At 63.4% G+C, this 230,686-nt stretch carries 199 protein-coding genes, 15 tRNA genes, 1 other RNA gene, 1 pseudogene and 1 other annotated feature (1 of these 217 only partly in view); of the genes and pseudogenes, 98 read left to right on the top strand and 118 right to left on the bottom strand.

All coding sequences use genetic code 11. The features are described from left to right. On the top strand, positions 1-21 hold the 3' end of the coding sequence (gene tyrR, locus AN401_RS07030; RefSeq protein WP_096778897.1) for a transcriptional regulator TyrR. Its footprint begins 1,536 nt before the window's first position; 21 of the gene's 1,557 nt are visible here — the last part of the coding sequence; its start codon lies beyond the left edge, outside the window; its stop codon occupies positions 19-21. A gap of 239 nt (positions 22-260) precedes the next feature. Here the strand turns inward: tyrR and AN401_RS07025 are convergent, their stop codons facing one another. From AN401_RS07025 to AN401_RS07000, 6 genes are all read right to left on the bottom strand, one after another. Beyond that, positions 261-908 carry a DUF799 domain-containing protein gene (locus tag AN401_RS07025; protein WP_094039699.1) on the bottom strand — a complete coding sequence of 216 codons (648 nt, stop codon included), beginning with the start codon at positions 906-908 and terminating at the stop codon, positions 261-263. Then, complete coding sequence (locus AN401_RS07020; protein ID WP_094039700.1) at positions 905-1,264, bottom strand: DUF4810 domain-containing protein; 360 nt, start codon at positions 1,262-1,264, stop codon at positions 905-907. The genes AN401_RS07025 and AN401_RS07020 overlap by 4 nt, the downstream gene beginning before the upstream one ends. 16 nt (positions 1,265-1,280) lie before the next feature. Beyond that, entirely contained in the window at positions 1,281-1,952 is a 672-nt protein-coding gene (locus AN401_RS07015; RefSeq protein ID WP_096778896.1) for a CsgG/HfaB family protein, read from the bottom strand. Between the two features lie 206 nt (positions 1,953-2,158). Further along, positions 2,159-2,530 (bottom strand): diacylglycerol kinase, encoded by a 372-nt coding sequence (locus AN401_RS07010; protein WP_269769035.1) that lies wholly within the window; start codon positions 2,528-2,530, stop codon positions 2,159-2,161. Continuing rightward, positions 2,524-3,261 carry a UDP-2,3-diacylglucosamine diphosphatase gene (gene lpxH / locus AN401_RS07005; RefSeq protein WP_096778895.1) on the bottom strand — a complete coding sequence of 246 codons (738 nt, stop codon included), beginning with the start codon at positions 3,259-3,261 and terminating at the stop codon, positions 2,524-2,526. The genes AN401_RS07010 and lpxH overlap by 7 nt, the downstream gene beginning before the upstream one ends. A gap of 71 nt (positions 3,262-3,332) precedes the next feature. Further along, complete coding sequence (locus AN401_RS07000; RefSeq protein WP_096778894.1) at positions 3,333-3,830, bottom strand: peptidylprolyl isomerase; 498 nt, start codon at positions 3,828-3,830, stop codon at positions 3,333-3,335. 141 nt (positions 3,831-3,971) lie between these two features. Between AN401_RS07000 and cysS the strand changes: the two genes are divergently transcribed. The 3 genes from cysS to AN401_RS06985 all read left to right on the top strand — a co-directional run bounded on the left by cysS (position 3,972) and on the right by AN401_RS06985 (position 6,307). Beyond that, entirely contained in the window at positions 3,972-5,351 is a 1,380-nt protein-coding gene (cysS, locus tag AN401_RS06995; protein WP_096778893.1) for a cysteine--tRNA ligase, read from the top strand. Positions 5,352-5,455: 104 nt separating this feature from the next. Then, positions 5,456-5,743 (top strand): hypothetical protein, encoded by a 288-nt coding sequence (locus AN401_RS06990; protein WP_094039711.1) that lies wholly within the window; start codon positions 5,456-5,458, stop codon positions 5,741-5,743. A gap of 198 nt (positions 5,744-5,941) precedes the next feature. Further along, a complete protein-coding gene (locus AN401_RS06985; protein WP_096778892.1) occupies positions 5,942-6,307 on the top strand; it encodes a hypothetical protein in 366 nt (121 codons plus the stop codon). Positions 6,308-6,336: 29 nt separating this feature from the next. Here the strand turns inward: AN401_RS06985 and AN401_RS06980 are convergent, their stop codons facing one another. Together AN401_RS06980 and folD are read right to left on the bottom strand one after the other, a co-directional pair. Then, entirely contained in the window at positions 6,337-7,152 is an 816-nt protein-coding gene (locus tag AN401_RS06980; RefSeq protein WP_096778891.1) for an ion transporter, read from the bottom strand. A 60-nt stretch (positions 7,153-7,212) separates the two neighbouring features. Then, the gene (folD, locus tag AN401_RS06975) at positions 7,213-8,070 is read right to left on the bottom strand and encodes a bifunctional methylenetetrahydrofolate dehydrogenase/methenyltetrahydrofolate cyclohydrolase FolD (RefSeq protein WP_094039714.1); all 858 of its coding nucleotides are present in this window, start codon (positions 8,068-8,070) and stop codon (positions 7,213-7,215) included. Positions 8,071-8,252: 182 nt separating this feature from the next. Between folD and AN401_RS06970 the strand changes: the two genes are divergently transcribed. Together AN401_RS06970 and AN401_RS06965 are read left to right on the top strand one after the other, a co-directional pair. Next, a tRNA-Arg gene (locus tag AN401_RS06970) sits at positions 8,253-8,329 on the top strand. Between the two features lie 7 nt (positions 8,330-8,336). Beyond that, positions 8,337-8,412, top strand: a tRNA-His gene (locus AN401_RS06965). Between the two features lie 3 nt (positions 8,413-8,415). On the opposite strand, the gene AN401_RS06960 is transcribed toward AN401_RS06965, so the two are convergent. From AN401_RS06960 to pspA, 6 genes are read right to left on the bottom strand one after another with little or no spacing between them, the layout of a single operon-like run. Beyond that, a complete protein-coding gene (locus tag AN401_RS06960) occupies positions 8,416-9,060 on the bottom strand; it encodes a tellurite resistance TerB family protein (protein ID WP_096778890.1) in 645 nt (214 codons plus the stop codon). Positions 9,061-9,073: 13 nt separating this feature from the next. Further along, a complete protein-coding gene (locus tag AN401_RS06955) occupies positions 9,074-10,072 on the bottom strand; it encodes a YcjF family protein (protein WP_096778889.1) in 999 nt (332 codons plus the stop codon). Beyond that, positions 10,069-11,472 carry a YcjX family GTP-binding protein gene (locus tag AN401_RS06950; protein ID WP_096778888.1) on the bottom strand — a complete coding sequence of 468 codons (1,404 nt, stop codon included), beginning with the start codon at positions 11,470-11,472 and terminating at the stop codon, positions 10,069-10,071. The genes AN401_RS06955 and AN401_RS06950 overlap by 4 nt, the downstream gene beginning before the upstream one ends. Further along, complete coding sequence (pspC, locus tag AN401_RS06945) at positions 11,469-11,858, bottom strand: envelope stress response membrane protein PspC (protein WP_094039718.1); 390 nt, start codon at positions 11,856-11,858, stop codon at positions 11,469-11,471. The genes AN401_RS06950 and pspC overlap by 4 nt, the downstream gene beginning before the upstream one ends. Beyond that, positions 11,843-12,076: an envelope stress response membrane protein PspB gene (pspB, locus tag AN401_RS06940; protein WP_094039719.1), complete on the bottom strand. Its 234-nt coding sequence runs from the start codon at positions 12,074-12,076 to the stop codon at positions 11,843-11,845. Before pspB ends, pspC begins: the two co-directional genes overlap by 16 nt. Positions 12,077-12,079: 3 nt before the next feature. Next, the gene (gene pspA / locus AN401_RS06935) at positions 12,080-12,757 is read right to left on the bottom strand and encodes a phage shock protein PspA (protein ID WP_094039720.1); all 678 of its coding nucleotides are present in this window, start codon (positions 12,755-12,757) and stop codon (positions 12,080-12,082) included. Between the two features lie 200 nt (positions 12,758-12,957). On the opposite strand from pspA, the gene pspF reads away from it, so the two are divergent. From pspF to AN401_RS06905, 6 genes are read left to right on the top strand one after another with little or no spacing between them, the layout of a single operon-like run. After that, on the top strand, positions 12,958-13,965 hold the full coding sequence (gene pspF / locus AN401_RS06930) for a phage shock protein operon transcriptional activator (RefSeq protein ID WP_096778887.1): 1,008 nt from the start codon (positions 12,958-12,960) through the stop codon (positions 13,963-13,965). Positions 13,966-13,967: 2 nt separating this feature from the next. Beyond that, positions 13,968-15,566 (top strand): ABC transporter substrate-binding protein, encoded by a 1,599-nt coding sequence (locus AN401_RS06925; RefSeq protein ID WP_096778886.1) that lies wholly within the window; start codon positions 13,968-13,970, stop codon positions 15,564-15,566. 2 nt (positions 15,567-15,568) lie between these two features. Further along, the gene (locus tag AN401_RS06920) at positions 15,569-16,531 is read left to right on the top strand and encodes an ABC transporter permease (protein WP_094039723.1); all 963 of its coding nucleotides are present in this window, start codon (positions 15,569-15,571) and stop codon (positions 16,529-16,531) included. Continuing rightward, a complete protein-coding gene (locus tag AN401_RS06915) occupies positions 16,515-17,408 on the top strand; it encodes an ABC transporter permease subunit (RefSeq protein WP_094039724.1) in 894 nt (297 codons plus the stop codon). The genes AN401_RS06920 and AN401_RS06915 overlap by 17 nt, the downstream gene beginning before the upstream one ends. Then, positions 17,408-18,409 (top strand): peptide ABC transporter ATP-binding protein, encoded by a 1,002-nt coding sequence (locus AN401_RS06910; RefSeq protein WP_094039725.1) that lies wholly within the window; start codon positions 17,408-17,410, stop codon positions 18,407-18,409. The genes AN401_RS06915 and AN401_RS06910 overlap by 1 nt, the downstream gene beginning before the upstream one ends. After that, positions 18,406-19,200, top strand: coding sequence for a peptide ABC transporter ATP-binding protein (locus AN401_RS06905; RefSeq protein WP_094039726.1), 795 nt, complete (start codon positions 18,406-18,408; stop codon positions 19,198-19,200). The genes AN401_RS06910 and AN401_RS06905 overlap by 4 nt, the downstream gene beginning before the upstream one ends. A 4-nt stretch (positions 19,201-19,204) precedes the next feature. On the opposite strand, the gene miaE is transcribed toward AN401_RS06905, so the two are convergent. Further along, complete coding sequence (gene miaE / locus AN401_RS06900; RefSeq protein ID WP_408645761.1) at positions 19,205-19,966, bottom strand: tRNA isopentenyl-2-thiomethyl-A-37 hydroxylase MiaE; 762 nt, start codon at positions 19,964-19,966, stop codon at positions 19,205-19,207. A gap of 145 nt (positions 19,967-20,111) precedes the next feature. On the opposite strand from miaE, the gene AN401_RS06895 reads away from it, so the two are divergent. From AN401_RS06895 to AN401_RS06795, 21 genes are all read left to right on the top strand, one after another. Next, entirely contained in the window at positions 20,112-21,134 is a 1,023-nt protein-coding gene (locus tag AN401_RS06895; protein ID WP_096778884.1) for a GGDEF domain-containing protein, read from the top strand. 178 nt (positions 21,135-21,312) lie between these two features. Beyond that, positions 21,313-21,732: a D-ribose pyranase gene (gene rbsD, locus AN401_RS06890; RefSeq protein ID WP_094039729.1), complete on the top strand. Its 420-nt coding sequence runs from the start codon at positions 21,313-21,315 to the stop codon at positions 21,730-21,732. A gap of 7 nt (positions 21,733-21,739) precedes the next feature. Further along, entirely contained in the window at positions 21,740-23,242 is a 1,503-nt protein-coding gene (gene rbsA / locus AN401_RS06885) for a ribose ABC transporter ATP-binding protein RbsA (protein WP_096778883.1), read from the top strand. Then, the gene (gene rbsC / locus AN401_RS06880) at positions 23,239-24,207 is read left to right on the top strand and encodes a ribose ABC transporter permease (RefSeq protein ID WP_096778882.1); all 969 of its coding nucleotides are present in this window, start codon (positions 23,239-23,241) and stop codon (positions 24,205-24,207) included. Before rbsA ends, rbsC begins: the two co-directional genes overlap by 4 nt. A gap of 32 nt (positions 24,208-24,239) precedes the next feature. Then, the gene (gene rbsB / locus AN401_RS06875) at positions 24,240-25,121 is read left to right on the top strand and encodes a ribose ABC transporter substrate-binding protein RbsB (RefSeq protein ID WP_094039732.1); all 882 of its coding nucleotides are present in this window, start codon (positions 24,240-24,242) and stop codon (positions 25,119-25,121) included. Between the two features lie 170 nt (positions 25,122-25,291). Further along, on the top strand, positions 25,292-26,203 hold the full coding sequence (gene rbsK, locus AN401_RS06870) for a ribokinase (protein WP_096778881.1): 912 nt from the start codon (positions 25,292-25,294) through the stop codon (positions 26,201-26,203). After that, positions 26,203-27,222, top strand: a complete 1,020-nt coding sequence (locus tag AN401_RS06865; RefSeq protein WP_096778880.1) for a substrate-binding domain-containing protein — start codon at positions 26,203-26,205, stop codon at positions 27,220-27,222. The genes rbsK and AN401_RS06865 overlap by 1 nt, the downstream gene beginning before the upstream one ends. Before the next feature lie 36 nt (positions 27,223-27,258). Next, positions 27,259-28,134 (top strand): DMT family transporter, encoded by an 876-nt coding sequence (locus AN401_RS06860; protein ID WP_096778879.1) that lies wholly within the window; start codon positions 27,259-27,261, stop codon positions 28,132-28,134. 66 nt (positions 28,135-28,200) lie between these two features. Further along, positions 28,201-29,118: a LysR family transcriptional regulator gene (locus AN401_RS06855; RefSeq protein ID WP_096778878.1), complete on the top strand. Its 918-nt coding sequence runs from the start codon at positions 28,201-28,203 to the stop codon at positions 29,116-29,118. A gap of 117 nt (positions 29,119-29,235) precedes the next feature. Continuing rightward, entirely contained in the window at positions 29,236-30,267 is a 1,032-nt protein-coding gene (locus tag AN401_RS06850; RefSeq protein ID WP_198401828.1) for a TRAP transporter substrate-binding protein, read from the top strand. After that, positions 30,248-30,799 carry a TRAP transporter small permease gene (locus tag AN401_RS06845; RefSeq protein WP_198401827.1) on the top strand — a complete coding sequence of 184 codons (552 nt, stop codon included), beginning with the start codon at positions 30,248-30,250 and terminating at the stop codon, positions 30,797-30,799. Before AN401_RS06850 ends, AN401_RS06845 begins: the two co-directional genes overlap by 20 nt. Next, complete coding sequence (locus AN401_RS06840; protein ID WP_096778876.1) at positions 30,796-32,082, top strand: TRAP transporter large permease; 1,287 nt, start codon at positions 30,796-30,798, stop codon at positions 32,080-32,082. Before AN401_RS06845 ends, AN401_RS06840 begins: the two co-directional genes overlap by 4 nt. Then, entirely contained in the window at positions 32,079-32,828 is a 750-nt protein-coding gene (locus tag AN401_RS06835) for a M15 family metallopeptidase (RefSeq protein WP_096778875.1), read from the top strand. Before AN401_RS06840 ends, AN401_RS06835 begins: the two co-directional genes overlap by 4 nt. 373 nt (positions 32,829-33,201) lie before the next feature. Beyond that, positions 33,202-33,951 (top strand): efflux RND transporter periplasmic adaptor subunit, encoded by a 750-nt coding sequence (locus AN401_RS06830; RefSeq protein WP_094037851.1) that lies wholly within the window; start codon positions 33,202-33,204, stop codon positions 33,949-33,951. Then, a complete protein-coding gene (locus AN401_RS06825) occupies positions 33,948-35,264 on the top strand; it encodes an efflux RND transporter periplasmic adaptor subunit (RefSeq protein WP_094037852.1) in 1,317 nt (438 codons plus the stop codon). Before AN401_RS06830 ends, AN401_RS06825 begins: the two co-directional genes overlap by 4 nt. Further along, positions 35,261-37,357: an efflux RND transporter periplasmic adaptor subunit gene (locus AN401_RS06820; protein WP_198401826.1), complete on the top strand. Its 2,097-nt coding sequence runs from the start codon at positions 35,261-35,263 to the stop codon at positions 37,355-37,357. The genes AN401_RS06825 and AN401_RS06820 overlap by 4 nt, the downstream gene beginning before the upstream one ends. 151 nt (positions 37,358-37,508) lie before the next feature. Further along, complete coding sequence (locus AN401_RS06815; RefSeq protein ID WP_157772167.1) at positions 37,509-38,054, top strand: GNAT family N-acetyltransferase; 546 nt, start codon at positions 37,509-37,511, stop codon at positions 38,052-38,054. A gap of 85 nt (positions 38,055-38,139) precedes the next feature. Continuing rightward, a complete protein-coding gene (locus tag AN401_RS06810; RefSeq protein ID WP_094037854.1) occupies positions 38,140-38,679 on the top strand; it encodes a phage tail protein in 540 nt (179 codons plus the stop codon). Between the two features lie 62 nt (positions 38,680-38,741). Next, positions 38,742-39,617: a sulfotransferase family protein gene (locus tag AN401_RS06805; protein ID WP_198401825.1), complete on the top strand. Its 876-nt coding sequence runs from the start codon at positions 38,742-38,744 to the stop codon at positions 39,615-39,617. A 49-nt stretch (positions 39,618-39,666) separates the two neighbouring features. Beyond that, positions 39,667-45,441 (top strand): DUF4347 domain-containing protein, encoded by a 5,775-nt coding sequence (locus AN401_RS06800; RefSeq protein WP_198401824.1) that lies wholly within the window; start codon positions 39,667-39,669, stop codon positions 45,439-45,441. A 64-nt stretch (positions 45,442-45,505) separates the two neighbouring features. Then, positions 45,506-46,984, top strand: coding sequence for a TolC family protein (locus AN401_RS06795; RefSeq protein WP_094037856.1), 1,479 nt, complete (start codon positions 45,506-45,508; stop codon positions 46,982-46,984). A 340-nt stretch (positions 46,985-47,324) separates the two neighbouring features. Here the strand turns inward: AN401_RS06795 and iolG are convergent, their stop codons facing one another. The 11 genes from iolG to AN401_RS06740 all read right to left on the bottom strand — a co-directional run bounded on the left by iolG (position 47,325) and on the right by AN401_RS06740 (position 60,400). Beyond that, on the bottom strand, positions 47,325-48,311 hold the full coding sequence (gene iolG / locus AN401_RS06790) for an inositol 2-dehydrogenase (RefSeq protein ID WP_096778872.1): 987 nt from the start codon (positions 48,309-48,311) through the stop codon (positions 47,325-47,327). Between the two features lie 42 nt (positions 48,312-48,353). Next, on the bottom strand, positions 48,354-49,175 hold the full coding sequence (gene iolB, locus AN401_RS06785; RefSeq protein WP_096780318.1) for a 5-deoxy-glucuronate isomerase: 822 nt from the start codon (positions 49,173-49,175) through the stop codon (positions 48,354-48,356). Between the two features lie 195 nt (positions 49,176-49,370). Continuing rightward, positions 49,371-50,216, bottom strand: coding sequence for a helix-turn-helix transcriptional regulator (locus AN401_RS06780; protein WP_096778871.1), 846 nt, complete (start codon positions 50,214-50,216; stop codon positions 49,371-49,373). Between the two features lie 67 nt (positions 50,217-50,283). Then, complete coding sequence (locus AN401_RS06775) at positions 50,284-51,456, bottom strand: Gfo/Idh/MocA family protein (protein ID WP_096778870.1); 1,173 nt, start codon at positions 51,454-51,456, stop codon at positions 50,284-50,286. Between the two features lie 249 nt (positions 51,457-51,705). Beyond that, positions 51,706-52,629, bottom strand: a complete 924-nt coding sequence (locus AN401_RS06770) for a TIM barrel protein (RefSeq protein ID WP_096778869.1) — start codon at positions 52,627-52,629, stop codon at positions 51,706-51,708. A gap of 251 nt (positions 52,630-52,880) precedes the next feature. Beyond that, the gene (locus tag AN401_RS06765) at positions 52,881-53,633 is read right to left on the bottom strand and encodes a sulfite exporter TauE/SafE family protein (RefSeq protein ID WP_198401823.1); all 753 of its coding nucleotides are present in this window, start codon (positions 53,631-53,633) and stop codon (positions 52,881-52,883) included. Between the two features lie 43 nt (positions 53,634-53,676). Beyond that, complete coding sequence (locus tag AN401_RS06760) at positions 53,677-55,149, bottom strand: sugar porter family MFS transporter (RefSeq protein ID WP_096778868.1); 1,473 nt, start codon at positions 55,147-55,149, stop codon at positions 53,677-53,679. A 327-nt stretch (positions 55,150-55,476) separates the two neighbouring features. Further along, the gene (locus AN401_RS06755) at positions 55,477-56,514 is read right to left on the bottom strand and encodes an ABC transporter permease (protein ID WP_094037863.1); all 1,038 of its coding nucleotides are present in this window, start codon (positions 56,512-56,514) and stop codon (positions 55,477-55,479) included. Between the two features lie 22 nt (positions 56,515-56,536). Continuing rightward, the gene (locus AN401_RS06750) at positions 56,537-58,021 is read right to left on the bottom strand and encodes a sugar ABC transporter ATP-binding protein (protein WP_096778867.1); all 1,485 of its coding nucleotides are present in this window, start codon (positions 58,019-58,021) and stop codon (positions 56,537-56,539) included. Positions 58,022-58,077: 56 nt separating this feature from the next. Next, positions 58,078-59,001 carry a sugar ABC transporter substrate-binding protein gene (locus AN401_RS06745; RefSeq protein ID WP_096778866.1) on the bottom strand — a complete coding sequence of 308 codons (924 nt, stop codon included), beginning with the start codon at positions 58,999-59,001 and terminating at the stop codon, positions 58,078-58,080. Positions 59,002-59,389: 388 nt separating this feature from the next. Then, entirely contained in the window at positions 59,390-60,400 is a 1,011-nt protein-coding gene (locus tag AN401_RS06740) for a LacI family DNA-binding transcriptional regulator (RefSeq protein ID WP_096778865.1), read from the bottom strand. Positions 60,401-60,619: 219 nt separating this feature from the next. Here AN401_RS06740 and AN401_RS06730 point away from each other — a divergent pair, with 219 nt between their 5' ends. The 6 genes from AN401_RS06730 (at position 60,620) to galU (ending at position 65,014) form a co-directional block, all read left to right on the top strand. Continuing rightward, positions 60,620-61,633, top strand: coding sequence for a Gfo/Idh/MocA family protein (locus AN401_RS06730; protein WP_096778864.1), 1,014 nt, complete (start codon positions 60,620-60,622; stop codon positions 61,631-61,633). A 19-nt stretch (positions 61,634-61,652) separates the two neighbouring features. Then, positions 61,653-62,471: a TIM barrel protein gene (locus AN401_RS06725; protein WP_096778863.1), complete on the top strand. Its 819-nt coding sequence runs from the start codon at positions 61,653-61,655 to the stop codon at positions 62,469-62,471. Positions 62,472-62,624: 153 nt separating this feature from the next. Next, complete coding sequence (locus AN401_RS06720; protein WP_094037870.1) at positions 62,625-63,182, top strand: septation protein A; 558 nt, start codon at positions 62,625-62,627, stop codon at positions 63,180-63,182. Next, positions 63,182-63,481: a YciI family protein gene (locus AN401_RS06715; RefSeq protein ID WP_096778862.1), complete on the top strand. Its 300-nt coding sequence runs from the start codon at positions 63,182-63,184 to the stop codon at positions 63,479-63,481. Before AN401_RS06720 ends, AN401_RS06715 begins: the two co-directional genes overlap by 1 nt. Positions 63,482-63,741: 260 nt before the next feature. Continuing rightward, positions 63,742-64,029, top strand: coding sequence for a ComEA family DNA-binding protein (locus AN401_RS06710; RefSeq protein WP_094037875.1), 288 nt, complete (start codon positions 63,742-63,744; stop codon positions 64,027-64,029). 79 nt (positions 64,030-64,108) lie between these two features. Beyond that, positions 64,109-65,014 (top strand): UTP--glucose-1-phosphate uridylyltransferase GalU, encoded by a 906-nt coding sequence (gene galU, locus AN401_RS06705; protein WP_096780317.1) that lies wholly within the window; start codon positions 64,109-64,111, stop codon positions 65,012-65,014. Here the strand turns inward: galU and AN401_RS06700 are convergent. Further along, a complete protein-coding gene (locus AN401_RS06700; RefSeq protein ID WP_096778861.1) occupies positions 65,008-65,982 on the bottom strand; it encodes a response regulator in 975 nt (324 codons plus the stop codon). The genes galU and AN401_RS06700 overlap by 7 nt on opposite strands. 138 nt (positions 65,983-66,120) lie before the next feature. Between AN401_RS06700 and AN401_RS06695 the strand changes: the two genes are divergently transcribed. The 6 genes from AN401_RS06695 to AN401_RS06670 all read left to right on the top strand — a co-directional run bounded on the left by AN401_RS06695 (position 66,121) and on the right by AN401_RS06670 (position 73,047). Next, on the top strand, positions 66,121-66,801 hold the full coding sequence (locus AN401_RS06695; protein ID WP_096780316.1) for a DnaT-like ssDNA-binding domain-containing protein: 681 nt from the start codon (positions 66,121-66,123) through the stop codon (positions 66,799-66,801). Then, complete coding sequence (locus tag AN401_RS06690; protein ID WP_094037878.1) at positions 66,785-67,627, top strand: DnaA ATPase domain-containing protein; 843 nt, start codon at positions 66,785-66,787, stop codon at positions 67,625-67,627. Before AN401_RS06695 ends, AN401_RS06690 begins: the two co-directional genes overlap by 17 nt. A 132-nt stretch (positions 67,628-67,759) precedes the next feature. Next, positions 67,760-69,118, top strand: coding sequence for a GGDEF domain-containing protein (locus tag AN401_RS06685; RefSeq protein ID WP_096778860.1), 1,359 nt, complete (start codon positions 67,760-67,762; stop codon positions 69,116-69,118). Positions 69,119-69,129: 11 nt separating this feature from the next. Continuing rightward, positions 69,130-70,611 (top strand): ABC transporter substrate-binding protein, encoded by a 1,482-nt coding sequence (locus AN401_RS06680; protein WP_096778859.1) that lies wholly within the window; start codon positions 69,130-69,132, stop codon positions 70,609-70,611. A 76-nt stretch (positions 70,612-70,687) separates the two neighbouring features. Further along, positions 70,688-72,343 (top strand): ATP-binding protein, encoded by a 1,656-nt coding sequence (locus tag AN401_RS06675; protein WP_198401822.1) that lies wholly within the window; start codon positions 70,688-70,690, stop codon positions 72,341-72,343. Next, positions 72,340-73,047: a response regulator gene (locus AN401_RS06670; RefSeq protein ID WP_094037882.1), complete on the top strand. Its 708-nt coding sequence runs from the start codon at positions 72,340-72,342 to the stop codon at positions 73,045-73,047. Before AN401_RS06675 ends, AN401_RS06670 begins: the two co-directional genes overlap by 4 nt. Here AN401_RS06670 and AN401_RS06665 read toward each other — a convergent pair whose 3' ends face one another. Beyond that, positions 73,048-73,254 (bottom strand): dodecin, encoded by a 207-nt coding sequence (locus AN401_RS06665; protein ID WP_094037883.1) that lies wholly within the window; start codon positions 73,252-73,254, stop codon positions 73,048-73,050. 225 nt (positions 73,255-73,479) lie between these two features. Here AN401_RS06665 and AN401_RS06660 point away from each other — a divergent pair, with 225 nt between their 5' ends. From AN401_RS06660 to AN401_RS06650, 3 genes are read left to right on the top strand one after another with little or no spacing between them, the layout of a single operon-like run. Then, positions 73,480-74,484 carry a tripartite tricarboxylate transporter substrate binding protein gene (locus AN401_RS06660; protein ID WP_096778858.1) on the top strand — a complete coding sequence of 335 codons (1,005 nt, stop codon included), beginning with the start codon at positions 73,480-73,482 and terminating at the stop codon, positions 74,482-74,484. A gap of 52 nt (positions 74,485-74,536) precedes the next feature. Further along, positions 74,537-75,028: a tripartite tricarboxylate transporter TctB family protein gene (locus AN401_RS06655; protein ID WP_094037885.1), complete on the top strand. Its 492-nt coding sequence runs from the start codon at positions 74,537-74,539 to the stop codon at positions 75,026-75,028. A gap of 54 nt (positions 75,029-75,082) precedes the next feature. Then, the gene (locus AN401_RS06650) at positions 75,083-76,597 is read left to right on the top strand and encodes a tripartite tricarboxylate transporter permease (RefSeq protein ID WP_198401821.1); all 1,515 of its coding nucleotides are present in this window, start codon (positions 75,083-75,085) and stop codon (positions 76,595-76,597) included. A gap of 344 nt (positions 76,598-76,941) precedes the next feature. Here the strand turns inward: AN401_RS06650 and gcvP are convergent, their stop codons facing one another. The 6 genes from gcvP to AN401_RS06620 form a co-directional block, all read right to left on the bottom strand. Further along, on the bottom strand, positions 76,942-79,824 hold the full coding sequence (gcvP, locus tag AN401_RS06645; RefSeq protein WP_096778857.1) for an aminomethyl-transferring glycine dehydrogenase: 2,883 nt from the start codon (positions 79,822-79,824) through the stop codon (positions 76,942-76,944). Positions 79,825-80,056: 232 nt separating this feature from the next. Next, the gene (gcvH, locus tag AN401_RS06640; RefSeq protein ID WP_096778856.1) at positions 80,057-80,446 is read right to left on the bottom strand and encodes a glycine cleavage system protein GcvH; all 390 of its coding nucleotides are present in this window, start codon (positions 80,444-80,446) and stop codon (positions 80,057-80,059) included. 19 nt (positions 80,447-80,465) lie between these two features. Next, positions 80,466-81,569, bottom strand: coding sequence for a glycine cleavage system aminomethyltransferase GcvT (gcvT, locus tag AN401_RS06635; RefSeq protein ID WP_096778855.1), 1,104 nt, complete (start codon positions 81,567-81,569; stop codon positions 80,466-80,468). A gap of 320 nt (positions 81,570-81,889) precedes the next feature. Beyond that, positions 81,890-83,101 (bottom strand): FAD-dependent monooxygenase, encoded by a 1,212-nt coding sequence (locus AN401_RS06630; RefSeq protein WP_094037889.1) that lies wholly within the window; start codon positions 83,099-83,101, stop codon positions 81,890-81,892. A gap of 3 nt (positions 83,102-83,104) precedes the next feature. Beyond that, positions 83,105-84,295, bottom strand: coding sequence for a 2-octaprenyl-6-methoxyphenyl hydroxylase (ubiH, locus tag AN401_RS06625; RefSeq protein WP_096778854.1), 1,191 nt, complete (start codon positions 84,293-84,295; stop codon positions 83,105-83,107). Between the two features lie 21 nt (positions 84,296-84,316). Further along, complete coding sequence (locus AN401_RS06620; protein ID WP_094037891.1) at positions 84,317-84,883, bottom strand: UPF0149 family protein; 567 nt, start codon at positions 84,881-84,883, stop codon at positions 84,317-84,319. A 149-nt stretch (positions 84,884-85,032) separates the two neighbouring features. Between AN401_RS06620 and AN401_RS06615 the strand changes: the two genes are divergently transcribed. Then, positions 85,033-85,332, top strand: coding sequence for a cell division protein ZapA (locus AN401_RS06615; protein ID WP_094037892.1), 300 nt, complete (start codon positions 85,033-85,035; stop codon positions 85,330-85,332). Positions 85,333-85,349: 17 nt separating this feature from the next. Next, positions 85,350-85,531, top strand: a non-coding RNA gene (ssrS, locus tag AN401_RS06610) — 6S RNA. Between the two features lie 72 nt (positions 85,532-85,603). Here ssrS and AN401_RS06605 read toward each other — a convergent pair. Further along, positions 85,604-86,149 carry a DUF2231 domain-containing protein gene (locus AN401_RS06605; RefSeq protein WP_096778853.1) on the bottom strand — a complete coding sequence of 182 codons (546 nt, stop codon included), beginning with the start codon at positions 86,147-86,149 and terminating at the stop codon, positions 85,604-85,606. After that, positions 86,146-87,576: an ethylbenzene dehydrogenase-related protein gene (locus AN401_RS06600; RefSeq protein ID WP_096778852.1), complete on the bottom strand. Its 1,431-nt coding sequence runs from the start codon at positions 87,574-87,576 to the stop codon at positions 86,146-86,148. Before AN401_RS06600 ends, AN401_RS06605 begins: the two co-directional genes overlap by 4 nt. A gap of 220 nt (positions 87,577-87,796) precedes the next feature. On the opposite strand from AN401_RS06600, the gene AN401_RS06595 reads away from it, so the two are divergent. The 7 genes from AN401_RS06595 to AN401_RS06565 all read left to right on the top strand — a co-directional run bounded on the left by AN401_RS06595 (position 87,797) and on the right by AN401_RS06565 (position 93,028). Then, the gene (locus AN401_RS06595; protein WP_094037895.1) at positions 87,797-88,027 is read left to right on the top strand and encodes a VF530 family protein; all 231 of its coding nucleotides are present in this window, start codon (positions 87,797-87,799) and stop codon (positions 88,025-88,027) included. A 69-nt stretch (positions 88,028-88,096) separates the two neighbouring features. Further along, positions 88,097-88,675, top strand: a complete 579-nt coding sequence (locus AN401_RS06590; RefSeq protein ID WP_094037896.1) for a 5-formyltetrahydrofolate cyclo-ligase — start codon at positions 88,097-88,099, stop codon at positions 88,673-88,675. A gap of 66 nt (positions 88,676-88,741) precedes the next feature. Next, positions 88,742-89,401: a ribose-5-phosphate isomerase RpiA gene (gene rpiA, locus AN401_RS06585; RefSeq protein WP_096778851.1), complete on the top strand. Its 660-nt coding sequence runs from the start codon at positions 88,742-88,744 to the stop codon at positions 89,399-89,401. Between the two features lie 181 nt (positions 89,402-89,582). Then, positions 89,583-90,338 carry a molybdate ABC transporter substrate-binding protein gene (gene modA, locus AN401_RS06580; protein ID WP_096778850.1) on the top strand — a complete coding sequence of 252 codons (756 nt, stop codon included), beginning with the start codon at positions 89,583-89,585 and terminating at the stop codon, positions 90,336-90,338. Positions 90,339-90,447: 109 nt separating this feature from the next. Beyond that, positions 90,448-91,125 (top strand): molybdate ABC transporter permease subunit, encoded by a 678-nt coding sequence (gene modB, locus AN401_RS06575; RefSeq protein ID WP_198401882.1) that lies wholly within the window; start codon positions 90,448-90,450, stop codon positions 91,123-91,125. Continuing rightward, positions 91,122-92,189, top strand: coding sequence for a molybdenum ABC transporter ATP-binding protein (modC, locus tag AN401_RS06570; protein ID WP_094037900.1), 1,068 nt, complete (start codon positions 91,122-91,124; stop codon positions 92,187-92,189). The genes modB and modC overlap by 4 nt, the downstream gene beginning before the upstream one ends. Before the next feature lie 65 nt (positions 92,190-92,254). Next, positions 92,255-93,028 (top strand): TOBE domain-containing protein, encoded by a 774-nt coding sequence (locus tag AN401_RS06565; RefSeq protein ID WP_096778848.1) that lies wholly within the window; start codon positions 92,255-92,257, stop codon positions 93,026-93,028. Positions 93,029-93,109: 81 nt separating this feature from the next. Here AN401_RS06565 and acnA read toward each other — a convergent pair whose 3' ends face one another. Continuing rightward, a complete protein-coding gene (gene acnA, locus AN401_RS06560; RefSeq protein ID WP_094037902.1) occupies positions 93,110-95,818 on the bottom strand; it encodes an aconitate hydratase AcnA in 2,709 nt (902 codons plus the stop codon). Between the two features lie 301 nt (positions 95,819-96,119). On the opposite strand from acnA, the gene rimK reads away from it, so the two are divergent. Continuing rightward, entirely contained in the window at positions 96,120-97,022 is a 903-nt protein-coding gene (rimK, locus tag AN401_RS06555; protein ID WP_094037903.1) for a 30S ribosomal protein S6--L-glutamate ligase, read from the top strand. Then, positions 97,022-98,041, top strand: coding sequence for a succinylglutamate desuccinylase/aspartoacylase family protein (locus AN401_RS06550; protein ID WP_094037904.1), 1,020 nt, complete (start codon positions 97,022-97,024; stop codon positions 98,039-98,041). Before rimK ends, AN401_RS06550 begins: the two co-directional genes overlap by 1 nt. A 93-nt stretch (positions 98,042-98,134) precedes the next feature. On the opposite strand, the gene serA is transcribed toward AN401_RS06550, so the two are convergent. From serA to AN401_RS19955, 12 genes are all read right to left on the bottom strand, one after another. Beyond that, complete coding sequence (gene serA, locus AN401_RS06545) at positions 98,135-99,364, bottom strand: phosphoglycerate dehydrogenase (RefSeq protein WP_094037905.1); 1,230 nt, start codon at positions 99,362-99,364, stop codon at positions 98,135-98,137. A 195-nt stretch (positions 99,365-99,559) separates the two neighbouring features. Continuing rightward, positions 99,560-100,270: an SIMPL domain-containing protein gene (locus tag AN401_RS06540; RefSeq protein WP_096778847.1), complete on the bottom strand. Its 711-nt coding sequence runs from the start codon at positions 100,268-100,270 to the stop codon at positions 99,560-99,562. Positions 100,271-100,326: 56 nt separating this feature from the next. Further along, positions 100,327-100,827 (bottom strand): hypothetical protein, encoded by a 501-nt coding sequence (locus AN401_RS06535; protein WP_094037907.1) that lies wholly within the window; start codon positions 100,825-100,827, stop codon positions 100,327-100,329. Positions 100,828-100,857: 30 nt separating this feature from the next. Next, positions 100,858-106,755, bottom strand: a complete 5,898-nt coding sequence (locus tag AN401_RS06530) for a retention module-containing protein (RefSeq protein ID WP_096778846.1) — start codon at positions 106,753-106,755, stop codon at positions 100,858-100,860. A 125-nt stretch (positions 106,756-106,880) separates the two neighbouring features. After that, positions 106,881-108,791: an EAL domain-containing protein gene (locus AN401_RS06525; RefSeq protein ID WP_096778845.1), complete on the bottom strand. Its 1,911-nt coding sequence runs from the start codon at positions 108,789-108,791 to the stop codon at positions 106,881-106,883. 2 nt (positions 108,792-108,793) lie between these two features. Continuing rightward, a complete protein-coding gene (locus AN401_RS06520; RefSeq protein ID WP_096780314.1) occupies positions 108,794-109,480 on the bottom strand; it encodes a transglutaminase-like cysteine peptidase in 687 nt (228 codons plus the stop codon). A gap of 15 nt (positions 109,481-109,495) precedes the next feature. After that, entirely contained in the window at positions 109,496-110,086 is a 591-nt protein-coding gene (locus AN401_RS06515; protein ID WP_096778844.1) for an OmpA family protein, read from the bottom strand. Positions 110,087-110,103: 17 nt separating this feature from the next. Continuing rightward, a complete protein-coding gene (locus AN401_RS06510) occupies positions 110,104-111,417 on the bottom strand; it encodes a TolC family outer membrane protein (RefSeq protein WP_094037911.1) in 1,314 nt (437 codons plus the stop codon). 21 nt (positions 111,418-111,438) lie between these two features. Beyond that, entirely contained in the window at positions 111,439-112,824 is a 1,386-nt protein-coding gene (locus AN401_RS06505; protein WP_096778843.1) for an HlyD family type I secretion periplasmic adaptor subunit, read from the bottom strand. Further along, positions 112,817-114,961, bottom strand: coding sequence for a type I secretion system permease/ATPase (locus AN401_RS06500; RefSeq protein ID WP_096778842.1), 2,145 nt, complete (start codon positions 114,959-114,961; stop codon positions 112,817-112,819). The genes AN401_RS06505 and AN401_RS06500 overlap by 8 nt, the downstream gene beginning before the upstream one ends. 177 nt (positions 114,962-115,138) lie before the next feature. Further along, positions 115,139-119,986: a CapA family protein gene (locus tag AN401_RS06495; protein ID WP_157772165.1), complete on the bottom strand. Its 4,848-nt coding sequence runs from the start codon at positions 119,984-119,986 to the stop codon at positions 115,139-115,141. A 241-nt stretch (positions 119,987-120,227) separates the two neighbouring features. Next, a complete protein-coding gene (locus AN401_RS19955) occupies positions 120,228-120,542 on the bottom strand; it encodes a hypothetical protein (RefSeq protein ID WP_198401820.1) in 315 nt (104 codons plus the stop codon). Between the two features lie 169 nt (positions 120,543-120,711). On the opposite strand from AN401_RS19955, the gene AN401_RS19950 reads away from it, so the two are divergent. From AN401_RS19950 to AN401_RS06455, 8 genes are all read left to right on the top strand, one after another. After that, positions 120,712-120,918 (top strand): hypothetical protein, encoded by a 207-nt coding sequence (locus AN401_RS19950; RefSeq protein ID WP_198401819.1) that lies wholly within the window; start codon positions 120,712-120,714, stop codon positions 120,916-120,918. Between the two features lie 527 nt (positions 120,919-121,445). Continuing rightward, positions 121,446-123,728 (top strand): hypothetical protein, encoded by a 2,283-nt coding sequence (locus AN401_RS19945; protein ID WP_198401818.1) that lies wholly within the window; start codon positions 121,446-121,448, stop codon positions 123,726-123,728. A 68-nt stretch (positions 123,729-123,796) separates the two neighbouring features. Continuing rightward, positions 123,797-126,232, top strand: a complete 2,436-nt coding sequence (locus AN401_RS06480) for a BTAD domain-containing putative transcriptional regulator (protein ID WP_096778840.1) — start codon at positions 123,797-123,799, stop codon at positions 126,230-126,232. Positions 126,233-126,351: 119 nt separating this feature from the next. After that, the gene (locus AN401_RS06475; protein WP_096778839.1) at positions 126,352-127,758 is read left to right on the top strand and encodes a TolC family outer membrane protein; all 1,407 of its coding nucleotides are present in this window, start codon (positions 126,352-126,354) and stop codon (positions 127,756-127,758) included. A 67-nt stretch (positions 127,759-127,825) separates the two neighbouring features. After that, positions 127,826-129,967, top strand: a complete 2,142-nt coding sequence (locus AN401_RS06470; protein ID WP_096778838.1) for a type I secretion system permease/ATPase — start codon at positions 127,826-127,828, stop codon at positions 129,965-129,967. Then, positions 129,964-131,328, top strand: a complete 1,365-nt coding sequence (locus AN401_RS06465; RefSeq protein ID WP_094037918.1) for an HlyD family type I secretion periplasmic adaptor subunit — start codon at positions 129,964-129,966, stop codon at positions 131,326-131,328. The genes AN401_RS06470 and AN401_RS06465 overlap by 4 nt, the downstream gene beginning before the upstream one ends. Further along, positions 131,325-131,930: a response regulator transcription factor gene (locus AN401_RS06460; protein ID WP_094037919.1), complete on the top strand. Its 606-nt coding sequence runs from the start codon at positions 131,325-131,327 to the stop codon at positions 131,928-131,930. Before AN401_RS06465 ends, AN401_RS06460 begins: the two co-directional genes overlap by 4 nt. Then, on the top strand, positions 131,930-132,280 hold the full coding sequence (locus tag AN401_RS06455) for a hypothetical protein (RefSeq protein WP_094037920.1): 351 nt from the start codon (positions 131,930-131,932) through the stop codon (positions 132,278-132,280). Before AN401_RS06460 ends, AN401_RS06455 begins: the two co-directional genes overlap by 1 nt. Positions 132,281-132,334: 54 nt before the next feature. Here the strand turns inward: AN401_RS06455 and AN401_RS06450 are convergent, their stop codons facing one another. The 9 genes from AN401_RS06450 to AN401_RS06415 all read right to left on the bottom strand — a co-directional run bounded on the left by AN401_RS06450 (position 132,335) and on the right by AN401_RS06415 (position 142,652). Further along, positions 132,335-133,024 (bottom strand): EAL domain-containing protein, encoded by a 690-nt coding sequence (locus tag AN401_RS06450; protein WP_096778837.1) that lies wholly within the window; start codon positions 133,022-133,024, stop codon positions 132,335-132,337. Between the two features lie 75 nt (positions 133,025-133,099). Next, complete coding sequence (locus tag AN401_RS06445; protein ID WP_096778836.1) at positions 133,100-134,260, bottom strand: LapD/MoxY N-terminal periplasmic domain-containing protein; 1,161 nt, start codon at positions 134,258-134,260, stop codon at positions 133,100-133,102. A gap of 40 nt (positions 134,261-134,300) precedes the next feature. Then, positions 134,301-134,993, bottom strand: coding sequence for a transglutaminase-like cysteine peptidase (locus tag AN401_RS06440; RefSeq protein WP_232513399.1), 693 nt, complete (start codon positions 134,991-134,993; stop codon positions 134,301-134,303). 162 nt (positions 134,994-135,155) lie between these two features. Beyond that, complete coding sequence (gene fbaA / locus AN401_RS06435) at positions 135,156-136,235, bottom strand: class II fructose-bisphosphate aldolase (protein ID WP_094037922.1); 1,080 nt, start codon at positions 136,233-136,235, stop codon at positions 135,156-135,158. A gap of 67 nt (positions 136,236-136,302) precedes the next feature. Beyond that, positions 136,303-137,466 carry a phosphoglycerate kinase gene (gene pgk, locus AN401_RS06430; RefSeq protein ID WP_096778835.1) on the bottom strand — a complete coding sequence of 388 codons (1,164 nt, stop codon included), beginning with the start codon at positions 137,464-137,466 and terminating at the stop codon, positions 136,303-136,305. Positions 137,467-137,486: 20 nt separating this feature from the next. Next, positions 137,487-138,518: an erythrose-4-phosphate dehydrogenase gene (gene epd, locus AN401_RS06425; protein WP_096778834.1), complete on the bottom strand. Its 1,032-nt coding sequence runs from the start codon at positions 138,516-138,518 to the stop codon at positions 137,487-137,489. 158 nt (positions 138,519-138,676) lie between these two features. Next, positions 138,677-138,835 (bottom strand): hypothetical protein, encoded by a 159-nt coding sequence (locus AN401_RS19695; protein ID WP_157772163.1) that lies wholly within the window; start codon positions 138,833-138,835, stop codon positions 138,677-138,679. A 66-nt stretch (positions 138,836-138,901) separates the two neighbouring features. After that, complete coding sequence (locus tag AN401_RS06420) at positions 138,902-140,293, bottom strand: MFS transporter (RefSeq protein ID WP_094037925.1); 1,392 nt, start codon at positions 140,291-140,293, stop codon at positions 138,902-138,904. Between the two features lie 187 nt (positions 140,294-140,480). After that, entirely contained in the window at positions 140,481-142,652 is a 2,172-nt protein-coding gene (locus AN401_RS06415; protein WP_096778833.1) for a malate synthase G, read from the bottom strand. Positions 142,653-142,980: 328 nt separating this feature from the next. Between AN401_RS06415 and AN401_RS06410 the strand changes: the two genes are divergently transcribed. Next, a complete protein-coding gene (locus tag AN401_RS06410) occupies positions 142,981-145,284 on the top strand; it encodes a putative bifunctional diguanylate cyclase/phosphodiesterase (RefSeq protein WP_198401817.1) in 2,304 nt (767 codons plus the stop codon). A gap of 43 nt (positions 145,285-145,327) precedes the next feature. Here AN401_RS06410 and AN401_RS06405 read toward each other — a convergent pair whose 3' ends face one another. The 5 genes from AN401_RS06405 to AN401_RS06385 all read right to left on the bottom strand — a co-directional run bounded on the left by AN401_RS06405 (position 145,328) and on the right by AN401_RS06385 (position 152,882). Further along, complete coding sequence (locus AN401_RS06405; RefSeq protein WP_096778831.1) at positions 145,328-146,830, bottom strand: CoA-acylating methylmalonate-semialdehyde dehydrogenase; 1,503 nt, start codon at positions 146,828-146,830, stop codon at positions 145,328-145,330. Between the two features lie 14 nt (positions 146,831-146,844). Then, complete coding sequence (gene iolE / locus AN401_RS06400) at positions 146,845-147,735, bottom strand: myo-inosose-2 dehydratase (protein ID WP_096780312.1); 891 nt, start codon at positions 147,733-147,735, stop codon at positions 146,845-146,847. A gap of 204 nt (positions 147,736-147,939) precedes the next feature. Then, positions 147,940-149,793 (bottom strand): 3D-(3,5/4)-trihydroxycyclohexane-1,2-dione acylhydrolase (decyclizing), encoded by a 1,854-nt coding sequence (gene iolD / locus AN401_RS06395; protein WP_198401816.1) that lies wholly within the window; start codon positions 149,791-149,793, stop codon positions 147,940-147,942. A gap of 2 nt (positions 149,794-149,795) precedes the next feature. After that, positions 149,796-151,709: a bifunctional 5-dehydro-2-deoxygluconokinase/5-dehydro-2-deoxyphosphogluconate aldolase gene (locus AN401_RS06390; RefSeq protein ID WP_096778829.1), complete on the bottom strand. Its 1,914-nt coding sequence runs from the start codon at positions 151,707-151,709 to the stop codon at positions 149,796-149,798. Between the two features lie 36 nt (positions 151,710-151,745). Next, positions 151,746-152,882 (bottom strand): Gfo/Idh/MocA family protein, encoded by a 1,137-nt coding sequence (locus AN401_RS06385; RefSeq protein ID WP_096780311.1) that lies wholly within the window; start codon positions 152,880-152,882, stop codon positions 151,746-151,748. Between the two features lie 827 nt (positions 152,883-153,709). Here AN401_RS06385 and AN401_RS06380 point away from each other — a divergent pair. Further along, the gene (locus tag AN401_RS06380; RefSeq protein WP_094037932.1) at positions 153,710-154,573 is read left to right on the top strand and encodes a MurR/RpiR family transcriptional regulator; all 864 of its coding nucleotides are present in this window, start codon (positions 153,710-153,712) and stop codon (positions 154,571-154,573) included. 34 nt (positions 154,574-154,607) lie between these two features. Here AN401_RS06380 and phoU read toward each other — a convergent pair whose 3' ends face one another. From phoU to AN401_RS06360, 4 genes are read right to left on the bottom strand one after another with little or no spacing between them, the layout of a single operon-like run. Then, entirely contained in the window at positions 154,608-155,315 is a 708-nt protein-coding gene (gene phoU / locus AN401_RS06375; RefSeq protein ID WP_094037933.1) for a phosphate signaling complex protein PhoU, read from the bottom strand. A 12-nt stretch (positions 155,316-155,327) separates the two neighbouring features. Further along, the gene (gene pstB / locus AN401_RS06370) at positions 155,328-156,146 is read right to left on the bottom strand and encodes a phosphate ABC transporter ATP-binding protein PstB (protein ID WP_096778828.1); all 819 of its coding nucleotides are present in this window, start codon (positions 156,144-156,146) and stop codon (positions 155,328-155,330) included. Between the two features lie 33 nt (positions 156,147-156,179). Continuing rightward, positions 156,180-157,829, bottom strand: coding sequence for a phosphate ABC transporter permease PstA (pstA, locus tag AN401_RS06365; protein WP_094037935.1), 1,650 nt, complete (start codon positions 157,827-157,829; stop codon positions 156,180-156,182). 15 nt (positions 157,830-157,844) lie between these two features. Further along, positions 157,845-160,064 (bottom strand): ABC transporter permease subunit, encoded by a 2,220-nt coding sequence (locus tag AN401_RS06360; RefSeq protein ID WP_096778827.1) that lies wholly within the window; start codon positions 160,062-160,064, stop codon positions 157,845-157,847. A 153-nt stretch (positions 160,065-160,217) separates the two neighbouring features. Between AN401_RS06360 and AN401_RS06355 the strand changes: the two genes are divergently transcribed. The 3 genes from AN401_RS06355 to ppx all read left to right on the top strand — a co-directional run bounded on the left by AN401_RS06355 (position 160,218) and on the right by ppx (position 164,346). Continuing rightward, on the top strand, positions 160,218-160,718 hold the full coding sequence (locus AN401_RS06355) for a glycine cleavage system protein R (protein ID WP_094037937.1): 501 nt from the start codon (positions 160,218-160,220) through the stop codon (positions 160,716-160,718). Positions 160,719-160,794: 76 nt separating this feature from the next. Next, entirely contained in the window at positions 160,795-162,849 is a 2,055-nt protein-coding gene (gene ppk1, locus AN401_RS06350) for a polyphosphate kinase 1 (protein WP_096778826.1), read from the top strand. A gap of 6 nt (positions 162,850-162,855) precedes the next feature. After that, positions 162,856-164,346, top strand: coding sequence for an exopolyphosphatase (ppx, locus tag AN401_RS06345; protein ID WP_096778825.1), 1,491 nt, complete (start codon positions 162,856-162,858; stop codon positions 164,344-164,346). A 402-nt stretch (positions 164,347-164,748) separates the two neighbouring features. On the opposite strand, the gene tadA is transcribed toward ppx, so the two are convergent. Continuing rightward, positions 164,749-165,240, bottom strand: coding sequence for a tRNA adenosine(34) deaminase TadA (gene tadA, locus AN401_RS06340; RefSeq protein ID WP_096778824.1), 492 nt, complete (start codon positions 165,238-165,240; stop codon positions 164,749-164,751). Positions 165,241-165,430: 190 nt separating this feature from the next. On the opposite strand from tadA, the gene AN401_RS06335 reads away from it, so the two are divergent. Continuing rightward, positions 165,431-165,507 (top strand) — tRNA-Pro (locus tag AN401_RS06335). 82 nt (positions 165,508-165,589) lie between these two features. Here AN401_RS06335 and AN401_RS06330 read toward each other — a convergent pair. The 9 genes from AN401_RS06330 to AN401_RS06290 all read right to left on the bottom strand — a co-directional run bounded on the left by AN401_RS06330 (position 165,590) and on the right by AN401_RS06290 (position 173,813). Further along, positions 165,590-166,051, bottom strand: a complete 462-nt coding sequence (locus tag AN401_RS06330; protein WP_096778823.1) for a GNAT family N-acetyltransferase — start codon at positions 166,049-166,051, stop codon at positions 165,590-165,592. Between the two features lie 104 nt (positions 166,052-166,155). Beyond that, positions 166,156-167,382, bottom strand: coding sequence for an organoarsenical effux MFS transporter ArsJ (gene arsJ, locus AN401_RS06325; RefSeq protein ID WP_096778822.1), 1,227 nt, complete (start codon positions 167,380-167,382; stop codon positions 166,156-166,158). A 6-nt stretch (positions 167,383-167,388) separates the two neighbouring features. Next, positions 167,389-168,402: an ArsJ-associated glyceraldehyde-3-phosphate dehydrogenase gene (locus AN401_RS06320; protein WP_096778821.1), complete on the bottom strand. Its 1,014-nt coding sequence runs from the start codon at positions 168,400-168,402 to the stop codon at positions 167,389-167,391. Between the two features lie 45 nt (positions 168,403-168,447). Further along, positions 168,448-168,954 (bottom strand): phosphatase domain-containing putative toxin, encoded by a 507-nt coding sequence (locus AN401_RS06315; RefSeq protein WP_094037944.1) that lies wholly within the window; start codon positions 168,952-168,954, stop codon positions 168,448-168,450. Between the two features lie 30 nt (positions 168,955-168,984). Then, entirely contained in the window at positions 168,985-170,007 is a 1,023-nt protein-coding gene (gene arsB, locus AN401_RS06310) for an ACR3 family arsenite efflux transporter (protein ID WP_094037945.1), read from the bottom strand. Between the two features lie 123 nt (positions 170,008-170,130). Next, positions 170,131-171,102: a PstS family phosphate ABC transporter substrate-binding protein gene (locus tag AN401_RS06305; RefSeq protein ID WP_094037946.1), complete on the bottom strand. Its 972-nt coding sequence runs from the start codon at positions 171,100-171,102 to the stop codon at positions 170,131-170,133. A 167-nt stretch (positions 171,103-171,269) separates the two neighbouring features. After that, a complete protein-coding gene (gene phoR, locus AN401_RS06300; RefSeq protein ID WP_094037947.1) occupies positions 171,270-172,586 on the bottom strand; it encodes a phosphate regulon sensor histidine kinase PhoR in 1,317 nt (438 codons plus the stop codon). Between the two features lie 7 nt (positions 172,587-172,593). Beyond that, positions 172,594-173,283 (bottom strand): phosphate regulon transcriptional regulator PhoB, encoded by a 690-nt coding sequence (gene phoB, locus AN401_RS06295; protein ID WP_094037948.1) that lies wholly within the window; start codon positions 173,281-173,283, stop codon positions 172,594-172,596. Between the two features lie 98 nt (positions 173,284-173,381). Continuing rightward, a complete protein-coding gene (locus AN401_RS06290; protein ID WP_094037949.1) occupies positions 173,382-173,813 on the bottom strand; it encodes an N-acetyltransferase in 432 nt (143 codons plus the stop codon). Positions 173,814-173,986: 173 nt separating this feature from the next. On the opposite strand from AN401_RS06290, the gene rdgC reads away from it, so the two are divergent. Then, positions 173,987-174,898, top strand: a complete 912-nt coding sequence (gene rdgC, locus AN401_RS06285) for a recombination-associated protein RdgC (protein WP_094037950.1) — start codon at positions 173,987-173,989, stop codon at positions 174,896-174,898. Positions 174,899-175,496: 598 nt separating this feature from the next. On the opposite strand, the gene nadA is transcribed toward rdgC, so the two are convergent. The 26 genes from nadA to aspS all read right to left on the bottom strand — a co-directional run bounded on the left by nadA (position 175,497) and on the right by aspS (position 188,939). Next, on the bottom strand, positions 175,497-176,558 hold the full coding sequence (gene nadA / locus AN401_RS06280) for a quinolinate synthase NadA (protein ID WP_094037951.1): 1,062 nt from the start codon (positions 176,556-176,558) through the stop codon (positions 175,497-175,499). 137 nt (positions 176,559-176,695) lie between these two features. Then, positions 176,696-176,771 (bottom strand) — tRNA-Lys (locus AN401_RS06275). A gap of 23 nt (positions 176,772-176,794) precedes the next feature. Beyond that, a tRNA-Val gene (locus tag AN401_RS06270) sits at positions 176,795-176,870 on the bottom strand. Positions 176,871-176,877: 7 nt separating this feature from the next. Continuing rightward, positions 176,878-176,953 (bottom strand) — tRNA-Lys (locus tag AN401_RS06265). A gap of 24 nt (positions 176,954-176,977) precedes the next feature. Next, a tRNA-Val gene (locus AN401_RS06260) sits at positions 176,978-177,053 on the bottom strand. Between the two features lie 44 nt (positions 177,054-177,097). Next, positions 177,098-177,173, bottom strand: a tRNA-Val gene (locus tag AN401_RS06255). A 7-nt stretch (positions 177,174-177,180) separates the two neighbouring features. After that, positions 177,181-177,256: transfer RNA gene (locus AN401_RS06250), tRNA-Lys, on the bottom strand. Between the two features lie 24 nt (positions 177,257-177,280). Further along, a tRNA-Val gene (locus tag AN401_RS06245) sits at positions 177,281-177,356 on the bottom strand. Positions 177,357-177,386: 30 nt separating this feature from the next. Continuing rightward, positions 177,387-177,462 (bottom strand) — tRNA-Val (locus AN401_RS06240). Between the two features lie 7 nt (positions 177,463-177,469). Further along, positions 177,470-177,545: transfer RNA gene (locus tag AN401_RS06235), tRNA-Lys, on the bottom strand. Positions 177,546-177,569: 24 nt separating this feature from the next. Then, positions 177,570-177,645, bottom strand: a tRNA-Val gene (locus tag AN401_RS06230). Positions 177,646-177,675: 30 nt separating this feature from the next. Beyond that, positions 177,676-177,751, bottom strand: a tRNA-Val gene (locus tag AN401_RS06225). Between the two features lie 7 nt (positions 177,752-177,758). After that, positions 177,759-177,834: transfer RNA gene (locus tag AN401_RS06220), tRNA-Lys, on the bottom strand. Positions 177,835-177,977: 143 nt separating this feature from the next. Continuing rightward, a complete protein-coding gene (ybgF, locus tag AN401_RS06215) occupies positions 177,978-178,745 on the bottom strand; it encodes a tol-pal system protein YbgF (RefSeq protein WP_096778820.1) in 768 nt (255 codons plus the stop codon). Positions 178,746-178,761: 16 nt separating this feature from the next. Beyond that, positions 178,762-179,283, bottom strand: coding sequence for a peptidoglycan-associated lipoprotein Pal (pal, locus tag AN401_RS06210; RefSeq protein ID WP_094038970.1), 522 nt, complete (start codon positions 179,281-179,283; stop codon positions 178,762-178,764). A 26-nt stretch (positions 179,284-179,309) separates the two neighbouring features. Beyond that, on the bottom strand, positions 179,310-180,608 hold the full coding sequence (gene tolB, locus AN401_RS06205) for a Tol-Pal system beta propeller repeat protein TolB (protein ID WP_094038971.1): 1,299 nt from the start codon (positions 180,606-180,608) through the stop codon (positions 179,310-179,312). Between the two features lie 2 nt (positions 180,609-180,610). After that, complete coding sequence (gene tolA, locus AN401_RS06200; RefSeq protein ID WP_094038972.1) at positions 180,611-181,774, bottom strand: cell envelope integrity protein TolA; 1,164 nt, start codon at positions 181,772-181,774, stop codon at positions 180,611-180,613. 7 nt (positions 181,775-181,781) lie between these two features. Further along, positions 181,782-182,207: a protein TolR gene (tolR, locus tag AN401_RS06195; RefSeq protein WP_094038973.1), complete on the bottom strand. Its 426-nt coding sequence runs from the start codon at positions 182,205-182,207 to the stop codon at positions 181,782-181,784. Next, on the bottom strand, positions 182,207-182,887 hold the full coding sequence (gene tolQ / locus AN401_RS06190; protein WP_094038974.1) for a protein TolQ: 681 nt from the start codon (positions 182,885-182,887) through the stop codon (positions 182,207-182,209). Before tolQ ends, tolR begins: the two co-directional genes overlap by 1 nt. Beyond that, positions 182,877-183,287: a tol-pal system-associated acyl-CoA thioesterase gene (gene ybgC, locus AN401_RS06185; RefSeq protein WP_094038975.1), complete on the bottom strand. Its 411-nt coding sequence runs from the start codon at positions 183,285-183,287 to the stop codon at positions 182,877-182,879. Before ybgC ends, tolQ begins: the two co-directional genes overlap by 11 nt. A 162-nt stretch (positions 183,288-183,449) precedes the next feature. After that, entirely contained in the window at positions 183,450-184,457 is a 1,008-nt protein-coding gene (ruvB, locus tag AN401_RS06180; protein WP_094038976.1) for a Holliday junction branch migration DNA helicase RuvB, read from the bottom strand. A gap of 3 nt (positions 184,458-184,460) precedes the next feature. Then, positions 184,461-185,066, bottom strand: coding sequence for a Holliday junction branch migration protein RuvA (gene ruvA / locus AN401_RS06175; RefSeq protein ID WP_094038977.1), 606 nt, complete (start codon positions 185,064-185,066; stop codon positions 184,461-184,463). A 288-nt stretch (positions 185,067-185,354) separates the two neighbouring features. Further along, the gene (gene ruvC / locus AN401_RS06170; protein WP_094038978.1) at positions 185,355-185,876 is read right to left on the bottom strand and encodes a crossover junction endodeoxyribonuclease RuvC; all 522 of its coding nucleotides are present in this window, start codon (positions 185,874-185,876) and stop codon (positions 185,355-185,357) included. Between the two features lie 90 nt (positions 185,877-185,966). Beyond that, a complete protein-coding gene (locus AN401_RS06165) occupies positions 185,967-186,707 on the bottom strand; it encodes a YebC/PmpR family DNA-binding transcriptional regulator (protein WP_096778819.1) in 741 nt (246 codons plus the stop codon). A 3-nt stretch (positions 186,708-186,710) separates the two neighbouring features. Then, positions 186,711-187,154 carry a dihydroneopterin triphosphate diphosphatase gene (nudB, locus tag AN401_RS06160; RefSeq protein WP_094038980.1) on the bottom strand — a complete coding sequence of 148 codons (444 nt, stop codon included), beginning with the start codon at positions 187,152-187,154 and terminating at the stop codon, positions 186,711-186,713. 3 nt (positions 187,155-187,157) lie between these two features. Continuing rightward, entirely contained in the window at positions 187,158-188,939 is a 1,782-nt protein-coding gene (gene aspS, locus AN401_RS06155; RefSeq protein WP_096778818.1) for an aspartate--tRNA ligase, read from the bottom strand. 296 nt (positions 188,940-189,235) lie between these two features. Here aspS and AN401_RS06150 point away from each other — a divergent pair, with 296 nt between their 5' ends. The 6 genes from AN401_RS06150 to AN401_RS06125 all read left to right on the top strand — a co-directional run bounded on the left by AN401_RS06150 (position 189,236) and on the right by AN401_RS06125 (position 195,247). After that, positions 189,236-190,078 carry a DUF72 domain-containing protein gene (locus AN401_RS06150; RefSeq protein WP_094038982.1) on the top strand — a complete coding sequence of 281 codons (843 nt, stop codon included), beginning with the start codon at positions 189,236-189,238 and terminating at the stop codon, positions 190,076-190,078. Positions 190,079-190,261: 183 nt separating this feature from the next. Beyond that, entirely contained in the window at positions 190,262-190,990 is a 729-nt protein-coding gene (gene cmoA / locus AN401_RS06145) for a carboxy-S-adenosyl-L-methionine synthase CmoA (RefSeq protein ID WP_094038983.1), read from the top strand. Next, complete coding sequence (gene cmoB, locus AN401_RS06140; protein WP_096778817.1) at positions 190,987-191,997, top strand: tRNA 5-methoxyuridine(34)/uridine 5-oxyacetic acid(34) synthase CmoB; 1,011 nt, start codon at positions 190,987-190,989, stop codon at positions 191,995-191,997. The genes cmoA and cmoB overlap by 4 nt, the downstream gene beginning before the upstream one ends. Then, on the top strand, positions 191,990-192,760 hold the full coding sequence (locus AN401_RS06135; RefSeq protein ID WP_094038985.1) for an ATP-dependent zinc protease family protein: 771 nt from the start codon (positions 191,990-191,992) through the stop codon (positions 192,758-192,760). Before cmoB ends, AN401_RS06135 begins: the two co-directional genes overlap by 8 nt. 8 nt (positions 192,761-192,768) lie before the next feature. Then, positions 192,769-194,283: an inactive transglutaminase family protein gene (locus tag AN401_RS06130; protein ID WP_094038986.1), complete on the top strand. Its 1,515-nt coding sequence runs from the start codon at positions 192,769-192,771 to the stop codon at positions 194,281-194,283. Beyond that, positions 194,276-195,247 (top strand): alpha-L-glutamate ligase-like protein, encoded by a 972-nt coding sequence (locus tag AN401_RS06125; protein ID WP_096778816.1) that lies wholly within the window; start codon positions 194,276-194,278, stop codon positions 195,245-195,247. Before AN401_RS06130 ends, AN401_RS06125 begins: the two co-directional genes overlap by 8 nt. Positions 195,248-195,475: 228 nt before the next feature. On the opposite strand, the gene rluB is transcribed toward AN401_RS06125, so the two are convergent. The 3 genes from rluB to rnm are packed head-to-tail and all read right to left on the bottom strand — an operon-like array spanning position 195,476 to position 197,874. Then, positions 195,476-196,399, bottom strand: coding sequence for a 23S rRNA pseudouridine(2605) synthase RluB (gene rluB / locus AN401_RS06120; RefSeq protein ID WP_094038988.1), 924 nt, complete (start codon positions 196,397-196,399; stop codon positions 195,476-195,478). A 9-nt stretch (positions 196,400-196,408) separates the two neighbouring features. Further along, positions 196,409-197,029 carry an L-threonylcarbamoyladenylate synthase gene (locus tag AN401_RS06115; RefSeq protein WP_094038989.1) on the bottom strand — a complete coding sequence of 207 codons (621 nt, stop codon included), beginning with the start codon at positions 197,027-197,029 and terminating at the stop codon, positions 196,409-196,411. Positions 197,030-197,049: 20 nt separating this feature from the next. Continuing rightward, on the bottom strand, positions 197,050-197,874 hold the full coding sequence (gene rnm, locus AN401_RS06110; protein ID WP_094038990.1) for an RNase RNM: 825 nt from the start codon (positions 197,872-197,874) through the stop codon (positions 197,050-197,052). Between the two features lie 109 nt (positions 197,875-197,983). Continuing rightward, positions 197,984-198,086: a sequence feature (Trp leader region), on the top strand. Positions 198,087-198,263: 177 nt separating this feature from the next. On the opposite strand from rnm, the gene AN401_RS06105 reads away from it, so the two are divergent. The 6 genes and pseudogenes from AN401_RS06105 (at position 198,264) to trpA (ending at position 204,771) form a co-directional block, all read left to right on the top strand. After that, positions 198,264-199,814: an anthranilate synthase component 1 gene (locus tag AN401_RS06105; RefSeq protein ID WP_096778815.1), complete on the top strand. Its 1,551-nt coding sequence runs from the start codon at positions 198,264-198,266 to the stop codon at positions 199,812-199,814. Next, a pseudogene (locus AN401_RS20115) lies at positions 199,807-200,391 on the top strand (aminodeoxychorismate/anthranilate synthase component II); the annotation flags it as partial. The gene AN401_RS06105 and the pseudogene AN401_RS20115, both read left to right, overlap by 8 nt. A 9-nt stretch (positions 200,392-200,400) precedes the next feature. Beyond that, positions 200,401-201,396, top strand: coding sequence for an anthranilate phosphoribosyltransferase (trpD, locus tag AN401_RS20110; protein ID WP_232513440.1), 996 nt, complete (start codon positions 200,401-200,403; stop codon positions 201,394-201,396). Further along, positions 201,390-202,778, top strand: a complete 1,389-nt coding sequence (trpCF, locus tag AN401_RS06095; RefSeq protein WP_096778813.1) for a bifunctional indole-3-glycerol-phosphate synthase TrpC/phosphoribosylanthranilate isomerase TrpF — start codon at positions 201,390-201,392, stop codon at positions 202,776-202,778. The genes trpD and trpCF overlap by 7 nt, the downstream gene beginning before the upstream one ends. Next, a complete protein-coding gene (gene trpB / locus AN401_RS06090) occupies positions 202,775-203,968 on the top strand; it encodes a tryptophan synthase subunit beta (protein WP_094038994.1) in 1,194 nt (397 codons plus the stop codon). The genes trpCF and trpB overlap by 4 nt, the downstream gene beginning before the upstream one ends. Next, positions 203,965-204,771: a tryptophan synthase subunit alpha gene (gene trpA, locus AN401_RS06085; protein ID WP_096778812.1), complete on the top strand. Its 807-nt coding sequence runs from the start codon at positions 203,965-203,967 to the stop codon at positions 204,769-204,771. Before trpB ends, trpA begins: the two co-directional genes overlap by 4 nt. Before the next feature lie 76 nt (positions 204,772-204,847). On the opposite strand, the gene AN401_RS19690 is transcribed toward trpA, so the two are convergent. Further along, entirely contained in the window at positions 204,848-205,006 is a 159-nt protein-coding gene (locus AN401_RS19690) for a hypothetical protein (RefSeq protein ID WP_157772161.1), read from the bottom strand. A 49-nt stretch (positions 205,007-205,055) separates the two neighbouring features. Between AN401_RS19690 and AN401_RS06080 the strand changes: the two genes are divergently transcribed. Beyond that, positions 205,056-206,090, top strand: a complete 1,035-nt coding sequence (locus AN401_RS06080) for an IS630 family transposase (protein ID WP_094039961.1) — start codon at positions 205,056-205,058, stop codon at positions 206,088-206,090. On the opposite strand, the gene AN401_RS06075 is transcribed toward AN401_RS06080, so the two are convergent. Together AN401_RS06075 and AN401_RS06070 are read right to left on the bottom strand one after the other, a co-directional pair. Continuing rightward, positions 206,014-206,520 carry a PIN domain-containing protein gene (locus tag AN401_RS06075; RefSeq protein WP_096778811.1) on the bottom strand — a complete coding sequence of 169 codons (507 nt, stop codon included), beginning with the start codon at positions 206,518-206,520 and terminating at the stop codon, positions 206,014-206,016. The two genes, AN401_RS06080 and AN401_RS06075, sit on opposite strands and share 77 nt — an antisense overlap. Continuing rightward, complete coding sequence (locus AN401_RS06070; RefSeq protein ID WP_096778810.1) at positions 206,517-206,975, bottom strand: helix-turn-helix domain-containing protein; 459 nt, start codon at positions 206,973-206,975, stop codon at positions 206,517-206,519. The genes AN401_RS06075 and AN401_RS06070 overlap by 4 nt, the downstream gene beginning before the upstream one ends. Positions 206,976-207,250: 275 nt before the next feature. Here AN401_RS06070 and AN401_RS06065 point away from each other — a divergent pair, with 275 nt between their 5' ends. From AN401_RS06065 to AN401_RS06055, 3 genes are read left to right on the top strand one after another with little or no spacing between them, the layout of a single operon-like run. After that, entirely contained in the window at positions 207,251-207,772 is a 522-nt protein-coding gene (locus AN401_RS06065; protein WP_096780310.1) for a class I SAM-dependent methyltransferase, read from the top strand. Next, entirely contained in the window at positions 207,769-210,681 is a 2,913-nt protein-coding gene (locus AN401_RS06060; protein ID WP_096778809.1) for a DEAD/DEAH box helicase family protein, read from the top strand. The genes AN401_RS06065 and AN401_RS06060 overlap by 4 nt, the downstream gene beginning before the upstream one ends. An 11-nt stretch (positions 210,682-210,692) precedes the next feature. Beyond that, on the top strand, positions 210,693-213,821 hold the full coding sequence (locus tag AN401_RS06055; RefSeq protein ID WP_096778808.1) for a DUF3427 domain-containing protein: 3,129 nt from the start codon (positions 210,693-210,695) through the stop codon (positions 213,819-213,821). Positions 213,822-214,040: 219 nt separating this feature from the next. Here AN401_RS06055 and AN401_RS06050 read toward each other — a convergent pair whose 3' ends face one another. The 4 genes from AN401_RS06050 to AN401_RS19685 all read right to left on the bottom strand — a co-directional run bounded on the left by AN401_RS06050 (position 214,041) and on the right by AN401_RS19685 (position 216,721). Continuing rightward, on the bottom strand, positions 214,041-214,532 hold the full coding sequence (locus AN401_RS06050) for a nucleoside deaminase (protein WP_096778807.1): 492 nt from the start codon (positions 214,530-214,532) through the stop codon (positions 214,041-214,043). A gap of 106 nt (positions 214,533-214,638) precedes the next feature. Next, positions 214,639-215,616 carry a calcium/sodium antiporter gene (locus AN401_RS06045; RefSeq protein WP_096778806.1) on the bottom strand — a complete coding sequence of 326 codons (978 nt, stop codon included), beginning with the start codon at positions 215,614-215,616 and terminating at the stop codon, positions 214,639-214,641. Positions 215,617-215,902: 286 nt separating this feature from the next. Next, the gene (locus AN401_RS06040; protein ID WP_096778805.1) at positions 215,903-216,496 is read right to left on the bottom strand and encodes a hypothetical protein; all 594 of its coding nucleotides are present in this window, start codon (positions 216,494-216,496) and stop codon (positions 215,903-215,905) included. Positions 216,497-216,583: 87 nt separating this feature from the next. Further along, on the bottom strand, positions 216,584-216,721 hold the full coding sequence (locus AN401_RS19685) for a hypothetical protein (RefSeq protein ID WP_157772159.1): 138 nt from the start codon (positions 216,719-216,721) through the stop codon (positions 216,584-216,586). Between the two features lie 140 nt (positions 216,722-216,861). Here AN401_RS19685 and nirK point away from each other — a divergent pair, with 140 nt between their 5' ends. The 4 genes from nirK (at position 216,862) to AN401_RS20265 (ending at position 220,780) form a co-directional block, all read left to right on the top strand. Then, positions 216,862-218,283 carry a copper-containing nitrite reductase gene (nirK, locus tag AN401_RS06035; RefSeq protein WP_094039000.1) on the top strand — a complete coding sequence of 474 codons (1,422 nt, stop codon included), beginning with the start codon at positions 216,862-216,864 and terminating at the stop codon, positions 218,281-218,283. Continuing rightward, the gene (locus tag AN401_RS06030; protein ID WP_096778804.1) at positions 218,283-219,056 is read left to right on the top strand and encodes a formylglycine-generating enzyme family protein; all 774 of its coding nucleotides are present in this window, start codon (positions 218,283-218,285) and stop codon (positions 219,054-219,056) included. Before nirK ends, AN401_RS06030 begins: the two co-directional genes overlap by 1 nt. Next, entirely contained in the window at positions 219,016-219,555 is a 540-nt protein-coding gene (locus tag AN401_RS06025) for an SCO family protein (protein ID WP_096778803.1), read from the top strand. Before AN401_RS06030 ends, AN401_RS06025 begins: the two co-directional genes overlap by 41 nt. Before the next feature lie 97 nt (positions 219,556-219,652). Continuing rightward, complete coding sequence (locus tag AN401_RS20265; RefSeq protein WP_096778802.1) at positions 219,653-220,780, top strand: methyl-accepting chemotaxis protein; 1,128 nt, start codon at positions 219,653-219,655, stop codon at positions 220,778-220,780. Between the two features lie 66 nt (positions 220,781-220,846). Here the strand turns inward: AN401_RS20265 and AN401_RS06015 are convergent, their stop codons facing one another. Next, positions 220,847-221,485 (bottom strand): YceH family protein, encoded by a 639-nt coding sequence (locus AN401_RS06015; RefSeq protein WP_094039004.1) that lies wholly within the window; start codon positions 221,483-221,485, stop codon positions 220,847-220,849. 70 nt (positions 221,486-221,555) lie between these two features. Next, complete coding sequence (locus AN401_RS06010) at positions 221,556-221,891, bottom strand: YkgJ family cysteine cluster protein (protein WP_094039005.1); 336 nt, start codon at positions 221,889-221,891, stop codon at positions 221,556-221,558. A gap of 459 nt (positions 221,892-222,350) precedes the next feature. On the opposite strand from AN401_RS06010, the gene AN401_RS06005 reads away from it, so the two are divergent. Both AN401_RS06005 and AN401_RS06000 read left to right on the top strand, forming a co-directional pair. Then, positions 222,351-224,234 carry a methyl-accepting chemotaxis protein gene (locus AN401_RS06005; RefSeq protein ID WP_096778801.1) on the top strand — a complete coding sequence of 628 codons (1,884 nt, stop codon included), beginning with the start codon at positions 222,351-222,353 and terminating at the stop codon, positions 224,232-224,234. Between the two features lie 96 nt (positions 224,235-224,330). Then, the gene (locus AN401_RS06000; RefSeq protein WP_094039007.1) at positions 224,331-224,882 is read left to right on the top strand and encodes a hydrolase; all 552 of its coding nucleotides are present in this window, start codon (positions 224,331-224,333) and stop codon (positions 224,880-224,882) included. 247 nt (positions 224,883-225,129) lie between these two features. Here the strand turns inward: AN401_RS06000 and AN401_RS05995 are convergent, their stop codons facing one another. Continuing rightward, the gene (locus AN401_RS05995) at positions 225,130-226,551 is read right to left on the bottom strand and encodes an alanine/glycine:cation symporter family protein (protein WP_094039008.1); all 1,422 of its coding nucleotides are present in this window, start codon (positions 226,549-226,551) and stop codon (positions 225,130-225,132) included. Positions 226,552-226,945: 394 nt separating this feature from the next. On the opposite strand from AN401_RS05995, the gene tal reads away from it, so the two are divergent. Then, on the top strand, positions 226,946-227,899 hold the full coding sequence (gene tal / locus AN401_RS05990; protein WP_096778800.1) for a transaldolase: 954 nt from the start codon (positions 226,946-226,948) through the stop codon (positions 227,897-227,899). Between the two features lie 207 nt (positions 227,900-228,106). Continuing rightward, complete coding sequence (locus AN401_RS05985) at positions 228,107-228,301, top strand: DUF3545 family protein (protein ID WP_096778799.1); 195 nt, start codon at positions 228,107-228,109, stop codon at positions 228,299-228,301. Between the two features lie 230 nt (positions 228,302-228,531). Here the strand turns inward: AN401_RS05985 and ung are convergent, their stop codons facing one another. After that, the gene (ung, locus tag AN401_RS05980; RefSeq protein WP_096778798.1) at positions 228,532-229,206 is read right to left on the bottom strand and encodes a uracil-DNA glycosylase; all 675 of its coding nucleotides are present in this window, start codon (positions 229,204-229,206) and stop codon (positions 228,532-228,534) included. A 111-nt stretch (positions 229,207-229,317) separates the two neighbouring features. Then, positions 229,318-230,181 carry an acyl-CoA thioesterase II gene (gene tesB / locus AN401_RS05975; RefSeq protein ID WP_096778797.1) on the bottom strand — a complete coding sequence of 288 codons (864 nt, stop codon included), beginning with the start codon at positions 230,179-230,181 and terminating at the stop codon, positions 229,318-229,320. Positions 230,182-230,686: the final 505 nt, after the last annotated feature.

Here is a 230,686-nt window from a genome sequence, read left to right as displayed (position 1 = left end):
AAGCACAGCCGGCAGAAGTGAGCTAGGAAGAATGGCCGAAGGTGTTGCCTTCGGCCTGCTTAACAAGCGCCCGCCACACGGCTGAAGCCGTGTCTACCACTCCCTGTCACTCCCGCGAAGGCGGGAGTCCAGCGCAAACTGTCATGGATCTCCGCCTTCGCGAAGATGACCACGGTTAAACAACAGCGTTGAAGGAAAAGGGCTACCTGGAAATAACCGACCGTACCCGATGTTGGGTACGGCCGTGACATTCCACTGATTTACTGGGCAAAATGCGGAGAGCGGGGTCCGTAGAGAATGCCGTTGGGCACTCCCGCCGACAGCAGGCGGGCGCTGGTGATACCGGAGATCTGGTGTCCTTTGTCGGTCAGGGTATTGGCAATCTGCTCGATCACCGCCTGCACCATCATTCCGATCAGGCCACCTGAGTTGGAGTTCTGCTCGCTGCTGGAAGCGGTCGCCTTGCCGGACCAGAGTTGCCGCCCCGTTCTAAGGTCGACCAGGCGGGCACTGGCTGTAACCCGGGTGTCGCTGCTGATGATCATATAACTGGTGCCGTAATCCTCGACATCGATATACAGCACGGCATCGGCACCAAAAATCTGATGCAGTTTGTCCAGGGGAACGTTATGGATGTCTTCCGGATCGGTCAGGCCGTTCTGCCGGAAGGTTTCATCCACCACCGCGACAGGGAAAACGTAATAGCCGGATTCCGCCAATGGATAGGTTACCTGGGATAGCATGCTGTAGCTGGCCTTGACGTCAGGCGACTGGTTTGTCGGCGGCAACACCAATATGGACTTGGGTTTGGACTCCTTGAAGGCGCTATAGTCGTAGGCCTCAGGCGTAGCACAGCCCACCAGTGTCACTGCAACAAGCAACAGGAGTGGATACAGTGTCCGTTTCATTGCAGGGTGTCCTTATTCTGTTTAAGTAAAAAATCCATAAACACCGCCGACTCGGGAAACAAACGTTTCTCTGTCGCAAACTGCTCTAGTGCCTGCTGCTCTCTCCCACTATGGGCATAAAGCAATCCCAGGTGGGCATGCAAACCGGGTGCTACCCGGCGATCAGCCGCCCGCGCTTTTTCAATGCTCTCTTCCAGTTGGGCGGCCTGCTCATCCAAGTTGTTGTTATCCACTTGGTAATATTGATAAACCGACGGCTGATAAGCATCCCACTGATACAACGTAGTCGGCCCGGAACAGCCGGCAAGCAAAACTGCTGCCGTGAACAACGAAAAGGTATAGCGTTTATTGTGCATTTTATCTTCCTGCTGGTTAGCGCACGGGGTTCCAGGCACCCTGATCGATACCGGCCACCAAATTATTCACCGCTTCACGAATGGCCAGATCCAGTACCTTGCCGTTCAGGGTTGAGTCATAGCCGGCGGTACCGCCAAAGCCGATGACCTCGCGGTTGGACAGGCTGTACTCGCCAGCCCCCTGGGAAGAAAAAACCACCTCCGAGGTCTGCACATTCACCACGTTCAGGTTGACCTTGGCATAGGCAATCTGTGATTTGCCCCGTCCCAGGATACCGAACAGCTGATGATCACCGACCGCCTTGCGGCCAAACTCGGTGACATCCCCAGTAACGACATAATCAGCCCCCTTTAACGCCTGCGCCTCTCCTTTAATGCTGGCCTCGGCTTTTATCTCCTGCATATTGGTCCTGTCCAGCACATTGAAACGGTTGCTCTGCTGCAAATGTGTGACCAATATGGTGGTTGCCTGATTGCCCAGCCGATCGACTCCGTCCGAAAAAATACCGCGCTGGAAACTGGAGCGGTTTTCAAATTTACCAACGGAAATGGGACTGCGAACCCCCTGGTACTGACTGCCATATGAATTGACTTTTTCTACCGCCAGCGAGCGGGAAGACTCTGTTGCACAACCGCTGATCAGGGTGGCGGAGAGCAGGGTGGCACACACTAATGTTGTTTTTCTCATTATCACCGTCTCTTTTGTTTAAAAAATGAACGCATTAATAATTTTGATAGGAGCATTACCAGCAAGCCGCCCAATTTTATTGCAAGCCTGGAAAATAGTAAAAACAATAAACAGCGGTTCCGAATAGCAAATTACTGCAAACGGCGTATTGAATTATTGGGGCCGACCGTTTTATTTGCTTGAACGGCCTCCCCAAAAAAGTGGCTTCAGGCGAGGTAGTCGAGCAATACCAGTATCCAGGTCAGGGCCGCCAGCAGCAGGGTCAGCAGCACGGCGGCCGAGCCCATGTCCTTGGCGCGGCCGGCCAGTTCGTGGTGCTCGGGGCCGATGCGATCCACCACCGCTTCCACCGCCGAGTTGAGCAGTTCGACCACCAGCACCAGCACCAGGCTGCCGACAAGCAGTACCCTGGCCACCAGCCCTACCTCCCACCAGACAGCCAGGGGCAGCAATACCGCCACCAGCCAGCATTCCTGGCGAAAGGCCGCCTCGTTCCGGTAGGCGCTCTTCAGGCCCTGCAGCGAATAGCCGCCGGCGGAGATGATGCGGGACAATCCCGTCTTGCCTGGTTTCATGATTGATCCTCGAAGGCCCTGCTCTGCAATTCCACACCCCGGGGGCCGACCGCCAGCACGCTGCCCTGGGTGTACCAGTCGCCGAGCACGATGCGGCGGGCGGGCCGGCCCGCCAGGGTAAAGTCGTGGATGGCGGGCCTGTGGGTATGGCCGTGGATCAGCCGCCGTACGCCCGCCGCGTTCATCTGCCGCTCCACCTCGGCCTGGTTCACGTCCATCACCTGCATCATCTTGTCCTGCTTGGACTGGGCGCTCCTGCCGCGGATGCCCTCGGCGATGGCGATACGGCGGCGCAGCGGCAGGCGCAGGAACAGCCACTGCAGCCAGCGCCAGCGGGTAATGCGGCGATAGCGCTGGTAACCGGCGTCGTCGGTGCACAAGGTGTCGCCGTGCATGATAAGGGTGGGTTCGCCGTACAGGTCGATCACCCGGCGCTCGGGCAGCAGCGTCATGCCCGCCTCGGCGGCAAAGCGGCGGCCCACCATAAAGTCCCGGTTGCCGTGGATAAAGTAGACGGGCGTGCCCCGCTCGCTGCAGGCACGGAAAGCCGCCGCCACCTGCCGGTGGAGCGGACTCGGCTCGTCGTCGCCAATCCAGAATTCAAACAGATCGCCCAGCACATAGAGCGCCTCGGCATGCACCGCCTCCTCCGCCATAAAGCGCAGGAAGGCGGCGGTGATGTCGGGCCGCCCGGTGCTCAGGTGCAGATCGGCGATAAAGAGGGTACAGGGCATGAATGGCGGTTCCTGAAGACAAAGACGACAATGCCCGCCGGGGCGGGCATTGTTTCAAGCGGCCGGGGGCCTTATTCGCTGACGGTCACGCCGGTGATCAGCACGTCATCCACCGGCACGTCCTGGTGCATGTAGCCGCGGGTGCCGGTGGCCACGCCCTTGATCTTGTTGACCACGTCCATGCCCTCGACCACTTCGCCGAACACGCAGTAGCCGTAGCCCTGGGAGGTGGCGGACTTGAAGTTCAGGAAGTCGTTGTCGTTGACGTTGATAAAGAACTGGGCGGTGGCGGAGTGGGGCTCCATGGTGCGGGCCATGGCGATGGTGCCCACCTTGTTGGCCAGGCCGTTATCGGCCTCGTTCTTGACCGGCGCACGGGTCTTCTTCTCCTCGAAGCCGGGGCCGTAGCCGCCGCCCTGGATCATGAAGCCGTCGATCACCCGGTGGAACAGGGTGTTTTCGTAGTGGCCGTCACGGCAGTATTGCAGGAAGTTGGCAACGGTGTCGGGGGCCTTGTCGGCAAACAGCGTCAGGGTGATGTCGCCGTAGGTAGTGTGCAGTGTGACCATAATCGTGTATCCGGTAAATGAAGTTCAGGAACGATTTTAACGCATGGCGCCGCTTTAGCGAACCCCTGCCGCCCACGAGGCTTGCACCGAATGGCCATTAAAGGTTCAATACGCACAGACTCACCACCAAGACGCTGGATCATGCTGAAAATCTACAACTCCCTTACCCGACAAAAAGAAGAATTCAAACCCCTGGTGCCCGGCAAGGTCGGCATGTACGTCTGTGGTGTGACCATTTACGATCTCTGCCATATCGGCCATGGCCGGACCTTCGTCGCCTTCGACGTGGTCACCCGTTACCTGCGCTACCTGGGTTATGACCTGACCTTTGTGCGCAACATCACCGATATCGACGACAAGATCATCAAGCGCGCCGCCGAAAACGGCGAAAGCTGCGATGCCCTGACCGAGCGGCTCACCGTCGAGATGTACCGGGATTTCGATGCGCTGAACATCGCCCGCCCCGATATCGAGCCCAAGGCCACCCAGCACATCCCCGACATCATCGCTATGGTCGAAACCCTGCTCAGGGACGGCCACGCCTATGTGGCCGACAACGGCGACGTGCTGTTCGAGGTGAGCAGCTTCAAGGAGTACGGCAAGCTTTCCGGCCAGAACCTGGAGCAATTGCAGGCCGGCGCCCGGGTGGAAGTGGAGCAGGCCAAGCGCAACCCGCTCGACTTTGTGCTGTGGAAACAGTCCAAACCCGGCGAGCCGAGCTGGGATTCGCCCTGGGGACCGGGTCGCCCGGGCTGGCACATCGAGTGCTCGGCCATGAACGGCAAGCACCTGGGCAAGCATTTCGACATCCACGGCGGCGGCTCGGATCTGCAGTTCCCCCACCACGAGAACGAAATCGCCCAGAGCTGCTGTGCCAACCACAGTCCCTACGTCAACACCTGGATGCACTCGGGCATGGTGATGGTGGACGAGGAGAAGATGTCCAAGTCGCTCGGCAACTTCTTCACCATCCGCGACGTACTGAAGCATTACGACGGCGAGACCGTGCGCTACTTCCTGCTGTCCGGCCACTACCGCAGCCAGCTCAACTACTCGGACGACAACCTGAACAAGGCCCGGGCGGCGCTGGAGCGCCTCTATACCGCCCTGCGCGATCTGCCGGTGATCGAGGCCCGCGGCGGCGAGGAATTCGTGACCCGCTTCAGGGCGGCGATGGACGACGACTTCAACACCCCCGAGGCCTACTCGGTGCTGTTCGATCTGGCGCGGGAGATCAACCGGCTCAAAGGCCAGGACGACGAGGCCGCCGCCCATCTCGCCGCCCGCCTGCGCGAGCTGGCCGGGGTGCTGGGACTGCTCGCGCAGGATCCGGAAGACTTCCTGCGCGGTGACGCGGGCAGCGAGGATGAAGTGGCCGAAATCGAGCGGCTGATCCAGGCCCGCCTCGACGCCCGCAAGGCCAAGGAGTGGGCCGCCGCCGACGCCGCCCGGGACCGGCTCACCGCCATGGGCATAGTGCTGGAAGACGGCCCCGACGGCACCCGCTGGCGCCGCAAGTAACCGCCGCCACCGCATATTGAAAAATCCGCCATGGGCACCATAATAGGTGCCCTGTTTTTTATCGTGCCCCTGTGGGCCCTGACAGGTTTTAAGGAGCCTCGCCAATGCAAAAGTTTATTCCGGCCGCCTTGCTGGCGGTTCTGGTCGGTATCGTCGGCTGCGAAGAGAAAGGCCCGACCGACGATATCGGCGACAATATCGACCAGGTGATGGAGAAGGCCGCCTCCCAGCCCGAGCCGGTGCTGGATGAAAATGCCGCCCGGGAAACGACGCCGTCACCGGAAGCCCTCGAGCAGCAAAAAGAGGAATTCCAGCAGGCGATAGAAGAAGCGTCCAGGGAGGCGGAAGATCGCCTGAACGAAATCCTGGAAAACACCCTCGACCAGGAATAATCAGGGGACTCCCCCCCTGATTTTCCTCTTCAGCCCCGCCGGGGATGACAGTCCCCGTCATATCGACATTCGATTTTACCGCTCCGGCTGCGTCACCACCCTGCCTCCCCTATCATTTGGCCCAAGGCTAGGCTATTACTGATAGAGCAAAAACACAAAAGCGGCTCCGGCCGCCATGCAATCTAGCGAGGAACCGATATGAAGAAGTCATTGCTTAATGTTCTGCTGTTTACCTCTGTTACCGCCTTCGGCCTGGCAGCCTGTGACAACCAGGGCCCCGCCGAGCAGGCCGGCGAAAACGTCGATGAGGTTATCGAAAATGTTCAGGAGCAGGGCGAACAGATGACCGATGACGCCGCGGAAGCGCTGGGTGTAGAACAACAGGGAACCATGGAAGCACTGGGCGAAAAACTGGATGACGCCGCCAGCAGTGCCGCGGATGCCGCCGACGATGCCATGGACGCCGCCAGCGAACAGGCCGCGGAAATGGAGCAGGCCATGGACGAGGCGGCCGCCGAAGCCGAGCAGAAACTGAACGAATTGATGGAAGAAAGCAACCAGTAACCTCAGGGGAGCCTCGGCTCCCCTTCTTTTTACCTCTCCTCTTCCATTGCCCCGCCACAGTACTTGCAGTAACGGGCATCCCCGTCGTGGCCGCTCCGGTCGCACTGGGGGCAATGACGCAGGTTGTATTCCCGGCGCATTTCCCGTCCCAGCTCGGCGGTGATGATGCCGGTGGGCACCGCTATGATGGCGTAGCCCATCAGCATGGTCACGGCGGCGATGCCCCGACCGAGGGCGGTCTGCGGCGTGATGTCGCCGAATCCCACCGTGGTGATGGTGACGATGGCCCAGTAGATGCTGGTGGGAATGCTGGTAAAGCCGTTTTCCGGCCCTTCCACCACATAGAGCAGGGAGCCGAACAGGGTGACCAGGATAAAGAGCGTGCTGAAGAACACGATGATCTTGCGCCGGCTCTGGTTGAGCGAGCGCAGCAGAAGATTGGCCTCGTTGACGTAGCGCATCAGCTTGAGCACCCGGAAGATGCGCAACACCCGCAGCAGGCGGATCACCATCAGGAAGCTGGCGCCGGGAACGAAAATCGCCAGGTAGGTCGGCAGCGCCGCCAGCAGATCGATAACACCGTAAAAGCTTTTGGCGTAGGCGGCCCGGTTCTGGGCACAATAGACCCGCAGGCCGTACTCGAGGGTGAACAACAGGGTAAAGCCCCACTCCAGCCCGTAGAGCAGGCCGCCATAGTGGGCCCGCACCGAACCCATGGAGTCCAGGAACAGCACCAGTATGGACAGCAGTATGGTGACGATCAGGGCGATGTCGAAGCGGCGCCCCGCCGGCGTCTCGGTGCCGAAGATCACCGTATAGAGCACATCCTTGTCGGGCCAATGCATCGGCTTTCCCTCTTGGGGCGGGGCGCCGGGCAAGCGCCCGGCCCCCGGTTCAGGACGAGATCAGTTGTCGTGATAACGTTCGCAGGCGATCAGGGTATTCTCGATCAGCGCCGCCACCGTCATGGGGCCCACGCCGCCGGGTACGGGAGTGATGTAGGAGGCGCGCTCGGCGGCCACCGCATACTCCACGTCGCCCACCAGGCGGCCGTCGTCCAGGCGGTTGATGCCCACGTCGATCACCACGGCGCCGGGCTTGATCCAGTCGCCGGGAATGAAGTTGGGCTTGCCCACCGCCACCACCAGCAAGTCGGCCCCTTCCACCTTGGCCTTGAGATCCTCGGTGAAGCGATGGCAGGTGGTGGTGGTGCAGCCGGCTAGCAGCAGCTCCAGGGTCATGGGCCGGCCCACGATGTTGGAGGCACCCACCACCACGGCGTTGAGGCCGTGGGTTTTGATGTGGCTGCGCTCGATCAGGGTCATGATGCCCTTGGGGGTGCAGGGGCGCAGGGCCGGAATACGCTGGGCCAGGCGCCCTACGTTGTAGGGGTGGAAGCCGTCCACGTCCTTGTGGGGGTGGATGCGCTCTATCACCAGGGTGCTGTCGATATGGGCCGGCAGCGGCAGTTGCACCAGGATGCCGTCTATGGTGGCGTCCCGGTTCAGCTCGTCAATCAGATCAAGCAATTGCTGCTCTGTGGTTTCCTGGGGCAAATCGTAGGACTTGGAGACAAAGCCCACCTCTTCGCAGGCCCGGCGCTTGCTGCCGACATAGACCTGGGAAGCAGGATTGGCGCCCACCAGTATCACCGCCAGGCCGGGCGCGCGCTTGCCCGCGCTTTTCCGTTCGGCCACCCGTTCGGCCACCTGGTTGCGTACCGCCTGTGCAATCGCTTTTCCATCGATTATTTGAGCTGACATCTGCGTTGATTCTCACCTTTATAAACCTGCGGCGATTGTCGCATTTTTTCAGGGGTTTGATAAGCGAGGCACTCGGGCTTTCCGCCGCCGGGGCGGCCCGACAAAGCCGTTGACCCCCGCATGGCAAATAGGTATGATGCCGCCCCGTTACGCCGTGGCCCGCCCACGGAAAACGCCAAAAAGCGCCCTTAGCTCAGCTGGATAGAGCATCCGCCTTCTAAGCGGATGGTCGCAGGTTCGAGTCCTGCAGGGCGCGCCATCTTGTGGTGACCGTAGCTCAGTTGGTAGAGTCCCGGATTGTGATTCCGGTTGTCGCGGGTTCGAGCCCCGTCGGTCACCCCAACTTCATTCCCCCATCCCCTGCTCCGCCTGTTTTTCCAGATGCGCCACCAACTCCGCCGGCAAATTGAGCCGGTGCGCCAGCGCCTGCAGATAGGTTCGCTCCGCCGCCTGATCCGGATCGATCACCAGCCGTGATGCCAGGTACAGCTCCGCCGCCTGCTCGGGCCCGCGGGCCGAGGCGACGATGTCGCCCAGCGCCACCGGCGCCGAGAGCATGTCGAACACCAGCGCCTTTTCCTCCGCCGCCAGCCCCATCTGCTCCACCTGCTCGAAGATCCGCTGTTGCTCGGTGGCATCCACATGGCCGTCGGCCTTGGCCGCTCCTATCATGGCCCGCATTAGCGCCAGCTGGAAGGACTCGCCGTCAGCCGCCGGGGCATCGGGCGAGAAGCGCGGATCCAGCCGCTGCAGATCGGCGCCGCTGGCCGGGGTGGCCTGGGCCGGGCTCTGGCCCTGCTGCCAGTTCTGGTAGGCCTTCCAGGCCATGACGCCGGCGGCGGCCAAACCGGCGTACTTGAGGGTGCCGCCGGTCATCTTGCGACCCTTCTTGCTGCCGAGCAGCAGGCCGAGAATGCCACCGGTGGCGGCGCCCTTGCCAAAACCGGGGTTGTTGCCCAGAAACTGGCCGATCAGTTTGTCTACTTTCATCAAGAATGCCTCCTTACCGGCTCCTGCTCATCAGTTTAGCCACCTTGTCGACCAACGCCCGGCGGATGCCGCCCAGCTGTTTCCTTTCGTCCCCCTGCCAGGGCACCGGACGGCAGAAATCCATGGCCTGCAGTCCCAGGCGGGCGGTGAGCAGGCCGGCACCCACGCCCTGGCCGGCCCGGGCCGACAGCCGTCCGGCCAGCTCCAGCCCGAGCAGATCCATGCCCATGTCGAGGGCCGCCTCCGAGGCGCCCACATAGAGCATGTGCCGGAGCAGGCGGCGGATCAATCGCCAGCGGCTGAGCGCCCCCAGGCGGATGCCGTAGCAGGCGCTGATGTCCTCGATCATCCGCAAGTTGCGCCACAGCACCAGCAGCATGTCCACCGCCGCCAGGGGGCTGGCCGCCACCATCACCGCCGCCTCGCCGGACCACTTCAGCACCCGGGCCCGGGCCTGGCGATCCTGGCTGGCGAGCACCTGCCGGCTGTAGAGGGCCAGCACCTCCGCGTCCTGCTCCTGATCGGAAAGCTGCCTGAGCCAGCCCTGGTAGGCATCCGACTGCTCCAGGCCGCCCTGGCGGGCCAGTTGCTCGCAAAAAGCCTTGGCCCGGCCGTTGCCCTGCCCGGCCAGCAGTTGCTCGGCCCGGGCGCGCAGGGCGGATACCCGCTCCAGGGCACGCAGCAGGCGCAGCTCCCGCCACAGGCTGCCCAGGGCCGCCAGCGCCAGCAGGCCGACGGCCAGGCTCCAGGCGGCCCCCAGCAGCAGGCTGTCCTGCCAGGTCTGCCACAGCTGGATGGCGGAGTGCACCAGCAGCAGCAGGAGCAGCAACAGGGCGCCGCTCCACCACAGCCAGTGCCGGCGGCGGGGTCGCAGGCCCTCGACCAGGGGCGGCGCCGGCGTGTCGTCCAGCGCGATAAAATCGTCCTGCTCCAGTTGCCGGCCCGGGCGCAGGGGCGCCTCCTCGGGTCCTGGCAGCGGGCTGTCCAGTATCACCTTGCTTTTCAGTGTCACGATAATTTGTCTCCCAGCAGGAAAGCCAGCGCCTGATCCAGGCGCAGATGGGGCAGCGGCGCCTCCGGCCGCCACTCGGGCGGGGCGAACTCGGTGAAGTCGAAGCCCCGCCGTTGCCAGAAGTCGTCGCCGGGCAGGGCCTCGGGCACTTCGCCCGGATAGAGGGTCACCGGGGCGAGGTCCTCCAGCCGGCGCCCCTGCAGGGCGGGGATCTCCTCGCCCTGGTGCCGGACCCGGCCGCTATGGGTGGCCTTGATCGAGGCCAGGGCCAGGGTATGGATGTCGATGCCGGACAGCCGGGCCTGGCGATGGCCGCCGCGCACCAGGGTGCCCAGCAGCCGGGTCAGGCGGCAGTGCTGATCCGGGGTCAGGTGGTCGGCCTTGGTGGCGGCAAACAGCAGCTTGTCGATGCGCGGGGCGAACAGCCGCCGCCACCAGCCGCTCTTGCCGTATTCGAAGCTCTGCAGTATGGCGTCCAGCGCCCGGCCCAGATCGGTGAAGCTCCCCGGCCCCCGGTTGAGCGGCGTGAGGCAGTCCACCAGCACGATCTGCCGGTCGAAGCCGGCGAAGAATTCCCGGTAGAAGCCGGCGACCAGGTGCTTCTTGTAGTGTTCGAAGCGGGCCTCCATCATGCCGTGGTGGTGCTGCTCGCCCAGGCCGGTGCCCACCTCGCCCCAGACCCAGGGCACGAACTGCAGCATGGGCGCACCCTGGTATTCGCCGGGCAGCACGAAGCGCCCCGGCTGCACCAGGTAACGGCCCAACTCCCGCTTGCAGTCGTGCAGCCAGCGGGTATAGGCGGCCGCCAGCGGCGCGATGCGTGCGTCCTCGGCGGGGCCGTCGGGAGCCAGCCCCTCGCCCATCTGCAGCCAGGGGCCGGCCAGTTCCCGCAACGCCGGCTCCCGCAGCAGCTCGCGCTGCTGGCCGCTCCACTGGGCGTAGCTCATCGCCAGCAGCGGCAGATCCAGCAGCCACTCGCCCGGGTAGTCGACGATTTCCAGGTAGAGGGTGGCGTTGTCGTTGAGCCGGCGCTTGAGCCGGTTTTTGGGTCGGTACTTGATGGCCAGGGTGATCTCGCTGATGCCGCGGGTGGGCTCGGGCCAGGCCGGCGGAGTGCCCGCCAGCTGGCCGAGGGCCGCCTCGTAGCCGAAGGCGGGCACATGGTGGTGGCGGCTCGGCACCCGTTTGATGCCGAGCAGGCGCCCTTCCGCCGCCGGCGGCCAGTGGGGCAGGCGGGCGTCCAGGCCGGCGTGCTCCAGCTGGTTGACCAGGCTGGTGATAAAGGCGGTCTTGCCGCTGCGGCTCAGGCCCGTTACCGCCAGCCGCAGCCGCTGATCCAGGCCGCGCTGTACCCAGGCGCCGGCCTTGTGTCGCCACTGGGTCAGTGCCGTCTTGCTCATTTATCCTCGCGCAGGTCGTTGAATTCCCGGCGCAGGCGGAACTCCCGGGAGGTCAGCAGTTGCTCCATCTCCGCCACCCGGCCGTTGAGCCGCCGGAGCTTGCCTTCCAGCTTGTCCAGCGCCTCTTTCGGCGACAGCCCCGACTGCCAGCCGGCGCTCTTTACGTGGGCCGGTTCGGGCTCCGGCTGATCCGGCCTGTCCTCCAGCAGCAGCCAGGCGGCCATGTACAGCACGAAGGTGAGAAAGCTGGCGAACACCAGGCCGGTGACCGCCAGCACCCGCACCAGCCAGGGCTCGACCCCGGCCTTGCGGGCGATGCCGGCGCACACGCCGCCGAGCTTGCCATTGCGCTTGTCGCGATACAGGTTCATCAGGGTCGACGCCATCCCGGTACCTCCTGGTCCAAGAGCCGTTCGAGGGTTTCCACCCGTTCGGCCAGTTGATCCGCCTGAGTCAGGGCCTGCTCCAGCCGCTGGCGGGCGGACTCGTCCAGCCCGGCGTCCAGCCGGCGCTTGCTGCGGTAGTGCAGCACCAGCCAGATGGGCACCACCAGGAACAGGAAGATGTTGAGGGGGGCCACCAGGGCCCAGGCCAGTTCGGACATCGGTTATCCTCGCTCTTGTTCATCTTGGCTCTTGTTCATCCTGGCCTTGAGCTTGTCCAGCTCCCGGCTGATGGCGTCGTCCACCTCCAGCTCGGCGAAGGCCTGATCCAGCCCCTTGCTCTGGCTGTACAGATCCGCCTTGGCTTCCAGCTCGTCTATCTTGCGCTCCATCCGCTCGAACTTGTCGACGGCCGAGGCGGTCTCGCTGTGGCGCACCCGCTCCTGCACCTTGATCCGGCTCTGGGCGCTGCGCTCACGCAGCTGCATCGCCTGCTGGCGGGCGCGGGCGTCGGCCAGCTTGGCCTCAAGCGCGTTGATGGCCTCGGACAGCTTGTTCATGCCCTCCTCCACCGCCGCGCACTCCCGCTCCAGGGCCTTCAGCAGTTCGACCTGCTTGTTCTTCTCGATCAGGGCGGCCCGGGCCAGGTCTTCGCGCTCCTTGGTCAGCGCCAGTTCGGCCTTGTCCTGCCACTCCTGCACCCGCTCCCGGTGGCGCTCGATCTGGCGCAGCAGATCTTTTTTCTCGGCCAGGAAGCGGGCCAGGTTGGAGCGCTCGCGCACCAGCTCGTCCTCCATCTCCTGGATGATCAGCCGCACCATCTTGGCCGGATCCTCGGCCTTGTCCAGCAGGGAATTCAGGTTGGCGTTGATGATGTCCGCCAGTCGGGAAAATATGCTCATGGTCGTGTTCCTCCGGGCTTGGGGTTGAAGGGCCGCCCTCGCGGCCCACCTGCCCTATAGATAACAACTTATATGCCAACTTTATCGAAAACACTAATTTATTGATAAACCAATAAAATCGGAAAAATGTGTGGCCGGGCCGCTGGCCAGGGCCGGCGAATCACACTACCATTTGGTAAATTTCGCCACACAGATAAGCCATGACCGACAACGAGCTGATCGGCCAGTCCAACCCCCTGCTGGCCGTGCTGGAGCAGGTCTCCCTGCTCGCGCCCCTGGACAAGCCGGTGCTGGTCGTGGGCGAGCGCGGCACCGGCAAGGAACTGGTGGCCCACCGGCTGCACTATCTGTCTTCCCGCTGGCAGCAGCCCTTCATCTCCCTCAACTGCGCCACCCTGGCCGAGACCCTGCTCGAGACCGAGCTGTTCGGCCACGAGGCCGGCGCCTTCACCGGCGCCCAGCGGCGCCACCTGGGCCGCTTCGAGCGGGCCGACGGCGGCACCCTCTTCCTCGACGAACTGGCCACCACCAGTCCTCGGGTGCAGGAAAAGCTGCTGCGGGTCATCGAATACGGCGAGTTCGAACGGGTCGGCGGCAGCCAGCCGGTGTCGGTGAACGTGCGGCTGGTGTGCGCCACCAACCGGGATCTGCCGGCCCTGGCCAGGGGCGGAGAATTTCGTGCCGATCTGCTTGATAGACTGGCCTTCGATGTGGTTACATTGCCGCCCCTGCGCGCCAGGGGTGACGATATCCTGCGGCTGGCGGAGCACTTCGCCGTCAACCTGTGCATGGAGCTGGGCTGGCCCCTGTTCGCCGGCTTCAGCCCGGCGGTACGCGAGCAGTTGCTGAGCCACCCCTGGCCGGGCAATGTGCGCGAGCTGAAAAACGTGGTGGAGCGCAGCCTGTACCGCCAGGGCCAGCCGGAAGAGCCCCTGGCCGAGCTGTACCTGGACCCTTTTGCCTCGCCCTGGCGGCCGGGCGGGCCGGTGCCGGCCGGGCCCGAGGAGACGGACAGCCTGCCCTGCGATCTGCGGGCCTTCCTGGCCGAAGAAGAATGTCGGCTTATTGGTGCCGCCCTGGCCCGGGCCCGTTATAATCAGCGCCAGGCCGCCGAGCTGCTGGGCTTGAGCTATCACCAGCTGCGCGGCCTGTTACGTAAATACGCTTCCCTCTTGCCGGCGGGCGAGAAGGCGGAACACAAGGACTAAGCATGCGTTTATGGCTCTGCGGCCTGCTCACCCTCCTGCTGGCGGGCTGCGACACCGGTAACCGGCAGCTGGCGGCGGAAAGCCTGCTGTACTGCATCGAGGGGGCGCCGCTCACCTTCAACCCGCAGCTGGTCACCTCCTCCGAAACCCTGGACGCCACCGCCCACCAGCTCTACGACCGGCTGCTGGACATCGATCCCAACAACCAGCAGCCGATGCCGGCCCTGGCCCTGAGCTGGAGCCGGAGCGACGATGCCCTGCGCTACCGCTTCGTGCTGAGGCCCGGGGTGACCTTTCACCAGACCGCCTGGTTCAGCCCCAGCCGACCGCTCAATGCCGAAGACGTGGTGTTCAGTTTCCGCCGGCTGATGGACCAGGGTCACCCCTACCACGGGGTGAGCGGCGGTCGCTATCCCTTCTTCGACAGCATCGGCTGGCGGGAACTGGTCCGCGAAGTGAACGCCCTGTCCAGCCACGAGGTGGAATTCGTGCTGTCCCGCCCCGACGCCTCTTTCCTCGCCAACCTGGCCACCGACTATGCGGTGGTGCTGTCGGCGGAATACGCCGAACAGCTGCTCGGCCAGGGCACCCCGCAACTGCTCGACCAGCAGCCGGTCGGCACCGGCCCCTTCCTGCTCGGCCAGTACCGCACCGACGAGTTTATCCGCTACCATCGCCATCCCACCCACTGGCGCGGCGCCGCCCGCCTCGGCCAGCTGGTGTTCGACATCACCCCCAAGTCGTCCAAGCGGCTGGCCAAGCTGCTCACCGGCGAGTGCGACGTCATGGCCCACCCGGGCACCAGCCAGCTGTCGGTGATCCGGGAGCACCCGGCCCTGGAGCTGAGCCAGGCCACCGGCATGAACGTGGCGGTACTGGCGCTCAACACCCTGAAACCGCCCTTTAACGATATCCGGGTGCGCAAGGCGCTCTCCCTGGCCCTGAACCGGGAAGACATACTGCATGCCGTCTATTTCGATATCGGCTCCCTGGCCGAGTCGCTGCTGCCGCCGGTATCCTGGGGCTATCATCCCAACCTGCTGATGCCGCTGCCGGACATGAGCCGGGCCCGCTTCCTGCTGGAGCAGGCCGGGCTGGAGAAGGGCTTCGATCTGACCCTGCTGGTGCCGGCCGGCGCGCGCACCTTCAACCCGGACGGGCTCAAGACCGGCCAGTTGATCCAGCGCCGCCTGGCGGAACTCGGCATCCGGGTGCGCTTGCTGAGCCTGGAAGAGCAGATACTGCGCCGGGAGCTTATCCTCGGTGAGCAGGATGCGGTGCTCACCGGCTGGTCCGCCGACACCCCGGATCCGGACAACATGCTGCGCAACCTGCTCAGTTGCCAGGCCATCGCCGCCGGCACCAACGCCAGCCGCTGGTGCCATCCGCTGTTCGAGCGGCAGCTGGATCTGGCCCTGTCCGAACCCAGCCTGGCCAGCCGCATCCGCCACTACCAGTTGGCCCAGGAGCTGGCCTTCCAGGACATGGCGATCATTCCCCTGGTACACAGCCTCAAGCTGCAGGCCCACCGCACCCCGGTGAAGGGGCTGCGCCTGCAACCCTATGGCGGCGTCGCCTTCCACCAGGCCTACAAGGAGTAGCCATGCTGCGTTACCTGCTGCGGCGGCTCAACCTGCTGCTGACCACCCTGCTGATGCTGACCCTGATCGCCTACGCCCTGGAGTACCACCTGCTGACCGATATCCGCGGCGACTTCTGGAGCGGCTACCTGGTCTTTATCCGCCAGTTGCTGGCCGGGGACTTCGGCATCTCCAGCGCCACCGGCATGCCGGTGCTGGGCGCGCTCGGCCAGTATTTCCCCGCCACCCTGGAGCTGTGCCTGGCCGCCTTCGTCATTTCCATGGTCGTCGGCGTGCCCGTCGGCACCCTGGCGGCCCTGCGCCAGGGCCGCTGGCAGGATACCCTGATCCTCACCGGCACCCTGGTGGGCTATTCGGTGCCGGTGTTCTGGCTCGGCCTGCTGCTGGTGATGTTCTTTTCGCTCAACCTGGGCTGGCTGCCGGTCTCGGGCCAGTTGAGCCTGCTGTACGACATCAGTCCGGTCACCGGCATCATGACCATCGACGCCCTGCTCGCCGAGCATCCCTACCGTTGGCCGGCCTTTCTCGACGCCCTCAGGCACCTGGTGCTGCCCTCCCTGGTGCTGGCCATAGTGCCCACCACCGAGGTGATCCGCCAAATCCGCAGCGCCCTGCTGGAGGTGATGAAGCAGAACTACATCCGGGCCGCCCTGACCAAGGGCCTGAGCGAAACCCAGGTGATGCTGCGCCACGGCCTGCGCAACGCCTTTCCCATGGCCATTCCCACCCTGGGGCTGCAGCTCGGCACCGTGCTGACCTCGGCGATGATGACCGAGATCGTGTTCGACTGGCCTGGCCTGGGCCGCTGGCTGGTGACCAGCATAGCGCTGCAGGATTATGCCGCCATCAAGGGCGGTACCCTGGCCATCGCCACCTTCACCGTCGTCGCCAACGTGCTGGTGGACATCGTTTCCACCCTGATCTATCCCACCCGGAGGAAGGCCCTTTATGCCAAGCAGGGCTAACATCTACCCCGAGCTCAAGGTGCGCTCCCCGCTGGAGCAGGCCTGGGAGCTGTTTCGCAAGAATACCCTGGCGATGATCGGCCTCTGGGGACTGGGTTTTTTGACCCTGTTTACCCTGCTCGGCCCCTGGCTGGCCCCCCATCCGCCCTATGAGCAGTTCAGCCAGGCGCTGTTGCTGCCGCCCTCCTGGGCCATCGACGGCAATATCGACTTTTTTCTCGGCACCGACGATCTGGGCCGCGACCTGCTCTCGCGGCTGATCATGGGCGCCCGCCTCACCTTCGGCAACGGCGTGCTGGTGGTGCTGGTGGCGCTGCTGGTGGGGGGGTGCATCGGCATCCTCGGCGGCATGAGCAAGGGGCTCAAGGCGAGCATCCTCAACCACCTGCTCGATACCCTGCTGTCCATCCCCTCCCTGCTGCTGGCCATCATCTTCGTGGCCATTCTGGGACCGGGGCTGTTCAATACCCTGCTGGCCATCACCCTGGCCCTCACCCCCCAGTTTATCCGCGCCACCTACAATGCGGTCTCGGACGAGATGCAGAAGGAGTACATCACCGCCCTGCGCCTCGATGGCGCCAACCAGTGGCGTATACTCAGGTTTGGGGTGTTGCCCAACCTGAGCGACACCATCGTCAGCCAGACCACCCGCGGGCTGTCTGCCGCCATCCTGGACATCACCGCCGTGGGCTTTCTCGGCCTGGGCGCCCAGCCACCCCGCCCGGAATGGGGCGCCATGCTGTCGGACGCGGTGGATCTCATCTACCTGTCGCCCTGGACGGTGATACTGCCGGGGCTGGCGATACTGCTCTCGGTGCTGGTGGTGAACATGGTGGGAGAAGGCCTGCGCCAGGCCATCAATGAGGTAATGAACTGATGCCGCTGCTGGATATTCGCAACCTGACCATCGAAATCGACACGCCCCAGGGCATGGTCAAGGCGGTGGACAAATTCAGCCTGACCCTGGCCGACGGCGAAATCCGCGGCCTGGTGGGCGAGTCCGGCTCGGGCAAGAGCCTGGTGGCCCAGACCATAGTGGGCATCGAAAAGGACACCTGGCGGGTCACCGCCGACCGCATGTACCTCGACAACATCGACCTGCAGAGCCTGTCCCCCAAGGAGCGGCGACGCATCATGGGGCGGGATATCGCCATGGTGTTCCAGGAACCCTCCAGTTGCCTCGACCCTTCCGAGAAAATCGGCGCCCAGTTGGAGGAAGCCATTCCCGCCCGCAGCTTCCAGGGCAAGTGGTGGCAACGCTGGCAGTGGCGCCGCAAGCAGGCGGTGGCCCTGCTGCACCGGGTGGGCATCCGGGATCACAAGATGGTGATGAACGCCTATCCCTACCAGTTGTCGGAAGGGGTCTGCCAGAAGGTGATGATCGCCATGGCCATCGCCAACCAGCCCAAGCTGCTGGTGGCCGACGAGCCCACCAACGCCATGGAGGCCACCAACCAGGCCCAGATACTGCGGCTGCTGGAGCGGGTGAACAAGCTCTCGGGCACCACCATACTGCTGATCAGCACCGACATGACCGCCTTCGCCAAGCTGACCCACAACATCACCGTCATGTACTGCGGTCAGACGGTGGAGTCCGGCACCCGGGAGCAGATCCTGACCCGGCCGCACCATCCCTACACCGCCGCCCTGCTGCAGATGATGCCGGATCTGGACGGCACCCTGCCGCACAAGTCGCGGCTGAACACCCTGCCCGGGGTGATCCCCCCCTTGCAAAACCTCCCCATCGGCTGCCGGCTGGGACCACGTTGTCCCAATGCCCGCAAGGAATGCGTGGTGACTCCACCCCTGGCCAAGGTCAAGGGCCATGTGTACTACTGCCATTTCCCGCTCAACATGCAAAAAGGTAAATCCAGATGAGCCAGGTGCCCCTGCTCAAGGTCGACAATCTCAGCAAGGTGTTCGTCAACCAGAGCGGCCTGTTCCGCCGCCAGCGCAAGGTCGCCTTTTACCCCCTGTCGTTCACCCTGGAGCGGGGCCAGACCCTGGCGCTGATGGGCGAGGCCGGCTCCGGCAAGAGCACCCTGGCCAAGGTGCTGGCCGGGGTGATGCCACCCACCCAGGGCAGCATCTATATCGACGGCGACAAGATAGAGCCGGGGGACGACAAGAAGCGCTGCAAGCTGCTGCGCATGATCTTCCAGGACCCCAGCACCGCCCTCAACCCGCGCAGCCGCATCGGCCAGATCCTGGAGGCGCCGCTCAGCCTCAATACCGAGCTCGACGCCGAGCAGCGGCAGGCCCTGGCCCTGGACACCCTGCGCATGGTGGGGCTGCTGCCGGATCACTACCATTTCTACCCGGGCATGATCTCCACCGGCCAGAAACAGCGGGTGGCCCTGGCCCGGGCGCTGATCCTCTCGCCCAGGATCATCGTCGCCGACGAGGCCATCTCCACCCTGGACCTGTCGGTGCGCTCCCAGATCATCAACCTGCTGCTGAGCCTGCAGAGCACCCTGGGGCTGTCCTATATCATCGTGGCCAACGATCTGGGCGTGGTGCGGCACATCAGCGACCAGGTGATCCTGATGCACGAGGGCCATGTGGTGGAAGCCGGGCCCACCGCCCGGGTGCTGGCCAATCCCCAGAGCGAACAGGGCCTGCGCCTGCTGCAGAGCTACAACAACGAATACCGCTGGCACCGGGGCTGAGGCGTCAGGCGGCCACCGGCACCCCGCTGTGGAAGCGGAACAGAGGGTCGGGCGAGCGGATGAGTTCCGCCTCCTTCTCGCCGAAAAAAGCCACCCGTTCGTCGATGCTCTCTCCCGCATAATCCCGCGCCAACGCCAGGTAATCCTGGTAGTGGCGGGCCTCGGAGCGCAGCAGCGACACGTAGAACCGGGCCAGCTCGTCATCCAGCCAGGGCGCCAGCCGGGCGAAGCGCTCGCAGGAGCGCGCCTCTATGTAGGCGCCGATGATCAGGCGATCCACGATGGCCGCCGGTTCATGGGTGCGCACATAAGCCAGCAGCCCGCTGGCGTAGCGGGAGGCGGAGAGGGTACCGTAGGCAATGCCGCGGGCCTGCATGATCTCCAGCACCTGCTCGAAATGGTGCAGCTCCTCCTGGATAAGGCGCACCATCTTCACCAGCAGATCGTTCTTGGCCAGCTCGTCGAACACCCGCCGGTTGTCCTCGGTCAGGGCCTGCTTGCCCAGCACCTCGCCCTTGTCCGGCAGGGCGTCCAGCGACTTGTAGAAATCGAGGTTGGGCAGCAGCTTGCGCTTGTCCTTCGGCAGGCAGTAGCGGCGCACCAGGCGGTGGGCGCTCATGGCCGCCTTCATCTCGCAGTTGGCGTGATCCACCAGCAGGGTGGCCAGGTGCGCGGGCCTGCGCGCCTCGGCCAGCCACTCATCCGGAGTGGGGCAATGCAAAAAGCCATGGATGGGGGCCAATAACTGACTAAACTCTGTATTCAAGGGACTGGCGTGCAAAATAAATACCTACGAACAGGGCGGCAAGTGGCAATGGAGTCAAGCGGCTTAGTGTATCAATTCGAATTTGTGGCGACAGCCAAAAAAACCATCATCCCGAACGACCGGCCGGCGCCGGCGGGCTGCCGCCATGAGCGATGACGACCTGACGCCGGAGCTGGAGCGACTGCGTTCCCTGGAAAAGACCCTGCAACTGGCGCTGGATATCGTCAGCGACGGCATCTGGGACTGGGACCGGCTCACCGGCCGGGTACGGCGCAGCGCCCGCTGGTACCTGATGCTGGGCTACGAACCCTTCAGCCTGCCGGAAACAGTGGACACCTGGCTCGGGCTTATCCATCCCGACGACCACCCCGCCACCATGGCCGCCATGCAGCGCTACCTGGACGGCGAGGCCCCCCTGTTCAGCGCCCGCTACCGCTTTAAAAAAGCGGACGGCGACTATATCTGGCTGCAGGACAAGGCCCGATTCGTGGAATACGACGAGCACGGCGAGCCGGTGCGCATGCTGGGTGCCCATCAGGACATCCACCTGCAGGTACAGGCCGAGGAAGAGCAACGCCGCGAGCAGGCCCATCTGGAGCAATTGAACCGGGAACTGGAGCGGAAAGTGCAAGAGCGCACCCGGGCACTGGCCGACGCCAATGCCGCCCTCGCCCGCCAGCTCACCCTCTCCCGCGAGCAGGCCCGCACCGACTACCTCACCGGCCTGTTCAACCGTCGCCATTTCGACCAGATGCTGACCGAGGAGTGTCGCCACCAGCAGCGGGACGCCGCCCTGGTGCTGCTGGATCTGGACTACTTCAAGGACATCAACGACCGCCATGGCCACCAGACCGGGGATCTGGTGTTGCAGGCCATTCCCGCCCTGCTGCGCCCCCACCTGCGCCAGGCCGACCTGCTGGCCCGCTGGGGCGGCGAGGAGTTCATCCTCTGGCTGCCCGACACCGGCGGCCCGGACGCGGTGCGCCTGAGCGAGCGCCTGCGCCATACCCTGGCCGAAACCCGCTTCTGTCACGACATCCACCTGACCGCCAGTTTCGGGGTCGCCGTCTGCCGCCCGGGCGACGCCATCCAGCAGGTGCTGCGCCGCGCCGACGCCTGCCTCTACCAGGCCAAGCGGGAAAGGAACAAGGTGGTGGGGGAAGAATGACGCCCCCGCCTGACCCCGGGTTCCACTTTTTTGATCCGCCTCGCAGTTCCGTCACTTTTTGCTAACCAATCCGGAAATTTCCCCTACAATCTCTCCATCGAATCGATTGCGTAACCGTTTCGCTCGCAATTTCAGGTTAATTTTCGGGGCTCTTCGGCCCCTGAAACAAGGCGGTACCGTGAAGAAAATCCCTCTGCTGAACAGCCATTTATCCGCCCTGGTGGCAGGACTGGGCCACACCGACGAGATTACCCTGGCCGACGCCGGACTGCCCATTCCCGCCGGGGTCGAGCGTATCGATCTGGCGGTGCGCCCCGGCCTGCCCGGACTGGAGGACACCCTGGCGGCCCTGCTCACCGAGCTGCAGCTGGAAGCCGTGGTACTGGCGGAAGAGATCAAGCAGGCCAGCCCCGAGCTGCACCAGCGACTGCTGGATCAGGTGGCCGGGGCGGCCGCGGCCCAGGGCCGGGACATAACGGTCGGCTATGTGGCCCATGAGCAGTTCAAGCGGCAAAACGGCCACAGTCGGGCGGTGGTGCGGACCGGCGAATGCACCCCCTACGCCAATCTCATTCTGCGCGCCGGCGTGCCCTTCTGAGGTGAGCATGGAACCCATATTGTCTCTTACCGGCATCGACAAGGCCTTTCCCGGGGTCAAGGCGCTGGATCAGGCCGGGCTCAAGGTGTATCCGGGCCAGGTGATGGCGCTGATGGGTGAAAACGGCGCCGGCAAGTCCACCCTGATGAAGGTGCTGACCGGCATCTACCCGCTGGACGCGGGCGAGATCCGCTACCGGGGCCGGCCCTGTGATTTCAGGGGGCCGCGCGAATCCCAGCAGGTGGGCATTGGCATCATCCACCAGGAACTGAACCTGCTGCCGGAGCTGACCATCGCCGAGAACATCTTCCTCGGCCGGGAGCCGGTCAACGCGGTCGGCAAAATCGACTGGCGCCGGCTCTACGCCGACGCCCAGGCCCTGCTGGACCGGCTGCAGATCCGCCACTCCCCCAAGACCCGGGTCGGCGACTTGAGCATCGGTGCCCAGCAGATGGTGGAGATCGCCAAGGCGCTGTCGTTCGAGGCGGCCGTCATCATCATGGACGAGCCCACCGACGCCCTCACCGATACCGAAACCCGGGCCCTGTTCCGGGTGATTGAAGAGTTGCGCCAGGCCGGTTGCGGCATCGTCTATATCTCCCATCGCCTCAAGGAGATCTTCGAGATCTGCGACCGGGTGACGGTGCTGCGCGACGGCAAGTGGATCGGCGAGGAGGCGGTGGCGGACATCGACGAGGACCGCCTTATCGAGATGATGGTGGGCCGGCGGCTGGACGAGCAGTACCCGCGCCTGGCCGTGCCGCCGGGGCCGGTGGTGCTGGAAGTGGGCGGCTTGTGCGGCGCCGGGGTGAAGGACGCGGGTTTCTCCCTGCGCCAGGGCGAGATCCTCGGCTTTTCCGGGCTGATGGGCGCCGGCCGTACCGAGCTGATGAAACTGTTGTGCGGCGCCCTGCCCCGCACCGCCGGCAGCGTGCGGCTGGCGGGCAGGCCCTATCATGCCAAAACACCCCAGCAGGGGCTGGCGGCGGGCATTGCCTATATTTCGGAAGACCGCAAGGGCGACGGTCTCATCCTGGGGCTGTCGGTCAAGGTCAACATGAGCCTGTCGGCCCTGGCCGAACTCAGCCGGGGGCCGCAGCTCGATCACGACGCCGAGTGCACCGCGGTGGACGACTTCATCCAGCTGTTCAACATCAAGACCCCGGGCCGGGAGCAGCTGATTGGCAATCTCTCCGGCGGCAACCAGCAGAAGGTTGCCATTGCCAAGGGCTTGATGACCCGTCCCCGGGTGCTGATCCTGGACGAGCCCACCCGCGGCGTGGATGTCGGCGCCAGGAAGGAAATCTATCAGCTTATCAACCGATTCAAACAGGAAGGCATGGCCATTCTGCTGGTGTCATCCGACATGCCGGAAGTATTGGGCATCTCGGACCGTATTCTGGTGATGCGCGAAGGCCGCATCAATGGCGAATTCCCGGCCCTCGGGGCCACCCAGGAACAACTGCTGGCCGCCGCCGTCGGCCAGGCTCAACAAGAGGTAACCCCATGAACGCCCCCGCTATCAACCCCGGCCGCCGCTGGTTCAGCAAGGAATGGCTGATCGCCCAGAAATCACTGATTGCCCTGCTGGTGCTGATCGGGGTGGTGTCCATGCTGAGCCCCAACTTCTTCACCCTCGACAACCTGTTCAACATACTGCGCCAGACCTCGGTGAACGCCATCATCGCCGTGGGCATGACCCTGGTGATCCTCACCGCCGGCATCGACCTCAGCGTGGGCTCGGTACTGGCCCTGTGCGGCGCCTTCGCTGCCACCATGGTGTCGATGGAATACTCCCTCTTCGTCACCCTGCCGGTGGTGCTGCTGGCCGGCTTCCTGCTCGGCGGGGTGAGCGGTGTCATCGTCGCCAAGGGCCGGGTGCAGGCCTTTATCGCCACCCTGGTCACCATGACCCTGCTGCGCGGTGTGACCATGGTCTATACCGACGGCCGGCCCATCTCCACCGGTTTTTCCGACCAGGCGGATCTGTTCGCCTGGTTCGGCACCGGCTATGTGTTCGGCATTCCGGTGCCGGTATGGCTGATGGCCATGACCTTCCTCGGCGCCTGGTACCTGCTCAACCACACCCGCTTCGGCCGCTATATCTACGCGGTGGGCGGCAACGAGGCGGCGGCGCGGCTCTCCGGCATCAACGTGGCCCGGGTCAAGATGGGGGTCTACGCCCTCTGCGGTATGCTGTCGGCGCTGGCGGCCATCATCGTCACCAGCCGGCTGTCCTCGGCCCAGCCCACCGCCGGCACCAGCTACGAGCTGGACGCCATCGCCGCCGTGGTACTGGGCGGCACCAGCCTGGCCGGCGGCAAGGGCGCCATCATGGGCACCCTGGTAGGGGCGCTTATCATCGGTTTTCTCAACAACGCCCTCAACCTGCTGGACGTCTCCTCCTACTACCAGATGATCGCCAAGGCCTCGGTGATCCTGCTGGCGGTGCTGGTGGACAACAAGAACAAGTAACCCTACGCAACACAAGAGAAGGAAGCCGAACCATGAAAAAACTGACCACCCTGCTTGCCACCGCGCTCGTCGGCACCACCCTGACCGCCGGCGCCTACGCCCAGGACACCCTGGCGCTGGTGATCTCCACCCTCAACAACCCCTTCTTCGTCACCATGAAGGAAGGGGCCGAGCAGAAGGCGGCCGAACTCGGCTACAACCTCATCGTGCTCGACTCCCAGAACGATCCCGCCAAGGAGCTGGCCAACGTGGAAGATCTGAACGTGCGCGGCGCCAAGGTGCTGATGATCAACCCCACCGACTCCGATGCCGTGGCCAACGCCATCCGCCTGGCCAACCGGGCCGGCCTGCCGGTGCTGACCCTGGACCGCGCCGCCGGCCGGGGCGAGGTGGTGTCCCATATCGCCTCCGACAACGTGGCCGGCGGCAAGATGGCCGGCGATTTTATCGCCGAACGGCTGGGGCATGACGCCAGGGTCATCCAGTTGGAAGGCATCGCCGGCACCAGCGCCGCCCGCGAGCGCGGCCAGGGCTTCGCCCAGGCGGTGACCGAGCACGGCTTCAGCCTGATGGCCAGCCAGCCCGCCGACTTCGACCGCACCAAGGGCCTGAACGTGATGGAAAACCTGCTAACCGGCAACCCGGACGTGCAGGCGGTGTTCGCCCAGAACGACGAAATGGCCCTGGGCGCTCTGCGCGCCCTGCAGGCCGCCAACAAGAAAGAGGTGCTGATCGTCGGCTTCGACGGCACCGAAGACGGCATCAAGGCGGTGGAAGGAGGCCGCCTGGCGGCGACCATCGCCCAGCAGCCCGACGCCATCGGCGCCATCGCGGTGGAAACCGCTGACAAGGTGCTCAAGGGCGAGACCGTGGCCGACCATATCCCGGTTCCGCTGCAGGTGATCAGCCAGTAAGATGGCCGGCGTCCCTTCGTCACCCCCGCGCAGGCGGGGGTCCATGGGGCCTCCTTGGCACGCTGCAACCGCCCCCTGGATGCCCGCCTGCGCGGGCATGACCATGAATGCGGCCGACAGTATCCGGAATAACCAAACCCGCCTTAGCCAAGGCACAGAAGGTAACAACCATGACCCTGACCGTAGCAGGCAGCATCAATATCGATCATGTGATAAGGCTGCCCCAGTTTCCCCGCCCCGGTGAAACCCTCACCGGCCGCGATTACCGCATTGTGCCCGGCGGCAAGGGTGCCAACCAGGCGGTGGCCGCCGCCCGCGCCGGCGCGGCCACCCGCTTTGTGGCCTGCGTGGGCGAGGATGCCCTGGCCGGCAGCCTGGTGGCCGGCTTTGCCGCCGACGGCATCGACACCACCGCCATCGACACCGTGGCGGGCGTCAACACCGGAGTGGCCCTTATCCAGGTGAACGACGCCGGCGAAAACACCATTGCCCTGGCGGCCGGCGCCAACGCCGAACTGACCCCGGACCGGCTGGCGCGCCACGCCGAGGCACTGCATTGCAAACAGCTGCTGTTGCAGCTGGAAATCCCGCTCGACACCAACCTGGCCGCCGCCCGCGCCGCCAAGGCCCGGGGCGCCCGGGTGGTGCTCAACCCCGCCCCCGCCCGGGCCCTGCCGGACGAACTGCTGGCCCTGGTGGATCTCATCACCCCCAACGAAACCGAAGCCGAGCGGCTCACCGGCGTGGCGGTAAACGACGACGCCGGCGCGGCCGCCGCGGCCGGGGCGCTGCATGCCAAGGGCATCGCAGTTGTCATCATCACCCTGGGCGCGCGCGGCGTCTGGCTGAGCGAACAGGGCCAGGGCCGGCGGGTGCCGGGCTTTTCGGTGCAGGCGGTGGACACCACGGCGGCGGGCGACACCTTTAACGGCGCCCTGGTCGCCGCCCTGCAGCAGGACCGGCCGCTGGCCGAGGCGGTGCGTTTTGCCCAGGCGGCGGCGGCCATTTCGGTGACCCGCCCCGGCGCCCAGACCTCGGTGCCCTACCGGGCCGAGATCGAGGCCCTGCTGGAGCAACACTGATGGCCACCATCAAGGACGTGGCCCGGCTTGCCCGGGTCTCCACCTCCACCGTCAGCCATGTGCTGAACAAAACCCGCTTCGTCAGCCCCGAGATCACCGCCCGGGTGGAACAGGCGATAGAAGCCCTGCACTATGCCCCCTCGGCCCTGGCACGCAGCCTCAAGGTCAACCAGACCCGGACCCTGGGCATGCTGGTCACCGCCAGCGCCAACCCCTTTTTTGCCGAGGTGGTGCAGGGGGTGGAGCAGCGCTGCTTCGAACTCGGCTACAGCCTGGTGCTGTGCAACACCCTGGGCGACAAGGCCCGGCTCAACGCCAGCATGGAAATGCTGCTGCAAAAGCGGGTGGACGGCGTCATCGTCATGTGCACCCAGGCCCATTTGGGCGCCGGGGTGTTTGAACGCTACCCCAGCGTGCCCCTGGTGCTGGCGGACTGGGGCCCCATGGATCTGGAGGCGGATCTTATTCAGGATTCGGGCCAGCGGGGCGGCCGGCTGGCCACCGAACACCTGATCCGCCTTGGCCATCGCCATATCGGCTGCATTACCGGCCCCATGGGCAAACGGGCGGCGGAGGAACGGCTGGCGGGATTCAAGGCCGCCATGGCACAGGCCGGCCTGGCGGTGCGCCCCGAATGGATTGCCGAGGGCGACTTTGAGCTGACTGGCGGCAAGGCGGCCATGGCCCGGCTGCTGGCAGGCAATGAGCGCCCCACGGCGGTGTTTGTGGGCAACGACATGATGGCGGTGGGTGCCCTGCGCGCCCTGGCCGATGCCGGGCTGAGCGTGCCACAACACATGTCCCTGGTGGGCTACGACAATATCGAGCTGGCCCGCTACCTGGTGCCGGCGCTCACCAGCATAGAGCAACCCAAGGCCGGCCTGGGCGCCCTGGCGGTAGACACCCTGCTGGCCCGCATCCGGGCGCCGGACAGCCCGCGCCGTGTACTGACCCTGGCCCCGGAGCTGGTGGTGCGGGACAGCAGCGCGACGCTGGCCATTCCCCGCCGGCTTGGGTAGCATCGCTGCTTTGCCGGCCACTAATGACTCCAGGTTATGGACCACCACCAGAAAGGACTGCTGCTCACCGCCCTGGGGGTGCTGATCATCTCCCCCGACGCCCTGTTGCTGCGCATCATCAGCATCCCCGCCGATCAGCTGGTGCTGTGGCGCGGGCTGCTCAACGTGCTGGGGTTCTGGCTTATCGTGGTGGCCCGCTACCGCCGCCACTGGTTTCGAGCCTACCTGGCCTGCGGCCGGGCGGGACTGGGCTGTGCCCTGCTGTTCACGGTCAGCACCCTGGGCTTTGTGCTCGGCAACCATTTCACCAGTGCCGGCAACGTGCTGGTGATCCTGGCCTCGGCCCCGCTGATCGCCGCCCTACTCAGCCGCCTGTTCCTGCATGAGCGGCTGCCCCTGCGCACCTGGCTGGCCATCGGCGCCTGCCTGGCGGGGATTTCCCTTATCGTGCTCGACGATGCCGGCGAGGGCTCCCTGCTCGGCAATGCCCTGGCACTGATGGCGGCCGTCGGGCTGGCCGGCAACCTGACCCTGGCGCGCAGCCGGCCCGGGGTGGACATGAGCCCCATGCTGACCCTGGGCGGCCTGGGTACCGCCCTGCTGGCCCTGGCCTGGAGCGGCGAGGTGATGCTGCCCGACGCCGCCAACCTGGGCTGGCTGCTGTTGCTTTGCCTGGTGTTGATGCCGGCGGGCTTCACCCTGATCCAGCAGGGGCCCTTGTACCTGCCCTCGGCGGAAGTGAGCCTGCTGCTGTTGCTGGAAACCGTCTTCGGCACCCTGCTAGTGTGGTTGTTTTTGAGCGAGCGGCCCAGCGATCAGGGCCTGCTGGGCGGCGCCATGGTGCTGCTGGCGATGGCGGTGAAAAGCATGCTGGACCGGCGGCAACAAAAAAGCGCCTGCTCCGCTGATTAGTTATCAACAAACTCATACCGCTTTCCCATATCATCCACTCGTAGTCCTTCCAAGGAGACACCGCCAATGTGGAAGTTCAATCCTCGGGCATTACACTACCTTAACGAAGCTGCACGCCAAGGCTCTTTGCGTAAAGCCGCTTCTCGTCTGAACATCGACGCTTCCGCCATCAGCAGACAGCTTGGTCAACTGGAGGAAGAGATAGGGGTGCCGGTGGGGTACCGTTCCGGCCAGGGCTTTACCCTTACTGAGGTGGGTGAAGAACTGATCTCCCTTTATCGCCAACAAAAGGCCAGTGAAGAGGCCACACGTTCAAGAATCGAAGCACTGCAAGAATTGCGGCGCGGCCATGTGACCCTGGCGGTAGGCGAAGGTTTTATTGCTGACCTGATTTCAGCACCCTTACAAAATTTCATGCAGCGTTATCCGGATATCGCCATCACCGTCGAAATGGCCGGAGCCAATGAAGCTGTCAGGTTAATCAAGGAAGACATGGTCGACTTGGCCCTGGTATATGCCCCCCTGCCCGACCCGGATCTGGTATCTCATGTTGCCAGCAGCCAGCCCCTTGAACTGATCACACCGCCGGGTCATCCCCTGACCCGGATAAGACCAGCGGGTATTCATGAGGTACTGGACTACCCCTTGGCCCTTATCGATCAGCAGTTTGGTATGGGCCAGCTGACCCGCTTGGTTGAACAGCTGGAACACATTCGTTTCAAACCACAATTAAAGACCAATTCCGTGGCGGTTCTAAAGAATTTTGTGCTGTCAGGAATGGGGCTGACCTTCATGCCCAGGCTTACCGTACATGAAGAAATCCTGGCGGGAAAAATCACCTGCCTGCCCGCACCACACCCGGTGTTATCCCAAGCAAAAGCCCATATCATCAGCCACAAGGGCAGAGAGCTGACCGTCGCCAGTGAACATTTGCTCAGGCACCTGAGCAACGGAATGTTGTTTTTTAATCAGGACAAATCTTGAAACAAAATATTGCGATGCATTTAATGCAACACTCAACGTATTGAAAAGTCAACGCATCAACACCTACCTTATACGAGCCGAACAAAATCACTATCAAGATCAAGATATGGAGATCACATGATGAAAGTATCCTTTTCTGCCACTCCCCTGACCAAAACGCTGGCCATCCTGCTTGGCGCCGGTAGCCTGATGGCTGCCGGCCTGACTCAGGCCGTCACTATCGATCTGTCCTATAACGGTGCGCCGGATGAAGAAAAAAACGCCGTCCACCTGTTCGCCAGTAACCTGAAACGCCTGGTTGAAGAGAAAACCGGTAGTGAGCTGGAGCTGACTTTGTATCCCAACAGCATGCTGGGTGAAGAAGTACAGCGCATGGAACAGGTCATGGCTGCCCCAGGCTTGAATATCGCCTCCTTCGCCGGCATTTCCCCCCTGTTCCCCGAGATTTATGCCAGTTCCATTCCTTTCCTGTTCAGAGATTTCGACCACGCCCGTCGTTTCTTTGACGAGGGAGAATACTGGAAGGCAGCGCAGCAAGAATTTCAGGATCGTACCGGCACCCAACTCCTGGCGGTAGTGGAAGAAGGGGGCTTCCTGGCCTTCACCAACAGCAAGCGTCCTATAAAAACCCCGGATGACTTCAAAGGATTGAGGTTCCGCGCCATGGATAAAAGCCAGGTAGCGCTGTACGAGGCTTTTGGCGCGTCCGGTACCCCCATCCCCTGGACCGAAGTGTACATGGCGCTTAAAACCAACGTGGCCGACGGACAGATGAATCCCCCCATGTACATCATCCTGGGTAGTCTGCACGAAGTGCAGAAACACCTGACCCTGGCCAATATTCAATACTCCGATCAGTTCCTGGTTGCCAACGGCCAATTGCTTGAGTCACTGACGGACGAACAACGCCAGGCTCTGGAAGAGGCTGTGCAAGAGGCCAACCAGCTCAATCGCGCATCCATAGAAGCCAAGGTGGAAGAGCGGATCCAGTTTCTGGCGGACCAGGGCATGGAGGTTTATCGCCCTTCTGCCGCCGAACTCACCCAGTTCCAGGAAAAAGCCAAGCCATCATATATAAGCTGGCTCAGAGAGCAGAATATCGAACAAAAGTGGATCGACCTCGCCCTGGATGATGCAGCCAAGCGCTGATTTTCCCTCTTTGGATCACCTGTGCAGGAGGCGGCCTGATGGCCGCCCTTTTTTCCCCATGAGAAAACAAATAATTGGTTATCTGAGCCGGACAATAGAGCTGGTCGTCGGCACCCTGGTGCTGACCAACGTGCTGGTGCTGCTTTACGGGGTCGCCGCGCGCTATGTTTTGGGGCGATCCCCTATCTGGATGGATGAATTGTCCCGCTTCCTTATCATAGGCTCCGCCCTGCTGATGGCGGGTGTAGTCTGGATCCGTAATGAACACATGCGTATCGGCCTGCTGGAAGATCTCCTGCCCTCGCCAGTGGCTCGGCTGCTGAAGCTATACCAATGGATGCTCATCCTGGCCGTCAGTGCCGGCTTTTGCTGGTATTCGTGGCATTACGCCTTCTCCGTCGGCCGCTTTACCACCATGGGACTCGGCATCAGCCGGACCTGGCCCGTGTTGAGCCTGCCGCTGGGATTCGGTTTGTTGTTTGTGTTCAACTTGCTGCGCGGCCCCTTCGGCTGCAAGGAAGGTAATTCATGACCCTGGCAATGTTTGCCTCCTTTCTCATTCATGTCCTGCTGGGCCTGCCGCTGTTTATCGCCCTGCTGGTAACGGCCATCGTCGGCTTCATGTTTATCGACCCGTCGATGATCGGCCGCATGGTGCCGCAACAGTTCTTTGGCGGCATCGACGCCTTCTCGCTGATGGCGATTCCCCTCTTCATCCTGGCCGGAAACCTGATGAACAGCGCGGGCCTCACCCAGCAGCTCATGACCCTGGCGCGGGTCATGGTTGGTCACCTGCGAGGAGGTCTTGGCTATGTGAACGTGGTATCGAGCGTGTTTTTCGCCGGGGTCAACGGCTCGGCCGTGGCCGACACCTCCGCCCTGGGCTCATTGCTGGTCCCGGCCATGAAAAAAGAAGGCTATTCCGCCGCCTATGCCGCAGGCCTGACGGCGGGCAGTTCGCTGATAGGTCCCATTATTCCTCCCAGCATCTTCATGATCCTCTACGCCTCCCTCACCAACACCTCGGTGGGTGCCTTGTTCCTGGCCGGCGTTATTCCCGGCCTGTTGCTGGGCCTGGCCTTCATGGCCATGAACTGGATTTATGCCCGCAAGGCACGGTTGCCGGTTTCCGGTCAGCGGCCGACCGTCAGTCTGTTTTTCCAGGCCTTGCTGGGAGCCATACCTGCATTACTGGCTCCCTTTATCATCGTCGGCGGCATTGTCTTCGGTATTGTCACCCCCACCGAATCAGGGGCCCTCACGGTAGCCTACGTGGCCCTGGCAGGCCTGCTTAGCCGTCAGTTGCCGTGGTCCAGGCTATGGGAGGCGCTGGTTGAAACCGCACGGCTAACCAGCGCAATTTTCCTGATCATGGCGGCCTCGGCGGTTATCAGCTGGCTGCTGTCCTACGCGCAGGTCCCCAAGGCCTTTGTGGTACTGTTCGACCCCATTCTCGAGCAACCGGTGCTGGTCCTGCTTTTGCTCAGCCTGATCACCTTTGTCACCGGCATGTTCATGGAAGAGGTATCGGCACTGATGTTACTGACGCCGATTTTTATGCCTGTCGCCATGGCGGCCGGTGTGGACCCGGTACATTTGGGCATCATCATCACGCTGAATATCACTATCGCCCTGATCACGCCACCGATGGGAGCTTGTGTTTTTGTGGCCGCTGCTGTCAGCAAACTGGAAATCACCGAGATGTTCAAGAGCATCTGGCCATTCGTGGCGGTTGCTCTGCTGGTTCTGCTTACCTTGATCCTGTTCCCCTCTTTGGTGCTCTGGCTGCCGGAAATATTAGGAGGTATGGCATGAGTGAGCGTATTCCTCGCTTGAACGATCCCGACTGGAAGCAAGTGTCGACGCTGCCTATCGCAGAAAATCACGAGGACCTGGTTCCCGCCAGCCTGGCACAGGGCACTCTGGCCTGTTATCCGGCCTACTATAAACTCGGCATTCCCAATGCCGTCCCCGAATGTTATATCAGGCGCGAAGTCTATCTGCGCCTGCTGTCAGCGGCCCGCTCCCTGCCGGAAGGCATAACATTGTTGGTGCTGGATAGCTGGCGGCCCTATTCGGTGCAGCAATATCTTTATGACACCTTGTATAACGCCATTGAGCAGCACTGGCCATATAAGTCCGCCGCCGAACTGGAGAAACTGACACGAGAGTTCGTGTCGCTGCCCAGCACCAACCCCAAGGCCCCCAGCCCTCATCTGACCGGGGGCTCGGTTGATGTTACCTTACTCGACAGTAACGGCCTGATGCTGGACATGGGTACGCTTTTTGATGAAGCAACCGCCGGGTCTCACACTGCCGCCTTTGAGGAATTACCCCACCCCGGCCCACACGAGCGCCACATCATTTCCAACCGGCGGTTGCTATATAAAGCCATGACCGAGGCCGGTTTTACCAACCTGCCCAGTGAATGGTGGCACTACGACTTCGGCAACCAGCTTTGGGCCTGGTACAGTGGACGACAACAGGCCTGTTATGGCCCGACCCACCCCGAAAGCCTTGAGAACCGCTGGCGAAAGGAAGTGGATCGCAGGCATGATTAACTCCGGAAAGCGTTTTTCGGAATAAACATCAAAAAACGCCTGCTCAACGAGCGGGCGCACAACTCAAGATATCTACGATCTAAACCCCATCAAGAAACAACAATAAGCTGAATAAATAACTGCTCTGAACAACAGTAGGATCACTACCGCCAGTGCCCGGTCGATGTACTATTAGGATCAGCTATTTAATATCGGTTCGGCAGCAGTAAAAAGTAACACGGGCTCACGCAGTGCGATAACCACATAGAAAGTTTGAGACGCCCCGTCCCGGCCATTGCTATAGCGCCAAGCGCTTTCACTCGAGGTACTCAACCGCTACAATCGAACTCGAACTCAAACGCAGCCACCCCAGTCACAGCAAGGATGCCCCAAGGTGAAGATACCATTCCTGTTTCTACTTTTGCTGCCCGGCCTGCTGCACGCCCAGGACGATCTGCTGACACTATCCCCCCCTCCCGCCGGCAGTGAAGCCCGGGGGGTGATCCGCTCAGCCCATCAGGCGGTACTCTCGGCCGAGCAGGCCGGCCGCATTACCGACATCGGCCATGCCGAAGGCGAGGCCTTCGAGCAGGGCGAGGTGCTGGTGCGTTTCGACTGCAGCGCCTACCGCGCCCAGCTGGATGCGGCCAATGCCGCCGCCCGGGCCGCCACCGAAGAACTCAACCACAATCGCCAGTTGGCCGAACTCAATTCCGTGGGCCGTTATGCCGTATCCCTGGCCCAGGCCAGGCTCGCCCAGGCCCAGGCCGAAGCCCGGGTCTTCCAGGTGCAAGTAGAGCGCTGCCAGCTCAAGGCCCCCTTCAGCGGCCAGGTGGTATCCCGCAAGGTGCAGCCTTTTGAAAGCGTGACTGCCGGTACCCCCTTGCTGGACATCGTGGACAACAAGGCCCTGGAGCTGCACATACTGGTGCCTTCCCGCCGCCTGAACCAACTGGCACCGGGCCAGCCATTCACCTTTGTTCCGGATGAAACCGGCATCCCCCTCGAGGCCCGCATCAGCCGCCTGGGTGCCCGCATCGATGAAGGCAGCCAGACCCTGCTGTTGATCGGCGCCATCAGCGATGCCCCCGACGACCTGCTCGCAGGCATGAGCGGCACCGCCCGTTTCGCGGAGCAGCCATGAACGCTGCTGTCGGCATTCAGGCCGAGCAGGTCTTCGCCCGTTTCCTGACCCTGGAGCAGCAGGCCCGCGACGCCGGGGATACCGAACAGCTGGCCTACAGCCTGGTCAACGACGGCCAGGCCCTGTTCGGCTTTCGCCATGCCGCCCTGCTGCTCAACGGCAAGGTCCGGGCCGTCACCGGCATCAGCGTGGTCGATCCCCATGCCCCCTTCGTGGCCTTTGTGGAGCAGGCCCTGGCCCAGTTGCAGAAAACGGCCCGGGATAACCAGCCCCAGGTGGTGGATCCGGCCCGGCTCAACGAGCAGAGTCGGGCCGACTGGCAGCAGTTGTCGGCACCCCATGCGTTCTGGCTGCCCCTGCTCGACTCGCAGCAACGGTCATTCGGAGGGCTCTGGCTGGCCCGCGAGCAGCCCTGGACACCGGCCGAGCAGACGCTGTTGCAACAACTCGGCCATTGCTACGCCCATGCCTGGTTGGCGCTGCAACCCAGGGCCCGCCATCGCCGCCGCCGGCGGCCCTGGCTGCTGGTGGCCGCGACCGCCGTGCTGGCGGCCATGCTGGTCCCGGTACGCCAGTCGGTGCTGGCGCCGGCGGAGGTGATACCGCTCAATGGCCAGGTGGTGGCCGCTCCGCTGGACGGCGTGATCACCGAGTTCCTGGTGCAGCCCAACCAGCCGGTGGCCGCCGGCGATCTGTTGTTCACCTTCGACGATACCAGCCTGCAGGCCCGGGTCGACGTGGCCGAGCGCACCCTGGCGGTGGCCCGGGCCGAATACCGGGCCAACGCCCAGCGCGCCTTTGCCGATGCGGAATCGGGATCCCGGCTGGAGCTGCTGGCGGCCCGTGCCGAGCAGAAACAGGTGGAACTCGAGTACGCCCGGGATCTGCTGGCCCGCAGCCAGGTCCGAGCCCAGCGCGACGGCATCGCCGTGTTTGCCGATCCGGAGCGCTGGCTGGGCAAGCCGATCAGCACCGGCGAACACCTGATGGTCATTGCCGATCCTGCCCAGGCGAGGCTGCGGGTGGATCTGGCGGTGGGCGACGCCATCGATTTGCCTGCCCGGGCCGAGGTCGTACTCTTTCCCGACAGCGATCCGCTCAACCGCCATCCGGCGGTGCTGGCCCATTCCGCCTACGAGGCGCAACTGACCGACGCCGGCCAGCTCGCCTACCGGCTGGATGCCCGCTTTGCCGGCCAGCCGCCGCGCCTGGGCGTGCGCGGCACCGCCAAGCTCCATGGCGAGCGGGTGCCGTTGGGGCTCTATCTGCTGCGCCGGCCGCTGGCGGCATTGCGCCAGGCGGCCGGCCTATGATGCTGCCCTCCCTGCGCCCCGATTTGCAGTTGTCGACGGCCAGCCCCGAGCATGACGGTTCGCCGCGCTGGACCCTGGCCGATCCGGTACGCGGTCGCTATTTTCACCTGGGTGCCGGCGCCATGCGCCTGCTGCGCCACTGGTCCCTGGGCCGGGCCGAGCTGGTGCTGGCCGCCGCCAATCGCGAGCCGGGCCTGCCACTGCAGGGCGGCGATCTGGAGCAACTGCTGTATTTTCTGCGCAGCCACGATCTGGTGGCCGCCACCGATCCGGAACAGCGCGGCAGCTATACGGCCAAGGCGGCGGCCCAGCGGCGCAGCCTGTGGAGCCGGGTACTGCACCAGTACCTGTTTTTTCGCATTCCGCTGTGGCGCCCCGATCCCTTCCTCAACCGCACCTGGCCCTGGCTGGCCCGCCATGGCGGCTGGCTGCTGCGCCTGGGGCTGCCGCTGGTGCTGCTGCTCGGCATCTTTCTGGTCAGCCGGGACTGGTCCCGCTTCGTGTCCACCTTTCCGCACCTGTTCAGCCTGGGCGGCATGGCCGCCTTCGCGGTGGCACTGGTATTCGCCAAGTTCTGCCATGAACTGGGCCATGCCTATATGGCCAAGCGCGCCGGTTGCCGGGTGCAGAGCATGGGGCTGGCGTTCATGGTGCTGTTTCCGTTGTTCTACACCGACGTCAGCGACGCCTGGCGGGTCAACCACAAGGGCAGCCGGCTGCTGATCGGTGCCGGCGGCATGCTGGCCGAGCTGTTGCTGGCCGCCCTGGCCCTGCTGGCCTGGTCGCTGTTGCCCGACGGCCCGCTGCGCACCGCCGCCTTCCTGCTGGCCAGTGCCACCTGGATCACCACCCTGGTGGTCAATCTCAACCCCTTCCTGCGCTTCGACGGTTATTTCCTGCTGAGCGACCTGTGGGGCGTGGACAACCTGCAGCAACGGGCCTTCGCCCTGTGCCGCTGGCGCCTGCGCGAGGCCCTGTTCGGTTATGGCGAGGCAGCACCCGAACCCCTGCCCCCCCGGCTGCAGAAGCGCATGCTGGGGTGGGGCTATGCCGCCTGGTTGTGGCGCGCGCTGCTGTTTCTCGGCATCGCGCTGGCGGTATACCACCTGTTCTTCAAGCTGTTGGGCATCATACTGATGGTGGTGGAGCTGGCCTGGTTTATCGCCCTGCCGGTACTGCGCGAGCTGGGGGAATGGTGGCGCCGACGGCGGCAGGCCCGGCCGGTGCGCGGCCTGCTGGTGGCGGGCCTGCTGCTGGCCGGGCTGGCCCTGCTGCTGTATCCCTGGCGTAGCCAGGTCAGCATGCCGGCCATGCTGGAAGCCGCCGCCAGCAGCGCCCTGCATGCCCCCTTTCCGGCCCGGGTAAAGGCGGTACTGGCGCACAACGGCCAGCAGGTCAAGGCCGGCGATCTGCTGCTGGAGCTGATCTCGCCGGACCTCGACTACCAGCTGCAGCTGGCCCGCCGGGAAATCGACCTGCTGCAGTGCCAGTTGCAGCGCCGTTCCGCCCTGGCCGACACCGCCGCCGACAGCAGTGTGCTGGAGCAGCAACTGGCCCAGGCGCTGGCGGAATATCGCGGCCTGCAGGCCCAGCGGCAACGGCTGCAGCTGCGCGCACCCCTGGACGGGACCCTGCATGATATGCCGCCCGATCTCGAACCCGGGCGCTGGCTGGCTTCCGGGTTGCGTCTCGGTACCCTGGTGGCGCCCGGTGCCCGCCTGCGCGGTTATCTTGCGGAAACCCGGCTGTGGCGGCTGGAAGCCGGCATGCAGGGACGCTTTATCGCCGACGACCCGTCCCGCCCGGCGCTGGCGGTGACCCTGGAGCAGATAGATACCGTGGGCGCCAACTTCCTGCAGCAGGAAGCGCTGGCCTCCGACCGGGGCGGCCCCATCGCCGTGCACCGCAACCGCCAGGGCCGGGCCGAACCCCAGGGGGCCCACTATGCCGTGCGCCTGCGCCCGGACGATACCCACCCCCCCCTGCGGCAGCCTCAGCGCGGGGTGGTGGTGATCGATGGCCGGAGCGAGTCCTGGGCGAGCTCCGTTTGGCGGCGTGTTGCCGCCATCGGGGTGCGCGAAAGCGGGTTCTGATCGCCGAGGCCCATCGCCCTGTTTTATCCGCCCTTATCCATAGCGAATATTTTTGTCGCAGGTGACAACCTGGCGGGTATGGACTAAAGTAGGCGAATAATGAATCAGAGCCAAATGCGTAACATTGGCCAATGCACGGATGCAACACACCATGTACAAGGACAGCACGATCGAGCTTGTTTCGATCTCTCGCGGGGATCTCCCCTTTCTCCAACAGCTGTACGCCAGCACCCGCGCCGATGAGGTCGCGGCGGCCGGCCTGCTTCCGGCCGTTGCCGGGGCTTTCCTCGAACAGCAGTTCCAACGGCAGCACCATCATTACCAAACCCAATTTCCGCAGGCGCATTTCTGGCTGGTGCATTGCCAGGAGAACCCCGTGGGACGCTTCTATCTGCGGCATACCCCCGAGCATTTCCACCTGATAGACATCAGCCTGCTGCCGGCCTACCGCGGGCGGGGCATAGGCCGGCTCCTGCTTACGGAATTGCTGGCCACGGCCGATCGGCAAGGTTTACCCATCCGGCTCCATGCCAACCGCGACGATACGGTGTTCCATTGGTACCAAAGACTGGGCTTCGGCATCACCGGCAGCCAGGGGCACTATCACGCCATGTGCCGCATGCCGTCCTCGCCACCGGCAAGTCCTCCCACCGGTCGGCTGTACCGGGCCCTGTCACGGCAGGAGAGCCACACCTGACAGCCGAATGACCAAGCCGTCATCTTCATATGGCAAGCTTGATCCGATGTTCCATCACCCTTTATCCACAGCAAGGAGCAATCAAATGGACCCTTTTATCGGAGAAATCCGCCTGGTCGCCTTTAACTTCGAACCCGAAGGATGGGCCTTTTGCGATGGCCGGGAATTGCCGGTCAACCAGAACCAGGCACTGTTTTCCCTGTTGGGATACAGCTACGGCGGCAACGGCAGCACCACCTTTGCCCTGCCCGATCTGCGCGGCCGCAGCCCGGTCGGCATGGGCACCGGCCCGGGCCTGAACCCGGTCAATCTGGGGCAAAAATCGGGACAGGAAACCGTGACCCTGACCAACGCCCAGATGCCGGCGCATAGCCATACCATTTCCGTCGCCGGCAGCGTATCGGAACCCGTGAATGCCCCCACGCCGGCCAATAACGTGCTGGGTGCGTCGGGCGGGGGTCAGGGCAGCGCCACCATCTGGTCCAACAGCCTGAGCAATCCCGTCGCCATGTCCCCCGAGCAGGTAGGGATGGCCGGAAGCAGCCAGCCGGTGAATATCCGCAACCCTTACCTGGGCTCGAACTACATCATTGCGCTGCAGGGGATCTACCCCACCCGCGCCTGAGGTGATTGCGCATGGTCGGCCTGGCCGGCCATGCCATGGTTTATTCAAGGAGGAAAAACGGCTTGAACTCCCACCCCGCCTTTCATTTTATTTCCGGCCTGCCCCGCTCGGGCTCCACCCTGCTGGCCGCCCTGCTGCAGCAGAATCCGCGTTTCCACGCGGGCATGACCAGTCCGGTGGGCAGCCTGTTTTCCTCCATGCTTAACCAGTTCGGCGCCGGCAGCGAGTTCGGCCCCGTCATTACCCAGGCGCAGCGTAAACGGCTGCTGCAGGGGCTGTTTTACAACTACTACGCCGAGCTGGGCGGCTCGCCGGTGATTTTCGATACCAACCGCCTCTGGTGCAGCAAGCTGCCGGCCCTGATGGAGCTGTTTCCCGACGCCAGGGTGATCGCCTGTGTGCGCAATGTGGCCTGGGTGATGGACAGTATCGAACGTCGCTACCGGGCCAATCCGTTCGAAAACACCAAGCTGTTCAGCGATGAAACCGAACGCAACACCGTATACAGCCGGGTCGATACCCTGGCCCAGCGCAATCGTCTGGTGGGGTTCGCCTGGGCGGCACTCAAGGAAGCCTATTACGGCGAACATGCCAAATCGCTGCTGCTGGTGGAGTACGACCTGCTGGCCCAGGCCCCGGAGAAAGTGTTGCGGCTTATCTATGATTTTATCGGCGAGCCCTACTTCGAACATGATGTAGAGCACCTGCATTACGATGCCCCCGCCTTCGATCAGGCACTGGGCCTGGCCGGACTGCACAAGGTCAGGCCCAGGGTCGCCCTGGAGCCGCGGACGACCATTTTGCCGCCGGATCTGTTCGAGCAGTACGCCAACCTCGATTTCTGGCGCAGTGCCCGGCACAGCGCCGCCAATGTGATCAGGGCCAAAGAGGCGGGATCGCCTCAACCCAATGGAACCCAAACCAGTATGCCGGTGTGATGGCCGGCAATGCCGATGCAATTGCGCGAACGTGGCAAGGAGAACGACGATGTGGTGGATCAAGGGCGGAACTTCCCGCACGGAAACGACCGGCAAGACCCGCGGCGAGGCTGCGGCACAGGGGCAAGCTTCGCTGATGCGCGCGCTGGAGCCGCGGATGCTGTTCGACGGCGCGGTGGCCGCTACGGTGGCCGATACGGTCGACACTGTGCCCCAGGACAAGGCGCCAGCCGGCGATAGCCAGGAAGCCTCTCTGTCGGACACCCGCCCGGCTCCCCAGGCCGTCGGCGACGGCCCGCGCAAGGAAGTGGTCTTTGTCGACACCCGCTTGCCGGACTACCAGGAGCTGCTGCGCTCGGTCGACCCCGCCGCCGAAGTGATACTGCTCGACAGCCGGCACGACGGCGTGCAGCAGATCGCCGATACGCTGGCCGGACGCTCCGGCATCGATGCCATCCATATCCTCTCCCATGGCGACCAGGGCGTGCTGTTGCTGGGCAACGCGCCGCTGCACGGCGGCAACCTCGACGCCTACGCCGGCCAACTGGCGGCCATCGGTTCGGCGCTGACCGCCGAGGGTGATATCCTACTCTACGGCTGCGATGTCGGCGCCGGCGACAAGGGTCTGGCGTTCCTTAACGGCCTGGCCGGCCTGACCGGCGCCGATGTGGCAGCGTCCACCGACAGCACCGGCGGCACCCTGGGCGGCGGCAACTGGGAGCTGGAAATCAGTACCGGCCAGATCGCCACCAGCCATGCGCTGAACACCTACGACCTGCAGGGCTACGATTACCAGCTCGCCACCTTCTCGGTCAGCACCATCGGCGAGCTGCGCACGGCGCTCTCCACCTCGGCGAGCAACGGCCAAGCGGACACCATCACCTTCCTCGGCAATATCAGCGCGACCGGCACCGACGACATGCTTGTCGGCTCCGACGGGCAGCGTACCTTTGTCGATATCAACATTACCGACGGCCAGACCCTGGAGATCGTCGGCGGCGGCTTCTCCCTCGATGCGAACTACTACGGTCGCGTGCTCGAGATTCGTTCCGGCGACGTCAGCATCTCCAACCTCACCGTGCGCGACGGTCTCGTCAGTGGTAACGGCGGCGCCTACAACAGCGTGAACGGCGGCGATGCCCTGGGGGCCGGCATTCGGGCGAGCGGCGGCACGCTGACCTTATCCGGCGTGGCCATTACCGGCAACCGGGCGGCCGGCGGCGGCGGTAACGGCGGCGGCATCGGTTATGGTTATGGCGGCGGCGGTGGTGGTGGTTTCAGCGGTATTGGCGGCGGTAACGGTGGTGCTAATGGTCTTTATCTAGGAGGCGTTGGCGGCGGCGGTGTTGGCGGTATCGGCGGCTACAACCCCATTGAGTATGGTTATCGTTATCAGGCGGGTAAAGGTGGCAGCACCGTCGGCGGTGCGGGTGGCTCACAGGACGTTGGCTACTCTGCGGGCGGCAACGGCGGAATGGCCGGTACCGGTGGCACCAGCATCGGTGGCGGCGGTGGCGGCGCCGGCGCTTCTGAAGCTCCCTTGGTAGGCCGGGGCGGCAATGCCGTGGGTGCCCTGCATATCGCGGCCGGCGCCACTGTGAACATGGCCGCCACGACCGTGACCGACAACCTGGCGGCCGGTGGCGGCGGGGCGGGATCGAGCAAATCCGTTAACGCCGCAGATGGCGGCTTCGGCGTGGGCGGCATCTATGTACTCGGCACCCTCAACTACCAGAGTTCCACGGTCGATTTGACCGGTACCGATAATCAGAACTTCGGCGCCGGTGGAGCCGGCGGCTCCAACGCCGTGAACGGTAATAGTGCAGGTTCGGCAGGCGCCAGCGGGGAAAATCTGTCGGGTACCGGCACCATCAATTCGACCTACAACCCGAACAGTGCGCCCACTGCCACCAACCTGACCCAGACAGTCGCTTATACCGAAGACCCGGGCGGCAGCGTGGCACTTGGCGACATTGTGGTCACGGATCCCGATGGGAGCGACAGCATCACCGCCACCTTGTCTTTGAGCAATCCGGCGGCGGGTGCATTGACCACCGGCACCTTTGGCTCTGCGACCTCCACCTACAATGGTGGTACTGGTGTATGGACTGTCACCGGTTCGGTAAGTGATGTGAATGCTGCGCTGGCTGCAGTCGCGTTCAACCCGACGGCGAACTGGGATCAGGACGTCACCATCACCACCTGTGTTCGCGACGCAGCCAATACCGGCCCTGCCGATGGCACCATCACCCTGGATGTCACGCCGGTGAACGATGCTCCGACCGCGACCAACCTCACCCAGAGCAAGGCCGCCACCGAAGGCGGCGGCGCGGTGGCGCTGGACGATATCGTGGTGACCGACCCGGATACCGGAGACACCATCACCGCCGCGCTGACCCTCTCCGATCCGGCGGCCGGTACGCTCTCCACCGGCACCTTCGGCTCGGCCACCTCCACCTACAACGCCGGCACCGGCGTGTGGGCGGTCACCGGCTCGGTGGCGGATGTGAACGCCGCGCTGGCCGCCGTCGCCCTGACCCCCTCGGCCGACAACGACAAGAACTTCACCATCACTACCCACATTCGCGACGCCGCCGGCACCGGCCCGGCCGATGGCGCCATCAGCGTCACCGTCACCCCGGTGAACGACGCGCCCGTGGTCACCACGTCCGGCGGCAGCAACGCCTTCACGGAAAACGGCAGCGCCACGGTGATCGACGCCGGCCTGACGCTGAGCGATGTGGACAACATCACCTTCGCCAGTGCCACTGTCGCCATCACCGGCAACTTTGCCACTGGCCAGGACCTGCTCGCGTTCACCAACGACGGCAGCACCATGGGTAACATCAGCGCCAGCTACAACGCCGCCACCGGCGTGCTGACCCTGACCTCGGCCGGCGCCAGCGCCACCCTGGCCGAGTGGCAGGCCGCGCTGCGCAGCGTCACCTACAGCAACAGCTCGGATGCGCCCAGCACCGCCAATCGCACCATCAGTTTCACCGTCAACGATGGCGATGCCGACAGCAATGCGGCGACCAAGCAGGTCAGCGTCACCGCCGTCAACGACGCGCCGGTCGTGACGGCACCCGGCTCGATCGGCGTGACCGAAGACGTCGCGACCGCGCTGACCGGCATCAGCTTCAGCGACGTGGATGCAGGCTCCAGTTCGGTCACGGTGACGTTCTCGGTGGGTAGCGGCAGCCTGGCCGCTATCAGCGGAGGGGGCGTTATGGTGGGGGGAACCAGCAGCGCGCTGACCCTGACCGGCAGTATCGCCAACATCAATACCTTTATCGCCGGCAGCAATGTCAGCTTCACCACCGCCGCCAACGCCACGGCGGACGTGACCCTGACCGTTGGCATCGATGACGGCGGCAATACCGGCAGCGGCGGCGCGCAGACCGCCAGCGAGACCATCACGCTGCAGGTCACCGCGGTCAACGATGCGCCGGTAATCTCCGCGCCGGTATCCATCAACGTCGATGAGGATGTCAGCACCGCCCTGACCGGAATCAGCTTCATCGACGTGGACGCCGGCAGCGGCTCGGTGACGGCCACCTTCAGCGTCGGCAGCGGCAGCCTGTCCGCCACCAGCGGCAGCGGGGTGACGGTGGCCGGTTCGGGCACCGGCAGCCTGACCCTCACCGGCAGTCTCGCCGACCTCAATGCCTTTATCGCCGCCAGCCAGGTCAACTTCCTGACTGCGCTGAACGCCACCGGCAACGTGGTGCTCTCGGTGGAGATCGACGACGGCGGCAATACCGGCAGCGGCGGTGCCCAGAGCGACAGCACCACGGTCACCCTGGTGGTCACGGCGGTCAACGATGCGCCGGTGAACAGCGTGCCGGGCGCGCAGTCGGTCGTTCAGGACAGCGTGCTGGTGTTTTCCAGCGGCAATGGCAACCCGATCTCCGTCAGCGATGTGGACGCGGGCAGCGGCAGCGTGCGCGTCACCCTTACCGCCAGCAATGGCCTGCTTACCCTGGGCGGCACCACGGGCCTGTCCTTTATCAATGGTAGCGGCACCGCCGACGCGACCATGACCTTCGAGGGCACGCTGGCCGATATCAACCTGGCGCTGAACGGCCTGGCCTTCTCCCCGACCGGAGGCTACAACGGCCCGGCGTCCTTGCAGATCGTCAGCAACGATCTGGGCAATAGCGGTTCTGGCGGCAGCCTGAGCGACGACGACACCATCGCCATCACCGTCAACAGCCTGAATCCCAAGGTCACCGGCGTGCAGGTGACCAACCCGGACGGTGGCTACAAGGTCGGTGACGTCATCACCGTGACGGTCGCCTTCGACCAGGTGGTGACCGTCAACACCGCCGGCGGCACGCCCACGCTGCTGCTGGAGACCGGCAGCGTCGACCGTGAGGCCAGCTATGTCTCCGGCTCCGGCAGCAACACCCTGAGCTTCAGCTACACGGTACAAGCCGGCGATCTCAGCGCCGATCTCGACTATCACTCCACCGGCGCGCTGACACTGAACGGCGCCACCATCCGCAACGCCACCAGCGACGATGCGCTGACCACGCTGCCGGCCCTCGGCGGCGCCGACTCCATCGCCGGCCAGCACGATATCCTTATCGACGGCGTGGCACCCACGGTGGGATCGGTCAGCGTCCCGGCCAACGGCACCTATGTCGCCGGAGAGAATCTGGACTTCACCGTCAACTTCGACGATGCAGTGCTGGTCGATACCACCGGCGGCACCCCGCGTATCGCCATTACCCTCGATACCGGCGGCACCCTCTATGCCAATTATCTGAGCGGCTCGGGCACCATGGCGCTGGTGTTCCGAGCCCAGGTGGGCAACGGCCAGCTCGACCTCGATGGCATCAGCCTTGGCAGTACCATCGACAGCAACGGCGGCCATCTCCGGGATGCCATTGGCAACGATGCCAATACCACGCTGAATGCCGTGGGCGATACGACCATGGTGCACATAGACTCCGTATTACCCACCGCCACTATCATCCGAGAGGGCCCTGCTATCATCGGTGGCGACTCTGTCAGCTATCTCGTTGAATTCAGCGAAACCGTCAATGGGGTCGAGCTTGGCCATTTCACATTGAGTACCACCGGCAACCTGACCGCCACTATCACCAAGATTAATGCCCTAGGCGGCAGCCAGTATCGCGTTATCATCGGTAACATTACCGGTGAAGGCACCCTGAGCCTGCAACTCACCGCCGACAACCAGTTGGTGGATAATGCCGGCAACCCCCTGAACAAAGGTGCGACTGGCGATAGCTACACCAGGCTGACGACCGGTGGTGACCCAGAATTTCGCGTTGAACAAGGTACCCAGCAGCCAACTCCAGAGCCGACACGGCTGATAACCGGACTACTCGACTTATTCGCTCCTCAACCGCTGGCCGCCAACAGCTCGCTCTTAAGTGAACCAACCAGCAGCGGCATCACGCCCCTGGGCAATATTTTCCTTTCCGCCAACAGCTCGGCCCCCAGCTATCTCAGCCAGGTGTTCAGTGGTTCAACCCTGGTGAGCAGCGACGTTCCCGGCAACAGCTCGACCATCGGCAGCCTGTTCAGCGGCGGCTTCGGCAGCCTTTCCGGCACAGGCTATGGCCTGGGTGGTGGACTGGGCGGAGGTTTGAGTGGCGGGCCGGGCGGTGGCTTTGGTGACGTATTCGGCTCCGGTCTGGGCGACAACCTGGACGGTGGCCTGGCCCAGCGCGGCCTGGACAGTGCTGTGCCCAGCCTGACTGCACAGCTGCAACAATGGAACGAACAGGAACAACGGCAACAACAACAACTGGCCCGGGCACTCGCCCAGTTGGCGGAGCAGCAACATGCCTGAACCATCGCAATATTTTAGGGAAAACCAATCAATTATGCGCAAAGACAAGGGAGCCGTCACATCCATGGCCTACAAAAAACAGCTCAGCATCAGCATCCTCGCCCTGCTCATCAGCGGCTGCGCCGTTACCAGCCAGCCCATCGATCGCCAGGCCAGCCTGCAGCGGGCCGAGCAGGATATGGTGCTCATGTTCAAGGACCAGGAGCCGCTGCCAGGCCCGCTCACCCTGCATCAGGCCATGGCGCGGGCGGTCAAATACAACCTGGAAGCCCGCCTGAAACTGATGGAAGAAGCCATGGCCGAACGCCAGCTCGACCTGGCCAACTTCGACCTGCTGCCGCGCATTACCGCCCAGGCCGGCTATGTGGGCCGCAGCAATGTCAGTGCGTCCAGCAGTGAAAGTATCGAAACCGGTACCCAGTCGCTCGAGCCCTCCACCTCGCAGGAGCAACACCGCCAGGTAGCCGACCTGAACATGGTCTGGAACGTACTCGACTTTGGGGTGGGCTACCTCAGTGCCAAACAACAAGCCGATCAGCGACTGATCATGCAGGAGCGCCGGCGCAAGGTGTTGCATACCATTACCCAGGACGTACGCTCCGCCTACTGGCAGGCGGTGGCCGCCGAGCGCCTGCTGCAACAGATAGACCAGTTGCTGGCCCGGGTGGCTCAGGCCCGCCAGGACAGCAGCCGGCTTCAGCAGCAGAAGCTGGGCGATATGGTGCAAAACCTGAGCTACCAGCGTTCCCTGATTGAAGCCACCCGCCGGTTGGAGGAACAGCGTCGGGCCTTGTCGCTGGCCAAGACCAGGCTGGCGGCCCTCATCAACCTGCCGCTCGACAGCAACTTTACCCTGGCCGATACCGGCCACTATGAGGTGCCCGAGGTTGCGGTGCCGTTGCACCAACTGGAACAGGATGCCCTGGCCAGCCGCCCCGAGCTGCGCGAGCAGGACTACCAGAGCCGGATCAGCGCCACCGAAACCCGCAAGGCCATGTTGCGGCTGCTGCCGGGGCTGGAGTTCTCCGCCGGCGGTCACTATGACAGCAACGACTTCCTCTCCAACAACAGTTGGGCCGATTATGGCGTCAAGATCACCTGGAACCTGTTCAATGTGCTCTCGGGCCCGGCCGCCATCAAAGCGGCCAAGGCCGGTGAACAGGTGGCCACCGCCAAGCGCCAGGCCATGTCGATGGCCGTGCTGGCCCAGCTTTATGTGGCCAATGCCAACTTCAACGAGGCCCGGCGTCAGTTCGCCACCAGCCAGGAGCTGGCCGGACTGGACGAGCAAATTGTGATACAGCTGCGCAACCGTCACCAGGCCCAGGCCATCGGTGAGCTGGAACTGATCCAGGGTGAGCTGAACAACCTGCAGGCCAAGCTACGCCGCGATCTGGCCTACGCCGACCTGCGCAACGCCTATGCCCAGCTCTTTGTCAGCGCCGGCGCCGACCTGCTGCCCGAGACCCTGCCCGATGCCAGCATCGATACCCTTGCCCAGGCCCTCGCCACCGGCGAGCAGCAGTGGCAACAGGGGATATAAAAAAGCGCCTGCTCAAGGAGCAGGCGCAAAACTCAGACCCAAGAGATCTGAAACCCATCGAGAAACAAAAACAGACTTGATAAGGTCCCACCTCAGCGGCGCAACCCGCGCCAAGACCATGGCAGGCCCACTTCAGTGGGCCACCCCAAGCCCGGAACCATGGTTTGGTCGGCTGAAGTCGCCCCTGCATGGGACCAGCCCAGGTCCCGGCGCCGTATTTTGGTCGACTGAAGTCGACCCCTACAGATGGGTAACCCAACCCCGCCGCCGTTTTTTGGTCGACTGACATTGAGCCTACGGACAGGGCCGGCACACCGGTGGCATGGCGCGGCCCCTGGCCTTACAGGCGGACCGTCTTGCCGGTGGTCCAGGACTCCACCGCCGCGTCGGCCAGGCGCAGTGCCTGCTCGCCTTCCTTACCGCCGCTCAGGCATTGGGCCCGGCCCAGGGCCACGTCCACGAAGTGGGCCCACTCGGCCTTGTAGGCGGCATGATAGCGCTCCAGGAAGAAGTATTGGGGGTTGGCCACCGCGGTGCCCTGCTCGTTGGCCAGCAGCACGGTGTTTTCCAGCTGGTTTTCGGCCTTGAGCATGCCCTCAGCGCCCAGCAGCTCGATGCGCTGGTCGTAGCCGAAGCCGGAGCGGCGGGTGTTGACGATGGTGCCCAGGGCGCCGGAGGCGAACTCCAGGGTGACCACGGCGGTGTCGATATCGCCGGCCTCACCGATGGCCGGGTCCACCACGCAGCTGCCGCGGGCGGTCACCGCCACCACCGGCTCGTCCACCAGGTAGCAGGCCATGTCGAAGTCGTGGATGGTCATGTCGCGGAACAGGCCGCCGGAGCGCTGGATGTAGGACACCGGGGGCGGCGACGGATCCCGGGACACGATCAGCACCGACTCGGCCTTGCCGATCTGGCCTTGCTGGTAGCGGTTGCGCACGGCGGCAAAGTTGGGATCGAAACGGCGGTTGAAGCCCACCAGCAGCGGCACCCGGCACTCCTCCACCACCTTGAGGCAGGCCTGCACCCGCGCAAGGCTCAAATCCACCGGCTTTTCGCAGAAGATGGCCTTGCCGCTGCGGGCCGCCAGCTCGATAAAATCGGCGTGGGTGTCGGTGGCCGAGCCGATTACCACGGCGTCGATGCCCGGGTCCGCCATCACCTCTTCCAGGGTCTTCACCGGCGCGCCGGTTTTCTCGGACAGGCTCAGGGCCGCTTCCGGGAACGCATCCACGATGGCCACCAGCCGGCTCTCGGGGTGCGCCACGATATTCGCCGAATGCACCTGGCCGATGCGGCCGGCGCCAATCAATGCCACCTTAATCATTTACCCTCTCCTTGTGCTTGTGTTGGCTTGCTTGTTCTTGGGTTACTTGCTTTTGGGATAGTTATCGGAATTCACCCAGGCGTGATCGGCCTCCCAGGTAAAGCGCCACTTGCGGGTGGGCCCGGCCATCACGTTCAGGTAGTAGTTGTCGTAGCCGGCGATGGTGGCCACCGGGTGGTAGCCTTTCGGCACCTGCACCACGTCCTGGTTGTAGGGCGCCATGCACTCGTCCAGCTCGAAATCGTCGGTATAGACCCGCTGCAGGGCAAAGCCCTGGGGCGGATCGAAGCGGTGGTAATAGGTCTCTTCCAGGTAGGTTTCGCCCGGCTCGGCATCCCGGTCGTGCTTGTGGGACGGGTAGGAGCTGGTGCAGCCCTCGTCGGTGAACACCTCCACCACCAGCAGGCTGTCCGCCTCGGCGGTGTCGGGCAGGATGTTGTGCACATAGCGCCGGTTGTGGCCCTTGCCGCGGTGCTCGGCATCGATGCTGTCGGGGCCGATCAGCCGCGCCGGGTGGTTGCCGAAACCCGGCGCCTTGCATACCGCCAGCTCCAGCCTGGTTTGGGCAGTCACGGTGAAATGATCGTCGTTGGGCACATAGACGGCGTAGGGCTTCTTGCGCTCGAAGGGGCTCATCCGCTCGCCGATGGCATCGAGGCTGAGCTCGCGGGTGCGTACGCTGGCCTTGCCCGCCACCAGCACCAGGCAGACTTCCCGGTCCAGGGTGTCCTGGCTCAGGCTCTGGCCGGCGTCCAGTTCATACACCTCGAAGCCCACATAACCCCAGCCGGCCGATTCCGGCGTGATACACTGGATGGCGCCCTGGCTGTCCGGTTGCCGGCGCTTGGATAATAACTTGGACATCCGCTCCCCCTGGTTGGTGGATGACTGATTCTGCTGGAAGTGATAATAAAACATTTATTTCGTTTGGTGAAATTGTGAATTTAAAAATCCAAGCGCTCTTTGGCGGAACTGTGACTGGCGACACAATTCGTTAACTTCGTCGGCCGGAACGGGCCGGTTTGGAGCAGGCTGGCACGGAGCCGGCGCGCGGCAGAGCTATTCCAGGTATTGCCGGCGGTACCGGCCGGGGGGGATGCCCACCACCTTCCGGAAGGCGGTGTTGAAGTAGTTGGGGTTGTCGTAGCCCACCATCAGGGCGATGTCGGTGACGCTGAGCCCGGTGTTTATAAGCAAAGTCTGGGCCTCGCCAATGCGCCGGCGGATCAGGTACTGGATGGGCGAGCAGCCCACGCTCTGCCTGAAGCGGTGGGCGAGGTAATAAGGGCTGATGTTGAGCGCCTCGGACAGCCGGCCCAGATCCAGCTCGTCCTGGTAGTGCCGGTCGATATAGCGCTTGACGCTTTCGCCCAGCTCATAGCGGGCCGCCTCCTCCTCCGCGTCCTGCTCATCGATCAGGCTGGACACCATCAGCAGCAGCGCCTGCAGCAGGTGATCGCAGCAGGCCAGGCTGAGCCTGTGCTCGGAACGGATCTGGGCATGCAAGAGCCCGAACAGGCTGTCGAATTCCCCATGGCACTCGCCGGTGGGGATCCGCACCCGGCCGCGGCTCAGGGTGTTTTTGGGCAGGCCCCGGAGCTTAAGGTTGGTGAAGGCGCAGCAATAGACGCTCATGCCCTCACTGGGGTTGGCAGACTCGTCGTGCAGCACACCGCCGTTGTAGATCAGCAGATCGCCCCGCCCGGTACTGTAGGCGCGGCCGTCGATGATATGGGTACCGCTGCCCTCGCGGATAAAGACGATCTCCACCCGGTCGTCGTGCCGGTGCATGGCCCGGGGCAACCGGGTGTCGCCGGCGTCGGCCAGGCAGAGGTACATCAGCTCGGCCGACTGCTCCAGCTCCAGCCGGCCCCGGCGTTTGCCGCTGACAAAATGCTGTATCACGCCGTCTCTCCTGGTGGGCACACCCGCTTATCTTGTCCCCGGGAAGCGCGCGGCGCAAGCCCGCCCCTCAGCGGTAATCCACCCACACCGCGCCCAGATCCGCCGAGCGCACGCAGTTTTCCACCCAGCGCACCCCTTCCACCCCGGCCTCGATGCCGGGGATGTGCAAGGCCTTCACCCGGTCGTGCTCGCCCGCGTCGCAGGCTTCCATCGCCAGGGCGAAACGGTAGTAGAGGTTGGACCAGGATTCGAACAAGCCCTCGGGATGGCCGCCGCCGATGCGATCGTCCTCCCGCGCCTCGGGGTAGAGGTAGCCCATGCCCCGCTCCAGGATGCGCGCCGGCTCGCCCTGGATTTCAAAACGCAGCTGGTTGGGCTGCTCGTCCCACCACTCCAGGCTGGCCCGGGAGCCGATCACCCGGATCTTCTGGCCGTGCATGGAGCCGGCGTTGACCGCGCTGGCCCAGAGGTGCCCCATCACCCCGCCGCTGTACTGCATCAGCACATAGGCGTTGTCCTCGAGCGGTGCCCGGCTCCGCACGAAGCTCTGGCGGGCGCACAGCAGCTTTTCAATCTTCAGCTGTGGCAGCATCACTTCGGACAGATAGAGCGGATGGGTGGCCAGATCCCCCAGCACATAACTGGGCCCGGCGTAACGGGGATCCACCCGCCACCGGGTGCTGGGGTTCCCCTGCTCCACCGCCTCGCTGTGGAAGCCGTGGGCGAACTGCATGTGCACCATGCGGATCTCGCCCAGCTCGCCGTTGGCGATCATGGCCCTGGCCTGGGTGATCATCTGGTGGCCGGCATAGCCGTAGGTTACGCACAGCATGCGCTGCCGGCGCTCGGCCAGGGCGCGCAGCTCCTCGGCCTCGGCCAGGGTAAAGCACAGGGGTTTTTCGCACACCACGTGCAGGCCGGCTTCCAGCGCCGCCTTGCTGATGGCGAAGTGGGTGCCGTTGGGGGTGGCGATGGACACCGCCTGGATGCCGTCTTCCCGTTTGGCCTCTGCGGCGAACAGGGTCTGGTAGTCGGCATAGCAGCGCTCGGGCGCCACCTGCAGGCCGGCGCCGAATTCCCGGCCCCGTTCGGGGTCGAGGTCGAAGGCGCCGGCCACCAGTTGGAAGCTGTGGTCGCGCAGCGCCGCCGAGCGGTGGATATAGCCAATCTGGCTGCCCTTGCCGCCACCCACCATGGCCCAGCGGATGGGTGCCTTGACCTTGCGTTCTCCATAAATCATTGCGGTTTCTCCTTGTTCCAGTCGTCTGTAGGTATCCCGAGTCCGGCCAAAGCGCCAGTGTCGCCTGCTGGCGCTACCCTCGGCGCCGAAGCTTGGAAGAGGCAGCAGGGATGGCCTCCACCGACCGTCACATGCCATGGATGGCATGTGCGAGCCTACATGGACGTACTTGCGGCGTGTCGGTGGAGGTAGCCCTGTTGTCTCTTCGCTGGCCACAACGGGCAGCTTTGCAAAGTTCGTGTACTGGCCCTAAAACCCCTTGCTTTGCAGAAAGGCCAGGCTGGCGGCCACATCCTGCAGGCTGCCGGCGGCGTTGCGCGGATCCCGCTCCTGCTCCACCGTGATATAGCCCTGGTAGTCCAGCTCCTTGAGCAGGGCGTGGATGGCGTCGTAGTCCAGCACGCCCCGGCCAATGGGGCACATCACGCCCCGGGCGCAGGCGGCGAAAAAGTCCACCGGCTCCGCCATCACCTCGGCGTACACCTCGGGGTCTATGTCCTTGAAATGCAGGTAGTCGATGCGCCCGGCGTAGCGCCGCAGCCAGCTCACCGGATCCATCTTCGAGTAGTAGAGATGGCCGGTGTCCAGGCACAGACCGGCCACCTCGGCGGGGATATCGGCAACCAGTTGCTCGATTTCGTCCTCGAATTCGATATAGCCGCCCGCGTGGGGATGGATCACCGCCCGCACCCCGTACCGGTCCCGGGCCAGGGTGGCAATGGCCTCGATGTGCGCCATGGCCTGCCGCCAGCACTCGGGCGAGAGCCGGGGCGCACGCTCCGGGTGGCCGGCCACCAGGCTGCGCTCGGCGTGCACATGGTCGATCAGCACCAGGTAGGGGGCGGCGAAGCGCTGGCCCGGCGCCTTGGGCAACCGGGGCAAGCGGGTGAGCAGGTCGCAGATGTCACGGGTCTGGCGGAGCAGGTTATCGAGGTTGGCCGGGTCCACCAGATCGTCGAAGATGGTGCCCGCCACCACGCTCAGGCCGTTGGCCTCGAGCGCCGTGCCGACCAGATCGATATCCAGCGGCAGGTAGCCGTAGGGACCGAGCTCTATGCCCCGGTAGCCGGCCTGGGCCGCCTCGCCCAGTACCCTTTGCCAGGGCGGCAGGTGGGGATTGTTGACGTCGTCCACGCCCCAGCAGCAGGGGGCACTGGTGATGTGCATGGTCATGATGGCACCTCGAATAGGGCTTTACGCCGTTGTTAATGTGCTGTTATTAGAGCAAAAGCCGACCGGACCCATATTCGATTTCTTGCGCTTTGTGGATGTTGGCTAAAGGCAGGAGTTGCGTTATAGGGCGCACCGGAGAGAAGTCTGAATAAAAAAGCAGAGCAAAACTTTGTTTTCTTGCTTTAAGGACCGAGACCATCCATCCGGACCTTCCCGGGTGCGGGTGATCCCCTTTCAATGTGGCGGGCTGATCACCACCAGCTCCGGAGGCTCAGTTGCAGGAAGTGCAGGCCGGAGAGGAACAAAAGCCCGTAGCACAGCCGGTAGATCAGTCGCTGGCTGGCGGTTCGGACCAGCCAGACCCCGAGCCAGACCCCGACCGGCACCAGCGGCACCAGCATCAGGGCGGTTTGCAGGTTGCCGGGGTTGAGCTGGCCCAGCAGGGCATAGGGCACCAGCTTCATCAGGTTGATCAGCGCGAACAGCACCGCCATGGTGCCGACCAGCAGCCGTTTCTCCAGTTGCTGGGGCAACAGGTACATGCTGGCCGGCGCCCCGCCGGCGTGGATGGTGGTGCTGAACAGACCGGTGAGGGTGCCCCACAGGGTGCCCTGGCCCAGGCCGCCGGCCCTGGCCGGCACCGGCGGGCTGAACCAGTGGTGCAGGCAGAACAGGATGGAGGCAATACCGATAAAGCCGGTGAGCAGCCAGGTCGGCGCCCGGGCCATCAGCAGCCCCGCCAGCGCCACCCCCAGCAGGGCGCCGGGGATGATCTGGCGAATTTGGCGCCAGCACACATGGCGGTGGTGCCAGGCCACGGCGAACAGGTCCATCAGGCACAGCAGCGGCAGCAGCACGGCGGCGGCGGTGGAGGGATGGGTGGTAAGGCTGATCAGGGGCACCGCCACCACCCCCAGGGCACCGCCCAGGCCGCCCTTGCCGATGCCGTAGATCAGCACGGCGGGCACGGCGACCAGGTAGAAGTAAGGATCGGTGATCATCATGCCCCCTCAAAAAAAAAACCGGCCCAGGGGCCGGTTTCGGACATCAGCCGTTGGCCCGGGCCATCTCGACCGGTACCTCCCGGGCTTCCAAGTTGGTTTTGGTCAGCATGGTCTCCTCCATTTGCTCCAGGGGCACGCCCTTGGTCTCGGGCAGGAAGCGGGTGACGAAGAAGTAGGCCAGTACACAGCAACCGGCGAACAGCCACATGGGGAAGGCGCCGTGGAAGTGCTCGAGCAGGAAGGCATTGCCGTTCATCAGCGGGAAGCCGAGGCCGATAATGAAGTTGCTCACCCACATGGCGGACACCGCCAGGGACATGCCCTCGGAGCGCATCCGGTTGGGGAAGATTTCGGAAATCACCACCCAGGCCCCCACGGCCCAGGAAACGGCGAAGAACAGCATAAACAGCAGCATGCCGGAGAGGATGAAATAACCGTTGCGCACCGCCTCTGCCCCGGAGAGATCCGCCGACTGGTACAGGAAATAGGAGGTCACCAGCAAGCCGGCAGTCGAGCCGATGGCACCGATACGCAGCAGTGGCACCCGCCCTACCCTGTCCATCAGAAAGGCACCGATGGAGGTACCGATCAGTTGTATCACCCCGATCCAGATGGTCATGAACAGGGCGGCCTCGTTGTTGCCGGTGGCCTGCTCCAGCACCACGGGAGCAAAATACATCATCACGTTGACGCCGGTCGCCTGCTGAAGGATGGCGATCATGCAGCCCACGAAGGCGATAAACCAGAATACCCTGTCGTTGCGGTAGTTGAGCTTGCGCTTTTGCTGCTGCTCCAGCCGGCGCTGGTTGAGCGAGAGCTTGATCTCCTTGAGCACCTTTTCCGGATAGGGGCCGTTGTAGATCCTGCGCAGGGTAGCCAGTGCCGCGGCGTCGTTGCCCTGCATCACGTTCCAGCGGGGCGATTCGGGAATAAAACTCACCACCAGGCAGAACAGCAGACAGGGGATCACTTCCGAGCCCAGCATCACCCGCCAGCCCATGTCCACCAGCCAGGCTTCGGTCGCGCCCTTGGCGATCAGGTAGTTGATGGAGAAGATCACCACCTGGCCGAACACGATGGCGAAGTTCTGCATGCCGATCGCCCGGCCGCGCATGTCCTTGGGCGAGACTTCCGACATGTACATCGGCGAGACTGCCGAAGCCAGGCCCACCGCCACCCCACCGATCAGGCGGTAGACGATAAACCAGAAGAAGGTATCCACCAGGGCGGAGCCGATGGCGGAAACGGTAAACAGCAAGGCCGCCAACAGCAGCGCCTTCTTGCGGCCAAGCTTGCCGGCGATGGTGCCGGCGGCAAAGGCGCCGACGATGCAACCGATGGCCACGTTGGACACCGCCCAGCCCACGCCGAAGGCATCCAGCCCGAAATAGCTCTTGATGGGGCCGATGGCGCCGGAAATCACCGCCGTGTCGTAGCCGAACAGCAGGCCTCCCAATGCGGATACCGCGCAGATCAGCAGTACGTACTTGATGTTGTATCTTCCTTGCGGCGTCATGATGCCTCCGTTTGCATGGCTGCCTGGCCATAAGGCCTGCGTAAAAACAAGGTAACGTTGTTGTTATTGATTTATCTGGCACACAAACTAAACGAGCAATCCATTTAAATCAATTTTGAAACAAAAATTCCATGATCTGGATCGCGATTTGTGGCTGGCTTGTAAAATTTTGTTTGACCGGGATCCCGTTTCAGCACCGCTCCGGGCGCCGTCAGGGTGAAACGACGACTGCTCGTTTCATGCTGTGGAAGCGGGGTGTAAGCCCCATAAAAAACAGGCAGGGGCCTGAGCCACCTGCCTGAAAAAGGGCAAACTCGCAGTCTGTAATCAGCGTTTGGCCTTGTTGCGGCGCATGTCGATCACCACGGCACCGACGATGATGGCGCCCTTGATGATGTCCTGCACGTAGCTGTCCACCCCGATAAAGGTGAAGCCGCTCTTCATCAGCCCGAGGATGATGGCGCCGATCACGCAGCCGGTGATGCGCCCCACCCCGCCCATCAGGCTGGTGCCGCCGATCACCGCCGCGGCGATGGCGTCCAGCTCGTAGGCCAGGCCCATGCTGGACTGGCCGCTGCTCACTCGCGCCGCCATCACGATGCCCGCCAGGCCGGACAGGGCCCCGGCGATGGAATAAACGATGATCAGGTACTTGTCGACGTTGATACCGGACACCCGGGCCGAGGTCATGTTGCCGCCGATGGCGTACACGTATTTGCCGTAGCGGGTATGTTTGAGCGCGATATGGAACACCACCGCCACCACCAGGAAGATCACCACCGGCACCGAGCCCTGGCCGATGGAGGTAAAGCCGTCGGACAGGAAGCTGATGGGGTTGCCCTGGGTATAGAACTGGGCCAGGCCACGGGCCGACACCATCATGCCTAAGGTGGCGATAAAGGGCGGTATGCCGGTCTTGGTGATCAGCCAACCGTTGATCAGGCCGCACAACAGCCCCACTCCGATGCCCGCCACTATCGGCACTATGGCCGGCAGATCCACCAAAGACGGATACATGGGCGAGATGCTGTCGGCGGTTTGCGCCAGGCTGGCCGCCACCACCGCGGTCAGCGCCACCAGGGAGCCGGAAGAAAGATCGATGCCGGTGGTGATGATGACCTGGGTCACCCCCACGGCGATGATGCCGATGATCGCCACCTGCAGCACGATCAGCACCAGCCGGCCCGGGTTCATCAGGAAGGACTGGCCACGGAACACCCAGCCCAGCACCTCGAACACCAGGGCGATGCCGATCATCACCAGGAAGATGCCCATGTCCTTGGGCATCTTCCGCTTGAGGTTGTCCCAGGCGGTGCCGTTGTTCTGCGTTGCCGCCATTTCTTTCGTTGCCTTTACGTTTTCCATAGTCCTGTTCCTTTATAACCGCTTATTCCGAGGCCAGCTCGAGGATTTTTTCCTGAGTGGCTTCTTCCCTGTCGAGAATGCCGGTGATATGCCCCTCGTGCATCACCATCACCCGGTCGCTCATGCCCAGGATTTCCGGCAGCTCCGACGACACCATGATGATGGCCACGCCCCGGTTGGCCAGTTCGCTGATAAGCTTGTAAATTTCCGCCTTGGCGCCCACGTCGATGCCGCGGGTGGGTTCGTCCAGGATCAGGATCTTGGGCTGGGCCAGCAGCCAGCGGGCGATCAGCACCTTTTGCTGGTTGCCGCCGCTCAGGTTGTTGATGATCTGATCCATGGTCGGGGTTTTGATGTTGAGCTTCTGGATCTGCTCCATGCAGTCCTTGACCATGTCCGCGTGCCTGACGAAGCCCTTGCCGTCGATGTAGCGGGGCATCTTGACGATGCTCATGTTTTCCAGCACCGACAGCACCAGGAACAACCCCGATTTTTTGCGGTCCTCGGTGAGGAACGCCAGCCCCAGATCGATGGCCTGGGCGGGAGAGGCGATGCTCACCTCCTGCCCTTCCAGCACCAGGCTGCCGCTGTCGGCCGGGTGCACCCCGAACAGGCTTTCCATCACCTCGCTGCGCCCGGCACCCACCAGGCCGGCCACGCCCAGGATCTCGCCCCGCTTGAGCGAAAAGCTCACGTCGTGGAACTTGCCGGCACGGCAGAGGTTATTCACCGTCAGCACTTCTTCCCCGATGTTGTCGTTGAACTTAGGGAACATCTGGGTCAGTTCGCGGCCCACCATCCTGGTGATCAGGCTCTGGCGGTCGAAATGCTCGGTCTTGTCCGAGCCGACATAGGTGCCGTCCCGGAAGATGCTGATTTCATCGGTGATTTCGAAAATTTCGTCCATCTTGTGGCTGATGTAGACGATGGACTTGCCCTGCTCCTTGAGGTCGTTGATGATGCGGAACAGGTGGAACACCTCCCCTTCGGTCAGGGCCGAGGTGGGCTCGTCCATGATCACCACGTCGGCGTTGTAGGACACCGCCTTGGCGATTTCGATCATCTGCTGGGTGCCGATGCTGAGATCGCCCACCAGGGTGTCGGGTTTGACCTTGATGCTGAGCTGCTTGAGCAGCTTGTCGGTTTCCCGGTAGAGGGTGTCGTGATCGACGAACAGGCCCTTCATGGGCTCGCGGCCCAGCCAGATATTCTCCGCCACCGTCATATGGGGCACCAGGTTCAGTTCCTGGTGGATCATGGAAATGCCGGAGTGCAGGGCATCCATGGTGTCGCGGAAATTCATTTCCTTGCCCTTGACCTTGATGGTGCCGGTGTCGGGCGTATAGATACCGATCAGGCACTTCATCAGGGTGGATTTGCCGGCGCCGTTTTCCCCCATCAGGGCGTGTACACTGCCCGGCCGTATCTTCAGGGTGACGTTGTCCAGCGCCTTGACACCGGGGAAGCCTTTGCTGATGCCTTCGGCCTCGAGCACATATGGGTACATCTGATTACCTCCGAGACGTATCAAGGGGGCCCGGCCCGCGGGCCCCGGTTGATGGCTTAGTTACGTCCAACGAATTCCTTGTAGTTTTCCGGAGAAACCAGCTCGTAGGGGATCATGACGTTTTTATCCACGGCCTCCCCTTTTGCCATTTTCACCGCCGTTTCGATGGAGGCCTTGCCCTGGCCCTTGGCGTCCTGGAACACGGTCAGAGCCATCATGCCCTTGTCGACAAAGGCCAGGGCGTCGGGGGTGGCGTCCACGCCGCCCACGATGACGTCCTTCAGGCGATTGGGTCCCAGGGCCATGATGGCACCGATGGCCATTTCATCGTTGTTGGAAGCGATGGCGTCGATCTCGTAGCCGGACAGCAGCCAGTTGTTGGTCACGTCGATGCCTTCCTTGCGGGACCACTTGCCGGTTTCCTTGGCGATGATCTTGATGTCCGGGTACTTGGCGGCCACTTCCTCCACCCCGCTGGTACGGTCACGGGTGGCTTCGTTGGACAGCTCGCCCATCAGGATGGCGACATTGCCCTTGCCGCCCAGCTTCTCGGCGATATATTCCATCTGCAGTCGGCCGGCCACCTTGGAGTCGGAACCGACAAAGGCCATGCCGTCGGGCAGTGCGGCCTCGGGGCGACGGTTGACGAAGATGAGGGGAATGCCGGCGGCCTCGGCGCGTTTGATGATGGGCGCCACCGCCTGAGTATCCACCGGGTTGATCACGATGGCGTCCAGCTTCTGGTTGACGAAGCTCTCCACCTGCTGCAATTGCTGCCCCACGTCGTTCTTGGCGTCCTCGAACTGGGCACTGACACCGTCCAGCTCCGCGGTTTTCTCCTGCATGGCCTGGCGCACCAGGGTCAGGAAGTTGTCGTCGAACAGCGCCATGGACACCCCGATCTTGATATCCTCGGCATAAGCGCCGAAGGGCAGTACCGAGGCCAGGGCGGAGGCAACAATCAGTTTCTTGAATTTCATGGTCTTACTCCTTGTAGGGAAGCGGTGTTTCATTCCTTGAGGCTGCCAAACCACGCTGCAGCCGTTGAGAGCATGGTCGTTCCTGCGAACATCCTATTTGAACGTTTATTTCAAAATTAATATTGTTGGAATTTATGATTTTTCGCAAGGTGCCATTACCGCCAAACAGCAAAAAAATAACAATTCTTTGACATGGATCTTGTTATGGTGCTCCCGGCCCGAATATCAGCTCGGACATCAATTTATTAAACTCATATAAATCATTAGGTTACGAGCACCCCCAAAGTTAAGGGGAAAAGCCGGTGCCCATGCCCCGCCCGGGCTCGCGAGGACCCGGAACGGAGCGGGACAAAATGAAATGTAAATTTCAACAGCGGCGGACGGCAGCTCAGCCGCCGATGTTTTCGGGAGTGAACAGGGAGAAGTCGATACGCCCGCCGGTGGTGCCGCGGGGGCCCTGCTCCAGGTGGTTGAGCAGCAGCTCCAGGGCGCGGAAGGCGTGCAGCCTGGGGTTCTGATCCAGGGTCAACTGCATCAGGCCGCGTTTTAGCAGATCTTCGGTGGTGGCGTGGCGCTCATGGCCGATAAAGACGCAACGCCCGGCCAGATCCCGGCGTGCCAGCAGGCGGGCAATGGTGCCGTTGCCGGGCCCGGTGTTGTACACCGCCACCACCCGGCCCTCGGCCAGCCGCTCCCGCACCAGGAACTCGATAAGGTCATTCTGCTCCCGGCCCTCCAGCACCCGGGGCAGCAGATGGGGCGCGGATTCCGCCAGCCGCTCCCGGCAGCCCCGCATCCGCTCCCGGTGCACCAGCACCTCCAGCGGGCCGCACACCACCAGCACCTCGCCGGGATCCCGGCACCACTGGCCCAGCAGCCAGCCGGCGGTACGCCCGGCGGCGTATTGATCGATGCCCACATGGGCAAGGGGCGCCGTGCCCGGCAGCTCGGTGACCAGGGTGATCACCGGCACTCCCCTTGCCGTGGCGGCGTTCACCGCCGCCACCACCGCCGGATGATCCGAGCCGAACAGGATGATGCCGTCCCGGCCGGCGGCGGCCTCGCCCAGTTTCTTCGCCAGCAGGGACGGCTCCCGCTCGCCCACAAAGGTACGGTGCAGCACCAGGCGCCGCTTGCCCAGGGTGTCGGCCGCCTGCATAAAGCTCTTGCTCAGCTGTTTGAAGAAATAGGTGTCGCTGTCGCTCAGGAACACCTCTATATGGCGCAGCCGGCGCCATTCGTCGGGCAACACCCGTTTCAATCCCAGCTCCCGGGCAATACGGATCACCCGCTCGGCGGTGTCCGGCGACACATTGCCCCGCTCGTTCAACACCCGATCCACCGTGGCTTCCCCCACCCCGGCCCGTCTGGCGACCTCCGCCAGCGTGATCTTCTTCATGTTTTTTCACTCCAGATCCCGACATGAGCCCAGTATAGCCCCGGGTGATGGCTTTCCATCATCACGCTCTTGGCGTTTCTGCCCCGCCACTGCTTATAGTGATGGTCATGAAACATAAATTCCAACAAGCCGGTAACATCGAAAAATGCCGGCCTGCGGGAAGCAGACCACTGAGCGTCGGCGCAGGCCGACGAGACGACCTTGAGCTGGAGGAAAAACATGACAATCAGAATTGGTGTTATCGGTACCGGCGCCATCGGCGCAGACCACGCCCGCCGCATTACCCAGACCCTGTCCGGCGGCCGGGTGGTGGCGGTGAACGACGTCAACCGGGCCCAGGCCGAGGCGGTGGTGGCACGACTGGGGCTGGACGCCAAGGTCTACGACAACGGCCACGAGCTGATCAAGGCCGACGACGTGGACGCCGTGCTGGTCACCTCCTGGGGTCCCACCCACGAGGAATTCGTGTTGTCCGCCATCGCGGCCGGCAAGTACGTGTTCTGCGAGAAACCCCTGGCCACCACCGCCCGGGGCTGCCTCAATATCGTCGAGGCCGAAGTGGCCGCCGGCAAGCGCCTGGTGCAGGTGGGCTTTATGCGCCCCTACGACAAGGGCTACCAGTTGCTGAAACAGGCCATCGACGCCGGCCGGATCGGCGAGCCGCTGATGGTGCACTGCGCCCACCGCAACCCGAGCGTGCCCGACAGCTATGTCACCAGCATGGCCATCGTCGATACCGCCATCCACGAGCTGGACGTGCTGCGCTGGCTGCTGGACGACGACTACAAGACGGTGCAGGTGGTGTATCCCAAGCGTACCCGCCACCGTTTCGAGCACCTGGCCGATCCGCAGATCGTGCTGATCGAAACCCAGAAAGGTGTGCGCATCGATCTGGAAATCTTCGTCAACTGCCAGTACGGCTACGACATCCAGTGCTCGGTGGTGGGCGAGACTGGCGTCGCCAACCTGCCCGAGCCCCAGAGCCTGCTGCTGCGCACCGAAGCGAAACTGGCCACCAACATCCTCACCGACTGGAAACAGCGCTTTATCGAAGCCTACGACATCGAGCTGCAGGACTTTATCAAGGGCATTGAACAGCAGCAGCTGTCCGGTCCCACCGCCTGGGACGGTTATGCCGCCGCCGTGGCCGCCGATGCCTGCGTGTTGGCCCAGGAAAGTGGCCGGATTGAACCCGTGGTGATGGCCGAGCGCCCCACCTTCTACAACAAGTGATGTACGGAGCCGATTCAAGATGTCTCAACTGACCCCTACCTTCTCCCTGAACCATATGACGGCGCCCAGGCTGAGCGCCTTCGAACTGCTCGACACCGCCAGGGCCCTGGGCCTGCAAGCCGTGGAGCTGCGCAACGACGTGGCCGACAACAGCATCAGCGAGCTGGACCACGCCCGCGCCATCGGCGCCCGGGCCCGTGAACTCGGCATCGAGATCCTGAGCATCAACGCCCTCTATCCGTTCAACGTCTGGAACCCGGAGCGCGCCGCCCAGGCCGAAAGGCTGGCCGAACTGGCCGCCGCCTGCGGCGCCACCGGCCTGGTGCTGTGCCCGCTCAACGACGGCAGCTTCCAGGGCTCGGACCCCGCCAGCCTGGAGCAGGCCCTGCGCGGCCTCCAGCCGATACTGGAAAAGCACGGCCTCAAGGGTTTCGTGGAGCCGCTGGGCTTTCCCGTCTCCTCACTGCGGCTGAAGAAAAACGCGGTGGCCGCCATCCAGGCGGTGGGCGGCGAGGGCCGCTTTGCCCTGGTGCATGACACCTTCCACCACAGGGTGGCGGGCGAAACCGAGTTCTTCCCCGAGTTCACCGGCCTGGTGCACATCTCCGGGGTGGAAGACACGGCCATCGGCTACGAGCAGATGCTGGACGCCCACCGGGTGCTGGTCGGCCCCGCGGACCGGCTGGACAATATCGGCCAGATCCGCACCCTGCTCCAGGCCGGCTACCGGGGCTACTTCTCCTTCGAGCCCTTCGCCAGGGAAGTGTGCGAGCTGGACCAGCCGCTGCCGGCGGTGCAGGCCAGCATGGACTTTATCGCCGAAGGCGTGCAGGGCTAAGTCCCCGCTCCCTCTCGTCGTCTCCCCATAAGCAAAGGGTCCCGGCTCCGCACCGAACCCGGGCCCTTTTGTATTGAATAAATGACCGGCGACTTTGCCTGCGGCCAGCCATGGGGGTAAACTGGGCCCTCATTCGCAGTACGGGTCATTCCTATGAAGCAATTCGCCGAGTTCATCCCGCTTATCATCTTCTTCGTGGTGTACAAGACGGTCGACATCTATGCCGCCACCGGCGCCCTGATGGCCGCCACCTGTGTGCAGATGCTGGTGCAGTGGCTCCGGCACAAAAAGCTGGAAAAAATGCACCTCGTCACCCTGGTGCTGGTGCTGTTCTTCGGCGGGCTGACCATGTTCTTCCAGGATGACGCCTTCATCAAATGGAAGGTGACCGCCGTCAACGCCCTGTTCGCCGCCGGCCTGCTGGTCAGCCGCTACGGTTTCGGCAAAAACCTGATCAAGCAGATGCTGGGCAAGGAAATGCCCCTGCCGGATGCCATCTGGGACAGGGCCAACCTGGCCTGGGTGGGCTTTTTCGCCTTCTGCGGCGCCCTCAACGTCTATGTGGCCTTTTACCTGTCCCAGGAATTCTGGGTCAACTTCAAGGTGTTCGGCCTGCTCGGCCTGACCCTGGCCTTCACCTTCGCCACCGCCTTTTATCTCTATCGCCAGTTGCCGGCACAGGACGGCACCAAACAAGAAGGACAACCCTGATGTGGTACGTGATTTTCAGTGAAGATGTTCCCAACAGCCTGCCCATGCGCAAGGAAGCCCGGCCGGCCCACCTGGCCCGGCTGCAGGCCCTGGCCGATGAAGGCCGGCTGCTGGTGGCCGGCCCCAACCCGGCCATCGACGCCGAAGACCCGGCCGAGGCCGGTTTTACCGGCAGCACTGTGATCGCCGAGTTCGACTCGCTGGACGCCGCCCGGGCCTGGGCCGATGCCGATCCCTACCTGGCCGCCGGCGTCTACGCCTCGGTCATCGTCAAGCCCTTCAGGAAAGTCCTGCCCTGAATGCCAAAAACCGGCCCCGGGCCGGTTTTTGTAGCCGTACATTCCCCCGCCAATACCGCTGTTGAATCATGGTCAGCCCCGCAAGGCCGGAGAACCATGGCGGACTGTACTCCCGCACCCACCACGCATCCCTGTCACAGGACGAGCCGTTATCCCCCAAATGGGTGATTTTGGATTTTTTCGTTGCCAGATCCTCTCTCCCTGGCCAAGGCTTGTTAAGTCCACTGGACGATTGCCCCCAACAACAAGGAGAGACGGGTATGAACAAGCTGCTTTCATCCACCCTGCTGGCGGCCATGCTGGCCGTCGGTACCCCGGCCCTGGCCAACGACCCCGCCGGGGAAGAGGCCATGGTCACCAGCATCGACATCAACACCGCCACCCAGGAGCAACTGGCCCTGCTGACCGGCGTGGGTCCGGCCAAGGCGGCGGCCATCGTGGAGTACCGTGAAAACAACGGTCCCTTCGCCTCGGTCGACGACCTGGCCAAGGTCAGCGGCATAGGCCCGGCCACGGTGGAGAAAAACCGGCACCTGTTGAGCAACTGAGCGCCACGGCCCTCCCGCCCATGGCCGGGAGGGCCGCTATTGGTTATGATACGGGCCCGATGTTTTTTTGGTGCCCGCCATGCCTTCACAGTCGCTTATCCGTAAAGCCGTTATCCCCGTCGCCGGTCTGGGAACCCGGATGTTGCCCGCCACCAAGGCCATTCCCAAGGAAATGCTGCCGGTGGTCGACAAACCCCTGATCCAGTATGTGGTCAACGAGGCGGTGCAGGCCGGGATCAAGGAAATCGTGCTGGTGACCCACGCCAGCAAGAACTCCATCGAAAACCATTTCGACACCAGTTTCGAACTGGAGGCTACCCTGGAAAAACGGGTCAAGCGCCAGTTGCTCAGCGAAGTGCAGAACATCTGCCCCCCCGACGTCACCATCATGCACGTGCGCCAGGGCGAGGCCAAGGGACTGGGCCACGCCATCCTCTGCGCCCATCCCCTGGTGGGCGACGCCCCCTTCGCCATACTGCTGCCGGACGTGCTGATCGACGAGGTGAGCTGCGATCTGCGCCGGGACAACCTGGCCGCCATGATCCAGGCCTTCGGTGCACGGGGAAGCAGCCAGATCCTGGTGGAGCCGGTGGCCGCCGAGCAGGTGGATCAGTTCGGTATCGTCGATATCAACGGCAGCGCCCTGGAGCAGGGCCGTTCCGCCCCACTCTGCGCCATCGTCGAAAAACCGCAGCGCAGCGATGCCCCCTCCAACCTGGCGGTGGTGGGCCGCTATGTCCTCTCCGCCAATATCTGGCCGCTGTTGAAGAAAACCCCCCTCGGCAAGGGCGATGAAATCCAGCTGACCGACAGCATCGCCATGCTGATGGAGCAGGAGCCGGTAGAAGCCCACCATATCCTGGGCAAGAGCCACGATTGCGGCAGCAAGCTCGGGCTGCTGACGGCCAATGTGGAATACGGGCTGCGCCACCCGGAGCTGGGGCCGGCCTTCGCCCGCTACCTGCAGCAGTTACGCCTTCAGTGATCCCCGCAGCTGGCGGTGAGCTCTATCTCGCCGCCGAAGCTGCCCTTCAGGTTGAGGCTCAGAGGAAAGGAACAGCGGTAGCTGAGCTGGTTGGCGGTCAGCTCCTGCCGGCCCAGGGGCCCGGCATTGCAGCGTTCCAGCCAATCGCTGCCGGCCATGCCGCCATTGGCCACCTCCACCCGGCCTCCATCCGCATGCAACCGGAACAGCGCCAGGTTGACCCTGGTATCCAGCCCCACCTCCAGGATCAGGCGGTTGATGTATTCCAGGGTGCGGGCCAGGCTGTGCAGCACGCAATCCTGGCGGGAGCCGTAATGGCGCAGGGGTTCGTTGAGGATAAAGGTCACCAGGGTCATCACCACGGGGGTGTCCATGTTGAGCGGATCGAACTCCGCCAGCAGCAGCAGCAGATCCTGATCCAGCCTGATGTACTCGGTCAGTACCCAGGGCGAGCTTTGCCGGCAACTCAGCCGCCAGTCGCCCAGGGTCCGCTCCGGCTGCTGCCGCCAGCCCTGCAGCAACCGGCTGGCGGCGATGTCTTCCCGCCGGTAATAGGCCAGGTGTTCGTTCAGTTCGTCCAGCAACTTGCCGGGATCGGGCCTGAGGCTGCCGGCGATCACTTCCGCCACCAGGTTCCAGCTGCGAATGGGCTTGATCAGGTAGTCCTCGGCGCCGGCGCGCAGGGCCCGGGCCACGTCGGCCATTTTCTGCTGGCCGGAAATGGCGATCACCGGCAGGGCAGGATGACGCCGCTTCAGGCTGGTGATCAGCTCCTGATCCGACGGTGCCGGCAGCAGCAGATCACTCAGCACCAGATCGGGGCTGTTAAGCTCTGCCTGCAACAACCCCTCTTCGCCGTTGTCCGCCTCTATCACCCTTGCCCCCCACAGCTCGAGGTAGGCCACCATCAGCCGACGGAACAGGGGGTCGTCTTCTATTAACAGGATCAGGGGTGACCAGTCGAACATGGCGTCGCTTAATGTGAATGATAATGGGAATATAAATTGAGCCTAGCTTATTTCAGCCCGGCCGGCAGCGACAAGCCCGGCTGTATTCTGCCGGCGCTTTATTGGATAATGGCCGTCCCCTTCGAACACAGCGGCATTATGACTCCGGCAGAATACCAGGCACTGACCTCCCCCCGACTGTCCCACCCGGCGCGCAGCCTGTACCAGTACTATCTGCGCCACCACGCCCGGGGCGACCAGACCCAGCCCCTGGACTACCCCGACCTGGGCAAGGCGCTGGCGGTGCAGGGCGAGGGCGAATACCGCTACCGGGTGACCCCTGCGGAGCTGACCGCCCTGGTGGATGAGTTGCTGGAGGCCGGCCTGCTGAGCCCGCTGGAAAGGCCCCACCCCCAGCACTATCACGGCGCCGTGTTTTCGCTGCCGCTGAAGCGGCTGCAGGGGCTGGCTCCCCTGCCCTCCCGCCAGTTCGCCATGCACCCCGAGTGGCGCCCCGACGCCCAGTTCGACGGCCTGGCCCGGCTGTGCGGCCTGCTCGACAGCCACTTCGACGAGACCGAACTGGGTGAGTTCATCGCCTACTGGCTGGGGCGGCCCGAAGTGTTTGAAAACCAGCATCAGTGGATGCTGAAATTTGTGCGCAAGCTCAAACACCAACGCAGCGTCAGGCGAGCCCCGCCGCCGGCCGGAACCGAAGGCTACCAACAGGTGCCGGTCCGGGCCGCCCCCGGGCCCAGCCGCCGGGCCCGCGAAATGATGGAAGAGGCGCAACGCCTCGGCACCGACTGCCAGGAAGACCACCATGAAAAAGACACCTGAAGAAATCGCCGCCGACCTGGCCGAGATCGCCCGCCGGCGCCGGCAACGACCGGATCAGGATCTGTCCGCCACCAACGCCGGCGGTCAGGTACAAGGGCTGCTGGCCCGTCTGCAGCGGCTGCGCGCCAGCGGCACCCTGCCCCAGTATGACTACGCCAGCCTCAAGCGCCAGTACGAAGAGCAGGCCAATGCCGAGGTGCGCCTGGCCCAGCAGGAGGCCCGCCAAAAGCGTACCGAGCGACTGCTGGCCCAGGCGGATCTCAATCCGGACTGGACCTTCGCCAACATGGACCCGGACGATCCGGCGCTCGGCCACCATATCGCCACCGCCCACCATTTTATCAACGCCTTCGATCACTGGGGCACCAAAGGCGGTACCGCCATCCTGATCTACGGCGATTTCGGCACCGGCAAGTCGACCCTGGCCGGCGCCATCGCCCATGAGCTGATCCGCCAGCACCAGAAATCGGTGATCTTCCAGCAGTGGGCCTCGGTGGTGGACCGGCTGTTCTTCGGCGTGATCGAGGATCAGGAAAGCCGCAACCAGTATCGCCGCGCCCTGGAAGAAGTGGACCTGCTGGTGCTGGACGAGGTGGCCGCCAACCGCAGCCGCCTGGCCGAAAGCCAGTCCAGCTTTCTCGGCCACCTGCTGCGCCGGCGGCGCAACCTGTCCAAGAGTGTCATCATCATCACCAATCACGATCCCCAGGCACTGCACCGGGCGGTGGGCGACTTCTGCTTCGAGGCCATCAAGGCGTTCCACCCGGTCGACATCGCCCTGCAGGGCCCCAGCCGCCGGCCCGACATCGGCGATTACAGGAGCTAACCGGGTCTGAAAGACGAAAACGCCACCCACCGGGACACGGACGATAAAGAGTTATTAAATTGTAACAATCGCCGATATTTTCAGGTAGAGTGACGACCCGGATCTACCGCTATCGGCTTCACCCAGGGACTCATGTCGGGCACAGGACTCACCACCAAGACGGCGCTGTTCACCATATTGCTGACACTGCTGACCCTGAGCACCGTCCTGCTGGCCCTGCTCTCGTTTTCCGGCTATCGCGCTGCCATCAACCACCTCGCCGACCAGCAGACCCAGGCCCTGATGACCGCCAGCCGCTTGGTTCAGCAGAGCGAAAGCATGGTGGCCAGCAGCGCCCTGCTGCTGCTGGCGGACACCCATGCCAGCCGCCGCAGGGCGGTGTTCGAGATCACCGATCGCAGCGAATGGATAGGCCGGCTCACCGACGCGCTGCAGCAATACCGCAACCACGACCGCCACTTCGCCGAGCTAACCCAGGCCCGCTTCGCCCTGGCCGAAAACCTGCAGCACCTGGATACCCTGGTCGGGGAGCGCATCAACTTGCTCGGCCGGCTGGAACAGGCCCCGGCAGGCGACGAACTGCCGGCCCTGCGCCAGCTGGAGCAACGGCTGCGGCAAGGCGTCGAGATCAACCGGCGCCTGTCGAGGGATCTGAGCGTTGCGGTGGGCTTTCATATCCACGACATCCGCAACGGCATACTGAATACCGTCGCTCAACTCAACACCGATATCGAACGACGGGAACGGCAACTGCTGCTCATCGCCGCCGCCGCCCTGCTGATGGTGGTGATCACCGTCGTCTACATCCATCGCACCATAGTGCATCGTATCCTGGCCCTGCAGCGGGCCATCAGCCATGAGCGCCCCCGCCCCGAATACGTGGTGGTGCAGGGACGGGACGAGATCAGCGACATGGCACGCTCGGTGAGGAATTACATCGAAAAGATAGGTAAAAACGAGGCCCGCATCCTGAACATGAATCAGAAACTGCACTTCATGGCCAATCACGATGCCCTGACCGGGCTTTATAACCGCCATCATTTTGAGCATCATGTGCAGGCCTTGCGCCTGCGCGCCCCCGACAGCCACCTCTGCCTGGCCATGGTGGATATCGACTTCTTCAAGTCGATCAATGATCGCTTCGGCCACGACGCGGGCGACAGGGTACTGACCCAGGTAGCGGCGACCTTTATCTCCGTCCTGCCCCCGTCGACCCTGGTGGCCCGTTTCGGCGGCGAAGAGTTCGCCATTCTTTTTACCGGCACCTCCGCCGAGCAGGCCCGGCAGGCGCTCGAGCACCTGCGTGGCCAGTTGGCCGGGACCCCGCTCGAGCCCCATGATCTCAGGGTCACCCTGAGCGGCGGCCTGGCCTGCGATTATCGTCCAGCGGACATCGGCCTGGCCCTGAAGGCGGCCGATACCGCCCTGTATCAGGCCAAACACCAGGGCCGTAACAGGATAGTCCTCGCTTCTCCCTTGCACACCGCCTAAGGAACGCATCCATGCCGGCAGTCCCACGTTATTTTGCCATATTGATCTGTCTGCTAACCCTGGGCCTGGCCCAGGCCGCCCCGCGCACCGACATCCGGGTAGAACTGCAGCTGGAGCCGCCACACCTGGATCCCACCCAGACCGCATCGGCCACCACGGCCGAAGTCACCTACGCCAACCTGTTCCAGGGGCTGACCCGGGTCGACCAGCAGGGAGAGGTGATCCCCGCCCTGGCCCGCACCTGGCGGGTGAGTGAGGATGGCCTGAGCTACGACTTCGCCCTGGCCCGGGGAGCGCGCTTTCACGACGGCAGCCCCTTCAACGCCGGCGTCGCCAAGTTCGCCCTCGACCGGCTGCGGGATCCTGCGGGCGGCAACCCCCAGCGCCAGCTCTACACCGCCATCGACGAGGTACGGACGCACGGCGAGCACGGGCTGGAATTGCGCCTGTCGCGTCCCGACAGCCTGCTGCCCTTCAAGCTGGCCCTGTCCGCCGCCGTCATGGTGCATCCCGACAGCGCCGACAACAATCGCCATCACCCGGTAGGCACGGGTCCCTACCGTTTCGCCGGGCGGATGCCCGGACAGGGCGTCCGCCTCGAATACTTCCCCGGTTACTGGGGAGCCGAGCCGCACATCAAACAGGCCCACTTCACCTTTACCGCCAACCTCGTGGAGCTGGAGGCCAGCCTGTCGGAAGGGCTTATCGATCACTACTCCGATGCCAGCACCCTGGTCTCGCAGGCCCAGTTGCGCCACCGCAGCGACTACCTGATCCGTGACGGCATCGGCGAAGGAGAGATACTGCTGGCCATCAACAATGCCCGCCCGCCTTTCGACCAGCTGCCGGTACGCCGGGCCCTGGCCCATGCCATCGACAAGCAGGCGATACGCAAGCAGCTGTACCAGTTCAATACGCCACCGCTTATCGGCAGCCATTTCTCCCCCCATCACTCGGCCTATGTGGAACTCAGCGACTACTATCCCCATGACCGGGAAAAGGCCCGCCGCCTGCTGCAGGAAGCGGGAGTCGCCCCCGGCACCGCCATGACCATCACCATACCGCCCACCCTCTACGCGGCCGAACTCGCGCTGCGGATCGCCGGTGAACTGGAGGCCATTGGACTCGAACTCCAGGTGGAAAGGATAAGCTGGCCCCAATGGCTGGAGCAGGTGTTCACCAACAAGGACTACGAGCTGACCATTGTGTCCCACATCGAGCCCATGGACATCGACATCTATGCCAGGGATCACTATTACTTCAACTACGACAACGGCGCCTTCAAGGCCTTGTGGCACCGCATCGAGCAGACCACGGCGCAGGCGGAGCGCTACCGCCTGCTGGCGGATGCCCAGCGCATGCTGGCCGAGGACGCGGTGAACGTGTTCCTGCTGATGAAGCCCCAGCTGTCCATCCACAAGAGCAACCTCAGGGGCACCTGGGTCAATACCCCGGTGCCGGCGGTGGTGCTGGAAGAGATGCACTGGGAGTGACGCCCTGTTTGCGGAGGTTTGCTCCCGCCCCGGCTGTTGCTAAACTGGCCTCTTCCCCCGGATGGATGGACTACCCTTGCTGAACAGAAGCCGCTCCGCCCCCCCGCTGCGCTTTCGCACCCAGGTACTGCTGCTGGTCGGTACCCTGGTGGCCGCCACCCTGCTGGTACAGGGCACCTATCTGCACCACCGCCAGGGCCAGATCATCACCGAACAGATCGGCCTGCGCGCCATGAGCGTGGCCCAGACCGTGGCCCAGATCCCGGCCATCATCGACGCCTTCGACAGCCCGGATCCCGCCGCCGTCATCCAGCCCCTGGCCGAGCAGATCCGCATCGAAACCGGCGCCCGCTACGTGGTGGTGGGCAACCGCGCCGGCATCCGCTACTCCCATCCCCTGCCCGAGCGGCTGGGACTGCCCATGGTGGGCGGCGACAACGAGCGGGCGCTGATCGGCGGCGAGGCCTATATCTCCGAAGCCGAAGGGTCGCTGGGCGAGGCCATTCGCGGCAAGGCGCCCGTCTTCAACGCCGCCGGCGACATCATCGGGCTCGTTTCGGTGGGCTTTATGCTGGAGAAGGTGGATGTCGACATCGACAACTACCTGGCCCTGGGCTGGGTGCTGGTGGGGCTCATGGTACTGCTGGGGCTGGCGGGCGCCGCCTGGCTGGCCCAGCACCTCAAGCGGGTGATACTGGGGCTCGAGCCCCACGAGATCGCCCGCCTGGTGATGGAAAAGGACGCCATACTGCAGTCCATCCACGAGGGCATAGTGGCCATCAACCGGGAAGGGCGCATCACCCTGCTCAACCAGGCGGCCCGGCGCTTTCTCGACCTGCCGCCGGACGGCGCCGCCCTGGGGCTGCCGGTGCAGGAGCTGGTGCCCAACTCCCGGCTGCGGGAGGTGCTGTCCAGCGGCGAGCGCCAGTTCGATCAGGAGATGTGGATAGGCGAGCATCCGGTGGTGGTCAACCGGGTGCCCATCATCCACGAAGGCCGGGTGGAAGGGGCCGTGGCCACCTTCCGCAGCCGCCAGGAAATCCGGGATCTGTCCCTGGCGCTGAACGCGGTCAACCGGGACATGGACGCGTTGCGGGTCCAGGCCCACGAGTTTTCCAACAAGCTCTACACCATTTCCGGCCTGCTGCAATTGAACAAGCCCCAGCAGGCATTGGCCCTGATCAACCAGGAAACCGCCCGGGAGCAGGCCCAACTGGCGACGGTGCTGGAGCAGGTGGCCGATCCCCTGGTGGGCGGCATCCTGCTCGGCAAGCTGGCGGACGCGGCGGAGCAGGGCGTGCAGCTCGACATCGTCGAACACAGCGCCCTGCATACTCAGCTCAGCCCCGGCGGCCAGGAGGTGGTGCTGTCGGTGCTCGGCAACCTGCTCAACAACGCGGTGGATGCCGCCCTGCAAAGCCGGGCCGAGCCGCCCCGGGTAAGGCTGTTCTTCACCGACCTCGGCGAGCAGTTGCTGTTCGAGGTGGAAGACAACGGCCCGGGCGTGGATCCCGGCCTGCTGGCTCATATCTTCCAGGACGGCTTCACCACCAAGCCGGGCAAGCACAGGGGCATCGGCCTGGCCCTGGTGCGCCGGCTCTGCCTGGAGCACGGCGGCGACGTCAGCCTGGAGGACGGCGATCTGGGCGGCGCCTGCTTTATCGTCACCCTGGCCAAGGCCAGGGTCGCCCGGCAGGAGGAAAAAATGGCCCAGGAGGACAAGGCGGAATGAACGACAAGACCCACGGCGTGCTGATCATCGAAGACGACTTTCGCATCGCCGAAATCAACCGCCAGTTCGTGGAGCAGACACCGGGCTTTCGGGTGCTGCACGAGGCCAAGACCAAGGCCGAGGCCCTGGCTTTCCTGGCGGAGCAGGCCGATCGGGTCAGCCTGGTGCTGCTGGACGCCTATATTCCCGACGCCACCGGGCTGGAGCTGCTGTGGGAGATCCGCAGGCACTACCGGCATATCGACATCGTCATGGTCACCGCCGCCAAGGAGGTCGACACCATCCAGGAAGCCCTGCGCGGCGGTGTGTTCGACTACCTGATCAAGCCCACCCAGAGCGAGCGCATGGCCCATATGCTGGACCGTTTCCTCAAGGAACGGGCATGGCTCGAGCAGAAACAGGAAATGAGCCAGGAAGAGCTGGATCTGGCGCTCAACCGCCGGCCGGCCGCGGCGGAGCCCACCCCCGCCGGCGGCGGCACCCTGCCCAAGGGCATCGACCGGCTCACCCTGGATACGGTGCTCAGCACCATGGCCCAGGCCCGGGAGCCGCAAACCGCGGTGGATCTGGCCAAGGCCATCGGCGCCAGCCGTTCCACCGCCCGTCGCTACCTGGAGTACCTGGTGGCCCAGGGCAAGGCCTGCGCCGAACAGGCCTACGGCGAGGTCGGCCGCCCCGAACGCCGCTACCGGCTCAACCCCTGATCACTCCAGCCGGAAACCGATTTTCAGCACCACCTGAAAGTGCGCTATCCGGCCGTCCTTAATATGGCCGCGCATCTCGGTGACCTCGAACCAGTCCAGGTGATCCAGGCTCTCGGCCGCCTTGGCCACCGCCTTCTGGATGGCGTCGTCGTAGCCGGTGGTGGAAGAGCCGGCCACTTCTATCAGCTTGTACACATGATCGGACATAAGTACTCCATGCTTGACGGGCACCGGCACCACGCCGGCCGCCGTTGACCCCCCTTAAGCAATAGCAGCCCCCGCCCCTGTCGTCATCCCGACACCAGCCGTGAACAAAATAAACAAAATCGCCTTAATGCCGTTTTTTCAACTTATGCCCCAAAGCTTGTTCGTTAACACCAAGGCATCTATTTTTACACCAGATGTTAACAAGGACGAACCAAGGAGAACTGCATGTTCAACGCCCTACGCAAACCCTTCAAACGCCTGAGTCTGGCCGCGCTGCCGTTGCTGGCCCTCGGCGCCCAGGTCCCCGCCGCCCAGGCCCAGGGCTGGCAACCCACCCGCCCCGTCGAATTCATCGCGCCGGCCAACCCCGGCGGCGGCTGGGATACCCTGGTGCGAACCTCGAGCATGGTGATCCAGAGCGAAAAGCTGGCACCGCAGAACTTTGCCGCCATCAACATCCCCGGCGGCGGTGGTGCCGTGGCCTGGGCCCAGATAGCGCGTGATGCCAAGAACGATCACAAGCTGTTCGCCACCAGCCCGCCCATCATCCTGGTGCCCCTGGCCGGCACGTCCCGCTTCAGCCACAAGGACTTTACCCCGGTCGCCCGCCTGAACACCGATTACTCCATCGTGCTGGTGCGCAAGGATTCACCCTATGAAACCATCAACGATCTGTTCGAGGCGATGAAAACCAACCCCAGCCTGAGCGTGGGCGGCGGCTCGGCGGCCGGCTCCATGGACCACATCGCCATCGCCGGTGCTGCCGCCGAGGCCGGACTGGAAGCCCGTGGCGTCAACTACATCGCCTTCTCCGGCGGCGGCGAGGCCATGATCAGCCTGATGGGCAACCACGTAGAGGCGGTGATCACCGGTGCCGGTGAAGCCTCCGGCCAGTTGCAGGGCGGCGAGCTGCGCGCCCTGGCGGTGTCATCCCCCGAGCGCCTGGGTAGTACCCTGGCCGATGTGCCCACCTTCAAGGAGCAGGGACTCGACTACACCTTTGAAATCTGGCGCGGCGTCATGGGGCCCAAGGACATGTCCCCCGAAGCCCGGGACTACTATGAAGACCTGTTCGCCCGCATGGTGAAAACCGATGCCTGGAAGCAGGCCAGCGAGCAACTGGGCTGGATCGATGCCTTCCAGACCGGCGAGGAATTCGGTGTCTTCCTCGACGGTCAGCTCGACCAGTTCAGCACCATACTGGGCGATCTGGGCCTGCTGCGGCGTTAACAGACAGTGGTGACGGGGGCCTCTCCGTCACCCTTCAAGCACAGGTATTGCTATGAACAAATTCAACATCAACCAGAAAATAGGCGTCATACTGGCCCTGTTTTCCCTCGGCTATCTGTGGATGGCGTTCCAGATCCCCGAGTTCTCGCTGCCCCGCCCCATCGACTCGGATGCCTTCCCCAAGGCACTGGGCAGCGCCCTGCTGCTGCTGGCCATATTGCTGTTCTTTGAAAAGCCCAAGCACAAGGTGCAGGACGACGACGAAGCACAGGACGACATCATCGAGGAAAGCGGCGGTTTCTGGACCAGCCCCCGGATGAGGGTGGTGGTCACCTCCGTCGCCATTGTCACCTACGCCTTTGCCCTACAGCCGGTCGGCTTCGTCCTGTCCTCCATCCTGCTGTGTTGCGGCCTGGCCTATTACTACGGCTATCGCAATCATAAGGTCAACCTGTTGGCATCGAGCGGTGTCGTACTGGCACTGTATTTCATGATGAGCTACGTGATGGATGTCTACCTCCCCACCGGGATACTGCCCTTCTAAGCACGTGGTCGCGCTGACTTACCTTTAATCCGGAATAATCAAAGGTTTACCATTATGATGGATGCATTCAACAGTCTGGTGTACGGCTTCGGCATCGCCCTGGACCCGATGAATATCATGTACGTGTTCGTCGGCGTCTTTGCCGGCACCATTATCGGCATGCTGCCCGGCCTGGGCCCCATCAGCGCCCTGGCGCTGATGATCCCCATTACCTTCAGCATGGATCCCGCCTCCGGCCTGATCCTGATGTCCGGCGTCTATTACGGCGCCATCTTCGGCGGCTCCACCTCCTCCATCCTGCTCAACGCACCCGGCGTGGCCGGCACCGTCGCCACCTCCTTCGACGGTTATCCCATGGCGCGCAAAGGCATGGCGGGCAAGGCCCTGGCCATTGCCGCCTACGCTTCCTTCATCGGCGGCACCGTCTCGGTGATCGGCCTGATGCTGATCGCCCCGCTGCTGTCCAAGGTGGCGGTAAGCTTCGGCCCCGCCGAGTATTTCGCCCTCATGCTGCTGGGCCTGACCGCCGTGGTCAGCCTGTCGGACAAATCCCTGGTCAAGGGCCTGATCGCCGCCGTGGTGGGCATGATGATCTCCATCGTCGGCATCGATCTGCAAAGCGGCACCGAACGCTACACCTTCGGCAGCCTGGAGCTGCTCGACGGCATCGACTTCCTGGTGGTGGCACTCGGTGTCTTCGCCCTGGCGGAAGTGTTCTACATGCTGCTCAAGGGTGGCGGCGGCAAGGAGCAGCCGCGCAACAACATCGGCTCGCTCAAGCTCAGCAAGGATGAGGTCAAGGAAATCGCCGGCCCGGTCAGCCGCAGTTCGGTGCTCGGCTTCTTTATCGGCGTGCTGCCCGGCGCCGGCGCCACCGTCGCCTCCTTCCTCGGCTACAGCCTGGAAAAACGCCTGGCCAAGGACGGCAGTACCTTCGGCAAGGGCAATATCAAGGGTGTTGCCGGTCCCGAGGCCGCCAACAACGCCGCCTGCGGCGGCTCCTTCGTGCCCCTGCTGACCCTGGGCGTGCCCGGCTCCGGCTCCACCGCCGTGCTGCTCGGCGCCCTGCTGGTGATGGGCGTCACCCCCGGACCCATGATGCTGGAACAGCGTCCCGACGTATTCTGGGGCGTGATCGCCAGCATGTACGTGGGCAACATCTTCCTGCTGGTGCTGAACCTGCCGCTCATTCCCTACATCGCCCGCATCCTGGACATGCCCAAGCCGCTGCTGCTGGCGATGATCCTGATCTTCTGCATGATCGGCGTCTATGGCCTGAGCTTCAACGTGTTCGACCTACTGCTGCTGCTCGCCTTCGGCCTGATCGGCCTCGGCATGAAGCTGTTCGGCTTCCCCACCGCCCCGCTGATCCTGGCCTTGATCCTGGGCGCCATCATGGAAGAGTCGATGCGCCGCGCCCTGCAGATCTCCGGCGGCGACTGGATGACCTTTGTCGACAAGCCCATTTCCATGTGGCTGCTGATCCTGGCATCCCTCTCCCTGTTCGCTCCGCTATTGAAAAAGGTCGTGCGCCGGCTGATGGCCTCGGGCAAGACCACCCTGGCCTGAACGGACCGCCAACCATAATCAAAAAAGCGCCAACCGGCGCTTTTTTGTTTTGCCGATCTTGTATCGACCAAAAAAAGGGCGCCTCGCGGGCACCCTTCAGACTGCTGACAAACCTTTGGGTTTACCCAAACAGACAACACCCATGCCAAAACAGGCGGACAAAGGGAACGACTCCGCCGACCGTTGGCGCCAGGGATGGCGCCGTCGAGCCCCCAGGGAAGGGTTTACGGCGAGTCGGTGGAGGTGGCCCTTTGGCCGCCCCGTACTTGTGGAGCAAGCGACTTTTTCATCAAACTAAAGGGCGCCTCGCGGGCGCCCTTGTCGTTATCCAGAACCTGGTACTCTTACTCGCCGTAGGCCTCGGTGGGCAGGCAGCTGCAGAACAGGTTGCGGTCGCCGTAGACGTCGTCGATGCGGTTCACGGTCGGCCAGAACTTGGAACGACGCACCTCGACCGAGGGGAATACCGCCTGCTCGCGGCTGTAGGCACGGTTCCATTCGGCGTCCATCACGTCGTCCTGGGTGTGCGGGGCATTGACCAGGGGGTTGTCCTCCAGGGTCCACTGGCCGCTCTGCACCCGGCGCATCTCCTCGCGGATCTGCTTCATGGCATGGATAAAGCGGTCGATTTCCACCTTGGACTCGGACTCGGTCGGCTCGATCATCAGGGTGCCGGCCACCGGGAAGCTCATGGTCGGCGCATGGAAGCCGTAGTCCATCAGGCGCTTGGCCACGTCCATCTCGCTGATGCCGCACTCTTCCTTCAGCGGGCGCAGATCCACGATGCACTCGTGGGCCACCCGGTCGTTGCGGCCGGTGTAGAGGATGGGGAAGTCCTCGGCCAGGCTTTTCATCAGGTAGTTGGCATTGAGGATGGCCACCTGGGTGGAACGCTTGAGGCCTTCGTCGCCCAGCATGGCAACGTACATCCAGCTGATCGGCAGTATGCTGGCGGAGCCGAAGGGGGCCGCGGACACGGCGCCGTTGTCGCGGCTTTCCTTGCCGGTCTTGACCACGGCGTGGCCCGCCACGAAGGGTGCCAGGTGCGCCTTGACGCCGATGGGACCCATGCCGGGGCCGCCGCCGCCGTGGGGAATGGCGAAGGTCTTGTGCAGGTTGAGGTGCGACACGTCGGAGCCGATAAAGCCGGGCGAGGTGATGCCCACCTGGGCGTTCATGTTGGCGCCGTCCATGTACACCTGGCCGCCGTAGCTGTGGATGATGTCACAGATCTCGCGGATGCTTTCCTCGTACACCCCGTGGGTGGAGGGATAGGTGGCCATGATGCAGGCCAGGTTCTCGCCCGCCTCGGCGGCCTTGGCCTTGAGGTCGGCCATGTCCACGTTGCCCTTCTTGTCGCAGGCCACCACTATGACCTTCATGTTGACCATCTGGGCCGACGCCGGGTTGGTGCCGTGGGCCGAACTCGGGATCAGGCAGATGTCGCGGTGCCCCTCATTGCGGGACTCGTGGTACTTCTTGATGGCCAGGAGGCCGGCGTATTCGCCCTGGGCGCCGGAGTTGGGCTGAATGCAGATGGCGTCGTAACCGGTGACCTTCACCAGCCAGTCTTCCAGCTCGCCGATCATCTGCTGGTAGCCGACCGTCTGATCCAGGGGCGCGAAGGGGTGGATCTGGGCGAACTCGGGCCAGCTCACCGGCACCATTTCGGCGGTGGCGTTGAGCTTCATGGTGCAGGAGCCGAGCGAGATCATGCCGTAGTTGAGCGCCAGATCCTTCATTTCCAGCTTGTGGATGTAGCGCAGCATCTCGCTTTCGGAGTGATACTGGTTGAACACCTCGTGGCTGAGGATGGGCTCGTCGCGCAGCAGGGCGGCGGGAATGGAGCCGGTACCCTTGGCGGCGACGGCGTCCAGCGCCTCCACCTCCAGGCCGTGGCCTGCCCCCAGGAAGAGGTCGAACAGCTCCGCCACATCGGCGCGGGTGGTGGTTTCGGACAGGGACACGCCCAGGGCGCCGTCCAGGTCGGTGCGCAGGTTGACGCCGGCGGCCAGGGCGCGGGCGACGATGGCGTCCTTGTCATTGGTGACGATGGTCAGGGTGTCGAACCAGCTGTCATGCTTCAATTGCACGCCCTTGGACTTGAGGCCCAGGGCCAGGATGTCGGTCAGGCGGTGGGTCCGCTCGGCGATGCGCTTCAGGCCCTCCGGACCGTGGTAGACGGCGAAGAAGCTGGACATGTTGGCCAGCAGCACCTGGGCGGTACAGATGTTGGAGTTGGCCTTTTCCCGGCGGATGTGCTGCTCGCGGGTCTGCATCGCCATGCGCAGGGCCGGCTTGCCGCGGCTATCCCTGGACACGCCGATGATGCGGCCCGGCAGGGAGCGCTTGTGCTCGTCGCGGGTGGCGAAGAAGGCCGCGTGGGGACCGCCGTAGCCCATGGGCACGCCGAAGCGCTGGGCGTTGCCCAGCACCACGTCGGCACCCAGCTGGCCCGGGGCCTTGAGCAGCACCAGCGACAGGATGTCGGCGGCGACGCAGGCGATGCCCTTCTGGCTTTGCACCTTGGCGATCAGGGCCTGGATGTCGCGGATCTGGCCGGTGGTGGACGGGTACTGGAACAGGGCACCGAACAGTTCGTGCTCCACCACCGCCTCGGCGGGGGCCACGACAATGTCGAAACCGTAATGTTCGGCCCGCTCGCGCACCACGTCGATGGTCTGGGGATGGACGTCATCGGCGATAAAGAAGGTGTTGGCCTTCTTGTTCTTGCTCACCCGCTTGGCCAGGGCCATGGCCTCGGCGGCGGCGGTGGCTTCGTCCAGCAGCGAGGCGCTGGCCAGGGGCAGGCCGGTGAGATCCTGGGTCATTTGCTGGAAGTTGAGCAGCGCTTCCAGGCGGCCCTGGGCGATCTCCGGCTGGTAGGGGGTATAGGCGGTATACCAGCCCGGGTTTTCCAGCACGTTGCGCTGGATCACCAGGGGCACATGGGTATCGTGGTAGCCCATGCCGATATAGCTCTTGTACACCTTGTTCTGCTGGGCCAGGGACTTCAGGTAGGCCAGGGCCTCCACTTCGGTCCGACTTTCACCGATGCCCAGCGGCTGATCGTTCAGGATGCTGGCGGGTACGGTCTGGCGGATCAAATCGTCCAGGGACTCGGCGCCCACCACCGCCAGCATCTCGGCCACTTCCTGCTCGGAAGGCCCGACATGGCGGCCGATGAATGCGTTGTTCTGCTCAAGTTCTAACAAAGACTGGGTCATTTTCTTTCACTTCCTTAATAGGCCGGCAGCAGAGGGGCTTCCGGACCGGCAATGCGGCAGTTCAGAGGAGGACAAAGGGAACGGCTCCGCCGACCGTCACCTGCCAGGGATGGCAGGTGCGAGCGTACAGGGAGGTATTCACAGCGTGTCGGCGGAGCTGGCCCTTTGGCCGACCTGCAGCGAAAGTTCAGACTTTGTCGATACAATAAGCCCCCAAAAAGGGGGCTTGGGATCACTCTTCCTCGATGCTGTTCTCGTAGCCTTCGGCATCCAGCAGCTCGTCCAGATCGGACTCGTCGGCGAGCTTGATACGGAACAACCAGCCATCGCCGTAAGGGTCGGAGTTGACCAGCTCGGGGCTGTCTTCCAGATCCTCGTTCACGGCGATGATTTCACCGCTGATCGGGGCATAGATGTCGGACGCGGCCTTGACGGACTCGGCCACGGCGCAGTCTTCGCCCACGTCCACGGTGCGGCCCACTTCGGGCAGCTCAACAAACACCATATCACCCAACAGATCCTGCGCATGCTCGGTAATACCGACCACGGCTTCACCGTTTCCTTCCAGCCGTACCCATTCGTGAGAGCGGGCATACTTCAATTCACTGGGGATATTGCTCATCAGTTGTTCCTCTTGATTCTTAAAACTCGGCGACCGCTTGGCCGAACCGTACGAAAGTCGGCTTCACCACGGAGACCGGCATCCATTTTTTACGCAGTTCCACTTCGGCATTGGCGCCTATGGAGCGCGGAACCCGCGCCAGGGCAATGCTGAAACCCAGTGTAGGCGAGAAGGTGCCGGAAGTGATAATGCCTTGTTGTTCATTACCTTGCTCATCGACAAAGCGCACCGGGGTACCGGCGCGCAACACGCCTTTTTCCTTCATCACCAGGCCCACCAGCTTGGGTTGGTCACCGGCCGCGCGCTGGGCTTCCAGCGCCTGGCGGCCGATAAAATCGCGCTCGGCGGGCTCCCAGGCAATGGTCCAGGCCATGTTGGCGGCCAGGGGAGAAATGGTTTCATCCATGTCCTGGCCGTACAGGTTCATGCCCGCTTCCAGGCGCAGGGTATCCCGGGCGCCCAGGCCGCAGGGGCGCACGCCGGCGTCCTTGAGCGCGTTCCACAGGGCCGCGGCTTCGTCGGCGGGGACCACGATTTCATAGCCGTCTTCCCCGGTGTAGCCGGTGGTGGCGATAAAGAGGGAGCCTGCCTGCACCCCGAAGAAGGGTTTCATGCCGGCCACGGCGGCGTTCTGCCCGGCGCTGAACACGGTGGCCGCCTTGGCCTTGGCGTTGGGGCCCTGCACCGCGATCATGGCCAGCTCGGGCCGCTCGGTAAGGGTCACGTCGAAGCCCGTCGCCTGTGTGGTCATCCAGGCCAGGTCTTTCTCGCGGGTGGCGGAGTTGACGATCATGCGGTAGTCGTCGTCGGCGAAGTAATAGGTGATCAGATCATCGATGACGCCGCCCTGCTCGTTGAGCATGCCGCTGTACACGGCCTTGCCGGGCTGGGTCAGGCGGCCCACGTCGTTGGCCAGCAGCTTCTGCAGGAAGGCCTTGGCCTGGCTGCCCTTGACGTCCACTATGGTCATGTGGGAGACGTCGAACATGCCGGCGTCCTGGCGCACCGCGTGGTGTTCTTCCAGCTGGGAGCCGTAGTTGATGGGCATGTCCCAACCGTGAAAATCCACCATCTTGGCACCGGCTTCCAGGTGCTGGGGGTGCAGAACTGTTTGCTGAGTCATGGCGCTTCCTTTTGTTTGAGGCCTGGCCTGTGAGCGATAATCCGGTATTGCCCCCCGATTATACTCAAGCCGGCCCGGGATAGAACCGACCTACACTCAAAAAAAACTTATCGTTTTATTTTTGTAGCCAAAAAGTAAGCAGCAACAGGGTAGCCATTTTAACGAAAGAAAGCGTTTAACTTGGAATTAAATTTCAAAAATTAACAAAAAATCAATATTAAAATTATGTAAAACCCTTCCAGTAAGCATAAGCACAAATGCTTTAACCAAAGGGCATCAAAAACAAGCCACAGAAAAACTAATCACAAAAATCAATCGGATTAGTTTTTCTCAAGGCTGGAAAGCGCGGGCTGCAGGCCGTCAATGCCGAGTGCCTGGGCCGCCAGCCGCCGTTTGAACGGCGTCAGCCGGTCGGTCAGGCCCAGTCCCAGGCCCCTCAGCCCCTGTACCAGGGGGTGGCTGGCGCCGAACAGCCGCTTGAGGCCTTCCATCGCCGCCAGCAGAGTGGCCGCTTCCGCCTTGCGCCAGCGCTCGAAGGATCTCAGCCCCGCCAGGGCGCCGATGTCCCTCCCCTGACCGTGCAGGCGGGTCAGGGTCTCGGCCAGGGCGGCGGCGTCCTGCAGCCCCAGGTTGACCCCCTGCCCCGCCAGCGGGTGTATGGTGTGGGCGGCGTCGCCGATCAGCGCCCAGCGCGGGCCGCAAAACTGCTGGCTGAAACGGGCCCGCAAGGGGATCGCCATGCGCGGCCCCAGCACGGTGCACAGGCCCAGGCGCAGATCGAAGGCGTGGGACAGCTGCTTGTTGAACTCGGCCTCGGGCAGGGCCGCCAGGGCCTCGGCCCGCTCCGGAGCACAGGACCAGACGATGGAGCACTGATGCGCGTCCGCCAGCGGCAGGAAGGCCAGGATGTCGTCGCCGCGAAAGATCTGCCGGGCGGTGCGGCCATGGGGCTCGGCCGTGGCCACGGTCGCCACCAGGGCGCTGTGATCGTAGTCCCACTCGGTCATGCCCGGCTGCAACTGGCCACGCAGCCAGGAGCGGGCGCCGTCGGCCCCCACCAGCAGGCGGCCGGTGAGGGGGGTGCCGTTGTCGAGCAGCACGAAGGCCCCCTGCTCGCTCACCGACAGCGACGCCGCCCGGGCCGGCAGGTGCAGGCTGATATGGGGGCATTGCCGGGCCCGGGCCAGCAGGGACTGCTGCAACAGCCGGTTTTCCACGATATGGCCGAGGTGGGGCTGGTGCAGCAGGGCGGAAGAGAAACCGATGCGGGCGAAGCTGTCCGCCTCCCACACCTCCATCTCGGTATAGGGACCGAGCCGGCCGCTGTCGCCCGGCCAGGCGCCGAGCCGCTCCAGCAGGGTCTGGGAAGCCAGGTTGATGGCGCTGACCCTGTTGTCGGGAATGGCGGGCAGTTCGCCCTCCTCCTGCTGCCCCTCGATCACCGCCACCCTGAGCCCGCTGTGCTCCAGGGCCAGCGCCAGGGTCAGTCCGACCATGCCGCCACCGATAAGGATGATGTCCGCCGCTTGCATTGCTTACCTCTTGCCCATGGCCCGCCAGGCCAGTTGACTCTTGAAGGAAGGGCAGGCCGCCATGGCCGTCAGCCCCAGGTTGCGCCCGGCCGCCAGGGCCGGGTGATCGCTTGAGAACAGCAGCGCCAGGGCCGTGGTCAGGCCGACGATGGCGGCCTGATCCGGCTGCCGCGCCCGGCCGTAGCCCGACAACACGCCATGGCTGCCGATATCCCGCCCGTCGGCCAGGGCTTGTCGCAGGGCCGCCGCCAGGGCGGCCACGTCGCGCAGCCCCAGGTTGAACCCCTGGCCGGCGATGGGGTGCAGCAGGTGGGCGGCATTGCCCACCAGCACCAGCCGGTGGTGCCAGGGCCGCTCCACCTCGTCCAGCACCAGGGGGTAGCGGTGGCGCTCGCCGGTGCGCACCAGGCGGCCCAGGCGGTAGCCGAACTCCCGCTGCAGGGCGGCGAGAAAGGCCGCATCATCCAGCGCCATCAGTGCTTTCGCCCGTTCGTGACTGGCGCACCACACCAAAGAACTGCGCCCCTGGCTCATGGGCAGCAGGGCGATGGGCCCCTCGGGGGTGAAGCGTTCGAAGGCCCGCCCCCGGTGGGGCTCGGCGCTTTCCACGTTGGCGATCACCGCGCACTGGCCGTAGTCCAGCTGGCGGCAGGGCAGCCGCAGTTGCCGGCGCACCAGGGAGCGGTTGCCGTCGGCCGCCACCAGCAGGGCGGCGCTGAAGGCGGCGCCGTCGTCCAGGGTCAGCACTATGTTATCGGGCTGCTGGACAAATTCCTTGATCCTGGCCGGGCACAGCAGCCGGATATTGGGTCGCTCGGCCATCTGCCGGTAGAGCCCCTGCCCCACCGGGGTCAGTTCCACCACATAGCCCAGGGCCGGCACCCGGTATTCGGACGCCGTCATCTCCACCCGGCCGAAATGGCCCCGGTCGGATACCTGGATATGGGTGATGGGCGTGGCCAGGGGAGCCAGCCGCGCCCAGAGCCCCAGCTGTTCCAGCAGCTCACGGCTGTGCCAGGCCAGGGCGATGCTGCGGGCATCGAAACCGGGATGGGCATCGAAGTCGGGCGGCGCCGCCTCGATCACGGCGATGGACAGGGAGGAGCCGTCGGGCCGGCGCAGGGCGGCCAGCCCCAGGGCCAGGACGGCGCCGGCCATGCCGGCGCCGTTGATTACCACGTCAAAATGGGTCATAGGCGGTTGCGGTAACGGGGATCAGTGCAGGGTGGGACGCCGGGGCGCGGGCTGACCCTTGCCGAATTCCTCGAAGGCCAGGGTGGCGCCCAGTTTCAGGTGCTCGTAGAGCACGGTGTAGGCCGCTTCGCTCTCTTCGTCTTCCTGCTCGAATTCGCCGGAGACCTGGGTGATGTTGCTGATGTCCTGGATCATCTCCTGCAGCTCGGGCGAGGCCTTGTTCAACTCCTGCTGCACCACCCCGAAACCGGCCAGGAAGGCGCCGGCCCATTCCATCATGGCATCCAGCCGCTCGTCGAGGGGCTGGTCGTCGTCCGGCATCAGCAGCTCCAGCCGGTGCTGGCTCAGCAGGTCCTCGTACACCCGGTAGAACAGCAGGTTGACCGCCTTCTTCAACTCGGCCGGCAGGCCGAAACCGTCATTCAGCAAATCGTTGAAATGCTGCTGCCAGCGGGCATCGTCCTTGGCCATGCCGCCGCAGATCAGGCCGCAGATAACGCCGTGCACCTCGGCGGCGGTGGCCACCATGTTGTGTTCTTCCAGCAGGGAGGTGAAGGCGTCATAGTCGAGACGGGCGTTGTCGTTCATCATTTACTCGATTGGCGAAAAGGTGGCACATATTACTGCGGATCCTAGCACTGTGGCCCGGTCCAGGCCAGCAACCCCTTGAAACTTCTGGAACGCCACTATATAGTCGCCACAATTTTATTGCCCATTGCACGCCACCTGAGGACCACATGACCACAGCGGCAATCGACATCGTTATACTCGGGCGCCCGTACAAGGTGGCCTGCCCTGTCGGACAGGAAGCGGCATTGCATAGGGCGGCCAACATGCTCAACGAGCGGATCCGCAATTTCAAGCAGGGCGGCAAGTCGGCTTCCAACGAGCAAATCGCCATCATGCTGGCGCTCAATGTCTGCCACGAGCTCGAGCTTGAAAAGGACAAGAACAATCAGTACGCTGATGCCATGGATAAGCGCATCAAGATGCTGCAGCATACCATCGAGGAAGCGCTGGCCAGCAAAGTCGGTTAAGCGTTACAATCAGTTTGTTTTCCCTGGGGTGTCCGTCAGTGGGTGGCGTCCCTGAGCCGATATCGACAGCAAAGGAAAGTCGCGTTATTTGCTATTGAGCAAGCTCGGCCCGACCGAGACGCCTGCGGCAGATACCGGGTTTCCGCCTTGAACCATAGGGTTCAAGGACTAACACCTGCAACGGCACTCCGGGGACCCTTCTCCAACCGAATCCTCCCTATTTCAGGCGGCACCGAAACAAATGCCCGGCCCCGCCCGTGGTTGTCCCTTATTACCTCCGCTTGTTGCCCAGGCCGCCGATCAGGCAAAGCCCTCCGAGCGCCAGCAGCAGCAACAGGGCCCAGTAAGGCAGGTAGAAGGTACCGTAGAGGTTCCAGCCCAGTCGCTCCAGCAGGTGGGACATGGCCGTCGGCGCCCCGGCCAGGTGCCCGCCCAGGGTGCCGGTGATGGCGAACAGGCCGCTGCCGACCAGCGCCAGCACCACCAGCACGGCGCCTCGTCCGCCGCTGAAGGCCTGCTCGCCGCCCCGCCAGACCAGCAGGGTGATCACCGTCCACAAGGCGGTGGCCCAGAGTGCCATCAGCAGATGGTTGCGCGTCAGCGGACTGTTGAGGCTGGCCTCCATCGGCCATACCAGCAGGCCGCTCGCTATCGCCGCCAGGGCTCCCAGCCAGGCCAGGGCCAGCACCGCCAGCACCCCGCCACGGCAGAGCCGACCCGCGGCTCCCCGTACCCCTACCCCCAGCAGCAGCATCAGGGCGGCCAGGGCCCAGAGCGCCAGCGGAAAATGAACCAGCATATGATGCATGCCTGTCATGATCTCTCTCCCTTGAAGGTGCTGAAGTGCCGGCGCAGGCCGAGCCAGAGCCCCAGCATCAGTACCAGGCCTGCGATCAGGGTCAGCCGCCACTGGCGGATGATTTCGTCATTGAATTCCATCTCCACCCCGTAGATGGCCAGCTGTCGCTCGCTGTGCCGGGGGCGCACCGGGGCTCCCGCCGCGATGTCGGGAGCCCCGGCGTGGGCCCGGCTGATCAGCAGGGGCCAGTTGACCTGACCAGGATAAAAGAGGGTGATGTCGGTCCAGCCCTCCTCCGGCCAGTCGGGCCGGTCGCCGCTGAAATAGCGGGCGGACAGGTCGGCCTCCCGTCCCAGCCCCAGGGTGTGGGGGTGCGAGACATAGTGCCAGCGGCTGCCGGTGGCGTCCCGGTGCACCGCAAACGCCAGATCGTAGCGCCCCTGGGGATGAAAGGCCTTGTCGTCCAGCGGGTTGCCGGTATCCAGCGCCCGCGTCAGGGTGACATCCCACCAGCCCGCCTGCCAGCGCCCCTGGCCCTGCACGGTAATATCGCCCCGGGAGCCCTGCCCCTCCCGCAGCAGGCGGCGCGGTATCACATCGTCCTGCTGCCAGGGATAGTCGGGGTCGAAGGGCTTGGCCAGGGCGTCGGACAGGTAATAGATGCCGTCGAAGTCGACCGCCTCCGCCTGGACCTGCTGCCAGCGCAGGGCGTCGATGCCCGCCTTGTCGCGGTCGAACATGAACAGGGGCTGCTGGTGCTGCGGATCCCAGTTGTCGGTGAAGGCTCCCCGACCGGCATCGCTGAGCCGGTGCTCGGCCACCAGCTGGTCATCGGACATGCCCACCGCATTGGAGCGGCCGGCCCGCCAGTGCCAGAGATCGAGGAAGTAGCCGGCGGCCCGCTGCGCCGCCAGTTCCGGCTCCGGCTTCAGGCTGCGCCAGTCGGCCGGGTCATGGCGGGTCTCCGGCAGGTGTTTCTGCACCTCGTTGGTGCCGAGCTTCCGGCCCAGGTGGGGATGGGCGGCCACCTCGTCCTTGTCGGCCTGGTCGGTAAAAAAACGCATGCCGGCGCCCACGGTAATGTAGCCGCCATAGCGCCCGAATTCCGGTACCCGGCCGTCATCCACCAGCATGGTGACCCTGTCTTCATAGGTACCGTCGGGATCCGGGCCCACCCGGGAGGCCCCATGGCGCACCCAGAGCCCGTCCTGGTAGCGCAGCATGTCGTGGTAGACATGGGGCCGGTCCGCCGGCCAGCGATAACGGAAGAATATCCGCTCGTCGTTGTAGGCCACCTGTACCCGAAGCGGCATGGTCAGCTTGTCCGGTATCCAGATATTGCGTCCGGGATCCGCTTTCACCACCCCCTTGCCCTGGCTGACCCAGGCCACGGCCAGCCCCGCCAGGAAGCAGGCCACCACCACCGGCATTCGTTGCAGCAGCATCTTGAACTCCTTTTTCCATGACTCTGGCGAGTCCGTTACAGTCCATTAACACCTCTTTGAGGGTAGCCGCCTTTGGCAAAAACAGACTTGTTCTGGATCATGCTGAAGGCCAAATGGAAATCGGACACTGCCGACGTGCGGGTTGCCGACATGCGGGTTGCCGAGCTGCGCCACCCTGCTACAATCGGCGCTGTTTTCACCCCATAACAGGCGCCCATCGATGGCAGAGCAACCCAATAATCCCCTGCACGGCATCACCCTGGAAGCCCTGCTGACCGAGCTGGTCGAACGCTACGGCTGGGAAGAGCTGGCCCGGCGGGTCAATATCAACTGCTTCAAGCAGGATCCCAGCATCAAGTCCAGCCTCAAGTTCCTGCGCCGCACCCCCTGGGCCCGCACCCAGGTGGAAGAACTGTACCTGCGCCTGAAAAACAGCCCCTGGCATCGCTGACGGCCGCTTTGCATTGCCGGCGAAGACTGCGATAAGCTGCCGTTAGTCTCTTTTTTACCGGAACCCGCCATGACTGACAGACACCAGATCAGGCAGCAGATACGCCAGGCCCGCCGCCGGCTGACCGAGGCCGAACAGGACGCCGCGGCCCGCACCATCGCAGAGCGGGTGGCCGACACCCCTCACCTGGCCTCGGCCCGGCGGGTGGCACTGTACCTGGCCAACGACGGCGAACTCGACCCCCAGCCGCTGATCGACTGGTACTGGTCCCGGGGCGCCCAGGTCTACCTGCCGGTACTGCACCACTTCAGCCCGGGCCACCTGCTCTTTCTGCGCTACGATCCGGACACGGCGCTCATCGCCAACCGCTTCGGCATTCCCGAGCCCCGGCTCGATGTACGCCTGCTGCTGCCCAAGGCGGAGCTGGAGCTTATCTACACCCCCCTGGTGGCCTTCGACGCCGCCGGCAACCGCATGGGCATGGGCGGCGGCTTCTACGACAGGACCCTGTCCGGCTGGCACCGGGGCCAGGGTCCGCGCCCGGTGGGCCTGGCCCACGACTGCCAGCAACTGGCCGCCATTCCCACCGACCACTGGGACGTGCCCCTGCCCGAGCTGCTCACGCCCAACCGGCACTGGCGCTGGTAAAAGCCGCATGCAAGCAGGGCCGCCTTTGCTATAATGCGCGGCACTTTTGCAGGAGACAGCACAGCCATGACACAAGACGAAATGAAAAAGGCCGCCGGCTGGGCGGCGCTGGAGTACGTGACCCCGGGCACCCTGGTGGGCGTGGGCACCGGCTCCACCGTCAACCACTTTATCGACGCCCTCGGCTCCATCAAGGACCAGATCAAGGGCGCCGTGTCCAGCTCCGAGGCCTCCACCGCCCGGCTGCAGCAACTGGGCATCGAAGTCTTCGATCTCAACGAGGTCGGCGAGCTGGCGGTCTATGTGGACGGCGCCGATGAAATCGACGGCGCCATGGCGATGATCAAGGGCGGCGGCGCGGCCCTGACCCGGGAGAAGATCGTGGCCGCCGTGGCCGACAAGTTCGTGTGCATCGTCGACGGCAGCAAAACCGTCGAGGTGCTGGGCGCCTTCCCGTTGCCGGTGGAAGTGATCCCCATGGCGCGGGAGTACGTGGCCCGGGAACTGGCCAAGCTCGGCGGCCGCCCCGTCTACCGGGAAGGCGTGGTTACCGACAACGGCAACCAGATCCTGGATGTGCACGGTCTCAAGATCACCGATCCCAAGGGCCTGGAGACCCGCATCAACGCCATCGTCGGCGTGGTCACCAACGGCCTCTTCGCCGAACGTGGCGCCGATGTGCTGCTGATCGGCACCCCCGAGGGCGTGGTGCGCAAGGGCGCCTGATCCCGCCCGGGCCAGGCGTTCTGTCTGGCCCTTCTCCTCCCGTTATACCCCCCTAATTATTTTCAAATAAAAACAGATCTTGCCAAGGGTTATATAACCCACTACATTACGCCAATCGCTATTATTTTTTTATACAGCGAAATATCACCCTCCCTGTTACCTTGGATGGAGTCAACACCCGATGACATGGATACTCGGTCTGCTGCTGGCCCTGGGGCTTTCCTTCACCGCCCAGGCGGAAAAGTTCACCATCGCCGCCGCCTCGGATCTGCGCTACGCCCTGGACGACATCCTCGAGGGGTACAAGGCCGAGCACCCGGACCAGCAGGTGGAGGTGATCTACGGCTCCTCCGGCAAGATGACCACCCAGATCATCAACGGCGCCCCCTATGATGTGTTCTTTTCCGCCGACATCGCCTTTCCCGAAAAACTCAAGGAGGAAGGCCTGACCGCCACCGAGCCGGAAGTCTACGCCATCGGCCGCATCGTACTCTGGAGCACACGCCTGGATGCCGGCCAACTTACCCTGGCGGACCTGACCCGGGACGACATCAAGCGCATCGCCATCGCCCAGCCGGCCCATGCCCCCTACGGCGCCCGTGCCCAGGAAGCGATGACCGCGGTAGGCGTCTGGGAGCAGGTGCAAAACAAATTGGTGTTCGGGGAGAATATCGCCCACACCGCCCAGATGGTGGCGTCGGAGGCGGCCGATGTGGGCATCATCGCCCTCTCCCTGGCGCTTTTCCCGGATCTGGCCAGCCACGGCCATTACCTGATCGACGACCGGTTGCACCAGCCCCTGACCCAGGGCTATGTGGTGACCAAGAGGGCGGAGCACAACGAGGCGGCCAGGGGCTTCGCCCGCTATATGGCGACCGAGCCGGCCCACGCCATCATGGAAAAATACGGCTTTCTGCTGCCCGATCAACAGCGCTAACATCTCCGGACTCGGCTAACCCGCCGGCCCCGTTGAGCCCGTCCCCGCCACCTCGCGAGGCCGGGGCTCTTTCATGGAAGACGCGAAAGGATAAGTTGTTATGCTCAGCCTGAGTCCCAGCGACTGGGTCGCCATCCAGGTCACCCTCAAACTCTGCCTGTACAGCACCCTGATCCTGCTGGTCATCGCCACCCCCCTGGCCTGGTGGCTGGCCGGCCCTCGCTCCCCCCTGCGCATCGCGGTACAGGCACTGGTGGCCCTGCCCCTGGTGCTGCCGCCGACGGTGCTCGGCTTCTACCTGCTGATCACCCTGGGCCCCCGCGGCTGGGTCGGCGGCACCCTGGAGTCCCTGGGGCTCAATCATCTGGCCTTCACCTTCGAGGGCATACTGATAGGTTCGGTGATCTATTCCCTGCCCTTCGCGGTGCAACCCCTGCAGGAGGCCTTTACCGCCCAGGGCCGGCGCCCGCTGGAGGTGGCCGCCTCCCTCGGCGCCGGCCCCCTGGATCGCTTTGTTACCGTGCTGTTGCCGCTCAGCCGGGGCGGCTTCGTGATCGCCGCCACCCTCAGTTTCGCCCATACCCTGGGCGAGTTCGGGGTGATCCTGATGCTGGGCGGCAGCATCCCCGGCCAGACCAAGGTACTGTCCACCACCATCTACGATCACGCCGAAGCCATGAACTACGACGCGGCCCACAGCCTGTCGCTGCTGCTGCTGGTGTTCGCCTTCCTGGTGCTGTTCGTGGTCTATGCCGTCAGCCGCCGTTTCGAGAGCGTCCGCCTATGAGCCTTGTTGTCAAAGCCCGGTTGCAACGCCAGGATTTCGAGCTGGATGTGGATTTTTCCCTGCCACTGGACGGAGTCACCGCCCTGTTCGGCCGCTCCGGCTGCGGCAAGACCACGCTGCTGCGCCTGATTGCCGGCCTGGACAAGGTGCCGGAGGCCGAGGTCCGTTTCGGCGACCAGCGCTGGCAGCAGGGCCGCCACTTTCTGCCCCTGCACCGGCGGCGCATCGGCCTGGTGTTTCAGGAGCACAGTTTGCTGCCCCACCTGTCGGTGCGAGGCAACCTGGAGTACGGCCTGCGTCGCACCCCGGTGGCGGAGCGGCGCCTGAGCCTGGCCGAGGTGACGGCCATGCTGGGCATAGAGGCGCTGCTCGAGCGCACCATCGATCGGCTTTCCGGCGGCCAGCGCCAACGGGTGTCCCTGGGCCGGGCCCTGCTCGCCAGCCCCCGGCTGCTGCTGCTGGACGAACCCCTGTCGGCCCTGGATACCCAGACCAAGCGGGAGATCATGCCCTTCCTCTCCCGCCTGGCCCGGGAGGCCGGCGTGCCCATACTGATGGTGACCCATGCCCCGGAGGAGGTGGAGCGGCTGGCGGATCGGGTGCTGTTTATGAGCCGGGGACGGGTCGACGCCATTTCCCCCCTGCGGGAAGCCCTGGTGCGCCCCGATTCCCCCCTGTTCGACGAGGAAGGGCCGGTTTCCGTGCTGGAAGGCCGGCTGGGCGAGCGTGACCGGCACGGCCTTTATCCCTTCCACACGGCGGCCGCCACCCTCTGGGCCGGCGCCCGGGGCACCCCGCCCGCCACCAGCCGGCGCCTGCGCATCCTGGCCCGGGATGTCAGCCTGGCCCTGGAGGCGCCGGGGCGCCTCAGCATCCGCAACCGCCTGCCGGTGCACATCACACAAATCGGCCCGGTGGTGGAAGGTCACCAACTGGTGATCTGCCGGCTGGCCGACGGCCAGCCCCTGCTGGCGGAGCTGACCGCCTGGTCCGTGGCCGAGCTGGCCCTGGCCCCGGGCATGTCGGCCCAGGCCCTGATCAAGTCCATGGCCCTGCTGGAATAAGGCGCCGGGCAGTTGAGGCCGCCCGGCTTTCCGGGGACAATGCCCTTTTCACTCGGTAGATGAATATGGATCTGGAACTCCTGCTCAGCCTGCACCGCGAGGGTCGGCTGTTCGTCAACCCCAAGCGCATCCGCCTGCTGGAATGCATTCGCGCACAGGGCTCCATCAGCCAGGGCGCCAAGGCCGCCAGCATCAGCTACAAGTCGGCCTGGGACGCGGTGCGCGAGATGAACGAGCTGGCCGGACAGCCGGTGGTGGAGAGCGAGGCCGGCGGCAAGGGCGGCGGCGGCGCCCGCCTCACCCCCTATGGCGAGCGGCTGCTGAAAGTCTACAGCCTGCTGGCCCGGATAGAGCGGATGGCGGTGGACGCCCTGCAGGACGAGGCCGCCTCCCTCGACAGCCTGCTGGCGGTGGTGGCGCGCTTCGGCCTGCAGACCAGCGCCCGCAATCAGTTCTTCGCCCGGGTGGAAGGAATGGATCCGAGCGATCTCAGCCGCAAGGTCCGGCTGCGGCTGGACGGCGGCGCCCTGCTTTACGCGGACATCACCGAACAAAGCTGCCGGCGGCTGGGACTGGCGCCGGGCAAGGAGGTGCTGGCGCTGATCAAGGCGCCCTGGGTCGCCGTTGAAACGGCGCCAGCCGACGACACCCGCAACCGCCTGGCCGGCGCCATCGTCGAGGTGGCCAGCGGCGAGCAGTTCAACGAAATTACCCTGCGACTGGATCAGGGCCATGAGATCCACGCCCTGCGCCCGGCGCAGGAACCCCTGCCCGCCCCGGGCAGCCGCGCCTTCGCCTGCTTCGCCCCCGACCAGGTGATCCTCGCCACCCTGGGTTAAAAAACAGCTGGAAGACGTAAGCTGGAAGCCGAGTCTGCCCCCCTCGGTTTGCTTCCAGCTTCCAGCCTCAAGCTTCCGGCTTCAGAGCATTCTGCGGATCACATAGTGCAGTATGCCGCCGTGGCGGTAGTAGGTGAGTTCCTCCCCGGTGTCGATACGGCAGCGCACCTGGATCTCCCGCTCCTTGCCGTCGGCGTCCGTTATCTCCACCGTCAGCGTCTTGCCGGGTGTCAGCTCGTTCAGGCCGCGGATGCCGAGCCGCTCGTCTCCTTTTAGCCCCAGGCCGGCGGCACTGTCGCCACCGGTGAATTCCAGCGGCACCACCCCCATGCCGATCAGGTTGGAGCGGTGGATGCGCTCGAAGGATTCGGCGATCACCGCGCGTACGCCCAGCAGGCGGGTGCCCTTGGCGGCCCAGTCGCGGCTGGAGCCGGTGCCGTACTCCTTGCCGGCCACCACCACCAGGGGCACGCCCTCCTCCTGGTAGCGCATGGCCGCGTCATAGATGGCCAGTTGCTCACCGCTGGGATAATGGCGGGTCTCGCCCCCTTCCACCCCGTCCAGCATCAGGTTGCGGATGCGGATATTGGCAAAGGTGCCGCGCATCATCACCTCGTGGTTGCCGCGCCGCGAGCCGTAGGAGTTGAAATCACGCGGCTCGACGCCCAGGGACCGCAGGTAGCGTCCCGCCGGGCTGTCGGCCTTGATGTTGCCGGCCGGGGAAATATGGTCCGTGGTCACCGAATCTCCCAGTATGGCCAGCAGCCGGGCATCCTTGATGTCCGCCACCGGCTCGGGCTCCTTGCCCATGGTCTCGAAAAAAGGCGGATGGCGGATATAGCTGGAATCCGGCTGCCAGTCGAAGGTGCTACCGCCGGTGACCGCGATGGCCCGCCAGCGCTCATCGCCCTCGAACACCTCGGCATATTCCTTGCGGAACATCTCGCTGTTCACCTGCTCCACCGCCTTGGTGATGGCCTGCTGGCTGGGCCAGATATCTTTGAGGTAGACCGGTTTTCCGTCCTTGCCGGTACCGAGCGGATCCCGGGTCAGATCCACCTTGATGTTGCCGGCCAGGGCGTAGGCCACCACCAGCGGCGGCGAGGCCAGCCAGTTGGCCTTGACCAGGGGATGGATGCGACCTTCGAAGTTGCGGTTGCCCGACAACACGGAGGCGACCGTGATGTCGTCCTGCCGGATGGCCTGCTCGATGGGCTCGGGCAGGGGGCCCGAGTTGCCGATGCAGGTAGTGCAGCCATAGCCCACCAGGTAGAAGCCCAGACGCTCCAGCCAGGGCATCAGCCCGGCCTTCTTCAGGTAGTCGGTCACCACCTTGGAGCCCGGTGCCAGGGAACTCTTGACCCAGGGCGCCCGGGTCAGGCCCTTCTCCGCCGCCGCCTTGGCCAGCAGGCCGGCGGCCATCAGCACGCTGGGGTTGGAGGTATTGGTGCAGGAGGTAATGGCGGCAATGACCACGGCGCCCTCCTGCAGCCGATGGTTTTGGCCATCTAGGGAAAATTCGGTGCCGGCAGATGGCTGATTGGCACCCACCGCCGTCTGGCCGCCTTCATTTTCCAGTCGGCTCTGCTGGGCCGCTTCCACCTTGATCTGGTTGCCAAGCGCAAAGGCTTCCGCTACCCGCGACAGCGGTACCCTGTCCTGGGGCCGCTTGGGCCCGGCCAGGCAGGCCTCCACCTGACCCATGTCCAGGCTCAGGGTGTCGGTGAACACCGGCTCGTCGCCGGGGTGGCGCCACAGGCCCTGGGCCTTGCAATAGGCTTCCACCAGTGCGAGCTGCTCCTCGTCGCGACCGGTCAGCCGCAGGTAGCGCAGGGTTTCCTCGTCCACCGGGAAGAAACCGCAGGTGGCGCCGTATTCCGGCGCCATGTTGGCGATGGTGGCCCTGTCCGCCAGGGGCAGGCTCGCCAGGCCGTCGCCGTAGAATTCCACGAACTTGCCCACCACCCCCTTCTTGCGCAGCATCTCGGTGACGGTGAGCACCAGATCGGTGGCGGTGATGCCCTCGCGCAACTTGCCGCTCAGTTTAAAGCCCACCACCTCGGGGATCAGCATGGACACCGGCTGGCCCAGCATCGCCGCCTCCGCCTCTATGCCGCCCACGCCCCAGCCGAGCACGCCCAGGGCGTTGATCATGGTGGTGTGGGAATCGGTGCCCACCAGGGTGTCGGGGCAGACGACGGTGTCGCCCTCGCCGGGCAGGCGCCACACGGTCCGGCCCAGGTATTCCAGGTTGACCTGGTGGCAGATGCCGGTGCCGGGCGGCACCACCCGGAAGTTGTCGAAGGTCTGCTGACCCCAGCGCAGGAAGGCGTAGCGCTCGCCGTTGCGGGCCATTTCCAGGTCCACGTTGGTGGCGAAGGACTTGTCGTCGGCGAAGGCGTCCACCATCACCGAATGGTCGATGACCAGATCCACCGCCGTCAGCGGGTTGACCTTTTCCACCTCGCCGCCCAGGCGTTGCACGGCTTGGCGCATGGCGGCCAGATCCACCACCGCCGGCACCCCGGTAAAGTCCTGCATCAGCACCCGCACCGGACGAAAGGCGATCTCCCGCTCGCTGGTACCGCCGTTCAGCCAGTCGGCCATGGCGGCGATATCGTCCGGGCCGACGCCGTCCTGTCCCTGGTGGCGCAGCAGGTTCTCGGCGAGCACCTTGAGGGACTTGGGCAGGCGGGCCAGGGCCTTGCCGCCCGGCGCCTGCTCCAGGCTGTAGTAGAGACAGGACTGTTCGCCCAGTTTCAGTGTGGATAGCTTCGAAATGGAAGACATGGCTCCTCCTCGCTCGGTTGGCTGCCGGGCAGCCGGCCAGTATGCTGCCGCCCGCTCACATGGGATTATTATTTAGGCACAGCGGGCGCCACAAATAAAGGTGCCGGCCGAAACCGGACGCCGCCCGGCCGTTGCCGGATAAATCGACAATAGTGGCGCTTTGACCGCAAAACGAATATTTTTGACCCCAACCCCGCTTTTTCTTGTTGGCGCCGGCCCCCCGGATAGCGTAGATAGTGGGCCTGATTTTATGCTCCCCCGGATCGAGAAACAGAGAGCCGTGCCAAGCCTGATGAAACCCATGAACATTGCCATTCTTTCGCGTAACGCGTCCCTGTACTCCACCCGCCGCCTGCGGGAGGCGGCCGAGGTGCGGGGACACAAGGTCACCATCATCGATGCCCTCAAGTGTTACATGAACATCAACGACAACAAGCCCTCCATCCATTACCAGGGCCGGGAGCTGGAGCATTTCGACGCCGTGATCCCGCGCATCGGCGCCTCCATCACCTTCTACGGCACCGCGGTGCTGCGCCAGTTCGAGATGATGGGCTGTTATTCCCTGAACCACTCCGCCGCCATCAGCCGCTCCCGGGACAAGCTGCGCTCGCTGCAGCTGCTGTCCGGCCAGGGCGTCGGCATGCCCATCACCGGCTTCGCCTGCAAGCCCGGCGATGTGCCGGATCTGATCGACATGGTGGGCGGCGCGCCTCTGGTGATCAAGCTGCTCGAGGGCACCCAGGGCATAGGAGTGGTGCTGGCGGAAACCCGCAAGGCGGCGGAGAGCGTGCTGGAGGCCTTTATGGGACTCAAAGCCAACATCATGGTGCAGGAATTCATCGAAGAGGCGAACGGCGCCGATCTCCGCTGCTTCGTGCTGGGCGACAGGGTCATTGCCGCCATGAAGCGCCAGGCCAGGGAGGGCGAGTTCCGCTCCAACCTGCACCGGGGCGGTGAAGCCACCCTGGTGCGCATCAGTCCGGAGGAGCGCAAGACCGCCATCGCCTCGGCCAAGGCCATGGGCCTGAGCGTGGCCGGGGTGGATCTGCTTCGTTCCAAACGCGGCCCCCTGGTAATGGAGGTCAATTCCTCCCCCGGGCTGGAGGGCATAGAGCAGGCCACCGGCAAGGACGTGGCAGAGTTGATGATCCAGTACATCGAAAAACACGCCCACAAGAAACGCAAGTCTCAGGAGCGCGGCTGATGCGGGAGAGCTTTCCTATCGCCGGTACCCAGATAACGCCCGGCAGCCGCCGGGTATTGCAACTGGCCCTGGCCCAGCTCTATACCCAGTCGCCCCTGACGGTGCCGTTGGAGGTGGTGCATGGCCGGCAGCCCGGCCCGGTGCTCTTGATCTGCGCCGCCATCCACGGCGACGAGCTGAACGGCATCGAGATCGTCAACCAGGTGCTGGCCCGGGTAAACCCGGCGCGGCTCAAGGGCACCCTGGTGGCGGTGCCCGTGGTCAATGTATTCGGCTTTATCCACAAGTCCCGCTACCTGCCGGACCGGCGGGATCTGAACCGCTGCTTTCCCGGCTCGGAGAAAGGCTCGCTCGGCGCGCGGGTGGCCCATTTCTTCGTGGACGAGATCGTCAGCCAATGCAGCCACATCGTGGATCTGCACACCGGGGCCATCCACAGATCCAACCTGCCCCAGATCCGGGCCAGGCTGGACTGCCCCGCCACCCGCCAGATGGCGGACGACTTCGGCGCCCCCGTGGTGCTGGACGCCAGCATCCGCGACGGCTCGCTCCGGGCGGTGGCGGAAAGCAGGGGCATCCCCGTGATCCTTTACGAGGCAGGCGAGGCCCTGCGCTTCGATCCGCTCGCCATCAAGGCCGGAACCCGGGGCGTGCTCAACGTGATGCGCGGCCTCGGCATGCTGAAACCGGTGGCCGGCAAGGCCAAGGTTAAACCCATGATCGCCAAATCCAGCACCTGGATCCGGGCCGAGCAGGACGGCCTGCTGCACCTCAAGGCCCGCCTCGGCGACCGGGTCAGCAAGGGCCAGTGCCTGGGCACCATCAGCGCCCCCCTGGGCGCCGACACCTGCGAGGTCACGGCACCGCGCAGCGGCATCGTCATCGGCTGCCTGACCATGCCGCTGGTCAACGAGGGGGATGCGGTGTGCCACCTCGCCAGCTTCGACGAGGTCAAGCAGGCGGAGCTGAGTGTGGAGCGCTTTGTGGATGAGCTGGATATCCGGCCGGAAGTGCTGTAGCCCGTAACGGCCAAGGTGAACAACCGACAATTTGAGCAAATAAAAAGCCCGGTTTCCCGGGCTTCTAGCTTCTAGCTTCTAGCTTCTAGCTTCTTAGTGCAGGATACGGGCGCGGATGGTGCCCTCGATGGCCTTGAGCCTGGTCAGGGCCTGCTCGCTCTGGGCGGTTTCCACATCGATCACCACATAACCGATTTTCGGCGAGGTTTGCAGATACTGGGCCGCGATATTGATGTTTTCGCTGGCGAAAGCCTGGGTGATCTGATTCAGTATGCCCGGCTTGTTATGGTGGATGTGCAGCAGCCGGCTGGTGCCGGAATGCTCGGGCAGGGACACCTCGGGGAAGTTGACCGCCGACAGGGTGGAGCCGTTGTCGGAGTACTTGATAAGCTTGCCCGCCACTTCGTAGCCGATGTTCTCCTGGGCTTCCTGGGTGGAGCCGCCGACATGGGGAGTCAGGATGACGTTGTCGAACTCGCGCAGCGGCGACATGAATTCTTCATCGTTGGACTTGGGCTCGACCGGGAAGACGTCGATGGCGGCACCGGCGACATGCTTGCTGCGCAGGGCCTCGGCCAGGGCCTCGATCTCCACCACGGTGCCACGGGAGGCGTTGATCAGGATGGCACCCGGCTTCATCATCGCCAGCTCCTCGGCGCCAATCATGTTCTTGGTCTGGGGGGTTTCCGGCACGTGCAGGGACACCACGTCGGACATGTTGAGCAGCTCTTCCAGGCTGGCAATCTGGGTGGCGTTGCCGAGCGACAGCTTGTTTTCGATATCGTAGTAGAACACCTGCATGCCGATACCCTCGGCGATAATGCCGAGCTGGGTGCCGATATGACCGTAACCGATGATGCCGAGCTTCTTGCCACGCGCCTCGAAGGAATGAGTGGCGGTTTTCTGCCAGATACCGCGGTGAGCCAGGGCATTGCGCTCGGGGATGCCGCGCAGCAGCAGCAACAGCTCACCCAGCACCAGTTCGGCCACGCTGCGGGTGTTGGAGAAGGGGGCGTTGAACACCGGAATACCGCGGATCTCGGCCGCCGCCAGATCGACCTGGTTGGTGCCGATGCAGAAGCAGCCGATGGCCACCAGCTTGTCGGCCGCGTCCAGCACGGTGTCGGTCAGTTGGGTACGGGAGCGGATGCCGACGAAATGAACGTCCTTGATGCGTTCCTTGAGTTCATCTTCTGCCAGAGAGGTCTTCAGATAGTCGATATTGCTGTAGCCAGCATTTTTAAAGGAATCAACGGTGCCTGGATGCACGCCTTCCAATAATAAAATTTTAATTTTTTCTTTATCTAAAGAATAGTTAGCCATTACCTGGTCCTTTATGACAACTGCGTTATAGGACCATAAAGTATCAAAAACATCGGCTTTAGGGAATTTCTGTAATCAAGGTCACGTTTTTTTAAGTTATAAATTTTTTTTTAATCACTGAACCCTTTTACTGCGGGGGAATCGGCCGGCTCCGGACGGAGCATCCGGGGAATATTCCCTTTCCCCGGCCACCTTTTATTCGAGGGTAAACACCACCTGTACCGAGTCGTTGAACTGGATTTCGTTCTGCACATAGCTGGCGTCCAGGCTCTCGGCCGAAGCCATCTTCGCCATCATGCCGAAGGGACGCGGCATGATGGGCCCCTGTGCCTGGTATTCGATGGCGTACACTTCGCCCAGGCTGCGGCCAAAGCCCGCCGCCAGCTCTTCGGCCAGGGCCTGGGCGTTGGCCACCGCCGCCGCGCGGGCCTCCCGGCGCACTTCGTCCGCATCACGCCTGCCGTAGCTGACCTGCTGAATGTTCTGAATGCCCTGCTCCAGTATCTTGTTGAGCGCCGGGCTCAATTGTTCCAGATCGTACAGCCGCACCGTGATCTGCCGCTCGGCCAGGTATCCTTTCAGCTCGGGACCGTCCCCGTCTTTCGGATAGCGATAATCGGGACGGGTGATGACATTGCCGCTGTCGATATCTTCCTTGTTGATGCCCAGCCCCGCCAGGCTGCTGAACAGGGCGGCGACCTTGGTGTCGACCTCTTCCTTGGCGGCGCGGCTTTCCGGCTTGAGCGCGGTCACCGAGACCGATAGGGTCGCCATGTCGGGTTCAACCCGGATCTCGGATTGGCCCTGGGTGACCAGGTGGGGGGCATCGGGCACGGCGATGGCGAAGCTGGCCGAGCTGAACAACAAGGGCAGCAGTGACAGGCTGCCGAGGGGGAAAATACGCATGGTGTTGCCTCATGATGGAAATGACCTGATATCTGACCCGGATGGGCCCGACCGGTTCAATCGTGATGATGATACACCGCCAGCCAGTTGACCACATCGTCGATCAGCTCGCTGCTGAGCCCCGCTGTGTCAGGGGCAGTCGCAGGAAGAGTCTCATCCAAATCCATCACTTCGTCCAGGATGTCGTCGAGATCCGGCAATACCAGCTCCCCGGGGCCATTGCCGGAAACCAGCCCGGTGGAAGGCAGGGGAACGCCTTCTTGCAGCAGGATATCGTCCAGCTCCCCCGCCCTGGCAACGGGCTGCAGGCGTGCCCCGCTTTCATCCAGCAGGATCACTTCCCCGGCGCTTCCCTGCCCCCACAGGGACCAGCGTTGCTCCTCAAAATCGATGGAGAAGGATCCCAGCGGCTCTCCCTCTCCATCGAAGAGTTCGACCTCTTCCAGGCTGCCGCCCGGCAGCGACCACGGCAGGTTGACCCCGTCGTCCACCAATATGTCCTGCCCGTTCCAGTGGTAGCTGACACCCTGGAGCAGGGCCGTTGTCACCTTGGCCATGGTTGCCTCGCCTTTACCTGAGCCCCGCCGTCATGACTTGTCCACCATCAGCGACTGATCGTCCAGCATGGCGTTGATCAGTGCGCTGCTGCTGTTGACACCGTAATCCGCCAGCAGGTCCTGGTTCTCGAAGCGGATAACCTGGGTATTGCCGCCGTCACCACCAGGCGAGACGGTGAGCAGGGTATCGCCGTTATCCAGGCTGAAGTTCAGGTAGTCGTTCAAGTTTCCGGACTCCTCGCCATTGAGCAGTTCGCTCAGATCAAGCTGGTCAATCCCCTTTTCAAAGTCGGTGATGGTATTGACGGAGCCGGCGTCGGCCTCGATAAAGCGGAAAATATCCGCCCCGTCTCCCCCGGTCAGGGTGTTATTGCCCAAACCGCCTATCAGGATATCATCGCCGGCACCGCCAATAAGAATGTCGTTACCGGCATATCCGAACAGATAGCTTCCGTCATCAGAGGCAGTAAGAAGGTTATCATCATTCGTTCCTTCAATACTCTTGATATCAGGATAAACCGTCACATTAATGGTACTGCTGACGGAATCACCATCTCCATCAAATCCTGTTACGGGCAGTTCAAAAGTAACGACTTCAAGCTCGGAAGACTGACCAAAAGAAAAAGAGCCCAGTTTGAAATCCGTGCTGACATTATCATTATCAACAACCCCACTCGCCGACTCAACCGCCTCTATCTCAATGGCATTAAAGGCTTCCGCATTTCCTTCTTCATCAAAACTAACTATTTTAAAACTCCAGCCATTACCAAGATTATATATGATGACACCATCACCATCTTGCGCCACATGATTTTCATTATCCTGAACGACTCCCTTATCATCGTAAATAATAATTTCATCAACCGTGAGCGACAACTGCTTATCTGTTGTCGCCCCCACCATACTGCTAGTTGCGTTGGTAGCACTACCACTGGCAGCATAAATACGCAACTTGAAGTCTGCATCCTTGTTGCTTCCTGAGACAGTGATATTCTGGAGAAAGGAAAATGTTTGCTGATAGCCCTCAAAACTATAGCTTTCACTATTTTTCTGATCATTAACACTTAGCCCAGTCACCAGATCGTAGCGAATAATCTCGCCAGCTGTTAAATTGTTACCTGTACCCACACCTAAAGTATTGGCATTGCTATTAACAGTCCCAAAAACACCGTCATCCAATGGCATGATCTCGGAAGTAACCAAAACATCATTACTGGCATCAGGATCCGGATTTTGCTTACTCCCTATATTCAACCCCTTAAATGGAATATTACCGCCGCCGACACCGGACAAATCCGTTACCGTTGTCATTATAGAGCTACTTATTAAGCTTCCGGAGAACATAGTGATGGACATATCCCCACTAGCATTTATTTCCGCATTAAACGCCACTTCTCCGTCTTGCGTCATGGCTTTCAGATTATTTTCACTTCCATTATAAAACAAAAACAAAGGTTTATTATTCATATAGAGCTGGTTGCCATTCTCATCCAACAAGGCTTGTCCATCTACTATAGAAAAGACGACTGAACCCACACCATCTGCTCCAGCATTTTCCGCAAAGTTCAGTGATTTGGTGATGGTAGTAGGCAAAGGCTCTTCCACCCCTAAAACCACATGAACCCCCTCTGGGTAGAAGTTGGCTGGCCCGTCATCTTTAAAAGAGATTTGCCCGGACACATCCACCACCGCGCTGGTGACGCTGTCGCCGTCGCCGTCGGTCAGGGTCACCGTCATCCCCAGTGCCCCCGCCGCCAATGGCAACGCATCATTCGGATTGGTGGCGTCCGGATGCTGCAGCGACAGGTACTGCTCCACCGTCACCACCCCGGTCGCGACGTCGACATGGATGGCAAAGGCGGCCTGGCCGTCGAAGTCACCGCCGTTCACCACCCCGACCACCACACCGCTGGCCAGCAGCACCAGGCTGATCGGTGCACCATCGGTCACTTTCAACCCAGATTCCGCCTGGATCACCGTCAATGCGTATACCAGGGAGTCTTCTGACGCCGGACCATCGGCACCAAAGGCCTCATCGGTCAAGGTCACCAATGCCCCCTCGCTCTGGGCCCGGCTGATATAGCCACTGCCCTCTACATCGGGATCATCTCCTTTCACTATCGCGCCGGTGTCGATGGTCGCCACACCACTGGTCGTCGCCGTCTCGTCCAGTTGCACTTGAATATCTTGAGCATTGTCAGCCTGCACCCTGGGGCCATCGTCGTTGATCAGGACCGTCAGCGTCGCCTCCGGCGAGACGTCGCCGTCGTCGTCGGTCACCCGCACCTGGAACTGGTCCTGCACCTGGTCGGCGGTGCCGATGGCATTCGGGTCGTCATGCTCGAGGCTGTTGGTGTCGAGGGTATAGGTCCAGCTGCCGTCGGTATTGACCGACAGGGTGCCGTAGTCCCCCTGCACCAAGGTGCCGTCGGCGTCGATCTTGATCCAGTTACCGTCCTTGTCCTGCACCTCGATAAAGTCCAGGGCATCGTTGCCGGTCTTGATATCCAGCGAACCGGAGGCGGTCAGGTCACCGCCACCACTGCCCGCCGGCAGCGCCGATTCCCACACCACGCCATCGTCACCCTCGGCCAAGAGCACCGATACCGTCGGCTTGGAGTCGCCCTGCAGGGTGATGGTCACGGTCGCCGTGGCGCTGTCTCCGTCCCCGTCGGTAAGACGGTACTGGAAGCTCACCTCGCCTTCCTCGCCCGCCGCCGGGGTATAGCTGAAGGTGCCGTCATTGTTGTACACCAGGCTGCCACTGCCGGTGAGGCTGCCCTCCACCAGCGCCACGCCGCTGGCCAGGTCGACGCCGTCCGCCCCCGCCTTGTCGTTGGCGAACACGTCAATGGTGACCGGCTCGTTTTCATTCGCCTGGCTGGCACTGTCGTCCTCGGCCACGGGGCCATCGTCGTTGATCAGGACCGTCAGCATCGCCTCCGGCGAGACGTCGCCGTCGTCGTCGGTCACCCGCACCTGGAACTGGTCCTGCACCTGGTCGGCGCCACCGGTCTGGTCGATGCCGTCATGGTCCAGGGTGTGCTCCGCCAGGGTATAGGTCCAGCTGCCGTCGGTATTGACCGACAGGGTGCCGTAGTCCCCCTGCACCAAGGTGCCGTCGGCGTCGATCTTGATCCAGTTACCGTCCTTGTCCTGCACCTCGATAAAGTCCAGGGCATCGTTGCCGGTCTTGATATCCAGCGAACCGGAGGCGGTCAGGTCACCGCCGCCACTGCCCGCCGGCAGCGCCGATTCCCACACCACGCCATCGTCACCCTCGGCCAAGAGCACCGATACCGTCGGCTTGGAGTCGCCCTGCAGGGTGATGGTCACGGTCGCCGTGGCGCTGTCCCCGTCCCCGTCGGTAAGACGGTACTGGAAGCTCACCTCGCCTTCCTCGCCCGCCGCCGGGGTATAGCTGAAGGTGCCGTCATTGTTGTACACCAGGCTGCCACTGCCGGTGAGGCTGCCCTCCACCAGCGCCACGCCGCTGGCCAGGTCGACGCCGTCCGCCCCCGCCTTGTCGTTGGCGAACACATCTATGGTGACCGGCTCGTTTTCATTCGCCTGGCTGGCACTGTCGTCCTCGGCCACGGGGCCGTCATCGTTGACCTGGATGGTCAGCATCGCCTCCGGCGAGACGTCGCCGTCGTCGTCGGTCACCCGCACCTGGAACTGGTCCTGCACCTGGTCGGCGCCACCGGTCTGGTCGATGCCGTCATGGTCCAGGCTGTGCTCCGCCAGGGTATAGGTCCAGCTGCCGTCGGTATTGACCGACAGGGTGCCGTAGTCCCCCTGCACCAAGGTGCCGTCGGCGTCGATCTTGATCCAGTTACCGTCCTTGTCCTGCACCTCGATAAAGTCCAGGGCATCGTTGCCGGTCTTGATATCCAGCGAACCGGAGGCGGTCAGGTCACCGCCACCACTGCCCGCCGGCAGCGCCGATTCCCACACCACGCCATCGTCACCCTCGGCCAAGAGCACCGATACCGTCGGCTTGGAGTCGCCCTGCAGGGTGATGGTCACGGTCGCCGTGGCGCTGTCCCCGTCCCCGTCGGTAAGGCGGTACTGGAAGCTCACCTCGCCTTCCTCGCCCACCGCCGGGGTATAGCTGAAGGTACCGTCATTGTTGTACACCAGGCTGCCACTGCCGGTGAGGCTGCCCTCCACCAGCGCCACGCCGCTGGCCAGATCGACACCGTCCGCCCCCGCCTTGTCGTTGGCGAACACGTCAATGGTGACCGGCTCGTTTTCATTCGCCTGGCTGGCACTGTCGTCCTCGGCCACGGGGCCGTCATCGTTGATCAGGACCGCCAGCGTCGCCTCCGGCGAGACGTCACCGTCGTCGTCGGTCACCCGCACCTGGAACTGGTCCTGTACCTGGTCGGCGCCACCGGTCTGGTCGATGCCGTCATGGTCCAGGCTGTGCTCCGCCAGGGTATAGGTCCAGCTGCCGTCGGTATTGACCGACAGGGTGCCGTAGTCCCCCTGCACCAAGGTGCCGTCGGCGTCGATCTTGATCCAGTTACCGTCCTTGTCCTGCACCTCGATAAAGTCCAGGGCATCGTTGCCGGTATTGATATCCAGCGAACCGGAGGCGGTCAGGTCACCACCACCACTGCCGATGACCGGCAGCGCCGATTCCCACACCACGCCATCGTCCCCCTCGGCCAAGAGCACCGATACCGTCGGCTTGGAGTCACCCTGCAGGGTGATGGTCACGGTCGCCGTGGCGCTGTCCCCATCCCCGTCGGTAAGACGGTACTGGAAGCTCACCTCGCCTTCCTCGCCCGCCGCCGGGGTATAGCTGAAGGTGCCGTCATTGTTGTACACCAGGCTGCCACTGCCGGTGAGGCTGCCCTCCACCAGCGCCACACCGCTGGCCAGATCGACACCGTCCGCCCCCTCCTTGTCGTTGTCGAACACCTCGACCGTGATCGGCGCATTCTCCTCCACCTGGGTGGCACTGTCGTCCTCGGCCAGCGGGCCATCGTCGAGGATAAAGATATCCAGGCTGGCGCTGGCGCTATCACCATCGTCGTCGGTCACCCTAATCTGGAACACATCGCTCAGCACGTCCTGATCGAACACCAGCCCCTCGTTCTCATGAGCTACAGGAGCGTTGAGGGTATAGATCCAGGTAAAGTCGGGGTTGATCACCAGGGTGCCGTAAAGTCCTTCCACTACGCCGCCATTGGTCACATTGATCCAGATGCCGTCCTTGTTCTGTACCAGCACCTCCAGGGCCGCCAGCGCATCGGTACCGGTATTGATCGCTATGATGCCCTGGGTAACATGCTGGCCATTGCCGGCCTTGCTGCCCCCTTCCAGGCCGGCTTCGCTCACCCAGGAAAAGGCGCCGTCCACACCGGGCAACTGGGGCTGGCCCTCCGGATCGGTGGGCGGCTGGGGAATGATCACTATGGTCGGAATGGAATTGGGCGGCAGAGGTTCATCGGCCGGCAGCAGCAGATCCAGGGTATCGACCGTTTCGAAGGCCAGCGGATTGAAGGCGGTAAGAAAACCGGCCTCGGGCTGGACAAAGCCCCCCACCCTGTCCACCACCACGAAACCGCCGTTGCCGCTACCCAGCCCGGCCACGCCGGCGGCAACAGGCCCGGCGGCGGGACCGGCCGCCGGGGCTTCAAACAGTTCGGTCGGATCCAAACCGGCCAGAATGGCCGCCTGGATGGCATCCACCTCCGCCAGGGTATCGTTGTCCATGGGAACCTGGGCCGCTTCCGCCGGTAATTCGGGATTGTCGTCATAGACGATGCGGGTATTCTCGTCGGTCACCAGCAGGGTGCCCGGCAACAGGATTTGTCCCGGTGCCACCAGTTGCAGGGTACCATCCTGGCCTATCACATAGGCCCGGCCTTCCAGTTCCAGAATTTGAACTGCTTTCTCGATACGGGTGGTTTCCATGGCTCTCTTCCCTAATTCTCGCCTGTAATACCTTAAGGCTAGGGCGGAAATCCGTTGGTTTCCTACACAAAAAATCGGCGATTCCCGCAATGGGAATCGCCGCTATCTACGAAAAATTAGAAGGATCAGGGAAGCTGGCGAGGCGGGCTGATAAAGCCCTGATAGGCATCCACATGCAGGGTTTTGAGCAACCGGACTTGCGGCTCGGTTTCCACCCGGGTAGCGATCGTCACCGCTCCCATGTTGTGGGCCGCACGACAAACCGCCGCCAGGAACGCATCGTCGAAGCCGGGCTCCGCCACCTGGCTGGTATAACCGTGGTCGAGCTTGACATAATGGGGCCTGAGTTCCCCCAACTGGGTCAACAGGTCAAAATGCCGGCCAAAGTGATCGATGCCCCATACCACCTTCAGCGAGGCCAAGGGCGACACCAGTATGTCCTTGCCGGAGGCAAAAGCACTTTCCGGCAGCTCCAACGCCAGCCGGCGCCCGGCTTCCTTGTACTGCTCAAGCATCTCGGTCAGGGCCGTCCAGAAGCTTTCCTGATGACAACTCTGCCGGGTAAGGTTTACCGCCAATTTTAACTGCGGACGCTCCGCCAACAGCGCCAGGGCCCGGCCTATGATATGAAGATCCAAGCGCTCCCCCTGCTTGAACTGCTCCACCACCGGCAGAAAGTGGCCGGCATGATAGACGACACCATCCTTGCGAATGCTAATGAACAGTTCCTCATGGTAAGGCTTGCCATCAAAATCCAGCACCGCCTGGACACTGCATTCAAAACTGTCTTCCGCCAGCGCTTCGTCCACCAGTTGCTTCCAGGCCAGTCGCCCCAGGCCGTCTTCAGCCCTGCCATGCTCCACCACCACGGCACCGGTATGTTCCATGCGCGCCTTGTTCAGTGCATTGTCGGCCCTGGTCAGCAGTTGGCTGACGTTGTCCCCTGATTGAATCACCGCCATTCCTACCACCGACAGGTCACGGCCATTGACCGGATCCACCACCAGATCGGCGATAGAGCGATTGATCTCTTCACCCAGAATTCCCAGCCGTTCTCCATCGGTTTCCGGAACCAGCATCGCGAATTCATAGGCGGAGAGCCGGGCCAGGGCATGTTCACCGAAACGCCGGCACAGCTGGCGCAAGCTGCCGGCAACCGCCCTGATCATCTCGTCACGAACAGCAAACCCCTCTTCCTGATAAAGCGACTCCAGCATGTCCACGGATATCAGGATCACGGTGCCACCGCCGGTTTCCCCGAGCCAGGACTGGCTTTGGGAGACAAAATAGGACCTGTTACCCAGCCCCGAGGCTTCATCCAGAAACGCCCTTTGCCGCAGCCGCTCCGCCTCGTCCGCCTGCTCCTTGAACTGAAGCTCCAGCTTGCCGGCCATATTGTTGATGGCTGCCACCACTTCCCGCAACTCACGGGTTGCGGGCAATGGAATGGCCTTGCCGAAATGGTGCAGTTCAATTTCCCTGGCCTGCTTCTCGATATCGTGCAAGGGCTTCAGCAGATAACGCAGGGCCAATACCAGCAGCCCCCACACCAACAAAAAACAGGCCAGGAACCAGGTGGCCAGCCGGCTCATCCCCTGCCAGAGTTCGTAATAGGCCTGGCCGGGGTGACCTTCAACATACAAGTGGCCCAGTTGCAGCCAGCCTGAGGTCAGTACGGCGTCGTATTTTGCCCCCTCGAACAACCCCAGGTTGACAAACCAGGCCGGCACCCGCCGGGGCAATGAGGTATGTTCCCGGATAATCTGCTGGTCGGCGGCCAGCAGATCCAGCCGGACCCGACGGTAAAAACCCCCATCGAACACGGCGTTGATCACCGACTCGGCTCCCAGGGTATCACTGGTCTCGAGATAGGGCGTCAGGGCCAGCCCCAATGAGGTTACGGTGTTGATTACCGTGGTCTGCTGCTGCTGCGCCAGGTAGTTCCGGGTAGAGCTGAACTGCACCGAATAGGCGGTGATGAACAGCATGGCAAAAAGCAACAGCATGGTTACCAATAGTTGGCGGTATAAAGTCATAGTTATCTGTCCAAATTGATTTTGGGGCGCTGCAGTCGTTTCACATCGACCCGGCCACGCAAATCATTCCAAAGCGACAATCGTGATGCCTGCCCCGCCAGCTCACCCTGTCCCCGCTCCCGCATCAGCCACAGGTGCTGACCGTTAAAACTGTAAATGGGCTCAAGATCGCGGCGCTCCGTCGCCGGCCGGATGGTTCCCTCGAGATTGTCCAAAATAAAGGGAACCGACGACGGTGTCGGATAATAGGCAACCACCATATGAAACTGGTTCAAGCGCAATGCCTTGACGTACACCAAACGCAACTTGCTGTCGTCGATGCCAAGCTCCAGCAGGGTGAAATACTTGGCGATGCTGAAATCCTCGCAGTCACCGCCTCCCGCCCCCAGAAATTCGAGCGGGGTCGCCCAGTAGTCTTCCTTGCCCCACAACTTGATATCGTCGATAAAGTGCAGGCGGTTAAAGAAGATGTTCACCCGGGAAAGTCGCTCCCGTTCACTCCAGCCCGCGGCCTGTCCTTCCCTGACCAGTTGCCGCCATGCCTGGGTACGCGTTGTCGCCGGCTCGCCATAAAACTGGCGCACCGCCGCAATCATATTTTCGTCTTCCCGCAACAACGACTGGGCCGGCAGGCCGAGCACCAGACCCAGCCATGCCAGCCCAGCCAGCAGGGAAAGCAGTCGCCTCATCAACAGCAATCAGGCTCAGCGTTCAACGCTGTACACGTTCCAGCGCATCCTCACCCCGTCCCGGGCACTGGCCAGGGCGCCAACCACCCGCCGGTTGGCGGCGGCAGACTGCTCATCCTCGCCCATCAGCACGGGCCGGGTGGCGCCATAGCCGATGATCTCCAGCCGCTCGCCGCCGACGCCCGCCTGCATCATCGCCTGCCGGACCGCCTCGGCCCGCCGCTTGGACAGAGCGATGTTGTAGTCGTGGCTGCCGACCTGGCTGGCATGGCCTTCCAGCAACAGCCTGAGCGACGGATTTTCCGCCATAAAGGCGGCCATCCGCTCGATCTCGGCCTGATACTGGGGTGAAATCACCGAGCTGTCGTGGGCGAACAGCACGATCAAATCCTGCTGCAATACCTGGCTCTCGCCGCTGTGACAGCCGTCGTTGTCTACCGAGGCGCCCACCGGGGTATCCAGGCAGTTGTCCCGGGCGGTGATGACACCATCCCGATCCGCGTCGCTCAGATCATAGGCGGCTACCGTTTCCCGTTCCGGCTCGGTGGTCAGGCTGGTACAGGCGGCCAGGGGCAAGAGCAGGGCCAAAATAGTCCATGTTTTCATCGTGTATCTCCTTATGTTCAGTTTTTGGCCTGCCATTGTTCGGGCTGGGTAAAGCGCAACGCCTCCAGCAACTGGCCGGTGGCATTCATGATGCGGTACTCCGCCAGCAGTTGATCGTATTCGGCATTGATGTAGGAACGGCGAGCCTCGAACAGTTCGTTCTCGGTGTTGAGCACGTCAAGCAGGGTACGATTGCCCAGCGAGAACTGCTTCTTGTAGGCGTCCACGGTGTTATAGCTCGCCTCCACATGCTGGCGCAGGAAGTCCTTCTGCCGCCCAAGGGATTCATAAGCAGCCCATGCCAGTCGGGTGCCTTCGCCTACCTGGCGATGGGCATTCATGTGGATGTCCTTGGCCTGCATCTCCAGCGCCGAGGTGGAGCGGCTGCGGGCCACGTCGGCACCGCCGTTGTACAGGTTGTAACGCATGCGCACCATGGCGGTGAAGTCGTAATTGTGGCCACGCACCCCGTCGATATCGTCATCCCAGTTCTTGTCCAGTTCCAGGCTGACATTGGGGTAAAAACCGGCCTTGGCATCTTCGTGCTGGTAACGGGCCGCGTCGATGTCGAAGGCGGCGGAAGTCAGGGTCGGGTGGTTTTCCTGGGCCTTGGCCAGGGCATCATCCAGGGTCGGCGGCATGAAGTTGGCGTCCGGCTGGGGCTGGCGCAAGTCATCCGGCATCTGGTTCACCAGGGCGATAAAACTGCTCTGGGCATCCCGCAGGTTGTTTTCCGCCGCGGTCATGTTGGAATAGGCACGAGCGACCCGTCCCTGGATCTGGGTATAGTCGGCGGTGGAGCCCACGCCCGAGTCGGTACGGCGCTGAATGTCGGAAAAGATCTGCTCATGGGTCTCGAGATTGCGCCGGGACAACTCGACGATCTCATCCTGACGCAGTACCTCCAGATACACTTCCGCCACCCGCAGCGCGATGTTCTCCGCATCGGACAACAGCGTATAGCGCTGGGCGTCCGCCTCGGCCTGGGTCCGGCCGACGTTGCTGGAGGTCTTGAAGCCGTCGAACAGCATCTGGCGCAGCGACAGGCCAGCTTCCTTGCGGGTCAGGGTCTTGTCGGCACGAGGTCCGCCGTCCCGGGTGCCCGGACTGTCGGTATATTCGTAACCGATGCCGGCATTGGCATCCAGCTTGGGCAAATAACCGGCAAAGGCTTCATCCTGGTCATACTGCCGGGCCTGGTAGAGGTGAAAGGCTTCCTTGACCTTGGGGTGGGTCATCAGGGTGTGGGTCACCGCCTCCTCCAGTGTCTGCGCCTGCAACGGCAGCACCAGGGATACGCCGACCAGAACGGCCACAGTCGTTTTTTTCATTGTTATTACTCCCTTTTAAAATCAGCGCTCCCGCAGAGCGCCCTGTTTTGCTCTTAATATGGGTTTTAACAGGTAATCCAGTACCGTTTTTTTGCCTGTTATAATGTCGACCCCCGCCTGCATACCGGGGATGATCTTCAAAGGAGCCTCTTCCGTGCCCAGAAAGCTTTCCTGGGTGCGGATGGTCGCCAGAAAAAAGGTATTGCCTTCATCGTCCTGGATGGAATCGGCACTGATTTTTTCCACTTCGCCCAAAAGCCCCCCGTAGATAGTGAAATCATAGGCGGTAAACTTGACCATTGCCTCCAGGCCCGGCCGCAAAAAACCGATATCTTTCGGCAGGATACGGGCTTCAACCAGCAGGGTGTCCTCCAGCGGCACGATTTCCACCAGATCCATGCCCGGCTGCACCACGCCGCCAACCGTATTGACTTTCAGGGTCTTGATGGTGCCCTTGACCGGCGAGGTCACCGAGGTCCGGCGCACCCTGTCCTGCAGGCCGACTTCTCCCTCCTGCAACTGGGCCAGCCGGTTGCGGCGTTCGCTGAGTTCACGCTGGGCCTCGGAGCGGAAGGTCAGGGCCGCTTCCTTGCGCTTGAAGATATTCTCCCGCAAGGAGGCATCCAGCTTGGGCAGCAGCAGCCGGGTCGATTCCAGTTCACCCTGCATCTGGTTGAGCTGGCGCTCCAGGCGCAGTATCTCCACCTGGGGGACTATGCCTTCCCGGGCCAGGGGGCGGCTCATGTCCACCTCCCGTGCCGCCAGGGATACCCCGCGTTGCAGGGTACGCACCTTGGCGTTGGTTTCGATGATCTCCTGCTCCCGTTGCTCTATCTGGTTGCCGAGGATTGACAGCTGGTTCCGTACGAACCCCAGACGCTCTTCAAACAGCGCCTGCTGGACTTCGGCCTGGCCCGGATACTGCTGCCGGAAGTCGTCGGAAAACGCCAGCACACTCCCCACTATCCGGACCTGTTCCCGCCAGGCCAGGCTGCTGTCTTCATTGATCGACATGGCGGCCACTTCGGCCTCCAGCCGTCGCACGTCGCCGTGCAGCGCCGCGATTTCCTGGCCCCGCTCCCGCAGATCCGAGAGGAAGCGGGTATCGTCGATCAGCAGCAAGGGTTGCCCCTTCTCCACCTGTTGCCCCTCCCGGGTATAGAGTTCCCGGACTATGCCGCCTTCCAGGTTCGACACCACCTGGATCTGCTGGGAGGGGATCACCGAGCCCGTGCCCGAGGTCACTTCCTCCAGTTCGGCAAAGCGGGCCCAGATCAGGGCGGCGAACACAAACAGCAGCATGCACCACAACAGGGCCCGGGCACCGCGCGGCGTGGTGAGCAGGATCGCCGCCGCGGTGTCGCTGGTGTAATCGAGCAATTCGGGGGGAAGTGACCGCTTAGCCATTGCTGACCTCCCGGCCGCGAACCTTGCCGGACTGAAGTTGCCGCAGCACCTGCTCCTTGGGGCCGTCCGCCACTATCCGGCCCTGCTCCAGCACGATCAGCCGATCCACCACCTCCAGCATCGAGGTTCTGTGGGTGATCAGCAGCAGGGTCTGCTCTGGCTTGAGCCTGGCCAGCTCCTGGCGGATATACTGCTCGGAGCGGTTGTCCATGTTGGAGGTGGGCTCGTCCATGACCAGCATGACGGGGTCATTGAGCAGGGCCCGGGCGATGGCCACCGCCTGGCGCTGGCCACCGGAAAGCTGGCGCCCGCCCTCGCCCACCTGCTTGTCCAGGCCATCCGGATCCTGGTTGGTGAACAGGGTCACCCCCGCCTGCTGGGCCGCCCGCAACACCAGGCTCTCATCGGCCAGGGGATTGGCGATGACGATATTGTCGCGGATGGAGCCGAAAAACAGGTTCACATCCTGGGGCACGCAGCCGATGTTGCGCCTGAGCGCCGCCGGCTGTAGCTGGCCGATGTCGATGCCATCGATGCGGATGGCCCCGGCGGTGGGCTTGTACAAACCGACGATCAACCGCTCCAGGGTGGTCTTGCCCGAGCCGATGCGACCGATGACGGCCACCTTCTCGCCGGCCTTGATGTGCAGCGTCAGGCCGCTCAGCACATCGTGCTCGGAGCCGGGGTACCTGAACGATACCTGATCGAACAGGATATCGCCGGCAAACACCGGGTGGTGAATATAACGCTTGCCCGTTTCCTGCTCGTCGGGGGCCGCCATGATCTGCTCCAGTATGGTCATGGCCGACTTGGCCTGGTTGTAGCGGGTGGACAGCACCGACATCTGCACCATGGGCGCGATGGCCCTGCTGCTCAGCATGACGGCGGCGATAAGTCCGCCCATGGACAAATCGCCGGCGGCAATGAGGTAAACCCCCAGCACGATCAGGCTGACGGTGGTCACCTGCTGGGTCACGTTCGCCAGGGTGGAAACGCTGTTGGTCAGCCGCCGGGTTTTCATGCCCCAGCTGGCGATATGGCTTACCGCCTGCTCCCAACGATGCTGGAAGGTGCCCTGGGCGCCGAACAGCTTGATGGTTTCCAGCCCGGCAATGCCTTCCACCAGGTTGGCGTTTTTCTGGGACGCCAGCCGGGAACCTTCTTCTATGCTGCGCTTCAGGGGCCCCTGCACCAGCAGGCTGAACAGGGCCAGCGACAGTATGGCCAGTATGGGTACCCAGACCATCTGGCCGGCGAAGATCCAGATGATCAGCAGAAACAGCAGGGCAAAGGGAATATCCACCAGGGCGGAGACCGTCGCCGAGGTCAGGAAATCCCGTACCGACTCGAACTCCTGCAGGTGCTTGGCGAAAGCGCCGGTGGACGGGGGCCGCGCCTCCATCCGCATGCCCATCACCTTGGCGAAGATCCGGGCGGACAGCAGCACGTCCGACTTTTTGCCCGCCACGTCGATAAAATGGCTGCGCAACATGCGCATGATGAAATCGAACAGGAAGACGATGCCGGCGCCGATGGCCAGCACCCAGAGCGAGTCGAAGGCGAGGTTCGGCACTATCTTGTCGTAGACGTTCATGGTGAACAGGGGCGTCACTACCGCGAACAGGTTGATCAGCAGCGAGCCCGTCAGCACATCCCGGTAGATGGGAGCGGAGCGCCACAGGGTGCCCCAGAACCAGTGGCCGTCGTGATGCTCCAGCACCTTGGGCGAACGTTCGTCGAAACGGAACCTGGGTTTGGTGAACAGCACCCGTCCGGTATGGCTGGCCGCGAGCTTCTCGAGCGGCAGCCACAGCTCGCCCTCCTCCGTGCCCGGCAGCATTACCTTGCAGCGGGCCTGCTCGGGCTCGGACGCCAGCAGTACACAGGCGCCGCCTTCCTTCAGCAGCAGAATGCAGGGCAGCAACAGCTCGGAAATCTCTTCGATCGCCTGGGCGGCATGATGCACCGCCAGCTCGGCCCGCTCGGCCGCCCGGGAAAACAGCAGCGGCGTCAACCGCCCTTCCGGCAGGGGCAACCCGGAGATCAGCGCTTCCCCCTGGTGGGGGTGGCCGTAAAATTTGGTCAGAAACACCAGGCTGGCCAGCAGGGGATCCATCCCCAAGTTCGGATCTTGCATGAATGCTTCTCTTTTTTTATGAGAAAGGTTGAAGCAAGCGTCCTGCCTGATTTTTCAACCGTATAAGAGAAAGATAGCAGAGGGAATAGGCCCCGCAAGGAGCCGGACTATCCCGAAGCCCGGGCCTGGAGGGATGAACAAAATGTAGGCTTTAACCGGCCTGGCCGTATCGCAGCCTTACCTCGACGGGGCCGACAGGCTTTTCAGGGCGGCCACCACCTCGCTCAAGCGGGTGCCGTTGGACGACTTCACCAACACCAGGTCGCCGTCCTGCAACTCCTGGCGGAGGCTGGCCATCACCGGCCCAACCTGTTCAAACCAGCGGCATGAAATACCTTGCTCACGCAACCGTCCGGCCACGGCTTTCATGTAAGATCCGACCAGATATACCTTGCCGGGTGAACACCTGGCAATATCGGGCACCAGTTCAAGATGGTATTGCTGAGCCTGCCGCCCCAGCTCCAGCATGTCCCCCAGCAGCAACAGGGCCCGTCCCCGATGAGAAAGGGCGGACAGCTGTTGCAGCGCCGCCGACATGGACAAGGGATTGGCGTTGTAGCTGTCATCCACCACCATGACGCGCTTGCCATCAATGGCCAACGGCAGCGACTCTCCTCGCCCTTCAACCGGTTTCAATGCCGCGCACCCCTCGGCAACCGCCGCCAGGGGAAGCCCCAGGTGCCGGGCCAGGATCAGGCATACCAGGCTGTTCACCGCAAAATGGCGGCCAGCCATTCCCAGGGGGTATTCCAGCTCATGCCCCTGATAGGCCACCAGCGCCCGGCTTTGGTCGACATCGAAGGTAAGCAGCCGGCAGTCGGCCTGTTCATGTTCGCCATAACTGATCAGAACGAGTCCTTCCGCCAACGCCCGCGCCGCTATCTCGTCGTAATGGGCGGTGTCGCGGCATACTATGGCCAGGCCGCCCCGACGCACCCCCCGGAAGAGGTTTGCCTTCCTGGCGGCGATGGCAGCCGTATCCTCATTGCCACGCAAGTGGGCCGGGCCAATATTGGTGATCACCGCCACATCGGGTGCCAGCAGCTTGATGTTACGGTACTGCCTGACATCGATGGCGGAGACGGCTACTTCCAGCGCTACCAGCCGCGCCGATGGAGGTACGCCAGCCATCACCGCAAAGATGCCGACGCGGGAATTGTAGTTGTCGTAGGTGGTATGCACCTCCATCCGGTCCGAGAATAACTGCCGGATCATGGACACCAGCGTCGTCTTGCCCGCGCTGCCGGTCACCGCCACCAGGGGGCAGGACAACCGCTGCCGGGCGGCGATGCCCAGCTCGATCAGCGCCTTGACGGGGTCCTCCACCATCAGCACCGGCAACGCCTCCGGCAGGCCGGCTACGGGACGGCTGACGATCACCCCGGCCACCCCCCTGGGCAGGGCTTTCAGCACCCTATGGCTGTCCCAGCCGCGCCGGTAGCAGTTGGCGATATTGGAATACTGCTCATGGCGGGCCAGTTCGAGCGAGGTGGACGCCACATAAAGGGTGGGAGGCTTCACCATGGCGGCATGGCTCCGGCCCCGTACCACCGAACTCACATGCCAGTCATGGGCCGGCGGCGTCAGCCAGACACCTCCGGTCACTGCCTGCAATTGGGCGGCATCCCAGGCGTATGTCTGCTCCCTCGCCGGCGGCAGCAAAGAAAAATCACTGCGGTAGCTGCGCTGAATAAAGGGCCAGCGCATGGCCGGCTTTTCTGGCAACCCCAGCCCGAAATACACCGGCAGCCTGACGCGGCCTCGCTCTGATCCCGCACCGGTGAGCAGCCTCAGTTGCAGACGCAGCTCGGTATTGACCCATTCCTTTCTGGCAGGAGGGCGGATACCGTAGAAGTCCCGATAGACAACGCCGGGACACCAACGGCTGGTGGGCAGCAACCAGTCGCAGAAGTCGTGATCCATGCCCAGGCCCCAGGGCTTGGTACCCTCCTCCCAACTGGGCACCGCGGTCACTTCCAGCCGCCAGTCTTCTTCCACTCCGGCGTCGATGCGCCAGAAGCTTTCCACCCAGATCATCTGTCGGTGTGCTATCCAGCGGGGACCGCTCTTGAGCCCCAGCAAGGTGAAGGGACCCAAGGTAACGGGCTCCATCCGCGCCTCTGCGGGTACCTGCTTTACCGTCCAGGCAGGCTCCAACGCCGAAATCCAGAGGGCCGGAGCGGGCCGAAAGACCTTGGCAGGCCGCGGTGCTAGGCGGGTGGTTCGCTGCGGCGACCGCACCGCCAGGGTGGCCGTGCCGTTGTCGCACAGCTCAAGCCTGCTGTGGAAAGGCCGGCATCTTTCGGCAAGGAGGCTCAGGATCTCTTGCGCCCTGGCCCCTTCGGCCTGCCAGGAATGGCCGAAACCCACTTCTACCGGTATAAAAATGACTCGCTCCACCCCCTGCTTGCTCAACTCCAGCTGGAAGATGCCGCCGGCCTTGGGGGATGAACGCACCGCGTCGAACAGCAGATCGCCGGCATCGTAGATAATGGGCCGCTGGCGGTACAGCTCCACCCCTTGCAGCCGGTGTGCGGAAGAGCCCAACACCGCATCCGCCCCGGCATCGATCAGCACGTGCCCCGCCTTGATCTGGGCTGAACTGGGTTGGGTGGCATGATTGTCGCCCCAATGCACACAAACCAGGACGATATCCGCCACCTCTCGCGCCTTGGCAATACGCTGCTCCATCTGCTGCTGCCAGGCCTCCGTCTCCTCCAGCGCAAGATAGGCCGTGCCCGCCTTCGTCTCGGTGGCGGCAAAGCGATGCTGGGTGGCATCCACCGCCATCAGGGCCAGCCGCAACGAACCCAGCTGTCGAACCAGGGGCCGGAACGCCGCCTCCCGATCAATACCCGAACCCACCTGCGCCATGCCGGCGGCAGCCAGCCAGCGCTGCTGATCGAGAAGCCCGGCCGCACCATAGTCGCCGCTGTGGTTATTGGCCGTGCTTACCACGTCGACGCCCGCCTGGCCCAGCACCGCCAGCATCTCGGGACGGGCGCGGTAGTAGTAGGGGCCTCCCTCGCCCTTGTCCACGCCCTGTTCCCCCCGGGTGGTGACCACGGACTCCAGGTTGACCAGGCTCAGATGGGACTCTTTGAGCGCCGGAATATCCAGCACCCGTTCGGCCCCCAGCTCGGCGGTACGGTAGTGCTGCCGCCGCCCCAGATTGACATCCCCTCCCCAGGCCAGCAGCACGGACTCCACCGCGGGTTCGGAACAAGAGGCCGGCGGCGATACCCCTCCCCCTTGACGCCTGAGCAATCCCCAATAGGCCACATAGCCGGACAGGTAATGCTCGATATCGTCTATCCTGACCCGGAACGAATGATGCCGGATGAAGAAGCTGCCCAGCACCGACTCGGGCCTGGCGAAATACATGGCAAATTCCGGCCAGAAAAAGCCGTTCAGCAGGTAATGGGCCCGCTGGTGCAGTGCCCGGTAGAAAGCCTCTTCATCGAAGCCGTCGAGCACATGGCTCATCTCCGGCATCAGCTTAAGGCGGCTCAGCATCTTCTGGAACGCCATCGACAGTTCCAGCAGGGTGGGATAGGTGGTGATGCGGTGTTGGATAAAGTCAAGGTAGCCCGCGATATTCTGCACTCCGAAACGGAAGTACTTTTCTTCCGGCCGGTAACGGGTCAATTCGTTGACGCAATACGACAGCCAGTGGTCATGGGCCTGCCAGTGCCCGGCCTGCAGGAAGTATTCGAACGCCTTTTCCACCAGGGCCAGCCAGCGGGGGTTCTGCGTCAGCCCATACAACCGCATCAGACCAAAGGCCGCCTCGCCGTCGTAGTAGATAATCCGGAACTCCTGCTTGACCGACAAGTCCCCGGCATACAGCACATGCACAAACTGCCCGGTCTCCGGGTTTTGCATTCTTGCAATGCCCACCGCCAGGGCGTCCATCAACTCCTGGTGGCGGTAGTCGCGGGTAAGCTCGGTATACTTGACCAGGGCCAGCAGGCACACGGCGTTGCCCCCCAGCTTGATTTCCTCCCCGCTGTCCACCAAATAGGCGGCCGCCTCGCCGCTCCCCAGCACATAGGGGCGGATCAGGGCCTGGGTCAGGTAGGCCAGGGAGCGGTCGATGGCCGCTTTCAGGCTCTCGCTTCCAGTCAGCTCCCAGGCTTCGAGCATGGCGTAGGTGGTGCTGGCGTGACGCAGGGCATTGTAGTTGGCGATGTTCCGGCCAAAACAGGGGAAATGACCGTACACGAATTCACCCGACGCCTTGACCTGACGGGCAAGAAACTCGGAGGCACTGGTAAGGAGGCGGAACACATCATCGGCATGAAGCGAGGGGATCTGCCGCCGGCCGCCGTTGCGTCCGGGCCCGGACAGGGGGATCCCCTGCTGCCGGCTGCCGGGAAGGGCGGTCAGTACCGGATCGTCGGCATAAAAGCGGCCCTGGGTGGAAAACACGAATACCGGTGTGTTGTCTCCCGTATCCAGCGGCACCTCGGTGCCGTAGCGCTTCCTGGCGTAAACCCCGACATTTTTCGGATTCAGGCTGGCCTGTGCCACCTCGGCGCCGGCATACAACATGGCGTTGGCATTGAGCTCCTGCTCAAGAAAGGCAATATCGAAGCCGGCGTCCAGGGCGATGCCATAACGGAAATAATTGCGCTTGGTATTGCGAAACTGCCGGGTCAGCCGGCCCCAGGTCATGGGCTGGATACGGGTGACCCAATCGATGCGCAACCATTTTATTGACAGGGCTTGGTGCCGTGCCCACTCCTGGCAAGCTGTCACCCCTTGTTGCCAGGCGGACTCGAAATCCGGCGCCGCCACATGCAGCACCCGGGCCCGGGACCGACCGTCACAGAGCGAAAAAAACAACACCATCCGGGGATAGCCGGGGTCGACAGTCGTGCCCTTATGTCCCGCCACCACCTCCCCGGCACCGGGAGAGACGGGATCGACTGCCGCCGGCGGATCCACCCGGATGTTGATATTGCCGGTCAGAAGGGCAGAAAGTTCACCGTAAGCGTGATTCAACAATTCAGGTAACAGCATCAATCCCCTCTTTACATGCCTTGATCACGGTTTCATGGGTCAACGCGATCCTTCTGAATACGGCCGACTTAAACAACCGCTCCGAATAGGACTAACCCGCCGGGGCTTGCTGGACTGACCAATCATGTCGGGGAACATGCCGCATGGAGCATCCCCTAATTCAGCCATATCGGGAGCGGTTACTTGAACGATATTCACCCCGGGCGGCATGGCCACCCGGGGTGAGATCCTGGCTCAAATATTACTGATCAAGCCCCTCCGGCTTGTTCGTGATATTGAAAAAACCCTCCGTTTGTTCCCCATCGACCACGAGCGGAGGCTCGTATCCGGGAGCAGAGCCCTGGCCTTCCGTCCCCGGCTCAATGGTGAGCACCGTTTCTCCATTATCGCCTGTGGTGGCGGCGATCACGCCGTCCAGTTCTCCCTCGTCATCAACAAGCAGACTTCCCAACGCCAGGGGCTCACTTTCCTCTTGCGTGAAACCGCTCGTATCAGGATCAGTAGCCTCATCCCCCAAGGGCAGGGCGACCACGTCATCGTCCTCGGCCAGCCACATCTTAGACTGGCCGCCTTGACCATTGTTGCCGGGCTGCCCCTGACCGCTGTTGCCGTCGCCCAAGTCGCCGCTGTTCTCGGCATTGTTGTTGTCGCCGGAGTTGCCGGGCGCATCCTGGTCCCCGTTGCCGTGGCCATTGTTGCCCTGCGGACCTTTGCCGGACTGCCCCTTGCCGCTGCTGCCCTTGCCGGCGTTGCCGCTGTTCTCGGCATTGTTGTTGTCGCCGGAGTTGCCGGGCGCATCCTGGTCCCCGTTGCCATGGCCATTGTTGCCCTGCGGACCTTTGCCGGACTGTCCCTTGCCGCTGCTGCCCTTGCCGGCGTTGCCGCTGTTCTCGGCATTGTTGTTGTCGCCGGAGTTGCCGGGCGCGTCCTGATCCCCGTTGCCGTGGCCATTGTTACCCTGCGGACCTTTGCCGGACTGCCCCTTGCCGCTGCTGCCCTTGCCGGCGTTGCCGCTGTTCTCGGCATTATTGTTGTCGCCGGAGTTGCCGGGCGCGCCCTGATCCCCGTTGCCGTGGCCATTGTTACCCTGCGGACCTTTGCCGGACTGCCCCTTGCCGCTGTTGCCCTTGCCGGCGTTACCGCTGTTCTCGGCATTGTTGTTGTCGCCGGAGTTGCCGGGCGCGTCCTGATCCCCATTGCCGTGGCCATTGTTGCCCTTCGAACCTTTGCCGGACTGCCCCTTGCCGCTGTTGCCCTTGCCGGCGTTGCCGCTGTTCTCGGCATTGTTGTTGTCGCCGGAGTTGCCGGGCGCGTCCTGATCCCCGTTGCCGTGGCCATTGTTGCCCTTCGAACCTTTGCCGGACTGCCCCTGACCGCTGTTGCCCTTGCCGGAATTGCCGCTGTTTTCGGCATTGTTGTTGCCGCCGGAGTTGCCGGGCGCGTCCTGGTCCCCATTGCCGTGGCCATTGTTGCCCTGCGGACCCTTGTCCTTATCGTCATCGGCGTCGGCATCGGCATCGGCGTCAGCATCAGCGTCAGCATCAGCATCGGCATCGGCATCCGCATCGGCGTCAGCGTCGGCGTCCGCATCGGCATCCGCGTCGGCATCCGCGTCGGCATCCGCATCGGCGTCCGCATCGGCGTCGGCGTCGGCGTCAGCATCAGCGTCAGCGTCAGCGTCCGCATCGGCGTCAGCGTCCGCATCGGCGTCAGCGTCCGCGTCCGCATCGGCATCCGCATCCGCATCCGCATCGGCGTCCGCATCAGCATCGGCATCCGCATCGGCATCGGCGTCCGCATCCGCATCGGCGTCAGCGTCAGCGTCAGCGTCAGCATCGGCGTCGGCGTCCGCATCCGCATCGGCATCGGCATCGGCATCGGCATCAGCGTCCGCATCCGCATCCGCATCCGCATCGGCATCCGCGTCGGCATCGGCATCCGCGTCCGCATCGGCGTCCGCATCAGCATCGGCATCAGCGTCCGCATCCGCATCGGCGTCAGCGTCCGCATCGGCGTCAGCGTCCGCGTCCGCATCGGCATCGGCATCCGCATCCGCATCGGCATCGGCGTCCGCATCAGCATCCGCATCGGCATCGGCGTCCGCATCCGCATCGGCGTCGGCGTCAGCATCGGCGTCGGCGTCCGCATCCGCATCGGCATCGGCATCGGCATCAGCGTCCGCATCCGCATCGGCATCCGCATCGGCATCCGCATCGGCATCCGCGTCCGCATCGGCGTCCGCATCAGCATCGGCATCGGCATCGGCATCAGCGTCCGCATCCGCATCGGCATCCGCGTCGGCATCCGCATCGGCATCCGCATCGGCGTCCGCATCGGCGTCGGCATCGGCATCCGCATCGGCGTCAGCATCAGCATCAGCGTCCGCATCGGCGTCCGCATCCGCATCAGCATCAGCATCAGCGTCGGCGTCCGCATCCGCATCCGCATCGGCGTCGGCATCCGCATCGGCATCGGCGTCCGCATCCGCGTCGGCGTCAGCGTCAGCGTCAGCATCGGCGTCAGCGTCCGCATCCGCATCGGCGTCGGCGTCCGCATCGGCATCGGCATCAGCGTCCGCATCGGCATCCGCGTCGGCATCAGCATCGGCGTCGGCATCCGCATCGGCATCCGCATCGGCATCCGCGTCCGCATCCGCATCGGCGTCCGCATCCGCATCCGCATCGGCGTCGGCATCGGCGTCCGCATCCGCATCGGCGTCCGCATCCGCATCGGCATCGGCGTCGGCATCCGCGTCGGCATCCGCGTCGGCATCCGCGTCGGCATCCGCGTCAGCGTCCGCATCCGCGTCGGCATCCGCATCGGCGTCGGCGTCGGCGTCCGCATCGGCGTCCGCATCCGCATCCGCGTCAGCATCTGCGTCCGCATCGGCATCGGCATCCGCATCAGCATCGGCATCAGCGTCCGCATCGGCGTCCGCATCGGCGTCCGCATCCGCATCGGCATCCGCATCGGCGTCGGCGTCCGCATCGGCGTCAGCATCGGCGTCCGTATCGGCATCCGCATCGGCGTCCGCATCCGCATCGGCATCCGCATCGGCGTCGGCGTCCGCATCGGCGTCCGCATCGGCGTCCGCATCGGCGTCGGCGTCGGCATCGGCGTCGGCGTCGGCGTCCGCATCGGCATCCGCATCCGCATCCGCATCCGCATCGGCGTCCGCGTCCGCGTCAGTATCGTCAGTATCGTCAGTATCGTCAGTATCGTCAGTATCCGTTTCGTCCCCAAAAGGGAGCCCAAACGGTTCTACATCTTCGATGGTAAAATCAAATTCGAGAGGCTCGATCTCTTCCACAATACGCGTCAAAGAGACAAAGGAGCCGCCTCCTCCAGAAGGGGCGCCGTCAGCACCCGCGGCGGGCGCTTCCAGCTCGTCCAGCAGGTCGTTGCCGCTTTCCAGTGCCGCCAGCACGGCTTCGACACTGGGATCCAGCAGGGCACTTTCCTGAGGCTCGGGCTCCGCCGACGCCAGCAGGTTTTGGGTCATCTGCAGGCGCTGATTGCCACCAAACTGCATCTGTTCGTTATTGCCATTGTCAAGAATGACCTGGGCATTCTCCCCCGTTATCAGGACTTCGCCTGCCAGCAGGGTGTCGCCGGTCGTCAGCAGGCGGACAGAACCATCGGCGGCCTGGGCCGCGACATAGCCATTGACCTCGGAAACCACAGCAACTGGTATACTCATCGTCTTTCGTCCGTTATAAACTCTAGATATAACGCATATTAAACATAGAAACAGATAAGCCTATTGGACCGAAGTACAGGTCAGGATTTCCCTCCCGGCCTGAGTGTGTGATGATGCGCGCCTGCCAGGAGGTCATTGCGTCATATCATGGAGAGCCACCCTTGCCTGCACCCTCATCCGATTTCTGCGATATCTTGCTGTTGGGTACCACCTCGATCCGGGTCGGACGGCAAGAACTCCCGTTCCCCAAACGCTATCGCAAGGCACTGGGGCTGCTGGGTTTTCTGGCGTCGGAAAGGGATAAACCCCACAGCCGCGATTATCTGGCGGCCTTGTTCTGGCCCGAACTGGATGAGAGTGCGGCCAGGAGCAACCTTCGTCAGGTACTGTCCAACCTGAACCAGACCCTGGGAGGAGCGGACCGTCCCTCGCCGCTGCAATCCTGCCGCCACAGCATCGGTTTTCGTTCCGAACTGGTGGCCGGCCTCGATCTGGCTACGCTGGAGCACCCCCTACCCGCCTGCGACTCGTGTCACGCCGACGAGTGCCGACTGCTCGCCGATCTGGCCGTCCGGCTGACTCCCCACATCCTGAGCGGCGACTTCCTGCCGGCCTACAACCTCCCGGGCTGTGATGAATTCGAACTCTGGCTCGCCCACAAGCGGGAGCAGCTTCGCATGCAGCAGTTGCTCCTGCTGCAGCGACTCATTACATGCAGCCAGTGTTCAGGCGCCGATGAGCAGGCGCTGGACTATGCCCATCTGTTGATGAAAATCGATCCGGACAACGAAATGCACCTGCGCCAGGTGATGGAAATGCACGCCGCTGCCGGCCATCCCGGTGCGGCATTGAAGCTGTTCGAATCCTTCTCCCGCCGCCTGCGACGCGAACTGGACGTCGCCCCCGAGGCCGCCACCCTGGCCCTGCGTGACAAGCTGCTCAACGGCATGGCACCCCGCGTCAGCCTCATGGCGCCATCCCCTTTTCCCGTTATACAGAAAGTCTCCCTGGTGGTGGTACTACGGGTACAATGGTTCAGCCTGAGTCAGGATCCCGAGGAAGCGTCACAACGGTTGTACGATCTCGATCAGATGACCCGGGCCCTGCTCGGCAAGAAGATGGGGGCCTTCCACCTGAACAGCGCGGGAAAGGGCGCCTTTTTTTATTTTGGCTGGCCCAATGCCATCGTCGATGCAGCCTGGCTCGCCTGGAGCGCCGCCCTTCGCCTCAGCACCTGGGCACGGGCCTGTCAGGATGCCAGGGTCAAGATTGGCATCCATTGCGGCAGGCTGTTTTCGTCTCTGGACAACACCATTCCGGATCTGCTCGGGGAAATCACCGAAGAAACGGCCAGGGTCTGCCACAACGCCCAATACAACCAGCCCCTCGTCAGCGACAAGGTGCAACAGTTGCTTGCATACAGGGGGCGGTTGCACAAGCTGCAGGATCGCCGGCGTCAATCCGACGGTACCGTGCAGGCACTTTATTACCAAGCGGAAGAAAATCAAGCCGCCACCGCGCCGGCAAGTCCTCTGCAGGGACGAGACCCTCAGCTGGAAAAACTGACCGAAATCCGGCAAGACACCGGCCCCGGGATGGTAGCCATACTGGCTGGCGCCGGCATGGGCAAAACGGCGCTGGTCGCCCAATGGCTGGCACGGCAGCCGATGCAGGGCGACACCCTGCACCGGCTGTGTTGCCAGCCCGATTTGCAGCCTGCCCCGCTGGAGACCTTGTTCCATTTCCTGACCTCTCATCCGCCCTCGGCGCGCGTCGGGGCCATCTCTTCCTCGGGACGGCACCTCTACGACTACGAGCAATGGATAAGCGACCTGGATGCCGTCAACATACGGGATGACGGCCAAAAGCATCGCTTGTTCTCCCGCCTCGTCCCATTGCTTGGGCCATTGAGGCCAAGCCATGCCACCCTTTACTGGCTCGAAGACGTACACTGGTGCGACACGCTGACACTGGAATTTTTTATCCATCTGGCCCGGCACGCCAGGCCGGCGCCTTTTCTCCTGGTAACGGGACACCAGCTCCCGACAACGATGGCCTGGCCGGGCCACTGCCTGAATTTGCCGCCGCTGCCGCTTTCGGCCGGCCAGGCCCTGCTGCAACGCTGGTTGCCCGAAACGGCCTCGGCCGAGCACAGGCAGCAATGCTTTCATCTGTCGGGGGGCATTCCCCTGGTCCTGAAGCTGCTGGCCGAACATCAGGGCACCCAGCAAATTCCAGATGCACTGATAGCTCTGTTCAGCCCGGATATCGACCGCCAGGGCCGACACCGGGAGCTGGCGCTCATCCTCGCTGTTGCCGGTACCGATACACCCCACGAGGAACTGGCCGCGCTGATGCCGGAAAAAACGACCCGGGAAGAGATCGCCGAGGCCATGGCGGCCATGGTAGAGTCGGGGCTGCTGCACCGGGTAACCGGAACGCGTGTTCGGTTTGCCCACCCGCTCATCCCCAGGATACTGGAGGAGCTGAATGCGCCCAGTCGGATCCGCCGGATACGGCAGGCCCTGATGCAGGCGGTTTGTTAGGGCCCGGCTCCTATTCGTTCCCGAATGGATACGCTTTGCTTACGGCCTGGTGCTAGGCTGCGCCCCATTCACCATTTCACTCAAACAAAATCCTTATGCAGACACCGAACAAAACCTTGATGGCCACACCCAAGCGCTGGTCGGCACTGGCCGGCGGTCTTTACCTGCTGTCCCTTTCGGCGCTGGCGCAACAGCCCACCCTGACCATCACCGAGGTGGCGCAAAAAGCCATCACCACCAATCCCGAAGTACAGGCCAGCTGGCGTGCCTTTCGCGCCGCCGGGCACGATGTCGACTTCGCCCGGGGCGGCTACCTGCCGACTCTGGACGTAACCGCCGGGTATGGCAAGGAATGGCGCAATTACAGTGAAAAGCGGGACTTTACCGGCGGTGCGGCCGAAGTCTCCCTGGTGCAGATGTTGTATGACGGCTTCAAAACCGCCAATGACGTGCAGCGTTTCGAGGATGCCCAACTCGTCCGTTATTTCGAGCTGCTGGCGCAGGTAGAAAACACCGCGCTGTCATCCGTTGGCGCCTACCAGGACGTGATGCGCTACCGTGAACTGGTCGCCCTGGCCGAAGCCAACCTGGCCAGCCACCTCGAGGTTTACAACCAGATCGAAGAAAGCGCCCGGGCCGGCGTGGCCAGGCGGGCCGATCTGGAGCAGATCAACGGTCGCCTCTCCCTGGCCGAAGCCAACCTGCTCACCGAGATGTCCAACCTGCATGATGTCAGCGCCCGCTATCTGCGTGTCGTCGGTGAGCTGCCGGCGCTCGAGCTCGCGCCCCTGCAGCTCGATAACGGCACGCTTCCCCTGAGCGTGCGCGAAGCCATCCACCTCGCCTACCAGGGCAGCCCCGCCTTCCACGCCGCGCTGCGCAACATCCATGCCCAGGAAGCCGCCGCCGACGGTCAGAAATCCGCCTTTCATCCCCAGTTGAACCTGACCGCGAAGTACGGCACCCGGGACTACGTCGATAACGGTTTCGATGAGCGCCGCAACGACGCCCGCGTCGGCCTGGATCTGAGGTACAACCTCTACCAGGGCGGCCGGGATCAGGCCAGCCTGCGCAAGGCCTATGAAGAAGTCAACCAGGCCAAGGATCTGCGCGACAAGGCCTGCGTGGATATGCGACAGACGCTGCAAATCGCCTACAATGACGTGCAAAAACTGGATCAACAGCTTCCCATCCTGAACCAGCACCGGTTATCCTCCGACCGGGTCAGAACCGCCTACAAGGGGCAGTTCGATATCAGCCAGCGTACCCTGCTGGATGTGCTGGATGCAGAAAACGAATACTTCCAGGCCAGCCGCGCCTATGCCAACGCCACCTACGACCGTGGGCTGGCCATCGCCAGGACCCTGGCGGCCATGGGACAACTGCTGCCGGCGCTGGAGGTAGTGGGCGACGAACTGCCTTCGCTAAGTGATTTGGGTGCCGAGCCCATCGCGGTCGACGCCGCCTCGGCCTGCCCCGATCACGATGTCAACACCGTGCTGGGACAACTGAGCACCAGCCGATAACAAACGGGGCCCCGGCCCCGGTAACCTGTCGTCCGGCCCCGGGCCGGACGACGCGCGGGAATGAGTGATGTCGAAGACCGACTATTCTGAACAACATGGCGGCCCGCTACTCGACTGCCTGTTGACCCTCTGTCGCTTCCACGATCGCAAACTGTCCAGAGAGTCCGCCCTGGCCGGTTTGCCGCTGGTGGAAGGCAAGCTGGTGCCTTCGGTATTCCATCGCGCCGCCAAGCGCGCCGGATTATCGAGTCGCCTGGCAACCCAATCCCTGAGTGCGGTGAATCCGTCCCTGCTTCCCGCCGTGCTGCTGCTACACGACGACCGGGCCTGTATCCTCACCGGCCTGGATCCCGAGCAAGGCAACGCACGGGTGATCTGGCCGGAACTGACGGAGGCCGAAGTCAGCCTCCCGCTCGACGAACTGCAGCGCCAATACTCGGGCAAGCTCATCTATCTGCGCCCCGAGTTCCACTTCGACGCCCGGGCCCCCAGGGCGAGAAAAAAACCGGACGGGCACTGGTTCTGGGGAGTGATGACCGAAAACCGCCCCCTGTACCGGGACATCATCCTGGCCGCCATCATGATCAACTGCTTCGCGGTGGCCATGCCCCTGTTCGTCATGAACATCTATGACCGGGTGGTGCCCAATCACGCCACCGATACCCTCTGGGTACTGGCGGTGGGGATCCTTATCGTGCTCTGCGCCGATCTGGGGCTGCGCCTGATGCGCAGCTGGTTTGTGGATCTCGGCGCCAGCCGGGCCGATGTCAAGCTGTCCGCCGCCATCATGGAGCAGATACTGGGCATGAAGCTGGCGGATCGCCCCGCCTCGGCCGGCTCCTTTGCCAGCAATGTGCAGGCCTTCGAATCGGTCCGCAACTTCATCGGCTCCGTGACCCTGGTGGCCCTGGTCGACCTGCCTTTCTTCCTGCTGTTCTGCCTTATCATCGGCCTGATCAACTGGCTGCTGGTGCTCCCCATCCTGGTGGGCACCGTGCTGATACTGCTTTATGCCGCCCTGGCCCAGCGCAAGATGCAACGGCTGTCGGAAACCATGATCCGCGCCAGCGCCATGCGCAACGCCACCCTGGTTGAATGCCTGAGCAGCCTGGAAACCCTCAAGACCGTCGGTGCCGAGAGCAGGATGCAGGGCACCTGGGAAAGCACCACCCTCTTCCTGAGCCGCATCACGGCGCAGATGCGCCTGCTGGCGGCCTCCGTCAGCAATGGCGCCCTTTGGGTTCAACACACCGTGGCCGTGGCCCTTATCATCGTCGGCGTCTACCTGATCACCGGCGGCCATCTCACCCAGGGGGGGCTGATCGCCGCCTACCTGCTGTCCTCCCGCGCCATGGGTCCCATCGGCCAGGCGGCCGCCCTGTTGTCCCAGTACCACCATGCCGCCGCCGCCATGGAAAGCCTGAACAACATCATGGCCCGGCCGGTGGAGCGCCCCCAGGGCAAACACTGGGTAAGCCGTCCCATCCTCCGGGGAGACATCGAGTTCAGGCAGGTGGGCTTCAGCTACCCCGATGCCGAGCGCCAGGCCCTTGCCGATATCAGCTTCAGGATCAAGGCCGGCGAGCACGTTGCCATACTGGGACGCAATGGCTCGGGCAAGAGCACCCTGGAAAAACTGATCCTGGGTCTCTATGAGCCGGACGCCGGCACCATACTGATCGACGGCGTGGACATCCGCCAGCTCGATCCGGCCGAGCTGAGACGCGGTATCGGCCATGTTCCCCAGGACGTGTCCCTGTTCTTCGGCACCCTGCGCGATAACCTGACCATGGGCACCCCCCATGTGGATGATGCCCAGCTCGTGCATGCCGCCAACCTGAGCGGCCTGGCCGGCTTTATCAACACCCACCCGTCCGGGTTCGACATGCAGGTGGGCGAACGGGGACAGTTGCTGTCCGGCGGCCAGCGCCAGTCCGTGGCCATTGCCAGGGCCCTGATCAAGGAGTCCCCCATACTGCTGCTCGACGAACCCACGGGCTCGCTCGACCACAGCAGCGAAGAACAAATCAAGCAGAGCCTGGCCCAGATTGCCCAGGGCAAGACCCTGATCCTGGTCACTCACCGCAGTTCCCTGCTGGCCCTGGCCGAGCGCATCATCGTCGTCGACAACGGCAGGCTGGTGGCCGATGGTCCCAAGGCCGAGGTACTGGAAGCCCTCCGTCAGGGCAGGATTGGGAGCGCAGCATGAATCACCCCACCATGGATCCCCAGGCCCAAAGCCCCGACAGGCTGCCGGCAGCCGGCAAGGTCGCTTCCGGCCCGAATTGGGCCCTGGATGCGGACTGGGCCCAACTCCAGCAGGAGCCGGTGCGCGCCAGGGCCATGCTGTACCTGATGTGCCTAACCTGCCTGGCGCTGCTGATCTGGTCCGCCTTCGCCCCCCTGGACGAGGTGGCCCGGGGCCAGGGCCGGGTCATCCCGTCCCAGCAGTTGCAGGTGGTCCAGTCCCTGGACGGCGGTATCGTCCAGCAGATACTGGTGCGGGAAGGACAGACGGTGGAGGCCGGCGATGTCTTGCTGCGCATCGACCCGACCCGCTCCATTTCCAGCCTGCGCGAGAGCCAGGTGCAATATCTGGCGCTGAGCGCCGAGGTTGCCCGACTGCAGGCCCTGATCGACCAGACCGAGCCGGTGTTTCCGGAAGAACTCCAGCGACAGGCGCCCGAACTGGTCGCCCGCGAGCTGCGCCTCTACCGGGCCAGCCAGGAGGAGTTGCAGGAACAGATTGCCATTTACCAGAACCAGCTCAACCAGCGCCAGCAGGATCTGGTCGAGGCCAAGGCCGCCCTGAGCCAGCACAGCAGCGCCCTTGCCCTGAGCAGCCGGGAACTGCAGGTTACCCGCCCCCTGCTGCAGTCCGGCGCCGTGTCCGACATGGACATACTGCGCATCGAGCGGGAGCTGGCCAACGCCAGAGGGGAAGTGGAGCGGGCCAAGGCCGCGATCAGCCGCAGCGAGGCCGCCATCGGAGAGGCCCGCAACAAGATCAGGGAAGTGGAGCTGAATGTAACCAACCGCTGGCGCAAGGAGTTCCTGGAATCCAAGGCCCGGCTCGACGGCCTGAGCGAGGCCGAATCCGCCCTCGCCGACAAGGTACAGCAAACCGAAATCCGGGCGCCGGTGCGCGGCACTGTCCAGCGCCTGTTCGCCAATACCGTCGGCGGCGTTGTCGCGCCCGGGCGCGAAGTGCTGGAGCTGATCCCGCTGGATGACCAGCTGATCATAGAGGCCCGCATCCAGCCCAAGGACATCGCCTTTATCCGACCGGGGCAGGCCGCCATGATCAAGTTTACCGCCTACGACTTCGCCATCTACGGCGGGCTGGAGGCCGAGGTACAGCATATCAGCGCCGATACCATCCTCGACGACAAGGACAACAGCTACTACCTGGTCCGGCTCGCCACCCGCACCCCGGGCTTTACCGATGATCTGGCCATCATCCCCGGCATGACCACCCAGGTGGACATCCTCACCGGCAAGAAAACGATCCTGGAATACCTGCTGAAACCCGTACTCAGAGCCACTTCACAAGCGATGACCGAACGATGAGTGATGCTTTATTTATTACCGAAGAGGGCTTTATCAGCCCCCGCTGGCGTCAGTCCTTTCCCGGGGCACGAATCGCCGTAACCCCGGAGGATGCCCCTTCCCCCTGCCCCGAGCTGATCTGGGTACTGACAGCCATCCCCGGCTGGACCGAACAGATCCGCCACCACGTGGCCGAGGGGCGTCGGGTGGTGGCCATGACCCGCCAGCCACAGCTGGAGGAGTTGCGCCAGGCGCTGAGCGCGGGGGCGAGGGGCTATACCGAAGCCCTGGCGAGCCGGGACATCCTCATCCAGGCGGCCCGGACAGTGACCGCCGGCGGTCTGTGGCTGCCGGCGCCGCTGGTCAGCAAGATGGTCGGCCTGCTGTCGCAATTGCTCGAGCAGCAGCCCACCGGCGAGGGTTGCGACCTCTCCCCCCTGACCGACAGGGAGCGCCAGGTCACCACCGAAGTGCTCAAGGGCGCCAGCAACAAACGCATCGCCCTCGAGCTGGACATCACCGAGCGCACCGTCAAGGCGCACCTCAGCTCCATCTTTGAAAAACTGGGCGCCCGGGATCGCATGCACCTGATGCTGCTGGTACGTGGCCAGGAGCGCACCTGATGTTTGTCAAACGCGATCCTACGGGCCGGATCCTGGCCGTCAGCCTGGAGCGGGAGCCGGGCATCGAAGAAACCATCGCGGCGGATTCACCGGAGCTGTCCCTGTTTTTCGGCGTCGGCCGGCAGGAAGAAACGGCGCACCTGCAGGCCTTGCGGGAATCCGACATCGCCCTGGCCAGGGTACTCGAGGATTTGATCGATGTGCTGATCGACAAGAATCTCATCCAGTTCACCGATCTGCCGCCCATGGCCCAGCACAAGCTGCTCGCCCGCCAGAGCCTGCGCCGCCAGCAGCACCGATTGGACCTGCTGGGCGACGAGGGCGACGAAGACACCATCCCCATGCTCTGAATATGCACCTTGCTGGTGGCGCGCAGGCGGGCCCCCGGGGCTCGCCTGCGCCGCTCAGGGGGAGATGCCCGGCCCGCCGGCCGCGTCGAATCCCAAGGCCCGCAGCAGCTCAAGCTCGTCCGCAGACTGGACGCCATCGGCGACCAACTGAAGTCCGATGGAGTGCCCCAGGGTGCACAGGCCGCGCAGGAAGCCCTGGTTGCCCTGGTTGCCGGACAGCTCCCTGGTCAGGGCCGTATCCACCTTGAGGTAATCCAAGCCGAGTTCCTGCAACCGGGAAATCCTGGCAAAGCCGCGACCGGCCCGTTCCATTCCCAGTTTGCAACCCAGGGGCTTGACCTGGGCACAAAACTCCCTGAACAGCTCGACATGATGGATCACCGGGTTTTCCGGAAACTCCAGCCACAGCCAGGGCGCCAGCTCGGGAAACTGGCGCAGGAGCATCAGCAGTTGCTGCCGGCCGAGCGGATCCTTGAGCGTTTCCATCGACAGGTTGATCGCCAGCGGCTCCGGTTGCGCCGTCGCCTTCAGCTCCTCGAGCAGACGACCGGCCATGGCCACGTCCAGTGCCGGCAGCAACCCCAGGCGACGGGCCCAGGGTATGAAATCCCCGGCTCTATAGGTCTTGCCATCCAGCTCCAGGCGCATCATGGCCTCCTGGTGCAGGAGTGCATCACCGGTCAAGTGCACAACGGGAAAGCGAACCGCCCTGACGCCCTGCTCCGCCAGGGTCCGGGTCAGCATGCTCCGCCAGCCGTCGGTCCCCTGGATATCGGACGCACCGGTGGCGATGCCGACTTCGGCGCAGGTCGCATCCCGCTATTCGGCAACCGCCAGCAGGCTGTCGACCCGACTCATGACCTCGATACGCTGCTCTCCCGAGTGGAAATAACAGGCGCCATGGGGCAGCAACAGGCGCAGCTGTGATTCGTGGCGGCCGGCCAGGGCCGACAACCGCTCGTTCAGGGCCGCACTCAGGGCCGCCAGCTCACCCGCATCGGTCAACAGCAGCAGAAAATCGCTGCCGTTGAGCCGTCCCGCATGGGCATCGCTAAAGGAGTCCGCCAAGGCCTGCGGCCATTGCTGCAACACCTGCCCCAGCTCCCGCAACAGGGCATTGGTGCGCTGGTGTCCCAGGCTCTGGTTGATGCCGGCCAGGTCCACCACCCGTACCAGCAGGGCCGCATGCCGGCCGTCTTCCTCGCCCAGCAGGGCATCGAGCTGGCTGACCACCGTTTCCCGGTTGGCCAGTCCGGTCACTTCGTCATGCTGGTTGCGATAACGCAGCTCCTCGAGGCGACGGGACTCGGTCTCCAGCATCAGCCGGATACGTTCGGACAGCAAATTCATGGCCCGGACCACGCGGCTGAACTCCAGCGTCCGGGGCTCGCTGGAGGTGATGAAGCGCCGTCCGCCGATGGCCTCCGCCTGGGCCACCACCCGATCCAGCGGGCGGGTGATCAGCTTCAGCAAGCCGCTGCCCAGGGCCCCGCAGAGCAGGGCGACCAGCAGCAGCCACAGCAGCAGCTTGCGGGTGGTCTGCCAGAGGGCGGCCTGGGCGAACCGGGTCTGGCTCTCGACATAGAGGGTGCCATACTGATGCCAGCCATCCTGCACCTGGGCCACCCCGGGGGAGATGGACAGGGGGGCCAGCTTGAGGAACCAGGCGGGCACCCGCTCCTGCTCGGTCGCCTCATCATCGATTTTTCGCTGCAGCGGCTCGCCGGAGGGAGAGCTGAGCTCTATCCGCTGGTAGTGGCCGGTGTCGAACTGGGCCGCGATCAGCAGTTCGATCATTACCTCGTCTTTTTCTATCTGCGACAAGGTCAGTGCCAGGGAGTTGGCGCTGTCGATATTCTTCTGCCGCAGCTGCTCCTCGTAGTAATCCCGGGCGCTGAAGGTGCTGATGGCAAAGCTGCTCAGAAAGGCCAGGGTCATCATCACCGCAATTGCAATCCACAGCTGTTTGATCAAGGACATTAGGCCTTCTCCTCCGTTACCATCAGCCAAGTTAGGTTGTTCACCAGGTCACTCCTTCCTGCCGGATCCTTTCCAGCGCCTGACGCCAGCGCGACAGCCGCGCCACGGGGTTGGCCGCGGAAGCCGTCGCGCCGGGCGTCCACAATCCCTGGCTGTTGAAACTGAACACCGGCGTCAGATCCGTGCGTTGAGAGCCGGGCAGGATATTGGGGATCAGGCTGTCGAGCAGCAGCGGATCCGCCGTCGGGGTCGGATAATAGCCCAGCACCATGTGCGCCTGCGTCATGGTGCTGCGCGCACCACCGATGCGGGCCCGGACATAAATGAGCCGCAACCGCTCGTCGCCGATCCCCGCCTTGCGCAGGCTGACATATTTGGCGATGGCATAGTCCTCGCAGTCACCCTGCCCCCGCCCCAGGCTTTCGAGCGGCGTGGCCCAGTAGTCTTCCTCTCCCCATAGCCGGATATCGGTCTGGTAGCTGAGGTGGCGGTGGAAGAAGCTGTTCACCCGGACGATTTTTTCCTGTTCCGGCAGCGTCTCGATTTCCCTCAGCATCTGCTCCCAGGCATGGGACACCGCCACCCGCTCCCGCCCGTAGCGGGCTTCCATCAGCCGGTGGAAGCGGGGGAAATCGATGCTGGCGCCGCTCGCCCCGGGAGCCGTGGTCATCTCCCAACAAAGCAGCCCCAGGAGCAGGAATGGAACCATGCCCCGGGTTACTCTCTTCATCATCAGGCACTGTCCTCGAGATAGGCAGATGGCTCCGTGAACCGGCTTGAGCAAGACAGCATGCTAACATAATGGATTCGTTCCGGTCATGCCCGGCCCTGCCCGGCGCGCACAAAAAAGCCGGTCGGCTTGCGCCGACCGGCCTTATCACGACCGGGGAGTCGCTTACAGTACGTCGATGGCGTTCAGCTCGGCAAACGCCTGCTCCAGGCGGGCGATCATGCTGACCTGGCCTTCACGCAGCCAGACGCGCGGATCGTAGTACTTCTTGTTGGGCTTGTCGTCGCCCTCGGGGTTGCCGATCTGGCCCTGCAGGTACGCTTCTTTCGCCTTGTAGTAGTTCATCACGCCGGCCCAGGTGGCCCACTGGGTGTCGGTGTCGATGTTCATCTTGATCACGCCGTAGCCGATGGATTCCTTGATTTCCTCGGCGGAAGAGCCGGAGCCGCCGTGGAACACGAAGTTCAGGGACTTGGCCGGCAGGCCGAACTTCTCGGACACGTACTTCTGGGAGTTGTCGAGGATCTTGGGGGTCAGCTTGACGTTGCCCGGCTTGTACACGCCGTGCACGTTGCCGAAGGAGGCGGCGATGGTGAACTTGTCGCTGATGGCGCTCAGCTTCTCGTAGGCATAGGCCACGTCTTCCGGCTGGGTGTAGAGCATGGAGCTGTCCATGCCGGTGTTGTCCACGCCGTCTTCCTCACCGCCGGTGCAGCCCAGCTCGATCTCCAGGGTCATGCCGATCTTGCTCATGCGCGCCAGGTACTTGGCGCAGATCTCGATGTTCTCTTCCAGGCTCTCTTCGGACAGGTCGATCATGTGGGAGCTGAACAGCGGCTTGCCGGTTTCGGCAAAGTGCTTCTCACCGGCGTCGAGCAGGCCATCGATCCAGGGCAGCAGCTTCTTGGCGGCATGGTCGGTGTGCAGGATCACCGGCACCCCGTAGGCCTCGGCCACGGCGTGCACATGCTTGGCACCGGAAATGGCGCCGATGATGGCGGCCTGCTGGCCTTCCAGCTTCAGGCCCTTGCCGGCGAAGAAGGAGGCGCCGCCGTTGGAGAACTGCACCACCACCGGGGCTTTCGCCTTGGCGGCCGCTTCCAGCACGGCGTTGATGGAGTCGGTACCCACCACGTTGACCGCCGGCAGGGCGAACGCGTTGGCCTTGGCGATGGCGAAGATCTTCTGCATGTCGTCGCCGCTGACCACACCCGGTTTTACTACGTCAAAAATTTTCTGGGACATTCTCTTGCTCCTGTTGAGGCTCTTGTCGGCCGGCATGACCCGGCCGCTTTAAATGGATAAGGTTAACTCAGCCCTTGGCTCTCTGCTCGAGCATGGCCACCGCCGGCAGGGTCTTGCCTTCCACGAACTCGAGGAAGGCGCCGCCGCCGGTGGAGATGTAGGAGATCTGATCCTTGATGCCGAACAGATCGATGGCCGCCAGGGTGTCGCCGCCGCCGGCGATGGAGAAGGCGTCGCTCTCGGCGATGGCCCGGGCCACGATCTCGGTGCCGCGACGGAAGTTCTCAAACTCGAACACCCCCACCGGGCCGTTCCAGATGATGGTCTTGGCATTTTTCAGGATGTCGGCCAGGCGCTGGGCGGACTCGTCACCCAGATCCAGGATCTCCTCGTTGTCGGTCACTTGCGAGACCAGCTTGACGGTGGCCGGGGCGGTTTCGGAGAACTCGGGCGCGGTGCGCACGTCGGTGGCCAGCGGGATGTCGCAGCTTTCCATCAGGCGCTTGGCTTCGGGGATCAGATCCGGCTCGTACAGGGACTTGCCCACGTTGTGCCCGGCGGCGGCCACGAAGGTGTTGGAGATGCCGCCGCCCACCACCAGCTGGTCGGCGATCTTGGACAGGGACTCGAGCACGGTCAGCTTGGTGGAGACCTTGGAGCCGCCCACCACCGCCACCATGGGCCGGGCCGGGTTGTCCAAGGCCTTGCCCAGGGCCTCCAGCTCGGCGGACAGCAGCGGGCCGGCACAGGCCACGGGGGCGAATTTGGCCACGCCGTGGGTGGAGGCCTGGGCCCGGTGGGCGGTGCCGAAGGCATCCATCACGAAGACGTCGCACAGGGCGGCGTACTGCTTGGACAGGGTCTCGTCGTCTTTCTTCTCGCCCTTGTTGAAGCGCACGTTCTCCAGCACCACCAGCTCACCGGCGGCCACCTCCACCCCGTTCAGGTAGTTCTTGGCCAGGCGCACGGGCGCGCTCAGCTTGGCGGCCAGGTAGTCGACCACCGGCTGCAGGGAGAACTCGTCGGCATACTCGCCCTCGGTGGGACGGCCCAGGTGGGAGGTGACCATCACCTTGGCGTCCTGGGCCAATGCCGCTTCGATGGTGGGCAGGGAGGCCAGGATGCGGGCGTCGGAGGTGACCTTGCCATCCTTTACCGGTACGTTCAGATCGGCGCGGATCAGCACCCGTTTGCCGGACAGGTCGAGCTCATTCATTTTTATGACAGACATAGAACGTCCTCTTTAAGGTACTAGTGTTTTTTGAAAGCGGTCTCGGCGGTCGCCAGCCAGGCCAGGCTGGTGTCGAGCATGCGGTTGGCAAAGCCCCATTCATTATCGCACCACATCAGCATCTTGATCAGATTGGCGTCGCTCACCCGGGTCTGGGTACCGTCGATGATGGAGGAATGGGGATCATGATTGAAATCGACCGACACCAGCGGCGCCTCGGTATAGCCGAGGATGCCCCGCAGCGGGCCTTCGGCGGCCTCGCGCAGCACCCGGTTGACGGCCTCGACGGTGGCCTTGTTCTCGACGATGACGCTGAGATCCATGGCGGTGACGTTGATGGTCGGCACCCGTACGGAAATGGCCTCAAATTTGCCGGCGAAATGGGGCAAGATGCGCTCTACCCCCTTGGCCAGTTTGGTGTCGACCGGGATGATGGACTGACTGGCAGCCCGGGTCCGGCGCAGATCCGAATGATAGGCATCGATCACCTGTTGGTCATTCATGGCTGAGTGAATGGTAGTAATATTACCACATTTTATATTAAAAACTTTGTGCAATGTCTCAATTACGGGCACCACACAGTTGGTGGTACAGGAGGCGTTGGAGACGATGGTTTCGGCACCGGTCAATTGTTGGTGGTTTACACCATAAACGATGGTGGCATCCACATCATTGTCGGCCGGGTGGGAAAACAACACTTTTTTCGCCCCCGCCGCCAGGTGCCGGCCGGCATCTGCCCGGCTCGACAGGACGCCGGTGCAGTCGAGCACCAGATCCACCCCCAGCTCGCGCCAGGGCAGCCTGGCCGGATCCGGCTCGTGGAACAGGGCGATGGGGTCATCCTCTATCTCGAAGGCCCCCGGCAGCAGGGTCACCTCGTGCCGGAAGCGGCCGTGGCTGGAATCATAGCGGGTCAGGTGGGCCATGGCCTCGGGTTCGGCCAGTTCGTTGATGGCCACTATCTTCATATGGCGGTGCAGGTCACGTTCGTAGAAAGCCCGTAAAACACTGCGCCCAATACGGCCGTAGCCGTTGATGGCTAGTCGAATCATTACACTTTTTCCAGCTGGGCTTGATGGCGGCAGCGGCGCCCGGGGCTCCGCTGCCAAATACAGGCTCCAAGTCTAACGGGGATTGCCAGCCAGGGGAATGGGCGTGACGGCAGAGCCGCTCCGCCCGGTGCCGGAAAAAGCCGACGAAAAGCACTCGCTCAGGCGGCTACGGCGTCGACCTCAGATTCGTCGCATTGCTGTCTCTCCCCGCCCTGCTCACGCCGCAGCCAGAGCAGCAGGGACAACGGATAGCAGTCATCGCAGAAGGGGGGCTGGGGCTCGGCGCCGGCGTCGCGCATCAGTTCGATAAACCGCATGGGGCTGTCCTCCTCGTTCAAGATACCCTCAGCCTAGCCGCCCCGCATGACAAGGGGGTGACAGGCTCAGCGCATGGCCACCATGGGATCTTCCTGGGCCGGGATCGACACGGGATCGAGATCGGGTTCCGGTTCGGGCAACTCCAGATCCAGCTGGCTGGCCTGGGCCTGGGCGATCTCCTCCTGCTCCAGATCCGGGAACACCTCTTCCATGGGCACGTCCACGAACTCTTCGTTACGGGGGTCGAGCTCGGTGATGACACCGGCGGTTTCCACCGGGGTCGGAATATAATGGGCCTGCTCTGCCACCGGCACCGCCTTGCTGCGCAGGCGCCAGATCCAGGCATAGCCGCCCAGCAACAAGGCCACGCCGGCACAGCCGTAGTAGAGTCCCTGGGCGCCGAGCCAGGTCATCATGCTGGCGCTGAACAGGGGGCCGAGCGAGCTGCCGAGGCCGTAACTCAGCAACAGGGTGGTGCTGGCCGCGACGATGTGCTGGGCCGCCATGCGGTCGTTGGTGATGGCCACCGCCACCGGATAGATGGCGGCGACCATGCCCATGTAGAGGGAGGAGAAGCCGATCAGCAGTCCCAGGTGGTAGTGGCCGGTAAACACCACGCCCAGGGCGCTCAGTGCAATGACCCCGTTTATCCAGATCATGATCTTGCCCCGATCCAGCCGGTCGCACAGCCGCCCCAGGGGCCAGGCGAACAGGATAAAGGTGAAGATGGAGGCCGCCATAAAGTAGGACAACTGATCCACCGGCAAGCCCACCTGGATGGCGTAGACCGGCGCCATGGAGTAGAAGCTGCTGATCAGCACCCCGCTGCACAGGGCCGCCAGCAGTCCCACCGGGGCGTCCCGGAAGATGGCCTTGACGCTCAGCCGCTCGCTGTGCTCTATGGTGGGCGCCTCCATCCGGGTCAGGGACAGGGGCACCAGGGCCGCGGTCAGCACGATGGCACCCAGGGTGAAGGGCACGAAGGCCGCCGGATCGGTCAGGCCGATCAGCAGCTGGCCGGCGGTGGCCGCCAGGTAGGCGCAGATCTGGTAGGCGAAGAACAGGGTGGCCCTGTTGTCGTTGGTGGCCACGGCGCTGAACCAGCTCTCGATCACCACGAAGCTGCCGGCCACCGCCACCCCGCTCAGGGCCCGCAGCAACGCCCAGATAAGGATGCTGTCGGTGAGCGGGAAGATCAGGGTGGAGCTGGCCAGGAAGGCGCTGAACACGGCGAAGGCACGAATGTGCCCCACCCTTTTTATCACCCTGGGTCCATAGAGGGAGCCCAGCACAAAGCCCACCGAATAGCACACCATGATGCTGCCGATCAGGGTCGGCTCTATGCCCTTGAGCCCCAGGTTGACCCCGAGCAGCGTCATCACGAAGGTATTGCCTCCCATCAGCAGGAAGACACTGAAGATCAGGGAAGAAAGGGAGATGACCAGGCGTTTTATCATGGGGCGGCCCGCTGTCGGTATGGCTGAACGGAATTACCGCATAGGGTACAGCAAAGGCCCGGACTTGGCAGTGTCCGCGCAATCTTTTCTCCCGGCGCCGTCACGATTATTCGGCATGGGGGCATGAAAAAAAGTCATGGACAAAAAAATCCCCGGACCAGCCGGGGATTGTTGGGCGTCGGGATGCTTATCCCTGGGCTTTCAGCTTGCGCCGGTAGGCGTGCAGCAGCGGCTCGGTGTAACCGCTGGGCTGGGTACAGCCCTCGAACACCAGGGCGCAGGCGGCCTGGAAGGCGATGCCGTCGAAGCCCGGTGCCATGTTGCGGTACAGGGGATCGCCGGCGTTCTGCTGGTCGACGATGGCGGCCATGCGCTGCATGGTTGCCATCACCTGCTCCTTGCTGCAGATGCCGTGGCGCAGCCAGTTGGCGATGTGCTGGGCGGAGATGCGCAGGGTGGCGCGGTCTTCCATCAGGCCCACGTCGTTGATGTCCGGCACCTTGGAACAACCCACGCCCTGATCGACCCAGCGCACCACGTAGCCGAGGATACCCTGGGCGTTGTTGTCCAGCTCCTGCTGGATATCTTCGGCGCTCAGGCTGGCGGCATCGGCGAGCAGGGGGATGGTCAGCAGGTCGTCCAGACTGGCCGGTGCACGGCTCTTCAGCTCGTCCTGGCGCGCCTTCACGTTCACCTGGTGGTAATGGGTGGCGTGCAGGGTGGCGGCGGTGGGCGACGGCACCCAGGCGGTGTTGGCACCGGCCAGGGGATGCACTATCTTCTCCTTCAGCATGTCGGCCATATTGTCGGGAATGGCCCACATGCCCTTGCCGATCTGGGCCTTGCCCTGCAGGCCGGCGGCCAGGCCGACGTCCACGTTGTTGTTCTCGTAGGCCTGGATCCAGGCCTGCTGCTTCATGGCGCCCTTGCGCACCACGGGGCCGGCTTCCATGCTGGTGTGGATTTCATCGCCGGTGCGATCCAGGAAGCCGGTGTTGATGAACACCACCCGCTCGCGGGCCTCGTAGATGCAGGCCTTGAGGTTGGCGCTGGTACGGCGCTCCTCGTCCATGATGCCCACTTTCAGGGTATTTTTGGCCAGACCCAGCACCTGTTCGATGCGGCCGAACAGTTCGCAGGCGAAGGCCACTTCTTCCGGGCCGTGCATCTTGGGCTTGACGATATAGACGCTGCCGGTGCGGGAGTTTTTGAACTTGCCGTTGCCCTTGAGATCGTGCAGGGCGATAAGGCAGGTCACCAGGCCGTCGATGATGCCTTCGGGCACCTCGTTGCCGTGCTGATCCAGCACCGCCTCGTTGGTCATCAGGTGGCCGACGTTGCGCACGAACAGCAGGCTGCGGCCGTGCAGGCTGAAAGGCGAGCCCTGGGGATCCAGGTAGTCCCTATCCGGGTTCAGGCTGCGGGTGATCACCTGGTCGCCTTTCTGCACTTCCTCGGTCAGGGTGCCCTGCATCAGGCCCAGCCAGTTGCGGTACACTCCGACCTTGTCTTCCGCGTCCACGGCGGCGACCGAGTCTTCGCAGTCCATGATGGTGGACAGGGCGGATTCCAGCAGCAGATCCTTGATGCCGGCCTTGTCGTCCTTGCCGACCGGGCTGCTACGATCGAACTGCAGCTCGATGTGCAGGCCGTTGTTGCGCAGCAACACGGCGGTGGGCTGGGCGGTATCGCCGTTGTAGCCGGCGAACTGGTCGGCCCGGGCCAGGGTGGTGACATCACCGTTTTCCAGGCTGACCCGCAGCTTGCCGTCGACCACCTGGTAGCCGGTGGCGTCGGCGTGGCTGCCGGAGGCCAGGGGGGCGGCCTGATCCAGCAGGTTGCGGCCCCAGGCCACGACCTTGGCGGCCCGGCGCGGGTTGAAACCCTTGCCCTTTTCGGCGCCGTCCGTTTCCGCAATGGCATCGCTGCCGTAGAGGGCGTCGTACAGGCTGCCCCAGCGGGCGTTGGCGGCGTTGAGGGCATAGCGGGCGTTGTTGACCGGCACCACCAGCTGGGGACCGGCCAGGGTGGCCAGCTCGGCATCCACGTTGGAGGTGGTGATGGTGAAGTCGTCGACCGCCGGCAGCAGGTAACCGATGTCGGTCAGAAACTGCTTGTAGGCAACGGCGTCATGGGCCTGGCCGGCGCGGGCGCGGTGCCATTCGTCGATCTGGCGCTGCAGTTGCTCCCGCTTTTCCAGCAGGGCGCGGTTCCTGGGCGCCAGATCCTTGACGATCTGCTCCATGCCGGCCCAGAAGGCGGCGGGCTCGACGCCGGTACCGGGGATGATTTCATTGACTACCAGATCATGAAGAACGGTAGCGACTTGTAAAGTGCCGAGGTGAATACGTTCCGTCATAGTTGCTTCTTCTATTGTACGTAGTAGTTATGTATAGACCGATTATTGACCCTGATTGCTCGGGCGTCCCAGTTTACCCTGTGAAGGGAGGGGCTGGCAAAGCAGAATTGCAATATTTGGTCACACAATCTTTACAAATTGTGCATAAACAGTCACTGATTTTGTGATAGGGCCGGCAATTCCACGGCAGGGCCACGACGTTCCCCGCCGCCAGGCCGAGTGAAGAAAACACTAAAAATAGTGATTCCCATCAACTACAATTCGGGACGGACGCCGGATCGGCACGGATCAGCCAGCGCCCTCCCGCCACGACAACATGGATGCGTCAATGGAAAAACCGGTCCTCTCGCCCGACCGCACCACCCTGCCCCTGCGCCGGGACGGCCATGCCGGCAGGCATCACTTCCCCTCCTCGTTCTGGAATATGCCGGCCCGGCTGCTGTTCTTCTATTTCTTCATCGCCTTCACCTGGATACTGGGGTCGGACATCCTGGCCAACAAGCTGATCGCCTATTATGGTCCCGGCCTCGGCTGGCTGCATACCGCCAAGGGCATCGGTTTCGTGCTGGTGACCGGCCTGGCCCTGTTCGGCCTGACCCGCTACCTGGTCAACCAGGCCTGGCGGGCACACCTGCACCTGCACGACTCCGAACTGGCCTTTCGCAGCGCCTTTACCGACAACCCCACCGCCATGTGGGTCTATGATCCCGGTGTCGGCAGAATGCTGGAGGCCAACCAGGCCGCCTGCCAGCACTACGGCTACAGCCTGCACGAATTTCTCGCCCTGACGCCGCACCGCCTGAGCCGCGGCATGGCGCTGCGCTTCCAGAACGGGCTGCAGCACCACCATCACCGCCAGGGCGCCCTGATGATCATGGAACTGACCGTCTATGCCATGCGCTATCAGGAAACCCAGGCCCAACTGGTACTGGCCCGGGACATGACCGACAAGATCCAGGCCGAGCGGGCCCTGGCCCAGAGCGAGGCGCGCTTTACCGAGCTGGTCAGCAAGGTGCCCGAGGGATTCTGGGTGTTCGACCTGGAGCAGGGCTCGCACCAGTACATCAGCCCGGCCTTCGAACGCATGCTGGAAATCAACCTGCATCAGCTCAAGCAGGACGCCAGCCTGCCGCTGTGCCGCATTCACCCCGAGGATTTGCCCGAGGTGGAGCAGGCCCTGGCCGAGCCGCCGACCACGGCCACCGAGCTGGAATACCGCTGGTTCACCAAGGCGGGCGAACTGCGCTGGCTGCAACACCGTGCCTATCCGGTGTTCGAACGGGATGTCCTGGTGCGGGTGGTGGGGGTACTCAGCGACATCACCCATGAAAAACAGCAGCAGCAACGGCTGTTCGAGCTGGCCAACTTCGACCGCCTCACCGGCCTGGCCAACCGCATCAACTGCCACAGCTACCTGGCCTCGGCCTGTGCCGGGGAAGGCCCCTTCTACCTGCTGCTGCTGGGGCTGGACCGCTTCAAGCAGATCAACGACAACCTGGGCCACGACACCGGCGACGAGCTGCTCCGCGCAGTGGCCCGGCGGCTGGAGGCGCTGCGTGACGGGCAGGGGCTGCTGGCCCGGCTGTCGGGCGACGAGTTCGCCCTGTTGATCCCCCACCGGGACCAGGGCGCCGACATCAGGGACTGGGCCTACCAGCTCAGCCGCGACCTGGCCCTGCCCTTCGCACTCAGCCACCACACCCTGTTCATCACCGCCAGCCTCGGCATCGCCCGCTTCCCGGAAGACGGCCGGGATCCGGATACCCTGCTGCGCCACGGCGATCACGCCCTGGCCCAGGCCAAGCGGCAGGGGCGCAACAGCGTCTGCTTCTACCAGCACCCGCCCCAAAGCCCCTTCCCCATCGGCAAGGTCAGCCTGGAAAACGCCCTGCGGCTGGCCTGGGAGAACAAGGAATTCGAACTCCATTACCAGCCCAAGATGTGCATCGACACCGGCCGGCTGGTCGGCTTCGAGGCCCTGCTGCGCTGGCAGTTGCGCGGCACGGGACCGGTGTCGCCGACGGTGTTCATCCCCATACTGGAAGATACCGGCATGATCATACCGGTGGGCTACTGGCTGATCGAGCAGGCCTGCACCGACTTGCGGCAATTGGCCGGGCTCGGGGTCGACAAGCCGGTGGCGGTCAATATCGCCGCCCGTCAACTGACCCAGGACGACTTCGCCGAGCAGGTGCTGGCCCGGCTGCGCCAGCACCGCCTGCCGCCCCAGCGCCTGGCCCTGGAGCTGACCGAAAGCTCGCTGATGCAAGAGCCGACCCGCGCCGCCGGCATCCTGGGCCGGTTGCGCCAGGCGCAGCTGTCCATCGCCATCGACGACTTCGGCACCGGTTACTCGAGCCTGAGCTACCTCAAGCGCTTTCCGGTGGACACCCTCAAGATCGACCGCAGCTTTATCACCGAGATGGAGCAGGACGCGGACGATCGCAGCATCGTCGACGCCATCATCCGCATGGCCCACGGCCTGTCGATGACGGTGGTGGCGGAGGGCGTGGAAACGCCCGAGCAGGCCGCCCTGCTGCGCCAGCTCAACTGCGACCAGATCCAGGGCTACTGGTACGCCAGGCCCATGCCCCTGGCGCAGCTGACCACCTGGCTGGCGGAGCGGCAATAACGAGAAGCCCGCACTGGGCGGGCTTCGGTTGGCGGCGTGGCGCTTACTTCATGGTCGGCATGGAGAACTCGGCGCCCTGCTGCGGCTCGGACGGCCAGCGGCTGGTCACCGTCTTCATCCGGGTGTAGAAACGCACCCCATCGGGGCCATGCACATTGAGCGGGCCGAAGATGGAACGCTTCCAGCCGCCGAAGGAGTGGAACGCCATCGGCACCGGGATCGGCACGTTGACGCCCACCATGCCCGCCAGCACGTCCTGGCTGAACTGGCGGCCGGCGTGGCCGTCGCGGGTGAAGATGGCGGTGCCGTTGCCGTATTCGTGGCTGTTCACCAGTTCCAGGGCCGAGGCGTAATCGGGTACCCGCACCACCGCCAGCACCGGGCCGAAGATTTCCTCTTTGTAGATGGTCATCTCCGGGGTCACCCGATCGAACAGGGTACCGCCGACGAAATAGCCGGCTTCATGGCCCGCCACCCGGAGGCCGCGGCCATCCACCACCAGCTCGGCGCCTTCGGCTTCGCCCTGGTCGATATACCCCACCACCTTGTCGCGATGCACCGCCGACACCAGCGGGCCCATGTCGTTTTCCTGGCCCTCGACCACGCCGGGACCGACGCGCAGGGCTTCCACCTGGGGCTTGAGTTTGGCGATCAGGCGATCGGCCACCTCGTCGCCCACCGCCACCGCCACGGAAATCGCCATGCAGCGCTCGCCGGCGGCGCCGAAGGCCGCGCCCATCAGGGCGTTGGCGGCCAGGTCCAGATCGGCGTCGGGCATGATCACCGCGTGGTTCTTGGCGCCGCCCAGGGCCTGGCAGCGCTTGCCGTGGCTACTGGCGGTGCTGTAGATGTATTCGGCGATGGGGGTGGAGCCGACAAAGCTCACCGCCTGGATGCGGTGGTCGGTCAGCAGCACGTCCACCGCTTCCTTGTCGCCGTGCACCACGTTGAACACGCCGTCGGGCAGGCCCGCTTCCTTCAGCAACTGGGCCAGGCGCACGCTGGCGGAAGGATCCTTCTCGGAGGGCTTCATCACGAAGGTGTTGCCGCAGGCGATGGACACCGGGAACATCCACATGGGCACCATGGCCGGGAAGTTGAACGGGGAGATACCGGCACAGACCCCGAGCGGCTGCATCAGCGAGTGGCTGTCGACCCCGGTGCCCACGTTGAGCGAGTGCTCGCCCTTGAGCAGGTGGGGGATGCCGCAGGCGAATTCCACCACTTCCAGGCCGCGGGTCAGCTCGCCCACGGCATCGGAATAGACCTTGCCGTGCTCGTTGGAGATGAGGCGCGCCAGCTCGTCCATGTTCTCTTCGAGCAGTGCCTTGAATTTGAACAGGATGCGGGCGCGGCGCAGCGGGCTGGTACCGGCCCAGCGCGGGAAGGCCTTCTGGGCGGCGGCAATGGCGCCGCGCACCTCGTCCGCCGAGCTCAGCACCACCTCGCGGCTCTGCTCGCCGGTGGCCGGGTTGTAAACGGGCGCGGTACGACCGCTATGGCTTTCGGTGATCTCACCGCCGATAAAGTTCAGTACTTGTTCCATGCTAGGTTTCTCCGTTACAGCAGGCCGGCGTTGCGGGCGAACGCGTGCAGATTGTTATAGCCCAGGGTGGCGTAGGTCAGGGGGTGGGCCACGGACGGATCCTGTTCGGCCTCCACCACCAGCCAGCCCTGGTAGTCGTTGTCTTTCAGTACCTCGAATACCGCCGGATAGTCGACGCAGCCGTCACCGGGTACGGTGAAGGCGCCGTCCAGCACGGCATTGAGGAAGCTGGCGTTGCGGTTGCGGGCTTCCTTAAGCACCTGTGCGCGGATGTCCTTGCAGTGCACATGGTTGATGCGCCTGGCCCAGCGTTTGGCCACCGCCACCGGATCGCCGCCGGCGTAGGTCATGTGGCCGGTGTCGAGCAGCAGCCCGAGCTCGGGGCCGGTGTGCTGCATCAGGGCATCCACCTCGGCCTCGGTTTCAATCACGGTGCCCATATGGTGGTGGTAGGCCAGCTGTACGCCCTGTGACAGGGTGTAGCGGGCGAACTCGGTGAGTTTGGCGCCGTACTCTTCCCAGCGCTCGGCGGGGAAAGGCGGACGCTCGCTCACCGGCTTGCCCTGGTCGGCATGCACGCAGCCGGTGACTTCGCAGAACACCATCACCTTGCAGCCCATGGCCTTGAGCAGCCGCAGGTGGTCCTGCACCGCCTCGATTTCCTCTTCCACCGAGCGCTGCAGCAGGTAGCCGGAATACCAGCCGGAGACCAGCTCCAGCTCGTGGCGCTGCAGTATGGGCTTGAGCAGCTCGGGATCCCGGGGGAATTTATGGCCCAGCTCAAAGCCGGCGAAGCCGGCCTGCTTGCCTTCGGTCAGGCAGGTGGCGAGCGGGGTGTCGCCGCCCAGGCTCGGCAGATCGTCGTTGGTCCAGGTCAGGGGGTTGATGCCCAGTTTTACGCTCATGGTGTTCTCCAAAATGTTGCACTCCAGGCAGACGATTCGGCTGCCGGGCGGCGGGATTGATTGGCCACTAAGCCGGCCCTCCGCGCCAGGGATGGCGCGGCGGAGCCCCCAGGGATGGGTTTACGGCGTGTCGGCGTGGGGCCGGTCAATCCCGCTTTCCAATCAAGTGGCAGACGCCTGTTTCAGGCCCTGCCGGAATATGGCTTACAAATTCTGCTGCTGACGGGCCTTGTAGGCCTCATAGCGGGCGCGGGCTTCCTGCACCTGGCTGCGGGGCGACACTTCCGGCACCGCCACGTCCCACCAGGAGCCGCCTTCTTCGGTCACCACCAGGGCGTCGGTGTCCAGGGTCACCACATAGGTGATGTCCGAGGCCTTGGCCCGCGCCAGCGCCGCTTCCAGCTCCTTGATGTTGCCCACCTTCTCGCCTTTGGCACCCAGGGCGATGGCGTGGGCGGCAAAGTCGGTCTTGGGCGCGCCGCCGGCCACCGTCAGGCAGTCGTCCAGCATGTTGTTGAAGCCGGGGCCGCCGCAGAACTGCTGCAGCCGGTGGATGCAGCCGTAGCCGCGGTTGTCGAGCACCACCACTATCATCTTCCGGCCCAGCATCACCGAGGTGGCGATCTCCGAGTTCAGCATCAGGTAGGAGCCGTCCCCCACCATCACGAACACCTCGGAGTCGGGTTTGGCCATCTTCACCCCCAGGCCGCCGGCGATTTCGTAGCCCATGCAGGAGTAGCCGTACTCCATGTGGTAGCCCTTGTGGTAACGGGTACGCCACAGTTTCTGCAGTTCGCCGGGCAGGCCGCCGGCGGCACAGACCACGATGTCCTGCTCCCCGGCGGCGCGGTTGACCGCGCCCACCACTTCCGCGTCGGTGGGAAGAGGGGTGCCGCGATCCGTGGTGGCCACGTCCTGGGCGTGCAGCCACTGGGCGCGCAGCTCGGCGGCTTTTTCTACCCAACTGCCTTCCGGCTGCCAGCCTTCGAGCCCGGCGATCAGCCTGGGCAGGGTCAGCCTGGCATCGCCCACCAGGGGCTGCGCCTTGTGCTTGTAGGCATCGAAGGAGCCGACGTTGATGGACAGGATGCGCGCGTCCGGGTGGTACATGGCGCGGGAGCCGGTGGCGAAGTCGCCGAGCCGGGTACCCACCGCCAGGATCAGGTCGCAGTCGGCGGCCAGGGCATTGGTCGAGGCCGCGCCGGTGACGCCGATGGATCCCATGTTCTGGGCGTGATCCCAGGGCAGTGAGCCCTTGCCGGCCTGGGTCTCGCCCACCGGCAGATGGTATTTGCTCACCAGTTGCTCCAGCTCCTGGAGCGCGCCCGAGTAGTGCACCCCGCCCCCGGCGATCACCAGCGGCTTTTTGGCGGCCTTGATGAGTTCGATGGCTTCGGCCAGCTCCACTTGGTCCGGGGCCTGGCGGCGCAGCCGGTGCACCTTCTCCTCGAACAGGTGCGCCGGGTAGTCGTAGGCCATGGTCTGTACGTCCTGGGGCAGCGCCAGGGTCACCGGGCCGCATTCCACCGGGTCGGTCAGCACCCGCATCGCCTGGGGCAGCGAGGTCAGCAACTGCTCGGGGCGGGTGATGCGGTCGAAGAAGCGGCTCACCGGCTTGAAGCAGTCGTTGGAGGTGATGGTGTGGTCGCTGAACACCTCCACCTGCTGCAGCACCGGATCCGGCTGGCGGGTGGCGAAGGTGTCCCCCGGCAGGAACAGCACCGGCAGGCGGTTGACGTGAGCCACGGCGGCGGCGGTCACCATGTTGGTGGAGCCCGGGCCGGCGGAGGCGGTACAGGCCATCATGCGCCGGCGGTTGTGGGTCTTGGCGAAGGCGATGGCGGCGTGGGCCATGCCCTGCTCGTTGTGGGCCCGGTAGGTGGGCAACACGTCGCGCGCCTGGTACAACGCCTCGCCCACCCCGGCCACGTTGCCATGACCGAAGATGGCGAAGACCCCCTCGAACAGGGGCAGGATTTCCCCGTCGAGCTCCACTTTCTGGGCCGTCATGAACTTCACCAGGGCCTGGGCCATGGTCAGACGAAGGGTGTGGGACATCTTCATTCTCCTTGATGACGCTGACGCCAGAGGGCGATCAGGTGATGGTAATTGCGTTTGATGGCTTCAATCAGACCCTGGTCGTCGAGCCGGCCGGCCAGCCAGTCGCGGCTGGGGGCGCCGAAGATGGTGCGGCCGATGGCAAAGCCCTTGACCAGCGCCTTGCCGGCGGCGGCGTTGAAGCCGGCCTGCAGCTCGGCCTGGGGCGCATCCAGGCCCAGGATCACCACCCCATGGCAGTGCGGGTCGCGTTCGGTGACCACGGCGGTGACCTCGTCCCAGCCGGTGCTCGACAGCGGCGGCAGCTTCCACCAGTCGGGCTTGACGCCGAGGTTGTAGAAGCGCTTGATGGCGCGCACGTAGAGCTCGTCGGTCTTGGGCATGTCCGCCGGCAGTATCACTTCCAGCAGCAGCTCGTGGCCGCTCTTGCAGCAGGCCTGGTACACCTCGGTGATCAGCCGCTCCTGCTCCAGGCGCAGCTCCACCTGATCTTCCGGATGGTAGAACACCAGGCACTTGACGATGTGCTCCAGCGGCCAGTCGATCAGCTGGCTGCCGATGTTGCCGTGCTCCAGGCGCAGCGGGCGCGAGCTCGGCAGCTCCAGGGGTCGGCCTATCCACCAGCCCTGGCCGGTGATCTCGTTCAGCACCGGCTGGCCGAAGGTGGTGTCCGCCAGTATGCCGGCACGGCCCTTGAGCCCGGCCTCTTCCGCCACCTGGCGGCCGGCCTTCAGGATCAGTTTTTTCAGCCGGGGGATCTCGCCGATATCCGCCCCCGCCTCGATGGCCATGTCCACGAACTGGCGACGGTGATCGAAGGCCAGGATGCACAGATCGTCCCACTCCCGATCCCGGGTGGTCACCCGGTGCAGGTGGTTGAGGCGCTCGTCCAGATCCGGGCGCGGCACCGACTCGGCGCGGGACAGGTAGTCGTCCAGCTCTTCCTTGCTCGGCATGGCCGGGGCGCAACCGTGGCGGGACACCACCAGGGCGCCGCAGGCGTTGGCGTAACGGCAGGCCTGCTCCCAGCCCTCGCCATTGAGGTAGCCGCGCAGCAGGCCGGACATGAAGGCGTCCCCCGCCCCCAGCACGTTGAGCACCTCCACCCTGACCCCGTACACGGTCAGCCCCTGGTCCAGGGCGGCGGGAATGGCGCCCTCGAACACCGAGCAGCCGAGCGGGCCGCGCTTGCATACCAGGGCGGCGCCGCTCACCTCGCGCACCGCCCGCAGGGCGGCGACGGTGTCGGTGCTGCCGCCGGCGATATGGAACTCTTCCTCGGTGCCGACGATGACGTCGAACAGAGCCAGCATCTGCTGCAGCTGTTCGGTGACGGCGGCGGACGGGATAAAGCGGGTCTCGCCGTCACCGCGGCTGGTCAGGCCCCAGAGCACCGGGCGGTAGTCGATGTCCAGCGCGGTTTTCACCCCGTGCCGGCGGGCGATCTCCAGCGCCTTCACCACGGCGGCCCGGGTGTCCGGATGCGACAGGTGGGTACCGGTGATGGCCAGGCACTTGGACGAGGCGATGAACTCCTCGTCGATGTCTTCCGCCCGTATGCCCATGTCGGCGCAGTTTTCCCGGAAGAAGATCAGCGGAAAGGTATCCTCGTCCTTGATGCCGAGCACCACCAGGCCGGTGAGCCTGTCCTTGTCGGTCTTGAGGTGGCTCACATCCACCCCCAGCCGGGCCAGCTCCTCGCGCAGGAAACGGCCCATGTGGTCGTCGCCCACCCGGGACAGCATGGCGGATTTCAGGCCCTGGCGGGCGGTGCCGTAGGCCACATTACCGCTGGAGCCTCCCAGGTATTTGGCGAAGCTGCCCATGTCTTCCAGGCGGGCGCCGATCTGCTGGCCGTACAGGTCGACGGCCACCCGCCCAAGGCAAATCACATCCAGGTGCTTTCGTGCTGACATTCTTCTCTCCTCCGGGACGGATCCCTCTTGGTCCTTTTAGTTGATTTCTTCCACGTGGATCCACTGGCGGCGCTCGGCCGACAGGGCGATGGCGTCCAGTACCCGGGAGACCCTCCAGCCTTCCTCGAAATCGGGCCACAGGGGGCTGCCGGCGGCGATGCCATCCACCAGATCGCGGATCTCCACGGTTTTCTGATCGTTGAAGCCGAAGCCATGACCGGCGCTGATGCAGAAGGCCGCATAGTCCGGGTGCTCCGGGCCCACCAGCAGGGTCTTGAAGCCCTGGCGGCCCTGGTCGTCGTCGTGCCGGTAGAGCTTGAGTTCGGCCATGCGCTCCTGGGTATAGCTGATGCAGCCCTTGGTGCCGGTGATCACGTAGCCAAGGCCCATCTTGCGGCCGCAGGCGATGCGCGAGGTCTCAATCTGGCCCATGACGCCGGATTCGAAACGCAGCAGGGCGTGGGCCTGGTCTTCGTTTTCCACCGGCAGCAGCCGGGACGGCTCGCGCGGGTCCGGGCGCTCGCCGATGATGGTCTGCATGTCGCCGCTCACGCTGGCTATCCGGGACCCCACCAGGTAGTGGGCCATGTTGATGATATGGGCGCCGAGATCGCCCAGGGCCCCCAGGCCGGCGCTGTCCTTGCGGCAGTGCCAGTCCAGCGGGGTGGCCGGGTTGGCCATGTAATCCTCATTATGGGTGCCGTAGAAGTGCACCACCTCGCCGATCTCCCCCCGCGCGATGATCTGGCGCGCCAGTTGGGTGGCGGGGTTTTTCATGTAGTTGAAGCCCACCAGGGTCTTGACCCCGGCCCGGCGGGCCGCGTCCACCATTTCGGCGGCGTCGCGGGTGGACAGCGCCAGCGGCTTTTCGGAATAGACGTGCTTGCCGTGGGCGATGGCGGCCAGGGCCATTTCCTTGTGCAGGAAGTTGGGGGCGCAGATGTCGACCACGTCGATGGCCGGGTCGGCCACCAGCTCGCGCCAGTCGCCGGTGGAACGGTTGAAGCCCAGGCTCTCGGCCTGGCGGGCCGCAAGCTCAGGGGTCACCTCGGCCAGCATCTCCCGCACCAGTTGCCCCTTGAGCGGGAACACCACCGGCGCCTGGGCGTAGGCGATGGCGTGGCAGCGCCCGATATAACCGGTCCCGATCAGTCCCACACGTACTTGCTGCATCTTTAACACCTCGATTTCTGGCGCCAGGCTGGCTGTCATATTTCATTTGCTTATTTATACGAAACAATTATTTCATTATCAACCCAGTGTGAAATATTTGTATGTAAATGTGATGCGGCACGCACTTCTTAGCGCCTGTTGATGATCTGCAGTACTCGGCCAAAGCGCGCTGCTCCGCCGACACGCCGTGGGAGGAGTGCCCTCTGGCCGACAGCCTACGCCTCGTCAGAAGCCATCGAAGCCTCCAATCAAGGCGGCCAGGCACTGCATAGCCGCCGGTTTGTGCCGCTGTAGCCGTCGCTGTAGGTGCCGCTGTAGCCGTCGCTTCAGCCGACGGGAAGACGGCGCCCAATGTCCACGCCCCACGCCGTTGGCAGCTTTGCGCCACGTAAACGGGCGCCTACAGGTGAGACATCACGCCGATCAGTTTAAAACTTAGGCAGTGAGGATTCTTGGGGCGCGGGCGGCCCGCCCGCATGAGGGTGCCGCCGAGGTGGGCGAAGGCACAACCCAACCCGCGCTGCCTGTTCTGCCTCAAACCTCTTTAACCCTGTGGTGTGGCGGGCCAGCCCGAGGGTTCCCGCTGCGCGGGAAAGCAGGCGGGCCGCCTGCGCCCCACCAGTCAGGTGCCAATCTGCAAACGTCGTTTGCCTACCGGCGAGAGTGGCCGGAGGCGCGAAGGAATGGGAGAGCTGTCGGCAATCTTTTTGCTCACTGAATCGATTAACCAATGAATGGAATGTTTATTTCGGCGCAATATTTCATTTACACTGGGTACAGGATCGTCGGCAGCGTGCCGGACGAGCAGCAAGCTTTAGAGAGCCATAATGTCAGCACCCAACACCTATTCCGAGTTACAGGATCTGATCCGCAGCCGTTACGGCGAGCTCAGCAAGCGGCTGCAGCAGGTTGCCGCCTATGTGCTCGACAACACCAACAGCGTCGCCTTCGACACCGTGGCCATCATCGCCGAACGGGCCGACGTGCCCCCCTCTACCCTGATCCGTTTTGCCAACGCCTTTGGCTACAGCGGCTTCAACGACATGAAGCAGGTGTTCCGCCGCCACCTGGTGGAGGAAACCGCCAACTATACCGACCGGGTGCGGTTGTTCCGGGAACTGGAGGACCAGGCCGCCCCCGAACGCCCCGAGGAAATCCTCAACGAGTTCGCCCGGGCCAACGCCCAGGCCCTGCAGCAGCTGGCGGCGCAGACCTCGGCGGAGGATCTGAACCGCGCGGTACAGGCCCTGGCCGAGGCGGAGAACATCTACGTCATCGGCCTGCGTCGCTCCTTCAGCGTGGCCACCTACCTCACCTATGCCCTGCGCCACCTCAACCGCCGCGCCTTCCTGATCGACGGCCTGGGCGGCATGTTCAAGGAACAGCTGGAACTGGTCGGTCCCAAGGACGTGGTGGTGGCCATCAGCTTCTCGCCCTACGCCCAGGAAACCCTGGTGCTGACCGAAACCGCCGCCGGCGTGGGCGCCAAACAGATCGCCATTACCGACAGCCAGGTCAGCCCGCTGGCTTCCTTCAGCGACATCTGCTTCGTGGTCAAGGAAGCCCAGGTGGACGCCTTCCGCTCCCAGTCCGCCAGCCTGTGCCTGGTGCAGAGCCTGGCGGTGTCCCTCGCCTTTCACGACGACAACGATCAGGGCGATAAAAAAAAACGCGCTAACGCGCGTTTCTGAATAACACAGGCCGCACCATGCGGCCTTGCTGGTTTTACCTGCCCAGCATATTGTGGATATCCTCGTCGCTGGTATGGCGCACGTCCTTGCCCTTGACGAAGTAAATGATGTATTCGCAGAGGTGCTGCACCCTGTCCCCCACCCGTTCCAGGGAGCGGGCACACCAGAGCACGTTGAGCACCTGGGGAATGGTCCGCGGATCCTCCATCATAAAGGTCATCAGCTCACGGATGATGGACTCGTATTCCCGATCCACCTTGTCGTCTTCCTTGTGCACTTCGATGGCCGCCTCCACATCCATGCGGGCGAAGGCGTCCAGCGCCTCGTGCAGCATCTTGACGGTACGCCGGCCCATGTTCTCCATCGACACCAGCGGCGGCTGCTTCTTGTTGGCGTTGTCCAGCAGCATCATGCCGATGCGCTTGGCCACGTCGCCGATGCGCTCCAGATCGGTGATGGTCTTGATGATGGCCAGCACCAGGCGCAGGTCCGAGGCCGCCGGCTGGCGCTTGGCGATGATGCGGGTGCACTCCTCGTCGATCTGCACCTCCAGGGCGTTGACCTTGTGGTCGTTGGCCACGATTTGCCGGGCCATGTCCATGTCCTGCTCGTGGATGGCGGTAATGGCGTCGCTCAGTTGCTGCTCCACCAGGCCCCCCATCACCAGCACCTGGTTCAGCACCCCTTCCAGCTCCACGTTGAACTGGCCGGAGATGTGTTTCTTGAGATTGATCTTGTCCATGGTTCGGGGTCCTTAGCCGTAGCGTCCGGTGATGTAGTCTTCGGTCTTCTTCTTGCTGGGGGTGGTGAACAGGGTGTTGGTGTCGCTGTACTCGATCAGCTCCCCCATGTACATAAAGGCGGTGTGATCCGACACCCGCGCCGCCTGCTGCATGTTGTGGGTCACGATCACCACGGTGTACTGGGTCTTGAGGGTGTTGATCAGTTCCTCGATCACCAGGGTGGAGATGGGGTCCAGGGCCGAGGTTGGCTCGTCGAGCAGCAACACCTCCGGCTCGATGGCGATGGCCCGGGCGATCACCAGACGCTGCTGCTGGCCGCCGGACAGGCCGAAGGCGTTGTCGTGCAACCGATCCTTGACCTCGTCCCACAGGGCCGCGCCGCGCAGGGAGCGCTCCACCGCCTCGTCCAGCCGGCGCCGGTCGTTGATGCCCTGCAGGCGCAGGCCATAGACCACGTTTTCGTAGATGGACTTGGGAAAGGGGTTGGGCCGCTGGAACACCATGCCCACCCGGCGGCGCAGGGCGGCCACGTCCACGCCCTTGCCGTAGATGTTCTGCTCGTGCAGCAGGATTTCCCCCTCGATACGGCAGCTGTCCACCAGATCGTTCATCCGGTTGATGCAGCGCAACAGGGTGGACTTGCCACAGCCGGAAGGGCCGATAAAGGCGGTGACCTGGCCCTTGGCAATTTTCATGCCCACGTTGAACAGCGCCTGCTTGTCGCCGTAGAACAGGTTCAGGTCGCGGATTTCAAGCGCGGTCTGCTCCTCGCTCAGCCGGCTGACATCCAGGGTTGCATCCTGGGCGAGGGTGGGTGCTACGTTAATCATCTCAAGTTACCTCAAAACTGTTGGCCGGTCCGATCAGTGATCGAGCGAGCGGAATTTTTCACGCAGGTGGTTGCGGATGCCGATGGCGGTCAGGTTGAGCCCCACGATCACCGTCACCAGCAGGAAGGAGGTCGCGTACACCAGGGGCCGCGCCGCCTCCACGTTCGGGCTCTGGAAGCCCACGTCGTAGATATGGAAGCCCAGGTGCATGAACTTGCGCTCCACATGCAAATAGGGGAAGTTGCCGTCTACCGGCAGGTTGGGCGCCAGCTTCACCACTCCCACCAGCATCAGCGGCGCCACTTCTCCCGCCGCCCGGGCGATGGCCAGGATCAGGCCGGTCATGATCGCCGGGCTGGCCATGGGAATGATGATGCGCCACAGGGTCTCCGCCTTGGTCGCCCCCAGGGCCAGGGAACCCTGGCGCACCGCGCTGGGAATGCGCGACAGGCCTTCCTCGGTGGACACGATCACCACCGGCAGCGTCAGTATTGCCAGGGTCAGGGCCGACCACAACACCCCGGGCGAACCGAAGGTGGGCGTGGGCAGCGCCTCCGGGTAGAACAGCCGGTCGAGGGAGCCCCCCAGCATGTACACGAAAAAGCCCAGGCCAAACACCCCGTACACGATGGAGGGTACCCCCGCCAGGTTGATCACCGCAATACGGATGATCTTGGTCAGGCTGTTTTTGCCCGCGTACTCGTGCAGGTAGATGGCGGCCACCACCCCCAGGGGGGTGACGATGATCGCCATCAGGATCACCATGAAGACGGTACCGAAGATGGCCGGGAAGACGCCGCCCTCGGTGTTGGCTTCCCGCGGTTCGCCGGTGATGAACTTGCCGATCTGCTTGAACCAGTGCGCCGTCTTGGCCAGGGTGCCCATGTCATTGGGCCAGGCCACGTCCAGCAGGCTGCCGAGCGACAGGGTCACTTCCTGGCCGCGCATGTCGCGCACCACCACGCTGTCGCGGCGGGCCTGATCACGCAGTTCAAACAGCTCCCGCTCCAGCACCTGGTAGTCGGCGCGCAGCTGCTGTTCCCGGGCGCGGATATCGGCCAGGGCGTCCTCGGTGGCGTTGCCGTCCAGCTCCAGCTTGCGCTGTTGCAGGCGCAGCTTTTCCAGTTGGAAGTTGATCTTGCCGATCTCGCCCCGCTGCAGCGTCTTCATCCGGTCGTTGAGCTCGAGCACCCGCTCGATGCGGCTTTGCAGCTGCTCGCGCACATCGCCGCCCAGGGCCCGATCGCCTTCCAGCACCCGTTCCACATAGCCGTAGAAGTTGCCGTGGTTGGAGCGTTCCAGCACCGCCAGGCCGGCCGGGGTATCACGGGAGACGATGTCGGTCTCCAGCAGCCAGCGGAAGTCGAGCGGTACGAACTCCCGGTTGCCGGTCTTCACCAGGTAACGGGTCAGGGTGTCCTCGGTCACCCCTTCCAGGCCGAGGCCGGCGCCGCGCAGCTGGGCCACGGGCACCGCTTCCCGGTCGTGGATCTCGCCGATCACGGTGTAACGCTCGCCCTCGGGCGAGGTCAGTTGCCATTCGTAGATGGTATGGGGCCAGAAGTAGGTGAGGCCGCGCCAGCCGATCAGCAGCAGCAGGCCCAGCACCGCCACCAGGCTGAGGCTGACCGCCCCGCCGGTCAGCCAGATCCAGGGCGCCCCCGATTTAAACCATTTATTCATGAGTCCTCTCGCCCCTTACATTGAGCTGTATTTGTCACGCAGCCGCTGGCGAACGAATTCGGCGACCGTGTTGAACAGGAAGGTGAACACAAAGAGCACGAAGGCCGCCAGGAACAGCACCCGGTAATGGGAGCTGTTGACCTCGGCTTCCGGCATTTCCACCGCGATATTGGCGGCCAGGGTGCGCATGCCGGCGAAGATGCTGAAGTCCATCACCGGGGTGTTGCCGGTGGCCATCAGCACTATCATGGTCTCGCCCACGGCCCGGCCCAGGCCCATCATCACCGCCGAGAAGATGCCGGGGCTGGCGGTCAGCATCACCACCCGGGTCAGGGTCTGCCAGGGCGTGGCGCCCAGGGCCAGGGAGCCATTGGTCAGGTGCTTGGGCACCGAGAACACGGCGTCCTCGGCGATGGAGAAGATGGTAGGGATCACCGCGAAGCCCATGGCGATGCCCACCACCAGGGAGTTGCGCTGATCGAAGCCGATGCCGAGCTCGTTGGTGAGGAAGCTCCTGGCATTGCCGCCGAAGAAGAGGTTTTCCACCGCCGGGCTGAAGGCGAAAGAGGCCCAGCCCACCAGCACCACCACCGGCAGCAGCAGCACGCTCTGCCAGCCTTCCGGCACCGCGTTCTTGATCTGTTTGGGCAGGTGGTGCCAGACGAAGGCGGTCAGCAGCACCGACAGGGGCAACAACACCAGCAGTATCACCACCCCCGGCAGGTGGCTTTCGATCAGCGGCGCCAGCCAGAGCCCGGCCAGGAAGCCGAGGATAACGGTGGGCAGCGCCTCCATGATCTCCACCGTGGGCTTGACGATTTTGCGCAGCCCCGGCGACATGAAATAGGCGGTGTAGACGGCGCCGGCGATGGCGATGGGCACCGCGAACAGCAGGGCGTAGAAGGCCGCCTTGAGGGTGCCGAAGGAAATGGGCATCAGGCTCAGCTTGGCCTCGAAGTCGCTGCTGCCGGAGGTGGATTGCCACACGTACTGGGGCTCGGGATAGCCCTCGTACCAGACCTTGGTCCACAGGGCGCGCCAGGTCACCTCGGGGTGTTCGTTCTCGATGTGGAAGCTGGACAACTGCTCGCCGTCCAGCAACAGCAGCAGGGAGTTGCGGGGCGAGATGGCCATGGCCTGCGCGCCCGCCGCCGCCTGCTTGTCGGAGAACAGGCGGGTGCCACCGGTGGTGTGGAAGATATCCAGGCCGCCGTTGGCGGAAGCGGTGATAAAGCCCTTGCGGTTCACCTCCGGGGTGATCAGTTCAACCGCGCCGCTGGCCTGGAACTCGCGGATAAAGGTGAACTCGCGCTTGCCGTCCCTGGCCACCTCGAACCACTGGGACACCTTGCCGTTGTCGTTGCCCACCAGCAGCGAATTGCCGCCGGCCAGCAGGGCCAGGGTGGTGATGTTGCCGCCGCTGGCGTTCATTTCGATCACGTTGCGCAGGCGCACCTTGTCGATGTTGCGCACGTCATAGATGGACACGGCGTTGCCGCTGCGCACGAACAAAAAGCGCAGGTTGGGGGTCAGCAGCAACTGATCGACCCGTTCGGGCAGGGCGGGAATGTCCACCTGCTCCGCCGCCAGCTCCAGTTCGCCGGTGAGGAAGTTCTCCTTGCCGGCGAAGCGGGTCAGGATGCCGGCGCCATCGGCAGTCACGGCCGCGGCCAGCAGGTTGCTGCCGCTGCGGGCGAAGTGCAGCTGGCTCAGGGCTCGGCCCTGTTCGTCCAGCACCAGGGGGCTGTCGCCAAACGGAAAGACCAGCTCGGGAGTAATGGTGCGCACATTGTCCGGGTAGCTGACGTTGAACTTGGGTGTCAGCACCAGGAAACGGCCGTCGTCCAGGCCGTAGGCCACCATGTTGCCGGTTTGACTTCTGGCCACGCTGGTCACCTCGCCCTCGACCCGGGCGCCGAGCACCCGCTCGCCCCCCCGGGGCAGGGAGTAGAAGCTGACTTCACCCCGGTCGTCGAAGTGGTAGACCAGCTCGTTCTGCTCTTCCACCCCCAGCAATACGGTGGAGCCTTGGCTGGCCAGGGCGATCTGCTGCCCCGGCTCCACTTTGGCGCCGTCGAAAATCGGTTTCACCACGTACAGCAGGTAGAAGAAGATCAACAAGAGGGCAACCAGCACCAGTATCCCGCCGGTGGTTACCCCTATTTGCGCCAGCCGGTCCTTGAGCCAGCGTCCCCTGCTGCCCGACAGCGCTATGGTTTGGGTTTCGGTCGACATCAGTCACCTCGGTAGATTTCCAGTTGCGCCCATTGTATGGCGGACAGATGACAGTTTTGTTACACCCGCGCCCAAGGCGACGGATGCCTGTAAAAAAGTTCGGAAAGGTGTATCTTGAACGGGCGGCACTTCATTTTTCCAAGGAGAGAACGGATGAAAACCCTGGTCGCCACCCTTATCGGTCCCGACAAGACCGGCCTGGTCAAGCAACTGGCCGCCCTTATCAAGCAACACCACGGCAGCTGGCAAGGCAGCGCCATGAGCGAACTGGCCGGCTATTTCGCCGGCATCGTCGAAATCCGGGTGCCGGAAGAGCACTGCCAGGCCCTGAGCCAGGCCCTGACCCGGCTGCCCGACTTCCAGGTACAACTGGTGGAAGGCAAGCAGCAGCAGCCCCAGGGCCAGCACCTCAGGCTCACCGTCACCGCCAACGACCGCCTCGGCATCGTCGACGAAGTCACCGACGTGCTGAACCAGCTCAATATCAGCGTCAAGACCCTGAAAACCGACAGCCACCCGGCCCCGGTCACCGGCATCATGCTGTTCGAGGCCAACAGCACCCTGATACTGCCCCATGGCCAGACCCTGGGCGACCTGCAATCCCGGCTGGAGGCGCTGAGCGACGACCTGGTGGTGGACATCGAACCCGGTTGAGTCGTCACAAAAGTGTCATAAAACTCTGTCATAAAAAGTGCCTGAAACCGACACATATCCTTTGACAGGAACAATAATGAGCACGGACAAGTGGTACCTGGAAAAAGAACTGAGCTGGCTGTCGTTTAACGAACGGGTATTGCAGGAGGCCATGGACAAGAGCGTGCCCCTGATCGAGCGGGTACGCTTTCTGGGGATTTTTTCCAACAACCAGGATGAGTTTTTCCGGGTCCGGGTGTCCGACGTCAAGCGCCAGGTGATGATCGACGCGGACCAGGGCAAGACCAACGGCGCCGCCTCCCTGCTCAGGAATATCCAGCAGAAGGTGATTGGCCTTGCCAACACCTTCGACGAGGTCTACAAGGAGCTGATCGTCACCCTGGCCCGGCAGAATATCTTCCTGCTCAACGAGAACCAGCTCAGTCCCGAACAGGAAGCCTGGGTCAAGCGCTATTTCGACAACGAGGTGCGGGCCTACCTCTCCCCCATCATACTGCGCGCCGAAATCGACCCGGTGCGCTTTCTCAAGGATGAATACACCTACCTGTGCGTGGGCATGGTCAAGGGCGAGGAGCGCCATTACGCCCTGGTGGAGATCCCCACCGACGTGCTGCCCCGCTTCGTGGTGCTGCCCCCGGGCAAGAGCCGGCGCAAGAAGAGCATCCTCATCATGGACAACGTGATCCGGCTGTGCCTGAACGATCTCTTCGCCGGCTTCTTCGAGTACGACGACATCCACGCCTATTCCTTCAAGATGACCCGGGACGCGGAATACGACCTGTCCGATCAGCTCGACCAGAGCCTGCTCGAGAAGATGAGCGACGGCCTCAAGCAGCGGCTCACCGCCCTGCCGGTGCGCTTCGTGCACGACCGGGAAATGCCGCCGGAGATGGTGCAGACCCTGGTGCGCAAGCTCAGGATCCAGGGCCACGATGCGGTGATGTCCGGCGGCCGCTACCACAATTTCAAGGACTTCATCGGCTTTCCCAACGTCGGCCGCAAGCACCTGGTGAACAAGCCGCTGCCCCCACTCAAGTGCCGGGAATTCCGGGACAGCCCCTCCTCCTTCGACGCCATCCGCCGGCGCGACATACTGCTGTATTTCCCCTACCACAGCTTCAGCCACGTCACCGAATTCGTGCGCCAGGCCTCCTTCGACCCGGCGGTGCTCAGCATCAAGATGAACGTGTACCGGGTGGCCTCATTGTCGCGCATCATGTACTCGCTGATGGACGCAGCCAACAACGGCAAGAAGGTAACGGTGGTGATCGAGCTGCGCGCCCGCTTCGACGAGGCGGCCAACATCGAGTGGGCCAAGATCCTGACCGAGGCCGGCATCACGGTGGAGTTCGGGGTGCCCAGCCTCAAGGTGCACTCCAAGCTGTGCCTGGTCACCCGCCGGGAGGGGGATCAACTGGTGCAGTACGCCCATGTGGGCACCGGCAACTTCAACGAAAAAACCGCCAATATCTACACCGATTTCTCGCTGCTCACCGCCAATCCGGAGATCACGGGCGAGGTGGCGGCGGTGTTCGACTTTATCCGCCAGCCCTACCGCCGGGCCAAGTTCAACCACCTGCTGGTGTCGCCCATCAACTCCCGGCGCGGGCTCTACGGCCTGATCGACGCCGAGATCGCCAACGCCCGCCAGGGGCTGCCCGCCCGCATCATCCTCAAGCTCAACAACCTGGTGGACAAGGGCCTGATCAACCGGCTCTACGGCGCCAGCCAGGCCGGGGTGGACATCAGCCTTATCGTGCGGGGCATGTGTTCCCTGGTGCCGGGGGTGATCGGTGTGAGCGACAATATCCGCGCCATCAGCATAGTGGATCGCTACCTGGAGCATCCCCGGGTGATGGTGTTCCACAACAACGGCCAGCCGCGGGTGTACATCTCCTCCGCCGACTGGATGACCCGCAACCTGGACTTTCGGGTGGAAGTGGCCACCCCCATCCTGGATCCGGTGCTGCGCCAGCGCATCATCGATATCCTCGAGATCCAGCTCAGCGACACCACCAAGGCCAGAATATTGGACCGGGAGCAAAGGAACCATTATGTGGACAGGGGCAACCGGCGTAAAATCCGCTCCCAGACCGCCACTTATGATTATCTGAAAGCCCTGGAGGGATAGCCCCGCATGACCGATCAGTACGTCGCCACCATCGACCTCGGCTCCAACAGCTTCCATATGGTAATAGCCCGCTACCACGGCGACAGCCTGCGCATCGTCGACCGCCTGAAGGAGCGGGTGCGCCTGGCCGACGGCCTGGACGACGACAACCAGCTCAGCCAGGAAGCCATGGACCGGGGCCTGGCCTGCCTGCGACTGTTCGGGGAGCGGTTGCGCGGCTTTCACGCCACCCAGGTGCGGGTGGCGGGCACCTTCACCCTGCGCGAAGCCGCCAACGCCCAGGACTTTGTGCACCAGGCCCAGCAGGTACTGGGTTTTCCCATCGACATCGTCAGCGGCAACGAAGAAGCCCGCCTGATCTACCAGGGCGTGGCCCACACCCAGAACACCCAGGGCCAGGTGCTGGTGATCGACATCGGCGGCGGCAGTACCGAGCTAATCATCGGCCGGGATTTCGACTGCAGGCTGGTGTCCAGCCGCAGCATGGGCTGCGTGAGCTTCACCCGCAAGTACTTCGCCGACGGCCGCCTGACCGAGGAGCACTTCGAGCAGGCCATCGAAGCGGCCGAATACCAGCTGGCGCCGGTGATGGGCCGTTACCTCGGCCTGGGCTGGGACCAGGTGCTGGGCAGTTCCGGCACCATCAAGACCCTGCTGGAGATGTGTGCCGCCATCACCCAGGAGCCGGTGATCGATCTGCCCGGCCTGCTGCACATCAAGAGCCAGTTGATCAAGGCCGGCCATATCGACAAGGCGGACATCGCCGGCCTGGGCGAAGATCGCAAGCCGCTGATCGCCGCCGGCCTGTCCATCCTGCTCGGCATCTTCCGCAGCCTAAACCTGGACAAGATGGGCTTTTCCGACGGCGCCCTGCGCGAAGGCCTGCTCTATGCCTTCTTCGGCCGGGTGACCCACCATGACACCCAGGTCAACACCATCCAGGCCCTGAGCCGGGAGTACGCCATCGACACCCGCCAGGCCGAGCGGGTCAGGCAAACGGCGCTGGCGCTGTTCGCCCAGGTGCGCGACGGCTGGCAACTGGACGAGGGCTTCGCCGATCTGCTGGGCGGCGCCGCCCTGCTGCACGAGGTGGGGCTGCACATCAACTTTACCGGCATCCACCGCCATTCCGCCTACATAGTGCGCAATGCCGACCTGCCCGGCTTTACCCAGGAAGAGCAAAAAGCCCTGTCCGCCCTGGTGCGCTTTCACCGCAAGGCACTCAAGCTGTCCGAACTGGAGCCCCTCAACTACCTGCCGGAGCAGCAGTTGTGGCGGCTGGTGCGGCTGCTGCGGCTGGCGGTGGCGCTGAACCGCCGCCGCCAGGACGGGGTGCTCCCCCCCCTCGAACTCGGCCTTGGGCCCGACGACGAACTACGCCTGAGCTTGCCCGCCGGCTGGTGCGACAGCAACCACCTGCTGCTCACCACCCTGGAGCGGGAGCAGGCCTATCAGGCCAAGGTGGGCTGGAAGCTGACGCTGATAGCTGATAGCTGATAGCTGATAGCCTGACTCTTAGTCACAAGTCCGACTGTCTGATTCAGCGCAGAGAAGAGGCAGCAGGGCTACCTCCGCCGACACGCCGCAAGTACATCCATGTAGGCTCGCACATGCCATCCCTGGCATGTGACGGTCGGCGGAGGCCATCCCTGTTGCCTCTTTCAAGCCCCGACGCCGTTTGAAGATGGTGCCAGCAGGCGGCATCGGGGCGACAGAGAGGACAAAGGGCGCGGCTCCGCCGGCCCTCCGCGCCAGGGAGGGCGCGGCGGAGCCCCCAGGGAGGGGTTTACGGCGTGCCGGAGGAGGTGCGCTTTGGCCGATGTTTTGCTGATCTAAAGTCAACAAAAACTTGTGACTAAAAGCCAGGCTGATAGCTGATAGCTGATAAGAGGCTGACGGTTATTGCCCGGCCGCCTGCTTCCTGGCGGCCTTTTTCTCCGCCCGGCGGCGCTGGAAGAAACGGCTGAGCTGGGTGGCGCAGTCCTCGGCCAGTACCCCCGGCTGCCAGACCACCTGATGGTTGAGGCCAGGGGTGGCCAGCAGTTGCAACACCGAATCCACCGCCCCGGTCTTGGCGTCAAAGGCGCCGTACACCAGCCGTCGGATGCGGCTGTGCACCATGGCGCCGGCGCACATCATGCACGGCTCCAGGGTCACGTAGAGGGTGCAGTCCAGCAGCCGGTAGTTGCCGATGGCCTGGCCGGCCTGGCGCAGCGCCATGATCTCCGCATGGGCGGTGGCATCGTGGCTGCCGATGGACTGGTTCCAGCCCTCGCCGATGCAGTGACCGTCAAGCACCACCAGGGCGCCCACCGGCACCTCCCCTTCCTGCTCTGCCCGTGCCGCCAGGGCCATGGCCCGGCGCATCCAGTATTCGTCTTGTTCGTTCATCACCCCTCCGTAAGGCCGCGTATTATGGCAAAAGCCGGCCCGGCTGCAAGCCGGGGCTGGGCCCCGGGCAGGCCAGGCGAGGAAAACGATGAAAAAAACGCAACAATGCCCAAGAAAGCGCCAAACGCGCCCAAATCATAAAAAAGGGGCTTGCAGCAGGGACGGGGCATCTATATAGTTAGCCCCACTTCGGCGTGTAGCGCAGCCTGGTAGCGCACTGTCATGGGGTGTCAGGGGTCGGAGGTTCAAATCCTCTCACGCCGACCAAAATACCCTCGAAAAACCCACCTTGCGGTGGGTTTTTTGTTGCCTGAAATCCGGCCGGCAACAAAAAACGCTCTCCCTCTCTTCAGGCCCTATATTCCATCAGTATTACCGGCACCGGCTGGCCCCGGCGCTCAAGCTGGCGCTGCTCCAGGGCGACGAACCCCATGGCCTCGAAGAAGGGCCGGGCGGTGATGCTGGCCTCGCAGTAAAGGCGCGACAGACCGCGGGAGGCGGCTTCCGCCTTGAGCCGCTGCATCAGCGCCCGGCCTATGCCCTCGCCCTGGCGGGCGTGATGCACATAGAAGAGATCGATACGGCCGTCGTCGCTCAACTCGGCGAAGCCCAGCAGGGACTTGCCGTCCATCGCCACCAGCGGACGGGTACGGATAAAGCGGCTGACCCAGCGCGGTTCGTCGTATTCATCAGGAGCCCACACCGCCAGTTCGCTCTTGCTGTAGTCGGCCTGGTTGATGCGGTGCACGGTATCGTGGAACAAACGCCAGATACTGCCGGTTTCACCGCTGCGGATCTTCCTGATTTCCATAATGACTCCTGCCCATACACTGCCCCCTATCTAGCCACAGTTGTCCGCAAGAAAAAAGCGGCTTTATCGCCGCTTTATCATATTTTTTACACAAAAAGCTGATTTCAATCGCTATTTTGCTCCCATCCCCGGTGCCGGGGCAGCTTGATGGACAGCATCGCCGCCAGCAGCAGGAAGCCGGCGGAAATCCACAGGCAGGCAATCAACCCGGCCTGCTGGTAGACCCAGCCCGACAGCACGGTGCCAATCAGTCTCCCCATCGCATTGGCCATATAGTAAAAGCCCACGTCCAGGGAGACCCCGTCCTCGCCCGCATAGCTGACGATAAGGTAACTGTGCAGGGAGGAATTGATGGCGAACAGCGCCCCGAACAGCAAGAGGCCGCCAAGCAGGGTCCATTGCGGCTGCAACCCCGCCCCCAGTCCCAGGGCGATCAGCGCCGGCGTCAGGGTCAGCACCAGGGCCCAGCCGAAGGCGGCCCGGCCGTCGGGAACCCGGCCCGAACGCTTGCCGGTAAAATAGGGGGCGAACGATTGCACCACCCCATAGCCGATGACCCAGAGCGCCAGGAAGCCGCCGACCCGCCAGTGATCCCAGCCAAACTGGCTGGCCAGGAATACCGGCAGGGCCACCACGAACCAGACATCACGGGCACCGAACAGGAACATCCGTGCCGCCGACAGTATGTTGATGGCACGGCTCTTGGAAAAGATGTCGCGGAATCTGGGCTTGGCCTTGGCCCGGCCCAGATCCTGTTTCAGCATTACGACGCTGAACAACCAGACCAGGGCCAGCACCGCCGCCATGGCGGCGACGGCCCCGGCGAAGCCGAACACCGCCAGCAGCACGCCGCCGAGGAAGAAGCCCGCGCCCTTGAGCGCGTTCTTGGAGCCGGTGAGAATGGCCACCCACTGGTAGAGGGTACCCTGGGCATCCTTCGGCACCAGCAGCTTGATCGCGCTCTTGGCGCTCATCTTGTTGAGATCCTTGGCGATGCCCGACAACGCCTGGGCCGCCATCACCCAGGGCACCGTCAGCAAGGCCGCCGGCACCAACAGCATGGCCAGCGCCGCCACCTGCAACGCCAGGCCGATATTCATGGTCCGGTTGAGGCCAAGGTGGGCACCGAGCCAGCCCCCCACCAGGTTGGTGATGACCCCGAATACCTCATAGAACAAAAACAGCAGGGCGATTTCCAACGGGCTATAGCCCAACCCGTGGAAGTGCAGCACCACCAGCATGCGCAGGGCACCGTCGGTGAGGGTAAAGGCCCAGTAATTGCCGGTAACCAGCAGGTACTGACGGATCTCGGGAGACAGGGAGGCCAGCATCGGGGGTTATCCCGCCCGGTCCAGCCGGCCCACCTTGCGCATCAGCTCGGCGGTGCGGTTGGCATAGCCCCATTCGTTGTCGTACCAGGCATACAGCTTGACCTGGGTGCCGTTGACCACCATGGTGGACAGGGCGTCGATAATGCTGGAGCGCGGATCCGTCTTGTAGTCCACCGACACCAGGGGCCGCTCCTCGTAACCGAGGATGCCGGCCAGCTCACCTTCCGCCGCCGCCTTGAGCAGGGCGTTCACCTCCGCTTCCGTGGTGGCCCGTTCCACCTCGAACACGCAGTCGGTGAGCGAGGCGTTGGCCAGGGGCACCCGCACCGCGTGGCCGTTAAGCTTGCCCTTCAGTTCCGGGAAGATATGGGTGATGGCGGTAGCCGAGCCGGTGGTGGTGGGGATCAGGCTCTGGCCGCAGGCCCGGGCCCGGCGCAGATCCTGGTGGGGCGCGTCCAGTATGGTCTGGGTGTTGGTGATGTCGTGGATGGTGGTCATGGAGCCGTGTTTGATGCCCAGTTGCTCGTGAACAACCTTGACCACGGGCGCCAGGCAGTTGGTGGTGCAGGAGGCGGCGGTGACGATGGGGTGCAGCGCCGGGTCATAGAGGTGATCGTTCACCCCCATCACCACGTTGAGCACGCCCTCCTCCTTCACCGGCGCCGTCACCACCACCCGCTTCACCCCCTGATCCAGGTAGGCCTGCAGCAGGGCCTTGCTCTTCATCTTGCCGGAGGCCTCGATCACCACGTCGCAGCCGGACCAGTCGGTGTCACCGATGGCCTTGTTGCGGGTGCAGGCGATACGCCGGTTGCCGACGATCATCAGGTCCCCTTCGGCCCGGGCCTCCTGGGTCCAGCGGCCGTGCACCGAGTCGAAGGTAATAAGGTGCGCCAGGGTGGCGGCGTCGCCGGCCGGATCGTTGATCTGCACGAACTCCACGTCGTCCCATGCCCAGGCCGCGCGCAGCGCCAGCCGTCCCATGCGGCCGAAGCCGTTAATTCCTACCTTGATGGTCATTGGGTCTGTCTCCCTCTTTCAATATATTTTGTACCAGCCCGGGCCTTATCCGGCCGGGCCTTCCAGCGCTTCTACATAGCTACGGTGGGCCGGCAGGCACAGCGCCTTGGGCCGCAGCGCCTGCACCCGTTGCACCGCCTCACTCAGCGGCACCTCCAGGGCCAGCAGTATGATGGCCGCCATCAGGCCGGTGCGGCCCGAGCCGCCCTTGCAGTGGATGGCGACATCCCGGCCCTGGGCCAACAGCGCCAGTACCTGGTCACGCGCCTCAAGCCAGGCCTGCTCGAAGGCGGCTTCGGGGGCGGCGTCGTCTTCCACCGGCAGGTGGAACCAGGCCAGCTCCAGCGCCTCGCACAGGACCGGCATGGCGGCGACCCGGTTTTTTTCCATCTCTTCCCCCGGCATCAGGGTCAGCACGGCGGCGGCGCCGGCGTCGCGCAATTGTGTCAGCGAGGCGTCCAACGCCGCCTCTTTGGTGCCCGGGCAGGGAGTAAGGATCAGCCGGCCACGGCCTTCGCCGAGAGTGAGATAGTCAAATGGGTGTTGCGACATCGTCTTTCCTTGGGTTGCAGTTCAATAGAGTCAGTTATAGACAAACCAGTGCCGGGTCCGGTTGGCGATGGCCACCAGCGACAGCATCACCGGCACTTCCACCAGCACCCCCACCACGGTGGCGAGCGCCGCCCCCGAGTGCAGCCCGAACAGGGAAATGGCCACCGCCACCGCCAGTTCGAAGAAGTTGGAGGTGCCGATCATGCAGGCCGGCGCGGCGATATTGTGGGGCAGCTTCATCGCCCTGGCGGCGCCGTAGGCGATGGCGAAGATGCCGTAGGTCTGGATCAGCAGCGGGATGGCGATCAACACTATGGTCTGGGGCTGGGCCAGTATGGTGGGCGCCTGGAAGCCGAACAGCAGTACCACCGTCGCCAGCAGGCCCGCCACCGACAGCGGCTTGATGCGCTGGATAAAGGACTGCAGCTGGCGGCCGCCGCCACCTTCCTCCAGCCGCCGGCGGGTATAGACCCCGGCCAGCAGCGGCAGCACCACATAGAGCAGCACCGACCACAGCAGGGTGTCCCAGGGCACGACGATGTCGCTCACCCCCAGCAGGAAGGCGGCGATGGGGGCGAAGGCGAACACCATGATGAGGTCGTTTACCGACACCTGCACCAGGGTGTAGTTGGGATCGCCCTTGGTCAGTTGGCTCCATACGAACACCATGGCGGTGCAGGGCGCCACGCCCAGCAAAATCATGCCGGCAATGTATTCCCCGGCGCTCTGCGGATCGACCCAGTCGGCAAACAGCACCCGGAAGAACAGCCAGCCCAGGGCCGCCATGGTGAAGGGCTTGATCAGCCAGTTGACCGCCAGGGTCAGCAGCAGCCCCTTGGGCTTCTTGCCCACGTCCTTGATGGCGGAAAAGTCGATCTGCACCATCATGGGGTAGATCATCACCCAGATGCACAGGGCCACCACCAGGTTGACGTGGGCGAATTCCAGCCCCGCCACCAGGGCAAAGCCGTCCGGCAGCAGGATACCCAGGGTAACGCCGGCCAGGATGCACAGGCCGACCCACAGCGACAAGTAACGTTCGAATACCCCCATTCCTTTACCTCGATGGCGATTTTAGATATGCGGGAAAAAGAATATATGAAAATTCAAATATGTAAACCATAAAAAAACCCCGGGTTTCCCCGGGGTTCAAGCTGCGATGACGGCAATGGAAGCTTACATCAGGCCCAGCTTTTTGAGGTCGGCTTCGGCCACGGCGGCCGGTACCGGCACATAGCCATCCTTGTGCACGATTTCCTGGCCCTGCTTGGACAGCATCAGCTTGATGAACTCGGCTTCCATCGGGCCCAGGGGCTCGTTGGGGTGCTTGTTCACGTAGACGTACAGGAAGCGGGACAGCGGATACTCGCCGCTGATGGCGTTCTCGGCATTGGCGGCAACATAGTCGGTGGAGCCGGCTTCGGCCAGGGGCACGGCGCGCACGCTGGAGGTGCTGTAGCCCAGGCCGGAGTAGCCGATGGCGTTCAGGGAAGAGGACACGGACTGCACCACGGAGGCGGAGCCAGGCTGCTCGTTCACGTTGTTTTTGAAGTCACCCTTGCACAGGGCCTCGTCCTTGAAGTAGCCGTAGGTGCCGGAAACGGAGTTGCGGCCGTACAGCTGGATGTCGCGGTTGCTCCAGTCGCCGGACAAGCCGGTCTGGCCCCAGCGGGTGATCTGCTCGCTGGCACCGCAGCTCAGGGTGCTGGAGAAGATGGCGTCGACCTGATCGATGCTCAGGCCCTCGATGGGGTTGTCTTTATGCACGAATACCGCCAGGGCGTCGATGGCCACCCGCACCGGGGTCGGCTTGTAGCCGTAGCGCTTTTCGAAGGCTTCGATTTCATTGTCCTTCATGGCCCGGCTCATGGGGCCGAACTGGGCGGTACCTTCGGTCAGGGCGGCGGGAGCGGTGGAAGAACCGGCGGCCTGGATCTGCACGTTAACGTTGGGGTAGCTGCGCTTGAACTCTTCGGCCCACAGGGTGGCCATGTTGGCCAGGGTGTCCGAACCCACGGAAGACAGGTTGCCGGAAATGCCGCTGACTTTTTCGTAGTCGGGCAGGTTGCTGTCCACGGCGGCCAGGGCGGAGGTGGACGCCAGGGCGGCGGTCAATCCAAGAGCGGTTACCAGTTTGTTCAATTTCATCCTTAATCTCCAATCTGAGTTCGGTCTTTCAAGACGCGGCCAGTATTGCCGCCGGTGATGACAACTATATGAACCGAAAGTGACGCTTTTATGACAAGCAGAGAGAAAGCGGGAAGCGGGGTATTCGCTCCCACGCCACGGCATGGGAACGAAAAAATACCGGCCTGTCAGGCGATTTCCCGGCTGGGGGCGTCCTGCACCAGCAGCCGCTCGGGCAGGGTAAAGCTGAAGCAGCTGCCCTCCCCGACCTTGCTCCGGATCTCGAGGTGGGCATCGTGGTGGCTCAGGGCGTGCTTGACGATGGCCAGCCCCAGGCCGGAGCCGCCGGTCTGGCGGCTGCGCGCCTTGTCCACCCGGTAGAAGCGTTCGGTCAGGCGGGCGATGTGCTCGGGCGCGATGCCCTCGCCGTTGTCGGTCACCGCGAAGCGGCCCTGGTGCCCCACCCGCCCCCATTCCACCCGGATCTCGGTACCCGCCGGGGAATGGCGGATGGCGTTGTACACCAGGTTGGAAATGGCGCTGCGCAACTGCTCCTGATCACCACGCACCTTGAGGCCCTGGTCCACCACAAAGCTGAACCGTTGGCCCTTGTCGCCGCTCAGGGTCAGGGCCTCCTGCTCCAGCATCGACAGCATGGCCGGAATGTCCACTATCTTGCTGGTATCGATATTGGGCGAGGCCTCGATGCGGGTCAGGGTCATCAGCTGGTTGACCAGGGCGTCCATGCGCAGGGTCTGCTCCAGCATCACCTTCTGGGTCTTGCGCCACATGGCCTCGGAGGGCGGCTCCTCTATCATCTCCAGGTAGCCCTTGAGCACCGTCAGCGGGGTGCGCAGCTCGTGGGACACGTTGGCCACGAAGGACTTGCGCATCTGCTCCAGGCTCTTCAGCCGGGTCACGTCCCGCACCACCAGCATGGCCTGATCCTCGGTATAGGGCATGATGCGGCACTCGAGCAGCTTGTCTTCGTTCTGGGGCGACGGCAGCTCCAGCGGTTCGCGGAAATCCGCCCGCTTCATGTAGGCGATGAACACAGGGGCACGGATCAGGTTGCCGATATGCTGGCCGGCATCATCGGGCCAGCGAAAGCCCAGCAGTTGCTGGGCCAGCTTGTTGCACCAGATGATGCTGCCGTCGCGGCGGATCACCACGGCGGCGTCGGGCAGGGCCTCGGCCCCTTCCCGGAAACGGCGCACCAGGTTGGCCAGCTCCCGCCGGCGCGCACGCTGGCGCTGCTGCAGCCGGTAGATGCCATTGAAGATGACTTCCCAGCTGCCTTTTCCTTCCGGCGGGATCAGGCTGCGATCCCGCCACAACCACACCGCCAGCTTGTGCTGAAAGCGGTAGTGCCACAGCAGGTGCAGCACGGTACCGATCAGCAGCCCAAGTGCCATTTCTTTCAGCAGCAGGCCGAACAGGAAAAACGCCAGGTAATAGAAGATTAACCGCCACCACAGACCATGGCCGGATTCTTGTAGCTGCATGCAGGCCTCATAGGCGCGTTGAAAAACGATAGCCGGCACCGCGCACCGTCTGGATCAGCTTGTCGTGACCCGACTCCGACACCGCCTTGCGCAGCCGCCGGATATGCACGTCCACCGTCCTGTCTTCCACATAGACGTTGGTGCCCCATACATTATTGAGCAACTGCTCGCGGCTGTATACCCGCTCGGGGTGGGTCATAAAGAAATGCAGCAGCTTGAACTCGGTGGGCCCCATGTCCAGCTGCAGGTTGTTGGCGCTGACCCGGTGGCTGACCGGATCCAGCTTCAGCCCCTGCACCTCGATCACGTCCTCCACCGAGGTGGGGGCCACCCGGCGCAGCACCGCCTTGAGGCGGGAGGTCAGTTCCTTGGGGGAGAAGGGCTTGGTAATGTAGTCGTCGGCGCCCACGTCCAGGCCCTTGATCTTGTCTTCTTCCTCGGCCCGGGCGGTGAGCATGATCACCGGGATCTGCCGGGTCAGTTCGTCCTGTTTAAGGTGCTTGATAAGCTGGATGCCGCTGCCGCCGGGCAGCATCCAGTCGAGCAGGATAAGCTCGGGATAGGGCTCCTTGATCATCGCCAGGGCCTGATCGTAGTCCTCCGCCTCCTGGGTGGCGAAGCCCTTCTGCTCCAACACAAAACACAGCATCTCGCGGATCGCCGCTTCGTCTTCAACTACCAGTATTTTCCGTGTCATTCTTCAACTGCCCTTCTCAGGTCTTCTGTGCATGAATGTCATTATTGAGAGCAAGTGTGACAGTTTTATGAAATTATGACACCACCGCGACGGCGGCGTTACAGCTGGGCCTGGTAACCCATGCAGAGTTCGGGCTGGCCGGTGGCGGGATCCGTGCCTTCGTCGGTAATGGCGAAGCCGTGTTGGCGATAAAAATGCACCGCTATGTCGTTTTCGCTGAACACCCTGAGCGACAACCGCCGCCGCTGCCGCTTGGCCACCGCCAGCAGGGCCTTGCCGATGCCCTGCTGCTGGCAGTCGGGCCGGACGAACAGGGCCGCCAGGTAGTCCTCCACCAGGGCGACAAAGCCCTGGATCTCCCCTTCCCGCTCGCACACCCAGATTTCCGCCGCCGGCAGGTAGCGGGCGCGCATCTGCTCCTGCTGCTGCCACCAGAACGCCGCCGGCACGAAATCATGGGCCTGCAGCGATGCCAGCAGCCACACCTCCAGTATGGCGTCGGTATCATCGGGCCTGGCCTGTCGTATCATTTTCATCTCCCCGGCGTTGGTTTGGTTTAAGTGTATGAGTCCATTAGCGGATTGGCCGGGCTTTTATTATTGTCTGTGACCCGGATCAGCCTTTATCGCGCGGGAATGACAGCCTGATCACAAAGCCGCTTTGCAGTACAATGCGATTTTTCCGGCTCGTTACCGAGGACGCTATGTGGTTTAAGAACCTGCAGATTTACCGTTTTACCCGCCCTTTCGAACTGACCCTTGAAGAACTGGAAAAACAGCTGGACGCCTTTCCCTTCAGCCCCTGCGGCAGCCAGGAGCAGGCCAAGTTCGGCTGGATCTCTCCCCTGGGCAAGCAGGGCCAGGCCCTCACCCACGGCGCCGACGGCCAGATCCTGATCTGTGCCAAGAAGGAAGAAAAGATGCTGCCCGGCTCCGTGGTCAACGACATGGTGGCGGAGAAGGTGGAAAGCCTGGAGGCCGAACAGGGCCGGGCGCTGAAGAAAAAGGAAAAGGAAGCGATCAAGGAGGAAGTGATCGTGAGCCTCTTGCCCCGGGCCTTCAGCCGCTTCCAGCAGACCTATGCCTGGATCAACCCCGAGGCCGGCTTTATCGCCGTGGACGCCAGCTCCGCCAAACGCGCCGAGGATCTGCTGGCCCTGCTGCGCAAGAGCATAGGCAGCCTGCCGGTGGTGCCGCTGGCCATGACCACCCCACCCGAGCTGACCCTGACCGACTGGCTGAAGGAAGGCGCCGCCCCCGCCGGCTTCGCCCTGGAGGACGAGGCCGAGCTGAGATCCGCCCTGGAGCACGGCGGCATCATCCGTGCCAAGCAGCAGGACCTGCTGAGCGAGGAGATGAAGGCCCACCTGGACGCGGACAAGCTGGTGACCAAGCTGGCGCTGAACTGGAGCGACAGCCTGAGCTTCGTGCTGGGAGACGACATGAGCGTCAAGCGGCTCAAGTTTTCCGAGGAACTGCGCGAGCAGAACGACGACGTGGTGAGCGAAGACGCCGCCGCCCGCTTCGACGCCGACTTCGCCCTGGTCACCGGCGAACTGTCCCGCTTTATTCCCGAGCTGATCACCGCCATGGGCGGGGAAGAAAACCGGGCGTAAACTCGAAGCTGGAGGCCATAAGCCTGACTCTTAGTCACAAGTCCGACTGTCTGATTCAGCGCAGAGAAGAGGCAGCAGGGCTACCTCCGCCGACACGCCGCAAGTACATCCATGTAGGCTCGCACATGCCATCCCTGGCATGGGACGGTCGGCGGAGGCCATCCCTGTTGCCTCTTTCAAGCCCCGACGCCGTCTGAAGATGGTGCCAGCAGGTGGCATCGGGGCGACAGAGAGGACAAAGGGCGCAGCTTCGCCGGCCCTCCGCGCCAGGGAGGGCGCGGCGGAGCCCCCAGGGATGGGTTTACGGCGTGCCGGAGGAGCTGTGCGCTTTGGCCGATGTTTTGCTGATCTAAAGTCAACAAAAACTTGTGACTAAAAGCCAGGCCATAAGCTGGAAGCGTGAAGCAGCCAGAGTGCTTTGCGGGTTTGGCGTCACGCGCTTGAATGTGTGTACAGACGCATAAACGAAAGAGGCGTGAAGAGTAAGGTCGCCCTTACGCTTCACGCCTCTTTTGATTGCTTCCCGTTGCCACGCCAACGGGAAGAACAAGCGGAATGGCTAAAAACTACTCGGGCCGCTTCCAGCTTCCAGCTAAAATCAAGCGTTGCCTTTCACCTTCAGCTTGAGCTGCTCGGCGAAGTCCAGCATCCGCTCCAGCGGGATCATGGCCTTGACCCGGGTGGCTTCGTCCACCTGGATTTCGTGTTGCTTGCCGCCATCGCGCAGGGCGTCACGAATGGCCACCAGGCCGTTCATCGCCATCCAGGGGCAGTGGGCGCAGCTGCGGCAGGTGGCGCCGTTGCCGCCGGTGGGGGCTTCCACCATTTCCTTGTCGGGGCAGGCCTGCTGCATCTTGTAGAAGATGCCCTTGTCGGTGGCCACGATCAGCTTTTTGTGAGGCAGGGTCTGGGCCGCCTTGATCAGCTGGCTGGTGGAGCCCACCGCGTCCGCCAGTTCCACCACCGACTGGGGGGATTCCGGGTGCACCAGCACGGCCGCATCCGGATTCTGGGCTTTCAGCTCTTGCAGCGCCTTGGCGCGGAACTCGTCGTGCACGATGCAGGCACCCTGCCAGCGCAGCATGGAAGCACCGGTCTGCTTCTCGATATAGGCGCCCAGGTGACGGTCCGGCGCCCAGATGATCTTGTGGCCTTCGCTGTCGAGGTGCTCCACTATCTCGAGCGCGATGCTGGAGGTGACCACCCAGTCGGCCCGGGCCTTGACCGCCGCCGAGGTATTGGCGTACACCACCACGGTGTGATCCGGATGGGCGTCACAGAAGGCGGTGAATTCGTCTTCGGGGCAACCAAGATCGAGGGAACACTCCGCTTCCAGGGTGGGCATCAGCACGGTTTTTTCCGGGCTCAGGATCTTGGCGGTCTCTCCCATAAAGCGCACCCCGGCCACGATCAGGGTGTCGGCCTGGTGGTGCTTGCCGAAACGGGCCATTTCCAGGGAGTCGGATACGCAGCCACCGGTTTCCTCGGCCAGGGCCTGGATCTCGGGATCGGTGTAATAGTGGGCCACCAGCACGGCGTTTTTGGCGCTCAGCAGTGCCTTGATTTCGTCTTTCAGCGCCTGTCGCTGGTCCGCGCTCAGCGGGGCCGGCTTGGCGGGAAAGGGGTAGTCAAACTCGATGATATCGACAGCTTCAGTCATGACCTGATCCCAATTGCTCCATCCAGATAGCTATAGTAGCGAGGCATTATAACGCCGCTTGGGTTTTAACCCAAACATCCGGTAATAAAAGCGACATAAAAGGAAAGTAGGGAGAGAATACGAAAAGAAGGACTGGATGGTGGGTCGTGCAGGATTCGAACCTGCGACCAATTGATTAAAAGTCAACTGCTCTACCAACTGAGCTAACGACCCGTACAGTACGGACTACTTGAAGATGGTGGACGCTACTGGGATCGAACCAGTGACCCCCTCCTTGTAAGGGAGGTGCTCTCCCGGCTGAGCTAAGCGTCCGGAAATCTGGTGGGTCGTGCAGGATTCGAACCTGCGACCAATTGATTAAAAGTCAACTGCTCTACCAACTGAGCTAACGACCCGGATATTGCTGTTCCACTCGAAAGTGGTGGGTGGTACTGGGATCGAACCAGTGACCCCCTCCTTGTAAGGGAGGTGCTCTCCCGGCTGAGCTAACCACCCGGGGCATGCTTTTGTGAAAAGCACAACTTGCTGTTCAAAACAAGTGGTGGACGCTACTGGGATCGAACCAGTGACCCCCTCCTTGTAAGGGAGGTGCTCTCCCGGCTGAGCTAAGCGTCCGGGAATCTGGTGGGTCGTGCAGGATTCGAACCTGCGACCAATTGATTAAAAGTCAACTGCTCTACCAACTGAGCTAACGACCCGGATATTGCTGTTCCACTCGAAAGTGGTGGGTGGTACTGGGATCGAACCAGTGACCCCCTCCTTGTAAGGGAGGTGCTCTCCCGGCTGAGCTAACCACCCGGGGTATGCTTTTAGCAAAAGCATCAAAACTGGTGGACGCTACTGGGATCGAACCAGTGACCCCCTCCTTGTAAGGGAGGTGCTCTCCCGGCTGAGCTAAGCGTCCGGGAATCTGGTGGGTCGTGCAGGATTCGAACCTGCGACCAATTGATTAAAAGTCAACTGCTCTACCAACTGAGCTAACGACCCGGATATTGCTGTTCCACTCGAAAGTGGTGGGTGGTACTGGGATCGAACCAGTGACCCCCTCCTTGTAAGGGAGGTGCTCTCCCGGCTGAGCTAACCACCCGGGGTGTACTTTTGTCAAAAGCACCAAAACTGGTGGACGCTACTGGGATCGAACCAGTGACCCCCTCCTTGTAAGGGAGGTGCTCTCCCGGCTGAGCTAAGCGTCCGGGAATCTGGTGGGTCGTGCAGGATTCGAACCTGCGACCAATTGATTAAAAGTCAACTGCTCTACCAACTGAGCTAACGACCCTCTGGCCTGGGCTACCGGAGCAGCCCTGCCAACGGCGGCCTATATTACGGATTTAATTTGGTGACGCAACAGGAAAATCACCATTTCCAACCGTTTGCTTAAGGAACAGGCGACTCTCTCAAAAATTCGCCATTCCGCCCGGATCACAGGCTGTTCAGGTTTTCCTGGGCCAGGCGCGCCGCGCCACTGTTGCCGTACTCCCGCAGCACCTGCTCGTAATACTGGCGGGCCAGGCCGGCATCGCCCTGCTCTTTGGCGATCAACCCCAGCTTGAGGATGGAGTCGGCCCGCTTGTTGGAGCCGGGATAGGCTTCCACCACCCGGGCGAACTGGGCCTTGGCCTGATCGAACCGCTTCTGGGTGAACAGCAATTGCCCCAGCCAGTAATGGGCATTGGGCACATAGGTGGACTGGGGATACTGGGTGATAAAGCGGGCAAAGGCGGGGATGGCCGCGTCATAGTCCTTGTCCTGCAGCACCAGGTTAACCGCATTGTCGTAGGCTGCCTGCTCATCATTGCCGGCCGGCGCGGCGGCGGGGGCACTGGCGCCGCCCTGGGCCTGACCGCCATTCTGGGCGCCGCTCGGCTGAGGTGCCGCCGGCGCCGGGGCCGGCTGTTGGGCCGCATCCTGCTGGGCCGCCAGTATGGCGCGCTGGCGCTCGATCACCTGCTCCAGCCGGTAACTCTGCTCTTCCAGCAGGCCGCGCAATTCGCTGACTTCCTGCTGCAACCCGTTCAGCTGGCGCTGTTGGTCTATTTGGGCCTGGCTGCGGGCGTTGAAGGCGCGCTCCAGTTCAGCCAGGCGATCATTGACGGAGCCGCTGCCACCCACGCTCGTCACCGGTGCCTGGGCCCAGCTGGAGGTGGATAAAACAGCGGCCATCGAAATGGCCGCTAAATTAATCTTCATAGGGTCGACTTAAACCTTAGTAAACCAGAACCGCGCGGCGGTTCTTGGCGAAACCGGCTTCGGAGCGAGAAGTATCTACCGGCTTCTCCTCACCGTAGCTGACGATGGCCAGTTGGGCACCGTTCACACCCAGGCTCTGCAGGTAGCTGGTCACAGCCTTGGCACGACGCTCGCCCAGGGCGATGTTGTACTCGGGAGTGCCGCGCTCGTCCGCATGGCCTTCCACCAGCACGCTGACGGAGGGGTTGGAACGCAGGAAGCTGGCGTGGGCTTCCAGTACCTGGGCGTAGTGGCCGGTCACTTCGTCACGGTCGAACTCGAAGTAGATCACGTTCTCGCGACGCAGGGCTTCGTACTGCTGGCGCATCTGCTCATCGGCAGACATGGCACCGCCCACACCGCCGGTCTGTACGCCGTCCTGATAGCCGCTGCCCGCGGTACCGGTCATCGCATCGGAATCACTGGTGGAGCTACATGCGGCCAGGGTCAACATGGGCAGCGCTACCGCCAGACTCTGAAGCAGTTTTTTCATTTGCATCATTTTTCCTTAGAAATTGCAATGGTTTAGTTAAGGAACGGTGACCATGCCGGTGCACGAACATCACCGCTTCGTGCGGGCAGCCTGGCCTTGAAGCGACCATCCATAGACACCAGGGACAGCACCTGGCGGCCCTGATAGGTAGTACTATAGATGATCATGGTGCCGTTTGGTGCCGGGCTTGGCGATTCATCAAGCTGGGTTTCAGTTAACACCTGCATATGACCGCTATCCAGCTCCTGACGGGCAATTCGGTACTGTCCCTGTGAGCGACTGACCAGCACCAGGCTCTTGCCGTCTCTGGTCACGCTGGGTCCTAGATTCATATCCCCCTGGAAAGTGACACGACGGGTGTCACCCGAACCCAGATCGACCCGGTAGATCTGCGGCCGGCCGCCCCGCTCGGAAGCGAAGAAAAGGGCATTGCCGTCCGTCGACCAGGCCGGTTCGGTGTCGATTGTGCGGTTATTGGTCACCCGGGTCAACTGGCGGCTGGCCAGGTTGAGCACATAGATTTCGGGCTGACCGTCCCGGGACAACACCAGGGCCAGGCGGCTGCCGTCCGGCGACCACTGGGGCGCGCCGTTGATGCCCGGCTGGGAGCTGACCACCTGACGCTGCTGGCTGTAGATGTCCTGCACCACCACCTCGGCCTTCTTGTTCTCGAAGGACACATAGGCCAACCGGCGGCCGTCCGGCGACCAGGCCGGCGACATCAGCGGCTCGCGGGAACGCAGCAGCACCTGCTCGTTGAAGCCGTCGTAGTCGGCGATCATCAACTGATAGGGGTACTGGGCACCGTGCTGCACGTTGACGTAGGCGATGCGAGTGAGGAAGGCGCCCTTGATGCCGGTGAGCTTCTCGAACACGATGTCGGCGATGCGGTGGGCGTACTGGCGCAGCTGGGCCGCCGGCACGGTGGCGCTGCGGCTTTCAAGCAGCTGGGCGCCGTTCCTGTCCAGCACATCGGCCAGCTCGAAACTGATGCGGTACTGATCGCCACCGGCCGGCTCAATGGTGCCCACCACCACCGCCTCGACCTGGCGGGAACCCCAGAGGGCGGGGTTGAGCTGGCTGGCCTGGGCCACCTGCTGCGGCAGGCTGCCACGATCCAGCGGACGGAACATACCGCTGTTGCGCAGATCGCTGGCGATCACCTCCGCCAGATCCTGGGGCATGGCCCCTCCCCCGGTCCACTGGAAGGGCACCACCGCCACCGGACGGGCGCTGTCGATGCCGCCGGTAATAATGATATCCAGCGCCGCCTGAGCCCGGCCTGCGAGCAGCAGCAGCGGCAGCCATAACCACAACCATCTTTTTGTCATCACTAGAGCCTCGGTATCAGCGTTAAATTCAGGTTTTGCAATTGTCGGTTCACTTCCGGATCCTTCGGCATCGGCAGGGTGCCGGTCTTGCGGATAGCCAGCTCCGCCGAGCGGCACACTTCCCCGTCACCCTGGCCCTGGCCAATCTGCAGGATAAGGCCGTCGGCCGCCACCCGGATATTGATCCGGCACTGCTTGCCGACCATGGTCGGCCCCACCAGCCAGTTGCGCTGAATGGCGGCGATGATCATGCCGGTATAGCGATCCACCTCGCCCGCCGCGGCCGCGGAAGAAGAGGAGGAGCCGGTCGGCCCCGAGCCCATCAGGGCTTCCAGATCCTTCAGCGCCTGCTCCTGTTCGCGCTTCAGCGCGGCCTCGGCCTGCTTTTTCGCCTCTTCGGCCTTGCGCTTCTGTTCGGCTTCCGCCTGCTTTTTCGCCTCTTCGGCCTTGCGAGCCTCTTCCGCCTTGCGCTTTTGCTCGGCCTCGGCCTGCTTTTTCGCCTCTTCAGCCTTGCGGGCCTCTTCCGCCTTGCGTTTTTGCTCGGCCTCGGCCTGCTTTTTGGCTTCCTCGGCCTTGCGCGCCTCTTCCGCTTTACGCGCCTCTTCTGCCTTGCGTTGTTGCTCGGCTTCGGCCTGCTTTTTGGCTTCCTCGGCCTTGCGGGCCTCTTCCGCCTTGCGTGCCTGCTCCGCGGCCGCCTGCTTTCTCGCTTCCTCGGCCTTGCGGGCTTCCTCCGCCTTGCGCGCCTCTTCCGCCTTGCGGGCTTCCTCGGCCTTGCGCTGCTGCTCTACCACCTGCTGGCGTTCACGCTCGGCCTGGGCCTGTTGCTCGGCCACTACCTTCTGCTGTTCGGCCTGGCGGGCCGCCTCTGCTGCCGCCCGCTGCTGTGCCGCCTGCCGCTCGGCTTCTTCGGCGGCACGCTGTTCGGCTTCCTGCCGTGCCTGTTCGGCCGCCTGGGCCTGCTGCTGTTTGGCCTGCATGTCGGCCAGTTGCTGCGCCTGGGCCGCCACCATGCCATCGTCTATCATGGTAGCTTCGATTATGGATACCGCCTGGGTCGGCCGCTTGGGCGCATTGAAATTGACGCCCACCAGGAAAAAGATCCCGATCGTCAGGTGCAGAGCCAGCGAGATCAGTAACGGCTTGCGAATGCCCTCGTTCTCGGTCATGAGTCCGCTACTGCTCCGGTTGGGTCATGAGGCCGACGGACGGCACCCCGGCCGCCTTCAGGGTCGCCATCAGCTGGATCACGGCGTCATAACGTACATTGGCATCGCCCTTCACCACCACCGGCGCTTCCGGCGTGGTTCTCAGCTGATCCTGCACCATGGTGGCCAGCTCCAGCAGATCCACCGCCTCGTCCCGGCTGTCGCCCACGTCCAGGAAATACCGGCCTTCGGCGTCGATGGACGCCACCAGCGGCCTTTCGCTGTCTTCCGGCAGCATCTCGGCCTGGGCCTGGGGCAGATCCACCTTGACCCCCTGGGTGATCACCGGTGCCGTGGCCATGAAGATGATCAGCAGCACCAGCATGACGTCGATATAGGGCACCACGTTGATCTCGGCAACGCTTTTGCGACGCCTGCGCTGATAGCCGTGCATCAGTTGTTACCTGTCATCACTTGGCGGTTGAGGATGGTAGAGAATTCGTCCATGAAGTTGGCCAGGTGGTTTTCCTGCCGCTCTACCTGATAGCTGAAGCGGTTATAGGCGATAACCGCCGGTATGGCCGCAAACAGGCCCATGGCGGTGGCGATCAGCGCCTCGGCGATGCCGGGGGCCACCATCGCCAGGGTGGCCTGCTGCACCTCGGCCAGGGCGATAAAGGCGTTCATGATGCCCCAGACGGTACCGAACAGGCCGATATAGGGGCTGATGGAGCCGATGGTGGCCAGCAGCGACAGGTTGGTCTCCAGCCGGTCCACTTCCCGGGACAGGGCGACCCGCATGGTGCGGTAGGTGCCTTCCAGTATGCTGTCCTGGGCACGGCCCTGTTTTTGCAGGCGCACAAATTCCTTGAAGCCGGCGTAAAAAATCTGCTCCATGCCGGCCAGGCTGTCGCGGCGGGCGTTGCTCTCGTGGTAGAGGCGGCTCAGGTCGGAGCCGGACCAGAACTTTTCTTCGAAGGTTTCGGCGTCATCCCGGGCTGTGGTCAGCACCTTGCGCCGATTGATGATCAGCGCCCAGGACAGGACGGAGAAGCCCATCAGGGTCAGCATCACCAGCTGGACCAGCAGGCTGGCCTCCAAGAACAGACCTATAAACGATATTTCAGCGTGCACCTGACAATACTCCCATCAGCGGCTCAGGAATGGCAAAAGGTTTCATTTGAGCAATCTGGACGCAGGCGATCAGTACTTCGCCCCTGGCCAGACAAAGGCCCGCATCATCCAGAATTTCCTGCTCAAACACAATAGAGGCTCGTTTCAGCATTTTCACCGTCACGGTGACTTTTAATGCATCATTGAAGCGCGCCGGCTTGCGCAGATCCAGCTCGACACGCCGCACCACAAAGGCGACCCCCTGCTCCAACAACCCGTCTTGCTCAATCCCTTGACTGCGCAGCCACTCGGTGCGCGCTCTCTCCATGAATTTCAGATAGTTGGCGTTATAAACGATACCACCGGCATCGGTATCTTCGTAGTAGATACGCACCGGCCAATAAAAGTTCGTATCAGACATCGGCTACTCGGCCGCGAGGCTCAAAAGATGGGCATACTATACCCGAGTCATGGGAGGGAAAGAAGATGGCCCCGGACAGCCACGACACCGGCTGACCCGGAAGCGGGAAGCCGAGCCTACCCACCTCTCGATCGACTTCAAGCTTCAAGCTTCAAGCTGTCGTTACGGTTCCGGCAGATCAAAGCCGAAGTGCAGGTAGGCCCTGGGGGTGGCGACGCGACCCCGGGGAGTGCGCTGCAAAAAACCCTGCTGAATAAGGTAGGGTTCGATCACGTCCTCGATGGTTTCCTTTTCCTCGCCGATGGCCGCCGCCAGGTTGTCGAGCCCCACCGGACCGCCCATGAACTTGTCAAGCACGGCGTGCAGCAGCTTGCGGTCCATGTAGTCGAAGCCCTGCTTGTCCACGTCCAGCATGTCCAGCGCCTGGGCGGCGATGGCGGCGTCGATGCTGCCGCTGCCCTTGACCTCGGCGAAGTCCCGCACCCGGCGCAGCAGCCGGTTGGCGATACGTGGCGTGCCCCGGGCCCGGCGCGCCATTTCAAAGGCACCGTCATCGTCGATATCGAGCCCCAGCTTGTCGGCACTGCGGCTGATGATATGGGCCAGATCCGCCACCTGGTAAAACTCCAGCCGCTGCACTATGCCGAAACGATCGCGCAGGGGCGAGGTGAGGGAGCCGGCGCGGGTGGTGGCGCCCACCAGGGTGAAGGGCGGCAGTTCGAGCTTGATGGAGCGGGCCGCCGGCCCCTCCCCTATCATGATGTCGAGCTGGTAGTCTTCCATCGCCGGATAGAGGATTTCCTCCACCACCGGGCTCAGGCGATGGATCTCGTCGATAAAGAGCACGTCGCCCGGCTCCAGGTTGGTGAGCATGGCCGCCAGATCACCGGCCTTCTCCAACACAGGGCCAGAGGTGGTCTTGATGTTCACCCCCATCTCATTGGCGACGATATTGGCCAGGGTGGTTTTGCCGAGCCCCGGCGGGCCGAAGATCAGCAGGTGATCGAGGGCTTCTTCCCGCCGGCGCGCCGCCTCGATGAAGATTTCCATCTGGCTGCGCACATGATCCTGGCCCCGGTAATCCGCCAGCGCCTTGGGGCGGATGGCCCTGTCGATGGCTTCCTCTTCCCGCCGGGGGGCCGGGTTGATAAAACGGTCCGCTTCTATCATGGCTTATCCCATGCTCCGCAGGGCTTCGCGGATCAGTTGTTCGGCGTTCATCTCCGGCCTGGCGATTTTCTTCATCGCCTGCTCGGCCTGGGCCGCCTTGTAGCCGAGCGCCAGCAGCGCGGCCACGGCCTCGTCCCGGGCGCTGTCGGCCAGCACCGCGGAGGTCGCCGACTCGGGCGCCGGGTTGAACAGATCGTAACCGCCGAAGCCCTTGAGCCGGTCGCGCATCTCCACGATCAGCCGCTCGGCGGTCTTTTTGCCCACCCCCGGCAGCTTGACCAGGGCACCGATCTCTCCCTGCTCCACGTTGTAGATGAACTGATCGGCGGTCATGCCGGAGAGGATGGCCAGCGCCAGCTTGGGGCCGACGCCGTTGGTCTTGATCAGCTCCCGGAACAGGGCCCGCTCGGTCTTGGTGTTGAAACCGAACAACAGCTGGGCGTCTTCCCGCACCACGAAGTGGGTGAGCAGGGTCACCGCCTCACCCACCTTGGGCAGTTCGTAGAAACAGCTCATGGGCAGGGTGACCTCGTAGCCCACCCCGTTCACATCCAGCAGGATCTCCGGCGCCTGCTTCTCGCTGATGATACCTTTCAACCGACCTATCACTGGGGCTCCCCGCTAACCAATCTGTGTGGCGCCAAGCATAATAAATAACTGGATAAATATCCATGCACCTGAGCTGGAAGCCATCGGCTAGAAGCTGGAAGCAGATCGAAGCTGTTTGGAAATATTGAACCGTCTCTTTGGATTCGGCTTTGTTTGCGGGATGGACTCCCGCCTGCGCGGGAGTGACTCACTTCTAGACAAAACACAGCCTCACAAACACGGCTTACTACTCCCAGCAACACCACTTCCAGCTTTCAGCTTCACGCTTCCAGCTTGCGCGGCCGCGCGTCAGCGAAACCGCTTTCTCACCGTGCCACGTACCTGACCGGACATGCTGATCAGGCTCTGGCGGGTGTGGCCATGGCACAGGGCCACCGCCAGGGCGTCGGCGGCATCGGCCTGGGGCGTGCCCGGCAGCGTCAGCAGCTTGACCACCATGTGCTGCACCTGGGCCTTGTCGGCGGCGCCGGTGCCCACCACTGCCTGCTTGATCTGGCGGGCGGAATACTCCGCCACCTCCAGGCCGGCGTTGGCGGCGGCGACGATGGCCGCGCCCCGGGCCTGGCCCAGCTTCAGCGCCGAGTCCGGGTTGCGCGCCATAAACACCTGCTCGATGGCGAACAGCTCGGGCCGAAACTGCAGGATGATCTCGCTCACCCCGTCGTAGATCTTCTTCAGCCGGGGCGCCAGCTCATCGTCGCCCATGCGGATACAGCCCGAGCCCAGGTATTCCATCCTGTTGCCGGTCTGGCGCACCACGCCATAGCCGGTGATACGCGAGCCGGGATCGATGCCGAGGATAATAGACATCTCAATAAAGCCGGAAGCCGGAAGCCATAAGCCGGAAGCCGAAACCCGAAGCAGGAACCTCTTCCAGCTTCAGGCTTCTAGCTTCAGGCTTCAGAGCTTTTCCGCCACTTCATCGGAGATCTCGCCGTTGTGGTAGACCTCCTGCACGTCGTCCAGATCCTCGAGCATGTCGATAAGCCGGAGCAGCTTGGGCGCGGTGTCTTCGTCCAGTTCCGCCCTGGTGGAAGGGATCATGGTCACCTCGGCGTTGTCGGCGACCAGGCCGCCGGCGTCGAGGGCATCCTTGACGGCGCCGAACTCGTCCCACTGGGTGTAGACGTCGATGGAACCGTCGTCGTTCACCACCACGTCCTCGGCGCCGGCCTCCAGCGCGGCGTCCATCACCGCCTCTTCCTCCGCGTCCTGGTAGCTGATCACGCCCTTCTTCTCGAACAGGTAGGCCACGGAGCCGTCGGTGCCCAGGTTGCCGCCGCTCCTGGAAAAGGCATGGCGCACCTCGGACACGGTACGGTTGCGGTTGTCGGTCATGCATTCCACCATCACGGCGGTGCCGCCCGGACCGTAGCCTTCGTAGACGATGGTTTCCAGCACCTGGCCGTCCAGCTCGCCGGCGCCGCGCTTGATCGCCCGGTCGATGGTGTCCCGGGTCATGTTGTTGGACAGCGCCTTGTCGATGGCGGCGCGCAGCCGCGGGTTGGAGGCGGCGTCGGAGCCGCCTTCACGGGAGGCCGTGGTCAGTTCACGGATAAGCTTGGTGAAGATCTTGCCGCGCTTGGCATCCTGGGCCGCCTTGCGGTGCTTGATATTGGCCCACTTACTATGACCTGCCATAGGTTATTCTCCGGTTTGCTTGCTCTGGATCAGCCTGCCGATGGCCTCCTGGTTGGTCCAGGAGCTGGCGGCGCGCCGGGCGTCCTCCAGGGGCAGCCAGCGCTGGGCCAGGTGCTCGCTCAAACGCACCTCGCGGGGCGCCGGCAGGCGTAAACGGAATTCGTATTCCCAGTTATGGGTGACCCCGGGGCGATAGCGGTGCCGCCAGCGGGGATAGATCTCGAAACGCACCCGGTGGCCGGTTTCCACCAGCGCCAGGCCGTCGTCCAGCCTGATCCCGGTTTCTTCCTCCAGCTCGCGCACCGCCGCCTGAAAGCGGCTCTCGCCCGGCTCCAGGCTGCCGGTGACCGACTGCCAGAAGTCCGGGTTGTCCTTGCGTTGCAGCAGCAGCACCTGGTCCTCGGTATGGATGAGGACCAGCACCGACTCCGGGTGCTTGTGGCCCATGCCTCAGTCGTCCGCCCTGTCGGCCTGGGCCGCCGGCAGGCGGGTGGCGATGGCCAGTTCCGCCAGCGCGTCCGGGTTGGCCAGGCTGGGCGCATCGGTCAGCAGACAGGAGGCGGTGGTGGTCTTGGGGAAGGCGATCACGTCGCGGATATTGTCGGTGCCGGTAAGCAGCATCACCAGGCGGTCCAGGCCGAAGGCCAGGCCGGCATGGGGCGGCGTGCCGTATTTCAGCGCCTCCAGCAGGAAGCCGAACTTCTCCTGCTGCTCCTCGGCCTCGATGCCGAGCAGGCGGAACACCGTCTGCTGCATCTCGTTGTTGTGGATACGCACCGAGCCGCCGCCCACTTCGTAGCCGTTGATCACCATGTCGTAGGCATTGGCCACCGCCTCGAGCGGGCTGGCTTCCAGTTCGGCAACCGAGACCTCCTTGGCGGCGGTGAAGGGATGGTGCATGGCGTAGAGACGACCGTCCTCCTCCTCGAACATGGGGAAGTCGATCACCCACAGGGGTTTCCAGCTGTTTTCCACCAGTCCCAGATCCTTGCCCACCTTGAGGCGCAGGGCGCCCATGGAGTCGGCCACCACCTTGGCGGAGTCGGCGCCGAAGAAGAGGGCATCGCCGTCCTGGGCGCCGGTGCGGGCCAGCAGCTCGGCCACGATGGACTCGGTCAGGAACTTGGCCACCGGCGACTGGATGCCCTCCATGCCCTTGGCGGCCTCGTTCACCTTCAGCCAGGCCAGGCCCTTGGCACCGTAGATGCCCACGAACTTGCCGTATTCATCGATTTGCTTGCGGGAAAGTGCCGCGCCGCCGGGCACGCGCAGGGCGGCCACCCGGCCCTTGGGATCGTTGGCCGGGCCGGCGAACACCTGGAAGTCGACCTTCTTCAGCAGATCGGCCACGTCGGTCAGTTCCAGGGGGATGCGCAGATCCGGCTTGTCGGAGCCGTAGCGGCGCATGGCCTCGGCATGGGTCATCACCGGGAAGGCGCCCAGATCCTGGCCGGCCAGATCCTGCCACAGCTCGCGCACCAGTTGCTCCATCACCGCGCGCACCTGCTCGGCGGTCATAAAGGAGGTTTCCACGTCGATCTGGGTGAATTCCGGCTGGCGGTCGGCGCGCAGGTCTTCGTCGCGGAAGCACTTGACTATCTGGTAGTAGCGGTCGAAGCCGCTCATCATCAACAATTGCTTGAACAGCTGGGGCGACTGGGGCAGGGCGTAGAAATGGCCCTTGTGCACCCGGCTCGGCACCAGGTAGTCGCGGGCGCCTTCCGGGGTGGCCTTGGTCAGCATGGGGGTTTCGATGTCGAGGAAACCCTGCTCGTCCAGGAAGCGGCGCACCCGGCTGGTGACCTTGGCGCGGGTCTTGAGGAAGCGGGCCTGCTCGGGGCGGCGCAGGTCCAGGTAGCGGAACTTGAGGCGCTGCTCTTCGGAGTTGTTCTGGTTGAAATCCAGCGGCAGGGGGGCGGCCTTGTTGATGATGGTCAGTTCGTGGGCAAAGACTTCCACCTCGCCGGTGGCCATGTCCTTGTTCACCTGGGATTCGGGGCGGGCCCGCACCACGCCTGTGATCTGCACGCAGAACTCGGCGCGCAGTTCGGACGCCTTCTCGTAGGCCTCGGCCTTGTCCGGGTCGAAGAACACCTGGACGATGCCTTCCCGATCGCGCATATCGATAAAAATGAGGCCGCCCAGATCACGACGGCGATGCACCCAGCCACTCAGGGTCACATTCTGGCCAACCAGGGCAGCGTTGACCTGCCCGCAATAAATAGTGCGCATGGATCTGTTCCTAATGATATTGCCGCGCGACCGCCCGGGCCGCGGGACCGAAATTTGTCAGCGAATAGCGCGCTAGTATAATCGGAAACCCGAAGGGCGGTAAAATCTTACCGCCACCACTACGCGGTGGCGGTAAGATTTAAGCCGGAAGACAGAAGTTGGAAGCGGGAAGACGCTCGAGGAGTCGGCGGATTCCGCGCCGCGGTTGCAGGTCAGACCGCACATGATGTCGGACCGGCATCAGCATTTACAATCACCGCCGTGTTGCTTCCGGCTTCCAGCTTGATAGGAGAAATATGCCGTTATATCTGGGCCTCAGCCAGTGGTCCCATCCCGACTGGCCCGGCAGCCTGCTGCGGCGGGGGCTGAAAAACGCCGATCACCTGGGGGATTATGCCCGGGTGTTCAACACCGTGGAGGGCAATACCAGCTTCTACGGCGTGCCCGACCGCCACAGCCTGCTGCGCTGGGAAGCCCAGACCCCGGCCCATTTCCGCTTTACCTTCAAGTTTCCCTCCTTCGTCAGTCACCAGGGCCGGCTGGAGGAGAACATCCGGGCGGCGCTGGACTTTATCGACCACCTCGCCCCCCTGCACCCCAAGCTCGGCATGCTGATGCTGCAACTGCCCAAATCCTCGGGGCCGGAGCAACTGCCGGGGCTGTCGGCCCTGCTCAAGGCCCTGCCCCGGGACTTCGGCTACGGGGTGGAGGTGCGCCACCCCGCCTTTTTCGCCAAGGGCGAGGCGGAAAGAAGGCTTAACCGGCTGCTGCTGGAGCAGGGCGTGAACCGCATCATCATGGACTCGCGCCCGGTGTTTTCCTGCCCGCCAGACACCCCGGCCCTGATGGATGCCCAGGCCAAGAAGCCGAAGGTGCCGGTGCATGTCATCAGCACCGGCGACTGCCCCATGGTGCGCTTTATCGGCCATCCCGAGCCCGGCTACAACCAGCCCTACTGGCAGCCCTGGCTGCCGCGCCTGCGCGCCTGGCTGGACCAGGGCAAGTCGGTCTACCTGTTTGTGCACACCGCCGACAACCGGCTGGCGCCGGTACTGGCGGCGGAGATGGCCGACGCCCTGGGCGCCCCCCTGCCCGCCTTTCCCGGCCAGGCGCCGGCTCCCCAGGGCGAGTTGTTCTAAATTGGGTGAGGAGTGAAGGACTTCCCCCTCACGCCTCACGCCTCACGCCTCACGCCGCCAGGCGAAAAATAATTTGTCGCGCCTCTTTGCCGCCCGCAAGACAACACCCTGCGCTTCTTTTACAATATCGACCATTCAGTGCAGCCATTGCTGCCGTGAGCCAAGGTCGTAACCAATAGAACCATGCAAGCAAAAGATCATATTTTCGCCGCGCCCATCGCCCAGCTCGGTGATTTCTGCTTTGACCAAAAAGTCGCCGAGGTGTTTCCGGACATGATCAAACGATCCGTGCCCGGTTATTCCAATATCATTTCCGCCATCGGCATGATGACGGCCCGCTTCGCCCGGCCCGGCACCCATTTGTACGATCTGGGCTGCTCCCTCGGCGCCGCCACCCAGGAAATGCGCCGCAACCTGACGCAGCCGGGGTGCCGCATCGTCGCCGTCGACAACTCCAGCGCCATGCTGGAGCGGGCGCGCGGCCACCTGGCCTCGTACAAATCCGAGGTACCGGTGGAACTGGTGGAGGCGGATATCTGCGATATCGCCATCGACAACGCCTCCGTGGTGGTGCTCAACTTCACCCTACAGTTTATCGCCCCCGAGCGCCGGGAAGCGCTGCTGGCAAAAATCCATCAGGGACTGAACCCGGGCGGCGTCCTGATACTAAGCGAGAAGTTCAGAAGCGCCGACGACACCGTCAACGAGCTGCTGATCGATCTGCACCACGACTTCAAGCGCGCCAACGGCTACAGCGAGCTGGAGATCAGCCAGAAGCGCACCGCCCTGGAAAAGGTGCTGCGCCCGGACACCCCCGAGCAACACAAGGAAAGGCTGGCCCGGGTCGGCTTTGCCCACGTGGACCTGTGGTTCCAGTGCTTCAACTTCGGCTCCATGGTCGCCGTCAAATGATCGATTTCAGCGATTTTTACCAGCAGATCGCCAAGAGCCGGCTGCAACACTGGCTGCACTGCCTGCCGGGACAGCTGCACGACTGGCAGAAACGACACCTGCACGGCGACTTTGCCCGCTGGGTTCGTGCCCTGCACAAGCTGCCGAAGGTGGCCACCGACCATATCGAGCTGGCCGAAGGCGTCCACCTCGGTCGCCCCGGCGAAGTGTCCGACGGCGAACGGAAAAAGATAGAAAGCCTGCTGCGCCAGTTCCATCCATGGCGCAAGGGGCCCTTCGACATCCACGGTATCCATATCGACACCGAATGGCGGTCAGACTGGAAATGGGATCGGCTCAAGGAGCACATCAGCCCGCTCAGGTACCGTTACGTGCTGGACGTGGGCTGCGGCAGCGGCTACCACCTGTGGCGGATGATGGGGGCCGGCGCCGAAATGGCGGTGGGCATAGATCCCTCCCAGCTGTTCCTGTGCCAGTTCGAGGCGGTAAAACATTTCGCCAATGGTTATAAAGGGATTCAGGTATTACCCTTGGGTATCGAGGAATTGCCCGAGCTGCGCGCCTTCGACACCGTGTTTTCCATGGGCGTGCTCTACCATCGCCGCTCACCCATCGATCACCTGCTGCAGCTCAAGGCCCAGTTGCGCGGCGGCGGCGAACTGGTGCTGGAAACCCTGGTCATTGACGGCGACGAACACCAGGTACTGGTGCCCGGCGAGCGCTACGGCAAGATGCGCAACGTCTGGTTCATCCCCAGCAGCGCCGCCCTGGTCGGCTGGCTGGAGAAATGCGGTTTCGAAGGGATAAGGGTGGTCGACGAAAGCCCGACCAGCCTGGCAGAACAGCGGCGCACCGACTGGATGCGCAACGAATCACTGGCGGATTTTCTCGACCCGAGCGACACCGCCAAAACCATTGAAGGCTACCCGGCGCCCAAGCGGGCGATCATCATCGCCAACAAGCCGGTGGACCCACAGTATCAATCACAAGAGGGACATTATGAATAAAGTCGCGACATCGCTGGTATTACCCCTGTTGCTGACCGCCTGCGTCAGCCGCACATCAGAGGTGGACGCGCAGCCCGAGCCCATGCCCGTATCCGAGCAGCAGCTGCAGGCCTCGCTGGCCAGCCTGGAGGCCCGGCTGGTGGATACCATGTTCCAGCAGAACACCCAGCTCAGCAGTAATCACCATGCCTTTATGACCGCCCTGCAACAGGAGCTCAAGACCTTGAAAAAGCAACTCGAGGAGCCGCAGCTCGCCATGCCGCTGCCGCCACCGCCGCCCGCAGCCCCGGGAGACTACCCCGAAAACGAAACCCGGGACGGCAAGCTGATCGTGGGCGAAACCGAGGAAATCTGGCTGGACGCGGTCAACGACAACTTCCCGGCGCGCATCGACACCGGCGCCACCACCTCTTCCCTCAGCGCCCAGGACATCACGGTGTTCGAGCGCGACGGCAACCCCTGGGTCAGCTTCAACCTGGCTCATGAAGGGGTGGACGAGAAGCTGCCGGTGGAAACCCCGCTGGTACGCTACGTGCGCATTCGCCAGGCCTCCGCCGACAACACCGAACGGCGCCCCGTGGTGGCCCTCACCCTGCGCCTCGGCCGGTTGTCGGAGCGCACCGAATTTACCCTGACCGACAGGTCCCAGATGACCTATCCGGTGCTGCTGGGGCGCGAGTTCCTGAAAGACATTGCCGTGGTGGATATTGCCCGCCAGAACGTGCAGGGCAAGCCCAAGCGTCCGACTTCTTCCAACGAGTAAACCACGCCATGTACTCACGCAAGCCCTTTTATCTGATCGTGGCCGCCCTCTTCCTGGTCGGCCTGGCACTGATGCTGCATCGCCATTTCGTGTACGAAGTGCCCTGGCTGCCCGGTGAAAAGCGCCAGATCTGGTCCATCGAAGCCAAGGTGGAATTCGAAGCCTCCGGCCGGCCGGTGAAGGCCTCCCTGGCCATTCCCGGCAGCCAGCCCGGCTTTACCCTGATGAACGAGTCCGCCGCCTCCCCCGGTTACGGCCTGTCCTTTGTCGAGGCCAATGGCAGCACCCGGGCCGAGTGGTCCATCCGCTCCGCCACCGGCCTGCAGGAGCTGTACTACAAGGTCGACATGATGCGGGATCCCTTCGCCAAGGGGATGCTGTCGAGCCAGATCCCGGCCGTGCCCCGTCCCCAGGTGCCCGAGCCCTATGCCACCGCCATGGATCAGGTGCTGGCCATCGCCCAGGAACGTTCCTCCGACGGCATCACCCTCACCCGGGAGCTGCTCAAGGAACTGAACAACCGGGGCCAGAACGCCGAGCTGCTGGCCCAGTACAAGTCCGCCGGCCCCCTGCTGGTGGATCTGCTGCACCGGGCCGGGGTGCCGGCCCGCCTGCTCAAGGGCCTGCAACTGGAAGACGGCCGCCGCCGCCAGACGCTTATCGATCTGGTGCAGGTCTACGAGGGCGACAGGTACGAGGTGTTCCATCCGGCCAGCGGCCGCCAGGGCCACCAGGAGAACCTGCTGCTGTGGGAATACAGCTCGGCACCGGTGCTGGACCTGGTGGGCGGCAGCAACTCCCGCGTTACCTTCACCATGCTGCAACAGGAGCAGCCGGTGAACGTGGCCCTGGCGCAGAAGTTCGATCAACCCGAGTGGATCAACGTCTCCCTCTACAACCTGCCGCTGGAAGAGCAGGCGCTGTTCAAGGGCATACTGCTGATCCCCATCGGCGTGCTGGCGGTGGTGTTCCTGCGCATCATCGTCGGCGTCAAGACCTCGGGCACCTTTATGCCGGTGCTGATCGCCATGGCCTTTATCCAGACCAGCCTGCTCACCGGCCTGGTCGGCTTTTTGCTGATCGTCGGCACCGGCCTGGTGCTGCGCTCCTACCTCTCGCACCTCAACCTGCTGCTGGTGGCGAGGATCTCGGCGGTGATCATCATGGTCATCGGCATGATCGGCTTCTTCAGCATCGTCGCCTACCAGCTGGGCCTGACCGAGGGCATGAAAATCACCTTCTTCCCCATGATCATCCTGGCCTGGACCATAGAGCGGATGTCGATACTGTGGGAGGAAGAAGGCGCCAAGGAAGTGGTCAAACAGGGTGGCGGCTCGCTGCTGGTGGCGGTGGCGGCCTTCCTGGCCATGAACAACGAAGTGATCCGCCACCTCACCTTCAACTTCCTCGGGCTGCAGCTGATCGTCATGTCCCTGGTGCTGCTGCTGGGCAACTATACCGGCTACCGCCTGACCGAGCTCAAGCGCTTCAAGCCGCTGGTGGATGAGCAGAAACATGTTTAAGAACCTGCTGGAAAAATACGCCTCTCCCTTTGCCCTGCGCCGCATGGGCATCATGGGCATGAACAAGCGCAACATTTCCTATATCAGCCGCTACAACCCGCGCCGGCTCTATCCGCTGGTGGACAACAAGCTCAAAACCAAGCAGATAGCCCTGGATGCCGGGGTGACGGTGCCGGAGCTGGTCGGCGTGATCGAGTTCCAGCACCAGGTGTCCCATCTCTGGGATCTGGTCAAGGACTGGCCGGGCTTCTGCATCAAGCCCGCCAAGGGCTCCGGCGGCAAGGGCATAGTGGTGATCGAGCGCCACGACAGGACCAACTTCGTCAAGCCGAGCGGCAAGGTCGAGACCATAGGGGATCTGGAGCGGCACATCTCCAACATCCTGGCCGGCCTGTTTTCCCTCGGCGGCAAGCCCGACGTGGCCCTGATCGAGGCGCTGATCAACTTCGACGACGTGTTCGACGGCTTTTCCTACGAGGGCGTGCCCGATACCCGGGTGATTGTGTTCAAGGGCTTTCCGGTGATGGCCATGATGCGGCTGTCCACCGACGCCTCCGACGGCAAGGCCAACCTGCACCAGGGCGCCGTGGGCGTGGGGCTCGACATCAACACCGGCCGGGCCATCCGCGCGGTGCAGTTCAACCTGCCCATCCGCTATCATCCGGATACCGGCCGGGATCTGCTCGAACTCAAGGTGCCCTACTGGGAAGAGCTGCTGAGCCTGTCGTCCTCCTGCTACGAGATGTCGGGGCTGGGCTATATCGGCACCGACATGGTGCTCGACAAACAGAAGGGCCCCATGCTGCTGGAGCTGAACGCCCGTCCGGGGCTCGCCATCCAGACCGCCAACGCCGCCGGCCTGGTGCCCAGGCTGAAGAAAATCGAAAAGCTCGGCAAGAAGGTGACCATGTCGCCGGAGGAGCGGGTGGCCTTTTCCCGGCGGGAATTCGCCACCGAAGCCTGACTGGCGTGAGGCGTAAGGCGTAAGGCGTAAGGCGGGATGATGGGGCGCAGGCGGCCCGCCTGCATTAGCGCCCGCAGGGCGCTCAAATACCAGGGCCTGCCGCTGCGCGGCAAAGGCGGGCGAGCCGCCCGCGCCCCACAAAACCTCGAAAAACCAACAAAAACGGCGCCGGGATGACTCCCGGCGCCGTTTTTCTTCACGCTTCAGGCATCCAGCTTAGCGCTGCTTTCACATCCTGGTTTTGCGCTTTTGCCGCTGGCCGGTGCTGCGCGGGCGGGCGGGGGCCGGCTTCTTGGGTGCCGCGCCGGTGCCGGCGCTCTTCATGCGGGAATTGTGCTTGCGCACCGCCTTGCGGATCTGGGCCACCTGCTTGTAGCGCTCGGCGGCGTGCACGTCCACCTTGCTCTGCTCCTCCGGCGCCAGCCCCACCTCCCGGCGCAGGTAGTTCACCTGCTCCAGGGGCAGCTCGGCCCAGCCGCCCCGCGGCAGGGTACGGGGCAGGTCGATCTTGCCGTAACGCACCCGGATCAGCCGGCTCACCTGCACCCCCTGGGATTCCCACAGCCGGCGTACTTCCCGGTTGCGGCCTTCCTTCAGGGTGACGTGGAACCAGTGGTTCATGCCTTCGCCGCCGCTGTACTTCAGGGTCTCGAATTTGGCCTCGCCGTCTTCCAGCATCACCCCCTTGCGCAGCCGCTGCATCATGCCCTCATCCACCTCGCCAAACACCCGCACCGCGTATTCCCGGTCGATTTCATGGCGCGGGTGCATCAGCCGGTTGGCCAGCTCGCCGTCGGTGGTGAACAGCAACAGGCCGGAGGTGTTCACGTCCAGCCGGCCCACCGCCACCCAGCGCGCGCCCTGCAGCTTGGGCAGGCGGTCGAACACGGTCGGGCGCCCTTCCGGATCCTTGCGGGTGCTCACCTCCCCTTCCGGCTTGTGATAGGCCAGCACCCGGCAGATGATCTCGCCCTGGGGCTGGGTTTCCACGATATGGCCATCTACCCGGATCTGCTCGCTGCCGGTCACCCGGTCGCCCAGGTGGGCCACGTTGCCGTTGACGCTGACCCGCCCCATGCTTATCAGCGCCTCGATTTCGCGCCGGGATCCCTTGCCCGCCCGGGCCAGTACTTTTTGCAGTTTCTCAGTCATGTCATTCACTTATTCAAAGGGACGGCTATCGCCCGCGCCCTGGCGCACGATAACGGGAACATCGTCATAGAGATCCACCACAGTGGTGGGTCTGGGATCCAGCACACCACCGTCGATGATCAGATCCACCAGCTTTTCCAGCCGCTGCCGGATCACCTGGGGGTCGTATTCGGCCTCCTCCTCGCCGGGCAGGATCAGGCTGCAGGACATCAGCGGCTCGCCCAGGGCCTCGAGCAGCGCCAGACTGATGGCGTTGTCCGGCACCCGCAGGCCGATGGTCTTGCGCTTGGGGTTCTGCAGCCGCTTGGGCACTTCCTTGGTGGCGCGCAGGATAAAGGTATAGGCGCCGGGGGTGTTGTTCTTCATCAGCCGGAAAGCGGTATTCTCCACCCGGGCGTAAAACGACAGCTCGGAGAGATCGCGGCACACCAGGGTGAAGTTGTGATCCTTTTCAATCTTGCGGATGCGGCAAATGCGTTCCATGGCGTTCTTGTCGCCCACCAGGCAGCCGATGGCGTAGCCGGAGTCGGTGGGATATACCAGCACCCCGCCCTGGCGTACGATGGCCACCGCCTGGTTGATCAGGCGGGCCTGGGGATTGTCGGCGTGAATTTCGAAATACTGACTCATAATTCCTCCCGGAATGATTTTTAGAGAAAACGCTCCCACACGGGGCTCGCTTCTTTGGGTAGCCATAACTGCCGGCCCAGCTCCCGCCAATGGCTGGGATAATGAAAATCGGAGCCAACAGAGGCCGCAAGGCCGAAATCCTTGCTCCACTGTCCCAAGTTAGCACGCTCCTGGGGACTCTGCTGGGCCATGGACACCTCCATGGCGTCGCCCCCCGCCTCGGCGAAGGCCGCCAGCAGCTTCTTGACCCACTTGTTGGACAGGTCGTAGCGGGTGGGGTGGGCCAGCACCGCCACCCCGCCCGCCTGCTGGATGGTGGATACCGCCTCAGCGAGCGAACACCAGTCCGGCGGCGCATAGCCGGTGTTGCCCCGGCTCAGGAACTTCTGGAACACCTTGCCCATGGAGTCCGCCGCCCCCTGCTCCAGCAGCCACTGGGCCATGTGGGTACGGGTGATGGGCGCCTCGCCGGCGATGGCCCGGGCCCCTTCATAGGCGCCGGGAAAGCGCGCCTTTTCCAGCCGCTCGGCCATCAGCCGGGCGCGGGCCTCGCGCCGCCGCTGCTGGGCCGCGAGCAGCTGACCCAGCCCGTCATGCAGGGGATCGATAGCAAGGCCCACCACATGGATTTCCTTGTGCTCCCACAGGGCCGAGATTTCCACCCCGTCCACCAGCCGGATACCGTGCAACTCGGCCGCCTGCCGCGCTTCAATCAGCCCGGCCACCGTATCGTGGTCGGTCAGGGCCAGCACCTCCACCTCCTGGGCCGCGGCCCGGGCCAGCAGCTCGGTGGGGCTGAGCCGGCCATCGGAGGCGGTGGAATGGCAGTGCAGGTCGATTCGCATAAAAAATCCTGTGGTCGGGGTTGACTTGCACCCCCGAATATCGTTTAACTGTATCCAGTTTCTGATTGACGAGAAGAGCGCGATGTTTCGGCAAATTTCCACTCTGACCATCTGGTGGTGGCACACTCCCTGAAAGCGGGTGGTGTGAATTGCTGTATTCGTCTTAAAGTCTCAGCACACATAAAAGCCCGCGACCTCGCGGGCTTTTTTATTATCCAGCAAAAGGTGATGCGATGAAACCGACCCGGACCCTTTTTTGGCGATGGCAACCCCAAATCCTGTTGATGACGCCGCAACCGGCCTTTGTATCCATAACCGATGACGACATTGCCAGCCAGGTGATACTGCAAATCCCTGACGACAGACATTAACCAGACAAGGAATACCCCATGGCGCATGGTCAGCTCCACGTATTACTGCAAGATGCCCCCTATACCGGCGACCCCCTCGCCCTGTTCGCCGCGCTCACCCGCCCCGGTGACAACAGCGTATTGCTGGAGTCCGCCGAAATCGACACCAAGGCCGGTACCCAGAGCCTGCTGATGCTGGACGCCTGTGTCCGGCTGGTATGCGATCACCACAGCGTCACCCTCACCGCCCTCAACGCCAACGGCCTGCCCGCCCTGGATCTGGTCGAGCAGGAGCTCGGCGGCGAACGCCAGTCCCACACACTGGTGGTGACGGTGCCGGCCGCCGATGCCAACCTGGACGAAGACAGCCGGCTCAAGGCACCCTCGGTGCTGGAAACCCTGCGCCTTATCCTGACCCGCTTCACCGCCGACCAGGGCCAGCAGCACCTGTTTATGGCCGGCACCTTCGCCTACGATCTCATCGCCGCCTTCGAGCAGTTGCCCGAGGTGCCCGAGGGCATCAACCACTGCCCCGACTTCAGCTTCTACCTGGCCGAAACCCTGATCACCCTGGATCACCTGCAGGAACGCTGCCAACTGGCCGCCTGCGTGTTCGATCCCGCCGAGCAGGGCCGGCTGCAGGCCCGCCTCGGGCAACTGGCCGCCGCCTGCGGCGAGGTCCACGCCGAACCCCTGGCGGAGCTGCCCTTCACCGGCCAGGTGCAGGTGAACAAGAGCGATGCCGAGTTCCGCGCCGACGTGGACACCCTCAAGGGTCACATCATGGTGGGCGACATCTTCCAGGTGGTGCCTTCCCGCTGTTTCAGCCTGCCCTGCCCCAGCCCCCTGGCCGCCTACCGCAAGCTCAAGCAGACCAACCCCAGCCCCTACATGTTCTACGTCAACGATCAGGACTTCATCCTGTTCGGCGCCAGCCCCGAGAGCTCGGTCAAGTTCGACCACGCCAGCCGCCAGGTGGAAATGTACCCCATCGCCGGCACCCGCCGCCGCGGCTTCAACCCGGACGGCAGCGTCAACCTGGATCTGGATGGCCGCATCGAGCTGGAGCTGCGCCGGGACGAGAAGGAAACCGCCGAACACCTGATGCTGGTGGATCTGGCCCGCAACGACATCGCCCGCATCAGCGAGCCGGGCAGCCGCTATGTGAAGGATCTGCTGAGCGTGGATCGCTACAGCCACGTGATGCACCTGGTGTCGCGGGTGGTGGGCACCCTGCGCGCCGACCTGGACGCCCTGCACGCCTACCAGGCCTGCATGAACATGGGCACCCTCACCGGCGCCCCCAAGATCCGCGCCAGCGAGCTTATCCGCCAGGTGGAGCGCCGCCGCCGGGGTAGCTACGGCGGCGCCGTGGGCTACCTCAACGGCCTGGGCGACATGGACACCTGCATCGTGATCCGCTCCGCCTTCGTAAGCTCAGGCCAGGCCCATGTGCAGGCCGGCGCGGGCGTGGTGTACGACTCGCAACCGCAGGCGGAAGCGGACGAAACCCGCAACAAGGCGGCGGCGGTGCTCAATGCCATCGCCCTGGCCCACGGCAAGACCCTGGCGGAGGTGACCCATGGCTAACACCATTTTCCTGCTCGACAACTACGACTCCTTTACCTACAACCTGGTCGACCAGTTCCGCAGCCTGGGCACCACCGTGCGCATCTACCGCAATACGGTGCCCGTGTCCCAGCTGGTGGCGGCCATGGAGCAATGCGAACGGCCCATCCTGGTGCTGTCGCCTGGCCCGGGCACGCCCAGCCAGGCCGGCAACATGCCGGCCCTGATCGGCGCCTGCATCGGCCGCTTCCCCATACTGGGGATCTGCCTGGGCCATCAGGCCCTGGTCGAACACTATGGCGGCAAGGTGGAAAACGCCGGTGAAATCAAGCACGGCAAAAGCTCGCTCATCAGCCACAGCGGCAAGGGCGTTTTCGCCGGCTTGCCCAACCCCCTGCCCGTGGCTCGCTACCACTCGCTGGTGGGCACCAGGATCCCCACCAGCCTGTCGGTGATCGCCGACTACCAGGGCATGACCATGGCGGTGCAGGATACCGCCAAGCGGGTACTGGGCTTTCAGTTTCATCCCGAATCCATCATGACCACCGAGGGCGCCCGGCTGCTGGAGCAGAGCCTGGCCTTTTTGAGCGCACCGGAAACCCGGGCCATGGACCAGCTGTACCGCGGCGAGCACATCAGCCGCGCCCAGGCCCAGGCCCTGTTCGGCGAGTTGCTGCGCGGCGACATGGACCAGATGACCATGGCCTCCCTGCTGACCGTGCTGAAGATGAAGGGCGAAACCCCGGACGAAATCGCCGGCGCCGCCCAGGCCCTGCTGGAAGCGGCCAGCCCCTTCCCGCGCCCGGACTACGCCTTCTGCGACATCGTCGGCACCGGCGGCGACGGCATGAACACCATCAACGTCTCCACCACCTCGGCGCTGGTGGCCGCCGCCTGCGGCATCAAGGTGGCCAAGCACGGCAACCGCGGCGTCTCCAGCAAGTCCGGCTCTTCCGACCTGCTGGAGCAACTGGGCATCGACCTGAACATGAGCCCGGACACCGCCCGCCGCTGCCTGGACGAGGCCAACGTCTGCTTCCTGTTCGCGCCCAAGTATCACGGCGGCATCCGCCACGCCATGCCGGTGCGCCAGACCCTGAAAACCCGCACCATCTTCAACGTGCTGGGCCCGCTGGTGAACCCCGCCCGCCCCGACTTCATGCTGCTGGGGGTGTATTCCGAAGCGCTGGTGCGCCCCATTGCCGACACCCTGGTGGCCATGGGCCTCAAGCGGGGCATGGTGGTGCATGGCAGCGGCCTGGATGAAATTGCCATCCACGGCCCGACCCAGGTGGCGGAAATCCTCAACGGCGAGATCATCGAATACAGCATCACTCCCGAAGAGCTGGGACTCAGGCGTTACGACATCAGCGCCATTGCCGGCGGCGAGCCCAGTGAAAACAAAGCCATCACCCTGAGCCTGCTGCAAGGGGGCGGCACCCCCGCCCAGCAAAGCGTCATCGCCATCAACGTGGCGCCGCTGCTGGTGATGAGCGGCCGGGCCGAAACCCTGAAAGAAGGCGTGGAGCAGGTGCTGGCTGTGTTAAAGTCGGGCAAAGCCATGGAAGTAGCCAATAAACTGGCGGAGTTGAGCCAATGTTAAGTACCGTTCTCGGCAAGATTGTTGCCGACAAAAAAATCTGGGTCGAGGCGCGCAAGCAGGCCCAGCCCCTGGACAGTTTTGAAGCCGGCCTGATCCCGAGTGATCGCCCCTTCGAGGCGGCCCTGGCCGCCGGCCAGCCGGCCTTTATCCTGGAATGCAAGAAGGCTTCGCCCTCCAAGGGCCTGATCCGCGCCGACTTCGACATCGACGCCATCGCCGGTGTCTACGGTCGCCATGCCTCGGCCATCTCGGTGCTGACCGACGAAAAATACTTTCAGGGCAGCTTCGAGTTCGTGACCCGGGTGCGCGGCCAGGTGAGCCAGCCGGTGATCTGCAAGGATTTCATCATCGACCCCTACCAGATCAAACTGGCCCGCCACCACCGGGCCGACGCCATCCTGCTGATGCTGTCGGTACTGGACGACGACCAGTACCGGGAGCTGGCCGCCGTGGCCCGCGCGCTCAACATGGGCATACTGACCGAAGTCATCAGTGCCGAGGAAGTGGCGCGCGCGCTGCGCCTGGATGCCCGGGTTATCGGCATCAACAACCGGGATCTGCGCGATCTGTCCATCGACCTGGACCGCACCCGGGAACTGTCCCGGCTTATCCCGGACGATCGCATCGTCATCTCCGAGTCCGGCATCCATCACCACGCCCAGGTGAAGGCATTGTCCGCCCACGCCGACGGTTTTCTGGTGGGCAGCTCGCTGATGGCCGAGGACGATCTGGATCTGGCGGTGCGCCGCCTGATCCTGGGCGACAACAAGGTGTGCGGCCTGACCCGCCCCGAGGACGCCGCCGCCGCCCATGCCGCCGGCGCCGCCTTCGGTGGCCTCATCTTCGTGGCCAAGAGCCCGCGCTGCGTCAGCCTGGAGCAGGCGCAGGCCCTGATCCAGGCCGCGCCCCTCGACTACGTGGGCGTGTTCCAGAACCACAGGCGCACCGAGATTGCCGATACCGCCCGCACCCTGGGGCTGAAGGCGGTGCAGCTGCACGGTGACGAGGACGAGGCCTATATCGACGCCCTGCGCGCCATGCTGCCCGAGGGCGTGGAAATCTGGAAAGCGGTGGCGGTGGCGGATGCTCTGCCTGCCCTGCCCGCCAACGCCGACCGGCTGCTGTTCGACACCAAGGCCTTCGGCCAGAGCGGCGGCACCGGCCAGGCCTTCGACTGGTCGCTGCTGGCCACGCTCGACAAGCGCAACCTGATGCTCGCCGGCGGCCTCAACCCCGACAACGCCGCCCGCGCCGCCGCCCTCGGCTGCCGGGGGCTGGATTTCAATTCCGGCGTGGAAAGCGCCCCCGGGCAGAAAGACCCGGCCAAACTCGACGCGGCCTTCGCCGCCCTCAGACATTACGGACGCAGGAACACACAATGACCCTACTTAACCCCTTCTTCGGCGAATTTGGCGGCATGTACGTGCCCCAGATCCTGATGCCGGCCCTGCTCCAGCTGGAGCAGGCCTTTGTGGACGCCCAACAGGATCCCGAGTTCGAGCGGGAATTCCGCGAGCTGCTGTGCGAATACGCCGGCCGCCCCACGCCCCTCACCAAGGTGCGCAACCTGGTGTCCCACACCAAGACCCGCATCTACCTCAAGCGGGAAGACCTGCTGCATGGCGGCGCCCACAAGACCAACCAGGTGCTGGGCCAGGCGCTGCTGGCCAAGCGCATGGGCAAGCAGGAGATCATCGCCGAAACCGGCGCCGGCCAGCACGGCGTGGCCACCGCCCTGGCCTGCGCCCTGCTCGGCCTCAAGTGCCGGGTATACATGGGCGCCAAGGACTGCGAGCGGCAAAAACCCAACGTGTTCCGCATGAAGCTGATGGGCGCCGAGGTGATACCGGTGCACTCCGGCTCGGCCACCCTCAAGGACGCCTGCAACGAGGCGCTGCGCGACTGGGCCGCCAACTACGAGACCACCCACTACATGCTGGGCACCGCCGCCGGCCCGCACCCCTTCCCCACCATAGTGCGCGAGTTCCAGCGCATGATCGGCGAGGAAGCCAAGGTCCAGCTGCGCGAGCGCGAGGCCCGGCTGCCGGACGCGGTGATCGCCTGCGTGGGCGGCGGCTCCAACGCCATCGGCATCTTCGCCGACTTTATCGATGAAGAGGGCGTGGAGCTTATCGGCATCGAGCCCGCCGGCAAGGGCATCGACACCGGCGAGCACGGCGCGCCCCTGCGCCACGGCACCAAGGGCGTGTTCTTCGGCATGCACTCGCTGCTGATGCAGAACGACGACGGCCAGATTGAGGAGTCCTACTCGGTGTCCGCCGGGCTCGACTTCCCCTCGGTCGGTCCCGAGCACGCCTACCTGGCCTCCATCGGCCGCGCCCGCTACGAGTCCATCACCGACGACGAAGCGCTGGACGCCTTCCAGGCCCTGGCCCGCAACGAGGGCATCATACCGGCGCTGGAATCCTCCCACGCCCTGGCCTACGCCCTGAAGATGGCCGAGGCCGAGCCGGAGAAAGAACAGGTGCTGATCGTCAACCTCTCCGGCCGGGGCGACAAGGACATCTTTACCGTGGCCGAGATCCTGGAGCAGAAAGGAGTGCTGAAATGAGCCGTTACCAGTCTTTGTTCGACCGGCTGAACGCCGCCGGTGAAGGCGCCTTCGTCCCCTTCGTGACCCTGGGCGACCCCACCCCTGCCCGGTCGCTCAAGGTGATCGACGCCCTGGTGGCCGGCGGCGCCGACGCCCTGGAGCTCGGCATTCCCTTCTCCGATCCGGTGGCCGACGGCCCCACCATCCAGGGCGCCACGGTGCGGGCGCTGGCGGCCGGCACCCGCTCCGCCACCTGCTTCGAGATGCTGAAACAGATCCGCGAAAAATACCCGGAGCTGCCCATCGGCCTGCTGGTGTACGCCAATCTGGTGTACAAGCCGGGCCCGGCCAACTTCTACGCCCAGTGCGTGGCCGCCGGGGTGGACTCGGTGCTGGTGGCCGACGTGCCGGTGGAAATGGCCGCCCCCTTCAAGGCCGCCGCCGACGAAGCGGGCATTGCCAGCATCTACATAGCGCCGCCCAACGGCAACGACGACACCCTGAAAACCGTGGCGGAAATGGGCTCGGGCTACACCTACCTGCTGAGCCGCGCCGGGGTGACCGGCACCGAAACCAAGGCCGGCATGCCGGTGGACAGCCTGCTGGCCAGGCTGAAGGAATTCGGCGCCCCACCCTGCCTGCTGGGCTTCGGCATCTCCGAGCCGGAGCAGGTACGCGCCGCCGTGCAGGCCGGTGCCGCCGGCGCCATTTCCGGCTCCGCCGTGGTCAAGATCATCGAGCAACACCTGGACGATGAACAGGCCATGCTGGACGCCCTGACCGCTTTCGTGAAAGACATGAAGGCCGCCACCCGCCCATAACCAGAAGGGCCGGAGTGCATCACTCCGGCCCCGTTCACCCTCTGGCTTGTAGTAACAGGCCGATACCGCCAGCCATTCAGATCAAGAGTTCAAACGGCCTCAATCTGGACACCGTCTCCGGAAGCCGCTGCTTTAACAGGCAGTCAAGGTATTCACCCGCGTTCAGCGGCGGACTTTTCAACGCCGCCCGTTGCCGACGGGCAGCTTCCAATACGACGCTGATATTCAGCTCCATCAGATCCGTTATTAACCAGGCGGCAGTTTAGATCTGATATACTGTGCGAATGAAAACAGATGCACGCAAGCTCACCACCGAGCAACAAGAGCTGCTGAGGCAGCAGGCCATCCGACTTCGACTGGAAAATAAGACCTTCCGCGAGATCGGCCGATTACTGAATGTTCATCCGGATACCGTGGGCCGTTGGTTCAAGCGCTACGAGGCCGGCGGCAAAGCGGCTCTCGCCGTCCAGAAACGGGGTCCAAAAAACAAGCCCGGCCGCCTGAACGCCGTGCAACAGCAGAAGGTGATCGAGGCTATCCGCGACCATATGCCCGATCAGTACAAGCTGGGGTTTGCCCTGTGGACCCGGCGCTCCATTGCTGAACTGATCAAGCAATTTTGGGGCATCCACATTCCGGTTCGCACCATGGGGGACTACCTCAAGCGCTGGGGATTTACACCCCAGAAGCCCTTGAAAAAGGCATGGGAGCAGAGCCCGGCTCGTGTCGAAGCCTGGCTGAACGAGGAGTATCCACGTATCAAGGCCCGTGCCAAGACTGAAAAGGCCCAGATCTTCTGGGGCGACGAAACCGGCATCAAGAACACGGTCCAACATGGGCGCAGCTATGCCCCGGTTGGCAAGACGCCGGTACAAGCCCTGCCGGCCAAGCGGGTTTCCCTGAACATGGTGTCGGCCATCACCAACCAAGGTACGGTCCGCTTCATGCTGTATGAATCCACCATGACGGCAGACGTGTTGATCAAGTTCATGCGCGGGCTGATTGCCTCCACCCCGGGAAAAGTATTTCTGATCCTGGATAACCTGCGGGTTCATCATGCCAAAAAGGTCAAACGCTGGCTGGAAAAAGGGACGGTAAAGCGTTTTCTGGAGGTCTTTTTCCTGCCCGCCTACTCACCGGAACTGAATCCGGATGAGTATCTCAATGGTGACCTGAAAGGCATGGTGCACAGTGGGCCGGCGATTCGCAGTGTGGAAGAGCTCAAGAAGCGAACCCGCTCCTCTATGCGGAAGTTGCAGCGCAGGTCGGAGCGGGTGAAAAGTTACTTCCGATCGGAGCACATCGCTTATGCGGCATAATCGATGTATTTTGCCGCCGGGTTAATATAAAGTCATCCGGGTGGATCGCTCTTATATTAAACGGAGCCAGTATGTCGTCGGGAAAATCCTTCAAATTGAAGGTGATAATCGACTCGGCCTGAGTCTGAATCGCAGCGGCCACCACATGGCGATCATCCGGGTCGGGCAGCACAATGCCCGGAATAAGCCGCTCATAGCCGGTGACCAAGGCACCTGGTACATGACTATCCATCAGTTCACGCACTCTCTCGACCTTTGACTCATCGAGTTCAGGACGATTTTTGAGCAGGTTACGCATCCATTCCCGGTGGATATCATTCGACCAGCGAGCCCGAAACTGGCCGGAAAGCGCCAGGTACATCAACAAGCTCCTCAGGGGAGCCGGATACATCACACAGGCATCGTAGATGACCGTATAGTTCGAGCTCATTCGTATCCCATCCCCAATGCCTGATCCAGCTCGGACAGCTCGGACAGGCTCGCCAATCGCTTCTGCTCAAGCTGCTGCTGATAGGCACGCAGATCGGCAAACTTCACCTTGCGGCGATTTCCCGTGCGATGGAAGGGAATGGCGCCCTCGTCGAGCAAGCGAATAAGAGTTGGCCGCGACACATTCAGCAGATCCGCCGCTTCCTGGCTGGTCAATTCGGCATGAATAGGGACTAATTTGACACTATTCCCTTCTCCCAATTCGGTCAGTACATCGACCAGCAGGCGCAGGGCGCTGACCGGGATCTTGACCCTGTGTACTTCTCCCTTCTGATCGGTAACCGCCAGGGTCTGGGTATCCGCCCTGGTTTCCAGAATCGCGGATAGCTCCTGGCTACAGAGCTTGGCCAGACTGGCTTCTTCCTGGGTCGGCAAGGTATCTTGTAAACGGCTCATGAGACTATTTCCATCCGGTTGAACTAACCCGAATTATTCGAAATTTTCGCAAACATGTCAATTATTCGAATTATCCGAAACAGATATGGCGGTTTGTAGCCCTTATCCGAGCAGAGCAGTTGGGCTACCAACTCCACGCCGGCAGCCAAGAGCTGTGCCTTCGCCAGAACTCTGGTAAGGTACTGAACCATCATTGATTTTACTATTAGTGCCGGCCAGTGGATTTTTATCAGCAAAACGCCCTCAGCTTCTACCGGGATACGGTTTCCGTCGATATGGCATCCCTCTATGGCTGTTTTCTGCCCCATGTCGCCAAGGGCGGCCGGATCCTCGACGCAGGATGCGGCTCGGGCCGGGATGCCCGCTATTTCCTTCACCAGGGCTTTGCAGTGGAAGCCTTTGATGCCAGCCCCGCCTTGGCCGATCTGGCACGGCAACTGACCGGTCTGCCAGTCGTGGTATGCCGTTTCGAGGAGTTTACCGGCCCATCCCGGTTTGATGCCATCTGGGCCTGTGCCTCCCTGCTGCATGTACCGCTGGCGAAATTGCCCGGCGTCATGGCCCACCTGACCAACCTGTTGCAGCCCGACGGGGTGTTTTACTGCTCCTTCAAGTACGGCGACGGCGAAATCCGCCGCGACGGCCGCACCTTCACCAATATGACCGAAACCGGCTTGGTCCGGTTGCTGACGGGCTTGCCGTTACGCCTTGAAGCACTGTGGCAAACCGGCGATCTGCGTTCGGGCCGGGAGCAGGAGCGCTGGCTCAACGCCCTGCTGGTCAAGGAGCCGTCATGACCGCCTTGCGCCTGATCCCCGGCGGCAGCAGCGGCGATATCAGCTTCCAGCAGCCGCTGCTCGCTCCCCTGCTCGATGCCATCAACGCTACTGGCGCCGTAGGCCGTATCGATATCTGCGTATCCTTTATCCGCCTGAGCGGCCTCGAATTGCTGCAGCCGGCCCTGAGCGACGCTCGAGAGCGGGGGGTAAGGCTGCGCATCGTCACCTCCGATTACCTGGACGTCACCGAGCCGGTGGCCCTGCGCCGGCTGATGCTGCTGGCGGAACGGGGCGCCGAGGTGCTGATCTACGAGAGCGCGGGCAACCCGGGGTTTCATCTCAAATCCTATCTCTGTATTCATCAGCGGGCAGGCCACCGGCTCAAGGGCCACGCTTTTGTGGGCTCCAGCAATATATCCCGGGCAGCACTGACCGAATCCCTGGAATGGAACTGGTCGCTCAGGGTGGATGACGAAGCAACCGGCGAGTCGGCCCGTAGCCTGCTGGAACTGGCCGAACAGATGGAGCAACTGGCACGGGACCACCGGGTAACGACTCTCAGCCACGATTGGATAGACGGCTATATCGAACGCTACCGGCATAGTCCGCTGACCGGATTGCGCGCGCTCAGCGGCGACGCCGATAGCGATGCCGACACCCTGCGCGAAACACCCATTCCCAACAACGTGCAACAGGAGGTACTGGTAGCACTGCAGGACAGCCGCAGTCAGGGTTTCAAGCGCGGCCTGGTAGTGATGGCCACCGGCCTGGGCAAAACCTGGCTGGCGGCGTTCGATGCCCGCCAGTTACAGGCCCGTCGGCTGCTGTTTGTGGCACACCGGGACGAGATCATCGAGCAGGCCCAGCAGACCTTTATCCGGCTGCGCCCCGAAGCCCACACCGGGATCTACAATGGCAAACGGCAGGAGCAGGCCGACTGGTTGTTCGCCTCGGTGCAAACCCTGGGCAGGGCCGAACACTTGCGCAATTTCGCGCCAGATCACTTCGACTACATCATCGTCGACGAATTTCACCATGCCGCCGCCACTGGCTATCGCCGCCTGCTGAATCACTTTCGCCCCCGCTTTTTGCTGGGCCTGACCGCCACGCCGGATCGCACCGACCAAGCCGATATCCTGGCATTGTGCGACGACAACCTAGTGTTCGAACGGGGCTTACGCGATGCCATCCAGGCCCGTCAGCTGGCGCCCTTTATCTATCAGGGGATCCTCGACGAGCACATTGATTATGCTCACATCCCCTGGCGCAACGGCCGTTTCGATCCCGCCGCGCTGGAGCATGCCTTTGCCAGCCACCGGCGAGCGCAGCACGCCCTCAGGCACTGGCGCGCCCATGCCCAGCAACGCACCCTGGCGTTTTGCATTTCCCGCGCCCATGCCGACTTTATGGCCAAGGAATTCATCGAGGCCGGTGTCCGCGCCGTTGCCATCCATTCCCGCTCCGAAATGCCGCGCAACCAGGCCCTGCGCGAGCTTGAAAGCGGCACCTTGCAGGTGATCTTCTCGGTGGATCTGTTCAACGAAGGCACCGATCTGCCCGCCATCGACACCCTGCTGATGTTGAGGCCCACCGAGTCGCGCATCGTCTTTTTGCAGCAACTGGGTCGCGGCCTGCGCCTGCACCCGGGCAAACAGCAACTGATGGTGGTCGATCTGGTGGGCAACCATAGGGCCTGCCTGTTCAAACCCTATCTGTTGCAACAGTTGTTGGAAGACGACGGCCGCGCCATCCGCGCCGGTCAGCGGCCCGAGCTGCCCGACGGCTGTCATATCAACCTGGATCCGGCGCTGCTCCCCTTGCTGGAGCAACTGCGTCGGGGCCATCGACTGAAGATAGTGGACGACTACCGGGCCCTGAAGGAGGAGCTGGGATATCGTCCTTCCGCCGTGCAGGCCTTCCAGGCCGGGCTGGATTTTGCCAAGTTGCGTCGGCAGCATGGCAGCTGGTTCGAACTGCTGCACGACGAAGGCGAGCTGTCGGAAGCGGCCGGCCGGGTGCTGGCCGAATTGCGGGACTTTCTGCGGACCGGCATTGAAACCACCACCCTGACCAAGAGCTTCAAGGTGATATTGCTGCAGGCCCTGCTGGAACTGGACGGTCTGCGCCAGCCGCCTACCCTGGCGGCACTGGCCGAACAATCCCGCTATGTGCTGGAACGCCATCCCGATCTGCTGCAACTCGATCTACCACCCGCCCAGCAGGCCATGACCGCCGACTCCAGCGCCTGGTTGCGCTACTGGCAAGGCAACCCTGTCAGGTTCAGCACCGGCGGCACCCCTGGCTCGCAAGCCGATTACTGGTTCGAGCTGAAAGACGACCGCTTCTGCCCCCGTTTTGCCCTGCCCGTTGAGGAACTGGAGACCCTGCACCAGATGATGCAGGAACTGGTTGATCTGCGCCTGGCCGAATACCGCCGGCGCAAGGCACCGCAGCTTGCGAAAGCGAAACAGTCAGTGACCGACAGCGCTGGCACGCCGGTCGCCGAGGTGCTCGAGTTACCCTGTTTTCCCGATCTGAAAATTGCTTGTGGCCATTTCAAGGGCGGCAGCGATGACCACGCCGAGATGGTGCCGATGCCAGACCATTACGGACGGCTCGATCCTAGTCGCCACTTTCTGGCCCGGGCCAGTGGTCACTCCATGAACGGCGGCAAGCAGCCGGTGCAGGACGGCGATCTGCTGTTGCTGGAATGGATCACTCCGGAAACAGCAGGCAGCATCAGCGGCCAGACCCTAGCCATAGAGCGGCAGGATGAGTCCGGCGATAACCAGTACCTGTTGCGGGTAGTAAAGAAAAATCCGGACGGCAGTTATCGGCTGCATGCCACCAACCCGGCTTATGAGGACCTGGCCGCCACCTTTGATATGAAACCCTTTGCCCGGCTCAGGGCAGTGGTCGCAGAATAATAAGGGACAGGATGAAAACACCTCTGGCACAGGGACTCTACGATCTGCTGACCACCCAAGGGACAGAGGCAGCACTGGAGCGCTCCGGGCTCTGTGCCGAGCCCGAAGCGCTGAACCCGGCGGTCAGCCACGAACGCCTGGCCGCTGCCCTGGCCGAGCAGCTGTCACAGTTGCTGGCTGGCGTCGCTGGTGACAAAGAGGCCAAGGTGACAGCGCAGGCCGAGCTTATCAACGATATCCTGCAATACTCCCGTCAGCGCCTGAACCAGAACGAAGCGCCCGATCTGCTGTGTACGCCGCCCCGGGTGCTGCGCTCGCTTTATCCAGCCCAGAGAAAGCCGGAGCTGCCAGCCATCGGCCTGGCCCAGCCCTGGTTGTTTACCGCCGGCAAGGGCTCCCCCGCCCTGCTGCATGAGCTGACCGCCGAACTGGCCTCCTGCAACAGCGTGGATATTCTGGTGAGCTTTATCACCGTGTCCGGGGTGCGCAAAATCATCGAGGTGCTCAAACGGATCACCAGCACCGATGCCGGGGGCGCCAGCCAGGCCCGGATCCGGGTACTGACCACCACCTATGTGGGTGCGACCGAGCAAAAGGCGCTGGACATGCTGGCCCGACTGCCTCACTGCGACGTCCGGGTGTCGCTCGACGGCCGCCGCACCCGGCTGCACGCCAAGGCCTGGATCTTCGAGCGGGACACCGGTTTCGGCTCCGCCTATGTGGGCAGCGCCAACCTCTCCGGCGCCGCCCTAATGGGTGGGCTGGAATGGACGGTCAAGTTCACCGAAAAAGGCCAGAACCTGCTCTTTCAACGGGCGCAGGCAAATTTTGAAACCCTGTGGGAAGACGGCGAGTTCCAACCCTATAACCCGGACGATCCGACGCACCGTGCTGAGCTGGCCAAAGCGCTGAAACGGGAATCAGGCCGGGATCTGATCGCCACCCCCACCTTCTTCGATATCCAGCCCAAACCCTTTCAGCTGGATATCCTGGAGCAACTGGATAACGAACGGCAACATGGCCGCACACGCAACCTGCTGGTGGCCGCCACCGGCACCGGCAAAACCGTAATGGCGGCGTTCGATTACCATCGCCTGGCCCGCAAGCAGGGCGGTCTGCCACGGCTGTTGTTTATCGCCCACCGCAAAGAATTGCTGCTGCAGGCCCTGCGCACCTTTCGTCTGGTGTTGCGCGAGCCGGAGTTCGGCGACCTCTTTACCGGCGAGCACCAGCCGACGCAGGATCAGCATCTGTTTGCCACCATCCAGAGCCTCAATACCCGCAAGCTGGTCACACCGCAGAGCGCCGCTTACTGGCAGATGGTGATCGTCGACGAATGCCACCATATCGAGGCCAACCGCTTCGACACTCTGCTTTCTACCCTAAAGCCGGCTTGCCTGCTGGGCCTTACCGCCACCCCGGAGCGGGCCGACGGCAAGAATATCCTGCGCCATTTCGATAACCGACCGGATGGCTCGCCGGCGGCGCAGCTGCGCCTGTGGCAGGCGCTGGATCTGCAACTGCTGGCGCCCTTTGAATATTACGCCTGCGACGATGATACCGACTATCGGGATATTCCCTGGCAACAGGCCAACGAACTCAAGGCCCTGGATACGCTGCTGACCGGCAACCAGGTGCGCGCCGCCGCCGTGATCCGCGCCTGGCAACAGCTGGTGGACGATCCCCGCCGGGGTAAAACCCTGGTGTTCTGCGTGAGCATCACCCATGCCGAATTTATGGCGGAGCAGTTTGCGCAGGCCGGTATCCTCGCCCGGGTGATCAGCGGGAAAAGCTCCGCCCAAGAGCGACGGGATCTGCCCAGGCAACTGGAGCGTGGCGAGATCCACGCCCTGGTGACGGTCGACCTCTATAACGAAGGGGTCGACCTGCCCTTTGTCGACACCTTGCTGTTGTTGCGGCCCACCCAAAGCGCTACCCTGTTCCAACAGCAGATAGGCCGGGGACTGCGCCTGTTCGAAGGCAAGGAAAGCTGTCTGATCCTGGATTTTGTCGGCCAGCATAAAGAGGGGTTCCGTTTCGATCTGCTCTACGGCGCCATTACCGGCCTGTCGCGCCGCGAGGTGGTCGACTGCATAGAAAACGGCTTTGGCCGCCTGCCCAGTGGTTGCCATCTCCAGCTGCAAAAACAGGTCCGGGAACATATTCTGAGCAGCCTGAAACGGGCGCTGAACCAGAGCTGGCGCCGCCTGCAGCAAGAGCTGCACGCCTACGTCAGCCTGACGGGAAACCGCCGGGTTACGCTTGGGGATTTTCTGCACGAGCAGCAACTGGAGCTGGACGATATCTATCGTGGCGGCAGCAACAGCGGCTGGACCAACCTGCAACGGGATGCGGGTTTATTACCGGGAGAAGCCGCCCCCGAGGAGCGTTACTTCAGCCGTCGCCTGGGCAGTCTGTTGCACCTGGACGATCCGGAACAACTACAGCTGCTCGGCCAGGTAGCCGAGCAGCGGGCCCGATACGTCATCGACGATGAGCAACAACGGCAGCGGCTGCAGATGCTGGCCTATCAAATCGATGGCCAACAAAGCCAGACCAGCTCGGCCCAGGCTTTTCTCGAGCGGCTGGCCCAGGCCCCGGCGGTGTGCGACGAGTTGGCCCAGCTCAGCCGCTACCTGGATGCCAGAACCCAGCATCAATACCCGCCGCTGCCCGGACTGGAGCATACCCCGCTTAAGCTGCATGCGGCTTATCACAGCCGGGAGATCCTCACCGCCGTGGGCTTTTTGACCGCGGAAACACGCACCCCGTTTCAGGCTGGGGTACTGACACTGAAAGAGCGTAAAACCGAACTGTTGTTCGTCACCCTGGATAAAAGTACTGCCCTGCACGAGGGCGTGGCCTATCACGATTACGCCATCAGCCAGAGCCTGTTCCACTGGCAATCCCAAAACAGCGCCGGTCCCCACACCCCGGCCGGTCGCCGCTATATCGACAGCGGGCACAATGGCTGGCACTTCCAGCTGTTTGTACGCATCGACAAGAATGCCTCCTACCGCGCCTGCGGCCCGGTGCGCTTCGTTCGCTCCCATGGCAGCAAGCCGATGAACATCACCTGGCAGCTGGAACACCAACTGCCGGTGAGACTGTTCCGGGAGTTCAGTGTGCTGAAGGGGTGAAAAGAATGGGCCCCCACCTTCGCGGGGGCGACATGGGATAACTCAAGCGGAAGCGGAGCCTAAATAGCTGTTCCGAATAGTAGATCACTGTCGGCAACGACCGGGTTCCGCTAAGCAGACCCTCCGCGCCAGGGATGGCGCGGCGGAGCCCCCAGGGATGGGTTCACGGCGTGTCTGCGTGCGGGGCCCGGTCGATGTAGCACTATTAGGATCAGTTATTTAGTCCTTGCTCTCAATGCCAAAACAACGCCGGTACAGCTCGCGCAGCTGTGCCGCCAGCTCGGGCTCGGGGCCGTCCACGGCTATGTTCGGCGCCACCTGCTGGATGGACAGGGGCGTCACCGGGGACGGTGGCAGGCCCCACTCCTGGCACCACTGGCCGAACTGCTCGGCCGAGCAAGCGTAAACGATGCGCCCCAGCCCCGCCCAGGCGTGGGCGGCGGAGCACATGGGACAGTGCTCGCCCGAGGTATAGAGAATGGCGGCGGCCCGCTCCTGCTCGGTGAGGTGTTCGGCGGCCCAGCGCGCCAGGGCGATTTCCGGGTGCCAGGTGGGCTCGCGGCTGTGGATGCGGTTGCGATCCTCCGCCAATACGGCGCCATCCGCCCCCACCAGCACGGAGCCGAACGGCTGATCCCCCACCGCCAGCGCCTGTGCCGCCAGCTCCACGCAACGGCGCAGGTGCCGTTTATCCTGTTCGCTAATGGCCATGATTTCCTCCCTTTGAATAACAGTGACAGGCTGTGCCAACGTCCGGAGCACGGATGAAAAAACATCCATGCTCCCACCACGCGGCCAGGCCGCCGGCTCGCCAGGATCAGGCGGCGCCAAGCACGCCCAGCGCCAGCCAGCTGGTGTAGCCGATATAGGCAGCCAACAGCAGGCCGCCTTCCACCCGGTTGATGCGGCCCTGGCGGCCGCTGAACCCGTAGCCCAGCACGAACAGCGACAGGGTCAGGGCACCCATCACCATAAAGTCGCGGCTGATCACCTCGGCCGCCACCTCCAGCGGATGGATGATGCCGGCCAGGCCGACCACCGCCAGGGTATTGAACAGGTTGGAGCCGATCACGTTGCCGATGGCCAGATCATGCTCGTTCTTGCGGATGGCGGCGATGGAAGACGCCAGCTCCGGCAGCGAGGTGCCCACCGCCACTATGGTCAGGCCGATGATAAGATCGCTCACCCCGAAGGCCTGGGCCACGTTGACCGCGCCCCACACCAGGATGCGCGAGCTGATGATCAGCAGCACCAGGCCGGCCACCAGCCAGAACAACGCCTGCTTGAGGGTCATTTGGTTGTCGTCCAGCTCCCTGGTTTCGTCCGCCGCCATGGCGTCGGCACCGTCCTTCAGTCCCTGCCAGATGCTCCAGCCCATCAGCAGCACGAAGACACCGAGCAGCACCAGGGCATCGGTGCGGGCCAGCCAGCCGTTCCACAACAGGGAAAGAGACAGCAGGGTGATCAGCAGCAGGATCGGCAGTTCCTTGCGCAACACCTGGGAATGCACGGCGATGGGGCTTATCAGGGCGGTCAGGCCCAGGATAAGGCCGATATTGGCGATATTGGAGCCATAGGCGTTGCCCAGGGCCAGTCCGGGGTTTCCTTCCATGGCTGAAATGATAGACACCACTATCTCCGGCGCCGAGGTGCCGAAGCCGACAATCACCATGCCGATGAGCAGGGGGGGCATGCCGGCGTACCGGGCGGTGGCCGAGGCTCCGTCCACAAAACGGTCGGCACTCCAGACCAGCACGGCCAGGCCCAGCACAATGGCGACCAAGGACATCAGCATAAGCAAGTTCCCCCTTGGGCCGGGGTGACAAGGCAGCAGAAGGGTGTGTTGTGTTTCATAGGCGCTCTTCAGGGCGGGATCATGGATACCGGAGACATCGTGACTTCCCGCCCGGCAAGTCACGCTGTCTCAGGTCTCATCAATCCATCAGGACACCACTGCCATAAGCCTTTGGCTCAGAGATTGTTGACAGTGGTTTCGGCGGTTGCCGAACGATTACTCCCCCAAGAGACGCCTATTCTGACAGTTTGCTCAGAGGATGAAAAGAGGGCCTGGTGTCCGAGGCTCACCCCCGGCCGTTGCCACCCCCTTTACCGCCGCCGTTGCCACCGCCGTTACCGCCGCCGTTGCCGCCGCCATTGCCACCGCCATTGCCGCCGCCATTGCCGCCTCGGCCGCCACTGCTGGCTGCCCCCATGGAGGAGCGGCTTTCACCCTGGGCAGCGATGCCGTTGCCCTGGCCCGGCTCCTTCGCCTTGGCCGCTGCGGAGGTGATGGCACCGTGCTGGCTGACCTGCTGGGCGTGCGCTATGGCCTCCAGGGCCCGCTCGGACGCTTCGCCTTCTTCCACCTTGATGGTCAGCTTGTCGTATACCCGCTGCAGGGTCTCGGCGCTGGCCGCGCTGATCACGGCGCCTTCGGTTACTTCTTCCGTTTGCTCGGGCGCCGGCTCTTCCGCCAGGTTTTCCTCTACCGGCGTTTCCTCTGCCAGGTTTTCCTCTACCGGCGTTTCCTCTGTCAGGTTTTCTTCTACCGGCGTTTCCTCTACCAGGGTTTCCTCTACCGGCGTTTCCTCCACCGGGGGGGCCTCCTGGGCGTAGAGGGCGCCGGACAAGGCCCACAGGGTGCAGGCCGCGGTGATCATGCTGGCTTTCTTCATCCTTCACTCCTTCTGTAACCGGATAACGCTCCCCCAACGGGAACGCCTTGGCGGATTCTAGGAGCGAATGGCCGCCAACAACAGTGGTCACTTGCTCGCCAGGGCCAGCTCCTGACGCCTGCCCTGCCGACAAAGTCCAAACGAAACCTTGTCGGCATGACAAAGGAGCAGGAAAAAACCATGCCTTTGTCCGCCAAAACTGTGCGCCATGTCGATATTTTGCACACCGCCGCCTCCCTCCTGGGAGGTACAAGGGCATTTGTTGATCCAAATCAGCCCTGTTTGACAATGCCAGGAACAAACTTACATATGAAATACAGATTAAGTTCAACCAACAATAAGCGCCAAAGCGCAGGGAGCATCCCATGAAACTGAGTAAGCTTGTCGCCGCCATCAGCATGACCTTCGCCTTGTCCGTACAGGCCAATACCCTGCCGGTGGAAGAAGCCGTTCTGACCTCGCCGCCCCTGGTGCCGCCCCCCATCACCCGGGATCATGCCGCCAAGGTGGTGGTGAAGATGGAAACGGTGGAAAAGGTGATGGAAATCGCCGACGGGGTGGAGTACATGTTCTGGACCTTCGGTGGCTCGGTGCCGGGCCAGTTCCTGCGGGTGCGCGAGGGGGATGAAGTCGAGTTCCATCTCTCCAACCACCCCGACTCCAAGATGCCCCACAACATCGACCTGCACGCGGTCACCGGCCCCGGCGGCGGCGCGGCGGCCTCCTTCACCGCTCCCGGCCACACCTCGGTGTTCAACTTCAAGGCGCTCAACCCCGGCCTCTATGTCTACCATTGCGCCACCGCCCCGGTGGGCATGCACGTGGCCAACGGCATGTACGGCCTGATCCTGGTGGAGCCGAAGGAAGGGTTGCCGCCGGTAGATCGGGAATACTACGTGATGCAGGGCGACTTCTACACCAAGGGTGCCTATGGCGAGCAGGGCCTGCAGCCCTTCGACATGGACAAGGCGATCAAGGAGCAGGCGGACTACGTGGTGTTCAACGGCGCCGTGGGCGCGCTCAACGGCGACAAGGCGCTCACCGCCAACGTGGGCGAAACGGTGCGGCTCTTTGTCGGCAACGGCGGCCCCAACCTGGTGTCGTCCTTCCACGTCATCGGCGAAATCTTCGACAAGGTCTATGTGGAAGGCGGCGACCTGGTCAACCACAACGTGCAGACCACCCTGGTCCCCGCCGGCGGTGCCGCCACCGTGGAATTCAAGCTGGACGTGCCCGGCAACTTCATCCTGGTGGATCACTCCATCTTCCGCGCCTTCAACAAGGGCGCGCTCGGCATGATGGCGGTGGAGGGCGACGAGGACAAGATTGTCTACTCCGGCAAGGTAGCCGACAACGTCTACCTGCCCGAGGGCTCGGCGGTGCAGGTGATGCCCAACGGCCATCCCAAGGTCACCGCCAAGAACAAGGAAGAGCGGATGATGTACGGCAAGCGCGCCTATGAGGCCAACTGCCAGGCCTGCCACCAGGGCAGCGGCGAAGGCATCCCCGGCGCCTTCCCGCCGGTCGCCGCCTCCGACTTCCTCAATGAAGACCCGACCCGCGCCATCGACGTGGTGCTGCACGGCCTCAAGGGCCCGATCAAGGTCAACGGCCAGGCCTTCGACAGCATCATGCCCGCCATGCGCCTGTCCGACGAAGACGTGGCCAACGTGCTGACCTACGTGCTCAACAGCTGGGACAACAAGGGCGGCGAGATCACCCCCGAGCAGGTGGCCAAGCGCCGCGAGGAAGGCAAGCCCATCGTAATGGAAGGGAGCGCCCACTGATGAACCCCGCGCTGCTGATTGCTCTAGCGGCGCTGCAGATGGCCGTCCTGCCCGGTGGGGAGATTCGGCCACTGTATCTCAGCAAGGACAGCCCGCTTACCCGGGTGGCGCCGTTCCGGCTGGATGTCACCCCGGTCACCAACCGGCAGTTCGCCGACTTCGTGGCCGCTCATCCCCGCTGGCAAAAAGGGCGGGTTCCCGCCCTCTTTGCCGAGCCCAACTACCTCAAGCACTGGCCGGGGGAGCAGCCCTCCCCCGAGCAGGCAGCCCAGCCGGTCACCCATGTGTCCTGGTTTGCGGCCAGCGCCTACTGCCAGGCCCAGGGCAAGCAGCTGCCCACGGTGGCGGAGTGGGAGTTCGCCGCCCAGGCCTCGGAGCAGGCCGCCAACGGCAGCAGTGAACCGGACTATAGCCGCCGCATCCTGTCCTGGTATGCCCGCCCGGCCACCGCCAGCCTGGCCGAGGTCGGTCAGAGCCCGGCCAACTACTGGCAGGTGCAGGATCTGCACGGGCTGGTGTGGGAATGGACCCGGGATTTCAACTCCACCCTGGTCACCGGCGAATCCCGCGGTGACAGCAGCCTGGATCAGGGCATGTTCTGCGGCTCCGGTGCCGCCGGCAGCGCCGATCCGTCCGATTATGCCGCCTTCATGCGTTTCGGCTTTCGTTCCAGCCTGAAGGCTCCCTACACCCTGGGCAACCTGGGATTTCGTTGTGCACAGGAGACAACCGATGAAACCATGGCTACTGCTGATCTGGCTGGCCGCCTTTAACCTCCAGGCAGCCCTGCCCGGCGACTCCGTCTACCAGCTCGATGCCCCCTGGCAGGACAGCCGGGGAGAGCGGCTCCAGTTGCGGGAGCTGGCCGGCAAGAAACAACTGCTGGGCTTTATCTATACCGACTGCGCCACCGCCTGCCCGGTGATAGTGTCCAACCTGCAGGCGGTGCAGAAAGTGCTGACCCCGGCACAGCAGGCCGAACTCGGCTTTGTGCTGGTGTCGCTCACCCCGGGGCGGGACACCCCCAAGGTATTGCGGCACTTCGCCGAGCACCGCGGCCTGGATGAACACTGGACCCTGCTGAGCGGCACCGATGACAACGTGCGCGAACTGGCCATGGCGCTCAATATCCAGTACCTGAGCCAGGCCGACGGCGAGATTTCCCACTCCAATGCCATCACGGTACTGGACGAGCAGGGCCGGCTGCTGGTGCAACAGGTCGGCCTGCCCGAAGGCGCCCAGGGCCTGGCCGAGCAGCTGTCAACGCCCTGAACCGGGATCCGGGCAGGAAAAGCATGCACTAAATGATGCATCTGAGATGATTATTTTGTTAGCATCCAAAGGTCGTCGGACGGAGCGGAGAAATTGCATGCTTTTTAAACGGAACAGGGCACGACTGGCGGAGCTGGAACAGCAATGCCAGCAACAACGGCAACAGTTGCAGCAACTGACAACGGCGCTGGCCGACAAGGAACGGGAGCTGGCCGAACGGCAAGCAAGGGTCGCCGAGCTGGAAGACCGGCAACTGCTGAGCCAAGGGGTTTTTGGCAGCATGGCCAGCTTCGGCCAGTCGCTGGATGGTCTGTGCTTTTCCTTCGGCAGCCTGTCCAGCAACCTGGATCGGGAGCAGGCCACCGCCATCAGTGCGGCCGGCCAGTCGGAGCGGGCCAAGACCATACTGGGCGGCATCGCCGACAATCTGCACACCCTCTCCGCCACCACCGACACCACCGCCGATGGCGTGGAGCGGTTGTCGCAGCAGGCCGGCCAGATCGGGCGCATCGTGCAGTTGATCCGCGAAGTTGCGGATCAAACCAACCTGCTGGCGCTCAATGCCGCCATCGAGGCGGCCCGGGCGGCGGAAGCCGGCCGGGGCTTTGCCGTGGTGGCCGATGAAGTACGCAAACTGGCCGAGCGTACCGGCAATGCCACCACCGAGATAGCGGGCCTGGTGGACGCCATCCAGCAGGAAACCCACAGCACCCGTACCGCCATGACCGAAAGCGCCCGTCTGGCCAGGCTGTGCGCCGAAGAATCCGGCATCGCCGCCGACGACATGACCCGGCTCAACCGCCTGGCCCACCACATGGAGCGCGCCGTGGTGGACGCCGCCCGTCTGTCCGGCGTTGAACTGGCCAATATCGAAGAGCTGCAGCTCAAGCTCGAAGTCTACCGGGTGTTCATGGAACAGTCCGACAGCCGGCCCGAACAGATCCCCGACGAAACCCAGTGCCGGCTCGGGCAATGGTATTACCAGGGGGAAGGCAAGACGCTCTTTGCCGGCAACGCCGACTACCGGGCGCTGGAAACCCCGCACCAGGCCATGCACCGCTTTGCCCGGGATGCCATCCGGCACTATTACGCCCGGGAGTACCCCCAGGCGCTGGCCGCCCTGCAAGGCATGGAGCAGGCCAACCTGAACGTGATCAACGGCATGGAAAAGATGCTGGCCCCCTTGCGGGACACCGGGGAAAAGACAGGCCGGCAGGCGGCCTAGCACGCCATATAGTTTAAAACTTAGGCAGTAAATTGGGGCGCGGGCGGCCCGCCCGCGCTCCGACGCCTAGCCTTCCAGCTCGGCGATGCGCGCCTGCAGGCGCTGCACCTCCGCTTCCAGCTCATGGATGCGCGCCTGCAGCTCGGCCTCCCGGTCCTGAGCAACCGGCTCCTGCCCCTGCTCGGCGTCGAGCGCGGCGTAGTCGGTATTGCCGAACAGGTGGGCATAGCGGGACTCCCGCTTGCCGGGCTGGCGCGGCAGTTTAACCACGAAGGGGCCCTTGTCGATAAGTGCCTGCAGGCAGGCTTCCACCTGGGTCACGTCGTCGAACTGGTGCAGCCGCGGGGTGCGGCTGCGCAGCTCTCCCGGGGTCTGGGGGCCGCGCAGCAGCAGCTCGCAGACGATGGCCAGTTCACCGGGGCTGAACTGCAGCTCACCGAACTCGGTGTTGCAGAAACGGTGCTGGAGCTTGGCAGCCCGTGCGTTGAAGCCGGCCACGTTGTTGACCAGGCGCCGGGCGATCAGGGTGTTCAGTACCGACTGCACCTCCTTTTCGCCCAGGTTCATCACCGGATCGCGGTTGCTCTTCTGGTTGCAGGCATTCACCAGGGAATTGAGGGTCAGCGGATACACTTCGGGAGTGGAAACCTGTTTTTCAATCAGGCAACCGATCACCCTTTGTTCGAGGGCGGAAAGCATTTCCATAAGCACACTCCTTGATGGCATTGCCTTCAGCCTACCGGACAATGTCCGAAACACCAACGAATTCCGAGCCTTAAGCCGCGACCGGATTGTTGCCCAGGGGAGGCAGCCCGTAGGCCGCCCGGGCCCGGTTACAGGCGCCGTCCGCATCAAAGGCCTCGAACTCCCGGCAGGGACTGGGCCGGTTGGGATAGATGCGGCAGGACACGCAGTCGCCCACCTCCCCCTCCAGCGCCACGCAGCGCGGGCCGGGCTGGTTGGTGCCCCGCATCGCCAGCCGGCTGGGACTTACCGGCTCGGTCAGGTCTTCGGGCACCTGGAACTCGCTGTGAATTTCTCCCCAATAAAAGGAAACACGAAAAAAGGCGCAACAGGCGCCGCAGGTCAGACAGGGATTGCCACCACTCATTAACGCCTTACCTCCTGGCAAAACTAAACAGTGACGAAACAGGAACAGGGTTGGATCAGGGGGACGGAGCAGGCTCCGTCGATGCGGAAAACGAGAGAAAGGGTTGGCGTACAGGGCGAATGCCTCTGACGCGGCTGGCCGGTGTCTTCTCCTCTACAAGAACCAGATGAATACCCTTATCGTCACGACAAGGAGACGGCAGGGGCCTTATAGATAAATCGAAAGCAGTCACTAATCAAGAGGGGCTGGATGCTGCCGATAAGATAAAAATGCCCCCGTTGTCATTGCCGCCAGAGAAGGTTTCAATTGGCAATACAACGGTGCGGGAAACCCGGAAAGAAACTGTGCTCTAGCGCAGAATATTGCAAAAAATGAATTTTTTTCAGTATGTTACTCTGCTCTATGCGACTAAAGTATAAGCCGCTCTCGACCAGACAATAACTACAGGGACCCAGTTGTATGAAAATAGCCCATAAAGTAGGACTCACCGCCGCCGCCGTGCTGCTCGTTACCGTCAGCATCCTGTCCTGGATGCAGCTCTCCCAGGTAAGGGACGCCCTGCGCACCCAGACCGCCGCCGCCATCGGCGAAACCAGCTCGACCCTGGCCAAGCAGATCGAAAGCTGGCTCAACGCCAAACTCGGTCTTATCGACATGGTGGCCCAGAATATCGACGGCGACTTCAGCCCGGAGCAGGTGCTGCGCACCTTCAGGCTCCCCCTGCTGAAGGACGAGTTCATCCTCGTGTTCGGCGGTCTCGACAGCCAGAACGGCCGCCCCATCGGCAGCGATCCCGGCTGGAACCCTCCCGGCTGGGATGCCCGCCAGCGTCCCTGGTATGCGGTGGCCATGGCCTCCCCCCGGGCCGCCCTGACCGAGCCCTACCCCGACGCCACCACCGGTGAGATCCTGATCTCCGCCGTGGCCAAGATCACCGACCAGGGCCGCCCCTTGGGCGCCTTCGGCGGCGATCTCAGCCTGCAGACGGTGGCCGACGCCATTAACGTCATCGACTTCAACGGCGCCGGTTATGCCTTTCTGGTAGCCGAAAACGGCAATATCATCTCCCATCCCCGGTCGGAGCTGAACGGCAAGTCCCTCACCGAGCTGTTCGAGGGCAAGCAACCGGCCCTGAGCAGCACCATGGCCAGCTACGACCTGGGCGGCAAGCCCCATTGGGTGTCTTTCACCCCGCTGTCGGAGCTGCAAAGCGCCAAGTGGTATATAGGGGTGGTGCTGGATGAAGCCGCCGTCATGGCCCAGGCGGATCGCCTGCAATGGCAGGCGCTGCTGATCGCGGTGCTGGGCGTGGCCATCAGCATGACCCTGCTGATCCTGCTGATGACCAGCCTGCTCAAGCCGCTGGGCGGTCTGCACCAATCCCTGAAGGACATCAACGGCGGCCAGGGCGATCTGACCAAACGCCTGCCCATAGTGCGCCGGGACGACTTCGGCCTGGTGGCCAACGAGTTCAACGGCTTCCTTGGTCACCTGCAGAAGCTGATCGGCGAGGTGATGGACAGCTCCGACAAGCTGAAGGCCAGCATCGGCCAGACTTCCGGCCAGTCGGAGCAGGCGGAAAACCAGCTGCAGTTGCAGTTGCAGGAGCTGGATCAGCTGGCCACCGCCATGCACGAGATGGCCGCCACCGCCACCGAGGTGGCCCAGCACGCCCAGAACGCCGCCGAGGCCGCCAACGCCGCCAACCAGGAAACCGAACAGGGGGCCCTGGTAGTATCCCGCTCCACCCAGGCGGTGGAACGGCTGGCCGCCGACATGGAAGACACCATGGCCTCGGTCAACGAGCTGGCCCAGCTGAGCCGCAATATCGAGTCCATCCTCTCGGTGATCACCGGCATCGCCGAGCAGACCAACCTGCTGGCCCTCAACGCCGCCATCGAGGCTGCTCGCGCCGGTGAGTCGGGCCGGGGCTTCGCGGTAGTGGCCGACGAGGTGCGCTCGCTCGCCTCCCGCACCCAGCAGTCGACCCAGGAGATCGGCGACATGATCGAGCGGCTGCAGGCCGGGGTCAGGCTGGCGGAAAACAAGATGAAGCAGAGCCAGGAGCTGGCCGCCCAGACCTCGGTGGACGCCGCCGAGGCCAACGAGGTGCTGGCCCGGATCCGTCAGGCCATCAGCCACATCAACGACATGAACCTGCAGATCGCCACCGCGGCGGAAGAGCAGAGCGCCACCAGCGAGGAGATCAACCAGAACACCACCAATATCCGCGACATCAGCCAGGATGTGGCCAGCGGCGCCATCGCCCAGGTGCGCCACTGCCAGGCCATGCTGGAGCAGATGCAGCGCCAGCACAGCCTGCTGGGGGAGTTCAAGGTCTGATCAGGACCAATGTGACCAGGGGGCGCCGCGGCGCCCTTTTTCTTTGCCCGGCAAAAGGGTCATACTAACGGCAACCAGACAGAGAGGGAGAACAGGATGTTGATGGAATTCGATAAGGCGGCACTGATGGTGATCGACGTGCAGGAGAAGCTGATCCCGGCCATCGACCACGGCGAGCGGCTGAGTGCCCGTATCCAGTGGCTGATCTCGGCCTGCCAGGCGCTCGGCACCCCCATTTTGTTTACCGAGCAGTATCCCAGGGGGCTGGGCCACACCCAGGGCGCCCTCACCGTCCTGGTGGACCAGCCCGAAGTAGTGGAAAAGATGCACTTCTCGGTGGTAGCCGCCGACTGCCTGCCGGCGCACTGGCAGCACTACCCTCAGGTGATCGTCTGCGGCATGGAGACCCATGTCTGCGTGCTGCAGACGGTGATGGATCTGCTGAAGGCGGGCAAGGAGGTGTTCGTGGTGGCGGATGCGGTGGGCAGCCGTACCGAGGAAAACCGGCAGCTGGGCCTGGCCCGCATGCGCGATGCCGGCGCCCGGATCGTCAGCCGGGAGATGGTGGTGTTCGAGTTGCTGCACCGCGCCGGCACCGAGCAGTTCAGGACCATCAGCAAGCAGTTTCTGGTGGGCGAGCAGCCCTGAGACGTGAACATAATGGAGCGCAGGCGGCTCGCCTGCATTCGCGCACAGCGCGAACCCTCGGGTTGGCCTACCACACCGCAGGTTTAAAAAGGCTCGAGGCAAAATAGGCACCGCCGATTAGGCCGTGCCTTCGCCCACCTCGGTGCCACCCTCATGCGGGCGGGCCGCCCGCGCCCCAAGAAACATCGCTGCCTAATTTTTAGGCTGATCGGTGCTCTAGGGACTGGCCGACCCAGTCCCCGGGCGGTTATTTTTTGTCCCAGATCCCTTCTTCGAGCTGACGGTTCAGCTCCGGGTACTTGGTCGGGTCGAAGCTCGGCACCTTGCCAAGCTTGAGCTGGTCGTTGTAATCCCGCGCCAGCTTGATGGCCACGCCCGACAGCAGCAGTATCGCCACCAGGTTGGTCAACGCCATCATGCCCATGGACGCGTCCGCCATGGCCCAGATGGTGGGCAGTTCACCAATGGATCCAAACATCACCATGCCCAGCACGAACAGGCGGAATACCAGCAGGCCGGCCTTGTGGTTGTGCTCCAGGAAGATCAGGTTGTTCTCCGCATAGGCGTAGTTCGCCACTATGGAAGTGAAGGCAAAGAACAGGATGGCGATGGCGATAAAGGTGTTGCCCCAGTTGCCCACCTCGTGGGACAGCGCCCGCTGGGTCAGCTCGATGCCGGTCACCCCGGAGCCGGGTTCAAACTGGCCCGACAGCAAGATGATGGAGGCGGTGCAGGTACAGATAACGATGGTGTCGGTAAAGACCCCCAGCATCTGTACATACCCCTGGGACGCCGGATGGGGCGGATAGGGCGTGGCCGAGGCCGCCGCGTTGGGGGCCGAGCCCATGCCCGCCTCGTTGGAGAAGAGGCCGCGCTTGATGCCGTTGATCAGGGCCTGGGAAATGGCATAGCCCATGGCGCCGCCGCCGGCCTGCTCCAGGCCGAAGGCCGACTTGACGATCAGGCTCAGCACACCGGGCAGCTCGGTAATGTTGATTGCCACCACCACCAGGGCAATCAGCAGGTAGGCCAGGGCCATCACCGGCACCACCAGTTCGGCGAAGCGGGCGATGGTGCGCAGGCCGCCGAAGATGATAAGGCCGGCCAGTACCACCAGCGCCAGGCCGGTGGCCCAGTGGGGGATGCCGAAGGCCACGTCCATGGCGGCGCTGATGGAGTTGGCCTGCACCGCGTTGAACACCAGGCCGAAGGCGATGATCAGGAAAATGGCGAACAGCACGCCCATCCAGCGCAAGCCCAGGCCCTTCTCCATGTAATAGGCGGGGCCGCCCCGGTAGTTGCCGTCTTCATCCTTTACCTTGTACAGCTGGGCCAGGGTGCTCTCCACGAAGGCGGTGGACATGCCGATAAGCGCGATGACCCACATCCAGAAGATGGCGCCCGGCCCGCCCAGGTACAGGGCCACGGCCACACCGGCCAGGTTGCCGGTGCCTACCCGGGCCGCCAGGCTGGTACAGAGGGCCTGGAAGGACGAGATACCCGCCGCATCGGACTTGCGACTGTTCCTGAGCACGGAAAACATGTGGCCGAAATGGCGAAACTGAATAAAGCCCAGGCGCAGGGTGAAGAATACCCCGACACCCAGCAGCAGGTAGATCAGTACCGTGCCCCAGAGCAGGTCGTTGATAAAGGCGATAATAATATCCATTGGCGTGTCTCTGCTTCTCCAAAATTTGAGCATTCATTTACCAGATAAGAATGGTTATCATCTTCTCTGGTCCGCAGCGCACGGAATCTAGCACAATGCGCAAAAATCGCCATGTGACACAGATCACACTAAATTATAACCGTCTAAAGAAACCGGTCTTTTTTATCAAAAAACAAACGATTTGACCAAAAGATCAAAATATATCACTAACAAAAAACCATGGTTCGAAATTTCATCTCACCCTGATTTTCCGGAGCTTTCTCTCTCCCCTCCCCTTGTCTGACCCCCTGTTCAGCTCTTTCCCGAGGTCACTTTATTTTAGTGGCCCGAATAAGGGATACTGTGGCCCTGTACCCCAAAGGGGCCCGAACCAGAGCAAAGGACCTTACCATCAATGGCCGATAAACTGACCCAACTGAAAAAACTGACTACCGTCGTAGCCGATACCGGCGACATCGAAGCCATCCGCAAGTATCAACCGCAAGACGCCACCACCAACCCCTCCCTGATCCTGAAAGCGGCCCAGATCCCGGAGTACCGCCCGCTGCTGGAAGACGCCGTGGCCTGGGCCAAGTCCCAGAGCCAGGACGCCGCCCAACAACTGGTCGACGCCTCCGACAAGCTGGCGGTCAACATCGGCTGTGAAATCCTCAAGATCGTCCCCGGGCGCATCTCCACCGAGGTGGATGCCCGCCTGTCCTTCGATACCCAGGCCAGCATCGCCAAGGCACGCCGTCTGATCGCCCTGTACAGCCAAGCCGGTGTTGGCCGCGAACGCATCCTGATCAAGCTGGCCTCCACCTGGGAAGGCATCCGCGCCGCCGAGGTGCTGGAGCAGGAAGGCATCAACTGCAACCTGACCCTGCTGTTCAGCTTCGCCCAGGCCCGGGCCTGTGCCGAGGCCGGCGCCTACCTGATCTCCCCCTTCGTGGGCCGTATCCTCGACTGGTACAAGAAAAACACCGACCAGAAGGAATACGCCCCGGCGGAAGATCCGGGCGTGCTCTCCGTGAGCCGCATCTACGACTACTACAAGGCCCACGGCTATGCGACCGTGGTGATGGGCGCCAGCTTCCGCAACACCGGCGAAATCCTCGAGCTGGCCGGTTGCGACCGCCTGACCATAGGCCCCGACCTGCTGGCGGAGCTGAGCCAGGCCGAAGGCGAGGTGGTACAGAAGCTTAAGGATCATGGCGCCAGCCAGACCCGCCCGGCCCCCATGACCGAAGCCGAGTTCCGCTGGGAGCAGAACCAGGACGCCATGGCCACCGAGAAACTGGCCGAAGGCATCCGCAACTTCGCCATCGACCAGGGCAAGCTGGAAGCCATGCTGAAAGAAATGCTGTAAGCCCGGCGACCCCCATGCCGCGGCCGCCATTCCCCGGCGGCCGCTTTGTTTCTCCCTCCTTCCCTGGCCCCTCCGGCCGTCCTTTTGCCCACCCGAATTCTCTTCCTGGCCAGGCATAATAAAAGTGTCATAACCAAGTTTTATTTTAGAACGGACTGTGATATATCCAAATGTGACTGCAACTGATAGCCAACAGGAGGGAGCCCCATGGAAAGGTTCGGCTTCGAAGATCAGGAGTTTGTGGTTGAACGGTCCGCACGCGGAACATCGCGTGAACCCGCCAAAAAGCGCAAATGGCGGGAAATAGAAGCATTGAAGGACAAAAAGCGCTTACAAAAAGAACTTCAGCTGCTCGACTGCGCCTTCGAATACGAAGGCAACCTGGAAGAGCTTGAGCTGTAGAGCACGAAGACAATATTTTCAGGCGCCCGCGGGCGCCTTTTTTGCTCTTACTCCAACCGTAGGGTCCACTGTAGGGTCCACTTCAGTGGACCTCCCCACCACCGGCGCCGTGGTTCGGTCGACTGAAGTCGACCCTACAACAGGAGCACAGCGGGAACCTTTGCCCTGGGTGCAACACCCATGCGGGCGGGCCGCCCGCACTCCAAAAACGGTGCGGTGGGCCCCCTATTTCACAGCTCGGTCGGCAACTGCCAGTCGATGGGCGCCTTGCCCTGCTGCGCGAGCAACTCGTTGGTTTTGGAGAAATGCCGGCAACCGAGAAAACCGCGGTGGGCCGACAAGGGGCTGGGATGGGGCGCGGCCAGCACATGGTGCCGCTGGCGGTCGATCATGGCGCCCTTCTTCTGGGCATGGCTGCCCCACAGCAGGAACACCACGCCCTGGCAGTGCTCGTTGACCGCCCGGATCACGTGATCGGTAAAGGTTTCCCAACCCAGCCGGGCATGGGAGTGGGCCTTGCCGGCCTCCACCGTCAGCACCGTATTGAGCATCAAGACCCCCTGCCGGGCCCAGGACTCGAGGCAACCGTGGTTGGGGATGCGAAAACCGGGGATGTCGGCGCTCAGCTCCTTGTACATGTTCTGCAGCGAAGGCGGCACCCGCACCCCCGGCAGCACCGAAAAACACAAGCCATGGGCCTGGTTGGGGCCATGGTAGGGATCCTGGCCCAGCATCACCACCTTCACCTCACCCAGTTCGGTGTATCTGAAGGCGTTGAAGATATCCTGCTGGGGCGGATAGATCACCTTGCCCGCGCCGCGCTCCTGCTTGACGAAGGCCATTGCCTGCTGAAAGTAGGGCTGCTCTTTCTCGTGGCCTATTACCTGGTTCCAGGTCAGGGTCATGGGGAGTGTCCGTTGAAGAAGAATAAAATCTGGCGCCTAGCTTAAAAGCTGCCTTCGGCGCCTGCAAGCCCCGCCTTCGCGGAGATGACCACCATTAAAAACAGTGCCTGATTATTCCGTGCGGGGGCGGATAATGCCCTCCTGTACCGCCGAGGCCACCAGCGTGCCGTCGCGGGTAAAGAAATGCCCCTGCACCAGCCCCCGGCCGGCCACGGCGCGCGGGCTTTCGATGGCGTAGAGGATCCAGTCGTCGAAGCGGAAGTCCTGGTGGAACCACATGGAGTGATCGATGGTCGCCACCTGCAGCTGGGGCTCCCAGAAGGAGTGGCCGTGGGGCATCAGGGCGGTGGGCAGAAAGTTGAAGTCGGAGGCATAGGCCAGCAGATACTTGTGGATACGCGGATCGTCCGGCAGCCGGCCGTTGGCCTTGAGCCAGATATGGCGCACCGGAGCCATCTTCTCCGGCTTCATGGGGTTGACGTAGTTGACCTGGCGGATCTCTATCGGTTTTTCCGACAACAGCTTGTCCTTGACCCGCTCCGGCAGGAAGGCGGACAGGGCGGCGATGCGCTCGCTCTCGGGGACCAGTCCCTCCGGCCCTGCCACCTGCGGCATGGGCGCCTGGTGCTCGAAGCCGTCCACCGGCTCCTGGAAGGAGGCGGTCATGTAGAAGATGGGCTTGCCGTATTGCAGCGCCTGCACCCGGCGGGTGGAGGTGGTCTTGCCGTCGCGGATCTTCTCCACGTCGTAGATGATGGGCTTGTTGACGTCCCCCGGCCGCAGGAAATAGGAGTGGAAGGAATGCACCGGCCGCTCCGGCTGCAGGGTGTACTTGGCCGCCGCCAGCGCCTGCCCCATTACCTGGCCGCCGAACACGGCGCGAAAGCCCAGATCCCGGCTCTGGCCGCGATAGAGGCCGTCATCCAGCGGCTCCAGCGCCAGCAGCGTCAATAACTCATCCAATGCCTGACTCATGGCTTGTTACCCGATTAACTCAACTGGTCGTACAAGTTAACATAAGCCGACAAGCCGGGGGTAGCCCCATGATACGGACAAAAGCGCAATAGAAAAGGGGCAGCCTGTGGCCGCCCCTTTTGGTGTCGTCGGTTTGTTCCCTGAACCTGGTTGCTCCCTGCAATCCCTGACCTGACCCGTCCCGAGCCTTCCCCTTCCCGTTCCGTCGGGGTCATCCTGCGTCATCCTGACTGGCCGCGTCCTGTTGCCAACCGCTCCGTCCTGGAGGTATCCCTGACCTTTCCCTCGGTCATCCCCTTGGCCATCCGGGCCTGGTCCCTTGCCTCCTGGCTGCCGGCTTCCGCTCCGACACCGCTTCCTTAATCCTTGCTCCGGCTCCTGCCGGTGGTTCCTTAAGGCCTTCCTGCCGTTTGTCTTCCTGACAAGCCAGCCTGCCTTGCTGTTGGTATTAACTATACGGATTTACCGGCCCGGCTCAATTTACCCGGGGCGGGATCTTGGCCGA

The sequence above is a fragment of the Zobellella denitrificans genome (assembly GCF_002407485.1).
Lineage (GTDB): Bacteria > Pseudomonadota > Gammaproteobacteria > Enterobacterales > Aeromonadaceae > Oceanimonas > Oceanimonas denitrificans.
Note: the sequence above shows the minus strand (reverse complement) of the source record. Positions and strands in the feature narration are given on the sequence as shown.

Coding starts and splice junctions, on each gene's coding strand:
- AN401_RS07025 (WP_094039699.1), bottom strand. CDS start 908: ATGAAACGGACACTGTATCCACTCCTGTTGCTTGTTGCAGTGACACTG.
- AN401_RS07020 (WP_094039700.1), bottom strand. CDS start 1,264: ATGCACAATAAACGCTATACCTTTTCGTTGTTCACGGCAGCAGTTTTG.
- AN401_RS07015 (WP_096778896.1), bottom strand. CDS start 1,952: ATGAGAAAAACAACATTAGTGTGTGCCACCCTGCTCTCCGCCACCCTG.
- lpxH (WP_096778895.1), bottom strand. CDS start 3,261: ATGCCCTGTACCCTCTTTATCGCCGATCTGCACCTGAGCACCGGGCGG.
- AN401_RS07000 (WP_096778894.1), bottom strand. CDS start 3,830: ATGGTCACACTGCACACTACCTACGGCGACATCACCCTGACGCTGTTT.
- cysS (WP_096778893.1), top strand. CDS start 3,972: ATGCTGAAAATCTACAACTCCCTTACCCGACAAAAAGAAGAATTCAAA.
- AN401_RS06990 (WP_094039711.1), top strand. CDS start 5,456: ATGCAAAAGTTTATTCCGGCCGCCTTGCTGGCGGTTCTGGTCGGTATC.
- AN401_RS06985 (WP_096778892.1), top strand. CDS start 5,942: ATGAAGAAGTCATTGCTTAATGTTCTGCTGTTTACCTCTGTTACCGCC.
- AN401_RS06980 (WP_096778891.1), bottom strand. CDS start 7,152: ATGCATTGGCCCGACAAGGATGTGCTCTATACGGTGATCTTCGGCACC.
- folD (WP_094039714.1), bottom strand. CDS start 8,070: ATGTCAGCTCAAATAATCGATGGAAAAGCGATTGCACAGGCGGTACGC.
- AN401_RS06960 (WP_096778890.1), bottom strand. CDS start 9,060: ATGAAAGTAGACAAACTGATCGGCCAGTTTCTGGGCAACAACCCCGGT.
- AN401_RS06950 (WP_096778888.1), bottom strand. CDS start 11,472: ATGAGCAAGACGGCACTGACCCAGTGGCGACACAAGGCCGGCGCCTGG.
- pspC (WP_094039718.1), bottom strand. CDS start 11,858: ATGGCGTCGACCCTGATGAACCTGTATCGCGACAAGCGCAATGGCAAG.
- pspB (WP_094039719.1), bottom strand. CDS start 12,076: ATGTCCGAACTGGCCTGGGCCCTGGTGGCCCCCCTCAACATCTTCCTG.
- pspA (WP_094039720.1), bottom strand. CDS start 12,757: ATGAGCATATTTTCCCGACTGGCGGACATCATCAACGCCAACCTGAAT.
- pspF (WP_096778887.1), top strand. CDS start 12,958: ATGACCGACAACGAGCTGATCGGCCAGTCCAACCCCCTGCTGGCCGTG.
- AN401_RS06925 (WP_096778886.1), top strand. CDS start 13,968: ATGCGTTTATGGCTCTGCGGCCTGCTCACCCTCCTGCTGGCGGGCTGC.
- AN401_RS06920 (WP_094039723.1), top strand. CDS start 15,569: ATGCTGCGTTACCTGCTGCGGCGGCTCAACCTGCTGCTGACCACCCTG.
- AN401_RS06915 (WP_094039724.1), top strand. CDS start 16,515: ATGCCAAGCAGGGCTAACATCTACCCCGAGCTCAAGGTGCGCTCCCCG.
- AN401_RS06910 (WP_094039725.1), top strand. CDS start 17,408: ATGCCGCTGCTGGATATTCGCAACCTGACCATCGAAATCGACACGCCC.
- AN401_RS06905 (WP_094039726.1), top strand. CDS start 18,406: ATGAGCCAGGTGCCCCTGCTCAAGGTCGACAATCTCAGCAAGGTGTTC.
- AN401_RS06895 (WP_096778884.1), top strand. CDS start 20,112: ATGAGCGATGACGACCTGACGCCGGAGCTGGAGCGACTGCGTTCCCTG.
- rbsA (WP_096778883.1), top strand. CDS start 21,740: ATGGAACCCATATTGTCTCTTACCGGCATCGACAAGGCCTTTCCCGGG.
- rbsC (WP_096778882.1), top strand. CDS start 23,239: ATGAACGCCCCCGCTATCAACCCCGGCCGCCGCTGGTTCAGCAAGGAA.
- rbsB (WP_094039732.1), top strand. CDS start 24,240: ATGAAAAAACTGACCACCCTGCTTGCCACCGCGCTCGTCGGCACCACC.
- rbsK (WP_096778881.1), top strand. CDS start 25,292: ATGACCCTGACCGTAGCAGGCAGCATCAATATCGATCATGTGATAAGG.
- AN401_RS06865 (WP_096778880.1), top strand. CDS start 26,203: ATGGCCACCATCAAGGACGTGGCCCGGCTTGCCCGGGTCTCCACCTCC.
- AN401_RS06860 (WP_096778879.1), top strand. CDS start 27,259: ATGGACCACCACCAGAAAGGACTGCTGCTCACCGCCCTGGGGGTGCTG.
- AN401_RS06855 (WP_096778878.1), top strand. CDS start 28,201: ATGTGGAAGTTCAATCCTCGGGCATTACACTACCTTAACGAAGCTGCA.
- AN401_RS06850 (WP_198401828.1), top strand. CDS start 29,236: ATGATGAAAGTATCCTTTTCTGCCACTCCCCTGACCAAAACGCTGGCC.
- AN401_RS06845 (WP_198401827.1), top strand. CDS start 30,248: ATGATGCAGCCAAGCGCTGATTTTCCCTCTTTGGATCACCTGTGCAGG.
- AN401_RS06840 (WP_096778876.1), top strand. CDS start 30,796: ATGACCCTGGCAATGTTTGCCTCCTTTCTCATTCATGTCCTGCTGGGC.
- AN401_RS06835 (WP_096778875.1), top strand. CDS start 32,079: ATGAGTGAGCGTATTCCTCGCTTGAACGATCCCGACTGGAAGCAAGTG.
- AN401_RS06825 (WP_094037852.1), top strand. CDS start 33,948: ATGAACGCTGCTGTCGGCATTCAGGCCGAGCAGGTCTTCGCCCGTTTC.
- AN401_RS06820 (WP_198401826.1), top strand. CDS start 35,261: ATGATGCTGCCCTCCCTGCGCCCCGATTTGCAGTTGTCGACGGCCAGC.
- AN401_RS06815 (WP_157772167.1), top strand. CDS start 37,509: ATGTACAAGGACAGCACGATCGAGCTTGTTTCGATCTCTCGCGGGGAT.
- AN401_RS06810 (WP_094037854.1), top strand. CDS start 38,140: ATGGACCCTTTTATCGGAGAAATCCGCCTGGTCGCCTTTAACTTCGAA.
- AN401_RS06800 (WP_198401824.1), top strand. CDS start 39,667: ATGTGGTGGATCAAGGGCGGAACTTCCCGCACGGAAACGACCGGCAAG.
- AN401_RS06795 (WP_094037856.1), top strand. CDS start 45,506: ATGGCCTACAAAAAACAGCTCAGCATCAGCATCCTCGCCCTGCTCATC.
- iolG (WP_096778872.1), bottom strand. CDS start 48,311: ATGATTAAGGTGGCATTGATTGGCGCCGGCCGCATCGGCCAGGTGCAT.
- iolB (WP_096780318.1), bottom strand. CDS start 49,175: ATGTCCAAGTTATTATCCAAGCGCCGGCAACCGGACAGCCAGGGCGCC.
- AN401_RS06775 (WP_096778870.1), bottom strand. CDS start 51,456: ATGATTTATGGAGAACGCAAGGTCAAGGCACCCATCCGCTGGGCCATG.
- AN401_RS06770 (WP_096778869.1), bottom strand. CDS start 52,629: ATGACCATGCACATCACCAGTGCCCCCTGCTGCTGGGGCGTGGACGAC.
- AN401_RS06765 (WP_198401823.1), bottom strand. CDS start 53,633: ATGATGATCACCGATCCTTACTTCTACCTGGTCGCCGTGCCCGCCGTG.
- AN401_RS06760 (WP_096778868.1), bottom strand. CDS start 55,149: ATGACGCCGCAAGGAAGATACAACATCAAGTACGTACTGCTGATCTGC.
- AN401_RS06755 (WP_094037863.1), bottom strand. CDS start 56,514: ATGGAAAACGTAAAGGCAACGAAAGAAATGGCGGCAACGCAGAACAAC.
- AN401_RS06750 (WP_096778867.1), bottom strand. CDS start 58,021: ATGTACCCATATGTGCTCGAGGCCGAAGGCATCAGCAAAGGCTTCCCC.
- AN401_RS06745 (WP_096778866.1), bottom strand. CDS start 59,001: ATGAAATTCAAGAAACTGATTGTTGCCTCCGCCCTGGCCTCGGTACTG.
- AN401_RS06740 (WP_096778865.1), bottom strand. CDS start 60,400: ATGAAGAAGATCACGCTGGCGGAGGTCGCCAGACGGGCCGGGGTGGGG.
- AN401_RS06730 (WP_096778864.1), top strand. CDS start 60,620: ATGACAATCAGAATTGGTGTTATCGGTACCGGCGCCATCGGCGCAGAC.
- AN401_RS06725 (WP_096778863.1), top strand. CDS start 61,653: ATGTCTCAACTGACCCCTACCTTCTCCCTGAACCATATGACGGCGCCC.
- AN401_RS06720 (WP_094037870.1), top strand. CDS start 62,625: ATGAAGCAATTCGCCGAGTTCATCCCGCTTATCATCTTCTTCGTGGTG.
- AN401_RS06715 (WP_096778862.1), top strand. CDS start 63,182: ATGTGGTACGTGATTTTCAGTGAAGATGTTCCCAACAGCCTGCCCATG.
- AN401_RS06710 (WP_094037875.1), top strand. CDS start 63,742: ATGAACAAGCTGCTTTCATCCACCCTGCTGGCGGCCATGCTGGCCGTC.
- galU (WP_096780317.1), top strand. CDS start 64,109: ATGCCTTCACAGTCGCTTATCCGTAAAGCCGTTATCCCCGTCGCCGGT.
- AN401_RS06700 (WP_096778861.1), bottom strand. CDS start 65,982: ATGTTCGACTGGTCACCCCTGATCCTGTTAATAGAAGACGACCCCCTG.
- AN401_RS06695 (WP_096780316.1), top strand. CDS start 66,121: ATGACTCCGGCAGAATACCAGGCACTGACCTCCCCCCGACTGTCCCAC.
- AN401_RS06690 (WP_094037878.1), top strand. CDS start 66,785: ATGAAAAAGACACCTGAAGAAATCGCCGCCGACCTGGCCGAGATCGCC.
- AN401_RS06685 (WP_096778860.1), top strand. CDS start 67,760: ATGTCGGGCACAGGACTCACCACCAAGACGGCGCTGTTCACCATATTG.
- AN401_RS06680 (WP_096778859.1), top strand. CDS start 69,130: ATGCCGGCAGTCCCACGTTATTTTGCCATATTGATCTGTCTGCTAACC.
- AN401_RS06670 (WP_094037882.1), top strand. CDS start 72,340: ATGAACGACAAGACCCACGGCGTGCTGATCATCGAAGACGACTTTCGC.
- AN401_RS06665 (WP_094037883.1), bottom strand. CDS start 73,254: ATGTCCGATCATGTGTACAAGCTGATAGAAGTGGCCGGCTCTTCCACC.
- AN401_RS06660 (WP_096778858.1), top strand. CDS start 73,480: ATGTTCAACGCCCTACGCAAACCCTTCAAACGCCTGAGTCTGGCCGCG.
- AN401_RS06655 (WP_094037885.1), top strand. CDS start 74,537: ATGAACAAATTCAACATCAACCAGAAAATAGGCGTCATACTGGCCCTG.
- AN401_RS06650 (WP_198401821.1), top strand. CDS start 75,083: ATGATGGATGCATTCAACAGTCTGGTGTACGGCTTCGGCATCGCCCTG.
- gcvP (WP_096778857.1), bottom strand. CDS start 79,824: ATGACCCAGTCTTTGTTAGAACTTGAGCAGAACAACGCATTCATCGGC.
- gcvH (WP_096778856.1), bottom strand. CDS start 80,446: ATGAGCAATATCCCCAGTGAATTGAAGTATGCCCGCTCTCACGAATGG.
- gcvT (WP_096778855.1), bottom strand. CDS start 81,569: ATGACTCAGCAAACAGTTCTGCACCCCCAGCACCTGGAAGCCGGTGCC.
- AN401_RS06630 (WP_094037889.1), bottom strand. CDS start 83,101: ATGCAAGCGGCGGACATCATCCTTATCGGTGGCGGCATGGTCGGACTG.
- ubiH (WP_096778854.1), bottom strand. CDS start 84,295: ATGACCCATTTTGACGTGGTAATCAACGGCGCCGGCATGGCCGGCGCC.
- AN401_RS06620 (WP_094037891.1), bottom strand. CDS start 84,883: ATGAACGACAACGCCCGTCTCGACTATGACGCCTTCACCTCCCTGCTG.
- AN401_RS06615 (WP_094037892.1), top strand. CDS start 85,033: ATGACCACAGCGGCAATCGACATCGTTATACTCGGGCGCCCGTACAAG.
- AN401_RS06605 (WP_096778853.1), bottom strand. CDS start 86,149: ATGACAGGCATGCATCATATGCTGGTTCATTTTCCGCTGGCGCTCTGG.
- AN401_RS06600 (WP_096778852.1), bottom strand. CDS start 87,576: ATGCTGCTGCAACGAATGCCGGTGGTGGTGGCCTGCTTCCTGGCGGGG.
- AN401_RS06595 (WP_094037895.1), top strand. CDS start 87,797: ATGGCAGAGCAACCCAATAATCCCCTGCACGGCATCACCCTGGAAGCC.
- AN401_RS06590 (WP_094037896.1), top strand. CDS start 88,097: ATGACTGACAGACACCAGATCAGGCAGCAGATACGCCAGGCCCGCCGC.
- rpiA (WP_096778851.1), top strand. CDS start 88,742: ATGACACAAGACGAAATGAAAAAGGCCGCCGGCTGGGCGGCGCTGGAG.
- modA (WP_096778850.1), top strand. CDS start 89,583: ATGACATGGATACTCGGTCTGCTGCTGGCCCTGGGGCTTTCCTTCACC.
- modC (WP_094037900.1), top strand. CDS start 91,122: ATGAGCCTTGTTGTCAAAGCCCGGTTGCAACGCCAGGATTTCGAGCTG.
- AN401_RS06565 (WP_096778848.1), top strand. CDS start 92,255: ATGGATCTGGAACTCCTGCTCAGCCTGCACCGCGAGGGTCGGCTGTTC.
- acnA (WP_094037902.1), bottom strand. CDS start 95,818: ATGTCTTCCATTTCGAAGCTATCCACACTGAAACTGGGCGAACAGTCC.
- rimK (WP_094037903.1), top strand. CDS start 96,120: ATGAACATTGCCATTCTTTCGCGTAACGCGTCCCTGTACTCCACCCGC.
- AN401_RS06550 (WP_094037904.1), top strand. CDS start 97,022: ATGCGGGAGAGCTTTCCTATCGCCGGTACCCAGATAACGCCCGGCAGC.
- serA (WP_094037905.1), bottom strand. CDS start 99,364: ATGGCTAACTATTCTTTAGATAAAGAAAAAATTAAAATTTTATTATTG.
- AN401_RS06540 (WP_096778847.1), bottom strand. CDS start 100,270: ATGCGTATTTTCCCCCTCGGCAGCCTGTCACTGCTGCCCTTGTTGTTC.
- AN401_RS06535 (WP_094037907.1), bottom strand. CDS start 100,827: ATGGCCAAGGTGACAACGGCCCTGCTCCAGGGTGTCAGCTACCACTGG.
- AN401_RS06530 (WP_096778846.1), bottom strand. CDS start 106,755: ATGGAAACCACCCGTATCGAGAAAGCAGTTCAAATTCTGGAACTGGAA.
- AN401_RS06525 (WP_096778845.1), bottom strand. CDS start 108,791: ATGACTTTATACCGCCAACTATTGGTAACCATGCTGTTGCTTTTTGCC.
- AN401_RS06520 (WP_096780314.1), bottom strand. CDS start 109,480: ATGAGGCGACTGCTTTCCCTGCTGGCTGGGCTGGCATGGCTGGGTCTG.
- AN401_RS06515 (WP_096778844.1), bottom strand. CDS start 110,086: ATGAAAACATGGACTATTTTGGCCCTGCTCTTGCCCCTGGCCGCCTGT.
- AN401_RS06510 (WP_094037911.1), bottom strand. CDS start 111,417: ATGAAAAAAACGACTGTGGCCGTTCTGGTCGGCGTATCCCTGGTGCTG.
- AN401_RS06505 (WP_096778843.1), bottom strand. CDS start 112,824: ATGGCTAAGCGGTCACTTCCCCCCGAATTGCTCGATTACACCAGCGAC.
- AN401_RS06500 (WP_096778842.1), bottom strand. CDS start 114,961: ATGCAAGATCCGAACTTGGGGATGGATCCCCTGCTGGCCAGCCTGGTG.
- AN401_RS06495 (WP_157772165.1), bottom strand. CDS start 119,986: ATGCTGTTACCTGAATTGTTGAATCACGCTTACGGTGAACTTTCTGCC.
- AN401_RS19955 (WP_198401820.1), bottom strand. CDS start 120,542: ATGTGGCTGGCCGAGGACGATGACGTGGTCGCCCTGCCCTTGGGGGAT.
- AN401_RS06480 (WP_096778840.1), top strand. CDS start 123,797: ATGATGCGCGCCTGCCAGGAGGTCATTGCGTCATATCATGGAGAGCCA.
- AN401_RS06475 (WP_096778839.1), top strand. CDS start 126,352: ATGGCCACACCCAAGCGCTGGTCGGCACTGGCCGGCGGTCTTTACCTG.
- AN401_RS06470 (WP_096778838.1), top strand. CDS start 127,826: ATGTCGAAGACCGACTATTCTGAACAACATGGCGGCCCGCTACTCGAC.
- AN401_RS06465 (WP_094037918.1), top strand. CDS start 129,964: ATGAATCACCCCACCATGGATCCCCAGGCCCAAAGCCCCGACAGGCTG.
- AN401_RS06460 (WP_094037919.1), top strand. CDS start 131,325: ATGAGTGATGCTTTATTTATTACCGAAGAGGGCTTTATCAGCCCCCGC.
- AN401_RS06455 (WP_094037920.1), top strand. CDS start 131,930: ATGTTTGTCAAACGCGATCCTACGGGCCGGATCCTGGCCGTCAGCCTG.
- AN401_RS06450 (WP_096778837.1), bottom strand. CDS start 133,024: ATGCTGACCCGGACCCTGGCGGAGCAGGGCGTCAGGGCGGTTCGCTTT.
- AN401_RS06445 (WP_096778836.1), bottom strand. CDS start 134,260: ATGTCCTTGATCAAACAGCTGTGGATTGCAATTGCGGTGATGATGACC.
- AN401_RS06440 (WP_232513399.1), bottom strand. CDS start 134,993: ATGATGAAGAGAGTAACCCGGGGCATGGTTCCATTCCTGCTCCTGGGG.
- fbaA (WP_094037922.1), bottom strand. CDS start 136,235: ATGTCCCAGAAAATTTTTGACGTAGTAAAACCGGGTGTGGTCAGCGGC.
- pgk (WP_096778835.1), bottom strand. CDS start 137,466: ATGTCTGTCATAAAAATGAATGAGCTCGACCTGTCCGGCAAACGGGTG.
- epd (WP_096778834.1), bottom strand. CDS start 138,518: ATGATTCGACTAGCCATCAACGGCTACGGCCGTATTGGGCGCAGTGTT.
- AN401_RS19695 (WP_157772163.1), bottom strand. CDS start 138,835: ATGCGGTTTATCGAACTGATGCGCGACGCCGGCGCCGAGCCCCAGCCC.
- AN401_RS06420 (WP_094037925.1), bottom strand. CDS start 140,293: ATGATAAAACGCCTGGTCATCTCCCTTTCTTCCCTGATCTTCAGTGTC.
- AN401_RS06415 (WP_096778833.1), bottom strand. CDS start 142,652: ATGACGGAACGTATTCACCTCGGCACTTTACAAGTCGCTACCGTTCTT.
- AN401_RS06410 (WP_198401817.1), top strand. CDS start 142,981: ATGGAAAAACCGGTCCTCTCGCCCGACCGCACCACCCTGCCCCTGCGC.
- AN401_RS06405 (WP_096778831.1), bottom strand. CDS start 146,830: ATGGAACAAGTACTGAACTTTATCGGCGGTGAGATCACCGAAAGCCAT.
- iolE (WP_096780312.1), bottom strand. CDS start 147,735: ATGAGCGTAAAACTGGGCATCAACCCCCTGACCTGGACCAACGACGAT.
- iolD (WP_198401816.1), bottom strand. CDS start 149,793: ATGTCCCACACCCTTCGTCTGACCATGGCCCAGGCCCTGGTGAAGTTC.
- AN401_RS06390 (WP_096778829.1), bottom strand. CDS start 151,709: ATGTCAGCACGAAAGCACCTGGATGTGATTTGCCTTGGGCGGGTGGCC.
- AN401_RS06385 (WP_096780311.1), bottom strand. CDS start 152,882: ATGCAGCAAGTACGTGTGGGACTGATCGGGACCGGTTATATCGGGCGC.
- AN401_RS06380 (WP_094037932.1), top strand. CDS start 153,710: ATGTCAGCACCCAACACCTATTCCGAGTTACAGGATCTGATCCGCAGC.
- phoU (WP_094037933.1), bottom strand. CDS start 155,315: ATGGACAAGATCAATCTCAAGAAACACATCTCCGGCCAGTTCAACGTG.
- pstB (WP_096778828.1), bottom strand. CDS start 156,146: ATGATTAACGTAGCACCCACCCTCGCCCAGGATGCAACCCTGGATGTC.
- pstA (WP_094037935.1), bottom strand. CDS start 157,829: ATGAATAAATGGTTTAAATCGGGGGCGCCCTGGATCTGGCTGACCGGC.
- AN401_RS06360 (WP_096778827.1), bottom strand. CDS start 160,064: ATGTCGACCGAAACCCAAACCATAGCGCTGTCGGGCAGCAGGGGACGC.
- AN401_RS06355 (WP_094037937.1), top strand. CDS start 160,218: ATGAAAACCCTGGTCGCCACCCTTATCGGTCCCGACAAGACCGGCCTG.
- ppk1 (WP_096778826.1), top strand. CDS start 160,795: ATGAGCACGGACAAGTGGTACCTGGAAAAAGAACTGAGCTGGCTGTCG.
- ppx (WP_096778825.1), top strand. CDS start 162,856: ATGACCGATCAGTACGTCGCCACCATCGACCTCGGCTCCAACAGCTTC.
- tadA (WP_096778824.1), bottom strand. CDS start 165,240: ATGAACGAACAAGACGAATACTGGATGCGCCGGGCCATGGCCCTGGCG.
- AN401_RS06330 (WP_096778823.1), bottom strand. CDS start 166,051: ATGGAAATCAGGAAGATCCGCAGCGGTGAAACCGGCAGTATCTGGCGT.
- arsJ (WP_096778822.1), bottom strand. CDS start 167,382: ATGCTGGCCTCCCTGTCTCCCGAGATCCGTCAGTACCTGCTGGTTACC.
- AN401_RS06320 (WP_096778821.1), bottom strand. CDS start 168,402: ATGACCATCAAGGTAGGAATTAACGGCTTCGGCCGCATGGGACGGCTG.
- AN401_RS06315 (WP_094037944.1), bottom strand. CDS start 168,954: ATGTCGCAACACCCATTTGACTATCTCACTCTCGGCGAAGGCCGTGGC.
- arsB (WP_094037945.1), bottom strand. CDS start 170,007: ATGGGGGTATTCGAACGTTACTTGTCGCTGTGGGTCGGCCTGTGCATC.
- AN401_RS06305 (WP_094037946.1), bottom strand. CDS start 171,102: ATGAAATTGAACAAACTGGTAACCGCTCTTGGATTGACCGCCGCCCTG.
- phoR (WP_094037947.1), bottom strand. CDS start 172,586: ATGCAGCTACAAGAATCCGGCCATGGTCTGTGGTGGCGGTTAATCTTC.
- phoB (WP_094037948.1), bottom strand. CDS start 173,283: ATGACACGGAAAATACTGGTAGTTGAAGACGAAGCGGCGATCCGCGAG.
- AN401_RS06290 (WP_094037949.1), bottom strand. CDS start 173,813: ATGATACGACAGGCCAGGCCCGATGATACCGACGCCATACTGGAGGTG.
- rdgC (WP_094037950.1), top strand. CDS start 173,987: ATGTGGTTTAAGAACCTGCAGATTTACCGTTTTACCCGCCCTTTCGAA.
- nadA (WP_094037951.1), bottom strand. CDS start 176,558: ATGACTGAAGCTGTCGATATCATCGAGTTTGACTACCCCTTTCCCGCC.
- ybgF (WP_096778820.1), bottom strand. CDS start 178,745: ATGAAGATTAATTTAGCGGCCATTTCGATGGCCGCTGTTTTATCCACC.
- pal (WP_094038970.1), bottom strand. CDS start 179,283: ATGCAAATGAAAAAACTGCTTCAGAGTCTGGCGGTAGCGCTGCCCATG.
- tolB (WP_094038971.1), bottom strand. CDS start 180,608: ATGACAAAAAGATGGTTGTGGTTATGGCTGCCGCTGCTGCTGCTCGCA.
- tolA (WP_094038972.1), bottom strand. CDS start 181,774: ATGACCGAGAACGAGGGCATTCGCAAGCCGTTACTGATCTCGCTGGCT.
- tolR (WP_094038973.1), bottom strand. CDS start 182,207: ATGCACGGCTATCAGCGCAGGCGTCGCAAAAGCGTTGCCGAGATCAAC.
- ybgC (WP_094038975.1), bottom strand. CDS start 183,287: ATGTCTGATACGAACTTTTATTGGCCGGTGCGTATCTACTACGAAGAT.
- ruvB (WP_094038976.1), bottom strand. CDS start 184,457: ATGATAGAAGCGGACCGTTTTATCAACCCGGCCCCCCGGCGGGAAGAG.
- ruvC (WP_094038978.1), bottom strand. CDS start 185,876: ATGTCTATTATCCTCGGCATCGATCCCGGCTCGCGTATCACCGGCTAT.
- AN401_RS06165 (WP_096778819.1), bottom strand. CDS start 186,707: ATGGCAGGTCATAGTAAGTGGGCCAATATCAAGCACCGCAAGGCGGCC.
- nudB (WP_094038980.1), bottom strand. CDS start 187,154: ATGGGCCACAAGCACCCGGAGTCGGTGCTGGTCCTCATCCATACCGAG.
- aspS (WP_096778818.1), bottom strand. CDS start 188,939: ATGCGCACTATTTATTGCGGGCAGGTCAACGCTGCCCTGGTTGGCCAG.
- AN401_RS06150 (WP_094038982.1), top strand. CDS start 189,236: ATGCCGTTATATCTGGGCCTCAGCCAGTGGTCCCATCCCGACTGGCCC.
- cmoA (WP_094038983.1), top strand. CDS start 190,262: ATGCAAGCAAAAGATCATATTTTCGCCGCGCCCATCGCCCAGCTCGGT.
- cmoB (WP_096778817.1), top strand. CDS start 190,987: ATGATCGATTTCAGCGATTTTTACCAGCAGATCGCCAAGAGCCGGCTG.
- AN401_RS06135 (WP_094038985.1), top strand. CDS start 191,990: ATGAATAAAGTCGCGACATCGCTGGTATTACCCCTGTTGCTGACCGCC.
- AN401_RS06130 (WP_094038986.1), top strand. CDS start 192,769: ATGTACTCACGCAAGCCCTTTTATCTGATCGTGGCCGCCCTCTTCCTG.
- AN401_RS06125 (WP_096778816.1), top strand. CDS start 194,276: ATGTTTAAGAACCTGCTGGAAAAATACGCCTCTCCCTTTGCCCTGCGC.
- rluB (WP_094038988.1), bottom strand. CDS start 196,399: ATGACTGAGAAACTGCAAAAAGTACTGGCCCGGGCGGGCAAGGGATCC.
- AN401_RS06115 (WP_094038989.1), bottom strand. CDS start 197,029: ATGAGTCAGTATTTCGAAATTCACGCCGACAATCCCCAGGCCCGCCTG.
- rnm (WP_094038990.1), bottom strand. CDS start 197,874: ATGCGAATCGACCTGCACTGCCATTCCACCGCCTCCGATGGCCGGCTC.
- AN401_RS06105 (WP_096778815.1), top strand. CDS start 198,264: ATGGCGCATGGTCAGCTCCACGTATTACTGCAAGATGCCCCCTATACC.
- trpD (WP_232513440.1), top strand. CDS start 200,401: ATGGACCAGCTGTACCGCGGCGAGCACATCAGCCGCGCCCAGGCCCAG.
- trpCF (WP_096778813.1), top strand. CDS start 201,390: ATGTTAAGTACCGTTCTCGGCAAGATTGTTGCCGACAAAAAAATCTGG.
- trpB (WP_094038994.1), top strand. CDS start 202,775: ATGACCCTACTTAACCCCTTCTTCGGCGAATTTGGCGGCATGTACGTG.
- trpA (WP_096778812.1), top strand. CDS start 203,965: ATGAGCCGTTACCAGTCTTTGTTCGACCGGCTGAACGCCGCCGGTGAA.
- AN401_RS19690 (WP_157772161.1), bottom strand. CDS start 205,006: ATGGAGCTGAATATCAGCGTCGTATTGGAAGCTGCCCGTCGGCAACGG.
- AN401_RS06080 (WP_094039961.1), top strand. CDS start 205,056: ATGAAAACAGATGCACGCAAGCTCACCACCGAGCAACAAGAGCTGCTG.
- AN401_RS06075 (WP_096778811.1), bottom strand. CDS start 206,520: ATGAGCTCGAACTATACGGTCATCTACGATGCCTGTGTGATGTATCCG.
- AN401_RS06070 (WP_096778810.1), bottom strand. CDS start 206,975: ATGAGCCGTTTACAAGATACCTTGCCGACCCAGGAAGAAGCCAGTCTG.
- AN401_RS06065 (WP_096780310.1), top strand. CDS start 207,251: ATGGCATCCCTCTATGGCTGTTTTCTGCCCCATGTCGCCAAGGGCGGC.
- AN401_RS06060 (WP_096778809.1), top strand. CDS start 207,769: ATGACCGCCTTGCGCCTGATCCCCGGCGGCAGCAGCGGCGATATCAGC.
- AN401_RS06055 (WP_096778808.1), top strand. CDS start 210,693: ATGAAAACACCTCTGGCACAGGGACTCTACGATCTGCTGACCACCCAA.
- AN401_RS06050 (WP_096778807.1), bottom strand. CDS start 214,532: ATGGCCATTAGCGAACAGGATAAACGGCACCTGCGCCGTTGCGTGGAG.
- AN401_RS06045 (WP_096778806.1), bottom strand. CDS start 215,616: ATGCTGATGTCCTTGGTCGCCATTGTGCTGGGCCTGGCCGTGCTGGTC.
- AN401_RS06040 (WP_096778805.1), bottom strand. CDS start 216,496: ATGAAGAAAGCCAGCATGATCACCGCGGCCTGCACCCTGTGGGCCTTG.
- nirK (WP_094039000.1), top strand. CDS start 216,862: ATGAAACTGAGTAAGCTTGTCGCCGCCATCAGCATGACCTTCGCCTTG.
- AN401_RS06030 (WP_096778804.1), top strand. CDS start 218,283: ATGAACCCCGCGCTGCTGATTGCTCTAGCGGCGCTGCAGATGGCCGTC.
- AN401_RS06025 (WP_096778803.1), top strand. CDS start 219,016: ATGAAACCATGGCTACTGCTGATCTGGCTGGCCGCCTTTAACCTCCAG.
- AN401_RS20265 (WP_096778802.1), top strand. CDS start 219,653: ATGCTTTTTAAACGGAACAGGGCACGACTGGCGGAGCTGGAACAGCAA.
- AN401_RS06015 (WP_094039004.1), bottom strand. CDS start 221,485: ATGGAAATGCTTTCCGCCCTCGAACAAAGGGTGATCGGTTGCCTGATT.
- AN401_RS06010 (WP_094039005.1), bottom strand. CDS start 221,891: ATGAGTGGTGGCAATCCCTGTCTGACCTGCGGCGCCTGTTGCGCCTTT.
- AN401_RS06005 (WP_096778801.1), top strand. CDS start 222,351: ATGAAAATAGCCCATAAAGTAGGACTCACCGCCGCCGCCGTGCTGCTC.
- AN401_RS06000 (WP_094039007.1), top strand. CDS start 224,331: ATGTTGATGGAATTCGATAAGGCGGCACTGATGGTGATCGACGTGCAG.
- AN401_RS05995 (WP_094039008.1), bottom strand. CDS start 226,551: ATGGATATTATTATCGCCTTTATCAACGACCTGCTCTGGGGCACGGTA.
- tal (WP_096778800.1), top strand. CDS start 226,946: ATGGCCGATAAACTGACCCAACTGAAAAAACTGACTACCGTCGTAGCC.
- AN401_RS05985 (WP_096778799.1), top strand. CDS start 228,107: ATGGAAAGGTTCGGCTTCGAAGATCAGGAGTTTGTGGTTGAACGGTCC.
- ung (WP_096778798.1), bottom strand. CDS start 229,206: ATGACCCTGACCTGGAACCAGGTAATAGGCCACGAGAAAGAGCAGCCC.
- tesB (WP_096778797.1), bottom strand. CDS start 230,181: ATGAGTCAGGCATTGGATGAGTTATTGACGCTGCTGGCGCTGGAGCCG.